Below are 230,686 nucleotides of genomic sequence, written 5' to 3' on the forward strand. Positions count from 1 at the left end.
CCCGAGCGAACGAGGGCGGCGGCGCGCTAGGGCGTGTTTCATAAGCAGGTCAGAGCCATTCGCAGATGATGGTGATGGTCAGGACTGCCTGGTAGCGGACGGCGAGTTTGTCGTAGCGGGTCGCGACGCCGCGGTGGCGTTTGAGGCGGTTGATGCCGCATTCGACGGCGTGGCGTTGCCGGTAGACGAGCCGGTCGAAAGCGGGTGGCCGGCCGCCTTTGCGGCCTTTGGCTTTGCGGTGGGCGTCCTGGTCACTCTTACTGGGAATGCACGCCCGGATTCCGCGTTTGCGCAGGTAGGAACGGTTTTCTTTCGAGGTGTAGGCCTTGTCGGCGAGGACCGTGTCGGGGCGGGTCCGGGGCCGGCCACCGCCGGGCCGGCCGACCCGGATCCTGGACAGGACCGGGATGAACTGCGGACTGTCCCCGCACTGCCCGGCGGTCACGATGAACGCCATGACCTTCTGCCCCTGCTCACAAGGCCAGATGCGTCTTGGTGGTCAACCCGCCCCGCGACCGCCCCAGGCCGTGATCATCAGGTTCGGTGTGCACGCCGCCGGGCGGCTCCTTCTGCAACTGCCCGTCGCGGCGAGCACCGGCCGCGTGCTGATGGGCGCGGCTGGTCATCGAGTCGAGGCTGATGTCCCAGCGGATCCGGCCGGCCGCATCGGCATGGGCCTGCAGAGCGGCCAGGATGCTGTCCCAGGTGCCGTCGCGTTGCCAGCGGCGAAACAGTCCATAGACGGTAGGCCAGGGCGGATAGACGGCGGCGACGTCCCGCCACGGAGCCCCGTTCCGGATCCGCCAGCGGATCCCGTTGATGAGCTGCCGTTTCGTCCACTTCGGCGGCCGCCCGTTCCCCGACACGGCAGGCAGCAACGGAGCAAGCCGCTGCCACTGAGCGTCGGTGAGGTCATGCCGCGTCGTCACCGCTAAGGTGGCCACGAGGTCTCCGGTATGAAGTTCTAGCTTGGTCGCTGAACCACTTACCGGAGACCTCTTCAGTTATCGATGACCGCCACGCCGTGACCCTCACCGGCAAAACCCAACTTCTAAAACACGCCCTAGGCCCGGGCGAACGAGGGCGGCGGCGCGCTACAGGCCCGGGCGAACGAGGGCGGCGGCGGCCGGGGGCGGAGGTCAGCCGATGCGCCAGAGGGGTTTGTCGGCCCAGGCGCCGGTGATCGCGACGTCCGCGTCCTGGCCGCGCATCCGGGCGAAGCGCAGCGCCAGCATCTGGAGCCGGACCGTCATCGGGATCTGGGCCAGCAGGTCCGGCAGGCCGAGGTCCGGTTCGACCAGGGTGGACACCGGGATGTGCTCCCGGCGGGCGGCCTCGGCGACCGCGGCGGTCAGGCCGTCCGGGTCGGCGGACGGCTGCAGGACCAGCAGCGAGTCGGCGGCCGTGTAGGGCACCGCCGCGCCGTGCAGCAGGCGTTCCGGGTCGAAGCCCTCGCAGAGCATCCGGGCGCCCTCGCGGATCTTGAGCGCGCCCTCCCGGGCGGTCACCGACCACGCGCTGGGGCCGGTGATCGCCATCGCCCGGCCGGGGATCGGGACGCCGGCCAGCCCGGGGAAGCCGAGCACCGCCCGGATCCGCTCGGCGGTCGCGCGGATCGCGGCCTTGCCCAGGCCGGGAGCGCCGAGGTGGTGCGCGAGCTGGGCGAGCACGGTCAGCGCGGCGGTGTAGCTGACGGTGTACGTCTCGGACGCCTCGACCACCGGCGTCCGGATCGCGTCCGGGATCTCGATCGTCTCCGGGCCGGTGATCGTGACCAGCGGCAGGCCCGCGTCCAGCGCGATCCGCCGGGCCCGCAGCGCGTACGGCGTCTCCCCGGTATGCGTGATCACGATGACCGCGTCCCCACCCCGGACCAGGCGTGGCGTGAACTGCGAGGCCGGCACCCAGCGGGCGTCGCGCCCCGCGTCGAGCAGCGCGTGCGCGCCCAGCTCGGCGGCGTGCTGGCTGGTGCCGGTGCCGACCAGCCAGATCCGGGAGGCCGGGTCGAGCAGCTCGGCCGGTTTCGCGGTCGGCGCCGGGTCGGCGAGGGCGTCCAGGGCGGCCGGCTGCGCGGCGATCATCGCGTCGAGTGCGGTGGTCATCCGATCTCCTGCTGACGGCGGATTCGGTGGTGGCACGGGGCGGTGGCACGTAGAACGCGTGCGGACAGCCCCGGTGCAGCGCTGAAACCGTACGATAGCCCGTCCGTACGCGTTCGTGCAGTCCCGCTCAAGAAAAATCTCCGGGGAAAGTGTTATCCATTCCCGGGAAAGTCGTCGACGTTAAAGGAACCTTAAACAACAGGCGGGAATCCGGACCGGCTTCACATAATGAAGGCCCCGTCCACCTTCCCCCGGAGGCGATTGTCAATGCGCCGGAAAAGAACGTTGTTGCTCGCCTCGCTGGCGACCGTAGCTGCGGTGGGCACCGCCTGGATCGCGCTGCCCGCGTCGGCCGCCGCGGCCACGGCGACCCTGCGTACGGTGTCCGACTGGGGCACCGGCTGGCAGGACGAGGTGGTCGTGAGCAACGGCGGAACCTCCGCCATGACCGCTTGGAAAGTCGAATTCGACCTGCCCGCCGGGGCGACCGTCGGCAGTTTCTGGGAAACCGACATGACGGCCAGCGGCAGTCACCGCACATTCACGAATCGTAGTTGGAACGGCGCCATTCCGGTCGACGGAAAGGTGACGTTCGGATTCGTCGGCGCCGGTGGCCAGCCGGTCAACTGCAAGCTCAACGGCCAGCCCTGCGGCGACGCCGGGGCGACCGCGCCGACGGTGCCGGCCACCACCGCGCCGACCGTCACGCCGACCCGGACCGTGACCGTGGCCCCGACGACCGCCGCGCCCACCGCGACCGCGACCGCGACGAAGACCGCCACCAAGGAGGCGACCGTCCCGCCGCGGGAGGACACCCTCCCGGTCACGGTCACCAACAAGACCGGCCGCGGCGACGCGGTCCACCTGTACGTGCTCGGCGTCAACCTGGACACCGGCAAGCTCGGCTACGTGAACCAGGCCGGCGCGTTCACCGCGTGGTCCGGTGGCGCGGCCACCCCGGTCCCGGCGCCGGACGTCTCGATCAACGGCCCGGCGAACGGCGGCAGCACCACGATCCGGGTGCCGCGGAACCTGTCCGGCCGGCTCTACTTCTCCTTCGGTCAAAAGCTGGACTTCCGGCTGACCACGGACGGCCTGGTCCAGCCCGCGCCGTGGGCCGGCGGCGACCCGAACCACGACATCCTGTTCGACTGGAGCGAGTTCACCGTCAACTCGTCCGGCCTGTGGCTGAACAGCTCCCAGGTGGACATGTTCGCGATCCCGCACATCGTCAGCGTCACCGGCGGCAGCGGCACGACCAGCTCGACCGGTGAGGTCGTCGCGAACGGCCGGCAGAAGGTGATCAACGCGATCAAGGCGGACGGTGACTTCGCCAAGAGCGTCGTGACCCGGGCGGACGGGACGGTCCTGCGGGTGCTCGCCCCCGGCAAGGCGGCCGACGCCGGCCTGATGAGCCCGACCTATCTGGACTCGTACATCAACAGTGCCTGGAACGCGTACAGCTCGAAGAACCTGACCGTGACGCCGTTCACCGACCAGCCGAGCGTCAAGTACACCGGCCGGACCGCGGGCACCGTGATGAGCTTCACCGACACGTCCGGCAAGGTGGTCGCGTCGTTCACGAAGCCGTCCACGGCCAACGTCTGGGGCTGCGACGGCGCCCTCGGCGCACCGAACGACCAGGTCGTCGGCCCGATCGCCCGGACCCTGTGCGCCGCGATGCAGCGGACCACGCTGGGCCGGCTCGACACGCAGCCCAGTGGCACGGCGGCCGACTTCTACCAGGGCAGCCCGGCCAACCTGTACGCCAAGGTGATCCACGCGAACATGGTCGACGGCAAGGCCTACGCGTTCGCCTTCGACGACGTGCAGAACCAGGAGTCCCTGGTCCACGACGGCGACCCGCGCACCGCCGCGATCACGTTCAGCCCGTTCTGACCCGCAGCTCCACAGCGAGGCCCGCCGCATCCCGCGGCGGGCCTCGTTCCGGTTTTGCGGGTTGAACCGCAACCACCCGCGGACGTCGCCCTTTCGGGCCTCGCGTTCTTGGGCGCCCCGCGCCCTGCGAGGCCCGGAAGGGTCCCCGCGGGAGCGACGATCAGTTATCGGCCGCAGCCGAGGCAAGAAAGAATTTGATCTTGAAGGATCAGCGGGTCAGGCGGAGGGCCGTCCAGGAGACGTGGGGCAGGGCGAGGGTGACCGTGGCGCCGTCGGTGGTGACCGCGCCGCCCGCGAGGTCGGCGGTCGGGCGGAGGGTGACGCGGTCCGGCTCGTCCCGGGTGTTGGCGGCGCGGACGTCGTCATCGGTCAGGGTGACCGATTCGGCGACCGACAGGCCGGCGCCGAAAGCGGACAGGTCCACGGTCAGCTCGACCGGCTCGGACGTGGACCGGTTGACCACGAAGAGCGTGACGTCGCCGGTCGCCGGGTCGTGCGTGGCGACCGCGTCGACCAGGTCGGCCTCGCCGTATTTCGCGGTCTGATAGGTCGGGCTGTCGATCCGGGTCTCCAGCACATCGCCCTTGGCCAGCGCGGACGTGACGGCGAACGGGTGGAAGATGGTCTGCCGCCAGGCCGGGCCGCCGGGCTCGGTCATGATCGGGGCGATCACGTTGACCAGCTGGGCCTGGCAGGCGGCGGTGACCCGGTCGCTGTGCCGGAGCAGCGAGATCAGCAGGTTGCCGACCACCACCGCGTCGGCCACGTTGTACTGGTCCTCGATGACCCGCGGGGCGACCTCCCACTCGTTCGGGAGCGGCGCGTTCTGGAACCGGGACAGGTACCAGACGTTCCACTCGTCGAACGAGAGGTTGATCTTCTTCTTGCTCTTCAGGCGCGCGCCGACCGCGTCCGCGGTGGCCACGATGCTGTTCACGAAGTGATCCATGTCGGACGCGCTGGCCAGGAATGACCCGAGGTCGCCGTCGTGCTCCTCGTAGTACGCGTGGCAGGAGACGTACTCGACCACGTCGTACGCGTGCTCCAGCACCGTCGACTCCCACGCGCCGAAGGTCGGCATCGACGAGCTGGAGCTGCCGCAGGCGACGAGCTCCAGGTCCGGCTCGGCGGACTTCAGCGCCCGCGCGGTGGACGCGGCGAGCAGGCCGTACTCCTCGGCGGTCTTGTGCCCGGTCTGCCACGGCCCGTCGAGCTCGTTGCCGAGGCACCAGAGCTTGATCCCGTACGGCTTCTCGGCCCCGTTCGCCCGCCGCCGCTCGGAGAGCTCGGTGCCCTCCGGGTGGTTGATGTACTCGTGCACGTCCAGCGCCTCCTGGACGCCGCGGGTGCCGAGGTTGACCGCGTACATGATCTCGACGTCGGCCTTCGCCGCCCACTTGGCGAACTCGTCGATGCCGACCTCGTTCGTCTCGATGCTGCGCCAGGCCAGGTCACGGCGGCGCGGGCGCTTCTCGACCGGGCCGACGCCGTCCTCCCAGCGGTAGCCGGAGACGAAGTTGCCACCGGGGTAGCGGATCATCGAGACCCCGAGCTCGCGGGCCAGCGCCAGCACGTCGGTGCGGAAACCGTCCTCGTCGGCGCTCGGGTGGCCCGGCTCGTAGATTCCGGTGTAGACGCAGCGGCCCATGTGCTCGACGAACGAGCCGAAGGTCCGGCGGTTGACGGGCGCCACGACGGCAGCCGGATTCAATGCGACATGCGCACGAAACATGTGTTTTCCCTTTAAAAAGGCTACTTGACGGCGCCGATGGTCAAGCCACCGCGCCAGTAACGCTGAAGAAGGAGGAAGGCGGCGACCAGCGGCACGATGGCCACCAGCGCGCCCGTCACGATCACGTTGAAGAGGGCCTCGCCGCCGTTGCCGATCGTCGCCGACATGTACCAGGTGCGCAGGCCGACCGTGAGCGGGAAGAGATGGTCGTCGCTGAGCATCACCAGGGGCAGGAAGAAGTTGTTCCACGACGCGACCATCGAGAACAGCAGCACGGTGACCAGGGCCGGGCGCATCGCCGGCAGGGCCACGCTGGTGAACACCCGCAGCTCGCCGGCGCCGTCGATGCGGGCCGCCTCGAGCATCTCGTCCGGCAGCGACTCGTGGGTGTAGACCCGGAGCAGGTAGACGCCGAACGGGTTCAGCAGCGACGGCAGGATCACCGCCCAGATCGAGTCGACCAGTCCGGCCTGCGACATCAGCAGGTAGGTGGGCAGCACCAGCGCCGTCCCCGGGACCATGATCAAACCCAACAACAGAGCAAACAATTTGGTACGACCGGGAAAGCGCAACTTCGCGAACGCGTACCCGGCGAGCGCCGAGACGATCGTCGCGCCGACGCCGCTGACCACCGCGTACAGCGCGGAGTTCCGCAGCCAGACCAGGTAGATCCCGTTCTCCTGGGAGAACACCGTCTTCAGGTTGTCGATCAGGTGGAAGTCGGAGAACCACAGCGGCGCGGAGAGGAACAGCCCGTCGTTGTCCTTGGTCGCGGCGACCAGCAGCCACCAGAACGGCAGCAGGAAGTAGATCGCCATCACGCCCATGACGATGTGCGGCACAATTCCGGCGCGCTCGGTCTTGCTGTTCACAGCGCGCTCCGTTTCCTGGTCGCGAAGAGGAAGATGTACGACCCGACGAAGACCACCGCACCGAGCAGGAACGAGATCGCGGCCGAGTAGTTGTACTGCTGGAACGAGAACGCCTGGTTGAACGCGTACACGTTGGGTGTGTAGTGCTGGGTGATCGAGCCCGGGTTGAGCGGCTGCAGGATCAGCGGCTCGGTGAAGAACTGCAGCGTCCCGAGGATCGTGAAGAGCGTGGCCAGGACGATCGCCGAGGAGATCATCGGGGTCTTGATCCGCCAGGCGATCTGGGCCGGGCCGGCGCCGTCGATCCGCGCCGACTCGTAGACCTCCCGGGGCAGGCCCTGCAGCGCCGCGTACAGCACGATCATGTTGTAGCCGGCCCACTGCCAGGTCACCACGTTGCCGAGCGAGGCCAGCACGACGTTGCTGGACAGGAAGTCGATGTGCAGCACCGAGCTCAGCGGCCCGGTGTCCCGGCTGTACAGGAAGCCCCACATCAGCGTGCCGATGACGACCGGCACGGCGTACGGCACGAAGGCCGCGAGCCGGAAGAACCGGGAGAACCGCGAGGTCGCGTGGTCGATCAGCAGGGCCGCGAGCAGCGCGAGCCCGATCATCACCGGCGTCTGCACCAGCCCGAACAGGATCACCCGCAGCACACCCTCGCGGACCAGCGGGTCCTTGAACGCCTGGGTGTAGTTCTCGAAGAGGGCGAAGTGCTCCCCCTCGATCAGGGTGGACCGGTAGAGGCTGAGCTTGAACGCGTACGCCATCGGCAGCAGCAGGAACGCGACCAGCAGGATGACGAACGGCAGCACGAACAACCAGCCGGTCGCGGCCTCTCGGCCCCGCTTGAAGCGGGGGGCGGGACCCGCGACCGCCGAAGCGGCCGCGGACCGGGTTTCCACCTGCGTCATTACTGGACCTTGAAGCCCTGCTGGGTGGCGTACTGGGTGATGTTGGCCTGGGCCGTGTCCAGCGCCGCGGTCCAGGACGTCTTCTTCTCGATGGCGCCGTTGATCCCGGTCGTCAGCTGGTTGAAGTTGTAGCTGTTGAACGGGCTCCAGGCGAACGGCGCGATCTGCTTGTAGGCCGGGACGAAGACGTCGTTCACGGTCTGACCGCCGAAGAAGTCGTACTTCTTCTTCAGGAACGCCTCGGACTCGAGGACCGGGGTCGCGGTCGGGAACAGGTAGGCCTCGTCGATGCCGATCTTCCAGGCGTCGGTGTTCTTCGCGCCGTAGATCTCCATCGCCACCTTGGTGGCCGCCTCCGGGTTCTTCGCCTGGTCGGTCACCGCGAACGACGAGCCACCCCAGTCACCCTGCACGTTCGCACCGGCGGTCCACTGCGGCAGCGGGGCCGCGCGCCACTTGCCGGCGGTCGTCTTGGCGACGCTGGCCAGGTAGCCCGGGCCCCAGCCGGCGGCCAGATAGGTGACGTACTTGCCGGTGCCGAGGCCGTTGTAGAAGTCGGTCGTGCCGTACGCCTTGGTGTCGGCGAGGCCCGAGTTGACCATGCCCTCCCAGTACGTCGCGACCTGCTTGGCGCCGGCGTCGTTGACCGACACGCCGATGTTCGACGGGTTCGCCGGGTCGTACGTGTACGGCTTGCTGCCGGCCTGCCACATCAGACCGGTCATGAAGCCGCCGTCGTTGCCGCCGAAGTCGGTCATGAACGCCTTGCCCGCGGCCGCCGTCTTCAGCTTCTCGGCCTGCGCCTTGTACTCGTCCCAGGTCTTCGGGATGGTCAGGCCGTACTGCTTGAAGAGGTCCTCGCGGTAGAGCATCGCCATCGGGCCGGCGTCGACCGGGATCGCGTACACCTTGTCGCCCTGGCTGACCTGCTTCCAGGCCCAGTCGACGTAGCTGGACTTGAGGTCGTTGGCGCCGTACTTGCCCATGTCGACCAGGTGCTTGGTGAGCTGGTAGGTGGGCAGTTCCTGGAACTCGAGCATGACCACGTCGGGCGCGCCCTTGCCGGCCTTCAGCGCGGTCTGGAGCTTGGTGTACTCGTCCTGGCCGGCGCCGGCGTTGGTCCATTCGATCTTGAGGTCGGTGTGGGTCTTGTTGAACAGGTCGACGACGCCCTGGAAGGCCGGGTACCACGCCCAGACCTTGACGGTCACCGGGCCGGAGGCCTGGTCGGTGCCGGCGTCGGAGCCACTGCTGCAGGCGGCGAGAGTCAGTGCGGTCACAGCCGCAACCGCGGCTGCGGCGGTCCGCCGTACACTAAACTTTCTGACGTTCACTGGGTCCTCACAAGATTAAGTGATGGGTCAGAAGCCGGCCTCCGGTGCTGGCACACCGGGGGTCGGCAAATCAGCTCTTCATCTGTTGCTCGCGTTGGTTGCTACGCTTTTGCAGCGCTGCAAAACAGCATGCACGGACGTCCAAACGACGGCAAGGGGTAACCTGCCGGAAACTTGGCGCGGGCAGAGGGGGCACATTGCGTCGAGAAGTCACGCTACGTGACGTGGCGGAGCTGGCCGGGGTTTCCAGTCGAACCGTCTCCAACGTGGTCAACGGGTACGCGAACGTCACCGAACGGACCCGTGTCCGGGTTCAGCGCGCGGTGGAGGAGCTCGGCTACCGGCCCAACGTGCTGGCGCGCAACCTGGCGCAGGGACGTTCCGGGCAAATCGCGCTGGTGGTGCCGTACCTCGACACGCCGTACTTCTCGGAGTTACTGCAGAGCGTGATAAGAGCGGCCCGGGCCGGCGGCTATAACGTTTTGATCGACCAGACCGACGGCGACCCGGAACACGAGCGCGCGTTCATCGCCCACGGCTCCCGCCGGCTGCTCTTCGACGGGATCATCTTCAGCCCGCTCGGCCTCGACCAGAAGGCCCTCGCCGAGCACGATCCGAACCTGCCGCTGGTCGTCCTCGGCGAGCGGTCCAGCGACGGCACGTTCGACCACGTCGGCATCGACGACGTGGCCGCGTCCCGGCAGGCCACCGAGCACCTGCTCGACCTGGGACGACGCCGGCCGGCCGCGATCGGCGACCAGCCGTACGCCACCGGCGAGGCCGCCCAGCTGCGCACCCAGGGCTTCCGCGAGGCGCACCTGGCGCGCGGCCTGACCCCCCGGGAAGACCTGATCATCGGCACGCCCCGGTTCAACCGGAAGGACGGCGCGCAGGCGATGGCGTTCCTGCTCGACCGGGAGGACCCGCCGGACGCGGTGTTCTGCTACTCCGACCTGGTCGCGCTCGGCGCCATCCACACCCTGATCAGCCGGGGGCTGCGGGTGCCCGAGGACGTCGCGGTGATCGGCTACGACGACATCGAGGACGGCGCCTACTCCAACCCGTCGGTCAGCACCATCTCCCCGGACAAGGAGATGATCGCGACCTCGGCCGTCGAGCGCCTGCTCCTGCGGATCGGCAGCGCCACCCCACCCCCGGCGGTCGAACTACGCGCCCCGCACAAACTGATCATCCGCGAGAGCACCGCCGGGCGCCGATAACCGAACTTCGCACCTCGATCGCCAGGTGCGAAGTTCGGTGTGAGCGCCGTCAGCAGCCCAGGGGGAGGCCGCGGACGTAGAACGCCTCGGCGGTCAGGACCGCGGCCGTGATCAGGGCGCCGGTCGTCCAGCCCAGCAGCACGCCGGGCCAGGCGCCGGTGCCGCGGGTCCGCCACAGGCCGGACAGCAGCAGCAGGCTCAGCCCCGCCACGACGAACAGGAAGGCCGTGACCCAGCCGCCGGCCGCCCCGTCGGCCCGGCTGCACGAGCCGGCGGTGGCCTCGGCGCCGTGGATCAGAATGACCGCGGCGACCAGGAGGACGGCGGCGCGCACGAGAATCCCCCGGCCGGCTCGTATCTGCTTCGCTCTGTCATGCATCGGGCGATCATGCCAGGCCGGTCAAGGATCACTGCTCCGCCGGGGTCTCCAGGCCTGCCGACTCGTCCCGGTCGGCCCACTCCAGCAGCGGCGTTATGTCGTGTTCCACCGCGTCGATCCCGGCATGCAGGTCGCCGAGCTCGGCGAAGCGCGCGGGCACCGTCCGGATCGTGAACGCCTGCGGGTCGACCGACGCGATCTCGTCCCAGGTGATCGGCGTCGACACGGTCGCCCGCGGGACGCCGCGGACCGAGTACGCGCTGGCGATGGTGTGGTCCCGCGCGTTCTGGTTGTAGTCGATGAACAGCGCCTTCGGGTCCCGGTCCTTGCGCCACCAGGTGGTGGTGACCTGCTCGGGGGCCCGGCGCTCCACCTCGCGGGCGAAGGCCAGCGCCGCCCGGCGCACGTCGGAGAAGCCCCACCGCGGCTCGATCCGCACGTAGATGTGCAGGCCCTTGCCGCCGGACGTCTTCGGGAAGCCGGCGATGCCCAGCTCGTCGAGCACCTCCCGGACGACCGGGGCGACCGTGCGGACCGTGTCGAACGGGCAGTCCGGCATCGGGTCCAGGTCGATCCGCCACTCGTCGGGCTTCTCGGTGTCCGCCCGCCGGGAGTTCCACGGATGGAACTCCACGGTGGACATCTGGACCGCCCAGATCACGTCGGCCGGCTTGGTCACGCACAGCTCGTCGGCGTGCCGGTTATAGCGCGGGAAGTTCACCCGGACCGTCTCCAGCCAGGGTGGCGCGCCGTTCGGCACCCGTTTCTGGTGCACCTTCTCGCCGGCCAGGCCGTCCGGGAAGCGGTGCAGCATGCACGGGCGCTCGCGCAGCGCGCGGACGATCCCGTCGCTCACCGCCAGGTAGTACTCGACCAGGTCGAGCTTGGTGGCGCCGAGCTCCGGGAAGTAGATCCGGTCCGGGTTGGAGACGCGGACGTCGTGGTCGCCGACTTCGATGACGGTGGCTTTACCGGCCATGCGTCGAACCTAGCCCAACCAGGCGTCCTCAAGGTCGAGAAGCAGCGTGTCACCTGAATCGAGCAGGTCCAGCATCGGGCCGATCCGGGGCAGCTCGTGCGTGATGAAGTACCTCGCGGCCAGGCGTTTGCCCTCGTAGAAGGCGCCCTCCTTACCGCGCACGGCGAGCGCCTGGGAGAGCCAGAGCCAGGCGACCACCAGGTGCCCGGTCGCGTCCAGGTAGGCGGTCGCGTTGACCAGGGCTTTCGCCGGGTCGCCGGCCGCCCACAGCTTGGCGGTGGTGGCGGCCAGCCGGTCGCAGGCGGCGAGCACCGGGACGCCCAGTTCCCCGGCCGAGGCGGCGGTGGCCCGGATCCGGTGGAGCAGCAGCTTCAGGCCGGCGCCGCCCTTCATGGTGACCTTGCGGCCGAGCAGGTCCAGGGCCTGGATGCCGTCGGTGCCCTCGTGGATCGAGTTCAGCCGGTTGTCCCGGTAGAACTGCTCGACCGGGTACTCCCGGGTGTAGCCGTAGCCGCCGTGGACCTGGATGGCGTGGTCGTCGGCGAGCCGGCACCACTGCGACGGCCAGGCCTTGACGATCGGCGTGAGCACGTCGAGGAGCAGGTCGTTCTCCTCCGACTTCTCGTCCAGCAGCTTCGCCGCGAAAAGAACAAGGGCAAGACCGCCTTCGACGTACGTCTTGCTCGCGAGCAACATTCGACGTACGTCGGGATGGTTGATGATCGGCACCGGAGGTGCCGTGGGGTCCTTGGCGTCGACCGGGCGGCCCTGCGCCCGCTCGCGCGCGTAGTCGAGGGCGTGCAGGTAACCGGTGTAGCCGAGGGCGACCGCGCCGGACCCGACTCCGATCCGCGCCTCGTTCATCATGTGGAACATGTACTGCAGGCCACGGCCCTCGTCGCCGACCAGTTCGCCTTCGGCGTCGTCGAAGGCGAGCACGGCGTTGGTGGTGCCGCGGTAACCCATCTTGTGGTTCAGGCCGGCCAGCGTGACGCCGTTGCGCTCGCCCGACTCCAGCTTCTTCGGCACGATGAACAGCGACAGGCCCTTGACCCCGGCCGGCGCCCCGGCGACCCGCGCGAGCACCAGGTGGATGATGTTCTCGCTCAGCTCGTGATCCCCGCCGGAGATCCACATCTTGCCGCCGCTGACCCGGTATTTCCCGGTCTCCTGGTCGAGAACCGCTTTTGTCGTGACATCGCTGAGCGAGGAGCCGGCCTGCGGCTCGGAGAGGCACATCGTGCCGGTGAACCGGCCCTCGAGCATCGGGTGCACGTACCGCCGGATCTGGTCCTCGGTCCCGTGCGCGAGCAGCAGGTGCGCGTTCCCGCCGGTGAGCATCGCGTAGGCCGAGGTGGCGGTGTTCGCCGCCTGGAACCAGAGGAAGCAGGCGCGCTGCACGACGTGCGGGAGCTGCAGCCCGCCGTGCTCGGCGTCCATCGTCGCGCCGAGCAGCCCGGACTCGGCGAAGACCCGCAGCGCGTGCGACACCTCCGGGATGATCTCCACCCGGGTGCCGTCGAAGGTCGGCTCGTTCAGGTCGTTCTTGCGGTTGTGCGGCGCGAAGTCCCGCTCGGCGATCTGCTGCGACACGTCCAGGAACGCGTCGAACGTCTCCCGGGAGTGGTCGGCGAACCGTTCCCGGGAGGTCAGCGTCTCCACGTCGAGCCACTCGTAGAGCAGGAAGTCCAGATCGCGCCGCGACAGCACCTTTGAATTCATGCACCCAGTGTGCACTAACTTCAATCCCGGGCGCGGTGTCGTCCGATGGTCTCCAGAACCCGGGTCAGGCCGCGGCTTCCGCCGGAGCGTTTGATCTCGTACATCGCGTGGTCGGCCGCCCGCAGCGCCGAGTCCGGGTCCGAGGCCGGGCCGGCCAGGTGGACGCCGACGCTCGCGCCGATCGTGATGTGCTGCCCGGTGATCCGGAACGGCATCTCCACCACCATCCGGACCCGGGTCGCCATCGCCTCGACGTCACTGGGCCCGAGCGAACCCGGCATCAGCACCACGAACTCGTCGCCGCCGACCCGGGCCAGCACGTCGCCGGCCCGGATGCAGCCGCTCAGCCGGTCGGCCACCTGACGCAGCAGCTCGTCGCCGGCCTCGTGCCCGTACTGGTCGTTGACCGGCTTGAACCCGTCCAGGTCGACGAAGAGCACCGCCACCGGGTCCCGCCGCAGCGAGGAGGAGAGCGCGTCCTGCATCCGGCGCCGGTTCGGCAGGCCGGTCAGCGGGTCGTGCTCGGCCTCGTGCGCCAGCCGCTCCTGGAACGCCCGGTTCTCCGAGATGTCCCGGGCGTTGATCACCACGCCGTTCAGGGCCGGGTTGGCCATCTGGTTGGACGCGGTGAAGTCGAACCAGCGGTAGTGGCCGGTCGACGCCCGGACCCGGCACTGCAGGCGCAGCACCCCGGCCGGGTCACCGAGCAGGGCGTCCAGCTTCTCCCGCATGGCCGGCTGGTCGTCCGGGTGCACCATGTCGAAGACGCTGTGCCCGGTGAGCAGGCCCGGCTCGAACCCGAGGATCGCCGCCGAGCTGGGGCTCGTGAAGATCATCCGGCCCTCCCGGTCGATCACCGTGACGATGTCCGGGGCGTGCTGGAACAGTGCCTGGAACCGCTCGTCGGCGCGCCGACGCTGGATCTGGCTGCGGTAGCCGAGCACCGAGATGCCGACCACGCCGATCAGCAGCATGACGAGCAGCGTGATGTTCACCGTCTGGCTGCGGCGGTGCACCGCGCCGTCGAAGGTGGACTTGGTCTGGGTGCGTACGTAGGAGTAGCCGCTGGGCAGGCCGCCGACCACGATCGCGATCATCGACGTGCTGCCGGACCGGTACTCGACGAACCGGGTGCCGGAGCCCTTGGCCAGCTGGGTCACGATCGCCTCGTCGGCCCGGCTGCCGACCAGGTCGGGCACGCTGCTCGCGGCCACGATCCCGGCGCTGTCCACCACGTCCGTACGGTGGTTGCCGCTGGCCAGCTGCACGGTGTACTTCTGCAGCGAGGTGATCGCCACCTGGTTGAGCCCGATCAGGAAACCGACCGGGTCGCCACCGGCCAGGATCGGCACCGCCACCGCCGCGAGCGCGATGCCGTCCACCGTCATCACCGAGGAGAAACCGACCTCGGAGCCACTGGCGAACTGCTTGCGCATCGGCGCCCAGCCGGCGTTGTCGGCGGCCGGGACCCCGGCGGTCCGGCTCGCGTTCAGCACGTTGCCGTCCAGGTCGGTGATCAGCATGCCGTACTCGAAGGTGGTGCTCTTCGACGCGGCCATGACCAGCAGCGCGTGGTCGGCGGCGCCGCCCTTGGCCATCGACAGCGTGTGGTCGGCCAGGACCTGCGCCAACTCCTGCGCTGAGAGCAGCTGGAGCTGACCGGTCAGGGTCGCGTTGTTGGTGCCCAGCTCAGTGCTGTCGGCGCGGTGCACCGTGTCGGCTGCGCTCAGCGCCGAGCGGTTCACCATGATGGCGACCCCGCCGGCAGCTGCGAGCAACAACAGGCTGACTAACACCGCGATCCAGTTCCGTACCCGCATCGCGTCTTCCTCCTCACCGCATGACATCGGCAGAAGATCGCCCGGCTGAATGAACCTGCGGCACAAAACCACCCGCAAACGGGGAGGCGCGCGCACCCATCGACCCCTGATGATGAGGAGGTACCGACCCGACGCCCCCGTCGATGATCGGAGCTTGCATGCGCAAACAGGTGGTCGAACCCGCACCGATGAGGTCCGGCCTACGGATCCCCCGGCCTCGACGATCCACCGACCCGGCAGCGCCACCGACCCGCGCCCGCATCGTGCGAGCCCCGCTCAGTCTCACCGGCGCCGGACTCGCCGCCGTGTTCTTCTGCCTCGCGTTCACCCCGTCGCTGCTCCCCCGGAACGGGGTCCTGCAGGGCGTGGTGGCCGGGATCACCGCCGCGATGGGGTACGCGCTGGGCACCGCGATCGGGGCACTGATCCGGCTCCGGTTCCGGTTCTCCCCCCGCGCGGTCCGGATCTGGTGGCGGGTGCTGGCCGTGCTGCTGCTCCCGATGATCGCCACCTGCCTGGTGCTCGGCGTGCGCTGGCAACGGGAGCTGCGGCTGCGGCTCGGGATGGCGCCGGCGCAGGAGTACGACATCGTCCGTACCGTCGGAGCCGGCCTGCTCACCTTCGGCCTGATCCTGCTGATCGCCCGCGCCCTGCGCCTGGCCACGCACGGCTGCGCCCAGGTGTTCCGGCTGGTCGTGCCGGAGCGGGCGGCGTACTGCGCGGGCACCGTGGTGGTCGCCGTGCTCAGCTACAGCGCGTTCGACGGCCTGCTGGTCGCGCACCTGTTCGCGGTCGCCGACCGGTCCGCCGCGGTGATCAACAACGGGACCGGGAACGGGGTGCGGATCCCGAGCTCACCACTGCGCTCCGGGGGACCGGACTCGCTCGTGCCCTGGGACACCCTGGGCCGGCAGGGGCGGAACTTCGTGGCCAGCGCACCCAGCCCGGACGAGCTGGCCACGTTCGCCGGGCACCCGGCGATGGAGCCGATCCGCCTCTACGCCGGGCTGGCCTCGGCCGGCACCATGCGGGAACGCGCCGACCTGGTGGTCCGCGAAATGGATCGGACCGGCGCGTTCCAGCGTCAGGTGGTGGCGCTGTTCACCCCGACCGGCACCGGCTGGGTGGACAACCGGGTCACCCAGTCCCTGGAGTACATGTATGCCGGGAACACCGCGCTGGTCTCCATGCAGTACTCCTACCTGCCCAGCTCGATCGCGTTCGTCGGCGACCGGTCGGCGGTGGTGGACGCGGCGTCCGCGCTGATCACGGCGGTGCGCCAGCGCTGGTCGGCACTGCCCGCCGGCCATCGGCCCAAGCTGCTGCTGTTCGGCGAGAGCCTCGGGACGTACGGCATCGAGTCGACCTTCGGCAGCGCCGCCGACCTGGTGAACGGGGCGGACGGGGTGCTGATGGAGGGGCCGACCTTCGCCAACCCGATCCACCAGCGGCTCACCCGGCAGCGGGCGCCCGGCACGCCGGTCTGGGACCCGGTCTATCCGGGGCTGCCGGTGGAGTTCGCCGACACCGGGGAGGAACTGCGCAATCGGCCCGGTCCCCAGCCCAAGGTGGTCTACCTGCAGAACTCGTCCGACCCGGTGGTCTGGTGGAACTGGAGCCTGCTGTGGAAGCGGCCGCCGTGGCTGCACGGCGAGCGCGGGCCGGACGTCACCCCGGCCATGCACTGGTTTCCCTGGGTGACGTTCTGGCAGACCACGTGCGACCTGGTCTTCGCCAACCAGGCGCCGACCGGGCACGGGCACGTCTACAAGTCGACGACGGTGGACGGGTGGGCGACGGTCGCGCCGCCGCCGGGGTGGACCGTGGCCGACACGATGCGGCTGCGGGAGCGGCTGGGCAACTGACCTGATCGGGGCGGGGTTTGCCGGCGTACCGGGGCAATTGGCTTTTTGGGGTTTTTGTCAGCGTTTGAGCCAGGGCTGCAGGGCTCGGGTGACCCGGGGCAGCACCAGGTAGGTCATGATCGGGGTCAGCACCAGCGTGGTGATCATCGTGCGCAGGACGAGGTGCAGGCCGGTCAGGTAGGGGGCGAGCAGCCAGCCGGCGAGCAGGCTGACCGGGAAGAAGCCCAGCCAGATGGTGACCGCCTGCTTCCAGCGCGGCGGAGTCTGCACGTCCTGCTTGACGTGCAGCTCGCGCGGCGGGTCGAACCAGCCCTCGATGCCGGTGCGCCGCTCCACCCGGGTGTGCTCGACGAAACCCTCCGCGGAGGTCAGCCACCAGCGCCGCTGCGGGGACTCCTCCCAGTCCCGCAGCGCCTCCGCGTCGGCGAAGCGGTAGAGCATGTGCCACTCCGGCGAGCCCGGCTCGGGCTGGACCCAGCCGGTGCCGAGAAACCCCGGGAAGTCCTCGGCCAGGGAGGCTCCGGCTCGCACCCAGGCGGTCATCTCCGCCGCTCGCGACGGGTCGGCGCGGCGGGTGATGGCGACGGTGACAGCGGATTCCATGTCTCACATTGTGGTACGGAACTGTTTCGGGTCGGTGGCGTACCGCCGATCAGTGCCGTGCCACACACCTGTCGAGCCGGTATGTTCTGCGAGCATGACGATCAAACGAAGGTTGTCGATGGTCCTGGGCGTGCTCGCGGTGATCGCCACCCCGGTCCCCGCAGCCGCCTCCCCCGCAGCCGCCTCCCCCGCTGCCGCTTCCGCCGGCTCTTCCGCCGCGTCGGCGTCTGCCGGCTCTCCCGATTTTTCGGCTTTTTCCGATTTTTTGGCTCTTTCTGCCGCGTCGGCGCCCGCCTCTTCCGCCGCGTCGGCGCCCGCCTGGCGGCTCACCGACACCGGGACCACCGCTCGGTTCCGTGGGCTGGCCCCGGTCAGCGCCTCGGTCGCCTGGGTGGCCGGCAGCGCCGGGACCGTCCTGCGCACCGTCGACGGCGGCCGCACCTGGTCCTCGGTCGGCCCGGCGGACGCCGCTGAGCTGCAGTTCCGGGACATCGAGGCGTTCGACGCCCGGCACGCGGTGGCGCTGACCATCGGCTCCGGCACCGACTCCCGGATCTACACCACCGCGGACGCCGGGAAGACCTGGACCCGGACGTTCCAGAACGAGGACGCGGCCGCGTTCTACGACTGCATGACGTTCCTCGACCGGCGGCACGGCCTGGCCCTCTCCGACCCGGTCGACGGAAAGTTCCGGATCCTCGCCACCCGCGACGGCGGCCGGTCCTGGTCCGTCCTCCCGGCCACCGGCATGCCCGCGGCCCTCGACGGCGAGTTCGCCTTCGCCGCCAGCGGCACCTGCCTGGTCTCCACCACCCCCGGCCACCTCACCGCACGCGACTCCGCCACCCCGGCCGACCACCTCGCCTCGCGCGACCCCGCCGCTCCGGCCGGTGACTCCTCCGCTCCGGCCAACCGCCTCGCCTCGCGTGACTCCTCCGGCCAGGCCGACCAACTCGCCTCGCGTGACTCCGCCGGCCAGGCGTTCTTCGCCACCGGGGGCGGCGCGACCGCCCGGGTGTTCAGCTCCCGCGACCTCGGGCGCACCTGGCAGGTCACCGCGACCCCGATCCCGAGCGGCCCGAGCGCCGGCATCTACGGCCTGGCCTTCCGCGACCCGGCCCACGGCCTCGCCGTCGGCGGCGACTACACCGTCCCGGAATCCGCTCCGTCCGGCGCGGCGGTCACCCGGAACGGCCGCACCTGGACGGTGTCCCGGACGGTCCCGGGCGAATACCGCTCCGGCGTCACCTGGTCCGGCTCGCACGACGCGCTCACGGTCGGCCCGACCGGCAGCGACCTCTCCCGCGACGGCGGCTTGACCTGGCAACGCTTCGACACCGGCAGCTTCGACGCCGTCGCCTGCGTGGGTCACGCCTGCTGGGCCTCCGGGGAACAGGGCCGCGTGGCCCGCCTGACCTGGCCCCACTAACCCCACCCAGGACAAGCACAGTTCGCCAAACCACCGAAGGCCACAAACGGCTGCAAACGCCGGCACGAGAGGGGCGGGAACGGACCGCAAGCGCGGGTTCAGGTCGCGACGACCGAGCGGGCGGACGCGGGCGGGCAGGCGACGCGTGGACGAGCGGGCCCGGGCGAGCAGGCGGGCCTGGCCGAGCAAGCAGGCCCGCCCGGGCACGGGCCGACGCGGGCCGGCGCGGGCGCGGGCCGGCGCGGGCCGGCGCGGGCCGGCGCGGGCGCGGGCCGGCGCGGGCCGGCGCGGGCGCGGGCGCCAACAGGCGCGAGCCAAACGGCCAAGGACGAGCCACACGGTCAAGCGCGCGCCACACGGTCAAGCGCGGGCCAGACGGGGGCGAAACGGGGGCGAGCGGGCGCAGGCAAGCAGGCGAACGCGCAGGTCGGCAGGTCAGGCGTTGAGGAAGGTCAGGACGGCCAGGACTCGGCGGTTGTCGTCGTCGGACGGGGGAAGGTCGAGCTTGGTGAAGATGCTGTTGATGTGTTTGCTGACCGCCTTCTCCCCGACGAACAGTTTGGTGGCGATCGCCGCGTTGGAGCGGCCCTCCGCCATCAGGCCGAGGACCTCTCGTTCCCGGCCGGTGAGGGCGGACAGTGGCGACTGGCGGCGGGCCAGCAGCTGGTAGACGACCTCCGGGTCCATGGCGGTGCCGCCGGTGGCGACCCGGCGGACGGCGTCGACGAACTGGGCGACGTGCGAGACGCGGTCCTTGAGCAGGTAGCCGACGCCGCCGCTCCGGTCGGAGAGCAGCTCGCGGGCATATAGCGGCTCGACGTGCTGGCTGAGGACCAGCACCGGCATCCCGGGGATCACGCCGCGCGCGGCGATCGCGGCCTGCAGGCCCTCGTCGGTGAACGTCGGCGGCAGGCGCACGTCCACCACGGCCACGTCCGGACGGTGCTCCACCAGGGCGGGCAGCAGCGCCGGCCCGTTGTCCACGGCGGACACCACCTCGCAGCCGTGCGCGGTCAGCAGTCGGGTCAACCCGTCCCGGAGGAGGGCGTGGTCTTCGGCGAGAACGACGCGCAAGGCAGCTCCATGGTCACGACGGTCGGTCCGCCCGGAGGGCTGGACAGCCTCATCGTGCCATCGAAAGCGGAGAGACGGCGCTCGATACCTCGCAGGCCGGTGCCGCCGGTCGGGTTCGCGCCGCCCAGCCCGTCGTCGCTGACCTGCATGACCAGCATCGTTCCGGTGTGCCAGAGATCGACCCGGCCGTGCTGGGCGAAGCTGTGCCGGGTGGTGTTGGCGAGCGCCTCGGCGACCGCGAAGTAGGCCGCCGACTCGACCGGGGTGTCCAGCCGCCCGGACAGCGCGGTCTCCACCGTGATCGGGATCGGCAGCGCCAGGGCGAGCGCGCGGACCGCCCCGTCCAGCCCGCGCTCGGCGAGCACCGGCGGGTGGATGCCGCGGACCAGGTGGCGCAGGTCGGCGAGCGCCGCGCTGCTGGTCTCCCGCGCCTCGGCGAGCAGCTTGCGGGCACCGTCCGGATCGGTCTCCACCATCTCCTCGGCCAGGCCGATCGTCATGCCCAGCGACACCAGCCGGACCTGGGCGCCGTCGTGCAGGTCACGCTCGATCCGGCGGAGCTCGGCGGCCTGCGCGTCGACCGTGTCGGCCCGGGTGACGGTGAGGTGGCTGACCCGCAGGCGCAGGTCGGCGTTGCGGGTCGGGGCGAGCAGCAGCCGGCCGAAGAGCGCGTCGAAGCGGCGGAGATAGGGAGCCGCGGTCAACCCGATGAACAGGATCAGCACGCCCTGCGGCAGGGACAGGAACGCGTCGCCGACCGTCTCGAACGGCCAGATCGCGCCGTAGCCATACCACCCCGTGCCGAGCCAGATCCAGAGCGGGATGAGCAGCGTGCCCTCGAGGCCGTAGAGCGGAATGGCCAGACCGGCCACGCCGAGAGTGACACCGATCACGGCGCCCGGCACCAGCCAGGCGAAGTCGCGCCAGGTGGCCGGGTCGGTCACGACCCATCGGAAGTGCCGCCAGCCGCCGAGAACGGCCCGTTCCGGGGCCGGGCGATAGGGCCGCGGGATCGTGACACCGGACCGCGCGGCGATCCGGCGGCCCAGGTCGGCACGCGCCCTGACCAGGCGGGTGACCAGCGGGAACAGCACCATCCCGACCCCCGGCACCACGGTCAGCGCCAGGGTCACCACCGAGAGCACGAGCAGTGGCAGGTTCAGCACCGCCAGGGGGATCGCGATCAGCCCGCCGAGGACGGCACGGAGCCCGCCGTGAATCCAGTCACGCGAGTCCATGGCCTCCATCCTGACCACCCACCGCACGCTTGTCGGTAGTGCCAGCACTACCCCGGTTCGGGTGCCTGCACTGCTGACCGGAGGGCGCCGAACCGGAAGGCTCGACCGGTATGACGACCATGACGGAGCGGCCGCGGGCCGCCGGAAGTGATTTCGCGGAGTTGAACCGACGGATCAACGCGGCCGGTCTGCTGCGCCGCCGGCCCGGCTACTACGCCGTGCGCCTGGGTCTGGCCGCGCTCGCGCTGGTCGGCGGCTGGGCGGCGTTCTTCCTGGTCGGCGCGTCCTGGTGGACGCTCGCCGTGGCGGCCTTCCTGGCCGTGGTGTTCGCGCAGGTCGCGCTCGTCGCGCACGATCTCGCGCACCGGCAGGTCTTCCGCACCAACCGGCCGAGCTCGCGGGCCGGTCTGCTGGCCGGCAACCTGGCGATCGGGATGTCCTACGGGTATTGGATGGACAAGCACACCAAGCATCACGCCAATCCGAATCACGACGACCTCGATCCGGACGTCGGGCCGGGCGTGCTGGTCTGGTCGCCGGAGCAGGCCCGCGGCAAGGGATTCCTGGTCAGACACCAGGCCTGGCTGTTCTTCCCGCTGCTCACCCTGCTGGGTCTCTCGCTGAAGCGGGACAGCGTCCGCGCGCTGCGCAACGGGACGGTGAAGCAGCGCGGGCTGGAGTCGGTCCTGCTCGGCGCGCACTTCCTCGGCTACGCGGCGGCGCTGCTGCTGGTGCTGACCCCGCTGCAGGCGCTGGCGTTCCTCGTCGTACACCAGGCGCTTTTCGGGGTTTATCTGGGAATGACCTTCGCGCCCAATCACAAGGGCATGCCGCACCCGGACGGAACCGAGGACTATCTGCGCAAGCAGGTGCTGACCTCACGCAATGTGCGGGGCGGGTTCCTGACCGACGTGGCGCTCGGCGGGCTGAACTATCAGATCGAGCACCACCTTTTCCCGGCGATGCCGACACCCAATCTGCCGAAGGCGCAGCCGATCGTGCGGGAATACTGCGCGGAGATCGGCGTCCCCTACGAGATGACCGGTCTGATCGATTCCTACAAGCAGGCCCTGAGCCATTTGCACGAGGTCGGCGCGGAACTGCGTGCCGACAGATCATGAAACAAAATCCGGAAAACAAGGCCGCCCGGGGGCGCGCTCGGCGCGCGCCCCACGGCCGCATTCATGAAAACAATTCGGGGGTACGGCGTCAGCCGATCCCGATGTTGTTGTGCGCGCTCACCGGAGCGAACCGCCGGTTGCCCAGCCAGACCGCGTCGTACCCGTTGACGAGCAGGTTCGCCAGCGAGACGGGCGGCGGGACGGGCCCGTTCTTGCACTCGGCCCAGCCACCGAAGTCGGTGGTCGCCTCGCAGAGCGGGAAGCGCTCACCGGTGGTGGTGAACTGGATCGGCAGGCCGGCCACCGGGTGACCGTCCCACGTCGTGAAGTGGGCCTTGAGCCCGAGCGTCTCGCGAGCGATGACGTCGAGCGTGCCGTAGTAGGCGGTCGCGTTCATCCGGACGGGACCGAAACGCGGTGCGGTGGGGGCGGCCTGAGCAGGGCTGGAGGCGGCAAGGCCGGCCAGAACCGCGACTGCGGCAAGCCATCGGAGGGTCGTTTGCTTCATGGCGCACAAAACTAGGCGAAGCGGGCGTTTTTCCCAAATCGACACACTCACGGGTGACGAAGATCCTCCCTGACCTGCATGGAGGACAACGCGCGAGCCGGGAAAGCCGCGACACGTGGGTAATGCGAACGGATGACCCGGAGTCGTAGATCACACGGCTCGACCCCGTGCTGTTCTAACTTTTGCGAGGAAGCCGCAACAGGTCTCGTGAAACGCCGAGCCGGTTGTCCATCATCCTTTCGGCTTCTCGTGCGTTAGCCTCTGCGGAAGCGCATCTGCCGACGACATCCATCGGCTTGTCCTGCGCTTTCCTGGCCGTCTTCCGGCGGACATTCAGGCACGCAAGCATGGGGAACATCATTGGACATTGCCATCGTCGGCCTATCCTGCCGTTTTCCGGGGGCGCGCGACGTGGTCGAGTTCTGGGCGAACTCGCTGGCCGCCGCTCATCAATTCCGGCCCGTACCGTCGGGGCGCTGGAATCATGAGACGTTCTATTCCACGAACTTCCGTGACACCCATGCGACGTACACCGACCGGGTGGCCTTTCTTGACGAGGTCGAGAAGTTCGCCGCCCTGCACCACCGCATCCCACCGCGGCGTGCCAAAGCCATGGATCCGCAGCACCGCCTGCTCGTCGACCTGGCCCGCGAGGCCGTTCAGGACGCGGGCTGGGAGCGGCGTCCGTTCGACCGGTCGACCACCGGTGTCTTCGTCGGCCTGAGCACGGCCGACTACAAGGACATGGTCGGGGCCCGGCTCACCGCCAGCATGCTGGCGGACGGGTCGCTGTCCCCCAATGCCAATGATCCCGAGCTGCTCGCGGCGATCGCCGAGGCGGCGAAGGCGGCGATCGACCCGCCGCAGTCGTTCTCGATGGCCGGCTCCCTGCTCAACATGGCGCCGGCCACCGTCAGCGAGCTGCTCGACCTGGGCGGCCCGTCGTTCGCGGTGGACGCCGCCTGCTCGTCCGCGCTGGTGGCCATGCACGAGGCGGTCAACCACCTGCGCACCGGCTCGTGCAGCGCGGCCCTGGTCGGCGGGGTGTTCGTCAACCTCACCCCGAACGCGCTGGTCGGCTTCTCCCGGGTGGGCGCGCTGTCGCCGGCCGGGCTGTGCCGGCCGTTCGACAACCGGGCCGACGGCTTCGTGCTCGGCGAGGGCGGATCCCTCGCGGTGCTCCGGCCGCTGGACGACGCGCTGGAGGCGGGCGACCGCATCTACGCGGTGCTCAACGGCATCGGCACGGCCAACGACGGCAAGGGCGCCGGGCCGATGACCCCGAAGGCGGAGGGCCAGGAGCAGGCCATGCGGGCCGCCTACCGGGACGCGCGCGTCGAGCCGGGCGCGATCGACTTCCTGGAGGCGCACGGCACCGGCACCACGGTCGGCGACAAGGTGGAGATCGAGGCGATCCGCCGGCTGCGGGCCAAGTCCGCGGACCGGCCCTGCTACCTGTCGTCCGGCAAGGCCACCATCGGGCACACGCTGCCCGCGGCCGGCGCGGCCGGGGTGCTGCGGACCGCGCTCGCCCTGCACCACCGCACGGTCCCGCCGCAGCCGGCGACCATGGACCCGCACGCCGAACTGCCGCTGGTGGAGTCCGGTCTGTCGATCGCGACCGAGCCGACGCCGTGGGCGCAGCCGGCCGACGACCGGCGCCGGGCCGGCGTCAGCTCGTTCGGGTTCGGCGGTACGAACGTGCACGCCGTGCTCAGCGAGGCGCCCGAACCGGAGGACGACGGCGACGACGCGGACCGCCCCTGGGTGGTGCTGATCTCCGCGGACAACGGGGAGCTGCTGACGTCGTACGCGGAAAGGTTGTCGGGTTTGATCGCCGCGGACGCGGCCTTGACCCCGGCCGCCGTGGCCCGCACGACCGCCAGCCGCACCCTGCTCAACGCCCGGCTCGCGGTGATGTGCCGGACCCGGGCCGAGCTGGCCGAGCGACTCGCGACGGCGTCCCGGGAGCTGGCCGCCGGGCACACCGGACGGCTGGCCGCCGGCCTGTACGCGAGCGTCACCCCGCTCGCCCCGGAACAGCGCTCGCTGGCCTTCCTCTACCCGGGCCAGGGCTCGCTGCGCCCCGGCGTGCTGCGGGACCTGGTCGCCCGCTTCCCGGCGCTGGCCGAGCACGTCCGGCCGCTCGCCGACCGGGTCGACGAGCGCACCGGCGCACCGGTCACCGACCTGCTCTGCGACACGCCCGGACCGGGCGACGAGGAGAAGGTCAGCGCCACCCGGATCTGCCAGCCGGGTCTCGGCGTCGCCGGGATCGGGATGACCCAGCTGCTCGCCGACCTCGGGGTGACCCCGCAGGTGACCCTCGGGCACAGCGTCGGCGAGCTGGCGGCGGCGGTCGCGGCCGGGGCGCTGACCCCGGACGACGGCATCGAGTTCCTGATCGAGCGGGGCGCCGCGGTCACCTCGGGCAAGGAGCCGGCTGCCGGAACGATGGCGGCGGTCCGGATCGACGCGGCCGGGTTCGAGCAGCTGCGGGCCGGTATCGAGGGGGTCTGGGCGGGCTGTTACAACCACCCCACCCAGATCGTCGCGAGCGGGCACGAGGCCGCGGTCGGCAAGCTGGTGGAGCGGTGCCGGGACCGGGACGTGCCGGTGGTGCCGCTGCGCGTGTCGCACGCGTTCCACTCGCCGCTGATGGCCGAGGTCGACACCCGGGTCGCCACCCAGGTGGACCGGCTGCCGGTCCGCAAGCCGATCCGCACGTTCGTGTCCAGCGTGGACCCGGCGGCCGCGGCCGACCCGGAGACGCTGCGCGCGCTGTGGAGCCGGCAGGGCTCGGCGCCGGTGCTGTTCCGGGACGCGGTGGACGCGGCGGTCGCGGCCGGCGCGAAGATCCTGGTCCAGGTCTCGGCCGGGGACGCGCTGCTCGGGATGGCCGCGCAGACGCCGTCGGCGCGCGGGATGGACTCGATCGCCCTGATGCCGGCCGAGCCGGACGAGGGCTACGCACTGCTCGAAGGGCTGGGCCGGCTGGCCGTGGCGGGGGCTCCGGTGGATCTCACGCCACTCTTCGAGGGGCTGGGCGTTCCGCTGGTCACGCTGCCGCCGTCACCGCTGGCCACCCAGCACTACTCGATCCGCCGGACCGCTCCGGGCGCAGCACCGGCCCGTTTTGTCCGCACAAGTGAAACTCGTCACGTACCTCCCCCCGTAACTCCGGAGCGCGAAGCGCTGCCGGCCGCCGTAACCAGGAACGGAGAGCAGATCCCGGTGAACGACGTCATCTCCCTGATGCGCGAGCAGCTTGCGGTCCTTCGGGGCATCGGCGCCGAGCCGGGCGCCCTGCCGGACGCCCCGGTGAGCCCCGCCGCGCCGGCGCTTCCGGCCGTCGTGGCGACCCCGCCCGCGCCGGCCAAGCCGGAGATCGCGGCGCCGCCCGCGACCCGGGTCTCGGTCCCGGCGCAGAAGCCGGCCGCCGCACCCGTCGCCGCCCCGGCCCGGGCCGCGGACCACCAGCTGTACGCCGAGGTGGTGGCCGAGGTCGCCGCGATGGTCGGCAAGATCAGCGCCTACCCGGCCGACATGGTCCGCCCGGAGCAGACGTTCGCGACCGACCTCGGCTTCGACTCGATCATGACGGCCGAGTTGATCGCCGCGTCCAAGCGCCGCTGGCCGGACCTGGACCTGGCGCCCGAGCAGGTGTTCGGCATCGCCACCGTGCGGGAGCTGACCACGCTGCTGGCGCAGGCCCTGGGCGGCACCGCGCCGGCCCCGCTCGCCGCGCCGGCCCCGGCCGCCGAGGTGGAGCAGTCGCTGGTCCCGCGGACCGACAGCCGCCGGCCCGAGGTCGCGGACGTGACCAAGCTGCCCGAGCTGGTCCAGTTCGAGTCGCGCGGCAACATCCTGGAGCGGGTCGGGGTGGCCAACCCGTACTACATCGTGCACGACAGCGTGATCAACGCCCGGACCTCGGTGCACGGCCGGCAGCTGATCTCCTTCTCCAGCTACAACTACCTGGGCCTGTCCGGGCACCCGATGGTCAACTACGCGGTGAAGGAGGCGGTCGAGCGCTACGGCTCCTCGGTCTCGGCCGCCCGGATCCTCTCCGGCAACCGGGCCCTGCACGACGAGCTGGACCGCAGCCTGGCCGCCCTGGTCGGCGCCGAGGACGCGATCTCGCTGCTCGGCGGGCACTCGACGAACGTCGGGATCATCGGGCACATGGTCGGCCCGGAGGACCTGATCGTGCACGACGCGCTCGCGCACGACAGCATCCTGCAGGGCTGCCGGCTCTCCGGGGCGAACCGCCAGCCGTTCCCGCACCAGGACCTGGCCTCGCTGGACGCGCTGCTGACCCGGATCCGGGACCGCTACCGCCGGGTGCTGGTCATCGTCGAGGGCGTCTACAGCATGGACGGCGACATCTGTGACCTGCCGGCCCTGATCGCGCTGAAGAAGAAGCACGGCGCGCTGCTGATGGTCGACGAGGCGCACAGCATCGGCGTGCTCGGCGCCCGCGGTGGCGGCGTCGGCGAGCACTTCGGGGTGGACCGCGGCGACGTGGACATCTGGATGGGCACCCTGTCCAAGTCGCTGGCCAGCTGCGGTGGCTACATCGCCGGGAAGCACGAGCTGATCGAGTACCTGCGGTACACGCTGCCCGGCTTCATCTTCAGCGCCGGGATGAGCCCGATGAACGCGGCCGCCGCGCTGGCCGCCGTGCACATCCTCCGCGAGGAGCCGCAGCGGCTGAAGGTGCTGCACGACCGGGCCGCGACGTTCCTGCGGCTGGCCAAGCAGGCCGGGCTGGACACCGGGCCGAGCTCCGGAACTCCGGTCATCCCGTGCATCACCGGTGACTCGGTGAAGGCGTTGAAGCTGGCGGACATGTTGCTCAAGAACGGGGTCAGCGCGAACCCGATCATGTACCCGGCGGTCAAGGAGAAGCTGGCCCGCCTGCGCTTCTTCATCACCGCCGAGCACAGCAACGAGGACATCGAGACGACCGTGGACCTGTGCGCCCGGTTCCTCGATCCGGCCCGCGTGCCGCAGCCAGCCTGAAAGCAGCGCCCTAGATGACCTCTCTCGCACCGGCCCGCCCCCGGCCCGAGGGTGACGTCCACGTCGCCCCCGGGCCGGTGGTCCGGCTCACCGCCCGCCACCCCAAGCTCGTCCTGCTCGTCGCCCTGCTGCTGGCCGGGCTGGCCGTGGCCTTCAGCGGCGACGTGGTGAGCGCGTTGAAGACCGGCGGGTTCGACGATCCGGACTCCGATTCGGTACGCGGCCGGCAGGTGATCGCCGAGCACTTCAGAGCCGCCGACCCGAACCTGGTGGTGCTGATCGCCAAGCCCGGCGGGAGCGTCGACGACCCGGACACCCGGGCCGTGGCGCAGAAGGTCATCCAGCGGCTGGCCGCGGATCCCGCGGTGACCGTGGCCGGCTCCTACTGGACCGGCGGGCCGCCGCAGCTCGCCGGCCGGGGGCACGACCAGGGCATGGTGCTGGTCCACGTGGACGGCGACGACGACACCAGCGCGGACCGGGTCGCCGTGCTGCACGACGAGCTCGCCCTGGACTCCGGGCCGGTCCGGGTCGAGTTCGGCGGCTTCACCCAGATCAACAACGACATCAACGACCAGGTCACCAAGGACCTGGCCACCGCCGAGTCGATCGCCATCCCGATCACCCTGGTGCTGTTGCTGCTGGTCTTCGGGACGGTCGGGGCGGCCGGGGCGCCGCTGCTGATCGGCATCTTCTCGATCGTCAGCACGCTCGGCACGCTGCGGCTGCTGGCCGCGATCACCGACGTGTCGGTGTTCTCGGTCAACATGGCCACCGCGCTGGGGCTGGGGCTGGCGGTCGACTACAGCCTGCTGTTCGTCTCCCGGTACCGGGAGGAGCGGCCGCGCACGCCGGACACCGAGACGGCGATCGCCAACACCATGCGGACCGCCGGGCGGACCATCGTGTTCAGCGCCGCGACGGTGGCCGTGGCGCTGTGCAGCCTGCTGGTGTTCCCGCAGTACTTCCTGCGCTCGTTCGCCTTCGCCGGGATCGCCGTGGTGGTGACCACGGTCGGCGCCGCGATGCTGGTGCTGCCGGCGCTGCTGGCGCTGCTCGGGCACCGGATCGACAAATGGTCGCTGTGGAAGCCGCGGGCCGAGTCGACGTTCTGGGCGCGGCTCGCTGATTTCGTGTTGCGGCGTCCCATCCGTACGGCCGCGCCGGTGATCTTGATCTTGATTTTTCTCGCCTTGCCCTTCTTCCACGTGCGCTTCGGCGTGGCCGACGACCGGGTGCTGCCGCGCGAGGCGGAGAGCCGGGTGGTGGCGGACGCGCTGCGCAACCAGTTCGCGGACACCGGCAGCGGCGCGACCGTGGTGGTCGCCGAGCACTGGGGCAGCGGGACGGACGCCCGGATCCGGGTCGCCGACTACGCCGCGCGGCTCTCCGACGTGCCCGGCGTGACCCGGGTGGACAGCCTGGTCGGCACGTACCAGCACGGCGTGATCGTGGTCGTGCCGAAGCGCCCCGACCCGCGCTTCACCGGCGGCGACGCGACCTGGTTCTCGGTGGTCAGCGACGTCGAGCCGTACTCCGACCAGGGCGCCGACCTGGCCCGCGCGGTCCGCTCGGTGCCGGTCCCGGCCGAGGTCCCGGTGCTGGTCACCGGGCCGGGCGCGCAGCTGGTGGACATCACCGGCTCGATCGGCTCACGACTGCCGATCGCCGCGATCCTGATCTCGGTCAGCACGTTCGTGCTGCTCTTCCTGCTGACCGGCAGCGTGCTGCTGCCGATCAAGGCGCTGCTGCTGAACACGCTGACGATGAGCGCGGTGTTCGGCGTGGCGGTCTGGATCTTCCAGGACGGCCACCTCTCCGCGGTGCTCGGGCAGACCGGGGCGCCGCTCGCGGTGGCCATCCCGGTGCTGCTGTTCTGCGTGGCGTTCGGGCTGTCGATGGACTACGAGGTGTTCGTGCTGTCCCGGATCATCGAGCGCCGCGAGCACGGCGCCGACCTGCACACCGCGGTGGTCGAGGGGATGTCGAAGAGCGTCCGGGTGATCAGCGCGGCGGCCGGCATCCTGTCGGTGTCGTTCCTGGCGATGCTCTCCTCGGGCGTGTCGCTGATCCAGTTCTTCGGCCTCTGCGCCAGCCTGGCGATCATCCTGGACGCGCTGCTGGTCCGGCCGATCCTGGTGCCGGCGTTCATGCGACTGGCCGGACGGTGGAACTGGTGGGCGCCGCGACCGCTGCGGGCGCTGCACGCCCGGTTGGGGCTGAAGGAAAACGGCTGATTCTTAGTGGAAACACAGGATAAATCGGGCATTTTCCTAACATTGGGGTCTAGGGTGCCGCCCGTGAGAGTGTCACTGGAAGAGATCCGAGAACGCACGTACAAGCCGATCGACGCCTGGTGGACCGTCCTGCTGGTCGACCCGCTGGCATCCCGCCTGGTCCGGCTGGTCGCGCCGTACCGCTGGATCACGCCGAACGTGCTGACCCTGATCGCCACCGTGATCGGCGCCGGGGCGATGGTCGGCTTCGCCGAGGGCTCCCCGCGGTCGCTGATCATCGGGGCGGTGCTGTTCCACCTGAGCTTCGTGGTCGACTGCATGGACGGCAAGATCGCCCGGCTGAACGGGACCGGCACGGTCTTCGGCCAGTGGCTGGACTTCGTGCTCGACCGGGTCCGGGTCTTCTTCTGCGCGCTGACCCTGTTCGGCGGGCAGTACGCCCGGCACCACGACGACGCGTACCTCTGGTTGATGGGTGTCGCGATCTTCCTGGATCTGATCCGCTACCTCAACGGCAGCCAGGTCGCCAAGGTCCGCCGCGGGATGACCGACGAGATCGACGCACTACGGTCCCCGGTCGAGCAGCACCCGGCCCCGGCGCGGGACATGGCCGAGCCCGGCGACGAGCTGCCCCGGTCGGCCAAGGGCAGGGTCGGCGCCTGGCTCAAGCGCAACCGGATCCGCACCCACCTGTTCAGCGGCATCGAGTACGAGATGTTCGTCTACATCCTCGGCCCGCTGACCGGCCTGATCTTCCCGGTCACGATCCTGTCCGGCGCGTTGATGCTGCTCTTCGAGCTCATCGTGATCATCCGGCTGTACCAGGCGACGAAGCGGCACCCGGCGCGGCTCGCGGCGGCCCGGGAGCAGCACGACCAGTACGTCGCCGGCGGAGTCTGAGCGACCCGCTGGCGACCTCCGGCCGCGCGGAGCAGACTGACTCCCATGGCTGACGCGTTCCGGCAGGCACGAGACTTCCTGCTCGCTCATCGCGAGGACTACCCCGTCGCGTACGAGAATTTCGCCTGGCCCGAGCTCGACGAGTTCAACTGGGCGCTGGACTGGTTCGACGTGATCGCCGCCGGCAACGACGCCCCCGCGCTCTGGATCGTCGAGGAGGACGGGCGCGAGCAGCGCCTCTCCTTCGCCGAGATGGCCGAGCGATCGAACCGGGTGGCCAACTGGCTGCGTGGGCAGGGCGTGCGCCGCGGCGACCGGATCGTGGTGATGCTCGGCAACCAGGTCGAGCTCTGGGACACCGTGCTCGCCGGGATCAAGCTGGGCGCGGTGCTGATCCCGGCCACCCCGCTGCTCGGCCCGGCCGACGCGGCCGCCCGGGTGGCCCGCGGCGGCGCCCGGCACGTGATCGCGACGGGTGCGGCGGCCGGCAAGTTCGACGAGGTCGATCCGGCGGTCACCCGGATCGCGGTCGGTCCCGCCGAGGGCTGGAAAAACTTCCATTCGGCGTACGAGGCGAGCCCCGAGTTCCGGCCGGACGGGCCGACCCGGGCCGACGAGACGCTGCTGCTCTACTTCACCTCGGGCACCACGGCGCAGCCCAAGCTGGTCGAGCACACCCACGTGTCGTACCCGGTGGGCCATCTCTCGACGATGTACTGGATCGGCCTGCAACCCGGCGACGTACACCTGAACATCTCCTCGCCGGGCTGGGCCAAGCACGCCTGGAGCAACGTCTTCGCCCCGTGGAACGCGCAGGCCTGCGTGTTCATCTACAACTACACCCGGTTCGACGCCGGCCGGCTGATGGCCGAGATGCAGCGCTGCGGGGTGACCAGCTTCTGCGCGCCGCCGACCGTCTGGCGGATGCTGATCCAGGCCGACCTGACCGAGCTGAAGACGCCGCCCCGGGTCGCGGTCGGCGCCGGGGAGCCGCTCAACCCCGAGGTGATCGAGCAGGTCGCGGCGAAGTGGGGGGTGACGATCCGGGACGGGTTCGGGCAGACCGAGACGTCCGTGCAGATCGCCAACTCCCCCGGGCAGCCGGTCAAGTCGGGCTCGATGGGGCGGCCGGTTCCCGGGTTCACCATCGCGCTGCTCGACCCGATCACCGGCGAGCCGGCCGAGGAGGGCGAGATCTGCGTCGCCATGGAGCCGCGGCCGGTCGGGCTGATGGTCGGCTACCACGGCGACCCGGAGCTGACCGCCGAGCGGATGGTCGACGGGTACTACCACACCGGGGACGTAGCCTCGCGGGACGCCGACGGCTACATCACGTACGTCGGGCGGACCGACGACGTGTTCAAGGCGTCCGACTACCGGATCTCGCCGTTCGAGCTGGAGAGCGTGCTGATCGAGCACGACGCGGTGGTGGAGGCCGCGGTGGTGCCGTCGCCCGACCCGGTCCGGCTGGCCGTGCCGAAGGCGTACGTGCTGCTGGCCCAGGGGTGGGCGGCCGACGGGGAGACCGCGGCGGCGATCTTCGCGCACGCGCGGGAGCACATGCCGCCGTACGCCCGGATCCGCCGCCTGGAATTCGCCGAGCTGCCCAAGACGATCTCCGGCAAGATCCGCCGGGTCGAGCTGCGGGCCGCCGAGGTGGCCAAGCACGCCGACCCGGACGCCACCCCACCGGGCGAGTACACCGGCTGATCCTTCCGGCTATCTTTGCCCGATGCCGCGACGACGCCTGTTGTACCTGCTCGCTGTCGTCGCGATGCTCGGGCAGATGGCGTTCGCCATGGTGACCACGGCGATGCAGCAGACGCCGACCATCGACGAGCCGGTCTACCTGGCCACCGCCGAGGTCTACACCCAGCAGCACAGCCTGCGGTACAACTACGAGCACCCGCCGCTCGGCAAGCTGATCATGGCGACCGGGCTGGCGTTCGGCGGCGCGCACGAGTTGGACCCGGCGTACCCGGGGAGCCAGTCGGCGCTCGGGCGGAACCTGCTCTACGAGAGCGGGAACAACCCGGGCCGGCTGCTGTTCGCCGCCCGGCTGCCGATGATCCTGCTGACGCTGTTGTTCGGGCTGGTGGTGCTGGCGTTCGCGCGGGACGTGGCCGGGGCGGTGGGCGGGCTGGTCGCGCTGGCGCTCTACGCGTTCTCCCCGGACGTGATCGCGCACGGGTCGCTGGCGACGCTGGACGTGCCGGCGGCCGGGATGCTGCTGACCGCGTTCTGGTGCGCGTGGCGGGGTCGGACCCGGCCGTATCTCTACCTGCCGCTGGCCGGGGCGGCGCTCGGGGCGGCGCTGGCGACCCGGGCGAGCGCGCTTCCGGCCGTACCCCTGCTGGTTCTTTTGGCGGCCTGGTCCATGTGGCAGACGCAACGTGCCCGCCCGGCTCAGCCACCTGATCTTGCCGGCGAAATGCCGGTTTTGTCGATGCGACGGCGCCTTCTTGCGAGTGCCGGCGCCGCCCTCGGGGTGGGGATCATCGCCGTCGCGGTGGTGTGGGTCGTCTACCTGATCGTGGATCCGCATCTGCGCTGGACGACGCCGCCGAACCTGCCGAAACCGGGCGGGCTCAAGGGGCTCGCCGTCGACTGGCTGCCGTTCCCACAGGCGTACCGGGACGGCATGTTGCTGCAGTTCAAGCTGGAACTGCGCACCTACAACGGCTTCCTGCTGGGCCACGCCTACAAGGGCAACCTGTGGTTCTACCTGCCGGCCGCGGTGCTGATCAAGACGCCGCTGGGGATGCTCGCGCTGTGGGCCGCCGGCGCGCTCACCATGATCTTCATCCCGCGGCTGCGGGCGGCCGCGCTCTACCTGCTGCCCGTCTCCGCGCTGCTGCTGGTCGTCGCGATGACGGGGTCCCGTGACTACGGCAGCCGGTACGCGATCTTCCTGCCGATGTTCCTCGCCGTCGCCGCCGGGACGGTCGCGCTGATCCGGGTGCGCTGGGTCCAGGTGACGACCGCGCTGCTGGTCCTGTTCGTGGCGGTCAGCTCGCTGCGGACGTTCCCGTACTACCTGCCGTACTCGAACGAGGCCTTCGGCGGGACCGCGAACACGCACCGCAACCTGCACGACTCGAACGTCGACTGGGGACAGGACCTGGCCCGGCTCGATCAGAAGCTGCGGGCCGACTACCCGGGCGAGAAGCTCTGGCTGATCTACAAGGGCAGCGGCGTGCCGGCCTATTACGGGATCAGGGGCGCGGACCCCTACAGCGTCCCGCCCGATCAGGTCCACGGGATCATCGTGGTCTCCGATTCCCGGGTGGCGCTCGCCTCGGTCCGACTCCGGGCACTGCTTGACACCAGCACCGAAATTGACCAAGTCGGATATTCCATGACCATCTACCGGCGCTGATTTCCACCTCTAGCGGTTACCGGCGAGTAATGCTTAGGTAACCCGATGACGGATTACGACATCGTGATCGTGGGCAGCGGCTTCGGCGGCAGCGTCAGCGCACTGCGCCTGACCGAGAAGGGCTACCGGGTCGGCGTGCTCGAGGCCGGCCGTCGCTTCACCCCCGAGACGCTGCCGAAGACGTCCTGGGACCTGAAGAACTTCCTCTGGGCGCCCAAGCTCGGCATGCGCGGCATCCAGCGGATCACCCTGCTCAAGGACATCATGGTGCTGTCCGCGGCCAGGGTCGGCGGCGGCTCGCTGGTCTACGCCAACACGCTCTACCAGCCGCCCGCGCCGTTCTTCGCCGACCCGCACTGGGCCGGCATCACCGACTGGGCCGGCGAGCTCGCGCCGCACTACGACCAGGCGTCCCGGATGCTCGGCGTGACCGAGCAGCCGACGATGACGCCGTCCGATGTGGTGATCAAGCAGGTGGCCGAGGACATGGGGGTGGGGCACACGTTCCGCCGTACGCCGGTCGGGGTCTTCTTCGGGGAACCGGGCAAGACCGTTCCGGATCCCTACTTCGGCGGCGCCGGGCCGGACCGCACCGGCTGCGTCGAATGCGGCAACTGCATGATCGGCTGCAAGATCGGCGCGAAGAACCGGCTCGACGTGAACTACCTCTACCTCGCCGAGTCCAAGGGCGCCACGGTCCACCCGGACACCGAGGTCACCGCGATCCGGCCGGACGGCGAGCGCTGGCGGATCGAGACCCGGGACGGCACGTACACCGCCGGCCAGGTCATCCTCTCGGCCGGCGCGCTCGGCACCCAGCGCCTCCTGCACGCCATGCGCGACACCGGCGTGCTGCCCCGGCTCTCCGCCCGGCTCGGCGCGCTGACCAGGACGAACTCCGAAGCCTTGCTCGGCGCGGAGACCAAGAAGGTGCCGGCCGAGCCGTTCAGCAAGGGCGTGGCGATCACCTCGTCGTTCCATCCGGACCCGACCACGCACATCGAACCGGTCCGCTACGGGCCCGGCAGCAACGCGATGGGGCTGCTCTCGACGCTGCTCGTGGACGGCGGCGGACGGCTGCCCCGGCCGCTGAAGTTCCTGCTCAACTGCGTGCGGCAGCCGCTCGTACTGGCGTACTCGCTCTCGGTCCGGAGGTGGAGCGAGCGGACGATCATCGCGCTCGTGATGCAGACTCTGGACAATTCCCTCACGGTACGGCGGACCCGCCGCGGCCGGCTGACGACGCTGCCCGGGCACGGCGACCCGAACCCGACCTGGATTCCGGTGGGCCACGAAGCGGTTCGCCGGATCGCGAAGCGGATCGACGGCTTCCCCGGTGGCACGGTCGGCGACGTGTTCAACATCCCGATGACCGCGCACATCCTCGGCGGGGCGACGATCGGGGCGTCCGCGGAGACCGGGGTGATCGATCCGTACCACCGGGTCTTCGGATATCCGGGGCTGCACGTGGTCGACGGGTCGGCGGTGCCGGCGAACCTCGGGGTCAACCCGTCGCTGACGATCACCGCGATGGCGGAGCGGGCCATGTCGCTGTGGCCCAACAAGGGCGGGCCGGACGGGCGGCCGGCGCTCGGCGAGGCCTATGCGCGGGTCGAGCCGGTGGCGCCGGACTCCCCCGCGGTCCCGGCGCACGCCCCGGCCGCGCTCCGCCCCCACTGACCTCCACCTTTCCGCGCCCTCACCGCTCCGCGCCCTCCGCCTTCCGCTTTCCGCGCCTTTCCGCAAGCTTCGCTTTCGCGGGCTTCGCTTTCGCGGGCTTCGCCTTCGCGGGCTTCGCCTTCGCGGGCTTCGCCTTCGCGGGCTTCGCCGCTGCGGGCGGCGAGCCGCATTCCACCAGGGCGGTGGTCCAGGTGGCCTGCTTCCGGCAAGCATTGCGGGCGGTCACCCCGGGCAAAGGCCGATTGGGTACGGCGATGGCCCGCCGAAACCCAGCCCGGCCTCGACCGAACCCGACAGCCGGGGCTTTGTGCAGCCGTGACCGGCAGGGCTTTGTGCAGCCGTGACCGGCAGGGCTTTGTGCAGCCGTGACCGGCAGGGCTTTGTGCAGCCGTGACCGGCAGGGCTTTGTGCAGCCGTGACCGGCAGGGCTTTGTGCAGCCGTGGCCGGCTTGGCTTTGTGTGACCGCGGCCGGGCGAGGCGTGCATTCACCCGAGACGATGCGTGCGGATCCGGCTAGCGTCCTCGGTATGAGGCTGGCGGGGAAGACAGCGGTGGTGACCGGAGGATCCCGGGGAATCGGGCGGGCGATCGTGCGGCGGCTCGCCGCGGAGGGCGCGCGGGTCGTGTTCACCTATCGGGACGACCGGGTGAGCGCGGACGCCCTGGTCGCCGAGGTCGGTGGCGGCGCCGTGGCGGTGCGGTGCGATCAGGCGGATCCGGGGACGCTGCCGGCGGTGTTCGAGCCGGTCGCGGACGGGCTGGACATTCTGGTGAACAACGCGGCGGTGGCCGATCACACGCTGATCAGCGAGGTCACCCCGGAGCATTTCGACCGGGTGCTGACGATCAACACGAAGTTTCCGCTGCTCGCGATCCGGGCGGCCGGCCCGTTGCTGCGCGACGGTGGGCGGATCGTCAACCTGTCGACGCTGAACACGGTCGTGGCCGGGCCCGGGATGGTGCTCTACTGCGCCAGCAAGGCGGCGCTGGAGCAGGTCACGGCGGTGGCCTCGAAGGAGTTCGGGCCTCGGGGCATCACGGTCAACACGGTGTCGCCGGGGGCGACCGACACCGACATGCTGCGCGGGGTCAACACCGCGGAGGGGATCGAGGCGTCGGTCGCGTTCACCGCGCTCGGCCGGCTCGGGCAGCCCGACGACGTGGCGGCGGTGGTGGCATTTCTCGCCGGGCCGGATGCCGGCTGGGTGACCGGCCAGAACATCCGCGCCACCGGCGGCCTCCTGCTCTGACCCGCCCGGGCCCCGGCTCGGGACTCGGCTTAGCACTCGGGCTGGGACTCGGCTTAGCACTCGGGCGGGGACTCGGGCTGGGACTCGGGCTGGGACTTCGATTGGACGAGCCGCCCCGGCGCCGGAGAATCGGCTACGAGGCGGCTCGGGAACGGGGCGGCGGGCAACCCGGGTGGTGGGTAGCCTCGGCCGCGGGTGGTACGGGTGCCGGAAAATTTTCTTTGGGAGCCGGGCGCGTGGTGACGCCCGCCGTGGCGATCGCGAAAGCGGTCAGGGCGGTCCAGGCCGGAAGCCGGGCAGCACGCCTCATCGAACCCTCCTGAGCGCCTGGGAGCGCTCCCAGCTGCGACGCTACCGCACATTCACAGGTTCGAAAAGAGGCTCCGGCGAACGTTTCCGACCTGGGGTGACCACCCTCCGCTGCCGGACGGATGCGCAGCGGAATTGCGACATGCCAAGTGCGCAATTTGCAATAGCCACCATGTGCGCGACACAATGAATGCGACGACGACTAATCGCGGCACCCCCATCGCTCGCGTACAGCCGTCACCCGAATGACATCGCTGTAGGAGCGAACACAACATGGCCAAGCAGATAATTACCCTTCTGACCGACGACCTCGACGGCGGTGAGGCCGACCGCACCGTCGAATTCGGACTCGACGGCGTGAACTACACGATCGACCTGTCCGAGAAGAACGCCGGCAAGCTGCGCAAGGCCCTGGAACCGTTCCTCTCCTCGGCCACCCGGCTCGGCCGTTCCGGCGCCACTCCGGCGGTTGCCCGGCGGACCACGCCGGCCGCGACCAGCCGGTCCAGCCGCGACCAGAATCAGGCCATTCGCGAGTGGGCCAACAAGAACGGTTACCCCGTTTCCGAGCGTGGCCGGATCCCGAGCAACGTCGTCGAGGCGTACCACGCCAAGCGCTAGTCGGACCGTCCGTTGTAAACGGCGTCACCGGGTCTCCCGGTGGCGCCGTTTTCGTCGGAAAGACCTGGTCGCGGCCGGATCAGAATCCGGGAAAGACCTGGTCACGGCCGGGCCAGAAGCCGGAAACTGCCGGGTCACGGCCGGGTCGGGTGCGGTCGCAAGGATGCCGGGCGCGGCCCGGAGCATTCGATCCGGACGGGCGGCGCCGGGCCGGAACGGCATTAAGGGCCGCGTCGCGGAACGGCGGAGTGCGGACGCGAGCGGACGGTTCCGGCGATGATCCGAGTCAATCCGGGCGTTCCGGCCGGCCGGCCGGGGGCGATTTTCGCCGATCACGCGCGGAAGAGACCGGCCGTCAAGATCGGCAAAGACGGGGTTCGGCCAGGTGATTCGACGTCCGCGTTCCGCCCCCTGGGAATGACCGGCACGGAATGACCGGCGCGGTGCTCCGCCGGGCGGCCGAGTGCCGGCAACGGTTCCGGATTCCCGGCGCATCGGCGCGGATGACCAACGCCCTGACTTGCCCGTTCGCGGAATGGACGGACGGGGCCGGGCCCGGGTCGTACCGAAAATCGGGTGGACCTTGCGGGAAAGCGGCCCGGAGCGGGCCGGAAACGGTGACGCCGGGCCGGTACCGGGCCGACCTTTCGTTGCGGCAACAACTGACGCGAACGAAAACCGCCGACCCGGAACGCCGCCCGGAACGTGGAAACCAGCGGCCCAGAACGCGGAAACCAGCAGCCCGGAAGAAGGGCACAACGCGGAAACCGGCCGGGCCGCGGGACGCCGGAACGCGGAAACCTGTGAACCGTTGCCGAGGGGCGGAAACGGACAGGCCGGAACGGGAGCGCCGGGGATTGCCGCCCCGAATCCGATTTGAACGCGACCCGGCGGGTACCGCTCCGGTATGCGTGTCGTCATCGTGGGCGCGACCGGCAACGCCGGCACCGCGCTGCTCCGCCGCCTCCGTGCCGAACCGGACGTCGAGGCGATCGGGGTCGCCCGGCGGATTCCCGCGGACAGCGGACCGTACGCCGACATGGAGTGGCACCCGGTCGACGTCGGCCGGGACGACGCCACCGACCGGCTCACCCAGATCTTCGAGGGCGCCGCCGCGGTGGTGAACCTGGCCTGGCAGATCCAGCCCAGCCACGACTCCCGGCAGCTGTACCGGACGAACGTGCTGGGCAGCCGCTCGGTGTTCCGGGCGGCGCTGCGGGCCGGGGTGGACACGCTGGTGCAGGCGTCCTCGGTCGGGGTGTACGCGCCCGGCCCGAAGTGGGCGTTCGTCAAGGAGTCCTGGCAGCGGACCGGGGTCGCGGAGTCGTCCTACAGCCGGCACAAGGCGCTGGTCGAGGGGATGCTCGACGAGATCGAGTCGGATCATCCGACGCTGCGGGTGGTGCGGCTGCGCCCGGGGTTGATCTTCCAGCGGGACGCGGGCACCGAGATCGGGCGGTACTTCGCCGGCCCGCTGCTGCCGGCGCGGCTGCTGCGGTTCGGCTGGGTGCCGCTGCTGCCGGCGAATCCGGGGCTGCGGATGCAGGCGGTGCACGCCGACGACGTGGCCGACGCGTACCTGCGGGTGCTGCGGGCCGACGTGCGCGGGGCGTTCAACGTCGCGGCCGGGCCGGTGCTCGACCCGATGGTGCTGGCCCGGGTGTTCCACGGGCTGCCGCTGCCGGTGCCCGGGTTCGCGCTGGAAGGGGCGGCGTCGCTGAGCTGGTGGCTGCGGCTGCAACCGGTGGACCGGGGCTGGGTGAAACTGGCGCTCAAGGCTCCGCTGATGTCATGTGACCGGGCCCGGGACGAGCTCGGGTGGCGGCCGGAGCGGACCGCGGTGGAGGCGTTGCGCGAGGTCGTGGACGGGCTGGCGGATCGGGCCGGGCGGCCGGAGTCACCGCCGCTGGACCCCGGGAACACGCGACCGGGGCGGCTCGGCGGCCTGTTGCGGGGCCGACTGCCGGGAAGCGGTAACCCGTACTGACGCCGTACGGCGCAATGGTGTTGATCTGGATTGGGGTTGATCTAGACCGCGACGCCGGCGGAGCTGGTCATCCAGGCCAGCACCTCGGTCGGGCCGAGCGGGCTGGAGAACAGGAAGCCCTGGCCGAGCGGGCAGCCCATCTGGATCAGCAGGTCGCGATGGGCCATGTCCTCGATCCCCTCGGCGACCACGACGAGCTGCAGCGACCGGGCCAGGCTCACGATCCCGCCGACCAGCTGCGGACTGGTCACCATGTCGTCGATGAAGGTCTTGTCGATCTTCACGATGTCGATCGGGTGTTGCCGCAGGTAGCCGAGCGACGAGTAGCCCGTCCCGAAGTCGTCGATGGCGATCCGGATGCCCATCTCGCGGAGCACCCCGAGGTCGGCCCAGATCCGCTGCTCGTCGTCCTTCATCAGCAACGTCTCGGTGATCTCCAACATCAACGACTCCGGGGGTACGCCGGTGTGCTGCAGCGCGTTGCGGACCTGGTCGACGAAGCCGGCCTCGCGGAACTGCCGCACCGACACGTTGACGCTGACGTAGGGCGCGCTGCCGGCCGGCAGGATCCGCCGCCACTCGGAGACCGTGCGCAGCGCCTCCTCCAGCACCCAGCGGCCCATCGGCACGATCAGGCCGCTCTCCTCGGCGACCTCGATGAACTGGTCCGGGGTGATCACGCCGCGGTTCGGGTGGGCCCAGCGGACCAGCGCCTCGAAGCCGGCCGCCCGGCCGTCGATCAGGTCCACGATCGGCTGGTAGTGCAGCAGGAAGTGCCCCTCGTTGACCGCGTGGTCGAGGGCCGAGCGCAGTTCCAGCCGTTCCACCATCTCGGCGTGCAGGTGCCGCTGGTAGCGCCGCCACTGGTTCTTGCCGGCCCCCTTGGCCACGTAGAGGGCGAGGTCGGCCTGGCGCAGCAGCTCGTCCGAGTCGTTGCCCTCCAGGGTGGTGGTGATGCCGATGCTGGTCATCGCGTGCAGCGGCTTGGCGTCGGTGGGGATCGCGGTGGCGAGCGCGGCCAGGATCCGGTTCGCGGTCTCCTCCACCGCGCCCGGATCGTTGACGTTCTCGACCAGGGCGGCGAACTCGTCGCCGCCGAGCCGGGCGGCGGTGTCGTCGGCCCGCAGCGAGCCGGCGATCCGGTGGGCCACCTCGATCAGCAGCTGGTCGCCGATCGCGTGCCCGAGCGTGTCGTTGACGATCTTGAAGTCGTCCAGGTCGATGAAGAGCACGCCGACCACCGAGCCGTCCCGGGCGCTGCGGGCCAGCGCGTGCTTGAGCCGGTCGGTGAAGAGCACCCGGTTGGCCAGCCCGGTCATCGCGTCGTGGAACGCCCGGTAGGTCAGCTCCTGCTCGAGTTTGCGCTGCTCGGTGACGTCCCGCATGGTGATGACCAGGCCGGCCACACTGGGGTCGGCGCGCAGGTCGCGGCAGTGCAGTTCGAGCAGCAGCTCGGTGCCGCGGGCGTTCAGCGCCCGGAAGTCCAGCTGCTCCGGGTCGTCCGCGCCGCCGCGCACCCCGGCCAGCAGGGCGGCCAGCCGGTTCCGGTCCCCCGGGTGCATCACGTCGGGCAGCCGCACCCCGGTCGGGTCGGCGCCGAAGACCCCGAGGGCGGACGGGCTGGCGTACCGGATCCGGTCGTCCCCGTCCAGGATGGTGATCACGTCGGCGGTGTTCCGGATCAGGGTCCGGAAGTACGCCTCGCTGTTGCGCTGGGCCACCTCGTGACTGAGCGCGATCCGTTCCAGGGCCAGCGCCACCTGCCCGGCCAGCACCTCCACCGAGCGCAGCAACTCGCGCAGCGCCCAGCCGGGCGCGCCCACGTGCAGCACCCCGACCAGCGAGTCGCCGTGCGGCCGGTCCTGCAGCACCATCGGGCAGCGCAGCGTCTCGGCGAACTGGGTGAGCCGGACCGAGACCGCCCAGTCCACGTCCCGGGTGTGCACCAGCCGGGCCGCGGTGCCGGTGGCCCGGTCGACCGCGGCCTGCGCGGCGGCCTCCGGCGAGGACGGCTCGACCTGGGCGATGCTGATCGCCAGCACCACGCCGTGCGGCACGTCGCCGGGCAGCAGCTGGGCGACCGTGGTGCGGACCGCCAGCCCGACCGCCTCGGCGTCGGCCGCCGAGACCAGCGCCGCGGACGCCTCGCGCAGCGCGCGCTCGCGGGCCATCGCCTGCCGGTGGCTGGTCATGATCCCGGACATCCGGGCCAGCACCAGCATCAGCATCAGCAGGCTGAGCAGCGCCACCAGGAACAGGCCGGCCACCTGGCCGTCCTGGAACATCTTGACCATCAGCACGGTCGGCGCGGCCAGCGCGGCGACCGCCAGCAGGGCCAGCCGGCCGCGACTGGTCTCCGCGGCCGGGGCGGCGGCCTGGCGGGTCAGCTCGGCCATCGACGGGATCAGGGCGGCCATCGCCGCGGTCGCGTAGAGGGCCAGTTGCCCGTACGCCGACTCCCGCACCACGTCCGCGATCAGCATCGCGCCGGTGCCCGCGCCCAGCCAGTACCCGGAGGCGACCAGCCGGCCCGGCACCACCGCGAGCCGGATCAGCAGGCCCAGGCAGAGCAGGTCGGCGACCGGCAGCAGCTGTTCCATCCCGCCGACGGTGATGTCGGACATCCGCGGCCCGACCACGAACGTCCAGATCAGCAGCGCCACCCCGGAGGTGACGATGAGCGCGTCGAGCAGGCCCGGCACGTCCCGGGCCGAGCCGGTCCGGCGCCGCACGAACCCGGCCAGCGCGAACGCCAGCACCGGGTACGAGGCCAGCAGCAGGCCGGTGCCGACCGGCGCCAGCCAGAGCAGCCAGTTGGTGAGGAAGGACGGGGCGTTGCCGATCGCGGCGCCCAGCCCGGAGAGCGCGGCCCCGCCGGAGAGCAGCCACCAGGGCAGCCGGTCGTCCGGCTGACTGCGGTACGTGCCGACCAGCACGCCGACGGCCGCGGACAGGCCACCGGCCAGGATCAGCCAGCCCTGCACGGCCGGGACGACGGCGTAGACGACGCCGAGGATCACGATCCAGGCGCCGAAGAGGGCGGCCGGCCATCGCGTCGGCATCCCCGTCACCCTCCCGACTCAGGTTCTTTCAACGGACTCTTCGGCTGGTAGATCACCGATCTGAGGGAAAGGGGACAATCGTCGGGTGCTCCTCGATTTCGTACGCGCCCACACCGTTCTCGCCCCGGTCCCGTTCGTCCCGGAGATCGCCCTTCGGCAGGCCGAGGAGCCGATCGCGCTCTGGGAGGCGACCGAGGCGGGCGGCGCCGAGCAGCCGCCGCCGTTCTGGGCGTTCGCCTGGGCCGGCGGGCAGGCGCTGGCCCGGCACATCCTGGACGATCCGGACCTGGTCGCCGGGCGCAGCGTGCTGGACCTGGCGACCGGCTCCGGCCTGGTCGCGGTCGCGGCGGCGCGGGCCGGGGCGGCCCCGGTGATCGCGAACGACATCGACCCGCTGTCGCTGGCCGCCGCCGCGGCCAACGCCGAGGACAACCGGGTGGCGGTCCAGACGATCGAGGGCGACCTGCTGGACACCGACGAGAAGTACGGCGTGGTCCTGGCCGGCGACGTCTTCTACAGCCGGGAGATGGCCGGGCGGGTGCTGCCGTTCCTGCGGCGGGCCGCCGGGCGGGGGTCGCTCGTCCTGGTCGGTGACCCGGGGCGGGCCTATCTGCCGGCCGGGATGGTCAAGCGGGCGACCTATGACGTGCCGGTGATCGAGGCGCTGGAGAGCTGCACGATTCGCCGTACGTCGGTCTGGCAGGTTTTGTCCTAATTTTTTGTGCCTTATTTTAAGTTTTCGGACAAAAGCTCGATCAGCCCGAAGCCGTCCTTGACGATCACGTCCGGCTCCGGGCTGAGCAGCGGATCGTCCGGGTCCCTGCGGGCGGACGGCATCAGGATCGCCCTGGCCACGTCGGCGCGGCGGGCACAGGCCACGTCCCGCCGCCGGCTGTCACCGACGAACCAGCACGCCGCCGGCGGCACCTTGAGCACGTCGGTGGCGTTCCAGATCATCTGCGGGTTGGGCTTGCGCACGCCCGCCTCGTCGCTGTAGATCTGCACCGCGAAGTAGTGGCCCAGGCCTGCCTGGGCCAGGTAGTCCCGGTGCGCGGCGCCGCTCAGCGTGTTGCTGACCACGGCCAGCGGGACGTCCGCCGCGGCGTAGGCGGCCAGCGCCTCCGGAATGCCGGGCCGCACCGCCCAGCCGCTGCGCCAGGCCCAGTCGTAGCTGAGCTTGGCGATCGCGGTGCGGACCCGTACCTGCGCGGCCGGCGGCCAGCCCGGGATCACGAAACGCTCCCAGACCTCGGCCTGCGGCAGCTCGTCCGGGGAGTCCTCGTCGCGCCAGCGGGCGTACTCGATGCCCGCGTCGGTCAGCGACTGCAGGATCTCGCCGGGCGAGAGCGCGCCGTGGATCAGGTTGTAGACCCGGAGCACCAGCTCGGGCGAGGCCGTCCGGGCCCGCGGCGGCGAGTCGGCCAGCACCCCGCCGAAGTCCAGGAGCAGAGCCGCCGGCGTCATCGCTGCCCCAGCGTCCAGGCGCGTACCCCGCCGACGATGCCGGCCGTGTTCGGCACCACCACCACGTCGTCCCCCATCCGGGCGAGCTGGGCCGGCGTGATCAGCCGGGAGTTGCCGCCACCGAGATAGACCCGGTCCCACAGGAAGACCGGCCGCAGCCCCTCGATCACGTTACGGACCCGGCGGGACCAGAGCGCGTCACCGAGCCGGCGGCGCTCGTGCTCCCCGATGTACGTGTCGTAGGACATCCCCCAGCGCACCGGGGCCTGCGACATCTCCAGGTGCGGCGCCAGCCCGCCGCCGTCGAACAGCGCGCAGCCCAGCCCGGTGCCGAGGGTCAGCACCAGCTCGCAGCCGGTGCCGGCGACCACCCCGGCGCCGTGCACCTCGGCGTCGTTGAGCACCAGCGTGGGCAGCCCGAACGCCTCCGCCAGGGCGGTCCGCGCGTCGAACCCGCGCCACGCCTCGACCAGCTCCGGGTCCACCCTGGTGCGCGGGCCGCTCCGGGTGACGTAGTGCGGCGTCGCCACCACCACGCCGTGCCGGATCATGCCGGGCATCCCCACGGTGACCCGGTCCGCGTTCGGCAGCTGGCCGCCCAGGTCGACCAGGGTCTTGACGAACAGCTCCGGGGGCAACGGGTACGGCGTGGGCACCCGGATCGGATGCGCCCGCATCGTGCCCGCGTCATCGAGGACCGAGCCCTTGATCCCGCCACCACCACAGTCGATCGTCAAGGTGAAAGTCACGCCGCCAGTTTGCATGGAACCCACCTCCCGACACCGCAATTGTGACGGGAGCGTCGCTATCCCGCCTCTTCTGCCCAGACGCGCCAGTTGTCCAGAACGCCGTGCAGGGCCGGGGTGAGCCAGCCCGGGGCGGATCGCCGGAAGACCCCCGGATCCATCGACCCGGCGCCCTGCGGCAGCGCCCCGACCAGGTGCGGGACCAGCTCGCTGAGGTTCGCCCAGTGCACCAGCTCGGGCTCGCTGGGCCAGGCCCCGAGGATCACCTTGGCCGGCACGCCGCGCCGGTCGAGCGCCTCCAGGGTGAGCGCGGTGTGGTTCAGCGTGCCGAGCCCGGCCCGTGCCACCACCAGCACGTTCGCGCCGAGCGCGGTGGCCAGGTCGGCGAACGTCCAGGCCTCCCCGGACGGCCGCAGGCCCATCGGCACCAGCAGGCCGCCGGCCCCCTCGACCAGGACCAGGTCGTGTTTCTCGGCCTCGGCCCGGATCGCGTCGACGACGTTGTAGAGCTCCAGCGGCGGCAGGTCGGCGACCCGGGCCGCGGCCAGCGGGGCGAGCGGCTCGGGATATTCCGCGAGGGTCTTCACCGTGTCCGGCCCGGCCAGGCGGGTGACGACCTCGGCGTCGGTGGGCTCGCCGGTGATCGTGCCGGTCTGCCCCGGCTTGAGGACCGCGACCCGGAGGCCCGCGGCCTGCGCGGCGGCGGCGACCGCGGCGGTCGCGACGGTCTTGCCGACCCCGGTGTCGGTGCCGGTGACCAGGACGATCCCGTGCCACTCCCCCGGCGCGACGACCCGGCGCGGGGCGGCGGCCGGTTCCGGTTTCGGCGCCTCCGGCTCCGCCGGCGGCGTCTCGACAGGGTCGGCGGTGGTCGGGCTGGGCTCTTCGGCCTCCGGCTCGGTGGGCGGCGCGGTCACAACCGGCGACGGTACGCCCTCAACCCGCCCCTCGTCTCCCACAACGTGTCCGCCGCCGTGCGCCAGCAGCGGATCGGCCTCGTCCAGCACCCGGGTCGGCGCCGGCACCGGCAGGCCGTGCCCGCCGCTGCGCCAGCCGCGCGGGAGTGGGGTGACCGCGACGCCCGGGTAGAACGAGGCGGTCCGGGGCGGGTCGGCGTTCATGGTGCGCACTCCACGATCACGTCCAGAGCCCGGGCGAAGTCCGCCTCGGGCACGCCCGCGTTCACCGTCAGCCGCAGGCGCGAGCTGCCGTCCGGGGTCGACGGCGGCCGGAAACAGCCGACCGCCACCCCGCGGTCCCGGCAGTCCGCGGCCCAGCCGACGGCGGCCTCCGGGCCCGGGGCGACCACCGAGAGCACCCCGGCCGCCGGGTCGGTGACCGGGAACCCGGCGGCGCGCAGCCGCGCGGCGATCCGGGCGCCCCGCTCGAACAGCGTCGCGCGCCGGTCGTCGGCGGCCCGGGCCAGCCCGATCGCGGCGTGCACGCCGGCCACCACGGCCGGCGGCGGGGCGGTGTCGTAGATGAACGTGCGGCCGGTGTCGACCAGGTGCCGGATCACCGGCGCGGCGCCGGCGACCACCCCACCCGCGCCACCGAGCGACTTGGACAGCGTGGCGGTGACCACCACGTCCGGCCGGCCGGCCAGCCCCGCCGCCACCACGCCGCCGCTGCCGGCCGGGCCGAGCAGGCCGAGCGCGTGCGCGTCGTCGACGATCAGCAGCGCGCCGCGGGCCGAGGTGACCGCGTACAGCTCGGCGAGCGGGGCCAGGTCGCCGTCGACCGAGAAGACCGACTCGGTGACCACCACCGCGGTCCGGCCCGGGTGCGCGTCCAGGATCGCGGCGACGCCGGCCGGGTCGTTGTGCGGCGCGACCCGGACCGGCAAGCCGGAGATCTTGCAGCCGTCGATCAGCGACGCGTGGTTGTACGCGTCGGACACGACCAGGTCGGCGATCGTGGCGGCGGCCCGGACGACCGCCAGGTTCGCCAGGTAGCCCGAGGAGAAGACCAGCGCGGACTCCGCCGCGAGCCAGCCGGCCAGCTCGGACTCCAGCGCGGTGTGCGCCTCGGTGGTGCCGCGGACCAGGCGCGAGCCGGTGGCGCCCAGGCCGTACGTCTCCAGGGCGGACCGCGCCGCGTCGACCACCGTGACGTGGTCGGCCAGGCCGAGGTAATCGTTCCCGGCCAGATCGACGACCCGGTCGCCGGCCGGCCGTGGCGTGAGCTGACGGGTGAGACCCGCCTTGGCCCGTTCGCGGGCCAGGCGATCGAGCGACCCCAGCCAGTCCACAACGCCCCCAGAGATCACGAGAACCGGAAACTATCACCCCCTACGGCAGTCTCTGCCGCGCCGGGAAGTCTGTAGGGTACGGACATGCCTCAGATCCTCGACCGGGCACGTACCCAAGTCCTCGACAACGGCGCCGGCCTCGATCAGGCCGAGATCCTCGAGATCCTGCGACTGCCCGACGAGGACCTGCCCGACCTCCTCCAACTCGCCCACGACGTCCGCATGAAGTGGTGCGGCCCGGAGGTCGAGGTCGAGGGGATCGTCTCGCTGAAGACCGGCGGCTGCCCGGAGGACTGCCACTTCTGCTCCCAGTCCGGGCTGTTCTCGTCCCCGGTCCGGTCCCTCTGGCTGGACATCCCGTCCCTGGTCAAGGCCGCCGAGCAGACCGCCGCGACGGGCGCCACCGAGTTCTGCATCGTGGCCGCCGTCCGCGGTCCGGACCAGCGCCTGATGGACCAGATGCGGCAGGGCGTCAAGGCGATCAAGGAAGCCGTCGACATCCAGGTCGCCGCGAGCCTCGGCATGCTCACCCAGGAGCAGGTCGACGACCTGGTCGACATGGGCGTGCACCGCTACAACCACAACCTCGAGACCTGCGAGTCCTACTTCCCGAACGTGGTGACCACCCATTCGTGGGAGGAGCGCTGGTCCACGCTGACGATGGTCCGCGAGTCCGGGATGGAGGTCTGCTGCGGCGGCATCCTCGGCCTGGGCGAGACGATCGAGCAGCGGGCCGAGTTCGCCGCGCAGCTCGCCCAGCTGGACCCGCACGAGGTCCCGCTGAACTTCCTCAACCCGCGGCCCGGCACGCCGCTCGGCGACCGCCCGGTGGTCGAGGGCAAGGACGCGCTGCGCGCGATCGCCGCCTTCCGGCTGGCGATGCCCAAGACCATTCTTCGGTACGCGGGTGGCCGCGAGATCACGCTCGGCGACCTGGGCACCCGTGAAGGTCTGCTCGGCGGCATCAACGCCGTGATCGTCGGCAACTACCTGACCACGCTGGGCCGGCCCGCGACCGCGGACCTGGAGCTGCTGCAGGACCTGAAGATGCCGGTCAAGTCGCTGTCCGCGACGTTCTGATGACGGCGCCGCTGATGACCTACTGCGACCGGTGCGGGGAGCCGGCCTCGGCCGGTGACCACGCGGCCTGCGCGGCGGCCCGCGAGCTGGAGCCGCCCCGCTTCTGCCCGGCGTGCCGCCGCCGCATGAAGGTCCAGGTCGTCCCGACCGGCTGGACGGCCACCTGCGTCGAGCACGGCACCCGCACCGGCTGACCGCCGCGGCCGGCCACCGTCGCGCCTCGCGGCATCGGCCCGGGCAACGCGGTCGGCATTCCGCCCGGCGCGCGGACCCAGGGTGACGGCGGGCCCGAACCGGTGCCCGCCGCCACTCCTCTCACCCACTACCCCGAGGTAGCGGGAGTCTCCTCGCCGACCGGCTGACCCGCGGCCGGCAGCGTGACGCTGACCAGCGCGCCGTCGCGCTCCATCGGCCCGTGGCCCAGCCGGCGCAGGGTCCGCAGCATCGCCACGTTGTCCGCACCGGTGTGCGCGACCAGCGCGGCGAACCCGGCCCGCTCGGCGTGCGCGCGCAGCCGCCGGAGCAGCGCGGTGCCCAGACCGCGGCGCTGCCAGTCGTCCTCCACCAGGACCGCGATCTCGCCCAGGTCACCCTCGGCGAGCAGGCTGGCCATCGCCACCACCCGGCCGCCGGGCGCGACCGCGAGCAGGGTCACCCCGCCGGCCGGCTCCAGCAGACGGCGCAGCCGGGCCTCGGTGGGCGACCCGCCGGCCAGATAGCGCCGCCGCAGGGTGCCGGCGGACGAGTGGTCGTGCAGCTCACGAACGGCGGCCAGATCCTCCGCGCCGGCCGGGCGCAGGATCACCTCGGCGCCGTCCGGAACCATGAACGTGACGGTCTCGCGCTGCCGCCGGGTCACCGTGGCGGCCAGCTCGACCAGGGCCTGGGCCCGCGCATACTCCGCCGGGGTGAACGCGGGCAGCGCCCGGAGCACCTCGTAGGACCCGCCGGCCGGATCGGCCAGCGTCATCCGCCCGCCGTGGACGCCGGGCTGGTCGAACGCCGGGTGCGGACGCCACCGCACGTCGGTCGCGTCGAGCAGGGCGACCAGCGACTCGCCGAGCGCGTCCGGCTCGTGCACCAGCCGGCCGGCCAGGGCCAGCGCGCGGGTGGGCTGGTCGGCCAGGCCCTGCGCCTCGGCACGGGCGACGAACACGTCCCGCCCGCGGCCCTTGGCCACCGCGGCCAGCAGGTCGGGCTCGGTCATCCGGTCCGGAGCGTCGACCAGGAAGTCGTCGACCGCGCCGCCCTCGGTGGTGTGCACCTGGACGGCAAGGATGTTGACCGATTTCAGGGCGAGACTCGCGGTCAGCACAGAGAGGTAACCGGGTCGGTCGTCGACCGTGGCCCGGATCCGCCACAACGCCATGCGGGGCACTCCTTTCGCTCTGCCTCCAGAGTGCCCCGGCGTTGTTGCCGTCTTATTGCCTTCAGCAGCGATTTCGTCGTTAAGACGATCACATCCGGCCGATGGGTCAGGCGGTCACACCTGGGCCGTGGTGGCCGGCGTCACCGAGTCCAGCCGGTCGCCCAGGATCACCGCGGCGGCCCGCACCAGCTGGGCCACCCGATCGACCTCGGTCACGTGGAACGCAGCGGCCGCCAGGTCGTCCTCGTCGGTCCGGGCGACCAGCAGGACCAGTCCGCCGCGGCCGAACGGGGCGACCGCGTACCGCGCGCCGCCCGGCTCGGCGAACGGGCGGGCCCGCAGCGGGGTGACCTCGGGCAGGTGCAGCGGGGACGGGGCGCGCCAGCTCGCGTACGCCACCCGGGGCTCGTGGTTGATGCCGTTGGCGCCACTGCGCGCGGCCCAGTCGGCCGGGACCATCGCGGCGGCGGCCCAGTCCGCGGCGAGCAGCCCGGGCATCGCGTCGACCAGGGTGGCCAGGCCGTCCGCCGGGTTCGCCGCGACCTGGGCGAGCAGCTCGGCGTCGTGGCCCCCGCTGACCGGGGCGCCGATCGCCTTCCACACGCCGTCGACCTGGACCCCGGGGATCGCGGCCAGACCGGCGAGGAGTCGCTCCACGCGGGCCGCACCTGGCCAGACGACGGTGAAGTCGTCGACGGCCCGGCCGCCGAGTCGCTCCAGCACCACGACCTGGACGATGTCCGCGCCGGCGACACCCAGGGTGCGCGCGACCTGGCCGAGAGCGCCGGGACGGTCCGGCAGGGTGACTCGAACCCGCAGCAACATGTAACTCCTCCCGTCGCGGACGCCCGGTGACGCCGTCCTGATGACAAGCCTGCCCACCCGGCGTTTCGGACCGATTGCACAGCCGTGTCCCGGCCGTCAAGCCGGGTGGGATATGCCAGATTTCACAACTCAGGGTAGGGAGGTTCGGGTCCGGCCTGCCTACCGGCTGTCGCCTCTCCGACAGTCCGGGGACCACTAAAATTCACCGCATGATTTGCGAGGCTTGCCGGGAACGGCAGCACGGGGACTGCAAGGGCGGCTCGTGGTGCGACTGTCAGCACCGGGAGCCCGCCCCGGTCCCGCCGGTGACCGGTCCGCCCGGCCCATGAGCGGGCTCCCTTCCGGCCAGGACGAGCTGGTCGCCCGCTATCCGCGGCTCGACCGGCCCACCCTGCGGGTGAACTTCATCGCCAGCGCGGACGGCGCGGTCACCGTCGACGGCCTCTCCGCCGGGCTGCAGGGCCCGGGCGACAAGGAGGTCTTCGACACCCTGCGGATGGTCTGCGACGCGCTGATCGTGGCGGCCGGCACGGTCCGCGCCGAGCGGTACGACGCGCTGCGCCTCACCCCGGCGGCCCGGGCCTGGCGGGTGGCGCACGGCCTGCCCGAGTTCCCGCTGATGGTGATCGTCTCCGGCTCCCTGGACCTGGACCCGGCCCAGTTGATCTTCTCGGACGCGCCGGTCCGGCCGATCGTGCTGACCCACCGCGCCGCGCCCGACGCGCCGATCCGCGCGGTCACCGAGGTGATCACGGTCGGTGACGAGCAGGTCGACCTGGCGGCCGGGGTGGCGGCGCTGCACGCGCGCGGCGCCGGCCAGCTGCTCTGCGAGGGCGGTCCGGGCCTGCTGGGCTCGATGATCGCCGCGGATCTGGTCGACGAGCTCTGCCTCACGGTCGCGCCGCTGCTGGCCGGCGGCGAGGCGGGCCGGATCGCGCACGGACCGGCCACGCCGGCCCGGCGGATGGCGCTGCGGCACGCGCTCACCCGTGAGGACATGCTGTTCCTCCGCTACGGCCGGCCATAGATTGGCGCGCGCGCCTTCCGGCCTCGATCAAGATCTTGTGCATAACTCTGTGGATGAGCACCAGAAGTTGTGGAAAACCCGAAAGGCTGAAGATCCCGTGGGGATTTTGTCGTACCTCTGAGGCACCATGATCGGCGTGTCTGACGAAACTTCCCCCGTCGGGCGGGTGCTTGGCACCGCCGACGCGACCCCGCTCCAGTTCTGGACGGCCGTCGCCCCCGGCAGTTACCTGCAGCTCGACGACGTCGTGACCACGAAGCGTGACCTTCCGGACCGCGAGTCGGTGACGATCTCCGGCGTGGTCACCCAGGTGCGGGCACGGCACGAGGGCGCCCAGTTCGACTCGGACGTGTTCGCCATCGCCGACGGCACGCTGCCGGCCATGGTGCAGGAGGCCGCCGAGATCACCACCACCCGCGTCGACCCGGAGCTCTACGTCCCACCGGCGCCCGGCGCGGTCGTGCACCGGGCCTCCGGCGAGGCCCGGGACGCCGCGCTGCACTTCGACCGGATGGAGCGGCGGGTCCCGATGGGCACCGGCCGCGACGGCGTCCCGGTCTTCCTGAACGCGGACTTCCTGGACGGCACCCGCGGCGCGCACGTCTCGATCTCCGGCATCTCCGGCGTCGCGACCAAGACCAGCTTCGCGACGTTCCTGCTCTACTCGGTGTTCCGCTCCGGCCAGCTGGGCGCCGACGGGGCGAACGCCCGCGCCCTGATCTTCAACGTCAAGGGTGAGGACCTGCTCTTCCTGGACCACCCGAACACCAAGCTGGACGACAAGACCCGGTCCTACTACAAGCTGCTCGACCTGCCGGACAGCCCGTTCACCGACGTCCGGGTCTACGCGCCGCCCCGCGCCGGTGACCCGTCCGGCGCCCCCGACGTGAGCGGCCGGCTGACCGGCGTCGACTCGTTCTACTGGACGCTCGACGAGTTCTGCTCGGCCAAGCTGCTGCCGTACGTGTTCGCCGACGCCGACGACGAGCGCCAGCAGTACACGATGGTGGTCCACTCGGTCACCGCCCACCTGCATCGGTACGCGGTGCCCGCCGAGGGCGGGATCAGCATCGACGGCAAGCGGATCGGCTCCTACGGCGACCTGGTCGACCACATCGTCGAGCAGCTCACCGACGACGAGACCCGGTCGATCTGGGCCGGCAGCGCGATCAACATGGGCACCGTCAACGCGTTCGCCCGCCGGATGATCGGCAGCAAGCGGGACCTGTCCCGGCTGATCCGGGGCGACCTGGCGCAGCGCCGCCCGCACCAGATCAAGACCGCGGACAGCGCCCAGGTCACCGTCGTCGACCTGCACAACCTGCCGGACCGCGCGCAGCGCTTCGTGGTCGGCGTGACGCTGAAGAGCGAGTTCGAGGAGAAGGAGAAGTCCGGCACCGGCCGCCCGCTGCTCTTCGTGGTCCTCGACGAGCTGAACAAGTACGCGCCCCGCGAGGGCACCTCCCCGATCAAGGAGGTGCTGCTGGACATCGCCGAGCGCGGCCGCTCGCTGGGCGTGATCCTGATCGGCGCGCAGCAGACCGCCAGCGAGGTGGAGCGGCGGATCGTGACCAACTCGGCGATCCGGGTGGTCGGCCGGCTCGACCCGGCCGAGGCGTCCCGGCCGGAATACGGTTTCCTCCCGCCGGCGATGCGTCAGCGCGCGCTGCTGGCCCGCCCCGGCACGATGTTCGTCAACCAGCCGGACATCCCGGTCCCGCTCTGCGTGGAGTTCCCGTTCCCGGCCTGGGCCACCCGCAAGTCGGAGTCCGGTCCCCCGCCGGCCGAGACGCAGCGCTCGATAGTCCAGGGCGCCGACCCGTTCGCCGTCATCGGCGGGCGCGCCGGTGGCGACGACGACATTCCGTTCTAGGGCCTGAGGCTAAGGTTTCGCGATGCGCATCCTGCACACCTCCGATTGGCACGTCGGCAAGGTTCTCAAGGGCCGCGACCGGCGCGAGGAGCACACCAAGGTGCTCGCCCAGGTGATCGAGATCGCCCGGGCGGAGCAGCCCGACCTGGTCATCGTCGCCGGTGACCTCTACGACACCGCGGCGCCCACCGCCGAGGCGACCCGCCTGGTGACGCGAGCGCTCACCGCGCTGCGCAACACCGGCGCCCGGGTGGTGGCGATCGGCGGCAACCACGACAACGGGCAGGCGCTGGACGCGCTCCGGCCCTGGGCCGACGCCGCCGGCATCGAGTTGCGCGGCTCGGTCCGGGACAACCTCGGCGATCTGCTGATCGAGGGGACCACCGGCGATGGCGAGCGGTGGCGGCTCGTCGCCCTGCCGTTCCTCTCCCAGCGCTACGCCGTCCGGGCCGCGGAGATGTACAACCTCACCGAAGCCGAAGCGAATCAGACCTATGCCGACCTGATCGCGCGCCTGATCGGCAAGCTCAGCGAGTCGTTCGCCGAGCCCGGCGCGGTCAACCTGATCACCTCGCACCTGACCATGGTCGGGGCGAGCACCGGCGGCGGCGAGCGCGAGGCGCACACGATCATGGGCTACGCCGTGCCCTCCACGGTGTTCCCGCAGCACACGCACTACGTCGCGCTCGGCCACCTGCACCGCGCGCAGCGGGTGCTCGGCCCCTGCCCGGTGCGGTACAGCGGCAGCCCGCTCGCCATCGACTTCGGCGAGGAGGAGAACGTCTGCTCGGTGGCGATCGTCGACGTGGGCGTGGACAAGGCCGCGCAGACCCGGGACGTGCCGGTCACCTCGGCGCTGACCCTGCGCACGGTCAGAGGAACCTTGGAACAGCTCGCCACGGTGAACCTTCCGGAGGCCTGGCTGCGTGTCCTGGTGCGCGAGGTACCCCGCCCCGGCCTGCGCGAGGACGTGCAGGAGATGCTGCCGAACGCCCTGGAGGTCCGCATCGACCCCGACATGCTGCCCGATCGCACGGCGGCCCGGGCCGCGCAGCGCGCCGGCCGCTCCCCGCGTGAGCTCTTCGGTGACTACCTGGACAGTCGCGGCAACGCCGAGGAGGGCGTCCGCGAGCTCTTCGACCAGCTGTACGACGAGGTGAGCAGCACTCAATGAGGCCCATTCGCCTGGACATGTCCGGCTTCACGGTGTTCCGCGACGAGACCACCGTGGACTTCAGCGACGCCGACTACTTCGCGCTGGTCGGCCCGACCGGCTCGGGCAAGTCGACGGTGCTGGACGCGATCTGTTTCGTCCTCTACGGCCAGGTCCCGCGCTGGGGCGGCGCCCGGGGCATCGGCAACGCGCTCGCCCCGTCCGCCGTCGAGGCCCGGGTCCGCCTGGTCTTCGAGTCCGCCGGCGATCGGTACGTGGCGACCCGGGTGGTCCGGCGGGACGGCCGGGGCAACGTCAAGACCTCCGGCGCCGGCCTGCAGCTGATGCCGGCCGGCTTCGACGTGAGCAAGCTGGACACCGGGATGGACCTGGCGGATCTCGGTGAGGTCCTGGCCGGCGTCCCGGCCGAGATGGACGACGCGGTGCTGCACGCGGTCGGCCTGCCCTACGAGCAGTTCACCAGCTGCGTGGTGCTGCCGCAGGGGCAGTTCGCCGACTTCCTGCACGCCAAGCCGGCCACCCGCCAGCAGATCCTGATCAACCTGCTGGGCCTGCAGCTCTACGAGAAGGTGCAGGTCCGGGCGGCCGAGCGGGGCAAGGCCGCGGAGGCCAAGCTGAGCGTGGTCGACCAGTCGCTGACCGCGCTGGAGGACGCCACCGAGGAGGCGGTCGAGGAAGCGGCCGGCCGCCTGGCGCGGATGCGGGAGCTGACCGCCGCGGTCGAGACGGCGATGCCGGGCCTGCGGTCCGCCCGGGCCGCCGAGGAGGCCGCTCGGGGGACCCGCGACACCCTCGACTCGGAGCTCGCCCAGCTCTCCGCCGTCCGTACCCCCAAGGGTCTTGACGAAGCGACCGGAGCGATCACCGCAGCCCGCGACGCCGCCGCGAAGGCGGCGGAAGCGGTGCACGAGGCCGAGGAGGCCGAGGAGAAGGTCCGCGGCGAGCTGACCGCGGCCGGCGACGCCGGGTCGCTGCGCCTGGCGCTGGACCGGCACACCGAGCTGGACCGCCTGGTCGAGCAGGAGGCGTGGTTCGCCGGCAAGGTCTCGGTCGCCGAGGTGGAGTGCCGGGACGCGCGGGCCTCCGCCGACCTGGCCGAGTCCGAGCACATCGGCGCCCAGCAGCTGTTGGAACAGGCCCGGCAGGACTATCGGGACGCCCAGCAGCGGGATCGCGCCACCGCGCTGCGCGGGCACCTGACCGCCGGGGACAACTGCCCGGTCTGCGAGCAGCCGGTCGCGGTGGTGCCGGAGGTGCCGCGGGAGTCCTCGGTGCGGCTCGCCGAGGCGGCCGGCGGCGCCGCGCGGGAGGCCGCCGAGCAGGCGACGGCCCGCTGGCAGCAGCGCGACGCGGTGGCCCGCAACCTGGAGAGCGACCTCGAACGCAAGCGCGGGCAGTACGAGCACCACCTGTCCCGCCTCGCCGAGGTCCGCAAGACCGTGCAGGGGCTGCCCGCGGCCGAGGCGATCCAGCAGCGGCTCGCCGAGTTCGGCCGCCTGCAGGGCCGGTTGGAGGACGCGACCGGCACGGTCCGCGCGGCGCGCGACTCGCTGCGCTCCGCGCAGGCTTCGGTCCGGGCCGCGGAGGACCAGCAGCGTTCCGCATGGCTGAAATTCGATTCGGTACGGGACGGGCTCGCCCGTTTCGCCCCGCCGCCCGCCGACCGCGACGACCTGGCCGTCGCGTGGCAGACGCTGGTCGGGTGGGCCCGCGGCGAGCACGGCGACCGCTCGTCCCGGCGGGACCGGGCGGAGGCCGCCGTGCGCGCCGCCGAGGAGTCCACGACCGGGGCGCACGCCGCGATCGTCGCGCTGTTCACCGACGCCGGGGTGGCCCCGCCCACCGCCACCCCGCAGGACGCCGAGGCCACCCTGATCCGGGCGGCCGCAGTCACCGCGGAACGCGCCGAGGCCGCCTGGAAACGGCTCGCCGAGCGGCTCGAACAGGCCCGCGAGCAGCAGGAACAACGATTGGTCCTGCAGCTGGAGGGCCGGGTCGCCAAGTCCCTCTCCGGTCACCTGCGGGCCAACAACTTCGAGCGCTGGCTGCTCGAGGAGGCGCTGGACATGCTGGTCGACGGCGCGTCCCGGATCCTGCGCGAGCTCACCGGCGGGCAGTACGAACTGATGCACGACAAGGGCGAGTTCTACGTGATCGACCACCACGACGCCGGGCTGCGGCGCGGGGTGCGGACGCTCTCCGGCGGCGAGACGTTCCAGGCGTCGCTGGCGCTCGCCCTGGCCCTCTCCGAGCAGCTCGCCGGAATGAGCACCACGGCGGCCAGCCTGGAGTCGATCGTGCTGGACGAGGGCTTCGGCACCCTGGACGCGGCGACCCTCGACGTGGTCGCCGCCACGCTGGAGAACCTGGCCGCCCGCGGCGACCGGATGGTCGGGCTGGTCACCCACGTGCACTCGCTCGCCGAGCGGGTGCCGGTCCGGTTCGAGGTGCACAAGGACGCGCGGACCGCGTACGTGGAGAGGGTCGGCCTGTGACACGGATGTTCGTCGACGCCTGGGACCCGGCGTACGGGGCCAGCTACGAGGGCGGGGACGGCGAGGGGCCGGCCTCGCCCAGCAGCGCTCAGGTGGACACCGACGTGGAGGTGCCGGCCGCCGAGTGGGCGCCGATCGACGTCCCGTCCGGCGCCCGCCCGCCGGACGTGGTGTTCCTGGTCGACGGCGTGCGGCGCAACGACGCCGGGCTGTGGACCGCCGAGGACGACGGGACGTCGTACCCCGGGCTGGCCGCCTCCTACGCCGCCGGGGTGGTCCGCTGCGACCTGGCCCGGGGCGCCGCCGAGCTGGTCGGCGCGCGGGTCGGGCGGGGCCTGTTCACCGCCAGCCCGTCGGCGAACGATCTGCAGGCCGGGACGGTCCGCTACGAGATCCACCGGATCAACGGGACCGGCGAGGCGAGCAAGCTGCCGGCCGCCGTGCAGGGGCCGCTGACCGCGCTGGAGATCGAGATCTCCAGCGCGGCCCGGGACGGCGGGACCGACGGCGCCGACCTGCTGATCGTGGACGGGCCGCTGCGCAACCGGCGGCAGCTGCCACGCACCATCGGGTACATCAAGACCCAGCAGAAGCAGTACCTGCCGGCCGCGCTGACCACCGTGGTGACCGCGCTGCGGCCGGGGCAGCGCACGCCGGTCTTCCACCTCGGCACGGTCTGGGGCGGCTGGTCCTGGTACCTGCGGCTGCCCGGGGCGACCGGGGCGCCGTGGTCCGGGATCGTCCGGGTGGAGTGCTCGCCGGACCTGACCGTGGAGCAGGCGGTCGAGCTGGCCGGGCTGTCCAGCGCGACGCTGCCGCGGTTCGCGTCGTCGTCCTACAAGGATCCGCGGGCGCCGCAGAACCTGGTGCCGATCGCGGGGCTGGAGCGGCGGCTGCGCGGGATGCTCGGGGATTCCCGGGTGCTGCACCGGGCGCTGTCCCTGGCCACGTCCCGGACCCGCTGACCGATCCCGGCCCGAGCGGCGCGCGCCACGCCACAGCCGAGCATCGCGCGCGCCGCGCCCCGCGCCACGGCCGCGTGCCCCGGGCCGCGCCGCGCGCCAGCCCGACCGCCACCGCCAGCCCGACCGCAACCACCAGCCCGACGCCAAGCTCGACCGGGGGCAGCGGCAGCACACCGACCGGCGCGTGGCCCCGCGCCACCGCCACGGCCGAGCGCCATTGCCGGGCGCCGCGCGCGCCACGCCCCGTGCCACGGCCACCGCCGCGCGCCCCGCGCCACCGCCGAGCACCGCGCGCGACGCACGCGCTCCGGCTGGCACTCGGGGCTGCTTTCGCACGCCGAAACAACTCCCAACGCCAGCCGGCACCGCACGCCGCGCCACAGCCAAACACCACGCGTCCCGCGCCCCGCGCCGAGCACCACGCGCGACGCACGCGCTCCGGCTGGCACTCGGGGCTGCTTTCGCACGCCGAAACAACTCCCAACGCCAGCCGGCACCGCACGCCGCGCCACAGCCAAACACCACGCGTCCCGCGCCCCGCGCCGAGCACCACGCGCGACGCACGCGCTCCGGCTGGCACTCGGGGCTGCTTTCGCACGCCGAAACAACTCCCAACGCCAGCCGGCACCGCACGCCGCGCCACAGCCAAACACCACGCGTCCCGCGCCCCGCGCCGAGCACCACGCGCGACGCACGCGCTCCGGCTGGCACTCGGGGCTGCTTTCGCACGCCGAAACAACTCCCAACGCCAGCCGGCACCGCACGCCGCGCCACAGCCAAACACCACGCGTCCCGCGCCCCGCGCCGAGCACCACGCGCGACGCACGCGCTCCGGCTGGCACTCGGGGCTGCTTTCGCACGCCGAAACAACTCCCAACGCCAGCCGGCACCGCACGCCGCGCCACAGCCAAACACCACGCACGCCGCGCCATTCCCGCACGGCGCATGGCGCACGGCGGGCGGCGGGCGGCGCGGGGTGGCGGGGTGGCGGCGGACGGCTTGCGGCGGACGCCGCAGGGTGGTCACGGGCGGACGGCGCAGGGTGGTCACGGGCGGCGGCGCGGGCTGGCCGGGAGTGGGCCGGGCGGCGCGGGGTGGCCGGGAGCGCGGCGGGCGGCGGGCGTCGCCGAGTGGTCACGGGCGGGCGCCGGGCTGACGCCGTACGGCGCAAGGGGTTGGGTCTTGGGGTGGCCTGTCCCATTTATCGGGATGCGTGCCCGCATATCGGAACACTTCCACCAACTAACGGAATTTAGTCGGAGGGCCTTCGTAACTGGTCCGGACCAGTCCGGAACTGCTCATCCGAGCGCTCCAGACCACCAGCCAGTAAACGATTGCTTACAAATGCCCGAAGCGCCCGAGCAGCAAGATCAAGAACTGGGAGCGCTCCCCACCGGGTGTCGCCCGAAAGAGTCCAAGAGATATCCGAGCATCCCCCGAACGGTTCGGCGCCCCCGCCTTTCACCACACATTACTCATCAGTGCGCACGCACCGGAATCGTCCGTGCACGGAGCGAGATCACGCTCTCCCGGGTCGGGGGAAATTATTCTCAGAGCCATGTCTCGGGCCCGATGTCACTGAGTATCATTCCGCCTTACCTGGCGTCCGAATCGGCGTAGATCAATCCCCCCATGATCCGCGGCCCGGCACGCCCACACGATCGTCACCACAGCGGAGGACCCTTGAGACCGAGTGTCCCGGAAAATCTCGTGCCGACTTTGATCCCGGCCGGGCGCCCCAGCCGTATCTCAGGCGACGGGGAAAGGTCCGGGCGGAGGAATCGATGCATGCGGTGGCCGATAGACGGCTCACGCCGGAGAGGGTGCGTGTGATGGCGCGACACTCCGGAAGCAGGTGGCAGGCGGTCGACGGAGGGCGCGGTGCGCAGGATGACGGTTCGGTGATTCCCCGCCAGCAGTCGGCTCGGCACGGAGCACAGCCGGACACCGGTGCGAGCCATGAGGACACACTGGTCAAGCTGCTCTACGAGGAGCACGCCGGCCCCTTGCTGATGTTCGTGCTGCGACTGACCGGTGGTGACCGGCAGCGCGCCGAGGACATCGTGCAGGAGACGCTGCTGCGGGCCTGGCGCAACGCGCACCGGCTCGGTGCGCAGGGCCAGCAGTCGCTGCGCCCGTGGCTGGTCACGGTGGCCCGCCGGATCGCGATCGACGAGCACCGCAGCGCCAACGCGCGCCCCGCGGAGACGTACGACCGCGAGCTGGAGAGCTTCCCGAGCACCGCGGACGACACCGATCGTGTGCTGCAGTCGATGACCGTGTCGGACGCGCTCCGCCAGTTGAGCCATTCGCACCGGGAGATCCTGATCGAGACGTACTTCCGGGGCCGGACGGTGCCCGAGGCGGCGGAGAATCTCGGCCTTCCGTTGGGCACCGCGAAGTCGCGGGTATATTACGCTCTGCGTGCGCTGCGTACCGCTCTGCAGCAGCGGGGGGTGACGGAATGACTCAGGAAGACCACTACGACGTCGCGTCGTACGCCCTGGGCGTGCTCGACGACCGTGACGCCGGCCGGTTCGAGGACCACCTGATCGAGTGCCCACAGTGCGCCTACGAGCTGGAGTCGTTCGTCCAGGTCGCGGACGTGCTGGCGGACGTCGACGCGGAGGCCCTGCTGGCCGCGGAGAAGTCGGAGAAGGACGCGGTCCTGCTCACCAAGATGCTCCACGAGGTGCGCACCGACCGGAGCCGGGCGAACAGTCGCCGGCTCTACTCGCTGGCCGCCGCCGTGGTCATCTTCGCGATGCTCTCGATCGGCGCGCTCTTCGCCGGCGGCAAGTGGCTCGGCACCGACACGCCGGCCACCAGCACGCCGACCGCCCAGCGCGGCAGCGACCAGCTCGACCCGCTGCCGGACAGCAACGGCGTCGGCATCGGCGGCACCGCACTGCCCGGGCAGAACTACAGCGGCACCGACTCGCGGACCAATGTCAGCGCCGCCGTCGGCCTGGAGAAGAAGGACTGGGGCACCCAGATCTCCTTCGCCGTCTCCAACCTCAAGGGCCCGAAGACCTGCGCGCTGACCCTGGTCCACACCGACGGCACGTCCGAGCGGGTGGCCAGCTGGACGATCGGCGAGAAGGGCTGGGGCACCGCGGCCAACCCCGCGCCGCTGCTGTTGCAGGCGGTGACCGGGACGGCACGCGACGACATCGCGCACGTCCAGGTTCAGGAGCTCGCGGCGAACGGGAACACCGAGACCCTGGTAAGCATTCCGTAATCGTCCGAACACGATAAGGGCTCAGCCGACTCGGCTGGGCCCTTTTTCGCTGTTCGGGCCTTTCCCATACGTACGTGGCGGCCCACAGGGTTCAAACAAAAATTCCCCAATTTGATCGACCCGAATATTCAACCGCCACCGCACACCTCCCGTACTACTGCGCGGAAATGCCAGGAGATTTCGATCAGCTGGAGGAGCCGGTGGTACCGGAGAAGCGAAAGTTGATGGTCGTCGGCGCGGCGCTGGCGGCACTGGTCGCACTGCCCGGCTGCGCGCCGTCCGGCGTCAACAACTCCGCCGACTACGGCAATGCCGCTGAGCCAGCTGCTGCCGACGTCGCCGCCACCCCGGGTGCCGCGGCCACCGACGGCGCGGTCGACCCGAACGTGGCGGCACCGGCGTCCACTGACGAGCCGGCCCCGGCCGGTGAGGTCGCGGCGGCCAAGGTGACGACGAAGCTCACCGGGACCACGGTGGCCAAGATGGGCAAGGTCGTCGAGAACCAGAAGGGCTTCGTGTCCTACCGGTTCGACGCCGACGGCGACAACCCGTCCAAGTCGACCTGCAACGGCGACTGCGCGAAGATCTGGCCGCCGCTGCTGACCAACGACGGCAAGCCGACCATCAAGGGCATCGACTCGTCGCTCATCGGCACGGTCACCCGCGAGGACGGCACCAAGCAGCTCACGCTCAAGGGCTGGCCGCTCTACGGCTACATCGGCGACAAGAAGGCCGGTGAGTGGAAGGGCCAGAACGTCAACGGCAAGTGGTTCGTGATCACGCCGACCGGCACCAAGAACCTCACGTGTCTCCCGAAGATCTCGAAGCCGGTGGCGCCGCCCGCGGCCTCCGACAGTGCCGGGGACTCCGGCGACGACTACAGCTACTGATGGTGGTGGGTACGAAGATGAAGTCCTGGTTGGTCGGCGCAGCGACGGTGACGTTGGCGTTCCTGCTGACTCCGGCCGCGCCGGCCCTGGCCGACGACGCGGTGCCGATCCCCCCGAACACCGGGCTCACCGACACCGCGAAGGGCTCGATCACCCCGGCTGACATCGACTTCGTGATCAAGGTCCGGCTCGCCGGGCTCTGGGAGATCCCGGCCGGCAACATGGCCGTGGAGAAGTCGGACGACCCGAACGTCGTCAAGATCGGCAAGTCGATCGCGGCGCAGCACGTCTCACTGGACAGCCTGGACCGCGCGGCGGCCAAGAAGCTCAACATCGAGCTGCCGAACCAGCCCAACGGCGATCAGCAGGGCTGGCTGAACGAGATGAAGAACGCCTCGGGAGCGCAGTTCGACCAGATCTTCGTCGACCGGCTCCGCGCCGCGCACGGCAAGATCTTCCCGGCGATCGCGACCATCCGGGCCGGCACCCGGAACGACACGGTCCGCAAGCTGGCCCAGCAGGCCAACCAGTTCGTGATGACGCACATGACCCTGCTGGAGAGCAGCGGCGTCGTCGATTACGGCGCGCTGCCCACCCTGGCCGCGCCCGCCACCCCGGCCCAGAAGGGCCCGGTCCCGATCGACAACCAGATGATCGCCGCCGCCAACAACGGCGGTGGAGTACCGGGGCTCAGCAACACCGTAGTCCTGCTCGTCCTTGCTGCCGCGCTGGTGATCGGCGTGATCACCACCATGCGCATCTTCCGTTCGCGGTAGCCCCGAGAGATATCGCCCCGACGGCGACGAAGAAAGGTGTCACCCATGCGAAGGTCCAAGTACCGGCGCGCTAACGACTCTAAGTGGTTCAGCGGGCGTCGCCGGATCATCGCCGTGGCGGCCACGCTGGCGGCGTTCGGCGGTATCGTGACGGTCACCCAGATCTCCAGCGCGAGCACCAACGACGGTCAGAAGACCGCGCTCGCGGCCTGTGACAATCTGAAGGCCGGCGGCCAGACCAAGCTGTCCACGAACACCCGCCGCACCGACTACACCACCAACGGTGGCACGGTCACGCAGCACCCGGACGACGGCGGCGCGGACGTGGCGACCACCGCCCAGGTGCGCGCCCGGTGCCGGGAATGGGTGATGAACAACGTCGCGCAGACCACCAAGGGCCGTGGCGGCAAGAACAACGGCGGCGGAAACAACAACAACGGCGGCGCCGCGACCAGCGCACCGGCCACCGGTGCTGCCAGCGGTGGCGCCAGCGACGGGGCCAGCGCTCCGGCGAGCGAGGCGGCGACCACCGCTCCGGCCGACAACGGCGGGAACAACAACAATGGTGGGAACAACAACGGTGGCGGCGCGACCGCCGCTCCCACCACCGCTCCTCCCGGTGCCGGCCTCGGCATCCTGACCAACAGCTGCGACACCAGCAACCTGCCGGCGCACGACGGTTTCCAGAAGGGCGACCGCTGCGTCAGCACCGAGTTCGGTGAGGTCGGCTCGGCCGCGAACAACCCGTCGCTGCTGATCACCGCCGCGCCGCGCCAGGTCAACCGGAACACCGCGTTCACCCTGCAGGTCAGCACCCGGAACCTGATCCGCGACCGCTTCCTCGCGGCCGGCCAGGGTGGGTACTACGTGGAGTCCAGCGTCCTGCAGAACGGCCTGGTCCGCGGGCACTTCCACACCGCCTGCCGGATGCTCGCCAGCCTCACCGAGGCTCCAGCCCCGGACCCGGTGCCGGCGTTCTTCGTGGCCACCGAGGACAGCAAGGGTGGCGCCACCCCGGACACGGTCAGCATCCAGGTGCCGGGCCTGCCGCAGGCCGGCACCGCGCAGTGCGCCTCGTGGGCCGGTGACGGCTCGCACCGTATCCCGATGATGGAGCGCGCCAACCAGACCCCGGCGTTCGACGTGGTCAAGATCCGGGTTCGTTAAGTAGTTCGCATCGCTGAGTAAGACCTAGTAACACCACAGCGCGCGGAGCACAGCCGTTCGGCGGGCTCGAACCGGAGGGGAACACGTTCCCACCGTGCCCCTCCGGGACCCCCCTTCGGGCCCGCCGACCGTCCTTCCCCCTGCCGGACGGAAGCACGGCTGCCCGGCCTCCACCCGGGGCACCGCTCCGCAACTGGAGGTGATCGAGCCTTCTCGGGCGTTCGATCACCGTCCGATGGCCCTGTCCCCAGGAACTGGGGGTCAGGGCCATCGGCTTGTCCGGCCATTTCCCGCGTGGCACAGTTCAGCGGTGAACTCCGAGGTGACCCGGCGTCTGACACCGCCCGAGCGGTATCAGTTCGGCGCCTCGGTGCGGCCCCTGGTCGTGCCCAAGCATGATCCTTGTGGGGTGTTCGCCGACGGCCAGTTCTGGCTGGCGCTCCGGGCGCCGACCGGGGCGGCCACCCTGCATCTCGCGCGGGACGGCGCCGAGCTGATCGCGACCGGTCACGGGCCCGGGGCCGAGTGGGCCGTCGAGCACGCCGACGCGGTCGCCGGCCTGCGCGACGACGTCAGTGAGTTCCCCGAGCTGGCCCGGCGGCACCCGGTCGTCGCCCGACTGGCGAAAACCTTCTCCGGCGTACGGCTTCCGGCCACGCTCCAGATCTTCCCCCGCCTGTTGCGCGCGATCCTGGAGCAGAAGGTCACCGGCACCGAGGCGCACCGCTCCTACCGGGCGATCTGCCGGCAGTTCGGCGAGCCCGCGCCCGGCCCGGTCGAGCTGGTGCTCCCGCCCGACCCGGCCGCGATCGCCGCGAGTGCGTACTGGGTGTTTCATCCGCTCGGCGTCGAGCAGCGCCGCACCCAGGCCCTGCTGCGCGCCGCCCGGGTCGCCGACCGGCTGGAGCGCTGCGCCGACGCGGCCGAGGCGACCGCGCGGATGACGGCGCTGCCCGGGATCGGTCCGTGGACGGCGGCCGAGGTGGTGCGGACCGCCTTCGGCGATCCGGACGCGGTCAGCGTCGGCGATTTCCACATTCCGAACACCGTGGCGTACGCCCTGGCCGGTGAGCCCCGCGGCACCGACGACCGGATGCTGGAGCTGCTCGAGCCGTTCCGCGGGCATCGTGGCCGGGTCTGTGACCTGCTCGCGATGGGCGGGTTGTCGGCGCCGAGATACGGTCCCCGGCTGTCGCCGCGGTCGTTCGCGCGCTTCTGACTTCGGCACGCCGGTTCTGACTACGTCACGCCGGTGAATGGAAGCTCGCCGGTTCGGGTACCGCAGCGGGATGCGAACCCCCCGGACGATCGCTGTCGTCGCTCACCAGAACAAGACCCTCGGCGGCGGGCTGGACGAGCTGCGCCGCCGGCTCACCGCCCATGACATCAAGGACCTGCTCTGGTACGAGGTCCCGAAGAGCCGCAAAGCCCCGAAGCAGGTCCGCAAGGCGCTCCGCGGGAAACCGGACCTACTCGTCGTCTGGGGTGGTGACGGCATGGTGCAGCGCACCCTGGACGTGGTCGCCGGCTCGTCCGTCCCGGTCGCGATCATGCCGGCCGGCACCGGCAACCTGTTCGCCGGCAACCTGGGCATCCCGACCGACCTGGAGAAGGCCGTCGAGATCGCCTTCGAGGGCGAGCACCGCCGCATCGACCTGGGCAAACTCAACGGCGAGCACTTCGCGGTGATGGCCGGCGTCGGCTTCGACGGCGCGATGATCAAGGACGCGGACGGCGCGCTCAAGGACCGGCTGGGCAAACTCGCGTACGTCTGGACCGGCATCCGCCACGTCGGCGGCGACGCGCCCCGCACGAAGATCAAGGTGGACGGCACCACCTGGTTCGACGACGACGCCAGCTGCGTCCTGATCGGCAACGTCGGCACGATCACCGGCGGCATCAAGGCCTTCGACGACGCCTCGCCCGAGGACGGCTGGCTCGACGTCGGCGTGGCGACCGCGCAGGGCGCGCTGCAGTGGGCGCGGGCGCTCGGCACGATGGCGGTGGGACGGTCCGACAGTTCGCCGTTCGTGCGGACCACCCGGGCCCGCAAGATCGAGGTCAAGCTGGAGTCGAAGCTGGAGTACGAGCTCGACGGCGGCGCCCGCACGCGCACCCGGCACTTCACCGCCTCGGTCGTCCCGTCGGCGGTGACGCTCTGCGTCCCCTCAGTGACTAATAACTGACAGCGAGGTTCGTCGTCCCGCGCCGCGTTTTTGCCGGTATTTGCCCGAGAATCCTCTGGATTGCGGCGCGGGGTTGAGCCCAGACTGGCGGTTCATCAACCGACCGTCCCAGGGGTTCACATGAAGATCATCGGCACTCTGCTGGCCGCCGGCGTGGTACCCGTCCTCGCCTACCGCTTCGGACGCACGCAGGCGGCCTGGCAGGACGCGCGCAACGCGAAGCGGTCGCTGCGGCGGGATCGTCGCACCGCCTGGTCGCACACCGCCCGATTAGCCGTCGGCGCGGCCCTGTTGCTGGCCGGGCTCACGGCCGCGGCCTTCGACCTGGCTCGCTGAGCACCATCGGCCGGCGCAGTTCCGCGGATCGTGCCGGGTCGGCGGTGGCGGCCGCTTCGGCCCGGCCGTCAAATGCGGTCGCGCGCCGCCGGCACCCGCCGATACCGTCACCCCGTTCACGCCCCTCGGAACGGAGCCCGGTCATAACGGAGTGGCACTACGAACCGCCCGGCACCACCCTCGGCGCCCTGCAGCGCGGCCTCGGCCGCGGCCTGGCCGCCGCCCGGCGCGAGCAGGCGACCGACCTGGTCCTGATCTGCCTGCGCCGCGACCACCGGTGGTACTGGCTGATCGACCAGCGGGCGCTGTACCTGGCCAGGCTGGTCCGCGGCCTCAAGATCCCGACCGCCGCCCTGCTCGACATCCTGCACAACCCGGGCGAAACCGGCGACAACGCGGTCGACAATGTCACCGAGGTCCTGATCACGCTCGCCCGCGGCGGCCGAAAATCGGCGATCAAAGGCCTGCGACGGTACGTCGAAACCGGCCCGGAGTGGGTCGACGTGCTCGAGCAGGTCGCCGCGGACCTGCCCCGCTCGACCTGGCACGACCTGCTCCCGATCGTCCGGGCCCGGCTGGCGTCCGACCCGCCCGAGCCGGCGGATCCCGGCGACCCCGAACCCTGGCTGAAGCGCCGGCCACCGCTCTGGGGCGCCTCGCCGTGGGTCGACTGGGCCGCGGCGGACGAGTCGATCGCCGCCCGGGTCGCCGAGTTTCCGCGGCTGCCGGGTCCCGGCCGGCCGCTGCGGGACGTCCCCACCGCGGACCTGCTGGCCATGGTCACCGGCGGCGAGCAGCAGGCGGACGCGCTACGCGAGCTGAACCGCCGCGGCCCGCACCCGGAACTCCTCGCCGTCGCCGATCACCTCAACCGGCGCGAGCTGGCCGGACCGGTCGCCGACGCCTTCGAGCACCTCGGCGCCGCGGCCGTCCCGGTCGCCCGCTCGTGGGCCACGCCCCTCCGCACCTCCCCCGCCCACGCCGCCGGCGAACAGCCGGCCTGTTCGCCGTCGGCCGGTTCGCCGCCGGCCGGTTCGGCGTCGGCCAGTTCGGCGTCGCCCGGTTCGCCGCCGGCCAGTTCGCCGCCGGTCTATTCGCCGCTGGTCTGGACGGCCTGGCGGGTCCTCGCCGAGCACGGTGACGAGACGGATCTGCCCGCTCTGCAGGCCGCCTGGGACTGGCTCGACCTGCGGCGGGACGACCTCTGCGGCTACCAGGACCTGGCCGCCGGCGTGGCCCGGATCGGCGGCCCGGCGGCGATGGCGATGCTCCCCCGGATCCGCCGTGCCTGGTTCAGTCCGCACAGCTACGAGCGCGTGGCCTACCTGCGGGCCGTCTTCGCCCTCGCCCCGGAGACCGCCGGGAACCTGCTCCGCGAGGGCCTGTTCGACGCCGAGCCGCGGGTCCGCGAGTTCGCCGCCGCCCACGTCCCGCTCGACGACCGGAGCCGCTCCATCCTGGCCTGGCTCCAGAACGACCGGCTGGAGCCCTCCGAGGTCCGAGCCGCCGCTGCCGCCCGCCTCCAGGACCCCTGATTCATCTGCTCGCCCACGCCGAGCCGCGGCCGGGCCTGGACCCGGCAACCGGCTCGCGTGGGTCCTTTCGCCGCGCCGAGCCGCGGCCGGGCCTGGCGTGGCCGCCGGCTCGCGTGGGTCCTTTGAAACCGCAACCACCCACGGACATCGCCCTGGAGGGCCTCGCGTTCTGGGCGCCCCGGCGCCCTTGCGGGGCCCGGAAGGGTCCCCGCGGGAGCGACGATCAGTTATTGGCCGCAGCGTAGGCAATGAAGAACTTGAAGTTGATCTTCAAAGGCCTACCCGGCGCCGGGGTCAGCGAGCCAGGATCGCTCCGGCCGGGTGGCGGAGGCTAGGCGATCTGCTGCCACCAGCCGTCGACCGGCGGCGGGTTGTCGACGTCGACGCGCTCGCCGGGGCGGGGGATGGCCAGCTGGACGCCGCGGGCCTTGGCCTCGCTCCAGGTGCGGTCGGCGGGCTCGGACCAGTCGTGCAGGGCCAGGTTGAAGGTGGCCCAGTGGACCGGGATCATCAGGCCGCCACGGACGTCGACGTGCACCGAGACGCCGTCCTCCGGGATCATGTGGATGTCCGGCCAGGCGTCGCCGTAGGCGCCGACCTGGACCAGCGTGACGTCGAACGGGCCGTGCTCCGCGCCGATCCCGGCGAAGCCCGGGAAGTAGCCGGTGTCGCCGGAGTAGAACGCGCGGCGGGTCGGGCCCTTGATCACCCAGCTGGCCCAGAGGGTCTCGTCGCGGTTGAAGCCGCGGCCGGAGAAGTGCCGGGCCGGGGTCGCGATCAGCTCCAGCGTGCCGATCCGGTGGGACTCGTTCCAGTCCAGCTCGATGATCCGGGTCGACGGGACGCCCCAGTGCTCCAGGTGCGCGCCGACGCCGAGCGGGACCAGGAACGGGGCGGCCTGCAGGTCCACCAGGTTCTGGATCGAATCCATGTCCAGGTGGTCGTAGTGGTCGTGGGAGATCAGGATCGCGTCCAGCGGGGGCAGCTCGCGCAGCGGCGCCGGCGGCTGGTGCAGGCGGCGCGGACCGGTCAGCCGGGACGGGGAGCAGCGCTCGCTCCACACCGGGTCGAGCAGGACGCGGCGGCCCTCGATCTCGACCAGGGCGGACGAGTGCCCGTACCAGGTGACGTGCAGGCCGTCCGGGGCCGGCGGGGCCGGGGTGAGCACCGGGACCGGCAGGTGCGGGCGGCGGGTGTCCCGATCGGTCATCGCCGCGACGAACAGCCGGGGCATGGACGCCGCGGCCACCTCGGTGGCCGGGACCGTGTTGCGGAACTTTCCGCCGGAGAACTGCGGGGAGGACTCCATCCGGGCGCGGCGCGCTCCGCGCGCCTTCGCGCCCATCTGGGCAGGAAGGTCGCGAGCGGCCCAGACCGCCGCGGCGCCGAGTGCCAGAGCCACCACTGTACGGGTACGAACACGCTTCGCCATGTGACCAGTCTGACCCGAGCCGGGCCTCCGCGCCCAGCGCCTCCCTGAGCCGGCCCTCAGCTTGTGACGGGTATGACACACTGCCGCCGTGACGATCGATACTCTCCAGCAGCAGACGCAGCTCATCGTGCGTCAGCGCATCCGTTTGATGGTGAATCAGTACGAGGTGCACGCAGTCACCCCGGACGGCCAGGAGGCCGGTGTCCTCGCCTTCGCCCAGCAGAAGCGGCTGGCGTTCAAGGAGCAGGTCACCCTCTACGCCGACGACACCAAGCAGGTTCCGGTGCTCGGCTTCAAGGCGCGTCAGGTCCTCGACCTGGGCGCCACCTACGACGTGTTCGACGCGGCCGGCACCCCGATCGGCCTGTTCCGCAAGAAGTTCGGCGCCTCGCTGCTGCGCTCCACCTGGGTGGTCGAGCAGCCGGGCTGGCCCGAGATCGTCGGCCAGGAGCGGAACCAGTTCGTGGCGCTGCTGCGCCGCTTCGTGGACTCCCTGTCCTGGCTGCCGTACCACTTCGACTTCGAGATCGACGGGCGCGTGGCGTTCTCGGTGGAGCGCAAGTGGGGCCTGCGGGACACCTACAACGTGACCATCAACGAGCCGAACCTGGACCGCCGCCTGGTCACCGCGATGGCCGTCGGACTGGACGCGCTGCAGTCCCGGTAACCTTCGCCGCATGGACGATCCCCGGGCTCATCGGCTCTTCGGCGACAGCACCACAGCCCCCGGTGACCTTGCCTTCAGCCCCTTCCGGGTCGATCGGGACCGGATCGTCAGTTCGCCCTTCTTCGCCCGCCTCGCCGGGGTCACTCAGGTGATCAGCCCCGGCGGGGCCGGCCTGCTGGTGCACAACCGGCTCACGCACAGTCTCAAGGTCGCCCAGGTGGCGCGGGCGATCGCCGAGCGGATCCAGGCCGGCGACGCGGAGTTGACCGAGAAACTCGGCGGCTGCGACCCGGACGTGGTGGAGGCCGCCGCGCTCGCCCACGACCTGGGGCACCCGCCGTTCGGGCATCTCGGTGAGCGGGTGCTGGACCGGCTGGCCCGGCAGCGGCTCGGGCTCGGCGACGGGTTCGAGGGCAACGCCCAGTCGTACCGGATCGTGACCAGCACCGAGATCCGCGGGCAGGCCACCATCGGGCTGAACCTGACGAACGCCGTCCGGGCGGCGATCCTGAAGTACCCGTGGACCCGGCACGGGCATCCCGACCCGCATCCGCGGTTCATGGATCCGCCGCCGCGCGGCGCGGCGGTCCATCCCGACGATCCGGCGGCCGGTTCGGCCAAGTTCGGGGCCTATTCGACCGAGATCAACGACGTCCGGGCGGCGCGCCTCCCGTTCGCCGGCCGGGTCGCCGACTGGCAGCAGACCGTCGAGGCGTCGGTGATGGACACCGCGGACGACATCGCGTACGCCATCCATGATCTGGAAGATGTGCACCGGGTCGGCGTTCTGCAGCAGGGCGCGGTGGCCACCGAGCTGATGGCCTGGCTGCGCTGGGGGCCGGACAGCGACCCGGGACGGGCCGGCGGCGCGATCGAGTCGCTGCGCCGCAGCCTGCACCGCAAGGAGGGCTGGATCGCCGACGACAGCGCGTTCGCCGACGCGGTCGAGCTGGTCCGGGCCGAGCTGGTGGACGGGCTGCTGGCCCAGCCGTTCGACGGGTCGGTGCAGGCCGAGGCGCGGGTCGCGGCGTTCTCGGCGACCTGGACCCGGCGGCTGGTCGACTCGGCGGAGCTGACCGAGCAGGCGGCGGTCCGCAGCGGGCACGTGCAACTGGCCGTGGCGCAGTGGCACGAGGTGCAGATCCTCAAGTTCGTGCAGAACCGGTTCGTGCTGGCCCGGCCGGACCTCGCGCTGCACCAGCGCGGTCAGGGGCGGCTGCTGTCCACGCTGGTGGAGGCGCTGATGGCCTGGCTGACCGACCCGGACGAGGAGGATCGGCTGCCCCGCCGGCTGCGGGATCTGGTCGAGCTGGCCGAGGCCGAGCTGCCGGCCGGCACGCCGGACCGGGCCGGCCAGGCGCGCGGGCGCGCGGTGATCGACTTCGTGGCCGGGCTGACCGACAGCCAGGCGGTGGGCCTGATGGACGCGCTGTCCGGCCGGTCCCGGCAACTCTGGACCGACGCGTTCGTGCTCTAGGCCCTAGGACTTACCGGCCCGCTTGATCCGGGAGCGGAGCACCCGGGTGGCCAGCGGGCCCAGCTCGTCCATCACCTCGATCAGCACCGCGAGCTGGTCGAGCGCGTCCAGCGCCTGCCGGCCACCGGCCGGGTCGATCCCCTCGTAGAGCTCCAGCCCCACGAACGCCGACGAGATCGCCCGGGCCAGCCCCGGCACGTCGGCGACCTCGGCGATCGGCGAGCCGGCCAGCACCCGGCGCAGCACCGCCTCGATCTCGTCGGTCCACAGCTGGAACGTCTCCCGCATCGGCTCGGCCAGCCGCTCGTTGCTCTGCGCGGCCGCGAGCGTCTGGGCCAGCACCGACACGTTGCCCTGGGCCAGCTCGGCGGTGTGCAGGTCCCGGCCCACCTGGAGCAGCTCGCGCAGCGACGTGACGGCGGCGAACCGGTCCGCGTAGTACGCCACCCGCTGCTCGGTCGCCTGCCGGCAGGCCGCGCCGAGCAGCTCGTCGACCGAGCCGAAGTGGTAGAAGACCAGCGCCTGGTTGGCCCCGGCGGCGGCCGCGATGGTCCGGGCCGACGCGCCGGTCACGCCGTGCTCGCGCAGGGCGGTCAGCGCCCCGTCGAGCAGGCGCTGCTTGGTGTCGGCCTTCTTCAGCGGTTCGTTGTGCAACGGCTCGCTCTTCAACGGCTCGCTCACCTGACTCCTCCGGCGGGGTGCGGCGGGGCGATCTGGGCATCGACGATCAACTGTGCCAGGCGATTCACGATCGGAAAATTCAAGATCCAGCCGACGTACGCCCAGAGCAGTCCCAGATGGTCGAACGCGGACGCCACGGCCGCCACCCCGGACGCCGAGTATCCGTCATCGGCGGCGTAGCGGGCACGCCACAGCGGGGTCGGATACGTCGCGGCGGACACGATGGTCAACCGTACGGGCGCACGCAGCGCCACGAAGTCCCGGGTCGCCGCGCACGGCCCGCAGTCGTCGTCCAGCCAGAGCCGGGCCTCGACGGTCGCGTAGGGCCGCCGGCGGGGCCACCAGTCACGGACCTGCCGTCGATAGTCGACCCACCGCTCGCCGTGCCGTTCCCGCAGGTCGTCGCGCTCGTGCGGGGCGGCGGTCCCGACCAGGAAGACGACCGTGGCGGCGACCACCACGGCCAGGGCCGGACTGCGCGTGACCACGGCCAGCAGGGCCAGCAGCAGGACCGCGCTGAGCTGCATGGGGTTGGCGACGTACGCGTACGGGCCGGTGGTGACCAGGCGTCGCGGCGGGTCCCAGGGGAACGGGGTGCCGGCACCGCGTACGGCGAGCTCCCGGACCGCGGCCAGCGCCGGAACCGCGACCGCGGCCGCCACCTGGGCCAGAGCGGACAGCGCGGGTCCGGGCAGGCTGCCCAGGTGCGCCCAGCTCCCGTCGCCGAGCGTGAAGATCGCGGTGGGCAGCAGCCAGAGGATCAGGCCGGCGAAGACCGCGATCTGCAGCCCGACCCGGGCGAACAGGTGCCGCCGGGTCGCCGTCCAGCGGCCCAGCAGCTGGGCCGGCAGCGCCACCGTGGCCAGGCCGAACAGGTCGCCGAGCCACCAGTGCTGGCCGAGGTGGACCAGCGGGTCCAGGGCCGGCATGGCGATCAGGTCCAGCCAGAACAGCAGGCCGAGGGTGATCGGGAGCGGCAGCCAGCGGTGGAGCAGCACCGGGAGTGGGCCCCAGAGGGCCGCCCAGCCCAGCCAGAGATCGACCGGCATGCCCCGGAAGGAGCCGTCCACCTGGGCGAAGGTGTACCAGCCGGGGTTGATCTCGTCGAGCACGGCGATGCCGACCGCCGCGGCGATGAACGCCAGGGCGGCGCCACTCTTCTCCCGGCCCACCGCGTCGTCCGTCCCTTGGCCTGCCGCGACGTCCGCCCCTTGGCCCGCCGCCCCTTGGCCCGCCGCCCCTTGGCCCGCCGCCCCGCGGCCCGCTGCGCCTTTCGCCCCGCGGCCCGCTGCGCCTTTCGCCCCGCGGCCCGCTGCGGCGGGTTTTTGCCGGGCTGTTGCGGCCGCTGCCAGCACGGCGGCGGCCGGGAGCAGCAGGGCCAGGTAGCGGGCCAGGATCATCGCAGCGCCAGCATGTCGAGCAGGTGGCCGGCGCCGGCGTGCATGAAGCCGTCCTGGAGCGGCCCGAAATACCACGACGGGTCGAGCCCACGCCGGTAGTCGATGTGCAGCGTGACAGCCGTCCCGCCGGCCACCGCGTGCCAGCTGAGCGTGGCGTCCCGCATGCCGACCCAGCGGTCGGTGATCGACGTGTCCTCGACGACCGTCCAGGTGACCCGCGCCGGCCCGGACTCCCCGACCTCGGTCACGATGTCGCCGCCCGGGCCGTGCGAGCTGCCGTGATAGGCGAACGTCCAGCGATCCCCCGGCTCCAGGCCGGCGCCGTGCACGTGCTCCGGCATCGGCACGCCGAGCAGCCGCAACGGCAGCGATCGGGTGGCCACCGGCTGCGGGCCGGCCTCGAGCATCGTCCGCACCCGCTCCGGGGCGAGCGCGACCACCCGGGTGACCTCGACCGACTGGTCCGGGTGCACCCGCCAGTCCGCGCTGGTCCCCTCGACGCTGCCGACCAGCAACAACGGCAATGGGAGCACGGCCAGCGTCTTCGCGCCGCCCTTCTTGACCGCCTGCACGCCGGCGGTCGCGATGTGCGCGACCAGGTAGACCAGCGGGGCGGCCAGCAGGACGCAGATGGCGCCCTCGTGCAGCCAGACCGCGGACAGCAGCAGGGCGATCGTGGTGATCCGGAAGGTCCGGCCGTGCGCGCTCCGGCCCGGGGTCAGGGCCAGTGTCACCGCCAGCAGGATCGGGAACGCCACGAAGACGGCGGCACTGTCGGCCCGCCCGGAGCGGACGGTGACCACGAACGCGGCGACCCCGATCACGGCGATTATCCCGGCCAGCCACCAGTTGGCCGGCCGGATCCGCGGCAACTCGTCCTCGTCCGGCACGTGTTTCTCCCTATGGTCGTGAGCGGCCACCCCCCGTTTGAGCGACCGCTCAAATCGAAGCCTAGACGAATTTAAGCAACTGCTCAAGTCCAGATCCACCACGCCTTTCACCCCGCCTTCCACCGCGCCCCGGACCGGCCAGACGCCTGGACGTGCCGCACCCCTGAAGCGGTTGATCCCCTGGGCCGACCGCGCCCCGGGCGTCAGCCGAGCCCCGGCACGGCCGGACCCCGGGAGCAGCCACGCTCCGAATCGGCCGCACCCTCAGATCAACCACGCCCTGGATCGGCCACGCCCCGGATCGGCCACGCCCTGGATCGGCCACGCCCCGGATCGGCCACGCCCTGGATCGGCCACGCCCCGGAGCGGCCGTGGCGAGCGGTCGGCGACTGATTCGGTCGGCAGGTTGGCGGCTTACGTGATTGCGGTGTAAGCATGTAATCACTGCAATGACCGAGGAGGTCGTCATGCGTTTTCGTCCCACCCCGCCCGGAGCACGTACCGAGCCACCGCCCGCTGACGACGCCGCCGCCTGGGTGACCGGCGCGGTGCCGGACGGCTGGTTCTCCGAGCCGCCCGAGGTCGTCGTCGACCGCGACGAGATCATCATCTGGGGCCGGCTGCCCGAGCCGGACCTGGCCGCCGACGCCACCGAGGCGGACCGGGCCGCCGCCCACAGCGGGCGGATCACCCAGTTCCGGGAGAACACCCGCGACGACCGGATCCGGGTCGCCCGTCAGGTCGAGCACCGCTACCAGCGCAAGGTCGCCTGGGGCACCCGTTGCGGCGACACCTCGGAGCTGTACACGCACCTCGCCGCCCCGGTGATGACCCGGCTGCGCCAGCCCGAGCGCCAGGTCCTCGACACCCTGGTCGACGCGGGCGTCGCCCGTTCCCGCTCGGACGCGCTGGCCTGGTGCGTCAAGCTGGTCGGCCAGCACACCGAGGACTGGCTGTCCGAGCTACGCACCGCGATGACCAAGGTCGACGAGCTGCGCCGCCAGGGCCCGAACACCCAGTAACCACCCCGGCCGCATCCCGCCCGCCGACGACGAGACCACCGAGCAACAGGCATCTCGCTCGCCGATGCCGAGCGGGTCAACGCCGAACGCAGCAAACAACGCGCATCTCCCCTCCGACGACGAGAGCGCCGAGAAACAGCTGCCGAAACGCGGTCGTTTCGCGGCGCTCTCGTCGTCAAGGGGCGAGAGGCCGCCGGGTGAGGCGAGGCCATAGGCTCAGCGGGTGCTGCGCCAGGTCACCGCCATCCGTTATGTCACCCCGCTACGCGAGGGTGGCTCGCTGCCCGGAGTCGTCGAGGCCGACGACCTCGGCACCTACGTGGTGAAGTTCCGCGGCGCCGGCCAGGGGCCGAAAGCGCTGGTCGCCGAGGTGATCGCCGGTGAGCTGGCGCGCCGGCTCGGGCTGCCGATGCCGGAGCTGGCCCGGGTCGAGCTGGATCCGGTGGTGGCCCGCGCCGAGCCGGACGAGGAAGTCCAGGAGCTGATCAAGGCCAGCGCCGGCGGCAACCTCGGGATGGACTTCCTGCCCGGCGCGCTCGGCTACGACCCGAACGCGCACCCGGTCGAGGCCGGGCTGGCCAGCCGCGTGCTCACGTTCGACGCGTTCGTGGAGAACGTGGACCGCAGCTGGCGCAACCCGAACCTGCTGATCTGGCACGGCGGCCTGTGGCTGATCGACCATGGCGCCACGCTCTACTTCCACCACAACTGGGCGCGGGCGGAGAGCGTGGTGCACCGGCCCTACAAGTGGGACGACCACGTGCTCAAGCCCTACGCCACCGAGCTGACGACCGAGGGGCCCGCACTGGCCGCCCGGATCACGCCCGAGCTGCTCGCCGAGGTGGTCGCGCTGGTCCCGGAGGACTGGCTGGACGACGGCGGCCCGGACGCCTACCTCGACCATCTCACGCGCCGTGCCGCGCAACCGGAGGCGTGGCTGCCATGAGAATCCCCTACGAGTACGCCGTCATCCAGGCCGTGCCCCGGATCGAACGCGGTGAACTGATCAACGTCGGAGTGCTCCTCTACTGTCATCGACAGGACTTCCTGGCCGCGCGCACGCACCTGGACGACACCCGCCTGCTCTGCCTGGACCCGGGTGCGGACGTGCCCGCCGTCCGGGCCGCCCTGGACTCCTGGGAGGCGACCTGCTCCGGCGGCGGCGCCTCCGCCGGAATGAAGCTCGGCGAACGTTTCCGCTGGCTGGTCGCCCCGCGCAGCACCATCCTGCGGGCCGGCCCGGTCCACATGGGCCTGGCCACCGACGCGGCCGCCGAACTGACCAGACTCACCGACCTCCTGGTCCACTAGCGAGTCGCCACCCCGCACCGACCCACCAGCAAGCGACATCGCCCCGGCGAAGCAGCAGACCCCGGCACCGCACCGACCCATCCACAGGTCGCTGCACCGCTCGGGTCCGTCCGCGGTCGCGAAGCCGCACGGGTGACGGATCCGTCTGCAGGTCGCGGTGCCGCACGGGTGCACGGGTCCGTCCGCAGGTCGCGCCGCCGCACGGGTCCGTCAGCGGATCTCGACGTCGTAGCGCGGGCCGCGCGGCGAGACGCAACGGACCGTCGCGCCCGGGTGCAGCCGCGGATCCTCGGCATATCGCGCCGCCAGCTTCCCCTCGGCGGCGGCGTCACCCTCGTCCGCGGCGAGCAGCAGGTCGGCGATCTCGTCCAGATAGGCCAGGTCGGCAGGCAGCTCGGCCGGCATCTCCGCCCAGGACATCTCGGCGAACGGGATGCCGGCCCCGAAGACGTCCCAGAGCAGCAGCTCATCGCCCATCCGGTGAGCCAGCTCCAGCGTCAGGTAGTGCAGGAGCATCCATCGGCCGCCGATCTCGTGACCGGGCCCGACCCCGTACGTCGAGGGGTCGATCTCACCCCGCCGCATGGCCCGCCACGCCTGCGCCGCGGTGTGCAGCCCGGCCGGGCCCAGCTCCACCTCGGCCAGGTCGACGCCGGAGTCCGTGCCGATCCACCGGGATCCGTCGTGATATTCCGCGATCACGTGGTCGACGTGGTAATCCGGCGCCAGGTAGCCGGCGAAGCCGACCCGGGTGCGAGCCGGCACCCCGTGTGCCCGGAACGCCGCGACGGTCAGCAGCGACTCGTCCCGGCAGCAGCCGACCAGGCGCTCGCCGATCGGTCGTGGGGCGTCGAGCGGCGCGCCGGGGAAACGCTCCTGGTCCAGGTCCAGCATCCGGCTGACCCAGCGGGTGTCGATCTCGGCGAGCCGCTCCGGCGGGAAGTCGATCCCGGCGGCCCGGTAGTGCACGGTCAGGTTGCGGACCGCCGCGCCGATGCCGGCGGCGTCGCCGGGCAGCGCGGCGAGCCGGTCGTGGTGGCGGCCCGGGTCGGAGAACCGGGTCTGTCGGGTCCAGTCCATCGTCAACACTCCTCGATCGGTTGGGCGACCTGGGCGAACGGGTCCTCCCCGGTCAGGCTCTCCCAGTGGTTCAGGTAGATCTCCCGCGGCGGACCGGCGGTGACCAGCCCGGCCTCGGCGATGTGCCGCTGCACCGCGTCGTAGGCGGCGGTGATCCGTGGATAGAAGCAGTCGTCGCGCAGCACCGTGGCGAACACCAGCAGGCGTTCCGGCTCCATCCGCAGCGTGATCGCCGGGCTGGGCTCGACCGGCCCGGCACAGGGCACGCAGACCTCGACGGTCGCCTCGGACTCCGGGGTGACCAGGCCGTGGTAGATCACCCAGTGCCCCGGGCCGTGCACGGCGCCGTGCTCGTCGAGGTGCGCCCGGATCGCCCACTGGGCGGTGCCGATCGCCGGCACCAGGCCCTGCTGGTCGACCTGGACACGCGTGCAGGCGACCTTGCGCGCGGGATCGCGCTCGATCCGTACCGAATAGGTCTTCTCCGGGTCGTCGCCGTGCGCGAGCCGCGTCCGCAGCCAGAAGTAGCTGGCACGACGCGCCTCCATCGCCGCGTCCTCCCCGGCCCACCAGCGGTCGAGACGGGTCACCGCCTCGATGTCGGGCAGCGGGAGCAGGTCGCCGATCAGCGTGAGCGGGGCGCCGAGCCGGCGCAGCAGGCTGATCCGCCGCGCCGGCTCGAGTTGATCGGCGGTGTATCGCCGATAACCGCTGAGCTGCTCGACCTCGGCCGGCGGCAGCAGACCGGACGCGTCATAGAGCCGGAGCGCCTTGGTGGACAGCCCGGCCAGCCGGCCGAACTCCGCCGTCGACATGGAGGTGGTCTGCGAACTCATGCGATCGATCGTGGGGTCTGCCCCAGGGGCCGAGTAAAGGGCTTCCCCGGGAAAGTTTTCCCGGCAGACTGAGCGGATGCAGCTGCCGATCCAACATCCGGTCAAGCCGATGCTCGCCAAGCCCGTCGCGGAGATCCCACCGGGGCAGATCTACGAGCCCAAATGGGACGGTTTCCGGTCGATCGTCTTCCGGGACGGCGACGAGGTCGAGATCGGCAGCCGGAACGAGAAGCCGCTGACCCGCTACTTCCCCGAGGTGGTGCGGGCGGTGCTGGCGAACTTTCCGGAGCGGGCGGTGATCGACGGCGAGGTGATCGTCGCCGACACCGGGCGCAACATGCTCGACTTCGAGGCCCTGCAGCAGCGCATCCACCCGGCCGCGAGCCGGATCACGCTGCTCTCCGAGCAGACGCCGGCCGCGTTCGTCGCCTTCGACCTGCTGGCCCTCGGCGACGAGGACCTGACCGGGACGCCGTTCGCGGAGCGGCGGGACCGCCTGCGGCAGGCCCTGGCCGGGGCCGAACCGCCGGTGTACGTCACGCCGGCCACCGACGACCTGGTGACCGCCCAGAGGTGGTTCGAGGAGTTCGAGGGCGCCGGGCTGGACGGCCTGATCGCCAAGGGCCGCGACCTGACGTACCAGCCGGACAAGCGGGTGATGTTCAAGATCAAGCACAAGCGCACCGCGGACTGCGTGGTGGCCGGCTACCGGGTGCACAAGTCCGCCGAGAACCGGATCGGCTCGCTGCTGCTCGGCCTCTACGACGAGCGCGACGTGCTGGTCTCGGTCGGCGTGATCGGCTCGTTCCCGATGAAGGTGCGCGAGGAGCTGTTCGAGGAGCTGCAGCCGCTGGTCACCGAGTTCGAGGGCCACCCGTGGAACTGGGCGGCGCACCAGTCGGGCGAGCGCACCCCGCGGAAGAACGAGGTGAGCCGGTGGAACAACGGCAAGGACCTGTCGTTCATCCCGCTGCGCCCGGAGCGCGTGGTCGAGGTCCGCTACGACTACATGGAGGGCATCCGGTTCCGGCACACCGCCCAGTTCGAGCGCTGGCGGACCGATCGCGACCCGCGGACCTGCACGTACGAGCAGTTGGAGCACCCGGTCCGGTTCGATCTCGCCGAGGTGCTGACCAGCCGCTGACCGAGGTTGTCGGACCGACCGGCTAGCCTAGGGCGCGCTTGGAAATACGCTCGTCGAAAGGTCGCGCCGTGCCCCGTCGATCGCGTTCGGTCATCGCTCTGCTGGCCGCGCTGGTCTTGACCACCGGGGGCTGCACGCTGCCCACGTTCGCGCCGGACGGCTCGGACGAGCCGGCCGCGGCGTCCGGCGGCGGCGTGCCGACCACCGGGTCGTCGGCGGGCGCGGCCGCCCAGTGGTCGTCCTGCGAGGACGTGCCGGAGAAACTGGTCGGCCAGAGCGCCGCCGGGATGACCTACGAGTGCGCCACCGTCAAGGTGCCGCGCGACTGGGCGAAACCGGACAGCAAGGACACGTATGACATCGCGATGATCCGCATCCGCTCGAAGTCGCAGAAGCAGCGGATCGGCTCGCTGATGCTGAACCCGGGCGGCCCCGGCGGCTCCGGCATCGACCTCGCCGTCTACCTGTCGTTCGGCCCGAAACTCGGCGGCCTGCCCACCGAGATCACCGACCGGTTCGACATCGTCGGCTTCGACCCGCGCGGCGTGAGCCGGTCCAGCCCGATCAAGTGCATCAGCGACGGCGATCAGGACGCCAGCTTCGCCGCCGACCCGGATCCGGTCAGCCAGGCCGAGTTCGACCAGGTCGCGGCGCTGAACAAGAAGATCGCCGACGGCTGCGGCCAGAAGTACGGCGACCAGCTGACCAACTTCTCCACCGAGCAGGCCGCCCGCGACATGGACGCGCTGCGCGCCGCGGTGGGCGACCCGAAGCTGACCTACCTGGGCTTCTCCTACGGCACGCTGCTCGGCGCGACGTACGCGCAGCTGTTCCCGAAGAACATCCGGGCGCTGGTGCTGGACGGCGCGGTCGACGCCACCGAGGACTACATCCAGGGCTCGGAGACCCAGGCCAAGGGCTTCGAGCGGGCCTTCGCCAACTTCACCACCTGGTGCAAGGCGAACGCCACGAAGTGCCCGATCGCCGCCGACCCGCGCGGCGCGGTGACCGACGCGATGGCCAAGGCGGAGAAGTCCCCGGTGGCCTATCGGGACGGCCGCAAGGCCACCGCCGGCTGGATCTTCGTGGGGCTGATCTCGTCGCTCTACACCGAGTCCGGCTGGACCACCCTGGCCCAGGCGATCTCCGATCTGGCCGACGGGGACGCCAAGGGCATCATGGACCTCGCCGATCAGTACGCGGAGCGCACCGCCAACGGCACCTACTCCAACCTGTTCGACGCGAACCTCGCGGTGAACTGCGCGGACACCGAGGACGCGCCGACCGCCGAGCAGGTGCGCAAGCTGCAGTCCGAGTGGCGGGCGAAGTATCCGATCTTCGGCGCGCCGCTGGCGATGGGCATGCTGCCGTGCACCTACTGGCCGGGCAAGCGGGATCCGTACCCGGCCGGCAAGGCGAACGGCGCCCCGCCGATCGTGGTGGTGGGCACCACCGGGGACCCGGCGACGCCGTATGAGAACACCGCGCACCTGGCCGACATGCTGGGCACCGGGCAGGTGCTGACCTGGGAGGGCGAGGGCCACACGGCCTACCCGTCGACGGACTGCATCACCAAGGCCGTCGACGGCTATCTCATCGACCTGAAACTGCCGCAGGCCGGCCTGCGCTGCCCGGCGAAGTGAGCCATGGAATTCCGGCTCGCCACCCGTGACGACGTCCCCGCCGTGCTGGCGCTGCTGGCCGACGACCCGATCACCCGGGCCCGCGGGTTCGGCGCCGTCGAGCCCGGCCCGGGCATCTGGGCGGCCTTCGACGCGATCGAGAAAGACCCGAACAACGAACTGATCATTGGCGTACGGGACGGTGCGGTGGCCGGCACCTGCCAGCTCACCTACCTGCCCGGGCTGAGCCGCGGCGGCGCCTGGCGGATGCAGGTGGAGGCCGTGCGGATCCGCTCCGACCTGCGCGGCAGTGGGCACGGGGCGGCGCTGATGCGCTGGGCGATCGAGCGGGCCCGCGAGCGCGGCTGCGAGATGGTCCAGCTGACCTCGGACAACAAGCGGACCGCCGCGCACCGCTTCTACGAGCGGCTCGGCTTCACCAGCTCCCACGTCGGCATGAAGCTGACGCTGTAGCACCAGACCCGCGCCCGCAACCCAAGCGCCCGGACCAAGTGCGGGCCGCAACCCAAAGCGCGGACCCGGGCGGCGCGGACCCGGGCAGCGCGGAGCCTAGGACTCCCAGTTCGCCTTGTTCATCTTGCTGGGCTGGACCCGCGGCGGCTCGCCGGGCATCTTCGGGTGGTCCGGCGGGTAGGGCATGTCGCCGAGCCCGGCCTTCTCGTCCCGCTCCACCCACTCCAGCAGCGGCGTCAGGTCGTGCGCCACGTCGTCGATCCCGGCGTGCGCGTCCCCGATCCCGGCGAACCGCTTCGGCATCGTCCGCAGGTCGAAGTCGTCCGGCTCGACACCGGGCAACTCGGCCCAGGTGACCGGGGCCGAGACGGTGGCCCGCTGGTTGGCGCGCAACGAATACGCACAGGCGATGGTCCGGTCCCGCGCCATCTGGTTGAAGTCGAGGAACACCTTCTGCCCACGCTCCTCCTTCCACCAGGCGGTGGTGATCCCGGCCGGGTTGCGCCGCTCCACCTCCCGGGCCAGGGCGATCGCGGCCCGGCGCACCTGCACGAAGTCCCACCGCGGGGCGATCCGGACGTAGACGTGCACGCCCCGGCCGCCGGACGTCTTCGGGTACCCCACCCAGCCGAGATCGTCGAGCACCTCGTGCACCACGGCAGCGGCCGCGGTCACGTCGGTGAAGGCCAGGCCGGGCTGCGGGTCGAGGTCGATGCGCAGCTCGTCCGGGTGGTCCGGCGCGGCGCCGCGGACCGGCCACGGGTGGAACACCACGGTGCCCATCTGGGCGGCCCACGCGACGTGCGCCAGGTCGGCGACGCAGAGCTCGTCCGCCGTACGCATGCTGGGGAATGTGATTCTGGCGGTTTTGAGCCAATCGGGCACACCGCGGGTCGGCACGCGCTTCTGGAAGAACGCCTCGCCGTCCAGCCCGTCCGGGAAGCGTTGCAGCGTGGTGGGCCGGTCGCGCAGGGCGCGCAGGATGCCGTCGCCGACGGCGAGGTAGTACTCGAACACGTCGCGCTTGGTGTAGCCGCGCTCGGCGAAGACGATCTTGTCGGGGCTGCTCAGGCGCACGGTGTGGCCGGCGATCTCGTGCTCTTCCGCGGCGGCTTTCGGCATGCCCCCGACCCTAATCCCAAATGACCTGAGGCTCACCGGACCGGCACTTAAAGACCGGATCGGCACTTGAAGACCGGATCGGCGCCTGAAGGCCGCCTGAATGACCTGAGGCTCACCCGACAAAGTCGGGTGAGCCTCACAAATCGGACACAGGAGGGTGCAAAAAAGCTAGGCGGCCCTGCGACGACGCGTGTACCAGAGCGCGCCCGCGCCACCCGCCACCAGCACCGCACCGACCGCGACCGTCGCGCCGACCGGCCCACCGGTCAGCGGCAGCGAGCCGGAGCTGACCCCGCCGCCCTTGGTGATCACGGTCTTGCTCGGCGCCGGAACGGTCTCGTGGTTGACGCCGCCCGGGACCGACTGCACCACGCCGGTCGGCTGCGGGCTCTCGGTGCCGTATCCGGCGTGCCCCCGGGTACCACCGGTGGCGGCCGGGCTGACCGCGGCCGGCGTGGTGGCGGCCGGCGCCGTGGTCGCCACGGTCGCGGTCGTCGCGGCGACGGTCGGCGCGGTGGTGGCCGGCTGCTCGGCGCCGTAACCGGTGTTACCGCGGTCCGGGCTGGCCATCACGGCGGGGTGCCCGGCCTGCGCGGTATCGGCCGCGAGGGCCGGCGACGCGATGGCGAGGGCGGCAAAGGCGGTGACGCCGGCCGCGGGAAGGCCCAGGGCCAGCCGACGAACAAAGCTCATGAGGAGTATCCGTTCTGTTGCTGTTAGGTACGTTTGCATGGTCGCACGGGAGCTTAGCGGGGATTGCCCGTTTTACCCGAAAACAACCTACGGCGCGTCTTCAACTCGGAAGACCACCGAAACGGTGACTTCGCCACAAATGAGACAAAGCGAACACCTTGAGCTCGAATTGCGGATCCGCGGCGAAGAGGCCCCCGCTGTAGGGGGCGGTGAGCTGCACACTGGCGCCCGAGTCCAGGTAGACCGAGACCACGTTGCGCCGGCCACGACGCTCGGCGCGCAGGTCGACGACCCGGTTCCAGGGCACCTCGCCCTCGCCGAGCAACGACGACGTCCGGATCTGGCGCATGCCGACCTCGACCTCGGTGCGGCGCCCCGACATGATCCCGAGCGCGATCCCGACCAGCAGCGGCGCGAACACCAGCACCGCCCACGACCAGGCCGGTGGACTGTCCGGCCCGGGCCAGAACATGGTGGCGATCACCGCCGTGGTGATACTCGCCACGGCGCTCAGCGCACCGAGATACAGGCCGTGGCCGAGAGCTTGCTGGAAGGTCGGCCGGAACGTCGGAGATGCAGCTTCCATAGACGGCTCAACGGCCGGGCCTGGATCGCCGCCGCACGCCAGGTGCGACGTACCTTTGTTGGCATGGCAATCGAGAAGACGCCGATCCAAGAGACTCCGCTGCCCACGACCGAGGACGAGTGGCGTGTCCGGCTCGACCCGGCCGAGTTCCGGGTGCTCCGTCAGGCCGGCACCGAGCCCGCCTGGAGCGGGGAGTATGTCGACACCAAGACCCAGGGGATGTATCACTGCCGCGGCTGCGGCGCCGAGCTCTACCCGAGCTCGACGAAGTTCGACTCACACTGCGGCTGGCCGTCGTTCGACGACGCGATCCCGGGCGCGGTCAAGGAGATCGAGGACCGCACGCACGGGATGACGCGGGTGGAGATCCGGTGCGCGCGCTGCGACGGGCACCTGGGCCACGTGTTCCGCGGTGAGGGCTTCACCGAGAAGAACACGCGGCACTGCGTGAACAGCCTGTCGATCAAGCTCGACGAGCAGTAGTCAGGTCCTCCACCACGTACCGAATCCCGTTCGGTGCGGTCACCCACCCTGTGGAGGCGGTCACCGCCCACTCCGGGCCGAGTTCCGGGGCGTAGGTGTCGCCTTCCACGTCCAGGTCGATCGTCGTTCGCACGATGTGGTCCGCAAGCGGCAGGAACGCGGCGTAGATCGCCGCACCACCCATGACCCAGAAATCGTCTTCGACGATCAAACCCGGATTCGGTACGGACTCAGCCCCGTCCGCCGCCCACGAAGGATCCCGGGTCAGCACCACGTTGCGCCGCCCGGGCAACGGTTTACGCGGCAGCGAGTCCCAGGTCACGCGACCCATCACCACTGTCGCCCCGAGCGTCCGCTCCTTGAAGATCGCCTGCTCGCCGGGGACACGCCAGGGGATCTCGCCCCCGGCGCCGATCACCCGGCGACGCGCCTCCGCCCAGATCAGGTGCACGCTCATGCTGTGCCAGCTCCCGGCATGCTCTCCTGGCCCTCGCCTGCGACGTCGTCGTCAAGCGCGGGTGGCTGCCGCTCGGTGCAGTCGCTCATACCGCAACCGGCGCCTTGATCGCGGGATGATGCCGGTAGTCGACGACCGAGAAGTCCTCGAAGCGGTAGGAGAACAGGTCCGCCGCCGGCGCGATCTCCAGCTGCGGGAACGGGTACGCCTCCCGGCTGAGCTGCTCGGTCACCTGCTCGACGTGGTTGTCGTAGATGTGGCAGTCACCGCCGACCCAGATGAAGTCGCCCGGGATCAGCCCGACCTGGTCGGCGATCATGCGGGTGAGCAGCGCGTACGACGCGATGTTGAACGGCACCCCGAGGAACAGGTCGGCGCTGCGCTGGTACAGCTGGCAGGAGAGCCTGCCGTCGGCGACGTAGAACTGGAACATCGCGTGGCACGGCATCAGCGCCATCTCGTCGAGATCACCGACGTTCCAGGCCGAGACGATCATGCGCCGCGAGTCAGGATTTTTCCGGAGAGTGTCCAGAATTCCGGAAATCTGGTCGATGTTGCCGTTCTTTCCCGGCCACGATCGCCACTGGAAGCCGTAGACCGGGCCGAGCTCGCCATCCGGGGAGGCCCATTCGTCCCAGATCGTCACGCCCTGGTCCCGCAGCCACTGCGTGTTCGTCTCCCCGCGCAGGAACCACAGCAGCTCCACCGCGATCGACTTGAAATGCACCCGCTTCGTCGTGACCAGCGGAAACCCCTGGGACAGGTCGTAGCGCAGGCGCTCCCCGAAGAGGCTGCGGGTGCCGGTCCCGGTGCGGTCGCTCTTCGGCGTCCCGGTCTCCAGCACCCGCCGGAGAAGATCTTCATACTGCGTGTCGACAGCCATGGCCCCATTCTTGCCTAGGCCCGGAGGCGACCCCCGATGGTCACGATCCGGCGCGCCAGGTGATCGAGAGCGGCGTACTGGACGTCGGTCAGCGGCGCGTCGTTGGTGCCACCCGTGACGTGCGACACGCCGTACGGGTTGCCGTCCGCGAACTTCAGCGGATCCGTGTAGCCGGGCGCGACCACCACCCCGCCGAAGTGGTAGATCGTGTTGTAGAGCGCCAGCAGCGTCGACTCCTGCCCGCCGTGCTCGGTCATCGACGCGGTGAACCCGGCGTACGCCTTGTTCGCCAGCTGCCCCTGCGCCCACTGCGGGCCGAGCGTGTCCAGGAACTGCTTGAGCTGACTGGTCACGTTGCCGTACCGGGTCGGCGTGCCGAACAGCACCGCGTCCGCCCACACCACGTCCTCCGCGGCGGCCCGCGGCTCGTCCTTGGTGCTGTCGAAGTGCTGACTCCACGCCGCGTTCGACGCGATCGCCTCGGCCGGCGCCAGCTCGGTGACCTGACGCAGGCGGACCTCCGCGCCGGCCTTCTCGGCCGCCTCCTGGAGCCGGCGCGCCATGGCGTGCACCGTGCCGGTCGACGAGTAGTAGATGATCGCCAGCTTGACGTCTGCCACGATGTGCCCTTCGTCGAGGATGCCTCTGCGAGGTCAAGCAAATCCCCTCGGCGGCCCCGCCGAATCGCTTATAGGCGGAGTTCGCTGCCCTCCGGGTCGTCGAACCAGACGCCCCCGGTCGCCAGGTAGCGGAACCGGTACTCGCCCGGCTCCAGCGGGACGCTCACCGTCCGGGTGCCGTTGCGGCGCACCTGGAGCTCGTGTTTCCCGGGCTGCCAGTCGTTGAAGGTGCCCACCACACTCACCACGCCGGACGGCTGATCCGCCGGCAGGGTGAAGGTCACCCGCGTCTTGCTGCCGAACAACCTACTGCGTTTGATCATCGCGTCCTCCACAGGCCGTAGCCTCATCACTACAACGGCGGGACCGGTGACGGGGGGAAGACGCGCCGCTCTACGCTGTCCCGATGCACCCCGAGCCCCACGATGAGCTGCGAGTTGCCTCGTTCCGCGACCTGAGCGCCGCGACGCTGTACGACCTCCTCCGGCTCCGCGGCGACGTGTTCGTGGTCGAGCAGGAGTGCGCCTACCCGGACCTGGACGGTCGCGACACCGAACCCGGTACCCGACACCTATGGTTCTCCCGTGATCGGGAGATTCGGGCCTATCTGCGGATTCTCGATGACCATGGGACGGAACGGATCAGCCGGGTGGTCACGGCGAAGTCGGCCCGCGGCGCCGGATTGGCCGGCCGGCTGCTGGAGCACGCGCTGGAGATCATCGGCCACCGCCCGAGCGTCCTGGACTCCCAGTCCTACCTGGTGACGTTCTACACCAGGTTCGGCTTCGAGCCGACCGGCCCGGAATACGTGGAGGACGGCATCCCGCACATCCCGATGGCCCGCAAGATCTAAAAGACAAACCACGATTTGGTACGGCGATCAGCTGAGTCCCGTGGCCGCGCCTCACCGGGTCCTTGTGAACCGTGCCCACCCACGGACGTCGCCCTTCCGGTCTGAGCGTTCTGGGCGCCCAGCGCCCTGCTCAGATCGGAAGGGTCCCCGCGGGAGCGACGATCAGTTATTGGCCGCAGCGTAGGCAATGAAGATCTTGAAGTTGATCTTCTTCGTCCGGATCAGGGCAGCGAGGCGGCGATCTCGGCGACCGAGCGGCGGCGGCCGGTGTAGAACGGCACCTCTTCGCGGACGTGGCGGCGGGCCCGGGAGGCGCGCAGGTCGCGCATCAGGTCGACGATCCGGTGCAGCTCGTCCGCCTCGAAGGCCAGCATCCACTCGTAGTCGCCGAGCGCGAACGACGCGACCGTGTTGGCCCGCACGTCCGGGTAGCCGCGCGCCTGCCGGCCGTGCTCGGCCAGCATGTCCCGGCGCTCCTCGTCGGGCAGCAGGTACCACTCGTAGGAGCGGACGAACGGGTACACGCAGATGTACGGCCGCGCCTCCTCACCGGCCAGGAACGCCGGCAGGTGGCTCTTGTTGAACTCGGCCGGCCGGTGCAGCGCCATCTGCGACCAGACCGGGGTGAAGTGCCGGCCCAGCGCGGTCCGCCGGAACAGCGAATACGCCTCCTGCAGCGCGTCCGGGTCGCTGGAGTGCCACCAGATCATCAGGTCCGCGTCGGCCCGCAGCCCGGACACGTCATACGTCCCGCGGACCGTCACGTCCTTCGCCGCGAGCTGCTCGAAGAGCGTGTCGACCTCACCGGCCAGGTCGTCCCGCAGCGCCGGCAGCGGGCTGGACGCCCGGAAGACCGACCACATCGTGTACCGGATGGTGGCGTTCAGCTCGTTGATCCGAGCCGCGTTGGTCTGCTCGCTCATAAATCCTCCAGATAACTACGCACATCGTCCGCCGCCCGCTCACCGCTGGCCACACACACCGGGATGCCCACGCCGTCCAGCGCGGCGCCGGCCACCGCCAGGCCCGGGGGCAGCGCGGCCCGCGCCGCCGTCACCCGGTCCGGATGGCCCGGCGAGTACTGCGGCAGGCCGCCGCCCCAGCGCTGGATCCACGACGCGGCCGGCGGCGGCAGCTCCCCACCGGCCAGCTCGCCCAGCTCCCGGTGCGCGATCTCGAGCAGCGCCCGGTCACTGAGCTGCAGCCGCTCCTCCTCACCGGCCCGGCCGAGCGAGGCCCGCACGATCACCGGACCGTCCGGCCCGGTCAGGTGCGGCCATTTCCGGGTGAAGAACGTCGCCGCCTTGACCAGCGTGCCCTCCCCCGGCGGCACCAGGAAACCGGACAGCTCGGGCAGCGGCGTGCCGGGCGGCAGGGCCATCCCGGCCAGGGCGACGCTCGCGTACTCCAGGCCGTTCAGCGCCTGCGCGGCGGCCGGCGCGACCCCGGCCAGCAACCGGGCCGCCGGCTTCGCCGGCACGGCCAGAATCACGGCATCGACGTCATCGGTCTGCGGTTCGGGTGCCGGCCCCAGCACGAGATGCCACTGCTTTCCGGTACGGATGATCTCCCGCACCGGCAGCCCGAGACTGATCCGCGCCCGCGCCGCCGTGGCCGCCGCCCCGATCAGCCGGCTCATCCCGCCGGCCACCGCCGCGAAGACCGGCTGCCCGGGGGTCCGCCGGCTCAGCGCCTGCGCCGCCCGGACCGCGCCGCGCAGGGTGTGCTCGGTCTCCGCGGTCTGCGCCAGTTGGGGCATCGTGGCGCGCAGCGACAGCCGGTCGGCGCGGCCCGCGTAGACCCCGCCGAGCATCGGGTCGACCAGCCGGTCGACGACGTCCGCGCCGTACCGCGACCGGACCAGCTCGCCGACCGCGATGTCCGCGCCCGGGGCGAGCAGCGGGTGCCCGTCGTCGAGGTCCGCGCTCTCGTCCGGGAAGGCCACCCCGTCCAGCGCGGACAGGTCGCCGGGCACGCCGACCAGGGTGCCGGCCGGGATCCGGGTCAGCTTCCCGCCGATCGCCAGCGCGGCCGGCTGAGCCGCCGGATGCACCAGGGCGTCACCGAGGCCGACCCGGCGGGCGAAGACCACCGCCGCGGACTCGCCGCCGCCGGGGGCACTGTTCAGGAACGACTCGGCGCCGCGCTCGACCGGGATGCCGGCCAGCTCACCGGTGCGCAGCTTGCCGCCCAGGGCGCCGCTCTGCTCGTACACGATGATCTCGGTGTCCGGCGGGGTGACGTCCCGCAGGCGCACGGCGGCCGCCAGACCGGCGATACCCCCGCCGATGACCGCGATCCGCTTCCGCACGCTCTCCACCCTCCCAGGCCGTACCGCCCCGCGGCCAGCGGGGTCAGCCTCTGTGACGCACGCCGGAACCACCAGGGCCGGAGGTCACGTCGCGTAGCCCGGGCCCGCAGGGTTCGAGCCCGACGGGCGAAATGCCGCCGAGCGGAGGCGAGGCCAATTACGCAGTCACCTCGTGCACCAGCGCGGTGAGCCGGGTGAGGATCTCCGGGTCGGTCTCCGGCATCACGCCGTGACCGAGATTGAACACGTGGCCCGGGGTGGCCCCGCCCTGCGCCAGCACCCGGCGCGCCTCGCGCTCCACCACGTCCCAGCCGGCGAACAGGATCGCCGGGTCCAGGTTGCCCTGCACCGACCGGTCCGGGCCGATCCGCTTGGTGGCCACGTCCAGCGGGGTGCGCCAGTCGACGCCGACCACGTCCGCGCCGGCCTCGCCCATCGCCTCCAGCAGCACACCGGTGCCCACCCCGAAGTGGATCCGCGGCACGCCGGCGTCGGCCAGGCCACGCAGCACGCTCGCCGAGTGCGGCATCACGAACTGGCGGTAGTCGGCCTCGGAGAGCGCACCGGCCCACGAGTCGAACAGCTGCACCGCGCTGACCCCGGCGTCGATCTGGATCCGCAGGAACGCCAGAGTGATCTCGGCGAGGCGGGCGAGCAGCGCGTTCCAGAGCTGCGGGTCGCCGTACATCATCGCCTTGGTCTTCAGGTAGGTCCTCGACGGACCGCCCTCGATCAGGTAGCTGGCCAGCGTGAACGGTGCCCCGGCGAAGCCGATCAGCGGCGTCGCGCCGAGCTCGGCGACCAGCAGGCGGACCGCCTCGGCCACGTAGTCCACGTCGTCCACGGTGATCGGCCGCAGCCGCGCCAGATCCGCCGCCGTCCGGATCGGATCGGCGACCACCGGGCCGGTGCCGGGCACGATGTCCAGATCGACGCCGGCCGCCGCGATCGGCACCACGATGTCGCTGTACAGGATGGCCGCGTCCACGTTGTGCCGGCGGACCGGCTGCAGGGTGATCTCGGTGACCAGTTCGGGCCGGCGGCACGACTCGAGCATCGGGATGCCCTCGCGGATCTTGCGGTACTCCGGCAGCGAGCGCCCGGCCTGCCGCATGAACCAGACCGGCGTGTGCGGGACCGGGAGGCCACGGCACGCGCGGACGAACGGGGAATCCTGGAGAACGGTCACCGCGTCATCGTGCCACGTGAGTGAAGAGCCTCCGGCGGCGCGGCGAAGGCGGCCCGGGCGTAGATCGGCATACTCTTCCCCCATGGCGTCCCCCTCCGCTGTTCCCGAGGCGTTCACCCGCGCGGTGGCCGCGTTGCGCGCGGACTCGCCACGGCCGGAGATCCTGATCGAGGAGATCGCCGCGCCGCAGCGTCTCGCGCCCTACTCGTTCGCGCTCAGCGCCACCGTCCTGCGGTCCGGCGACGAGGTCGCCAGCGGTCGCCTCATCCTGCTCCACGACCCCGACGGCCACGACGCCTGGCGCGGCGACCTGCGCCTGGTCACCCTGGTCACCGCGGAGCTCGAACCCGACCTGGCCACCGACCCGCTCCTCCCCGCGGTCGCCTGGACCTGGCTGACCGACGCCCTGGAGCAGTTCTCCGCGGCGTACACGGCGATCGGCGGCACGGTCACCCAGACCGCGTCCACCCGCTTCGGCGAACTGTCCGGCCCGGCCCCGACGGCCGACCTCGAGGTCCGCGCGTCGTGGACCCCGACCTCCGCGGAGATCCCGGCCCACCTGCACGGCTGGTGCGCCATGCTGGCCTCGACGGCCGGCCTCCCCCCGCCGGGCGTCTCCTCCCTCACCGACCGCCACCGAGCCCCAGCCTCGTAGCACCGGCCCGGCAACCGACCTCGCAGCATCGGCCCGGCCACCAGGCTCGCAGCACCTGCCCGGCAACCGGGCTCGCAGCACCGGCCCGGCAACCGGGCTCGCAGCACCGGCCCGGCAACCGGGCTCGTAGAACCGGCCTGGTCACCGGGATTCCGCCGCAGCTGGGCCGCGAATTCAGGCCACACGTCACACGTGCGGCCAAGCCTCCGGCGCGGCTGAGCCCCGCACGCGGACTGCGACGCGGCTGGGCCCCGAACGCGAGCTGCGGGCGCGGCCAAGCCCCAGACGCGAGCTGCGGGCGCGGACCCCGGCACAGCTGAACCCCAGACGCGGCTGCGCTTCAGACGCGAGCTTCGGCGCGGCCGGGCCCCGCACGCGAGCTGCGGGCGCGGCTGCGGGGCTGTGGGCAGCGGCAGCGGCAGCGGCAGCGGCAGCGGCAGCGGCAGCGGCAGCGGATCAGTCTCGCGATACCCCGCGGTCAGGGCCTACGGCCGGACGCCCGGCCAACCCGGCTCGCTGCCGCCGGCCTGGCCGGTCCGCTTGCGGATTCTTTTCCGGTACGCCGGCACGCCGGTGGGTAGTCCCCACCCACCACGGGGGCCTGCCCAATCCCATTGTCCCGCGATCCGCAAGATCACGCGGACGGCCTGTGGACAACCCAGGATTGTGGATAACTTGCGGGGCGCCGGAACCGGGGAAACCGCAGGTCAGCGCCCGAGCAGGGCCTGACCCCAGGTCAGCGCCCGAGCAGGGCCCTGCAGCCGGGAATCAGCAGACCTTGAACGTGCTGCAGGCCGTGGCGATCGGGATGGCCAGGCCGATCCCCTCCGCGTCGCGGGCCTTCGCGGTGGCCAGGCCGACCACCTGCTTGCTGGTGTTGACGACCGGGCCGCCGGAGTTGCCCGGGTTGATCGGGGCGTCGAACTGGATGGTCGGGCCGTCGGCGTCGTCCTCGCGGTAGGCGCTGATGACGCCGGTCGTCACCGTGTCGTCGAGGCCGAGCGGGGCGCCGACCACGACCACCTGCTGGCCGGGCTTGACCTGGCCGGCGAAGACCGCGAGGGGCTTGATGGTCTTCTTGGCGACCAGGAGGGCCAGGTCCTTGGACTCGTTCACCTTGACGATCGTGGCGTTGATCTTGGTGGAGCCGCGTTCCAGGGTGACCGCCTTGTTGCCGGCCTTCCAGATCGATTCGACCACGTGGAAGTTGGTGAACAGGTTCGCGGTGCCGTCGGCGGCCTTGGTGCCGACCGAGAACGCGGTGCCGGTGAAGTCGCCGGCGCGGACCCGGAAGACGCTGGGCAGGGCGGCGGACGAGATGCCCTCCGGGTCGAAGACGTTGGTCAGCGCCTTCTCCAGCTCGGCGCTGCGGTTCTGCTCGCCGGCGACCGCGGAGGCCAGGTCGTTGCTGCTCTTGATCATGGTTTCGATGCGGTAGGCCTGCCAGCCGGTGACCACGAGCAGGAGCACGACGAGACCGAGAATGATCGGCTTGGCGCGGCCGCCGAAGGAGAATCCGGACGCCCTGGGCGCGGTCTGCGGGACCTCGTAGGCCGGGGGCGTGTAGGCCGGCGCGGAGTAGGCCGACGAGGGCTGGTCGGACCAGCGGGGGGCGGCGGCCTCGGGCTGGTGCCAGGCCGGCGCGGCGGGTTCGGCCCGCTGCCACGCGGGGGCCGCGGGCTCGGCTTGCTGCCACGACGGGGCGGCGGGTTCGGGCTGCTGCCACGACGGCGCCGACTCCCAGGATCGCGGCGCCTGCTCCTGAGGCTGAGCCCGGGCCGCCCACGGGTCCGCCGCGCGCCGGTAGTCGTCCTCGTAACGCTCGGCCGGGGCGTGCCGCTCGGACGAGGCCGGACGGTCGGAGCCGTAGCCCTCGCCCGCGGAGGACGCGGAGGACCCGGAGGCGTAACGATCCCGGCGCGGCTCCGGAGAACCGGCTGGGGTGAAGGGCTCGTAGGTGGCGGTCATCCGCACGGCCTCCCGGTGGTTTCGGCGTGGCACCCGGGTATACGGAGCAAACCGCGCAATGGTTGAACCCAGAAGCTGTGCGTCAGCTATGAGATCCGGAACCGGAAGTCGATCGAGAAATCGGCGCGCCGGGACCCGGCTGCGCACGGCAAGGGTGTGACCCCCGTACGGTTACGGAGTGACCGACGAAACACCCCTGCGCCGTCGGGACACGCCAGAGCCAGCAGGGGACGGACCGCACGACGTGCCGCCCGACCCGAGTTCTGGCGGTCCCGAGGCTGTTCCCCTGACGGCACCGCGCGATGGCACCCCCGCTCCAGTGGAGAGTTCGGCCGAGCTCGCCGAGATCGTGGCCCGGTTCGCGGCGGGCACCGGACCGGTGGCCGTGGACGCTGAACGCGCCTCCGGCTACCGCTACACCCAACGGGCCTACCTGGTGCAACTGCGCCGGGCCGGGGCCGGCACCGTGATGATCGACCCGCTGCCGCTGGACGACCTGCGCACCCTGGACGCGGCTCTGGCCGACACCGAGTGGGTGCTGCACGCCGCCAGTCAGGACCTGCCCTGCCTGGCCGAGCTCGGGATGAAACCGCGCCGGCTGTTCGACACCGAGCTGGCCGCGCGGCTGGCCGGGTTCGAGCGGGTCGGCCTGGCCGCGCTCACCGAGCACCTGCTCGGCTTCTCGCTGGAGAAGCACCACTCGGCGGCGGACTGGTCGACCCGGCCGCTGCCGGATTCCTGGCTGACCTACGCCGCGCTGGACGTGGAGCTGCTCACCGACCTGCGGGACCTGCTCGCCACCGAGCTGGACCGGCAGGGCAAGGCGGCCTGGGCGGCGGAGGAGTTCGCCGCGCTGGTGGCCGGCGCCGACCGGCCGCCGCGGGTGCGTGCCGACCCGTGGCGCCGGACGTCCGGCATCCATCGGGTGCGGGGCGCGCGGGCGCAGTCCCGGGTGCGCGCGCTCTGGTACGCGCGGGACGGCGTCGCCGCCCGTCGGGACTCGGCGCCCGGCCGGGTGCTGCCCGACTCGGCGATCGTGGTCGCGGCCGAGGCCGACCCGAAGGACGAGCGCACCCTGCTCGCCATCCCGGGCTTCGGCGGTCGCTCGGTGCGCCGCCTCGCGAAGATCTGGCTGGACGCGCTGGACCAGGCGCGGGCGCTGCCGGACGACGCGCTGCCGGTGAACCTGCCGGTGGAGGGTCCGCCCCCGCCGCACCGCTGGGCCGAGCGCGACCCGGTGGCCGCGGCCCGGCTGGCCCGCTGCCGCGGGGTGGTGGTGGGCACCGCGGAGACGCACCGCCTGCCCCCGGAGAACCTGATCAGCCCGGACTACATCCGCCGGCTGGCCTGGTCACCGCCGGACGACATCAGCGCGCAGACGGTCTCCGACACGCTGCGCGGCTTCGGCGCCCGCAACTGGCAGGTCGGCCTGATCGCCAGCCAGCTCGCCGCGGTTCTACCCGCGCCGCTCACCGACTGAACGGGGTTTTGCGGTTTGACCGCGCCCACCCACGGACGTCGCCCTTCCGGTCTGAGCGTTCTGGGCGCCCAGCGCCCTGCTCAGATCGGAAGGGTCCCCGCGGGAGCGACGATCAGTTATTGGCCGCAGCATCGGCAATGAAGCTCTTGACCTTGGGTTGTCTGTTCTTCTGAGTCTCCGGCGGAAACCTTGCTGTGACATTTCGGCGAGGGCCTGGCAGCCGCTAGTTACCGACGAGTAGCATTCCCTGCACATTTGGGTTCACGCCCGCAAGGAGGCTTGCTGTGCCCCGTGAAGTACGCGAGGTCGTCTTCGTCGACGGCGTCCGCACCCCGTTCGGCAAGGCGGGCGGCATGTATGCCGAGACCCGCGCCGACGATCTGGTGATCCGTTGCATCCGCGAGCTGATCAAGCGCAACCCCCAGCTCCCGACCGAGCGGGTGGACGAGGTCGCGATCGCGGCCACCACCCAGACCGGTGACCAGGGCCTGACCATCGGCCGGACCGCGGCGCTGCTGGCCGGCCTGCCGAAGACGGTGCCCGGCTACGCCGTGGACCGGATGTGCGCCGGCGCGCTGACCGCGGTGACCAACGTCGCCGGCGGCATCGCGATGGGGGCGTATGACATCGCCATCGCCGGCGGTGTCGAGCACATGGGCCGGCACCCGATGGGCGAGGGCGTGGACCCGAACCCGCGGATCCTGACCGAGAAGCTGGTCGACCCGTCCGCCCTGGTGATGGGCGCGACCGCGGAGAACCTGCACGACCGGCTGCCGCACATCACCAAGGAGCGCACCGACCGCTTCGGGCTGAACTCGCAGCTCAAGACGGCGAAGGCGTATGCCGACGGCAAGCTCCAGCCGGACCTGGTCCCGGTCGCGATCCGCAGTTCCGAGCTGGGCTGGGGCCTGGCCACCGTGGACGAGGCGCCCCGCGAGACCTCGCTGGAGAAGCTGGCCACGCTGAAGACCCCGTTCCGCCCGCACGGCCGGATCACCGCGGGCAACGCGGCCGGCCTGAACGACGGCGCCACCGCGGCCCTGCTGGCCGACGAGGCGACCGCCCGTGAGCTGGGCCTGCCGGTGGCGATGCGGCTGGTGTCGTACGCCTACGTCGGCGTCGAGCCGGAGATCATGGGCTACGGCCCGATCCCGTCGACCGAGAAGGCCCTGAAGAAGGCCGGCCTGACCATCGACGACATCGGCCTGTTCGAGCTGAACGAGGCGTTCGCGGTGCAGGTGCTGGCCCTGCTGGACCACTACGGCATCGCCGACGACGACCCGCGGGTCAACCCGTGGGGCGGCGCGATCGCAGTCGGGCACCCCCTCGCGTCCTCCGGCGTGCGCCTGATGACCCAGCTCGCCCGGCACTTCGCCGAGCACCCCGAGGTGCGGTACGGCATCAACGCCATGTGTATCGGTATCGGCATGGGTGGCACCGTGATCTGGGAGAACCCGAACTGGGAAGGCTTCGCGAAGTGATCGAGAACCCGAACGAGGTCGTCACCAAGGCGCTCGTCCGCTCCGTCCGGGTCCCCGGGCTGGACAAGCCGGTCGCGCTGATCACGCTGGACAACGGCTTCGACCACAAGAAGCCGAACAGCTTCGGCCCGGCCGGGCTCGCTTCGTTGGACGCCGCGATCACGGCCGCCACCGAAGCGGACCCCGCGTTCATCGCGATCACCGGCAAGCCGTACATCTTCTGCGTCGGCGCGGACATCACCGGCATGCCGCTGATCTCCTCCCAGGAGCAGGCGCTCGAGCTGGGCGAGCTGGGCCACCGGGTCTTCGCGCGGCTGAAGAACAGCACGATCCCGACGTTCGCGTTCGTGAACGGCGCGGCGCTCGGTGGTGGCCTCGAGGTCGCCCTGCACTGCCACTACCGCACGGTCTCCACCGGTGCGGCGGCGCTCGGCCTGCCCGAGGTCGCGATCGGCCTGATCCCCGGCTGGGGCGGCAGCCAGCTGCTGCCGAACCTGATCGGCATCGCCGGTGCGGCCCAGGTGATCCTGCAGAACCCGCTGACCCAGAAGGTGCTGCGTCCGAAGCAGGCCAAGGAGATGGGCGTCGCCGACGCGCTGTTCGAGGCGGCCGACTTCCTGGAGGACTCGCTGGCCTGGGCGGCCGGCGTGGTCCAGGGCAAGGTCACCGTCGAGCGCCCGGAGATCGACCGGGACATGTGGGACGGCGTGCTCTGGTTCGCCAAGAACCAGCTGGACGAGAAGCTGCACGGCGCGGTCCCGTCCGCGAACAAGGCGCTGGAGCTGCTGGCCCTGGCCAAGGAGGCGTCCTTCGAGGACGGCACCGCGGCCGAGACCGAGGCGCTGGCCGGCCTGATCATGGGCGACGAGGCCCGGGCCAGCCTGTACGCGTTCGACCTGGTCCAGCGCCGGGCCAAGCGCCCGGTCGGCGTGCCGGACGCGAAGCTGGCCCGCAAGGTCACCAAGGTCGGCATCGTCGGCGCCGGTCTGATGGCGTCCCAGCTGGCCCTGCTCTTCCTGCGCCGGCTGCAGGTCCCGGTCGTGCTGACCGACCTGGACCAGGCCCGGGTGGACAAGGGCGTGGCGTACGTGACCGGCGAGATCGACAAGCTGGTCGGCAAGCGCCGGATGGACGAGGGCACCGCGGCCAAGCTGCGCGGCCTGATCAGCGGCTCGGTCGACCGCTCGGTCTTCGCCGACGCGGACTTCGTGATCGAGGCGGTCTTCGAGAACCTGGACCTGAAGAAGCAGATCTGGGCCGAGTTCGAGAAGATCGTCAAGCCGGAGGCGATCCTCGCCACCAACACCAGCTCGCTCTCGCTGACCGAGATGGCGGCCGACCTCGAGCACCCCGAGCGGGTCGTCGGCTTCCACTTCTTCAACCCGGTCGCGGTCCTCCCGCTGCTGGAGATCATCAAGGACGAGAAGACCGACGACGCGACGCTGGCCACCGCGTTCGCCGTCGGCAAGGAGCTGAAGAAGTCCTCGGTGCTGGTCAAGGACGCCCCGGCGTTCGTGGTCAACCGGGTGCTGACCCGCTTCACCAGCGAGGTGTTCAAGGCGGTGGACGCCGGCACCCCGCTCGAGGTGGTGAACGAGGCGTTCGACCCGATGGGCCTGCCGATGCGGCCGGTCGCGCTGCTGCAGCTGGTCGGGCCGGCCGTGGCGTACCACGTGGGCGAGACGCTGCACCGGGCCTTCCCGGAGCGGTACGTGGACAGCCCGAACCTCAAGAAGATCGTCGACGCCGGCCTGCCGCTGCTGGTCGACGACGAGATCAACACCGAGGTGGTCAAGCTCCTCGAGGTCGGCGACACCGTGCTGACCGGCGACGAGGTGCGCGCCCGGGCGCTCGCCGCGCTGGCCGAGGAGATCCGGATCATGCTGGACGAGGGTGTGGTCGCCGAGGCGCAGGACATCGACCTGTGCATGATCCTCGGGGCCGGCTACCCGTTCCACCTGGGTGGGATCACGCCGTACCTGGACCGCAGCGGCATCGCGGAGCAGGTCACCGGCAAGCGCTTCCTGCCCGCGGGTCTGGCGAACGTGCGCCGCGCCTGACCGAGATTTTCGTTACGCCCCCGCCCGGATGCCGGGCGGGGGCGTTCTCTTTGTCATACCACCCGGTTAGGCTGCGCCGCGTACCCCCTGATCCTGGAGTCCGTCGATGTCGCAAGACCCATACGCAGGGCCGCCCTACCCCGGTGTGCCGAATCCGAACGTCCCGGGGCCCGATCCGGCTCCGCCGCAGCCGCCCACCCAGCCCTTCACGCCGGGGTACGCGCAGCCCGGCTACCCGCCGCAGGGGCCGCCCGCGCCGCCGTACGGTCAGCCGGCCTACGGCCAGCCCGGGTACGGCCAGCCGGTCTACCCGCAGCAGCCCACCTTCCCGCCGATCCCGCCGGCGCCGAAGAAGTCGTGGACGCTGCCGATCGTCCTGGTCTCGATCGCGATCGCGCTGGTGCTCTGCGTCGGTGGCCTCGCCGTGATCGGCATCGTCTACGGCGACGACCAGAAGGACACCACGTCCACCTCCAGCAGCACCCCGGCCGAGCCGGACAGCACGACGGACAGCACCGAGGCGCCCGCCGAGGACATCACCGTCGCCGAGCCGAAGACGCTCGGCGGCCGGCCGAAGCTGGACACCAAGGAGTTCAACGCCGTCACCACGACGATGGAGGACGGGCTGCTCAAGGGCTACCCGGGTGCCACCACCTCGTTCGGCGCGTTCTACGGCGCCCCGGCGAAGAAGAACATGGTGATGGCGATCGCGGTCGCCGCCCCGATCCCGAACCCGGGGCTCGAGCTCGACCGGAACTTCACCAACATGAGCCTGACCGGGCTCGCGGTGGACGACATCATCGAGGTGCCCACCGGGACCTACGGCGGGGCCGCCAAGTGCGGCAACAGCGAGTCGGCCGGCATCGACCTGGCGGTCTGCGTCTGGAGCGACGACGGCAGCGTCGGCATGCTGGTGTGGTACTACTCCTCGGCGAGCAAGGCGAAGTCCGAGTTCCCGAAGCTGCGCGCCCAGATGGAGAAGGTGGGCTAACCACCGATCCGCGGCACGCTCGCGGTCGCGGCCACCACCGGCGTGGTGTCCGCGGCCGGCAGCGACACGGTGACCTCCAGGCCGCCGTCGGCCAGGGCGATCGCGGAGACCGTGCCGCCGTGCGCGTCGCACACCGCGCGCACGATCGACAGCCCCAGGCCGGAGCCGCGCGACCCGGTCCGCTCCCAGCCGCCCCGGCGGAACGGCTCGAACAGGCCGGGCACCTCGGCCTGCTCCACCTCGTGGCCGGTGTTGCCGACGATCAGCCGGGCCTGCCCGTCCACCGACATGGTGCGCAGCCAGAGCCGGCCGAGCAGGTGGTTGTACCGGATCGCGTTCTCGATCAGGTTGCCGGCCAGCCGGTCCAGCAGGCTCGGGTCGCCGACCACCGGCGCCGCCGTGAGGTCGGTGGTGATCTCCAGCCGCATCCGGTCGGCCTCGTCCTTCACCGCCGACAGCGCGTTGGTGGCGCTCATCGCCAGGTCGGCCGGCACCTTGCGGACCAGCCGCCGGCCGGACTGCGCCTCCGAGCGGGCCAGCACCAGCAGCGCGTCGACCAGGCCGTTCGCCCGCATCGAGGCGTCGCGCACGACGCGGGCCATCCGCCGGTACTCCGCGACGTCGGCCTCCGGGTCGCTGAGCGTCACGTCGATCTCGGTGCGCATCACCGCGAGCGGGGTGCGCAGCTCGTGCGAGGCGTTCGCGACGAACCGTTTCTGCGACTCGAACGCCTCGGCCAGCCGGTCCAGCATCGCGTCGAACGTCCGGGCCAGCTCGGCCACCTCGTCGTCCGCCCCCGCGTACCGGATCCGCTGGTCCAGGGTCTCCTCACCGAGCCGCTGGGCGGTCTGCGTGACGGTGTGCAGCGGGCGCAGCGCCCGGCGGGTCACCAGGTAGCCCCCGGCGGTGCCGATGATGCCGATCGCGACAAGCGCGCTCAGCCCCTTGACCAGCAGCTGGTCGGAGGCCTGATCGATCATCTCGTTCTGCCAGGAGCGGGCCTCCCGGGTGGTGCCGTCGTTCAGCGTCACGGTCGAGCCGGCCAGCAGCTCGTCGGCCGGGTGCAGCGACTCGTCGATCAGCAGCCAGGACAGCACGATCAGCACCGCGCCGGCCGCGACCAGCAGGATCCCGTTCAGCAGGGTGAGTCGCAGGCGCAGGGTGGGCCGCAGCAGCCGGTGCAGCACACTTCCCCGCTGCAGGCCCTGCTGCCCCTGGTAGACCGTCACTGCAGGACGACCCGGTAACCGGCGCCGACCACGGTCTCGATCAGCGGCGGGTCGCCGAGCTTCTTCCGCAGGGTCATCACGGTCACCCGGACCGTGGTGGTGAACGGGTCGGTGTTCGCGTCCCAGACCCGCTCCAGCAGCTCCTCGCTGGACACCACCGCGCCGCTCGCCTTGAGCAGCACCTCCAGCACGCCGAACTCCTTGTTGGTCAGGTCGATCGGCACGTCACCCCGGGTCACCGCCCGGCGGCCCGGGTCGAGCACCAGGTTGCCGACGCTGAAGACCGGCGGGGCGGGCGGGGTGGCGCGCCGGCCCAGCGCCTGCACCCGGGCCACCAACTCGTCGAAGGCGAACGGCTTGGGCAGGTAGTCGTCGGCGCCGAGGGTCAGGCCCTCGACCCGGTCGGCGACCGAGGCGGCCGCGGTGAGCATCAGCACCCGGGTCAGCGCGCCGGACTCGACCAGGGCGGCGCAGATCTCGTCGCCGTGCATGCCGGGCAGGTCACGGTCGAGCACGACGACGTCGTAGCGGGTGACGTAGGCCATCTCGTGGCCCTCGAGCCCGTCGTACGCCACGTCCACCGCCATGCCGTGCCGCCGCAGCCCGCGGGCGATCGCGTCGGCCATCGTCCGCTCGTCCTCCACCACCAGAACGCGCATCGCAGACCCTCCGTACCACCGACCGGCCCCGGCGGCCGTAGCTGAAGGCTACCGAAGCCGCCAAACCCCGACGCTGCCATCGATCTTGCGGCAGATCAGCACCTCACCGGTCACCTGACACTCGTCGGTCACGTTCTCGACCGCGATCAGCGGGCGGACCCACATCCGGGCCGGCTCCAGCCTCCCGAACCACTCCCGCTTCCCCACGCCGCGCCGCAGATAGACCTCGGATCCGGGCCCGGGCGCGAACTGCCATCCGGTGACCCGGCCGGTCTCCTGGCCGGTCACCGGGTCGGACCGACGGATCACCGGCCGCACCGCGAACGGGTCGAAGGTGAGCAGGTAGCCGTCCAGCCAGGTGGTGTACGCCTCGCCGACCACCGACCACCGCTCGGCCAGCGTCCGCGGGTCGAGCCCGGCCAGGCTGCCCTCGTGGTTGTACGCGCAGATCAGCTCCTGGCAGTCGTCCGCCGCCGTGTAGCCGGTCAGGCTGTTGCCGACGTGTGCGGCCGCGCGCAGGCCGGACCCGGTGTCGAAGATCGTGCTGCCGGTCGCGTCGCTGCTGACCAGCAGCCGCCCGGTGAGCGGCCAGAGCACCGCGGACCGCGGCCGCATCCCGGGCAGGGCCACCTCGGCCACCGGCCGGCCGTCCCGGGTGTCGTAGGCGGTCAGCCGCTCCTCCCGGAGCAGGTACAACCACCGTGGAGCGCCGCGGTCGGTGTCCAGGGCGGCCTGCTCGCCGGGCTGCTGACGGATCGTCCACCGGATCGCGCCGGTCGCCAGGTCCACCCCGCGCCAGTCGAGCCCGGTGTCCGTGTCGGCGGCGCCGACGACCCGCGAGCCGAACACCGCCGTGCCGCCGGGCAGGACCCCCGCCAGGGCGCCCGGCAGCGTCCAGAGCGGCTCGGCCACCCCGGGCCGGACCGCGATGGTGGTCTGCCCGGCGTCGGTGTAGCCGCGGACCTGGACCAGCAGCAGGTCGTCCCCGGCGGCGGCCTGGACGTCGACGATCTCCCCGGAGACGCGCACCGACTGCTCGAAGAGCGGGTGCACGGCCGGCAACGTGTAGGCGCGAACGGTCTGCGTGGTGACCGGCGAACCGACCGGCACGCCGGCGCCGATCACGTAGAGCCGGTCCGCCCGCGACTGGACCCGGTCGCCGATCGCGGCCGGCACGGTCACCGGCGGCGCCGGCCGCGCCCGGGTCGCCGCTCCGCCGGGCAGCGCGGCCAGCAGCAGAACGAGACCGAGCAGCGGGATCCGGAAATGTCGTGAAGTGACCGGTTCGCGCACCTCAGGCGCATCCCGAACCTCACCGAGCTCGATCACAACCTCAGACACAAAGACCAAACTAGATTCGGTACGCCCAGATCCGCAGCCCGCCGGACGACCGGCAGACCAGGTAACGGCCGTCCGAGTCGCACTCCCCCACCCCGGCCCCGGTTACCCCGAGCCGGTGGATCTCGGCGTGCCCGGGCACCACCGTCGCGAACGCCTGCCCGCCGCGCTTGTCCCGGCGGCGCAGCACCAGCGGCTCGTCGGCCGAGCCGGCCACCTCCCCGGTCCAGCCGGTCAGGTCGACGCGGGTCGCCCCGGTCCGCGGGTCGGTCAGTCGCACCGGCTCGCCGGACGCCGCGTCGGTCTGCAGCACGTAGCCCGCGCGCACCGCCAGGTCCACGTCCTCCTGCACCCGCCACCGCGCCTGCCCGGTGCCCGGGTCGAGCACCCGCAGGTCACCGTGCCCGCCCGCGCAGAGCACGCCCTGGCAGTCGGCCGGGTCGGCGACCAGGTCCGGCACCTCGCGGGTCCACAGTTGCCGCAGCGTGCGGGCCGCGAACGCGACCTGCCGCCCGGGATTCTGGTAGCTGACCAGCGCCACATCGCCGATCAGCGAGCCGCTGGCCGGCCCGTGCCCGCCGAACCGCGGCACGTCGACCGCCCGGAGCAGCCGCCCGCTGGCGCCGTCCACCAGGGTGAGCCGGTTCGACGAGGTGATCAGCACCGCCGGGTCGTCGCCGGGCACCTGGTCGACGGTGACCGAGCCACCCGGCGCGGTGGTCCACAGCGTCCGGCCGTCGCTCAGGTCCAGGCCGCGGACGTCGGTGCGCAACGGCGGCTCGGTGTGCGGCTCGCCGGTGGCCGAGAAGTAGAGCGGGCCCGGATCGCCGGACTCCTGGTCGTACTCGGTGCCGGCGCGGAACACCCGGTCGACCGTCACGCCGACGCCGCTGCCCGGCAGCACGGTCACCGCGATCGGCGACGACCAGCGGATCCGCCCGGTCGCCGCGTCGACCGCGGTGGTCGCGACGCCACTGGTCAGCAGCGTCACGTCGCCGGCCGGCCGGACGCTCAGCGAGCCGGCCGCGGCGACGTTGCGCTCGTCGCCGGCCGGCACCCGGGTCGTCCACAGCCGGGCCGGTGGGCTGGCCGGGCTCCACGCGGAGACCGCCGGCTCGGTCCCGCCGGCGTCGACCGTGTAGATCTGGCCGCCGGCCAGCTCGATCGGCCCGTCCGGGGCGATCGGGGCGGTGATCGCGCCGAGGTAGCGCCAGCGGATCCCGGCGGCGGGCGCGGCGCCGCCCAGGACCACGAGCAGGGCCAGGGCCAGCAGCAGGCCGCCGCGGCGATAGGCGGAGATCGGCGGACGCGAGGCAGGCGGCGGGTCGAGGTGGGCTTCGCGGTCCAGCTCGATCAGCGTCACGCGACACCCTTTCCCGTACGGGGATCAGCCCGCGCCCGCCGTCTCGTCGTAGGCCCACACCACCAGCTCGCCGGAGTTCGCCCGGCAGACCAGCCGCCCCGGCGCCGCCTCGCAGTCCCCGGTCCCGGCCGGCAGCAGCGCGATCGGGCGCAGCCGGCCGGCCGCCCGGTCGGCGACCGCGACCATGGTACGCGCGCCGGCCGGAACCTCCCGGGTGACCAGCAGCTCGCCGGAGCCGTTCGCCCCGGCCATCGGCAACCAGCCGGCCAGGTCGACCAGCATCCGGCCGGTCCGGCTGTCCACCAGGCCGACCGGCCGGCTGATGTCGGTGTCCGGGTAGGCCAGCAGCGTGTCGCCGCGTTCGGTGACGGACTGCCAGCCGGCCCGCACCCATCGCGTGTCCCCGGTCGCCGGCTCGACCGCGCGCACCCCGTCCTGCCCGAGGAAGCAGGCGAGCAGGCCGCAGGAGCGCACCTCGAAGGTGCCCTCGGCGGGTTTCGTCCACAGCTCGCGCAGGGTGGCCGGGTCGTACGCGGAGACCTCCATCCCGGACGGGCCGGGATGCCGGAGCAGCACGGTCCCGTCGGCGACCGACGGGTTCTCCGGGCCGTAGTTGGCCGCCGGCAGCGACCGCACGTTCATCTGCCGGCCGTCGGCCAGGTCGTAGAGCCGGGCGGTCCGGTCGTCGCGGACCATCAGCATCCGGGCGCCGGAGCCGGCCGGCCCGGGCACGCCGAGCACCACCGCGGTGGACGGCACCCGGACCTGCCAGCGGGCCTCGCCGGTGGCCGGGTCGAGCACCTCGATCAGGCCCTGCACCCGGCGGTTGCTGCCGGAGAGGCTGCGGGTGCCGGTCACCGCGAGCAGCTGGTCGCTGCCGGCGAAGGTGATCACGCTGCGCGGGTTGTCCCAGATCTTGGCGCCGGTGGTCACCGAGATCGCCGAGGTGCCGTCCGCGGCGCCGGCGGTGGTCCACGGCTGCATCAGCACCAGGCCCTCGCCGGTGCGCAGGCGGTAGACCGGGGTGGACTGGCCGGCCTGCCAGCGCAGCGTGCCGGTGCCCAGGTCGTACGCGGTGATCAGGCCGTTGGTCTGGGTGAGCAGCCGGCCGGCCGCGGTGACCAGGTACGGGTCGGCCGGGCCGAGCGGGACCCGCAGCAGCGCGGTGAACGGCGGTTTCAGCGGGGCGGCCGACGCGCTCGAGCTGAGCAGCAGCAGGACCGCGAGCACGACCGGGGCGAACCACTGCGGGACAGTGTGCCCCCGTGGTCGCTCATAGGTCTCCGGGACGCCGCGACCGAGCCCGAGGTCGATGACGACCGGGCGGCCGAACGCCTCCGCACCCATCCATTGAATATAACGATGGAATAACGGAGGCGCTCGTCAGCTTTCGGCGCTCAGAGCGCGGGCTGCTCCTCCTTCGAGCTGCCGGCGTCGATCCGGGACACCCACTCGGTCACGTCCCGCGCGATGTCCTGCGCGGTCAGGCCGAGCGCGGCCAGGATCTCGCCGCGGGTGCCGTGCGGGTGGAAGCCGGCCGGCACGCCGAAGTCGCGCAGCGGCACGAGCACCCCGGCGTCACGCAGCGCGGCGGCGATCGCGTCACCCACGCCACCGGCGCGGATGCCGTCCTCCAGGGTGACCACCAGGCGGTGCTGGGCGGCCAGGCCGGTCAGCTCGATCGGCACCGGGCGGACCCAGCGCGGGTCGGCGACGGTCACGCCGTACCCCTGCTCGGCGAGCCGCTCGGCGGCGTCCAGCCCGAGCCCGGCGAACGAGCCGACCGCGACCAGCAGGATGTCCTTGCGGCGGTCCTCCCGCAGCACGTCGACCTGGCCGATCCGGCGGATCGCCGGGGTGTCCGCGGCGACCGCGCCGGTCGGGAACCGGACGATGGTCGGGCCGTCGTCGACCGAGACCGCCTCGCGCAGCTCCTCGCGCAGGGTGGCGGCGTCCCGCGGCGCGGCGAGCCGCAGGCCGGGGACCGCGCCGAAGACGCTCATGTCCCAGATGCCGTAGTGGCTCGGCCCGTCCGGGCCGGTGATGCCGGCCCGGTCGAGCACGAACGTGACCGGCAGCTTGTGCATCGCGACGTCCAGCAGGACCTGGTCGAAGGCGCGGTTCAGGAACGTGGCGTAGACCGCGACGACCGGGTGCAGGCCGCCCATCGCCAGGCCGGCGGCGCTGGTCGCGGCGTGCTGCTCGGCGATGCCGACGTCATACGCCCGCTCGGGGTACTTCTTGGCCAGCGTGGCGATGCCGGTCGGCTCGCCCATCGCGGCCGTGATGCCGACCACGTCGGGACGCTCGTCGGCGATCTTCACCAGCTCCTCGGCGAAGACCTTGGTCCACTTCAGCGACGGCGCGGCCAGCAGCTTGCCGGTCTCCGCGTCGAAGGCGCCCGGGCCGTGCAGGCAGTCCGCCTCGTCCTGCTCGGCGGGACGGTAGCCGTAGCCCTTGCGGGTGACGGTGTGCACGATGACCGGCGCGTTGAAGCCCTTGGCCCGGCGCAGCGCGGACTCCATCGCCTGCTGGTCGTGGCCGTCGACCGGGCCGATGTACTTCAGGCCCAGGTCCTCGAACATCGGCTGCGGGCTGATCGCGTCCTTGATGCCGCGCTTGACCGCGTGCAGCACCTCGAAGACCGGCTTGCCGACCACCGGGGTCGAGCCGAGCGCGTCCTTGACCAGGTCGAGCACCTTCTCGTAGCCCGGGTTGAGCCGCAGCGTGGAGAGGTGGTTGGCCAGGCCGCCGATCGTCGGCGCGTAGGACCGGCCGTTGTCGTTGACCACGATGACCAGCCGGTTCTTCGTGGCCGCGATGTTGTTGAGCGCCTCCCAGCACATGCCGCCGGTCAGCGCGCCGTCACCGACCACGGCGACCACGTGCCGGTCCTCACCGCGCAGCGTGAACGCCTTGGCCAGGCCGTCGGCGTAGGACAGCGCGGTGGAGGCGTGCGAGTTCTCGATGAGGTCGTGCTCGCTCTCCGCCTGGCTCGGGTAGCCGGTCAGGCCGCCGCGCTGGCGGAGCAGGTCGAAGCCCTCCTGCCGGCCGGTCAGGATCTTGTGCACGTACGACTGGTGACCGGTGTCGAAGAGGATCTTGTCGCGTGGCGAGTCGAAGACCCGGTGCATCGCCAGGGTCACCTCGACCACCCCGAGGTTCGGACCGAGATGGCCCCCGGTCTTCGACACCTTGGTCACGAGGAAGTCACGAATCTCGGCCGCGAGCAGGGACAGCTGCTCCGCGGACAGTCGCTTCAGATCACCCGGGGTGGTGATGGTCGTCAGCAGGCCGGCCGGGGTCGAGGGGGAGTCGCTCATGAGGCACGAGTCTATCGGGGTGACGCGCGTACGCGACCTGGAGCGAACGGACAGGCCGAGATCCTCCACAGCACCTTCACAATCCCCGAACCGGTGGAGGCGTGTGATTCGTCGAGCTCGAGCCACTGGGCACCGGATTCGCCCGCCCGATCCGCACGGTGATCGCCCCGTTCGGGGTCTTTGAAACCGCGACCACCCACGGACATCGCCCTGTAGGGCCTCGCGTTCTGGGCGCCCTGCGCCCTTGCGAGGCCCGGAAGGGTCCCCTCGGGAGCGACGATCAGTTATTGGCCGCAGCCGAGGCAATGAAGAATTTGAAGTTGATCTTCTGAGACCCCCGCCGCCCCGGCGCGCGGCCGCGTCCGGCATTCTGGGAGGTAAGCAGCGACTGGCGGCTCGGGGATGGTCGAACCATCGGGGAGCTCGTTCACGGGAGTCGACCGCCTGGGCTCCCGGCCGAGGAGCAGAAGAACATGACCAGCGAAAACACCGGCGCCCGCCTCCTGCCCGGCGCGCCCGTCGCCGAGGCCGTGCTGGCCGACGTCCGCGACCGGGTCGCCAAGCTCAAGGAGCGCGGCGTCCGGCCCAGCCTCGCCACCATCCTGGTCGGCGACGACGACGCCAGCGCGGGATACATCCGGATCAAGCAGAAGCAGGCCGGTGAGCTGGGCTTCGAGTCGCCGCACGAGCATCTGGGCGGTGACGTCACCCAGGCCGACCTGCTCAAGGTGATCGCCGGGTTCAACGACGACCGGGACGTGCACGGCGTCCTGATCCAGTACCCGATCCCGGCCCACCTCGACTACGACGCGGCGCTGCAGACCCTCGACCCGGACAAGGACGTCGACGGCATGCACCCGCTCAACATGGGGCGGCTCGCCGTCGGGTTGCCCGGGCCGCTGCCCTGCACGCCCGCCGGGATCGAGGCGCTGCTGGCCCACCACGGCATCGAGATCTCCGGCCGGGAGGTGGTCATTCTCGGTCGCGGCGCGACGCTCGGTCGGCCGCTCGCGATGCTGCTGGCGCAGAAGCGGCCGACCGCGAACGCGGCCGTGACCGTGGTGCACACCGGGGTCAAGGACTGGCCGCGGTACACCCGGCGGGCCGAGATCCTGATCGCGGCGGCCGGCGTTCCCGGGATCATCCAGCCGGAGCACGTCAAGCCGGGGGCGGTCGTGGTCGGGGCCGGGGTCCGCTACGAGGGCCGGCGCCTGCTGCCGGACGTGGACGAGTCGTGCGCGGCGGTGGCCGGCGCGATCACGCCGCGGGTCGGCGGGGTCGGGCCGACGACGGTCGCGATGCTGTTCCGCAACGCGGTGGCCGCCGCCGAGCGCGCCAACCCCTGATCAGTTCCGGTCGCCACGCACCCGCGTGGCGACCGGCTCTAGGCCGCCGGGAGCAGCAGCGCCACGCACTCCACGTGCTGGGTCATCGGGAAGCAGTCGAAGGCGCGCAGCTCGGCCAGCTCCCAGCCCAGCGACCGGAACGTCTTCACGTCCCGGGCCAGCGCCGCCGGGTCGCACGCCACGTAGACGACCGCCCGGGCCCCGGCCGCCGCGATCCCCCGGACCACCCGGGCGCCCGCGCCGGCCCGCGGCGGGTCGAGCACGATCAGGTCGACCGGGCCGGTGATCCGCCGGCGGCTCAGCGCCGTCTCGACCACCGCCTGGACCACCTCGGCCTGCGGCAGGTCGGCCAGGTTCGCCCGGGCCGCCGCCACGCCGGCCGAGGACGACTCGACCACCGTGGTGCGGGCGCCGGTCACCTCGGCCAGGGCCGCGGCGAAGAGGCCGGCGCCGCCGTACAGGTCCCAGGCGACCTCGCCGGCGACCGGCCGCAGCATCGCCAGCACCGCCGCGGTCAGCGTGGCCGCCGCCGCCGGGTGCACCTGCCAGAAGCCCTCCGGCGAGACCTCCCAGGTGCGGTCGCCGACGACCTCGGTGAGCCGCTCCGGGCCGGACAGGTGGACGAGCCCGCTGCCGCCCGGATCGTCGGTGGGGTCACCGCCGGCCGAACCGGACGTCCCGGCCGGGCGTTCCAGGGCGACCACGTCGCCGCCGGCGGAGGCGACCGTCTGCAGCGCGGCAGACTCCGGCCACGAGCGCTGGAGCAGGTCCAGCCCCTGGATCGCCGGGTGCGCGATCAGGCAGCGGTCGATCGGGACGACCTGGTGCGACCGGTGCTGGAGCAGGCCCGGACGGCCGGTCGCGTCGACCGCGTACCGGACCCGGGTGCGCCAGTTCAGCAGGCCGCCGGGGAGGGGTTCGACCCGTACGAAAACCTTGTCCTGATCTTCCGGGGTGAGCCCGGCCAACCGGGTGAGCTGTTCCCGGACCACCTGGGCCTTCCACCGCAGCTGCGCGTCGGCGGAGACGTGCTGCAGGTCGCAGCCGCCGCAGCCGCCGGGGTGGGCGAAGGCACAGGGCGCCTCGACCCGGTCCGGCGAGGCTTCGTGGATCTCGACCGCGTCGGCCCGCAGGTAGCCGCGGTGCCGTTCGGTGATCTCCGCGGTGACGCGCTCGCCCGGCAGCGTGTGCCGGACGAAGATGACCCGGCCGTGCGGGCCGCCGAACCGGGCCACGCAGTGCCCGCCGTGCGCCGGAGCGCCGACGGTCAGCTCGATCCGGTCACCTTCGACGAGATCGTCCGAGGGGTCGGTCATGGTTTGTCGCCGCCAGTCTGATCGGGAACGGGCTCCGGTTCCACCGGACGGACCCGGGGGCCACGTGCCGGGGCCCGGCTCAGCCCACGGTCCAGGCGCTCCAGGTCACGGTCCTGGCTGGACCGCAGTTGCCAGGGCACGCTGGTGACCATCACGCCCGGCTCGAAGAGCAGGCGCCCCTTGATCCGCAGCGCGCTCTGGTTGTGCAGCAGATTCTCCCACCAGCGGCCGACCACGTACTCCGGGACGAAGACGCTGACCACGTCGCGCGGTGAGGCGCGGCGCACGCCCTTCACGAAGTCGATGATCGGCTTGGTGATCTCCCGGTACGGCGAGTCGACCACCGTCAACGACACCGACAGCTCCCGGCGCTCCCACTCGGCCTGGATCGCCCGGGTGTCCTTGTCGTCCACGTTCACGGTGACCGCGGTGATCGTGTCCGGCCGGGTCGCCTGGGCGTACGCGACGGCCCGCAACGTCGGCTGGTGCACCTTGCTGACCAGGATCACCGCGTGGTTGCGGGACGGCAGCACCGGGCGCTCCTCGGTGGGCTGCAGCTCCTCGGCCACCCGGGTGTAGTGCCGGTGGATGGCCAGCATCAGCACGTAGAAGACGATCATCGCGGCGATCGCGATCCACGCGCCGAGCAGGAACTTCGTGATCAGGACGACGATCAGGACCGCGCCGGTCAGGCCCATCCCGAACGTGTTGATCGCCCGGGACCGGATCATCCGGCGCCGGCGTTCCGGATCGCGCTGGATCTTCAGCAGCCGGTTCCAGTGCCGGATCATGCCGCCCTGGGACAGCGTGAACGACACGAACACGCCGACGATGTAGAGCTGGATCAGCCGGGTGGTCTCCGCGCCGAACGCGACGATCAGCACGATCGCGGCGCCGGCCAGGAAGACGATGCCGTTGCTGAAGGCCAGCCGGTCACCCCGGGTGTGGAACTGGCGGGGCAGGTACCGGTCCTGGGCCAGGATCGAGCCGAGCACCGGGAAGCCGTTGAACGCGGTGTTCGCGGCGAGGAACAGGATCAGCGCGGTGATCCCGCCGGTCAGCAGGAAGAGGAACGAGCCGTCGCCGAACACCGTCTGGGCGAGCTGCGCGGTGACCGTCTTCTGCTCGTAGAACCCGGCGTTCGCCACGATCTGGGTGGTCGGGTCCTCGACGTACTGCAGGTGGGTCATCCGGGCCAGCGACACGATGCCGGCCAGCATCACGATCGCCAGGCCGCCGAGCAGCATCAGCGTGGTCGCGGCGTTCTTGCTCTTCGGCGGCTTGAAGGCGGGCACCCCGTTGGAGATCGCCTCGACACCGGTGAGCGCGGCGCAGCCCGACGAGAACGTCCGCAGCAGCAGGAAGACGAACGCGAAGCTGGTGAGGTGGCTGGACTCCGCCGTGATGGTCAGGCCGGCGCTGGGTGCGCGCAGGTCCTCGCCCAGGATGAAGATCCGGAACAGGCCCGTGGCGATCATTCCCAGGATCACCACGATGAAGAGGTACGTCGGGATCGCGAACGCCACCCCGGCCTCCCGCAGGCCACGCAGGTTGAGCGCGGTGAGCAGGGTGACCGCGGCGATGGCGATGCCGACCCGGTTGTCCGCCACCCAGGGCACCACCGAGCCCAGGTTGTTCACCCCGGACGAGACCGACACCGCGACCGTGAGGATGTAGTCGACCAGCAGCGCACTGGCCACCCCCAGGCCGGCGCGCGGTCCGAGGTTGACGGTGGCCACCTCGTAGTCGCCACCGCCGGACGGGTAGGCGTGCACGTTCTGCCGGTAGCTGGCGACCACGGTCACCATCACCACGGCGACCGCCAGCGTCACCCAGGGCGAGATCGCGAAAGCGGCCGCCCCGGCGATCGAGAGGGTCAGCAGGATCTCGTCGGGGGCGTACGCCACGCTCGAGAGGGCGTCGCTGGCGAACACCGGCAGGGCGATCCGCTTGGGCAGCAGCGTGTGCTGAAGCTTGTCCGAGCGGAACGGCCGGCCTAGGAGCAGCCGCTTGGCGAGGGAGGTGGTACTTGCCACGGTTGCCAAGAGTACGGGCGTACCACTTCGGCCGTTGCCCGCCCCGGACACCGGACCACAGAGCGGCATGGCAGGCTCATCGGGGACGGCGGGCGATTCGGGAGGGCACCAAGCGTGCACGTGGTGATCATGGGGTGCGGCCGGCTCGGCTCCACGCTGGCGCACAGCCTCGACGCGCGCGGCCATCACGTGGCCGTGATCGATCAGAACGCGGACGCCTTCCGGCGCCTGGGCCCGGATTTCGGCGGCATCACGGTGAACGGGATCGGCTTCGACCGGGGCGTGCTGCAGTCCGCCGGCATCGAACGGGCGGACGCCTTCGCCGCGGTCTCCAGCGGCGACAACTCCAACATCATCTCGGCCCGGCTGGCCCGCGAGACGTTCGGCGTCTCCCGCGTGGTCGCCCGGATCTACGACGCCAAGCGCGCCCAGGTGTACGAACGTCTCGGCATCCCCACCGTGGCCACCATCCGCTGGGCCGCCGACCGGATGTTCCGCTACCTCGTGCCCGAGGGCCACAACGAGGTGTTCCGCGACCCGACCAGCGTGGTCAGCATCGTCGAGGCGCCGCTGCACGCCGACTGGGTGGGCCGCACGGTCAAGTCCCTGGAGGAGGGGACCGGCGCCCGGGTGGCCTACGTGGCCCGGTTCGGGATGGGCGCGCTCGCCCAGCCGTCCACCGTGCTGCAGGACGGCGACCAGGTCTTCATGCTGGTCACCGACGAGACCGTGAACCGGGTTCTGGACATCGCCGGGCGCGCCGGGAACGAGGGGCACTGACATGCGGATCGCCATCGCGGGAGCCGGCAACGTCGGCCGCTCGATCGCCCAGGAGCTGATCGGCAACGGTCACGAGGTGATGCTGATCGAGAAGCAGCCGCGCCAGCTCTGCCCGGAGCGGGTGCCCCAGGCGCAGTGGATCCTCGCCGACGCCTGCGAGCTGAGCAGCCTGGAGGAGGCCGACGTCGCGTCCTGCGACGTGGTGGTCGCCGCGACCGGCGACGACAAGGCCAACCTGGTGGTCTCGCTGCTGGCCAAGACCGAGTTCGCGGTCGCCCGGGTGGTGGCCCGGGTGAACCGGGCGGAGAACGAGTGGCTCTTCAACGAGCAGTGGGGCGTCGACGTGGCGGTCAGCAAGCCGCGTCTGATGGCCGCCCTGGTCGAGGAGGCGGTGACGGTCGGCGACCTGGTCCGGCTGATGACCTTCCGGCAGGGTGAGGCCAACCTGGTGGAGATCACCCTGCCGCGGAACGCGCCCTACGAGGGCAAGCCGATCCGGGCGGTGCCGATGCCGCGGGACGCGGCGCTGGTCGCCATCCTGCGCGGCAAGCGCGTGGTGGTGCCGACGCCGGACGACACGCTGGAGGCCGGCGACGAGCTGATCTTCGTCTGCACCACCGAGGTGGAGGACCAGATCCGCGCCGTGGTGCTGGGCGAGAAGGCCGCCGACTAGGCGACCGCCTCCTCGGCCTTCGGCGTCGAGGTCACCCGGTGGATGGCCCAGGCGGTGAAGGCGAACGTCGCGGCGTAGATCGGCCAGCTGATCAGGATCCGGACGATGCCCAGCGCGTTCGCCTCGCCGAGGCTCCACAGGTAGAACTGGATGCCGGCGCGGATCATCAGGGAGACCACCCAGACCAGGGTGAGCCACTGGAACGTACGGAACAGCCGGGCGTTGCCGAACCAGTCCTGCCGGCCCTTGTTGGCCATGATGCCCCACGCGTACCCGATCAGCGGCTTGCGGACCACCACCGACACCAGCAGCGCCGCCGCCTGGCCGAAGGTGAGCAGGATGCCGGGCAGGTAGAAGTTCTTCGCGTCGCCGCTCTTCCAGGCGAAGTACGCCCCCAGGGCGATGCCGAACAGCCCGTTCACCGCGTGCCGGACCGGCTGCTTGCGAGCCAGCCGGACACCGCCGATGGCGACCGCCGAGCCGACCGAGCCGATGATCGCCCAGAGCAGCGCGGTGCGCTTGTCCAGGCCGGCCACCGACTCGCCGAGCAGCACGTTGAACAGCACGAAGGCGAGCACCGGGACGCTCGACTCGATCAGGCCGCGCACGCCGCCGAGCTGCTCGGCGATCTGCTCGCTGAGCGGCGGGAGCTCTTCCTCCGCGGGCTCCGGCTCGACCGGATGCAGATCGAGCTCCTCGACGATGTCCTCGGCGAGCCGCTCCTCGACGCTTTCGTGCGCCACGTGGCGCGGCTCGTTGCCGGGTGTCACCGCGGCGCCTCCAGCTCGTAGAACGGGTTGTAGATGACCTTGCGGTCGTCGCGGATCGCGATCCGGCCACGCGCGGTGAGCTGGCGCCCGGGCTCGATGCCGGCGATCGACCGGCGGCCCAGGAAGACCAGCGTGACCACGTCGCTGCCGTCCCAGAGGTCGGCCTCCAGGGTCGGCAGGTTGGTCCGTGGAGTGTACGCCACGGTGCGCAGTCGCCCGGACACCGAAACGACCTGACCCCGCCGGCACTGGCCGGCGGGCATGGCTCCGCATTTGGCCGCGTCCCGTTGCAGCTCCTGAGCGTCAAGCTCGGAGTCGGTCGCGGTCAACCGATCCAGGAACCGGCGCAGGCCGGTGCGCTCCTCGGTGGTCATGACTTCACGGTAACCCGCTCCGGTCTCAAACCTGCTGCGCGGGGTTCTGCTCGGCCATCTCGGCCGGCAGTCGCAGCGGCAGCGGCTCACGAACCGGGCGGGGCTCGTTGTCCCGGACCACGACCAGGCCCTCCAGCGCCACGCCGAGCACGCCCTCGCGGGCCGGGTCGGCGGCCGCGGCACCCTGGAACAGCGCCCGGACCATCCAGCGCGGGCCGTCGACGCCGACGAACCGGACGTCGGCCGGGCCGTCCGGGGTGGTCACCCGGGCGACCAGCTCGATGCCGTACCGCCCGGTCACCTCGCGGGCCTCGACGCCGTCGGCGATCATCGCGGAGGAGATCTCCTCGCGCACCTCGGCCCAGATGCCCTCGGTCTTCGGCGCGGCGAACACCCCGAGCTGCAGGGCGCTCTCGCCGTCCACCAGGACGACCTGCTCGACGCCGCCCTCCGGGTTGGCCTGCACCCGCACCTCGACCCCCTCGATCGCCGGGATCAGCAGGCTGCCCAGGTCGAGACGCTGCACGTCACCGGGGGCGTGCTCGGCGTCCCACGGGCCGAACTCGGGCGCCGGGGCGTCCCCGTCCGACGCCAGGCTCTGGGCGAGCGCCTTCGAGGGCGGCGCGTCGGCCGCGCGTACGTGCTTGGCGGCACCGCGCTTACGGGAGAACATCACTGCCAGCCTTTCCTAATCTTCAATTTCTCGAGCTCAGAGGGCCTGGTGGCCGCCGGTCGAACCGTGCCCGCCCGTGCCCCGTGTGGTGTCGTCGAGGGTGTCCACCGCGTGGAACACCGCCCGCTCCACCCGCTGGACGACGAGTTGGGCGATCCGGTCGCCACGGGAGATCTTCACGGTCTGTGCCCGGTCGTGATTGATCAGGTTGACGAGAATCTCGCCACGGTAACCGGCGTCGACCGTACCGGGCGCGTTGAGCACCGTCACGCCCAGTCGGGCGGCAAGTCCGGAACGTGGATGAACCAGCCCGACGAAGCCCTCCGGGAGAGCGATCGCGATGCCGGTCCGGACCTTGACCCAGGATCCCGGCGCGATCTCCGCGTCCTCCGCGGCGACCAGGTCGGCGCCCGCGTCACCGGGGTGCGCGTAGGCCGGCAGAGGGAGATCCGGGTCGATCCGGCGGACCTGGATGACTACGTCGGTCAAGGATGCTTTCCTCACACTGGTACGGCCTCGGTCGGTGCCTACCCTGCCATCCTGCCGCGCCGCGCAACGGAGGCACGCCGTACCCTTCGAGGGTGACACCCCAGCCCCCGGCCCGCACCGCGGAGACCCATCAGGAGCGCCTCGGCCTGCCGTGGTGGGCGTGGCCCGCGAGCCTGCTGACCGGCGCCGTCCTGGCCACCGAGCTGAGCCTCGGGGTGCCCGACCTGCCGGGCTGGCTGCCCTACGCGATCCTGCTGCCGCTCGCACTGGTGCTCATCTTCCCGCTCGGCCGGCTGCGTGTCGCCGTACAGGATGATGAATTCCTGGTCGACGACGCGCGACTGCCCGCCCGGGTGATCGCCGACGTGGTCGCCCTGGACCAGGCCGGCAAGCGTGAGGCGCTGGGCGTCGGCGCGCATCCGTACGCCTTCGTCGTCCAGCGCCCGTGGATCGGCACCGCCGTGCAGGTCCTCCTCGACGACCCGGACGATCCGACGCCGTACTGGATCGTCAGCACCCGCCGGCCGGTCGAGCTGGCCACCGCACTGCTCGCGATCAGCCGTCGAGAGCGCGCCGCTCAGGCTTCTTGAGCGCCCGTTTGCGCAGGTCGTCCCGCACTCGATCGCCGACCGCGCGGGTGGCCCGCCGGTTCAGATAGCCAGCGACCGCGGCCCCGGTCAGCATCGGGCCCATCGATGTCAGGTTGCGCCCGAACCGGCGCAGCAGACTCTTCTGCAGCTCCCCGCGGGCGGCCGTGCCCAGCACACTGGCCACCCCCGTCCCGGGCACCAGCGGGTTGACCCCGCGTTGTCCGGCCCAGGACTGGATCAGGGCGAGCGCGCGCTCGGTGCCGCTCCCGGGGACCGGCGCGCCGTACACCTCGTGCAGCTCGCCGATCAGCTTCAGCTCGATCGCGACGACCGCGATCGTCTCGGCGGAGAGCAGCACCGGGGCGGAGAGCAGGGTGGGCGCCGCGGCCCACTCGACGGCGGCGACACCGCCGCCGGCCGCGCCCACACCGGCCGTCGCCCGGGAGGCGTTGCGGATCAGACGATCCGCGATGGCGTCGTCGTCCATGCCCGGGAAATGCCGGCGCAGCGTCTCCCCGCTGCGCACCGGGACATGCGGCGCCACGTCGGCGACCACGTCGGCCATCCAGCGCAGAGCAGCCCTCGGCTTGAACAGCTGTCCCACGCCACGTCGGCGCACGTCACCGACCAGCCGCCCGAGCAGGCGCCGCCGACCGGACGGTTCCAGGTCGTCGGCGGTGAGGGCCGCGACGGTGCGGCCCAGGTCCTCGTCGGCGCGGGACTCCTCCGGGGTCTCCAGCGGGTCGGCGCCGGTGGTGGCCTCGGAGTCGTTCACGCGGTCCGGTTGACTCATCGTCGTCCTCCCCGTCGTCGTCACCGGTACTGTGCCCGGTCCCGCATCAGGGTCAAACCCCGTGTCAATTCGGTGTGGTGTCCCGGCGGTGGACGCCGGGTGGCAGCGAACTGCTCGCGAGCACGCCTGTCAGGCGCACTCGCGGCAGATCAGCTCCCCGTTCCGCTCGGTCGCCAGCTGGCTGCGGTGGTGCACGAGGAAACAGCGCGAGCAGCGGAACTCGTCGGTCTGCATCGGCAGCACCTTGACGGTCAGTTCCTCGTCGGCGAGGTCGGCGCCGGGCAGCTCGAAGCTCTCCGCCACCTCGACCTCGTCCACGTCCACCGAGCCGGACTGGGAGTCAGCACGACGGGACTTCAGCTCCTCGAGGCTGTCCTCGCCGAGGTCGACCTCATCGCGACGCGGGGCGTCGTAGTCGGTGGCCATCGGTCTTCACTCTCCTGTATCGATGTGTCACTTGGCGTTAGTAACGCCAATGGCATGGTTTCGGTTCCCGGTTCCGCCAGACGATTTCTGACACTCGCTCGAACACCGGGTACGGGGCCTGGCGAGCGCGGAACCTTACCTCTGTTGCGGCAGACTTGTACGCCCACTGGCGGCACATTGTTCCCGATGTGACTGAGGCGACATCAAAGTAGGGGTACCAGCCTCTGGATCATCGTCGGCACGCCGGAAGCATTCCCTGTTTCCGCGAGCCTGGCGGCTAGACGTTAACCTCTCGACAGGCCCGGCGACCTCACCGGGACCTGTCGCCTGATCCTGGAGCCAACCCCATGAGCTTTGCGCGCGTCCGAGCGCTCGTCGTCGTCGGCGTGCTCGCCGTGGCCGCAATTGTCTTCGTCATCGTCGCGCTGGTGCGCGACAAGCAGGCGGACATCGCCAGCGGAGCCAACTGTCCCGACGGCGCCCCTCTCGCCGACGTGCGACTGCCGGACGACCCGGCCGAGGTGACCCTGAAGGTTCTCAACGGCACCGCGCAGGCCGGCCTGGCGGACAGTGTGTCCACCGAGTTCAAGAACCGCCGGTTCACCGTGCAGACCCCCGGCAAGAGCAAGACGAAGTACAAGGGCGTGGCGGAGATCCGCTTCGGCCCGGATGCGGTCGGCAAGGCCCAGCTCGTCCAGGCGTACTTCCTCGCCCAGTCCGACCTGGTCTACAACGCCAAGCGTAAGGGCGCGGTCGTCGAGATCGTGATCGGAAGCAAGTTCCAGTCCCTCGCGACCACCACCGAGGTCAACCAGTCGCTGGTCGAGATCGGCGAGCCGACCCTGCCGCCGGGCGCCTGCGTCAAGCCGGTCACCAAGAAGGCCGAGGACGACTGAGCCCCGCCGGCGGTCCGTGCGCGTCACGGGCCGCCCGCGGCGTCCACCTCCACCAACAACGCGTGCAGGGCCGGGAAGAGCGCCGGCGGGGCCAGCAGCACCATCTCCGGACCGGCCGGGACGCCGTTCAGGCCGGACACGACCATCCCGGCCTCGGCCGCGATCAGCCCACCGGCCGCATGATCCCACGGGTTGAGACCTTTCTCGAAGAACGCGTCCAGTTTGCCCTCCGCGGCCAGGCAGAGGTCGAGGGACGCCGCGCCGAGGCGCCGGATGTCCCGCACACGGGTGATCATCTGGGCGAAGACACGGCCCTGATGGGCCCGCCGGCGGGCGTCGTAGCCGAACCCGGTGCCGACCAGCGCCTGGCCCAGCACGGCCTCCGTGGAGCAGCTCAGCCGCCGCCCGTCCCGCCAGGCGCCGCCGCCCCGGGTCGCGGTCCACTCGTCGCCGGTCGCCGCGTTGCGGACCACGCCGGCCACCACCTCGCCGTCGACCTCGGCGGCCAGCGAGACCGCGTACTGCGGCAGGCCGTACAGGTAGTTGACGGTGCCGTCGATCGGATCCAGGATCCACCGGACCGCGCCCGGCGCGGCGCTCGCGGAGCCGCCGTACTCCTCACCGAGCACCGTGTCGCCGGGCCGCTCGTCCCGCAGCGTCTCGACCACCTGCCGCTCGACGGCCTTGTCGGCCGCGGTCACCACGTCGGTGTCGGTACTCTTGGTCTGCACGTCGCCGATCGCCTCAGCCCGCATGCGGCGCGCGGTGGCAGCCGCCTCCCGCGCCACCCGGACGGCGATCGACAGCAGCTCCTCGGGCGACGAGCCCGGAGAAATCTCGCTCACGTATGAGTCCTTTCCGCCGATACGATTCTCGCCCGGAGCGTCTCCGACGAGGTCGTCGGCCCCCGGCGGCGTGCTGCGGGGGGAGGATCTCGGTGGACGGCGCTACAATTCACCCCTGCCCACGCTTCACGGACACTCACTGCGGGACGGTCCGTGACCCGGGGGCTCCCAAATCGACTCCGGCGAGACTCGCCCCCGCGTGCTGCGCTGGAACATGGCCGTGCCCAAACTCATCGCCTCCGGAAGGTCATTCGTGACAGAAGCCCACCAGAACGGTGCCGACGTTCGCTCTCTCACCGAGGCCTTGATCACCCATGCTCAGGGTGCTGGCGGGCAGCTCACATCGGCTCAGGTAGCGCACACGCTGGAGTCCGCCGCAGTCAATCCCGCACAGGCCAAGAAGATCCTGCGCGGGCTGGTGGACGCCGGCATCACCGTCGTCGTCGACGGCTCGGTCAGCACCCGGCGTACCAAGGTGGCGGCAGCCCGCTCCGCCACCCCCGCGTCGAAGGCGACCACCGCCAAGGCCGCCCCGGTGAAGAAGACGACGTCCGCTCCGAAACAGGCCGCCCCGGCCGGGGACAAGCCCGCGCCGGTGCGCAAGGCCACCGCGGCCGCCGCCAAGGCCGTCCCCGCCAAGAAGGCCGCCACCGCCAAGGCCTCCCCGGCCAAGGCCGCCAAGCCCGGCGAGGAGGGTCCCGAGGGCGAGGAGATCGACCCCGAGGAACTCGCCGCCGCCATCGAGGACGTGGTGGTCGAGGAGCCGGCAGCGGTGGTCGCGGCCGCCGCGGCCGACGCCGCCAGCTCGGCCACCGACGGCGACTTCGAGTGGGACGACGAGGAGTCCGAGGCCCTCAAGCAGGCCCGCCGGGACGCCGAGCTGACCGCCTCGGCCGACTCGGTCCGCGCCTACCTCAAGCAGATCGGCAAGGTTCCGCTGCTCAACGCGGAGCAGGAGGTCGAGCTCGCCAAGCGGATCGAGGCCGGTCTCTACGCCGCCGAGCGGCTGCGCGCCGCCGAGGAGGGCGAGGAGGCGCTCGAACGCAACTTCGAGCGCGACCTCAAGTGGATCAACCGGGACGGCGAGCGGGCGAAGAATCACCTGCTCGAGGCGAACCTGCGGCTCGTGGTCTCGCTGGCCAAGCGGTACACCGGTCGTGGCATGGCGTTCCTGGACCTGATCCAGGAGGGCAACCTCGGCCTGATCCGCGCGGTCGAGAAGTTCGACTACACCAAGGGCTACAAGTTCTCGACCTACGCGACGTGGTGGATCCGCCAGGCCATCACCCGCGCGATGGCCGACCAGGCCCGCACCATCCGCATCCCGGTGCACATGGTCGAGGTCATCAACAAGCTCGGCCGCATCCAGCGTGAGCTGCTCCAGGACCTGGGCCGCGAGCCCACCCCGGAAGAGCTCGCCAAGGAAATGGACATCACGCCGGAGAAGGTGCTGGAGATCCAGCAGTACGCGCGTGAGCCCATCTCGCTGGACCAGACCATCGGCGACGAGGGCGACAGCCAGCTCGGTGACTTCATCGAGGACTCCGAGGCGGTCGTCGCGGTCGACGCGGTCTCCTTCTCGCTGCTGCAGGACCAGCTCCAGCAGGTCCTGCAGACGCTCTCCGAGCGGGAGGCGGGCGTGGTCCGGCTGCGGTTCGGCCTGACCGACGGGCAGCCGCGCACCCTGGACGAGATCGGCCAGGTGTACGGCGTGACCCGCGAGCGGATCCGTCAGATCGAGTCCAAGACGATGTCGAAGCTCCGGCACCCGTCACGGTCGCAGGTTCTGCGCGACTACCTCGACTAGGACTTTCAGTCAACATTACGTGTCCATTTGGTCACCACCCGTACATCAACGGGTGGTGATCAGACCGTTGTGCAGAAGTGATCGTTGACGTGGCACCCTGGGATCACGGCACACTAGTCGGAACCGGGTGTGACCTCGGTCCCCCCGGGGCACTTCGGGAAGGCCGCAAGGGTGCAGCGTGTTGCACCATGTGTTAGCAGTAGCCGAGGAACATGTTCATCGGTGACGAACAGAGGAGGAAGGCGATGACCCCGACTCTCACGCCGCCAGCGGGAAGCCTGGCCGGCACAGCAGCCGATGAACGGTGCGACCGCTGCAATGCAGCAGGGAAGCTCCGTTTGACCCTGGCTGGTGGTGGTGACCTCGTTTTCTGCGGCCACCACGCCAACCGTTACGCCGAGGACCTGGTGAAGATCGCGGTGCAGTTCTCCGCCGATCCGGAATTCACCTGGCGCGGCGCGAACATGATGTCGAACTCCAGCAACTAACAGCAACAGCGGTCCCCCAAAACTGAAAACGCTTGACCCCAGGGGCGCCTCCCGCGAGGCGCCCCTTCAGCGTGTGCTCTTAAAGATCTTTATTGCCTCGGCTGCGGCCAATAACTGATCGTCGCTCCCGCGGGGACCCTTCCGGGCCTCGCAGGGCGCTGGCGCGCCCAGAACGCGAGGCCCTACAGGGCGACGTCCGCGGGTGGTTGCGGTTTCAAAGGACCCACGCGACCCGGGTGCCGGGTCGCGTCCCAGCCGCGCCTCACGGTCCTAGCAGCGCCACACAGCGCCGCCCGCCAGCACCGCACCACCCCGCCAGCCCCGAGAGCACCGCACGGCCCGACCAGCGCCACACCGCCCAGCCAGCGCCACACCGCGCCAGCACCGCACGACTCGACCAGCGCTACACGGCCCGACCGGCGGCTGCCATGCCTGGGTCTGCCCCGAGCTTAGGGCGTGGCCGGCACGCATTCGTGGTTATCCACAGCGGGCGGTTATCCACAGGGCGGCCACGTGATCTTCGGACTTTTTGGGAGAATGGTCAGTGGTGGCTCCCCCAGGGTGGGTGGGCCCTGCCAGCCGGCCGGAGAGCCAGGATCCGTCAGGACAATGCCGAGCCTGGGCCATGCCAGGCCATGCCAGGCGAGCCGCGAGCCCGGCAGACCGCGAGCCCGGCCAGACCGCGAGCCGGACCAGACCGCGAGCCCGGCCAGACCGCGAGCCCGGCCAGACCGCGAGCCCGGCCAGACCGCGAGCCCGGCCAGACCGCGAGCCCGGCCAGACCGCGAGTGGGGCGGGGTGAGCTGTGCCGGCAACGGGGCGGGGCGAGCCGGGGCGGGGCGGTGGCTGTGGTGGGGCTGGTGGGTCAGGCGGCTTGGGTGGTGGAGTGGGGGGTGTCCAGCTCGGCGCCGTCGCCGCCGTGGCGTTTGATGCGGTACATGGCCTCGTCGGCCCGGGTCAGCAGGGTGGGCAGGTCGGTGGAGGAGCCGAGGGCTATTCCCACGCTCACCGTGGCTATGCAGTCGGGGATCTCGCGGACGGCCAGGACCATGCGGGAGGCCACCGACACGGCCGTCTCCGGGTCGGACAGCAGCGCCGCGAACTCGTCGCCGCCCAGCCGGGCCACCAGGTCGCCGGGGGCCACCTGGGCGGCCAGCGCCGCCGCGATCGCGCGGAGGGCCGCGTCGCCGGCCGCGTGGCCGCGGGTGTCGTTGATCACCTTGAACTTGTCGGTGTCGATCAGCAGGACCGCGACCGGGCCGGGGCGGGTGGCGGCCAGGCCGGTCGCGCGGTCGAAGGCGCGCCGGTTGGCGATGCCGGTCAGCGGGTCCAGGTCGGCGGCGCGGGCGACCTGCTCGTGCTGGGTCCGCAGCACGGCCAGGTCGTGCATGGTCCGGGCGGCGTGCAGGGTGTTGAGGCGCTGCCGCCAGAGCGCGACGGCCAGGCTGTCCCCGTAGGCGAGGGTCGACCCGGCGTCCTCCGAGCCGAGGTGGGCCAGGAGCACCGCCCGGGTCCGGTGGGTGCTCGCGGACACCAGCCAGTCGGCGTCCGGCGGCAGTTCCGTCACGGCCTGCGCGAGGACGGCCAGGGCGGCCTCGGGCTGCCCGGAGCGTTTCAGGGCGACCGCGTAGAACGGGCGGCTGAGGGCGAGCGCGTCCGGGGCGAAGCCGCTCTGCCGCAGCCGGCCGATGACGCGTTCGATGTCGACGGCGGCACCGGCCGGGTCGTACCGGTCGGCGCGGGCGCACGCGGCGTAGAGCAGGGCGTTGTCGCGCCAGACGGCCGCGTCGTCGCCGGAGACCTCGCCGGCGGCCTGGGTGGCGTACCGCTCGGCCTCGGCGGTGTGCGCCTCCGCCTCGGTGATCCGCTGGATCTGGTAGAGCTCGAGCGCCCAGCGCAGGTGCATCTCGGCGAGGTTGAGCAGCCACATCGCGCGGTTGCCGTTCTGCTCGCCGTCCGCGGCGCTCATCTCGTAGGCACGCCGGAACTGCGGCTCCACCAGTTCGTACAGTCGCAGTTCGTAGTAGCCGATGGCGACCGCGATGCGGGAGTTGACGGCGGCCACCGGGTCCGCCTCGCCCTCGGCGAGCATCTCCGCGGCGACCAGGTCGTGCAGTACGCCGTCCAGGTCGTGCTCGGCGGCGTCCAGCTCGCCGAGCCGCAGCCGCTGCCAGGCCCGGCTGGCCAGGGCGCACGCCTGCCAGCCGCCGCTGTCCTCGCGTCGCGCGGCGGTCAGCATCGGCTCGACGGCGGCGATCGCGCCGCGCGGGTCGGACTGCGCGATGTGCGCGACGACCCGGACGAAGTGCATGCAGGCGGGCCCGTCGGCCGGGTCGCCGGTGCCGGCCCGCAGGACGGTCTCGGCCTCGGCCAGCGCGCCGGCCGCGTCGCCGGTCTGCGCCCGCTCCAGCAGACGTACCGCCTGCTGTGTGATCTCCCGCATCGGCACCTCCCCAGGGGGCCTATCGACCGCCGAAAGACCCAGACGAGGGATCTACAGCGTCTGGATCGTCGCGATCCGCTCCTCGAGCTGCTCGATCGTGGCCTGGGCGCTGGGCGGCCCGCCGCAGAGCCGACGCAGCTCGGCGTGGATCTTCCCGTGCGGCAGGTTGGTCCGGTGGTGGTGCGCCGCGACCAGGGTGTTCAGCTGGCGGCGCAGGGTGGCCCGGCGCTCCCCCGCGCTCATCGGCACGACCGGCTCGCGCGGCGGCGGCTCCGGCGCGTTCTTCGCCGCCTCCTGGGTCTGCCGCTTCTGCGAGGCCATCTGCTCGGTCTGCCGCTTGTTCAGCAGCATCGAGACCTCGTCCGGGGTGAGCAGCCCGGGCAGGCCGAGGTAGTCGGCCTCCTCGGCGGTGCCGGTCCGGGCCGGCAGGCCGAACGACGCGCCGTCGTAGATGACTTCCTGCAGCTCGGCGGTCGCGGACAGCGCCTCGAACTGCTTCTCCAGGTCGCCGATCGCGTCCTCGGACTTCTGCGCCCGCTCCAGCATCTCGTCGTCCAGCCCGTCCTTCTCCTTGGGCGCGCCGAGCACGTGGTTGCGTTCCGCCTCCATCTCGCTGGCCAGCCCGAGCAGGTGCGGGACGCTGGGCAGGAAGACGGTGGCGGTCTCGCCGGGCTGCCGGGACCGCACGAAACGGCCGATCGCCTGGGCGAAGTAGAGCGGGGTGGAGGCGCTCGTGGCGTAGACGCCGACGGCCAGGCGCGGGATGTCGACGCCCTCGGACACCATCCGGACGGCGACCATCCAGAGCTTGTCGGAGGCGGCGAACTCGGCGATCCGGCCGGAGGCGCCGTCGTCGTCGGAGAGGACCACGGTCGGGGCCTCGCCGGTCAGGTCGTGCAGGAGCTTCGCGTACGCCCGGGCGGCGGTCTGGTCGCTCGCGATGACCAGGCCACCGGCGTCCGGCATGCCCTCACGGACCCGTAGGAGCCGGTTGTGGGCGGCGCCCATCACCTGGGGCATCCACTCGCCGCGGTGGTCCAGCGCGGTCCGCCAGGCCTGCGCGATCAGATCCTTGGTCATCGGCTCGCCGAGGCGGGCGGCCAGTTCGTCGCCGGCGTTCGTACGCCAGCGGGTCTCCCCCGAGTACGCCATGAACATGACCGGCCGCACGACCCGGTCCTTGAGCGCGTCGGCGTAGCCGTACACCGAGTCGGCCTTGGACCGCTGGATCCCGTCCATGCCGCGCTCGTACTGGACGAACGGGATCGGGTTCTCGTCGGAGCGGAACGGGGTCCCGGTGAGCAGCAGCCGCCGCTCGGCCGGCTCGAACGCGTCCTTGACCCCGTCGCCCCAGCTCCGCGAGTCGCCGGCGTGGTGGATCTCGTCCAGGATGACCAGGGTACGGCGGGTGATCGTGCGCCGCTTGTGCACCTGCGGGGCCATGCCGACCTGGGCGTAGGTGACCACCGCGCCGTGGAAGTCGCTCGACGAGTGGATCTCGGCGTTGCGGAACTTCGGGTCGAGCTGGATGCCGACCCGGGCCGCCGCGTGCGACCACTGCGTCTTCAGGTGCTCGGTCGGGCAGACCACGGTGACCGCGTCGATCGTGCCGTCGTTCAGCATCTCCGCCGCGAGGCGCAGGGCGAACGTGGTCTTGCCGGCGCCGGGCGTCGCCACGGCCATGAAGTCCTCGGACCGGCGGCGCAGGTACTCCACCATCGCCTTGCGCTGCCATGCCCGCAGGGGCGGGAAGGTCTCCAGATTCGGCACAGACGGGCTCAAGCTCCGGTGATCCCTTCAATCCATGGAAAAACCCCCGCGGCACAGGTCGCGGAGGCGAGGCCCCAGCATAGCCGCGGCGAGGTGCGATTCGCCGGTTACGGCACCGCCACGGGCGCCGACCATCGACGGTAGAGCGCGAGCAGGCGCACCCCGGTCATCAATGCCGCAGCGCCGACCAGCGGAATCAGGCCGGTGTGGCCGAGCCGCTGAAGAATGGTGACGAGAATCGCCCCGCCGAGGGCGACGATCGCGTAGATGTCGCGTTGGAGCACGATCGGGATCTCCCCGGTGAGCAGATCCCGGGTCAGGCCGCCGCCGATCGCGGTGAGCATGCCGAGCAGGCACGCTCCGACCGCGGGCACCCCGGCGGCCAGCGCCTTCGCCGTGCCGGTCGCGGTGAACAGGCCGAGGCCGGCCGCGTCCAGGACGAGAACCGTCCGCCGCACCGGTTCAGTCTCGGGTGCAGCCAGAAGACCGCGACCGAGGCCAGCACCGCGGTCACCGCGTATCGCCAGTCGGCGAAGGCCAGCGGTGGGACGGCACCGATCGTCAGGTCGCGCAGGATGCCACCGCCGAGAGCCGACGCGAAGCCGACGAACGCCACCCCGAACAGGTCGAGGCGCTTCGCGACGCCGGCCGAGGCGCCGGAGGCGGCGAACACCGCCACCCCGATCAGATCCGCGACGAGCAGTCCGTATCCGCCCGCCACGCTCCGGTCAGGCCTTCATGGCTTCGTAGATCTCCTTGCACTGCGGGCAGACCGGCGAGCCCTTCTTCGGGGTCTTGGTCACCGGGAAGGTCTCACCGCAGAGGGCCACCACGAAGCTGCCCATGACCGCGCTCTCGGCGATCTTTTCCTTGCGCACGTAGTGGAACATCTCGGGACCGGTGTCGGCGTCCTTGGTCTCCGGACGCTCCAGGATCTGGGTGCTCACGGGTATCTGCCCTTCACGAGATCGTTTAGTCACGGAGCAAGCTCCGACCGACAAGTCTGACACCTCACGCCGGGTCGGTCCAACGGCAACCGCGCTGGTCGGCACCGTACCGTTGGTCAACGTGACTGACTTCGCTATTCAGTACGGCGAGCACGTGACCCGTGCCCGCCGGGACGGCCGGCCCGTCGTGGCCTTGGAGAGCACCATCATCTCGCACGGCCTGCCGCATCCGGACAATCTGCGGGTGGCGCGCGAGATCGAGCAGACCGTCCGGGACAACGGCGCCGTCCCGGCGACCATCGGCATGATCGGCGGCCGGCTGATCGCCGGCCTGGACGACGCGCAGATCGAGCACCTGGCGCTCGCCGGCGACGTGGCCAAGCTCTCGGTGCGGGACCTGGCGATCGCCGCCGCCCGGGGCGTCGACGGCGCCACCACGGTCGCCGCCACCAGCGCGGTCGCCGCCGCGGCCGGGATCGGCGTGTTCGCCACCGGTGGCCTGGGCGGGGTGCACCGCGAGGCGAACCTCACGTTCGACGAGTCCGCCGACCTGACCGCGCTGGCCCGGACCCCGATCGTGGTGGTCTGCGCCGGGGTCAAGTCGATCCTCGACGTGGGCGCGACCCTGGAGCGGCTGGAGACCCTGGGCGTCTCGGTGGCCGGGTACGGCACGAAGCGCTTCCCCGGCTTCTTCATCACCGACGGCGGTTTCGACGTCGACTGGCAGCTGGACTCGCCGCGGGAGGTGGCCGACTTCATCCGGGCCCGCCGCGACCAGGACGTCACCAGCGGCGCGCTGGTGCTGGCCAACCCGCTGCCGCTCGACGAGCAGCTGGACCCGGCGCTGCACGACCGGACTCTGGCGTCCGGGCTGGCGGCGCTGGCCGAGGAGGGCGTCACCGGCAAGGCGGTCACCCCGTTCCTGCTGGCGCACTTCCACGCCAGCACCGACGGGCAGAGCCTGGCCACCAACGTGCGGATCATCCTGCGCAACGCCGCCCTGGCCGCGCGGATCGCCGCGGCGGAGAACGCCGGGACGGCCGCGCCGCTGGGCTTCTCCGTGCCGGCCTGAGCCATGGGGACCGTGATCGTCGTCGGTGACCTGGTCACCGACGTGCTGGTCGAGCACGACGGGCCGATCCGGGCCGGTTCGGACACCGCCGCCGCGATCCGGGTGAGCGGCGGCGGTCAGGCGGCCAACACGGCCGCCTGGCTGGCCCGGGCCGGTCGGGCGACCACCCTGGTAGCCGCGGTCGGGGCCGACCAGGCCGGCCGGGACCGGGTCGCCGAGCTGGTCACGGCCGGGGTCGGGGACGCGATCCAGGTCCGGGCCGGGGCGGTGACCGGGAGCGTGGTGGTGCTGACCGGCGCCGACGAACGCACCATGATCACCGATCGGGGCGCGTGCCTGCTGCTCGATCCGGAGCACGTGACCGCGGCGATCCGGGCCGCGGCGCCCGGCGGCCACCTGCATCTCTCCGGGTATCCGCTGCTGCACGCCGGGTCCCGGCCGGCGGGCCTGGCGGCCCTCACGGCCGCGAAAGATCAGGGAATCACGGTGAGCGTCGACGCGGCCTCCGCTGCTCCGTTGCGCGACGCCGGGGCCGAGCTTTTCCTTGCTTGGGTACGTGGGGTGGACCTGCTCCTCTGCAACGCGGACGAGGCCACGGTCCTGGCCGGGCCCGGTGACGCCGTTGCCCAGGCGTCCCGGCTGACCGAGTTCGTTCAGCACGCGGTGGTGAAGCGGGGTGCCGGTGGCGCGGTGTGGGCGTCCCGGGACGGCTCGTCGTGGTCGGTGCCGGGCGTGCCGGTGCCGGTCAAGGACCCGACCGGCGCGGGTGACGCGTTCGCCGCGGGTCTGCTGGCCGCCTGGCTCGCCGGGGCCGCCCCGCCGGACGCGCTGACCTCCGGCGCCGCCCTGGGAGCCGCGGCCGTCCAGCACGTCGGCGCCCGCCCGCCCCGGCCCGTCGGCCTGGACCGCGACACGCGGCTGGGCCCTGACCCGGCAGCCGGGTCGCGGGGGTCCTTTTAAACCGCGACCACCCTCGGACGTCGCCCTTTCGGGTCTCGCGTTCTGGGCGCCCCGCGCCCTTGCGAGGCCCGGAAGGGTCCCCGCGGGAGCGACGATCAGTTATTGGCCGCAGCCGAGGCAAGAAATGATTTAAAGGGTTTTGTCGGGCTGGACCACGTCGGAGTCGATGGTGACCGGCTCCGGCGGCGCCTCGGCCGACGGCTCGGTGAGCGCGCGCTGGTGGCGCTGGCGGGCCGCCACGTCGGCGAGGCGCTCGGCCTTCGTCTTGGGCGCGCGGTCGTTGGCGATCAGCACGGCCATCCAGGGCAGCAGGACCATGCCGGTCACGCAGAGGGTGAGCCAGATCGGCAGCAGGGGAACCTTGAGGCTGACCAGCACGCCGCCGATGATCAGGCAGGCGACCCGGGCGCTCATCATCGTGATGTAGCGGACCTCCCGGCTCCGCAGCTGATCGCTGGGGCTCCGGGCGGCATTCGTGATGACCACCGAGGGCTGCTTCTTCACAGGGGTCTCCGTCCGACCCCGCCATCCTCGCACCGGGCCGGGCGCAATGGCCACTCGGCCTATCCCTTTGCCGCTTTGGCCTCGGCTTTCGCCGCCCGCTTGTACTCCCGGACCTTGGTCAGGGACTCGTCGTCGACGATGTCGGCGACCGAGCGGTAGGCACCCTCGTCGCCGTAGCCGCCCGCGGCCTCGCGCCAGCCGGCCGGCCGGACCGCGAGCTGCTTGCCGAGCAGCGCGACGAAGATCTGCGCCTTCTGCTTGCCGAAGCCGGGCAGCGCGAAGATCCGCCGGTACAGCTCGGCGCCGGTCGGCGCGTCCCGCCAGAGGGCCGCGACGTCGCCCTGGTACTGATCGGCGAGCACCCGGCAGACCTCCTGCACCCGGCCGGCCATCGCCTTCGGGAAGCGGTGCAGCGCGGGCGGGGTCGCGAACAGCTCGAGCAGCGCGTCCGGGTCGAAGTCGGCGAGCTCGGTCACGGTCGGCTGGTGACCCAGCCGCTGGGTCAGCACGAGCGGCGAGGTGAACGCCTTCTCCATGGTGATCTGCTGGTCCAGGACCAGGCCGAGCAGGACGGCCAGGGGATCCCGGTCCAGCAGCGCGTTGGCCTCGGCCGGGATGGGCAGGGAGAACGTCATGTCGCCCATCTTCCACCACGCGGGAGTCATGGATCGGGCGTACGTCAAGTACTTGACGTACTTGGGGTGGCACGGCAGGCTTGCGGTGGAGGGGATGGTGTGATGTCGGCGGTTCACTACGAAAGCTACACAGAGGCCCGGACTCATCTGAAGGCTCTGCTGGACGCGGCCGAGCGGGGGCGCGTGGCGACGGTCCGGCGGGATTCGCGGCGGACGGCCTTCGTCGATCAGGAGCGGCTGCGGTATTTCCTCGCGGCCGTGACCCCCGCGCGGGCCGAGATCGTGGCCGAGGACGGCGGGTGGTCGGTCTTCATTCCCGGCCTGCCCGTGGCCGCCGACGGCACGACCGTCGACGAGGCTCTCGATGAAATGGTCCTCGCCCTCCGCGAATACGCCGAGGACTGGCAGGATCACCTGCTCGACGCGCCGAACCATGCCGCGAACTGGGGGCTGGTCCAGCTGATCTGCCTCAGTGACGACGCTCAACTGGGCGACTGGCTGGTCGGGACCGGGCGATGACCTGGCCTCAGCCGACCCGTCAGTTGCACGAGAAGTTCTGCACCGTCGAGGGCTGGGATCGCGTCCGCGACGCCCGTGGACGAACCGGCACCCACCACCGCACCTACGAGCTGCACCTCCGCGATGGCCGCGTCTTGCGCACCCGGGTCTCCCACCCCGTCGATCGGACCACCTACGGGTCACGCATCTGGGCCCACATCCTGCGGGATCAGCTCGACGTCAAGGCCGCCGAGTTCTGGGACTGTGTCCAGGACGGCGTCAGACCGGATCGCGGCATCCCGGAAACCCCGGCGGAGTCACTCCCCCTCGAGCTCGTCCACCTGCTGATCCACCGCGTCGGCCTCACCGAGGCCGAGGTGGCCGCGATGACCAGGGACGAGGCCGCCGGCCGGCTGAGCCGGTTCTGGGCCGAGGGCGCATAGGAGCGGGCCGGGAGAAACTCATCCCGGGTCGGCGCGTTCCTCGATGCGGCGGACCGTTTCGCCGGCCATCTCGGTGAGGTATTCCAGGTCGAGATCATTGAAGCTGCGGCGGCGCAGGTCCAGGGCGCACAGGCCGCCGAGCACGAAGCCGGTCGAGGAGATCAGCGGCGCGCCGATGTACGACCGCACCCCCTCCACCGTGACCAGCGGGTTGGCGTGGTGCTCGGGGTCGGTGGTGAAGTCGCCGACGGTCCGCGCCGAGCGCTCGGCCAGCAGCGAGGTGCAGAACGCCCACTCGATCGGGATGCCGTTCGCCTCGGTGATCCACTCCGGCACCGGGCCGCACCCGGCCAGGAACACCTGGGCGTCGTCGAGCAGCGCGTCGGCCAGGGCGAACGGCGTGCCGAGCCGGTTGGCCACCGACTTGACCACGTCGCCGAGGTAGTCCCGGTTCTCCTCCCGGTCCAGGCCGAGCCGGGCCACCTCGCGGAGCCGCTCCCGGTCGCGCAGCGGGGGTGCCTTCATGACTGGGCCGTCCGGGCCAGCGCCTCGTACGTGATCAGCCGCACCTTCAGCGACCGGCCGGCCACCCGGCTCAGCTCGCCCACCTCCATCACGTGCTCGGCCACCCGGCGCAGGTCGGCGGGGCTGGTGACCGGCCGTTCCAGCCCGAGCGACTGCACGGCGAGGCCCCACAGCCCCTCGGCCATCTTCGGACCGACCAGGTCAGCGAAGGCCTTGACCGCGTCCTCCTCGGTCGGCACCTCCTGGCCGTAGTCCTCCATGCGAGCCATCGTGAAGCCCTCTTCCCCTGCTCGGAACAGTTCGATCAACGGTTCGTTGGCGGCGTGCTCGTCCGTGCCGGTCCGCGTTTCGTGGGTGATCGCTCAGACCCGGACCTCCGCGGCGCCGGCCTGGCCCCGGACTGATCGCAGAGGTCGGCGACCGCGTCCGCCACATGGTCCAACATCTGACGGCCGGTGTCCTGGAACTGGGCATCACCGACCGATCCGGTGGTCATCGCGGTTCGGCCCCCGGCCGGCTGTCGTCCCCGCCGCCGGCCTCCAGCAGCGGAAGCACCTGCGCCGCCAGGAAGGCGTCCTTCGGCGCCGCGGAGATCTTCGGCCGGAAACGCAGCAGGGCCTGGAGCGCGGCGGTGTGCAGATGGCCGCAGCGGCGCAGGCTGACCCGGGGGCGGCGGCTCGCGCGCAGCCAGCCGACGAGCTGCTCCACCTCGTCGACCGTGACCACCCCGATCAGGCTCGCGTTCTCGTCATGCAGTTCGAGCGGCAAGGCCGAGCACCTCCGTCAGGTTCAGCACCAGCAGCACCCGGCCGTCGCCGAGCAGGGCGGTGCCGGCGAACTCGTCGGCGTAGGCGAGCAGGCCGGCCATCGGCTTGAGCAGCACGTCGACCTCGCGGTGGAACCGCTCGACGAGCAGGCCGGCCCGCTGCCCGTGCACGGTGACCACGAGCACCGCGCGATCCTGGCCGGCCGGCGGTGACCAGGGCAGTTCCAGGGCGCGGGCCAGGTCGATCACCGGCACCGCCGCGCCGCGCAGCGTCACCACGTCCTGGTGCAGCACCCGGCCGAGCTCGGCGGCCGGCACCCGGACCGTCTCCACCACCAGGTCGACCGGGACGCCGAACCGTTGCCCGGCCACGCTGACCACGATCACCCGGGTGATCGCCACGGACCGCGGCAGCCGCAGCCGGAACGTGCTGCCGTGCCCCGGCTCGGAGTGGACGGTCACGGTGCCGCCGAGCTTCGCCACGCCGGTCCGCACCGCGTCCAGCCCGGCGGTGGAGAATCCCGGGCGGAAGATCAGATCTGCCGCCTCGCTGTCGCTCATCGCCGCCAGCTCCGCTTCGGCGATCAGACCCTGGGCGTACGCCGTTTGCCGGGCCCGTGCGGGATCCACGCCCCGTCCGTCGTCGGAGACCTCGACCAGCACCGCGTCTCCGTCGGCGACCGCCGCGAGGGTCAGCCGGGCGGTGCCCGGCTTGCCGGCGGCGGCCCGTTCCGCGGCGGTCTCGATCCCGTGATCGAGGCTGTTGCGGACCAGGCGGGTCAGCGGTTCGCCGAGCGCCTCGACGACGTCCCGGTCGGCCGTCGTGTCGTCGCCCTCGGTGACCAGCTCGACGGGCTTGCCCAGCCGCCGCCCCAGGTCCTGGACCAGCCGCGGGAGGCGGCCGAAGGCGACCGCGAGCGGCAGCGTCCGGAGGTCCAGCACGGCCGCTCGCAGCTCCTCGGCGATCCGGTGCAGGCCCGCGTGCTGGTCCCGGATCCGGCGGCTCAGCGCCCGGCTGCCGGCCTCCTCCTCGGCGGCCGCGGCCAGGAAGGTGAGGCCGTTCGTGGCCACGGTCAGTTCGCCGGCCAGGTCCAGCAGCCGGTCCACCTGCTCCTGGGCGACCGTGACCACCCGGGCGCCGGCCGGGCCACCGGGTTCCTCGGCCTCGGTCGGGGTGACGGCCGGCGGGCTGGCGGCCGGTTCGTCCGGGGCGGTGCCGGTCAGGTCGAGCGGGACGTCCGGGGCGCCGGTGGGTGAGGTGACCGCCAGGTGGTGGTTGAGCGCGGCGGCGTCCAGTTCGACGACGCTGACCTCGTCCGGGACGTAGCGGAACAGGTGGCGCAGCTCGCCGAGCGAGGCCCGGGTGGCGACGACGAAGGCGAGCAGGCAGGCGTGCTCGTCGTACTCGTCGCGCGGCGGCCACCGCTCCGGGGTGATCACCGCGAGCCGGTCCAGACCGGGCACCTGGCGGATCAGGTGCAGCGGGTCCTCGGCGCGGAAGAAGCAGTCCCGGGCCGGCCGGTAGTGGACGAAGCGCAGCGTGGACGTGGTGGTGGCGAGCCAGCTCGCGGTGGTGGCCAGCCACTCCGGGGCGAGGTGGGCGAGCCAGTCCGGGGGTGGGTCCACCCGCCGTACGGCAAACCGCTCTTGATCTTGATCGGGGGTTGCCGGACCGCCCAGTGGCGACCGCAGCCGGGAGATCAGCCCGGCGGCGTCCCGGCCGGCCGTCGCCGGCAGGCGCTCGTGCGCGGCGACGTGCGCCAGCCAGCCGCGGATCAGGTCGAACGCGGCCAGCAGGTCGTCGGCCGTCCCGGGGTCCAGCGCCAGCCGCCCGCCGCGGACCGCGTCCAGCAGGTCCTCGGCGGCGTGCGTGAGCCGGGTCAGCTCCGGGAGGTCGAACAGCCCGGACGCGCCCTTGACCGTGTGCGTGGCCCGGAACGGCTCGTCGGCCAGCCCCGGGTCGCCGGGGTCCCGCGCGAGCCGCAGCAGGCCGGCGTCGACCGCGGCGAGCAGGTCGCCGGCCTCGGCGAGAAACTGGGCGAGCAACGGGTTCACGCCACCGTCCCCTTCGCTGTGGCCCGGATCGGGATGCGCATGCCGGCTAGACCCCGGCGAGTTCCCGGTCGGCGGCCGTGAGCAGCCGATCGGCCTGGACGACCAGCAGCATCCGCCGTCGGCCGGGCAGGTTCGCCACCCGGGAGACGACGCGCGCCCGCTCCGCGGTGAGCTCCGGGGCCGGCCCCAGCGCGTCGCGGGCGACCCGGGCGACCTCGGCCACCGAGTCGACCAGGAACCCGGCCCGGACCCCGCCGGCGGCCAGCACCACGATCCGCTGCCGCTCGTCCGGCCCGGCCGGGGCCAGGCCCAGCCGGGTCCGCAGGTCGACCACCGGCAGTGCGGTGCCGCGCAGGTCGACCAGGCCGGCCACGAACGCGGGCGACCTCGGCACCCGGGTCAGCGTCGCCGGCCCCCGGATGATCTCCAGCACCGCGTCGACGTCAACCGCGTACTCCGCGCCGGCCAGCCGGAAGACGACGAAGATCTCCTCGTCGAAGGTCACGAAGCCGGCGGACCCGAGGTCGTCCATGCTCAGGCCGCGTTCCGCAGCTCGTCGGCGAGCGCGGCGATCTCCTCGACCGCGACCGCCATCTCCTCGGCGCCCAGGGCCTGCTCGCGCGCGGCGCCGGCGGCCTGGCCGGCCAGTTGCCCGGCCTCCTCGGCGGACGCGGCGACCCGCTCCAGGCCGATCCGTGCCTCGCCGAGCACCGCGGCGATCGCCTCGGCCGACCCACGGACCTCGTCGCTGCCGTCGCGCACCTGCCGCATGTCCCGCTCGATCCCGGCCAGCCGGGCGGTGCCGGCCCGGGCCGCCTCCGCCTCGGCGAGCGCCTGCCGGCTGGTCTCCTCGAGGTCGCCGCGGACCTCGGCGATCAGGTCCCGCACCGACCCGACCAGGTCCTTGATCCGGTCGACGTGCTCCGCCGAGTCGTGCGCCAGGCGGCGGAGGTCGGTGGAGACCGTCGCGAAGCCCCGGCCGAACTCGCCGGCCCGGGCCGACTCGACCGAGCCGGTCACGGCGAGCAGGCCGGTCCGGATCGCGACGGTCGCGACGGCGTCGACGATCCGGTCGATCCGGCGGGCGGTCCGCTCCAGCCCGGTGACCTTCCGGACGTTGTCGAGGCCCGCCCGGGCGGCCCGGCCGATCGCCTCGATCATCGCGTCGGCCGTCGCCCGGTTCGCGGCCAGCCCCTCGATGACGCCGTCGGCGCGCGCCACCGCGGCCGCGGCCCGCTCGGCCGACAGCCGGGCGTCCCGCTCGATCTCGCCGACCGTCTCCGCGGTCAGCCGGCCCTTCTCGGCGGCCGTCCGGGCACCCACGCCGATCTCGCCGATCGCGGTGTCGATCTGCACCGCCGCGCGATTGAGCTCCTCCACCGCGGCGGCCAGCTCCTCCGCGGTGGCCGCCACGTCCTCCGCGCTCTCGGCGATGTCGGTGCTGTCGCGCAGCACCTCGGCGGCCTCGGCGAGCTCCTCCGCGGTCTGCTCGGTCCGGCGCAGCGCCCGGGTCTGCCGGCCGGCCGTCAGCAACGACCGCTCGCCGGCCGCGGACCGCTGATCGGCGGCCGCGGCGATCTCCGCGGAGCGCTGTCCGGCCTGGCCCGCCGCGCGCCGGATGCCCTGCGCGGTGGCCGACATCTCGGCGGCACCGGTCAGGATCGTGCCCAGGCCGGCCCGGACGCCGTCCAGCTGACCGGTGATCGCGGCGCCGTTCGCCACCTCGTCGCGAGCCGTCCCGGTGGAGGCCCGCACCGCGGCGGCGATCCCGGTGACGCCGCGGCGCACCTCGTCGACCAGGTCGCGGAGCTGCCGGGCGCCGCGCTCGCCGGTCTCGGCGAGGGTCCGTACCTCGTCGGCCACCACCGCGAACCCGGTGCCGTGGTGCCGGGCCCGGGCCGCCTCGACCGCCGCGTTCAGCGCCAGCAGGTCGGTCCGGTCGGCGAGGTCCGCGACGGTCCGGACGATCTCGCCGATCTCGTCGGCCTGCTTGGCCAACTCGGTGACGGTCACCACGGAGCCGGCCCGCCGCGCTTCGGCCTGGTCGACAGTGGCCGGCACCCACGCCTCGGTGAGCCGGACCTGCAGCGCCTGGCTGAGCTCGGCCACCCGACGGGTGGTCCGCTCCTGCCGGGCGGCCTCCTCCTCGACCCGGTTCAGCGCGGCCAGGCTCGGCCGGGTCGCGCCGGACGCCTCCTCGGCGCCCGCGGCGAGCTGCCGCATCAACTCGGTGAGCCGGCGCGACGCCTCGGCGGCCTGGGCGTTCTGGGCGGAGATCTCGGCGGTGGCCGCGGCGATCCGCTCGGCGGCCCGCTGCTGCCTGGCCACCGACCGGGCCTGGCGCCGGGCGGCCTCGGGATCCGGCGGCCGGGCGGACCGGGTGGCCGTGCCGGACGACCGGACCGGGCGCCCCCGCTCGGTGCTCCGCCCGGCCGCGGTGCGGGTGAGGGGCATGCGTGGTCTCCCGTCTGAGTCCGGTGGCGTTCCCGGAGATCCGCCCAGGCCAATTCTTGGCATCGCGCCGCAGGTGGCGAGGGAGTATGCGGCTAGTTCGATGCTCTAGGCTGTCCCGGTTTCCACCGCCGAGGAGATGGACGGGCATGCGGGCTCTGGTGCAGACGGTCAGCCGGGCGAGCGTCACGGTCGACGACGAGGTGGTCGGGAAGATCGCCGACGGGCTGCTGGTGCTGCTCGGCGTCACCCACGACGACACCGCCGCCACCGCGGCCGAGCTCGCCCGCAAGACGTGGGAGCTGCGCATCCTGGACGGCGACCGGTCGGCCTCCGACGAGCACGCCCCGGTGCTGGTGGTCAGCCAGTTCACGCTCTACGGCGACGCGCGCAAGGGCCGCCGGCCGACCTGGAACGCGGCGGCCCCGGCCGAGGTGGCCGAGCCGCTGGTCACGGCGTACGTGGCAGCCCTGCGCGCCCGCGGAGCGACGGTCGAGACCGGTCGCTTCCGGACGCACATGCTGGTGGAGAGTGTGAACGTGGGACCGCGGACGGTCCTGCTGGAGCTCTAGAAGATCCCCCGCCGACGGGCCGACTGGCGCAGCCAGTTGTCCAGCTGCCCGGTCCAGTCCGTCTGGTCGACGGTCGCGTAGTCCACGTCGAAGCTGCCGAACGCGTCGTGCCCCTCGGTGAACAGCCCGCCGCGCTTGTCCAGCTCCAGCACCACCTGCAGCTTGCGGGGCGTGGGCAGGAAGGTCAGCTCCAGCTGGTTGATGCCGCTCGCGTACTGCGCCGGCGGGTAGAACTCGATCTCCTGGTAGAACGGCAGCTCCTGCTCCACGCCGTAGACCCGGCCCCGCTCCACGTCAGCCTTGTGGAACCGGAAGCCGAGCCGGAGCAGCGCCTCCAGGATGCGCTCCTGCGCCGGCAGCGGATGCACCTGCACGGCGTCCAGGTCGGACTTGTCCACCGCGCGGGCGACCTCCAGCTCGGTGGCCAGGCCCATCGTCATGCCGTGCAGATGCTGCCCGTACACCTCGGTGATCGGGGTCTGCCACGGCACGTCGAAGCGGAACGGCACGTCGTGCCGGGCGCCGGGCTCCAGCCGGAACGAGCCGGTCAGCCGCTGGCGGTGGAACTCCTGATTGGTCTGGTACTCGTTGTCGCCGCTCTCCACCTCGACCCGGGTCATCAGGCCGACCGCGACGTACTCCACATCCACCGCGTGATCGCCACCGACCACGTGGACGTGACCCTCCAGGGTCCCGCCCGGACGGCAGTTCGGATTCGTCAGCACGGTGTCGACGGACGGACCACCCACACCGAGCGCTTGCAGCATCCTCTTGAAGACCACGCCTGCACATTATCTCCGTACGGCAAGACTGATCGTCCGTTTCGACCAAGGTTGTCGGCTTGCCGACGTCAGGGTTCTCCCTGATTCATGCCACCTGGACGCTGGCCTCACCTCCGCTTAACGCGTCTGCGACGAAGCTTCTCGTCACCGGCACGGAAGTGGCTGGCAGGCACGACAAACGGGGAGGGGCTTTCAGTGGTCCTGGAGACGAAGGCGACGGTTGAGGACATCATGACCGACGAAGTCGAGCCGATGGTGGCTGACCTCGACGCTACGGACGAGCGGGGCATCTCCGCCGACCTGGTCCGGGCATACCTCAACGGCATCGGACGCACCCGCCTGCTCACCGCGGTGGAGGAGGTCACCCTCTCCAAGCGGATCGAGGCCGGCCTCTACGCCGAGGAGAAGCTCCGGACGGCGGGCGCCGACCTGGCGCCGCTGCTCGAGATCGTGATCGCCGAGGGGCGGTCGGCGAAGAACCACCTGCTCGAGGCGAACCTGCGGCTGGTGGTCAGCATCGCCAAGCGCTACACCGGTCGCGGCATGGCATTCCTGGACCTGATCCAGGAGGGGAACCTCGGCCTGATCCGCGCGGTCGAGAAGTTCGACTACACCAAGGGCTACAAGTTCTCCACGTACGCCACCTGGTGGATCCGCCAGGCGATCACCCGCGCGATGGCCGACCAGGCCCGCACCATCCGCATCCCGGTGCACATGGTCGAGCAGGTCAACCGGATGGTCCGGGCCCGCCGGGACCTGGCCACCCAGCTCGGCCGGGAGCCCAGCATCGCGGAGATCGCGGTCGCCATGGCGGTGCCGGAGTTCCAGGTCATCGAGCTCATCTCGTACGACCGTGAGCCGGTCAGCCTGGACCAGGCGGTCGGCGAGGACGGCGAGAGCGCCCTCGGTGACTTCGTCGCCGCGGCCGGCCAGAACCAGCCCGGCGAGGGCGTCTCGCAGGGCGAGCTGCGCAACGAGGTGGAGATCGTGCTGGCCACGCTCTCCGAGCGGGAGTCCGCGGTGATCCGGCTGCGCTTCGGCCTGGACGACGGCCGCCAGCGCACCCTCGACGAGGTCGGCCGCGAGTTCGGCCTCAGCCGCGAGCGCATCCGCCAGATCGAGAAGGTGACGATGCTGAAGCTGCGGGACCCGGAGCGGGCCTCCCGCCTCGAGGCCTACGCGGTCTGATCGACGGGGAATGACTTCGGGGGAAGTTCGGGGGCTGGCTTCGGGGGAAGTCAGTGCAGTCGGCGGGGCCCGGTGTCCGGACGGACACCGGGCTCGCCGAGTTCCGCGGCGGCGTGCAGGACCGAGAAGCCGTCCGGCCGCATCAGCACCGGGTTGAGCAGCAACGACCGCACCCGCGGGTGCTCGTCGGCGAGCCGGCCCACCCGCAACAGCAGATCGATCAGCGCGGCCCGGTCGACCGGCGTCGACCCGCGGTAACCGTGCAGCAGCGGTGCCGCGCGCGGCTCGTCGACCAGCGCCTCGGCCGCCCGGTCGGTCAGCGGGGCGGCCCGCCAGGCCAGGTCACCGAGCAACTCGCTGGCCACGCCGCCCAGCCCGAACCCGACGACCGGGCCGAACGCCGGGTCCTCGATCACCTCGATCACGCAGGCGACGCCCGGGGCGACCATGGTCTGGACCAGCACCTCGGGGCCGAAGGTCGCGGCGAGTTCGCGGTACGCCGTACCCAAATCGTCTTGATCATGAAGAGCGAGGCGCACCGCGCCGAGGTCGATCCGGTGCCGCAACCCGCCGCCCGCCGCCTTGAGCGCGACCGGATAGCCCAGCTCTTCCGCTGCCGCGACCGCCGCTTCCGCGCCGCGGGCCACGATCGACGGAACAACATCGATTCCGTACGCCGTGAGCAGCTCCGTCGTGGACACCGCGGCCTCCGCGGCGATCGGATCGATTCCGGACAGCTCCGGCATGACGCCCGGCGGCCGCCGGAGCCACTCGGCGTAGTTGACCACCCGGGTCAGCGCCCGGACCGCCTCCTCGACCGACGGGTAGACCGGCACCCGCGGCGGCACCCGGCCGAAGACCAGCGTCGCCACCGTCGGCTTCTCCCCCGCCAGCGCCACGCTGCCCAGCGCGGCCGCGAAGTCCGCGTCCTCCTCGGTGAGCTGCTGACCCGGCACGACCGGGGCGAACACCACGACCAGCGCGTCCACCCGGTCGTCGACCGCGGCGTCGGCGAGCGCGTCGGCCAGGTCGTGCGCGGAGGACATCGGGCTCAGGTCGTGCGGATAGCCCTCGGCCACCACCAGGCCGGCCGCCCGGCAGGCCACCACGGCGAGCGCGGCCAGCGCCGACGAGTTGCCGACCACGGCCACCCGGCGCCCGGCCGGGAGCGGCTGATGGGCCAGCAGCATGCCGACGTCGAACAGCTCCTGCACGGTGTCCACCCGGATCACCCCGGACCGGGCGAACAGCGCGGTCACCGCGTGCGCGTCCGGCCCCGGCAGGTCGCCGGCCAGCCCCGGCGGGCGGGTCGCCGAGGCGACCGCGACGACCGGTTTGACCCGGCTCATCCGGCGGGCCAGGCGGGCGAACTTGCGTGGGTTGCCGAACGTCTCCAGGTAGAGCAGCACGACGTCGGTGCCGGGGTCGTCCCGCCAGAACTGCAGCAGATCGTTTCCGGACACGTCGGCGCGGTTGCCGGCCGAGACGAAGCTGGACAGACCCAGGCCGCGCCGGTCCGCCTCGGCCAGCAGCGCCACGCCGAGCGCGCCGCTCTGCGCGAAGAAGCCGACCCGCCCGGCGGCCGGCAGGCGCGGCGCCATCGTCGCGTTCAGCCGGACCTCCGGGTCGGTGTTGGCGATCCCGAAGCTGCTCGGGCCGACCACCCGCAGGCCCGCGGCGTGCGCCGTCTCGATCAACTGCCGCTGCCGGGCCACCCCCTCCGGACCCGCCTCGGCGAAGCCGGCCGAGCCGATCACCACACCCCCGGCGCCCGCCGCCGCCGCGTCGGCCAGGGCCTCCGCGACCTGCTCGGCGGGCACGGCGATCACCGCCAGGTCGATCGGGGTCCGGGCATCAGAGGCTTTCCGGTACGCGGTGAGCCCGGCCACCCGCTCGGCGGACGGGTGCACCGGGACGACCGCGCCGGTGTAGCCGCCGTCCCGCAGATTGCCGAGCATCGCCGCGCCGATCCCGTGCCCGCTCGCGCTGGCGCCGTAGATCGCGATCCCGCGCGGGGCGATCAGCCGGGCGATCGAGCGGGACTCGGTCAGGTGCTCGCGGGACTCCTGCACCTCGCGCGACTTCTCGGTCTGCGCGATCGGGAAGCTGAGGTGGACCACGCCGTCCGCGTAGCGGCGCTGCACCTGGTAGCCGGAGTCGCCGAAGACCCGGAGCATGCCGCCGTTCTCCGGGAGCACCTCGGCGACGAACCGGCTGATGCCGTGGTCCCGGGCGGCGTCGGCGAGATGCTCCAGGAGCACCGAGCCGATCCCGCGGCCCTGCTGGGCGTCCTCGACCACGAACGCGACCTCGGCCTCCGGGGAGTCCGGGCCGAGTCGTTCGTACCGCCCGACCGAGGTGATCCGGCCGTCGGCGGCGACCGTGACGAACGCTTCCCGGTCCCGGTGGTCGACGTTGACGAAGCGCTGCAGGTCGCGTTCCGGAATTCGCGGATAGGGCGAGAAGTACCGCAGGTAGCGGGTGCGGTCGCTCATCCGGGAGTGGAACTCCACGATGGCCGGCGCGTCGTCCGGGCGGATGCGCCGCAGGTGGACGGCGGTACCGTCGGCGAGCAGGACGTCTGCGCTGCGCTCCATCGTCCGTTCTCAGTCTCTGGGGTCGTGGGGGTCGAGCCCGTGCAGCGGGAAGACCGCGAGCCGGGTCGCCATGATCGCGCGGTCGATCGGATCGTCCCCGGTGCCCGGCGACCAGGTCTCCGTGCTCAGCTCGACGCCGTCCCCCATCAGCGCCGGGGCCGGCGTGCCGGGACGGCGGTCGGCGGCCAGCCGCCGCCAGGACCTCGGGGTCGGCGTGGCCGGGTCCAGCGGCTCCCCGGTCGCCACCGCGAGCAGGTGCGACCAGGCCCGGGGCACGACCTCGACCAGGGCGTACCCACCCCCGCCGAGCGCCACCCAGCGGCCGTCGCAGAGCTCGTCGGCCAGCTCGCGCATCGCCATGTACGCCGCGCGCTGGCAGTCGACCGAGAGCATCAGGTCGGCCAGCGGGTCCAGCCGGTGCGCGTCCGCCCCGCACTGGCTGACGATGATCTCCGGCGCGAACGCCCGCACCACCGACGGGACCACCGCGTGGTAGGCCTTCAGCCAGCCGGTGTCCCCGGTGCCCGGCGGCAGCGGCACGTTCACCGCGGTGCCCTCGGCGCCCGGCCCGCCCGTCTCGTCGCAGAAGCCGGTGCCCGGGAACAGCGCCAGCGGCGTCTCGTGCAGGCTCACCGTCAGCACCCGCGGGTCGTCGTAGAACATCGCCTGCACCCCGTCGCCGTGATGCACGTCGACGTCCACGTACGCCACCCGTTGGGCGCCGTGATCGAGCAGCCAGGCGATCGCCACCGCCGGATCGTTGTAGACACAGAAGCCGGCCGCCCGGGCCGGCATCGCGTGGTGCAGGCCGCCGGCCACGTTCACCGCGCGGCGGGCCGAACCGTGCCAGACCGCCTCGGCGGCCGCGATGCTGGCGCCACAGATCCGCGCCGACGACTCGTGCATGCCCTCGAAGACCGGGTTGTCCGAGGTGTTCAGACCCCAGCCCAGGAAGAACGGATCGATCGGGGCCTGCCGGACGGCGTCGAGATAGTCCTCCCGGTGCACCCGGGTCAGCTCGGCCTGGGTGGCCGGCCGCGGCGTGATCAACTGCACACCCGGGCGGTCGAGGACGCCCAGGTCGCGGGCGAGCGCCATGGTCAGCTCGACCCGCACCGGGTTGAGCGGGTGATCACCCATGTCGTAGTCGAGCAGGGCCTGGTCCCAGACCACCACCGTCATGTCGTCCGCCATGCCGACATGCTCCCACGAGTACCTCCGGAGAGGGACGGGCGAGACGGCACTCCGGTAGGGTCTCCTGGCACTTGCTCGGGGCGGATGTCAACCCCCCGCCACGCGGTAACATCGCTGCTGGGAGGACCGCATCGTGAACGACCTTGTCGATACCACCGAGATGTATCTCCGGACCATTCTCGAACTCGAAGAAGAAGGCGTGCCTCCGCTCCGGGCTCGCATCGCCGAGCGCCTGCACCAGAGCGGCCCCACGGTCAGCCAGACGGTCGCCCGCATGGAGCGGGACGGTCTGCTCACCGTCGAGGGTGACCGCCACCTGGTGCTGACCGAGGAGGGGCGCGCCACCGCCGTCTCCGTCATGCGCAAGCACCGTCTTGCGGAACTACTACTGGTCAACGTCATCGGCATGCCGTGGGAAGAAGCCCACGAGGAGGCCTGCCGGTGGGAGCACGTGATGAGCGACTCGGTCGAGCGCCGGGTCTACGAGCTGCTGAACAAGCCGACCCGCTCGCCGTACGGTAATCCGATCCCCGGTCTCGAGCAGCTCGGCCTCTCCGACGACACCGTCGACCCGTTCGGTCACGGCGAGCGCAACCTCGCGTTCCCCGGCCTGACCGGCAGCGTCGTGGTGTCCCGGATCTGCGAGAGCGTCCAGACGAACGCGGACGTGCTGCGGCAGCTGCACGCCGCCGGCATCGACCCGGGCACCACCGTGACGGTCGCGCAGGAACGGGACGGGGTCACCATCGACAGGTCGGGTGACAAGATCCGGCTGCCTCGTGAGGTGGCGTCGCGGGTGTTCGTCGCCGCGCGCTGATTTTCCGGACCCGCCGGCGGCGCTCAGCCGTCGGTGGTGTCCATCGCTTTCGCGAGCTCCAGCAGGCCGCTGTTCATCCTGGTGATCGCCGCGCTGTTCGCCCCCTTGGGGAAGGTGAACTTCAGCGTCTGCAACTGCTCGGCCTCGCTCAGCCAGCCGATCTCCACCGACGGGCCGTGCCCGCCGGTCGCCGCGGTGTTCAACCGGTAGCCGGCCTTGCCCAGATCCTTGAGCTTGACCGCCTTCTTCGGCATCCGGGTGGCCAGGAAGATCTTGGCGTCCGCCTTGGTCTGCTCGACGACGGAGAGTGACAGGTCGGGCCACGAGCCGGTCACCGTCTGCACCACGCAGGTCGAGGTGTCGTCGACCTGGTCGGACGCCGCGACGGAGAACCGGACGCCGATCTTCTCCTCGATGAAGCTCCAGTCCCAGAGGATGCAGGCGCCGCCGGCGGACGCGGCCGGGGCCTCGGCGATGGTGACCGGGGGCAGCTTGGTGGCCGTCTCGTCCTTCTCGTTGCAGCCGGAGACGGCGAGCAAAGCGACCACGCCGAGCGCGGCTCCGACTGTACGCACCAGTGCTCCTCCCGGGTTTCGGGCACACCCTATTGCCCCCGGGGCGGTTCACGGAAGTCGGAACTTTCCTCCCGTACGGACGGTGATTGCGGTGTTCTTTCGCTGCTACTTGACGGCCGGTGTCAAGTAGCGGAAGGATCGGGGGCATGAACGAGGTCGACGCGCTTGCCGAGCAGCTCATCCGGCTGCTCGACGTGCGCCTGGCCGACCCGCTGGAGATCCTGCTCGAGGGTGACCGCAGCGTGGACGAGATGCGCGGTCGCCTGCACCGGCGCGCGCTGGACTGGGCGTTCGTGATCGCGCAGGGCACCGAGACGCAGGCGGTGCACACCATCGCGCGGCTCGTCGCCACGCTCTACCCGGACGATCATGCCTTCGCGCCGCCGGTGGACTGGTGGCGGACACCGCTGGGGCAGGCCGTCGTCCGCCGGGTGGGGCATCCGTTCGTCGAGTCGGTGTCCCTGGCCACCGCCGGGGCGATGCTGGGGATCAGCCGGCAGGGCGTGCACGACCTGGTGCGCCGGGGCAAGCTGCCGCGGCATCCGGATGGCGGGGTGCCGGTCAGCGCGGTCCGGGCCCGCCTGATCGGCACATCGATGGACTTCTCCTGGCCGGCCGAGGAGATCCGCCTGGCGGACGATTTCGGTCACGGCCCGCACGACGACCCGACCGAGAACCTGGAGGGGCAATGATCAACGACAGCCTTGTCGACGGCGGGAACGTGCAGATCGCCGTTCGCGACTTCGGCGGCGACGAGCCACCACTGCTGCTCCTGCACGGCGCCGGTGGCAACCTGGCGCAGATGACCACGCTCGCCCGCGCGCTGCGGACCCGGCACCGGGTCGTCACCGTCGACCTGCGCGGGCACGGCCGCTCCGCGGACGGCGGGTGGAGCTGGGACGCCGCGCTCGGCGACCTGGCCGCGGTCTGCGTGAAGCTGGAGGTGGAGCGTCCGGCGGTGGTCGGGCACTCGCTCGGCGGCATGCTGGCGATGCTCTGGGGCGAGCGGCACCCGGAGTCCCCCGGCGTGATCAGCCTGGACGGCAACCCGCCGCCCACCCGGCCGGACCAGGTGCCGGCGCTGGACCCGGAGAAAGCCGCCGCCGAGCTGGAGCGGCTCACCGGGGTCTTCGACATGATCGGGGCGGCCGCCGGGCAGAAGGTCGACGCCGCCGAGCTGGCCGACCTGGTCGAGCGGCAGCGGGTCGCGGCGCGGGAGATGGGCGCCGACGAGAAGGTGTGGATCGAGGGGTTCCGTCGCAACCTGATCCACGGCAAGGACGGGCGGACGACGTTCCGGCCGTCGTTCGAGTCGACCACGCGGTTGCGGGCCATGATGAACGAGCTGGACCTGGCACCGGTGTATGCCGCGGTGGCCTGCCCGGCGCTGCTCGTGCTGGCGACCCGGGATCTGCCGGAGCAGGCGCCGTTCGCGGATCTGTATGCGGCGTATCGGCGGTATTTGGTGGCGCAGGCTCGGGCGGTGCCTCGGTTGCGTCATGTGGAGTTGGCGGATGCCTCGCATGCGATGGTCATTGAGCAGCCGGCGGTGTTGGCCTCACTGATCACCGAATTCCTCGTCGAGCATCGCTGATATGCCCGCCTTGCGCCGGGCTTGCGCCGGGCTTCCGCTGCACGCCGGGCCAGCGCTTGCCTCGCGCCGGTCGGGCTCGCTGGCCGGCGGGCTTGCCCGGCGTTCGCGGGGTCGCAGCCATCACATGCTGCATTTCCCTCCTTCGCCGGGGGCCGCTCGACGATCGCCTCGCGCCGGTCGGGCGCGGGTGGGCTGCGGCTGACGGCAGCGGCAGCGGCAGCGGCTGACGGTGCGGGCTGCGGCTTCGGCTGACGGCGCGGCCTGCGGGCTGCGGCTGCCGGCTGCGGGCTGCGGCTGCGGGCTGCGGGCTGCGGCTGCGGGCTGCGGCTGCGGCTGACGGGTGGGGTCGGGGCTGGGGTGGTGTGGGTCAGGGGGTGGGGAGGGGTTTGGCGGCGTGGGAGGCGGCCAGGCCGATCAGGAGGGCGGCGAAGACGCAGAGGAGGCCGTTCAGGGGACCGAAGTGTTCGGAGAGGAAGCCGATCAGTGGGGGGCCGGCCAGGAAGGCGCCGTAGCCGATGGAGCCGGCCACCGAGACTCGCATGGCGGCTCGTAGCGGGTCGTCGGCGGCGGCGCTCATGCCGATCGGGAAGCCCAGGGAGGCGCCTACGCCCCAGAGGAGGGCGCCGGCCAGGGCCACCGTGATCGAGCCGCCGAAGACGACCAGCAGGAGGCCGGCGGCGGCGGAGACCGCGGTGAGGCGGAGGACCGGGACCCGGCCCCAGCGGTCGGCGGCCGCGCCGCCGTACATCCGGCCCAGGGTCATCGCGGTGACGAAGACGCCGAAGCCGATCGCGCCGAGGGTGTCGCTCGAGTGGTAGCCGTCGACCAGGCTGATCGCGAGCCAGTCGTTGGCGCTGCCCTCGGTGAAACCGAAGCCGAGCAGGATCAGGCCGATCAGGAGGGTCCGCGGCTCGCGCCAGGCCTGGCCGGGGGTCATCGCGGGCTTGACGCCGGGCTCCGGCTCGACGTGCGGGAGGAAGCGGCGGACGACCACGATCTGCACCGCGACCACGATCAGCGTGGTGAGGTAGAGCTGCGCCCAGATCGGCAGGCCGGTCGCCGAGGCGAGCGCGCCGACCGCGGCGCCGCCGACCGTGCCCAGGCTGAAGCCGGCGTGGAAGCGCGGCATGATCGTGCGCCCGAGGCGGCGCTCGACGTCGGCGGCCTCGACGTTCATCGCGACGTCCCAGGTGCTGGTGCCGAAGCCGCAGAACAGCAACGCCACCCCGGCCAGCACGACCGAGCCGAGCAGGGTCGCGGTGGCCAGCACGGTCAGACCGAACGCCATCGACATGCTGGCCAGGAAGACCGCCCGGGCCGGGCCGACGCGCTGGACGAGCGGGCCGGCCAGCGGGATCGACGCGACCGACGTGCCGGACATGCAGAGCAGCAGCAGACCGAAGCCGGCGACGGAGAGCTCCAGGCCGTCCCGGATGGCCGGGGCCCGGGACAGCCAGCCGGCGAGGGCCAGGCCGTTCATGGCGAACGTGACGCCAACCGCGATCTTGGCTGCATGCACTCGGGCGGGTAGGACGTCGACGCTGCTCACCGGCTCAACTTACACGTTAAAGCCGACCTGGTCACCGGCGTTCCGGCGACAGCCACGCCGGCGTGCGCAAGCGGGCGGCGGCCTGGCGGCTTGGCGACGGCCTGGCGGTGGACGGGATCGGGCGGTGGCTTGGCGGCGGGTGCGAGTGGGTGGCGGGGCGGCGGTGGGGGCGGTCCGGGCACGTCCCACAATGGGCGTCGGCGGGAACGGGCGCGCCGAGGAATACCGGAGTCGATGGTTACGGAAGGAGGGCGACATGGGCCGGCCGGAAGAACTGCAGGACGAGGCACGATCCGTGCTCGCGCTGCTGGAGCCGCTGGGGCCGCTCGTCCCGACGGGCAGCTACGTGTCCGGGCTGATGGTCTGGCGCGACCTCGACGTGATGCTGCTCGGCGGGACGGAGTTCACCCCGGCCGACGTGCTCGCGCTGCTCGGCAGGGCGGTCGGGATCCCGGGCGTGACCGGTTTCTCGTACCGCGACGAGCGAGGCGGGGCGAAGCGCGACGAGAGGTACCACGTCACGCTCACCGTCGGCGAGTGGCGCGTCGACCTCTCGATCTGGCTCAACGACGACCATGCCGACGTCAGCGCGTGGCATCGGGAGTTGGCCGGGCGGCTGACCGACGAGGAGCGCCAGGCGATTCTGGCGATCAAGCAGATGTGGCACCAGCGGCCGGAGTATCCGGGCGAGGTGAGCGGGTGGGACATCTGCACCGCGGTGCTGGAAGGCGGGGTGCGGACGGCGGTGGAGTTCGGCGTGTGGCTCCGCGAGACGCCCGCGAAACGCTGACCATCCAGCTCCGCGAGACGCCCGCGAAACGCTGACCATCCAGCCCCGCGCGGCCCTCGCGAAGCCCGACCGGTACCGCGCGCGGGCGCTGCCCGGTCGGCGCGGCGCGGGGCCGGTCCGGCGCGGCGCGCATGAGGCGCCGGCTGGTCCGCCGCGGCGCTCGTAAGGCGATGGCCTGGCCGACGCGACGTTCGCGAGGCGCTGGGCCGGCGTGGCGCTTGTGAGGCGCTGGGCGGGCCGGCGCTCGTGAGGCGCTGGGCGGGCCGGGTGCGTGCGGCGGCCGGCTCCGCGAGGTGCCCGCGCGGCGGGACCGTCCGGCTCCGCCGTACCCCCGGAAATCGAAGCGGACGGTGCGCCGAAGCGCACCGTCCGTTTCAGATCAGGGTGATCAGCTGCAACCGGAGGTTGAACCGCAACCCTCGCAGACGTAGCAACTACCCGCGCGGCGCATCTTGGTGCCGCAGGTGAAGCAGAGCGGAGCGTCCGCCGCGTGCCCGGTGACCAGCTCGAGGAGCTCGGTCGAGGAGCCGGCCTGCTTCTCCGGAGTGGACGCGGCCTTCACCTCGGCGACCGTGACGGTCGCGACCGCGGGGGCGGAGACCGGAGCGGCCGGCGCCGACTCGGCCATGTTGGTCACGGCCAGGTCGGCCGCGGCAGCCTCGGCGGCCGCTTCGGCCTGGGCCTGCGCGGTACGCTCCGTCGCGGTGAAGATGCCCAGCTCAGCGCGGGTGTCGTAGGGCAGGAAGTCCAGCGCCAGGCGACGGAAGATGTAGTCCATCACCGAGGACGCCATGCGCACGTCCGAGTCGTCGGTCATGCCGGCCGGCTCGAAGCGCATGTTGGTGAACTTGCTGACGAACGTCTCCAGCGGGACGCCGTACTGCAGCCCTATCGAGATCGCCACCGAGAAGGCGTCCATGACGCCGGCCAGGGTGGAGCCCTGCTTCGACATCTTCAGGAAGACCTCGCCGAGGCCGTCGTCCGGGTAGGACGACGCGGTGAGGTAGCCCTCGGCGCCACCGACCGAGAAGGACACCGTCTCGGACGGGCGCTTCTTCGGCAGGCGCTTGCGGATCGGGCGGTACTCGATGACCTTCTCGACGACGGTCTCGACGACCTTGGTGGCCTCGGCGACCGCCGGAGCGGCCTCGTTGGCGCCCTTGCCGGCCGACAGCGGCTGGCCGACCTTGCAGTTGTCGCGGTAGATCGCGAGCGCCTTCAGGCCCAGCTTCCAGCCCTGGTAGTGGATCTCCTCGATCTCCTCGACGGTCGCCGTCTCCGGCATGTTGACCGTCTTGGAGATGGCGCCGGAGATGAACGGCTGCACCGCGGCCATCATCTTGACGTGGCCGATCGGGGAGATCACCCGCTCGCCCATGGCGCAGTCGAAGATCGCGTAGTGCTCGGTCTTGAGGCCGGGCGCGTCGACCACGTTGCCGTTCGTCGCGATGTGCTCGACGATCGCCTCGACCTGCTCCTCGAGGTAGCCGAGGCTGCGCAGCGCGCGCGGCACGGTCTGGTTGACGATCTTCATCGAGCCGCCGCCGACCAGCTTCTTGAACTTGACCAGCGCCAGGTCGGGCTCGATGCCGGTGGTGTCGCAGTCCATCATCAGGCCGATGGTGCCGGTCGGGGCGAGCACCGACGCCTGGGCGTTGCGCCAGCCGTTCTTCTCACCGAGCTTGTTGCCGTTCTTCCACTGCCGGGTGGCCTCACGGATGATCTCGGTGGCGACCGGGCCCTGCGGGCGGACCTCGTCACCGGCGGCGGCGTGCTTGCGCATCACGCGCTGGTGGGCGTCGGCGTTGCGGGCGTAGCCGTCGTACGCGCCGACGATGCCGGCCAGCTCGGCGGAGCGCCGGTACGCCGTACCGGTCATCAGCGAGGTGATCGCCGCGGCGACGCTGCGACCGCCGTCCGAGTCGTAGGGCAGGCCGGACGCCATCAGCAGGGCGCCGAGGTTCGCGTACCCGATACCGAGCTGGCGGTAGGCGCGGGTGGTGATCCCGATCTTCTCGGTCGGGAAGTCCGCGAAGCAGATCGAGATGTCCATCGCGGTGATGATGAACTCGACGCTCTTGACGAACTTCTCCACCTCGAAGCCACCGTCGGCCTTGAGGAACTTCATCAGGTTCAGCGAGGCCAGGTTGCAGGACGAGTCGTCCAGCGACATGTACTCCGAGCACGGGTTGGACGCGGTGATCCGGCCGGTCTCGGGGTTCGTGTGCCAGTCGTTGATGACGTCGTCGTACTGCAGGCCGGGGTCGGCGCACTCCCAGGCGGCCTGGGCGATGCCACGGAACAGCTTCCGCGCGTCGATGGTCTCGATGACCTCGCCGTTGAGCCGGCCGCGGAGCCCGAACTCGGTGCCCTCCTCGTACGCCTTCATGAACTCGTCGCTGACCCGCACCGAGTTGTTGGCGTTCTGGTACTGCACCGAGACGATGTCGGCGCCGCCCAGGTCCATGTCGAAGCCGGCGTCCCGGAGCGCGCGGATCTTGTCCTCCTCGCGCGCCTTCGTCGAGACGAACTCCTCGATGTCCGGGTGGTCGACGTCGAGGATGACCATCTTCGCCGCGCGCCGGGTGGCGCCGCCGGACTTGATGGTGCCCGCGCTGGCGTCCGCGCCGCGCATGAAGCTGACCGGGCCGCTCGCCGTCCCCCCGGACGACAGCAGCTCCTTGGACGAGCGGATGCGGGACAGGTTGACGCCCGAGCCGGAGCCGCCCTTGAAGATCAGGCCCTCCTCCTTGTACCACTCGAGGATCGAGTCCATCGAGTCGTCCACGGAGAGGATGAAGCACGCGCTGACCTGCTGCGGCGACTTGGTGCCGACGTTGAACCAGACCGGCGAGTTGAAGCTGAAGACCTGGTGCATCAGCATCCAGGTGAGCTCGTGGTCGAACACCTCGGCGTCGGCCACGGAGGCGAAGTAGCCGTGCTCCTCGCCCGCCTTGCGGTACGTCTGCACGACCCGGTCGATCAGCTGCTTGAGCGACGTCTCCCGCTCGGGCGTCCCCACGGCCCCGCGGAAGTACTTCGTCGTCACGATGTTCGCGGCGTTCACGCTCCAGGACGCCGGGAACTCCACACCGCGCTGCTCGAAGTTGATCGAGCCGTCCCGCCAGTTCGTCATGACGACGTCGCGGCGTTCCCACTCGACCTCGTCGTACGGGTGGACGCCCGCCGTCGTCCACACCCGTTCCACCCGCAGCCCCCCAGCCGCCGCGCCGTTGGCGCTTGTCCTGCTCCGCTGCCGACCCGCTGTCACGCCGTCTCCGGCCATATGAACGTGCTCCCCCTCGATAATGCTGCTGACAGGCGTTGCTCTGATGTGGCCGGGTGACTCAGCCGTTGATCTTGGGTGTGCGGCCCGTTCCGGACCGCGGCGCGACGGCGTGTCGCGTCCCGGCGTCCCGGACGGGCGGCGCCTGACGGAGCGCGGCGATCTCGTTCTCGAACTCGTCGAGCGAGTCGAAGTCCTTGTACACGCTGGCGAACCGCAGGTAGGCGACCTGGTCGAGTTCACGCAAGGGCGTGAGAATCGCCAGGCCGACCTCGTGGCTCGGAATCTCCGCGGCGCCGCGAGCCCGGACGGTCTCCTCCACCCGCTGCGCGAGCAGCGCGATCGAGTCCTCGTCGACGGGCCGGCCCTGACAGGCCTTGCGCACCCCACTCATGACCTTCGTCCGGCTGAAGGGCTCGGTGACGCCGCTGCGCTTGACCACCGCGAGGATCGCCTCCTCGACCGTGGTGAACCGCTTCCCGCACTCGGGACACGACCGTCGGCGACGGATCAACTGACCGTCGTCGGCCTCCCGCGAGTCCACGACGCGCGAGTCGGCGTGCCGGCAATACGGGCAACGCACCGCGATCTCCCCCTTCGCCCACCCCGGCCTGATCCAGACACGCCGAAGCACAGCCTCGCGACGTTACCTACACATCGCTCGCCTGTGACCGAACCTGTGGAAAACCGGGGAGGAGAAACCCAACCTGTGGATGGCTTACATCTTCGTAACCACTAGATGTTGGGGACGACGCTATGCCGGAGCGGACGCAGTTGCAAGTTCAGAAGCATGCCGACGCGCCGTATTTTGCACCTCAACACGCTGGGGTGACCGCACGATCACCAGGCGCGTCGGGAAACCGGTTGCCGGGCCGGCCGGGTGGTCTCAGCCGTGTGACGCAGTCACGAACAGGACAATGCTCGCGAGGCTCGTCAGACCGAAGAACAGCCCCAGAAGAACCGCTCGGCCGCGCCGGGTCAGCCGCAGAGACGGCGCGGCGTGCCGCGCCCCACCGGTGACGACCATGACACGTTCCCCTCTCTCGGACACGCGTTCGATAGAACGCCCGTACGACGGTTTATCAGAACGGGCGTACGAAAATCCAGTCCTTCGGGGCGACACGCCGAGGGAATCTCGTACAGATGTTTGAATATGCCGGACCCGCCCACTACGGTTTCCTGTCAAGAGGGGTCAGCCGGACAAACGCCATCCCCACGGCGCGTCCGGCTCCGCGACGCACCACGTGCCGACAGGCACTGGCCGACAGGGAGGGCGGACGTGTCGACCGACGACCGCACGAGCCGACAGCACGATCAGATCAGGAAGCCCGACGCCGGTGGCGCCGCCGCGGCCATGCGCCGCCGGACGCCGAGCCGGGCCCGCTCCGCGGACGCCCCGCAGTTGCGGTCGGTCACACCGGTCGGCAACCTGACCGAGCCGGTCGCCAGCGACCTCACCACCCGCCAGCGGCGGATCCTCGAGTTCATCCGCGAATGGGGCGAGAAATACGGTTACCCGCCCAGCGTGCGGGAGATCGGCGAGGCCGTCGGCCTGGTCTCCCCGTCCAGCGTGGCGTACCAGTTGAAGGCCCTGGAGACCAAGGGCTACCTGCGCCGCGACCCGAACCGGCCGCGCGCCGTCGACGTCCGCTCCCCCGGTGAGCTGGTCGACGACGAGGCGCTGCGGGCGGCCCGGCCGCAGCCGGCCTACGTGCCGCTGATCGGCCGGATCGCCGCCGGTGGCCCGATCCTCGCCGAGCAGTCGGTGGACGAGTTCTACCCGCTGCCGCGCGAGCTCGTCGGCGAGGGCGAGGTCTTCATGCTCGAGGTCAAGGGCGACTCGATGATCGACGCGGCGATCTGCAACGGCGACTGGGTCGTCGTCCGTCAGCAGCCCACCGCCGAGGCCGGCGACATCGTCGCGGCGATGATCGACGGCGAGGCCACGGTCAAGAGCTACCGGCAGCGGGACGGGCACGTCTGGCTGATGCCGGCCAACCCGGCCTTCGACCCGATCCCCGGCGACGACGCCAGCATCATGGGCAAGGTGGTCGCGGTCCTGCGCCGGGTCTAAACCCTTCCTCGGTACGGCGTGGAGCCGGGTCCCGCCTCCACGCCCCGGGGCGGCGCAGCGGACAGCAGAAAGGCCGGCATCCCCACACGGGGACACCGGCCTTCATCTGTTCGTTCACCGATCAGCGGCGGTCGAAACCGTTCTGATCGCGGCCCTGGGGCGGGCGTCCGCCCCCGTAGTTGCCGGGCCGGGGCTGCTGCCCACCACCCTGCGGAGGCCGGGGCGGCTGCTGACCGCCGTAGACCCCGCCGCCACCACCACCGCGGGGCGGCTGCTGTTGCTGCGGCCCGGGACCGCGCTGGGGCTGCTGGGGATTGCGGGGCGGCTGCGGGGCACGCTGAGGCGGCTGCTGCGGGGCGCGCGGCGGCTGACCCTGGGGACCGGGCGGCTGCTGACCCTGCGGGCGCTGCTGCGGGCCACGGGGCTGCTGGCCACCGCCCGCACCACCGGGACCGGCGGGGCGGCCGTACTGCGCGCCGCCGCCACCCTGGCCGCCGTAGACCCCGGGCCGCTGCTGCGGTCCGGCGGGGGGCTGCTTGCCGTACACCGGGCCGTTTCCGCCGCCGGCGCCGCCGTTGTAGGCGGCGTTGCGCGGGGCGCCACCGCTGCCCACCCCGATCAGCTCGCTCGACGGGTCCACCTTGCCGATGCCGCCGCTGGGGCCGTCGTCGACGTTCACCCCGGCCGGGTGCGCCTTGCGGAACCGGACGATGCCGATCACGCCGATCGCGACCAGCAGGAAGCCGAGCACGCCGACCGCGCCGACCATCTTGGTGATGTCGCCCAGCTTCAGGTCCGAGTACCAGGACTTGTCGGCGGCGCCGCCGGCCTGCGTCTTGGAGATGGCCGCGACCTCGGTGGCCGGCACGTACTGCCGGATCCAGTTCTCGGTGTCGTGGTCGCCGTTCATGTCGGAGACGGTGTAGAAGGTCTTGCCGTCCGCGCTGTACGAGATCGCCTCGCCGAACGTCTCGTCCGGCAGCCCGGTGGTCCGCGGCTTGGTCTTCAACGCGGCCAGCACGTCACCGTTCGAGACGTCCCACTCGGAGGCGTCGGTGTACGTCCGCAGCACCACCTTGGTGCCGCCGGCGTTGACCGACCCACCGGTGATCACCCGGTTGAAGATCTTGGCGAACGCGTTGCTGGCGGTCTCGGTGGCCGGCAGCGACAGCTCGCCGACCTTCTTCATCGGGACGCCGACCTCGTTGTTGTTCTTGAGAGCGGCGGCCGGCTTGTAGATGAGCGCGGTGCCGAGCTCCTTGGTCACGATGATCGGCAGGCCGTCACCGTCGAGCAGGAGCGCCTCGGCGTCGTGCTTGTCCCCGTCCGGGTAGCTGAGCCGGTGCAGGACCGGGGTCCGCTTACCGGTCATCGGCACGGTCCAGAGCCCGACGTTGGTGCGGGTCTCGCCGCCCTTGAGGACCTCGTTGTCGCCGGTGTCGGCGATCCACAAGGTCTTGCCGTCCGGCGAGAGGATCATGTCTTCGGTGTCCCGCGAACCGCCGAGCTCGATCTTGCTCTTGATCGCGCACTTGGTGTCGAGGGTGAAGATCTTCCTCCGCTTGTCGTCCGTGCTGTCGTTGATCGCGATGAACCCTGTCTTTGTCGCGACGAGACCGGAGATCTCGTCCAACAGGGGATCCTTGATCTGACAAATCTTCTTACCGGCCGTCGCCTTCGCGCTGACCGTCGCCGTAGGCGTGGGGTCAGCGGCCGACGCGCCGGTGCCACCGATCGCCACCAGGCCGAAGCCCACCACGATCGAGAACACGAGACGCCGCATCCGCACAGTGTCGCATGCGGCGTCACCCATCGGTGTAACGCGTGGATCAACCCTGGTCAAAGGTCACCAGGTGTCCTTTTTCGCACCGACCCACAGGTTACTCTCAGCAACGATACGATTCCAGGTCGGCCGCGAGGTGCTCACCGACCCGGACCTGCATCTCGGTGCCGTCGTCCAGGTGCCGGGACTGCAGCACCTGACCGGTCCGGTGCACCCGGGCGACCAGATCACCCCGGTCGTACGGCACCAGGATCCGCAGATCCACGGCCGGCCGGGGCAGCCGCGCCGCGATGGCCGCCTGGAGCTCCTGGATGCCCGACCCGCTGCGCGCCGACACGAACACCGCGTCCGGCCACGCGCGCTTGAGCCGCAGCACGGTCTCCTCGTCGGCGGCGTCCATCTTGTTGATCACCAGCAGCTCGGGGACCTGATCCGCGTCGACCTCGCCGAGCACCTCGCGGACCGCGCTGACCTGACCCTCCGGGTCCGGGTGCGAGCCGTCGACGACGTGCACCAGCAGGTCGGCCTCGGCCACCTCCTCCAGCGTCGAGCGGAACGCCTCGACGATCTGGTGCGGCAGGTGCCGGACGAACCCGACGGTGTCGGAGAGCGTGTAGACCCGGCCGTCCTCCGCGGACGTGCGCCGGGTGGTCGGGTCCAGGGTGGCGAACAGCGCGTTCTCCACCAGGACACCGGCCTCGGTCAGCCGGTTGAGCAGGCTGGACTTGCCGGCGTTCGTGTACCCCGCGATGGCCACCGCGGGCGTGCCGCTGGACTGGCGCCGGGAACGCTTGGTCTCCCGGACGGTCCGCATCGCCTTGATCTCGCGGCGCAGCTTGGTGATGCGCTGGTTGATCCGGCGACGGTCGGTCTCCAGCTTGGTCTCACCGGGGCCACGCGTGCCCACGCCGCCACCACCGGAGCCGCCGGCGCCACCGCCCTGCCGGGAGAGCGAGTCACCCCAGCCGCGCAGTCGTGGCAACAGGTACTGCAGCTGGGCCAGCTCGACCTGGGCCTTGCCCTCTTTGCTCTTCGCGTGCTGGGCGAAGATGTCCAGGATCAGGGCGGTCCGGTCGACCACCTTGACCTTGATCTCCTGCTCCAGCTTGCGCAGCTGGGACGGGGAGAGCTCGCCGTCGCAGATGACCGTGTCGGCGCCGCTGCTGAGAACTACGTCACGTAGCTCGTCGACCTTGCCCCGGCCGATGAAGGTGGCCGCGTCCGGCTGCTTGCGCCGCTGGATCAGGCCCTCGAGGACCTGGGAACCGGCGGTCTCGGCGAGGGCGGCGAGCTCGGCCAGCGAGTTCTCCGCGTCCCCGACGCTGCCCTCGGTCCAGACGCCGACCAGCACGACGCGTTCCAGTCGCAGCTGCCGGTACTCGACCTCGGTGATGTCGGTGAGCTCGGTGGAGAGACCGGCCACCCGCCTGAGCGAGTGCCGCTCCTCGAGCTCGAGATCGCCGGTCGTCAGATCCGGCTCGTCAAGGACGGGTGTCTGGTACGTGTTTCGCAAAAGTGACCTCCTACGCCCGATCGTGGCACGTCACGCGGGCGAGCGCATCCACATAACCGGGGCTGACTCACAAGTAACCACCGCGGGGGAATCGAACATTCCGTACGAGCAAGAATGTTTTTGCAAGCCCCACCAACGTCGGAGGGAACACCGTGGTGACCACCCGCCTGCCGAGCGCAGGATTCTCTATCACGATCCGCATCGCCGTTACCGCGGACGCCTCGTCCATCGGCCGGCTCACCACCTGCGTCGGCGAGGCCGGAGCGATCGTGACGGCGCTGGACGTGGTGGACTCCGACCCGAGTCACGTGGTCGTCGACCTCACCTGTGACACCGCCGACTCCGGTCACGCCGACCAGGTCGTCAAGCAGCTGGAGGACCAGGACGGCGTCGACGTCCGGAAGGTCTCCGACCGGACCTTCCTGCTGCACCTGGGCGGCAAGATCGAGGTCAACTCGAAGGTCGCGCTGCGCAACCGGGACGAGCTGTCCCGGGCGTACACGCCGGGGGTGGCCCGGGTCTGCATGGCGATCGCGGAGAACCCGGCGGACGCCCGGCGGCTGACCATCAAGCGCAACACCGTGGCCGTCGTCAGCGACGGCTCGGCCGTGCTCGGCCTGGGCAACATCGGCCCGGCCGCGGCGATGCCGGTGATGGAGGGCAAGGCCGCGCTGTTCAAGCGGTTCGGCGGCGTGGACGCCTGGCCGGTGGTCCTGGACACCCAGGACACCGACGAGATCGTCAAGATCGTCAAGGCGATCGCCCCGGCCTACGGCGGCATCAACCTGGAGGACATCGCCGCCCCGCGGTGCTTCGAGATCGAGGCCCGGCTGCGCGAGGAGCTGGACATCCCGGTCTTCCACGACGACCAGCACGGCACCGCGATCTGCGTGCTCGCCGCGCTCACCAACGCGCTGCGGGTGGTCGGCAAGCGGATGGAGGACGTCCGCGTGGTGGTCTCCGGCGCCGGCGCGGCCGGCACGGCGATCATGAAGCTGCTGATGCGCCAGGGCGTGGGCGACATCATCGCGTACGACCGGAAGGGCGCCCTGCACCGCGGCATGCCCGACCTGAACGAGTCGATGCAGTGGCTGGCAGAAAACACCAACAAGGCGAACTACGCCGGCGACCTGCCCGGCGCGATCGTCGGCGCGGACGTCTTCATCGGCGTCTCCGCCCCGAACCTGCTGACCGGCGACGACATCGCCAAGATGGCCGAGAAGTCGATCGTCTTCGCGATGGCCAACCCGGACCCGGAGGTCGACCCGCGCGAGGCCCGCAAGCACGCCGCGATCGTCGCCACCGGCCGCTCCGACCAGCCCAACCAGATCAACAACGTGCTGGCCTTCCCCGGCGTGTTCCGCGGCATGCTGGACGCCAGCGCCGAGGAGTTCACCGAGGAGATGGCGCTGGCCGCGGCCCGGGCGATCGCCGACGTGGTGGGCGAGGACAAGCTCAACCCCACGGTGATCGTCCCGAGCGTGTTCGACCCACGGGTGACCCCGGCGGTGGCGGCGGCGATCCGCGCGGTGGTCCGCGGCGGGCCGGCGCCGGCCAATCCGGCTGCCACCCCGGAGTCCGAGCTCGACAAGGCCCCCGAGGGAATTTTCTGATCTGCCCCTTTTGACGCCGCCGCCCCTCTGACGCGCTCGGCCATTCCCTCCACGCGCTCCGTCCGCACGCTCCGTCTGCGCGCTCCGTCCGCACGCTCCGTCTGCGCGCTCCGTCTGCGCGCTCCGTCTACGCGCGGGGTGCGGCGGCGGCGTGCGCGGCGCCAGGCGCGTCGCCGTCGGCTGCGGCGAATGCGGTGGCTGCTACAGCGAGCGCAGCGATGGCGGCGCCTGCAGCGGCAGCGGCATGGTCGGCGCGGGGTGCGGCCTTCGGGTCGCGCCCCCGAACATCAAGATCAACTTCAAGATCTTCATGTCGTGCGTCCGCTGGGGTACAGACCGCCGCTCCCGCCGGGACCCCTACGGGCTTCGCTGGCCGCTGGCGCGTCCAGACCGCGAAGCCCTCCGGGGCGACGTCCGTGGCTGGGCACGGTTACCCCAAAAACCCGATCTTCGTGAGTTGTCCACACCAGCGCTTCATCCACAGGCCCCAAGCATGATCTTGGATTCCCGCGCCACAATTACGGCAGAGGCGGTGGCCCCCTGGGGGCGGTTTCAAGGGGTCGTTGCAACGCGGTCGGTTTCCAGGAATTTTGCCAGGCGTTCGGCGGGGGTGTCCCAGTCGAGGTCATGCGGGGGGCGGGCGTTGAGTTCGGCGGCGACGTGGGCCAGGTGTTGCGGGGTGTGTTGGGTGAGGTCGGTGCCTTTGGGGAAGTACTGGCGGAGCAGGCCGTTGGTGTTCTCGTTGGTGCCGCGTTGCCAGGGGCTGTGCGGGTCGCAGAAGTAGACCGGCATGTTGCTGGCCAGGGTGAATTCGTGGTGTAACGCCATTTCGGCGCCCTGGTCCCAGGTCAGTGACTGTTTCAGATGCTGTGGCAGGGTCGCGATGGTGGTGAGCAGGGCGTCGCGGACGTGTTCGGCGGATCGGTCGGCGCCCAGGTGGACGAGCAGGACGTAGCGGGTGGCTCGTTCGACCAGGGTGCCGATCGCGGACCGGCCGCGTTCGCCGATGATCAGATCGCCTTCCCAGTGTCCGGGCAGGGCCCGGTCGTCGGCCTCGGCGGGCCGGTCGCTGATCATGATCATCGGGTGGGTGAATCGGGACTGCCGCTGCCCGGGGTCGCGGCGGGGTTTGCGCACGGTCCGGCCGGTGCGCAGGGCGGCGGTCAACTCGCGGCGTAACTCGCCGCGGCCTTGGACGTAGAGGGCCTGGTAGATCGTTTCGTGCGACACGTGCCACGCACTCCGGTGGGGATGGTCACGGCGTAGCCGGCGGCTGATCTGCTGCGGGCTGTGTTTACGGTCCAGCATCGCCTGCACGATGGCGTTCAGGCCCGGGTCAGCGGCCAGTTTCGCCGTCTTCGGCCGGGGCCGGCGCCGTTCGGCGTGTTGCTGAGCGGCGTACGGGTGGTAGTCGCCGCTACCAGGGTCCCGGTTACGGCTGATCGTCGACGGCGAGCGACCCAGCCCGGCCGCGATCGCGGCCTGACTGACCCCGGCCCGGACCAGGTCAGCAATCCGGACCCGCTCGTGCTGCGACAGATACCGGCCCGACACCGCCGCCGCCCGCGCCGCCGCGGCAACGCGGTCCTGCTCACGCCACAACCGCTGACGCTCCCGAACCCGAACCTTCTTCGCCTGCCGCCAACCCGGATGCCGCCACGCATAGGCAGTCTTGCGGTTCAGCCCCAGCATCCGACACGCCGCACTGACACCCACACCATCGGCCAACAACGCCAAGAACTTCTCCCGACGACCCACCACCGGCCCGTCCACACCTGACATCCACAACCCCATGATCAAACAGGCGTTGCGACGACCGCTTGAACTGAGGGGGAGGGTGGGCCCTGCTCTGCGACGAGTCGGCCCTGCCCTCCGGCCAGCCGGCCCTCACCCGCCACTCAGCCCCGCCGAACGCCGCGCGAACGAAAGCCCCGCCGAGCGGCAGGCGACCGTCGGGCGGCAACGGCCGGTCAGGGCGGGCAACCGCCAGGCGAGCAGCGGCGCGGCAAGCGGTCAGCGGCAAGCGGCGCATGCCATGAGCGGCGTGAGGCCGGGGCGCACGGCACGCGATCGGCGGCGCGGCACGCGCGGGCATTCGGCGCGGGGCGTGCGGTGGACGGCGTGCGGCGCGGCGCTCAGGGCGTGCAGTGGACAGCGTGCGGCACGGGGTATGTGGCGTAAGTGCGGGGCGCGGCATGCGGCGCGGGGCAGGGCGTTCGGGGCGGAGCAGGGCGTTCGGGGCGGAGCAGGGCGTTCGGGGCGGAGCAGGGCGTTCGGGGCGTGTGGTGAGGTTGGGGTGGCGGCGGGAGCCACGGGGGTCAGGCGGCGGCCCAGCCGGTTAGTTCGCCGACGTAGTCGGTGATCAGGCCGGCTACGCCCGCGTCGGCCAGGGGGCGCCACTGGGTCATGTCGTTGGCGGTCCAGGGCAGGACGCCGACGCCGACCTCGGCCAGCGCGGCGATCGTCGGCGCGCCGCCGAGCACGTCCTCGACCGACGGGTTGCAGAACGTGATGCCGAGTTCGCGGGAGAGCTCCACCGTCTCCGCGTCGAAGCGGAACACCAGCAGTCCCCGTCGCACTTCCGGCGCCACCTGGCGGGCCTTGCGCACCACGTCCGCGTCGAAGCTCTGCACCACCGTCCGGTCCAGCAGGTCGTACTCGGCGAGCGCGGCCATCACCGCCTTCACCTCGTCGAGGGTGGCCGGCGGCTTGATCTCCAGGAGCAGCTCGGCGCCGGTCGGCTCGAGGGCGGCGAGCGCCTCGGCCAGCGTCGGCACCCGCAGCCCGGCGTGCCCGGGGCCGAACCAGGAGCCGGCGTCCAGCCGGGCGATCTCGTCGGCCCGCAGGTCCCAGACCCGGCCGGTGCCGGTGGTGGTGCGGTCCACGGTCCGGTCGTGGATCACCACGGGCACGCCGTCCGCGGTGGCCCGCACGTCGAACTCGACGAACGTGGCACCGGCCCGGGCGGCGCCGACCAGTGCGGGCAGCGTGTTCTCCGGGGCGACGGTGCTGTAACCCCGGTGGGCGACGCGGTGCAGCATCAGTGGCCCAGTCCCGCCAGGTCGATCTCGCCGGTGGCGACCAGCACCGCCGGGCCGGCCAGCCACCAGGCGCCCGGCTCGTCACGGGTGATCACGACCCGGCCGCCGAGCACGTCGACCGCGACCGAGCCGGTGGTCAGGCCGGCGTCGCGCAGCGCGACCGCGCCGACCGCCAGCGCGCCGGTGCCGCAGGACATCGTCTCGCCGGAGCCGCGCTCGTGGACCCGCATGCTGACGTGCAGGTCCAGCCCGTCCAGCGGCTCGGCCGGCTCGACGAACTCGACGTTCACCCCGGCGCGGAACAGGGTCTTGTCGACCGCGGGCGCGGTGGTGAGGTCGAGGCTGCCCAGCGTGACGCCGTCGTGCAGCCCGCAGACCAGGTGCGGGTTGCCGCAGTCGACGGCGATCCCGGGGACGGTCAGCGCCCCGATCGTGGCGGTGCTCGCCGCGTACACCCGGGGGGTGCTCATCCGTACGGCGATGATGTCGGCCTCGACCACGGCGAGCATGACGCCGGCCCGGGTGGCCACCGGAAGGCCCGCAGGGCCGGCGGTGGCCAGGCCGTTCTCCACCAGGTACCGGGCGAAGACCCGGACCCCGTTGCCGCACATCTCGGCGATCGAGCCGTCGCTGTTCCAGTAGTCCATGAACCATTCGGCGTCGGCGGCGTGCTCGACCGCCGCAGGGTGTTTCGCGGCGCGCACCACCCGCAGCACGCCGTCGCCGCCGATCCCGCGCCGCCGGTCGCAGAGCGCGGCGACCAGCGCCGGCGTCAGCTCCAGCTCGCCGTCGGGGTCGGGGAGGATGACGAAGTCGTTCGCGGTGCCGTGACCCTTGGTGAAGAACACGCGGTCCATCATCCCGCAACCGCCAGCGCGTCGGCCAGGAGCGTCGGCGCCGCGCCGTCCAGCCAGGTGATGTTCGGGTCGCGGCGGAACCAGGAGCGCTGCCGCCGGACGAACCGGCGGGTGCCCCGTACCGTGTCCGCCCGGGCCTCCTCGCCGGTCAGCGCGCCGTCCAGCTCGGCGAGCGCCTGCTGGTAGCCGAGCGCCCGGGAGGCGGTCCGCCCGTCCCGGATGCCGGCCGCGTCGAGGGCGCGGACCTCGTCCAGGAGCCCGGCCGCCCACATCAGGTCGACCCGGAGCGCGATCCGCTCGTCCAGCGCGGCGGCGTCCCGGTCGATCCCGATCTGCACCGACTCGTAATAGGGGGTCGGGTCGGGCAGCGCCGCGGTGAACGGCTGCCCGGTCAGCTCGATCACCTCGAGGGCGCGGACGATCCGGCGGCCGTTCGACGGCAGGATCTTGGTGGCGGCGACCGGGTCGCGCTCGCCGAGCCGGGCGAAGAGCGGCGCCGGCCCGGTCTCGGCCAGTTCCGCCTCGAGACGCGCCCGGACCGCCGGGTCGGTGCCGGGGAACTCGAACTCCTCCAGAACCGCCCGGATGTACAGCCCCGAGCCGCCGACCAGCAGCGGAACCAGGCCGCGGGCGGCGATGTCGTCGATCGCGGCCCGGGCCAGCGCCTGATATTCCGCGACCGCCGCGGGGACCGTGACGTCCCAGATGTCCAGCAGGTGGTGCGGCACGCCGGCGCGCTCGGCCACGCTCAGTTTGGCGGTCCCGATGTCCATCCCGCGGTAGAGCTGCATCGAGTCGGCGTTGACCACCTCACCGCCCAGTTCCCGGGCGAGAGCGAGGCTCAGGGCGGACTTGCCGGCCGCTGTCGGCCCGACGACGGTGACCACGCGGGGACTTGGACTTGACGGCACAAAGCAACCGTAGGACAAGGTTGTGTCACGGTCGTCGGTGGGAGCTTTCCCCTGACCGGGTTGGACCTGTGACAATGCGCGAGAAAGAATGCCCCTGAGAGGGTTGGCATTCCACTGCGCTATGGCGGTGGCCGCGGGCCGGGGTGGTCCGGCGGCGCCGGGAGAACGAGGATGAGCTCATGAACACCGACTGGACTGCCTTCGGGCGCGTGGATGCCGACGGCACCGTGTACGTGAAGACCGCCGAGGGCGACCGGGTGGTCGGCTCGTGGCAGGCCGGGACGCCGGAGGAGGGCCTCGCCCACTTCGCGCGGCGCTTCGAGGACCTGCTGACCGAGGTCGAGCTGGTCGAGGCTCGTCTGAAGTCCGGCGTGGCGGACGCCGCCCACTCCCTGAGCAGCGTCAAGCGCCTGCGCACCACGCTGGACGAGGCGCACGTGGTCGGCGACATCGACGGTCTCACCAACCGTCTGGAGCGGCTCGCCGCCCTCGCCGACGAGAAGGCCGGCGAGGCGAAGGCGGCCCGCGAGGTCGCCCGGACCGAGGCGCTGGCCCGCAAGACCGCCCTGGTCGAGGAGGCGGAGAAGATCGCCGCCGAGGCCACCGGGTGGAAGACGGCCGGCGACCGGCTCAAGGAGATCCTCGACGAGTGGAAGACGATCCGCGGCGTCGACAAGAAGACCGACGGTGAGCTGTGGAAGCGGTTCGCCGCCGCCCGGGACGGCTTCACCCGGCGCCGGGGCGCGCACTTCGCCACCCTGGACGGGCAGCGCAAGCAGGCCCAGACCGCCAAGGAGGACCTGGTCACCGAGGCCGAGGCGCTCTCCGGCTCGGACGAGTGGTCCAGCACGGCGAACCGGCTCAAGGAGCTGATGACCGAGTGGAAGGCGGCGCCGCGCGCCGCCAAGGAGGCCGAGCAGCGCCTCTGGGAGCGTTTCCGGGCCGCTCAGGACGCGTTCTTCACCCGGCGCAGCGAGGTCTTCTCCGCCCGCGACGCGGAGTACCAGGGCAACCTGGAGCGCAAGCAGGCGATCCTGGCCGAGCTCGAGGCGATCGACGTCGACGCGGATGCCCGCGGCGCGCAGAACAAGCTCCGGGACGCGCAGGCCGCCTGGCACGACGCCGGCCGGGTGCCGCGCGAGGCCACCGCCGGGCTGGACCGCCGGTGGCGGGCCGCCGAGGACCGGATCCGGCTCGCGATGGACTCGGCGTGGCGCAAGACCGCCCCGCAGGACAACCCGCTGCTGCGCCAGATGCGCGACCAGGTCGCCGAGGCCGAGCAGCGGCTGGCCCGCGCCCAGGCGGCCGGCGACAGCCGCCGGATCAAGGAGGCCGAGCAGGCGCTCGCCTCGAAGAAGCAGTTCCTCGCTCTGGCCGAACAGGCCAGCTGACACCGGTACTTTCCGAGTGGGGCGACGGACCATTGGTCCGTCGCCCCACTTTTTTCACTCTCCTTTGGAGGGTCAAATCGACTTTCTCCCGCTAGTGGCGCTACTTTGGAGCGCCCGCGTGGTTGATACCTTGACGGGTGCGACATCATGGGAGAAGGCAGCCGGTCGGCACAGCCATTGATCATCACAGATGGCCTGCTGACCTCGTTCCACCGCATGCCGGGCGCCCCGAGGCTTCTCGGTGCGACCGGGGATGCGTGAGCATCAAGCGCCCTAGGGGCCCGTCTGCAGAGATGGTGGTGTGCACCGGTGAGGATCGAACCACGGCAGCATCTGCTGGAGACCTGGCGCGCCACCGTCGAGAGTTCATGGCGCGACGGTGAGTGGCACTGGGGCGGGCGCGACGGCTCCAACTCCATCAGCGACGCGGAGCAGCTGCTGTGCATCCTGCTACCCGCCACCCAGGTGACACCGTTCGCGCTGGACCGTCCGAACGCCACGGACGACGCGATGCTCGACGCGCTCCGGCCGCTCGGTGACGAGAAGACGATCCCGATGCACCTGATCCGGATCGCGACCGACTACTTCAACCGCTACCTGGACGCGGAGAACGGCAATCGGCCGGTCTTCTCGGGTGGCAGTTACTTCCGGGCCCCCGGCGACGACAAGCTGGCCGATGAACAGCTGGGCCGCGACATCGTGGACTCGTTCGCCATCTCGGTGACCCTGTCGCTGGCGTCCATCGGTTTCGTCCGGATCTTCCGGCAGTCGGTGACCAAGACGAACCTGCGCCGCGAGCTGCGGAACCTGGAGCGACTCGCCAGCGCGCGGCTGACCGCCGCCATGGTCGGCCTGCTGCGCAGCTTCTCCACCCACGTCTTCGAGTCGGACGACGCTCCGGGGAAGATCCTGCTGCAGACCATCAACCGGTCCGGGGTGCCGTCCAAGACGGTGGTCAACCAGTTCCGGACGGCGTTGCAGGAGACGATCGCGTCGTTCGGTGAGGTGCTGATCGGGTCCGGCCAGACGGAGAACCTGGAGAGCGCCAACGCGCTCTTCGAGTGTGGCTGGTCCTGGGGCATCGTCAAGAACGCCCCGACCGTCGAGCTGGAGTACAAGGACTCGAGCGCCGCGTCGACGACCGGCAAGGCCGTCATCGTGGAGGCCGAGGACCGGGAGGAGATCGGTCCCCAGCCGGAAGGCATCGCGGAGAACAAGCCGTACCTGTACTTCACCGTGGTCGCCATCGACGCGATCGAGGACCTCTTCTCCGAACGGACCCGGGTCCTGGGTCTGCTCAACGAGGAGCAGCAGCGCCTCTCCCGTGCGCTTCAGCTGCGCTGGGATCTGACCCTGACCTACTGGGCCACGGTGGCGACGTTCGGCGGCGGGCCGAGCTGGCCGCTCGAGGACCCGCCGTGGCAGACCACCGACGGCCTCCGCAGTGAGTACTACACCCTGCTGGTGACCTCGATCGTGGTGAAGGACCTGGTCCGTAAGCGCGGCTCGGACACCCGCCTCGCCCGGATCGGCGCCGTGCTCACCGACCTCGCGAACGAGAGCCGGGTGACCCGCAAGCACCGAGCCGAGGACACCGGCATCCGGCTGCACCATCCGGGTCTGGAGGTCAACCTGGAGGGCAGCGCCGTCGACTCGCCCGACGACACGCGGGCGAGCTGGTTCGTCGGTGAGTTCGCCACCCTGCTGCTCCAGCGCTGTGTCGTGATCGCCGGTCTGCTGAGCGATGTCGAGGAACGCGCGATCCTGCTGCGCCTGGCGGACCGGGTGTGGGATCATCTCGCTCGCCGCCGGCTCGAGGGGAAGCTCCACAGGAGACTGTGGGACCAGCCGTCCAACGTGTTCGAGGAGCTCAGTGATCACGAAGAGCCCTCGTGGTACTACACCGAACGAGTGGTGGTCGGCCTGATCAGCACGGCGAACCTGCTGAGCCAGGAGCCGCTGGTCAACGATCGGCTCGTGGTTCGCGCCTACGACCTGCTGCACGAGGCCGAGCACCTGTACGACATGGAACGCATGCGGGGATCCGCCGAAGCCAGCCTCGAGGTGATGGACGTCTTGACCGAGATCCAGGACAAGCTCGAACGAGCCCGGGCCATCGCCCGCTCCCGGCCGGGAGCCGCGACCGCCCTGGTGAACTGGATCCTGATGGAGCTCGACGGCCTCGACGCCGTTCGCCAGAACGAGAGTACGGCGGTCTGATGTTCGTTTTCGCCGCGTCCGACAAAGGCGGCACCGGCCGGTCGGTGACGAGCAGCAACCTGCTGTACCGCAGCGCCCTGCAGGGCAACGACGTCTGCTACCTCGACTTCGACTTCGGCTCCCCGACCGCCGGCGCCATCTTCGGCATCGAGAAGGCGGAGAACGGCACGCAGAGCGGCTCCGGGATGTACCGCTTCCTGCTCAAGGAGGTGGAGGAGCCGGAGCGCATCGACATCTGGACGTCGACGGACCGGCGGGCGATCCGGGACGGGCAGACCAACACCGGCCGGCTGGTCCTCCTTCCGGGTGACGTGGGCAGCGGTGACTTCCCGAAGCGCGGCGACCTGGTGGACCAGTGCCTGAACCTGTTCATCCGGCTCAACGAGGAGTTCGACCTCTGCATGGTCGACCTCAGCGCCGGCCGGAACCTGGCCGTCGAGATGGTGCTGAAGGTGACCGCGATGCCGGAGATGCGCAACATCACCAGTCGCTGGTTGGTGTTCCACCGGTGGACCCGGCAGCACGTGGTCGCGGCCGGCGGACTCGTCAACGGGCCACGCGGTCTTCTCGCCACCGCGGTGAAGGAGGGGCACGACCTAGGGGAATTCGCCAATAATCTCCGGTATGTCCGTACCGCGGTGATCGATCCGACGCCCTCGGCGCAGAGCGGACTCACCGCGAAACAGGGCGTTTGGCTCGATGAGTGCAATCGGCGCCTCACTCGACTGGCCGGAGACCACCAAGTCGGCAAAAATCTGGTATTAGGGACCGTTCCTCTGGATCCCATGCTGCAATGGCAGGAACAGTTGATCACTGACAAGGACGTGGTGGCCGGAGTCGCGAACCAAGCGACCCGGAACGCCTTCGACTCGCTGGCGAGACGTCTCGTCGACGACTCAGCTTGGGAGACCCTATGACGGTAGCCCTGCACCGCCAGACCACGGACCGGAAGCGCGCGACGGTCTACCGAGAGTCGGCGGCCGAGCGTTCGGCACCATCCGTCGGGCTTTCGCACGTCTCGCTCGAGCTGGGGCACCTCTACATGGAGGACCTCCAGGTCGCGGACAGCGAAAGCCGCCTCGCCGAGTATTTCAGCAGCGTATCGCTCTGGGTCAAGGCGATCGAGTCGATGGGCCGGTGGGGCACCACCAACCCACGGATCAGCACCTGCTTCCTGATCGACGACTACTTCAGCCGGCTGGACGAGCCCGGCGTGATCATCAACAAGGTGGTCGGCGCGGCGTCCAAGAGCGGGCTGCAGATCGACTACATCGCCCGGGAGTCGAGCTGCGCCGAGTTCGGCGCGACCCACCTGGCCCAGCAGGTCTTCGACAGCATCGTGCCGGAGGCGCTGCCCGGTGCGAACGGGAGCCGGCCGACGGTCAAGGAGAGCGGCTGGCTGGCGAACGGGCGGCGCTCCTACGACCCGGCGGCCGCCCCGGCCATGACCGACGAGGGGTGGCGCAGCCCCGAGCAGACCGCGGCGAACCGGCACTCCATCTTCATGGACGTGCAGATCCGGGACAACCTGTGGTCCTGCTCCTTCCTCGCCTCGGTCTGGCAGCTGCTGCGGCTCGGCCTGCTCCGGCCGACCGAGCAGCAGCTCACCAAGCCGGAGCGGGTGTCGGGCGACTACCCCAGCGACTGGTCCGAGCTGCCGCCGGTGATCAAGCTGACCGACACCAAGAACGCGTTCTGCGCGTACCGGAGCTTCTCCATCCTGCCGACCCGGTTCATGGAGGTCGAGATGGCCGCCCGGACCGTGCTGCACCAGGTCGGGGTCGATCCGCTGATCATGGAGGACCTGAACGAGCGGGCCCTCAAGGAGAGCATCGCCCTCCCGCCGGACATCCTCGACCGGGTCGACTACGCGTTCATCAACGATTGGGCTCCGGCCACCGACCGTTGAGGCGGAGCAGCGCGTCCGCCGCGCTGCTCACCGCGAAGCTCTCGTCCTCGGTGCAGTCGATCAGCGTCTCCCGGACGTCGTCCAGGTGCGTCACCGGCTCGAGGATCTCCACCGCCGCGCGGCGGACCTCGTGCGCCTCGGCCGTGCGCGCCCGCTGCAGCACCTCACCGCGCACGTCGTCCTCGGTCAGCCACCCGGCCAGGGCCCGGATCACCACCTGCTGGATCGCCGGGTCCGGGTCAGCGAGCCGGACCAGCAGGTCGTCACGCGTGCCGTCGTCCGGCAGGGCGGCGGACGCCGTGGCGGCCGCGGTGATCACGCCCGGGTCGTTGTCGAGCCGGATCCGGTCCCGGAACACCTCACCGGCGATCTTCAGGTCCGCGCCCGTACCGATCAGCTCCACCGCCGCGGTCCGGATCTCCGGGCTCCGGGCCGTGCCGGCCCGCTCGGCGATCATGGTCCAGAGCGGCACCGCGGTGTCCGGGTCGGCGACCGCCGCCGCGGCGCTCGCGGCGGCGGCGAACACCGTCGCCACGTTGTCGTGGGCGATCCGGTCCAGCAGGACGGTGGCCAGGTCGACCCCGGTGGGGCAGTCTCCGATCAGCACCTGGAGCGCCGCCAGCCGGACCTCCGGGTGATGCCCCTCCCCGGTGAGCGCGACCAGCGCGCCGCCGTGTGCGGCGTCCAGGGTCCGGCCGCAGAGCCCGCGCAGGGCGGCCGTCCGGATCTCGGTGTCCGCGTCGTCGACGGCGGTCGCGAGCAGGGCCCGGGCCGCGGGCTCGGACCGGTCCGCGGAGAGCGCGCCGACGGCGGCCTGCCGGACCGACGGGGTCGCGTCCGCGCCGGCCAGCCGGATCAGCAGCTCCCGCCGGGGCGAGGTGACCGGAAGCTCGGCCAGTCCGCTCAGCGCGGCAAGACGTACCGCGGTCGGCTCGGTCTCGACGGTGGCCGCGACGAGCGCGGCCTCCAGGCGCGGATGGGTCGGGAAGACCCGGCTGAGCGTCCGCACCACGCCCTGGCGCATCACCTCGTCGGGCTCGTTGAGCAGCCGGCTGGTGAGGGCGTCCCAGGCCCGCTCCCGGGGCCGGGGGCCACGGACGGCGAGGGCCACGGCGGCCTCCCGGACCACCACGCCGTCGGTCTCCGTGCGGATCCGTTCCAGCAGGGCCTCCTCCAGCCCGCTGCGGCCGAGCAGGCGGACCGCGCTGCGGCGGACGCTCGGCTCGCGGTCGACGCGCATCCGGCTCAGCAGGACGTCGCGGACCTCGGCGTCGCTCTCCGCCCGGGGCAGCAGCACGCCGGCCGCCGCCTCCAGCACCTCGGAGGCCGGATCGTTCCGGCACGCGTCCATCAGCGCCTCCTCCACCGCCGCCGAGAGCTGCCGGTTGCGGGCCAGCACCCGGACCGCGCCGGCCCGGACCGCGGGGTGGTCGTCGCTGCGGCGGGACTCGAGCAGCACCGACTCGACGCCCGGCTCGGAGCGCAGCCGGTCGCCCAGGATCCGGACGGCCGAGAGCCGCACCGTGGAGTTGGCGTCCCCGGTGGCGGCCGCCAGCACCGCGTCCCGGGCCTCCGGGTAGACCGCGGCCAGCGGCGCCAGGGCCTGCACCGAGGCGAGCCGGACGACGGCCGGGCCGTCGTGGGCCACCCGCAGCAGCGGCTGCAGCCGGGCGCGGCCCCGCTCGGTGGCCTCCCGCCGCACCGCCTGCTGCGCCATCTCGCCGAGGCCGGCCGCCGCGGCGCAGACGATCCGCAGGTCGGCCCCGCCCAGCTGGGCCTCGAGGACGGCCTCCAGCCGGTCGGTGGGCCGGGCCAGGATCGCCGCGATCCGGGCCGCGGCGACGGCCGCCGGGTTGGCCACGATCCGCGCCCACTCGCGGCGGTACCACTCCAGGTAGGTCTGCCGGTCCGGCCAGTTCGGCCCGATCGCCTCGATCGCCGGCACCAGCTCGTCGACGAGCAGGTCGGTGTACTCCGGGCCGGCCTCGGCGGGCGCCGCGGCGCAGTGTTCGAGCAGCCGCCCGACCTCGCGCAGCACCAGGCCGGTGGCGCGCCCGGCGTCGGCGATCGGGTGGACGCCGGCCAGGCACTGCACGGCGAGCGCGACGTTCCACGGCGGCTCCGGCGGCGGATCCAGGTGCCAGTTCGCGTTGACCTCGGTGACCAGCAGCTCGACCAGCTCGACGGCGAGCGGCAGCCGCAGCTTGCCGGCGACCAGGCGCAGGGTCTCGCGCCAGCCCGGGTCGGCCCAGCGCTCCCGGAACAGCGCCTTGATCTCGTCGAACGACGAGTCCCGCCGCTCGAACCGCTCGACGATCGACCAGGCGCAGTAGAACTCCAGGAACGTCCGGTGCACGAAGCGGTAGTCGGAACGGCCCGCGCGGCCGAGCACGAAGCTGCGTTTCTGCAGCTGCTCGATGGCCTGGAGGGCGGACGCCTTCGCCTCGGCCCAGCCCGAGCCGTGCTGTTCGAGGTGCCGGGTGAAGATCTGTTTGAGCTGCTCACCGCCGACGTGGTCGCCGTGCGTCCCGAGCCGGCCGGACATCATGTCGAAGGCGAGGCCGCGCAGCAGCTCGTGCTTCTCCTCCGCGTCGAGGAAGTGCGCGACCGCGGGCGAGTCCACCATCCGGCTGTCGTCCCAGCTGTCGACGAGCGTGACGGCCACCTGCTCGTAGAGCCGCCAGCGCTGTTTCGGCAGCATCCGGTGCCGGCCGATGGCGGCGAGGATGCTCAGCAGCATCGGGTTGCCGGCCAGCTCGGTGAGCTCCGGCGAGCGGAGGATGACGCCGAGGACGAGGTCGCGGCGGACCGTCGCGTCGCTCTCGGAGACCGCCTGGTACCACCGGTTCAGGAACTCGGCGGTCTGCTCCGGCGCGAACCGCTGCAGCGTGTGGTGGGCGAACCCGGCCGCGGACAGGGCGCGCCGGTTGTACTCCGCGGGGCGGGTGGTCACCACGACGCGGGCGTTGCCGCAGGTCTCCGCGAACGCGGCGATCTGGCCCGCGGTCTCCTCCCGGACCCGCCGGTCGAGGATCTCGTCCAGCCCGTCGAAGACCACCACCGCCGGGTCGCCGCGGGCCAGGAGCAGGCTCAGCCCGTCCGGCTCCTCCTGGTAGCCGTCGCTGGCGGCGCGGTAGTTCAGGTACTCCCGGAAATTGCGGACCTGCCCGGCGGCGACCGCCCCCGCGTACGACCGCAGCTCGATCAGGATCGGCAGGTGATCGGCGAGGGCCGCCAGGTGCTCGTCGGCGTGCGCCCGGGCGAGGGCCAGGATCAGGTAGCGGACCACCGCCGACTTGCCCGAGCCGGCGTCACCGACCAGCACGAACCGCTGCCGGCGGCGCTCGCAGAGCACGTCGAAGACCGGCTGCCCGGGCCAGGACATCGGCAGGGCCGCGTGGTCCAGGCGCTCGGCGTCGTCGCCGCGCGGGCTCCGGCCGAGCTCCGGGGGCTGGTCGGCGCGGGCGTGCGGCTCCACGAAGACGTCGATGAGCTGGGTGCCCAGCTGCTGCTGGGACAGGTTCAGCAGGTCGAGGCCGCCGTACTGCTGGCGGAGGCGCTCGAAGTAGTGCTCGATCGCGACGGCGCTCAGGCCGGGGGTGGCCGGGCCGGCGGAGAGCTGGCCCTCGTCGTGGGCGCGGCGCTCCAGCAGCTTGTGCACGGCGCCGTAGACCAGCAGCGCGAGGTGCTCGGGCGAGCTGAAGAAGCTGCACAGATGCTCGGTCTGGAGCACCTTGCGCAGCGCGTCCACCTGCTTCGACTTCTCCCCGCGGTCGACGAACTTGACCGGCCAGGGCGCTTCCGGATCGTGCAGGAAGATCAGGCAGTCCTTGCCCTTCGCGACCGCCTGCTGGTATTCCAGGTGGGTGATGGACTTGGACTGCTTGGGCGGGGTGTAGCCGTACCGCCAGGCGAAGACGCCGATGTAGATGTCGCACGCCTCGACGTCGGCGATGCAGCGGGCCAGCGGGGCGGTCGCGCCGGCGACGTACCTCTCCATGGTCCGGAAGGGCAGGCCGAAGAGTTCGAGCGCACCCCGGACGGCCTCGCGACACTCCCGCAGGTCCTCGAACGTGGCGGAGATGTAAGCCTCGGTCAAGCGCTTCTCCCCTCGCCGGAGCGGCTTGCCGTCGTCGGAGCGGGGAGTGACAGCTGTCAGGCTCGGCGGTTACTCGGCGGCGCTCCCCGAAAGCGCTGCGTAGCGGTCAATATAGCCGGGACAGGCAAGCCTCCACCATGGATGCGACGTCCTGCCCGCAGCCCCAGGAGACGCTGACGCCGCCACCGCCGTGACCGTAGTTGTGGATGACGGCCTGCCCGTCCAGGGTGGTCGCCTCCAGCCGGATCTGCGGTCGCACCGGGCGGTAACCGGCCCGGACGCTGAGCACCGGGGCGTCCCGCAGCAGCGGCTCGATCTCCCCGCACCGCTCCCGGATCCGCTTGACCACCAGCGACTCCGGCAGGACCGGCGCGCCGGGCGCCTCCAGGGTGCTGCCGAGCACCACCGTGTCGCCGTGCGGGATGTAGTACGTCAATTCGGGGCCGGCGCCGTCCTCGGTGAAGAAGCTGTCGATCCCCGGGTTCGCGACGACCACGACCACGCCCCGGACCGGCACCAGGTTCGGGTCGTCGACCAGTGACCGGGCGCCGGCGCCGCTGCAGTTGACGATCACCGGCGCGACGCCCGCCAGCTCGCCCAGCGAGCCGATCTCGCGGGCCCGCACCGGAACGCCCTCGGCGCTCAGCGCGGCCAGCAGGTACTCCGAGTAGACCGGCATGTCCACCGCCGCCGTCGTGTAGCGCCAGGCGCTGCGGTACCCCGGCCAGACGACCTCCTCGCACAGCTCGACGTCACCGGTCGAGTAGAGCCACGGGTGCGGGCGCGCCAGGCCGGCGGACGCCTCGACGCCACGCACCATGGCGACCCCGGTGGAGCGGTCCGCCGCGAGCTCGCGGAAGGCCGCCAGGCTCTCGTCGGCCCAGCGCCGGGCATCCGGGTGGCTGACCATGAAGGGTCCCCACATCGCCCCGGCGGCACACGAGTTGGTCTCCGGTGGCAGCTGCCGGGCCACGACCTCGACCGAGAGTCCCCGGCGGGCCAGGCACAGGGCCGCGGTGAGGCCGCACACGCCCGCACCCACCACCACCGCATCGAAGTTGGTAACGGTCACACCCCGACACTAACGGCTTACACGGCGGCACCGCACGAGCGGAATTTTCGGCACCCGGCCCTATCGGCGGTGAGCCCGGGCGGGCGGCCCTTTATCCTTCCCGCGCGGAGTCGCTGCGGCGCGGATTGCCCGGCCACGCGAACCGGCGTCACGATGGAAAACAGGAAACGTCCGCGGAGGACCCATGTTGGCTTTCGGCGAGGTCCAGACCGGCCTCCTGCAGAACTCCGCCGCCCTCTCCCGGCGAAGTACCGAGCAGCTGATCGCCACCGCGGTCGACGATCGGATCCGGTCGATGGAGCGGCCGCTCGCCCAGACGTCCTCACCGGACCTGCTGGAGGGGGTGGACTGTCTGCTGCCGACCGTGTCGGGGCGGCAGACCCGGGGCATCGGCACCGTCGCCTCGCACGTCAACGTCGTCGCCGGGCACGTGGCCCAGGGCTCGGCCCGGGCCCGGATCACGGCGGTCCGCAACACCGTCCGGCAGCCCTGGTCGCACTACCTGGCGAGCCCCGGCTGCCTGGAGGCGATCGGGAAGCTGGATCCGGCGGACGTCGCGCGCGGCGTGCTCGCCGGCGGGCGCCGGGCCAACACCCTGGAGCTGAGCGCGATCGCGGCCCGGATGCTGGACACCGTGCAGCGCTCCCGGGACATCGACCACGCGCCGCCGCTGCGGGCGCCGCGGGTCCGGCTCCGGTGGACCGCCCGGATGGACAAGTCCGTCACCGAGGCCACCGGCGCGTTCACCCTGGCCTCCGAGGACCTCCGGACGCTCGACCTGACCCTGCCCGAGATGCCGCTCAGCGGCGTGGTGGCGCTCTGCGAGGACCTGGCGCTGCACGACTGGCTGCTGACCACGGTGCTGTCGGTCCTGGACGCGACGCTGGCCCACGACCACAGCCGGGGCGAGCGGGTGACCCGGCTCCAGCCGCTCCTGGAGCACCTGCTGCACCTCTGGATGCCGGCCGCGCACGTCCCGGACCAGCTGCTGCCGATCTGGGAGGCGCTGGACGAGCAGCCCGGCTTCACCCGGCAGTGGGACGCCGCGGTGGCCCGGGTCCGGGACCAGATCACCGTCGGGACGCTCGACCTGCTCAAACAGGCCGGCGAGCCGCGGCGCTGAGCCTGGTCACCCGACGCCGGGTCACCCGACCGCGACCGCGACGGCGGACAACGAGAGGCGGCGGGCGCCGTCCGGCCAGATGCGGCTGACCTCCATGCCGCGCTCCAGGGCGTAGGCGACGGTCTCGGCGGTGCCGCCGCGGGCACCCACCTTGTCGCCGTCCCACACGGCGATGAGCAGGTCGCTGCGTTTCACCACCTCGCGGCTGGCCGCCTCGTACGACAACGCCGGCGGCCCCGGCACGGTGATCCGGGTGACATCGGTCGCGCGGCGCAGCAGTTCGCGCATCTCACGCTCCTCTTCCGGGGCGGCGCCTATCTCCGGCACCGGCAACACCGCCTCGAACGTTCCCCGGCAGGACCGGAGCGCTTCCACGAAGATCCGGTCGGCGCCGTCGGCCAGGCAGGTGACGCCGTGGACCGGCCGGTGCTTGCGAAGTTCGGCCGCGATCGCGTTACGGATCAGACGGCGGGAGGACGGTTCGAGCCCGATGTGGCCCGTCACCCCGATGCGAATCATCGTTACCCCTTGCCCGCCGATGGCGTGCTCGTCGTGTTGCGGCCCGTTCATGCCGGGAACAATGCCCGGTTCGCTCCAGTGTCCGACAAACGGACGACTTGGAAGCCAGCCTCGCCTAGAATGTCCGGAATGTCACGGATTGCCGCCCGACACTTCTCCTGGCCGTCGGCCGGCAGGTCCTCCCAGTCGCGCAGATAACGGGCGCTCTGCTCGTCCACCGGCACGCCGCGCCGGCGCGCCTCGGCCTCGGTCGCCTCGATCCAGCGCCGGGACTCCCGCCTGGCCAGCGCCTCGATCTCGTCGTCCCGGAACCGGAAGATCTCCCCCGACCCGTCGCTCGGCACGATCGCGCAGTTCGCCTGGTGCAGCTTCGGGCCGATGTCGGCGGCCTGCAACCGGTTCGACCGGCGCAGCGACTCGGGCAGGTCGGCCCAGGGCGGGATCGCCCGGTGATCGCCCCGGACCTGGCCGGCGACCGCGTACCGCTCGTGGATCAGGCGGGCCAGGCGCTCGGCGAGGTCCTCGGCGATCAGCGCCGGATCGCAGCCGGCGGCGGCCGGGGAGAACAGCTTGAGCCGGCCGTTCAGCGGGTCCAGCAGCGGCGGCGGATGCTTCGGGCTGAACGCGTCGGCGAGCTCGGCCAGGCCCTCGACGGCGACCACCACGTCGCCGGTCACCCGGTGCCAGAGCCGGTACTCGGTGAGGGCGAGCTGCAGCCCGTACTTCTCGTCGGCGAAGAACACGAAGGCCCGGTCGTAGCGCAGGTCCGGGCCGTCGGCGAGCAGGTCGGCGACGGTCGTCTCGTACGGCACGATCAGGCAGGCGTCCCGCAGTATCGGATGGCGCCGGGCGATCCGCTCCAGCAGGCGCGTCGCGTCCGGCGCGACGAAGTCCACCTCGATCTTGCGGCCCGGCCGGTCCCGCCGCAGCCGCCAGTGCCGGGCCAGCTCGATCAGCATCGCCCGGATCAGCGGCGAGTCGCCGGCCAGCAGCACCCGGGGCACCTCGCCGTCCGGGCGGACGGTCAGCGGCTGCTGGGCCAGCAGCACCTGCACGGCCAGCTGGTCGATCTGGAAGAAGTCGAGCCGCTGCGCCCGCGCGTCGGGCACCCCGAGCCGGCGGGCCTGCAGGGTGAGCGCCCAGTCCGGCTCGTGGATCTGCGCGTAGATCGCCAGGTCCCGATGATCGGGGCCGGCCAGGCGGGCGGCGCCGGCGGCGATCGCCAGGTTGATCGCGCTCGACTCGGTGCACGCGTAGATCACCGCGGCGTGCCCGGCGGCCGCGCCGCGCAGCACGACCGGCTCGCGGGCGTCGCCCTGCACGCCGAGCAGCCCCCGGCCGCGCAGCTCCAGCGGGCCGATCGGCCGGGTCCGGACCAGCACCACCGGGCGGCCGGCCAGGTGCAGCCGCTCGGCCAGGGTGCGGGCGACCGCGGTGTCGCCGCAGACCACCACGTGCCCCCGCGAGCGGCGGGCCCGCCAGCGGCGCAGCTCGGTGGCCAGCAGCACCCGGCCGGCCTCGAAGAACGCGTACAGCGTGACGGCCGGCGCGGCGAACCGGGCGATCTGCAGCGCGAGCGGGATCTGCACCGCGTTCTGCAGTGGATCGGCGCCGAGCACGAAGAGCTGCAGCGTGTTGTACGTCAGGTTGAGCGGGTCCCGACTGTGCGGGTCGGCCGCCACTGCCAGGTACTGATCGAAGCCGACGTATCCCAGGACCAGCGCGGCCAGCCCGGTCAGGGCGAACAGCAGGCGGGTCGCGGTGACTCCCGGCTGGCGCTGCTCACCCCAGGACGACAGCGGCGCACGGGGAAAGTTGGCCATGACACCTCGACACGGGTAGACGGTCTTCAGTCTGTCACGGGGCCGTCACGCGCGGCTACCGGCCATCGTGCCCAGTTCGGCGGGATCGGCGTTGCCACCGGTGCAGACCACCGCGACGGTCCGGCCGGCGAACAGCTCCGGCCGGCTCAGCACCGCGGCCAGCGCGGCCGCCCCGGCCCCCTCGGCCAGGGTGTGCGCGGCGGTCGCCAGCAGCCGCCGCGCCACGCCGATCTCCTCGTCGGTGACCAGCAGGAAGTCGGCCAGCCCGGCCCGCATGATCCGCTGCGGCAGATCGAAGCCGCGGCCGGTGGCCAGCCCGGCGACCGTGGTCCGGTTGGGCCGGGCCAGCGGCTCGCCCGCGCGCCACGAGTCGTGCGCGGCCGGCGACGCGCTCGACTGCACGCCGATCACCGCGCAGCCCGGCGCGAGCGCGGCGGCGACCAGGCACGCGGCGGCCGCGCCGGTCCCGCTGCCCACCGGCACCACGATGGTGTCCACTTCGGGGGCCCGCTCCAGGATCTCCAGGTAGAGCGTGCCCACCCCGGCCAGCAGCTCCGGCGTGTCGCCCGGGCTGATCAGCCGCGCGCCGGCGTCGGCGGCCAGCTTCCCGGCGTGCCGCTGGGCGTCCTCCAGGGTGTCGCCGGTCAGCACCGCCCGGCCGCCCCACGCCTCGACCGCGGCCGCCTTGGCCGGGCTGGCGTTCGACGGCATGACGACCGTGCACGGCGCGTCGTGCAGGCGACTGGCGTACGCGATCGACTGCGCGTGGTTCCCGGTCGACCAGGTGACGAGGCCCCGGGCCCGCTCGGCGGCCGGCATCGCGTCCAGCAGGGTCAGCCCGCCGCGCACCTTGAACGCGCCGATCGGCTGGGTGTTCTCGTGCTTGACCAGCAGTCTCGTGCCGGCCGCCCGGTCCAGCAGCGGGTAGTTCCAGAGCGGGGTGGGCGGCAGGTGGCGGCGGACGATGTCGTGCGCGGCGCGGAAGTCCGCGAGGGTCAGCTCCATGCCCCGATCGTCGGCCCGGCACGACCCATCGGTCCAATGCCGGAATCTTGGCAGACCCATCGGCCAGATTGATAGATTGCCGCCATGCTCGACGTGACCCGCCTGCGGGTGCTGGTCGCGGTGGCCCGGCACGGCTCGGTCACCGCCGCCGCTCAGGCCCTGCACTACGCCCAGCCGTCGGTCAGCCACCACCTGTCCCGGCTGGAGGCGGAGACCGGCAGCCGGCTCACCCAGCGGGCCGGCCGGGGCATCCGGCTCACCGACGCCGGCCGGATGCTGGCCGAGCGCGCCGAGGAGATCCTGGGCCGGCTGGACGCCGCGGAGGCGGAGCTGGCGGCGCACACCGGGCTGCGCTCGGGCCGGGTCCGGCTGGCCGCGTTCCCGTCCGCGCTGGGCACCTTCGTGCCGGTCGCGGCGGCCGGTTTCGTGGCCGCGCACCCCGGCGTCGACCTGCGCTTCAGCGAGGCCGAGCCGCCCGAGGCGGTGCGTCTGCTGCGCAGCGGCGAGGTCGAGGTCGCGCTGACGTTCGTCTATCCCGACGAGCCCGCGCCGGACCTGGACGGGCTGCGCCACGAGCTGATCCTGGAGGAGCCGCTGCACCTGGTCACGCCGGCCGGCTGGGACGGTTCGACGCTCGCCGAGCACCGGGACCGACCGTGGATCTCCGGCTGCGAGCGGTGCCGGGGTGAGCTGCTACGGGTCTGCGCGGCGGCCGGCTTTCAGCCGGACATCCGCTTCACCACCGACGACTACGTCGCGGTGCAGGCGCTGGTCGCGGCGGGCCTGGGGGTCACGGTCCTGCCCGGGCTGGCCTTGGCCGCACACCACAATGCGGACGTACGGACATTTCCGCTGCCCACCACCGGCCGGCACGTCTACGCCGCGGTCTACGGTGACACGCCCGACCCGCCCGGGACGTCCGCGCTGCTGCGTCAGCTGCGGACGGTCGCGGGCTCACCGCCGTACCGTCGCGATTGACGCCGGACCGGCAGCGGCCCGGCGGTGAATCGCGTGCCGGTCAGAGAGCGCAGCCGTCGGCTGCCGGAGGCAGTGGCGCCGGGGCGCCGATCGTCGGAAGGCCGAGCGAGACGCCCTTGAGCTTCGGGGTGATCCCGGCCTCGAAGGCGTCGCCGGCCCGGGTGCGCCGGTGCGACAGCGGGTCACCGTCGGCGTTCAGGTGGTGCGGCGCGGCGTAGGTGATGACCGTCTCGACGACGTCGCCCGGGCGCGGGGTGAGTGGGCCGGTGGCGAAGTGGACCAGGCGGCCGTCGCGGGCCCGGCCGCTCATCCGGCCGGTGCTGCCGTCCTTGCGGCCCTCGCCGACCGCGACCAGGACCTCGACCTTCTCGCCGACCAACTTCTTGTTCTCGGCCCAGGTGATCTCCTCGAGGGTGGCGATCAGGCGCTCGTACCGCGCCTGGACGACCTTCTTCGGGATCTGGTCCGGCATGGTCGCGGCCGGGGTGCCGGGGCGGATCGAGTACTGGAACGTGAAGGCGGTGGAGAACCGGGCCTTGCGGACCACCTCGAGGGTCTGCTCGAAATCCTCCTCGGTCTCGCCGGGGAAGCCGACGATGATGTCCGTGGTGATCGCGGCGTCCGGCATCGCGGCCCGGACCTTCTCGATGATGCCCAGGTACTTCTCCTGGCGGTAGCTGCGGCGCATGGCCTTGAGCACCCGGTCCGAACCGGACTGCAGCGGCATGTGCAGCGAGTGCGCGACGTTCGGCGTCTCGGCCATCGCGGCGATCACGTCGTCGGTGAAGTCCTTCGGGTGCGGGCTGGTGAACCGGACCCGCTCCAGGCCCTCCACCTCGCCGCAGGCGCGCAGCAGCTTGCCGAACGCGAGCTTGTCACCGAACTCGACGCCGTAGGAGTTCACGTTCTGCCCGAGCAGGGTCACCTCGAGGACGCCCTCGGCGACCAGCGCGCGCACCTCGGCCAGGACGTCGCCGGGGCGGCGGTCCTTCTCCTTGCCGCGCAACGACGGGACGATGCAGAACGTGCAGGTGTTGTTGCAACCCACCGAGATCGAGACCCAGCCCGCGTACGTCGACTCGCGCTTGGTCGGCAGCGTGGACGGGAACACCTCGAGCGACTCGAGGATCTCGACCTGCGCCTCCTCGTTGTGCCGGGCGCGCTCCAGCATCGCCGGCAGCGAGCCGATGTTGTGGGTGCCGAAGACCACGTCGACCCAGGGCGCCTTCTTGACGATGTCGCCCTTGTCCTTCTGTGCCAGGCAGCCGCCGACCGCGATCTGCATGCCCGGGTTCTTCAGCTTGGTCGGGCGCAGGTGGCCGAGGTTGCCGTAGAGGCGGTTGTCGGCGTTCTCCCGGACCGCGCAGGTGTTGAAGACGACCACGTCGGCCGCGTCCGCCTGGGCGGCGCGCACGTAGCCGGCGTCCTCCATCAGGCCGGAGATCCGCTCGCTGTCGTGCACGTTCATCTGGCAGCCGTAGGTGCGCACGTCGTAGGTGCGCGGGTTGCCCTGCATCTCGGTAGTCATGGCAATTGACCAGGGTACTGCCATCGGCGCGGGAAACCGATCGGGCGGGTGGCCGTGACCTCAGGCGGCGGAGCGGGCCGGATCGCCGCCCGGGCGGAAGCGGGAACGGCCGCAGCCCGGGCCGGTGGCGCAGGCCGGATCGGCGCCGGTGCACGGGCGGGCGTGCCGTCGCTCGGCGCCGTCGTCGGTCTCCGCCTCGTCCACGTGCACGGCTCGCAGCGTGCCGTCCGGCTCGGCCAGCACGTACCTCGTCGGGTTGAGCGTGTCGTCCGGGAGCAGGAGCGCGGCACCCAGCCGGACCGCCACCGCGCTGGCGATGGTCTCCTCGGCGACGTCATCGGGCGCAAGAAATACATCGATCAGTGTCGGAAAGTCGCCACCGACGTGATAGACGTCGCACATCAATGCGCCCGGGCCGACGTCGGGCAGCTCGCCCACCGGCGACTCCAGCGCTCCGGCCAGCGCATTCCGCACCTGATCGGGCTCGATCAGCCCGGCGACGGACCAGTTCCAGAGGCCAGACATACCCACCATGGTGTCGGCACCTTTCCTCCCGCGCTCGCTGCGTTACGGCTCCGTGACCATTCTCGTCACCTTCCGATACACATGTCCCCCTAGGGTGGCTGCCAACGGAGGCCCGACGAATGGATGGACGCCGGGCGGGCGGGCGGGGATGGGATGGGGAACTAGGTGGCAGGCGCGGATCTCATCGTTCTGGAGAACGTCAACAAGTGGTTCGGCCCGTTGCACGTGCTGCAGGATGTCGATCTGTCTGTCGCACGCGGCGAGGTCGTCGTCGTCATCGGACCGTCCGGCTCGGGTAAGTCCACGCTCTGCCGGGCGATCAACCGGCTGGAGCCGATCGACTCCGGGACGATCACCTTCGACGGGACGCCACTGCCGGCCGAGGGCCGTCCACTCGCCAAGCTGCGCAGCGAGGTCGGCATGGTCTTCCAGTCGTTCAACCTGTTCGCCCACAAGACCATCCTGCAGAACGTGATGCTCGGCCCGGTGAAGGTCCGCAAGGAGAAGTCGGCCGCGGCCCGTGAGCGCGCGATGTCGCTGCTCGAGCGCGTCGGCATCGCCAGCCAGGCGGACAAGTTCCCGGCCCAGCTCTCCGGCGGCCAGCAGCAGCGCGTGGCGATCGCCCGGGCGCTCGCGATGCAGCCCAAGGCGCTGCTCTTCGACGAGCCGACCAGCGCGCTCGACCCGGAGATGGTCGGCGAGGTGCTGGACGTGATGACGTCGCTGGCCAAGGAGGGGATGACCATGGTGGTCGTCACCCACGAGATGGGCTTCGCGCGGCACGCGGCGAACCGGGTGGTCTTCATGGCCGACGGCCAGCTGGTCGAGTCGGCGCCCCCGGCGGAGTTCTTCGCGAACCCGAAGAGCGACCGGGCAAAGGACTTCCTTTCCAAGATCTTGACGCACTGAACAACCCGATGACCGGCCCCCAAGCCGATTCCAGTCACCACTGGAGCAGAGGAGAGAGTTGATCATGGGCATGAAGCGGGTAGCGGTGTTCGCCACCGTTGCGGCATTCGCCTTCACGCTGACCGCGTGCGGCAAGGAGGGCACCCCGACCGCCAGCGGCGACGCCAACAACAGCGGCGCAGCACCGGTCTCCGACACCTGTCAGCCCTCCGGCACCACCTTCACCGCGGACAGCGCGGCGGCGGTGGCGGGCAGCACCACCTTCGACAAGATCAAGTCGGCCGGCAAGGTCGTCGTCGGGGTCAAGTTCGACCAGCCGAACCTGGGCTACAAGGACACCTCCGGCAAGCGCTGCGGCTTCGACATCGAGATCGCCCAGTACATCGCGTCCAAGCTGGGCGTCGACCCGGCGAAGATCGAGTACAAGGAGATCCCGTCGGCCAACCGCGAGACGGCGATCAAGGGTGGGGAGATCGACTACTACGTCGGCACCTACTCGATCACCGACAAGCGCAAGGCGGACGTCGCGTTCGCCGGGCCGTACTTCGTCGCCGGCCAGGACCTGCTCGTCCGCAAGGACGAGACGGCGATCACCGGCAAGGACACGCTCAAGGGCAAGAAGGTCTGCTCGGCCACCGGCTCGACCCCGATCCAGCGGGTCAAGGACGAGAAGCTGACCGAGCCGGAGAACATCGTCGAGTTCAAGACGTACTCGGAATGTGTCTCGCAGCTGCTCGACAAGAAGGTCGACGCCGTCACCACCGACGACGCGATCCTCAAGGGCTACGCCGCGCAGAACTCGACCGACCTGAAGGTCGTCGGCAAGCCGTTCAGCACCGAGAAGTACGGCATCGGCCTGCCGCACGACGACAAGGCCCTGCGCGACTACGTCAACAACCAGCTGGAGGCCGCCTTCAAGGACGGCACCTGGCAGAAGATCTACGACGGCACGCTGGGCAAGTCGGGTTCGCCGGCCACCCCGCCGACCCTCGAGCGCTACTGATCCACATCGCTGGAACCGGGGCCGGGCGGATCTTTCCGCCCGGCCCCGGCCGGTGAGTCTTCCGCTGCTTATAGGGACGGGGCATGACGGAGTTCCTGAACGTACTGACAGACCACTGGAGCCTGTTCGGCCAGGGCTTCGGTAACACGGTGAAGCTGTTCCTGATCGCCGCTGTCGGCAGCCTGGCGCTGGGCGTCCTGCTCGGCGCGTTCCGGGTCTCGCCGATCCCGGCGCTGCGCTGGTTCGGCGCGACGTACGTCAACATCGTGCGCAACACACCGCTGACGCTGGTCTTCGCGTTCCTGGTCTTCGCCGCCCCCAAGCTCGACATCAACTTCGAGTACTTCACCGCGGCCGCGGTCGCGCTCACCGTCTACACCGCCGCCTTCATCTGCGAGGTGGTCCGCTCCGGCGTCAACACGGTCGCCCCCGGGCAGGCCGAGGCGGCCCGGGCGCTGGGCCTCTCGTTCGCCCAGGTGCTCACCGGGGTGGTGCTGCCGCAGGCGCTGCGGGCGATGGTGCCGCCGCTGATGAGCGTCATGATCGCGATGTTGAAGAACACCACCGTGGCGGCCGGCTTCTCGGTGGTGGAGGCCGGGGCCATCCCGTCCTACATGGCCGAGTTCGGTGAGCCACAGTTCTACGTGCTGCTCTGGATCACCATCGGCTTCCTGGTCCTGATCACTCCGCTGGTCGTGCTGCAGCGGTTCCTCGAGCGCAAGTTGGCGGTGGCGCGATGAGCTCTTCGGTTCTCTATGACCTGCCCGGCCCGCGGGGCCGTCGGCGCAACCTGGTCATCGGTGTGCTGGCCACGGTCGGCATCGTCGCGCTGATCGCCTGGGTGATCTACCGGTTCAACGCGACCGGCCAGTTCGAGTACCGGCGCTGGGCCCAGTTCGAGTACCAGGCCGTGCAGACGGAGCTGGTCAACGGGCTGCTGGCGACGCTCAAGGCGGCCGGGATCGCCGCGGTGCTGGCGCTGCTCTTCGGCGCGGTCTTCGCGGCCGGGCGGCTCAGCGACCACCGGATCCTGCGGGCGCCGTCGTCCGTGGTGGTCGAGCTGTTCCGGGCCATCCCGCTGCTCATCCTGATCTTCTTCGGGTACTACGTGCCCCTGCAGTACGGCTGGTCGATCAGCAACCTGTGGGCGCTGGTCGTCGGCCTCACCCTGTACAACGGGTCGGTGCTGGCGGAGATCTTCCGGGCCGGCGTGAACGCGGTGCCGCGCGGGCAGTCCGAGGCGGCCTCGGCGATCGGGCTGCGCAAGGGCCAGACGCTGCGGATCATCCTGCTGCCGCAGGCGGTCCGGTCGATGCTGCCGGCCATCGTGAGCCAGCTCGTGGTGCTGCTCAAGGACACCGCGCTCGGGTTCATCATCACGTACCCGGAGCTGCTGACCGTCGGGAAGACGATCGGGGGGCGGCTGGCGTTCGGGTTCCCGTACGTTCCGGCGTACCTGGTGGTGGCAGCGATCTACATCGGGATCTGCGGGTTGCTGTCGATCTTCGCGTGGTGGCTGCAGCGGCGGTTGACGCGGGTGCGGACCAGCGCGGCGAAGCCGTTGCCGTTGACCGACGTCGACCGGCAGATCTGACGGTCGCGCCGCCGGAGTCGCGAGCCCCCTGCGCCTCGCGTCGGCACGGGGCGGGGTGGGGGCGGGCGCGTAGGGTCCGGTTCGGGGGTTTGCTGCGCTTTTGGGGCGCAGCTTTCTCCGTACCAAATCGGATTTAAAGGTTTTATCTTGCTAATTCCGTTACGCGGGACTCGCGGACGACCGTGACGCGGATCTGGCCCGGGTAGGTCAGCTCCTCCTCGATCTGCTTCGCGACGTCGCGCGCCAGGACCGCGGCGCCGATGTCGTCGATGTCGTCCGGGCGGACCATGACGCGGATCTCGCGGCCGGCCTGCATCGCGAAGACCTTCTCGACGCCCACCTTGCCGCCGGCGATCTCCTCGATCCGTTCCAACCGCTTGACGTACGCCTCCAGGCTCTCCCGCCGCGCGCCCGGCCGACCGCCCGAGCAGGCATCCGACGCCTGGGTCAGCACCGCCTCGATGGTCTGCGGCGGCACCTCGTTGTGATGCGCTTCGATGGCGTGCACGATGTCCTCGTGCTCGCCGTACTTACGGGCGAGATCCGCGCCGATCAGCGCGTGGCTGCCCTCGACCTCGTGGGTGAGCGCCTTGCCGATGTCGTGCAGGAACGCCGCGCGCTTCATCGTCGGCACGTCCAGGCCCAGCTCAGCGGCCATGATCCCGGCGATGTGCGCGGTCTCGACCAGGTGCTTGAGCACGTTCTGGCCGTAACTCGTCCGGTACCGCAGCCGGCCCAGCAGCTTGGTCAACTCCGGGTGGATGCTGGTGATCCCGACGTCGACCAGCGCCTCCTCGGCGGCCCGGTCGCACAGCCGCTCCACCTCGTTCTTCGCCGAGTCGAAGACCTCCTCGATCCGGTGCGGGTGGATCCGGCCGTCCAGCACCAGCTTCTCCAGTGTCAGCCGGCCCACCTCCCGGCGCACCGGGTCGAAGCAGGAGAGCAGCACCGCCTCGGGGGTGTCGTCGATGATCAGGTTGACCCCGGTGGTCGACTCGAAGGCCCGGATGTTGCGGCCCTCCCGGCCGATGATCCGGCCCTTCATCTCGTCGCTCGGCAGGTGCAGGACGCTGACCACGCTCTCCGCGGTCTGCTCGCTGGCGATCCGCTGGATCGCGTCGACCACGATGTGCCGGGCCCGGGTGTCCGCGGTGTTCCGCGCGTCGGTCTCGATGTCCCGGATCAGGATCGCGGCCTCGCGCTTGGCCTGGCCCTCGATCGAGTCGATCAGCTCGGTCTTCGCGGTGTCCACGGTCAGGCCGGCGATCCGCTCCAGCTCGCGGCGCTTCGTCTCCTCGGCCGCCTCGACGGCGGACTCCCGGTTCTTCAGGCTGGTCTCGCGCTTGCCCAGCTCGGACTCGAGCGCACCGAGCCGGCGCTCCCGGTCGACCAGACGCTCCACCTCGTCGGAGTGCAGCCGCTCCCGCTCGTCGATCCGGGCGGCGCGGCGCTCGACCTCCGCGGCCTGCTCCTTCACCGTGGCGTTGAGCAGGGCGATCTCGCGCTCGCCGGACCGGCGGGCCGCGGTGCGCAGCTGCTCGACATCCGCCTCGGCCTGGCGGTGGGCGTGCTCGAGGATCGTGTCGGCCTCGCTGTGCGCGTTCTCCAGCACCCGGCGGGCCTCGGCGCGGGCGGCGGCCGCCTCGGCCTTCGCGGCGGCGGCCTCGGCACGCACCGACGCGGCCTTGGCATTCGCGTCGGCGACCTTCGCCTGGGCGTCGCCGACCTCCTGCTCCTGCCGGTCGTGGGCATCCTGCCGTTCGCTACGGAGTTGGCGCAGCGCCCGGGCGCCGAGCGTCAGTCCGGCGATCACCGACACGGCGAGCACGACGACTGCTACCACGAGCACCCAGTACAACGGGGCCATCTCCCTTCGCTGCCGGCGCGGTGTGCACGCGCGCGGGCTCTCTGCGGGATGCCCGACCAAGGCAGATGACCGGCTCACACGCTCCGCCGTAACGACTACCAGCTTCGCCTCTCGGAGGAGCCGGTTGCCGCCTGTTCCGGCTTCCAGACCGGGATTCCGGGGTGACTTTCGCCTCTCCGGTCCGGTTCGTCGGTTCTCTGGGGCCAGGCCGGCTCGGGTGCCCTTCGGCGCCTTCGACCGGCCGTTTCCGGCTTGCCTTCAGTACCCCGGCTCAGGCCGGGGTCTGGGGGCTGACTTCGGGTCCGGGGTACGCGGGCTCTTGCGGGGTCGCCTTCGCGGCCCGCTTTCGCCTGCTTTGCGGATTTTTCGGCTTTGCGGCTTTGGTGGCCCTGCTCGGTCGGCTTGGCGTTTCGCCCTTCGGCGTCCGCTTTGTCGGCCCTGCTCGGCCGGCTCGGCGTTTCGCCTTTCGGCGTCCGCTTTGGCGGGCGCTTTCGGGGCCTGCCTCGTCGGCGTGGTGGCCTGCTGCTCGGCCGGCCTCCCGTCGGTCGGCTTCGCGATGTTCCGCGTTGCCGGCCTTTCTGGAGGCCGATCCGCTTGCCCGGTCCGAAGCCCTGCTCGGGTCGGCGCTCGACGGCTGGTCGCTCAGCCGGCTGTGCCGGAGTCGCCACCTGCCGTTCCGCATCCCGTGCAACCTTGCGGCCCGCTGCGGGGTGGTCGTGTCGTCGGCTCGGTCGGGTGGCTCCCGGGGAGTCACGTCGTCCTGCCGGCGTCACGGCCGGGTCCGTCACCTGGTGATCGTGAACTAGCGATTGCTCTCGCAGCCCTCGATCATCCGGCGATTTCGCTCCGGTGATCGCTCTCCGGACTCTCGATCTTGCGATCGTGAACCCGTCGCGATCCCGGGGATCGTGATCGTCGACTGTCGATCATCGGCTCTCGCGATCGTCGACGGAGTGTGACAACGCCTTCGACGAAATCTCGTCCGTCGGGGCTCTGTCGGACCCCGCCGGCGATGGTGGCGGCTTCCGCATCCGGGTCGGTTGCTGATGGCTCGGATCAGAGTGTGTGGAGTTGTGGGGTCGACCGCTGATATGTCTCACCGCCCACCGCGCGGTCAGCGGCTGGCGACGTCTTCGGCGATCTTCAGCGGGCGGAACCCGCCAAGTGATGCCGTAATGTAATGCGATCTATGTTGTGTGTGTTGCTTGCGATGGTCGAGCAAACCTTGTGTAACGCGAGGCTAGGTCGCAAGTGCCGCTTCGGTCAAGGACTCATGATTCGGCAGCGGATGGGACGTAGGGCACAGACCCACTTACGCCCAGCTCACGATATCGCCCGGATATTTCCGATGTGCCGTAACATCGAGCGCTTCCAAAGCCGGTCTGAGCGCCCTGGCCAGGAGCCACGGGAAGGCTTCCGGCCATTATTCCGCGCGTCGGCAACCGGCCATCCACCCCACCGAGCGTGACGATCACCGGGTCGGTGGACGCCGATCCGGAGGTTCCCGTCGAAAGGGTGGAGTTCCTCACATCCGGACTATATAGGTCCGACGCCTTGAGATCGTCACCAATGCCACCTCGCCGGGCCGGGTGCCGCGGCACGGATCCGGGGCGTGCGGGGGTGGCCGGTCGGCCGGGGACGTCGGCTTGACCGGGTCCGGGGGGATCGGGATCGGTTTCTCTCCGCTCATGGGCACTTGTTACAAAGCGCAACCATGGCCAATCTTCCCTCGTCAGGCTGGGAACGTGCACATAGCGGGCGGGTCCGTCGGGGTTCAGGGTCAGCTGCTTCGGCCGCCGTGCCTCGGGGCCTGGCCGCCGCGCCGCGCCGGGTCCTGCTGCACCGCCGCCCGCGTCCTGCCGCCGCCCCGCACCCTGCCGCGCCCCGCCGCCGCGCCGTGTCCTGCTGCCGCCCCGCCGCGTCCTGCTGCCGCCGCGTCGCGCCGGCCGGTCGAAGGTGGCGCCGCGCATCCACGGGCAGCGTGAGGGCAGGCATCCGTTTGCCCGGACGGCCGCGCTCCGAGCGCGACCCAGCACCGGGACGGCAGAAGCCTGTGCCCGGTGCCGCAGGTGTCAGGCGAGCGGTTCCGCCTGGTCGGCCAGCGCGTCAGCGTCCAGGTTCTCGGCGAACTCGGCGGCTTCCGCGTCCCGGGCGGCCAACGCGTCCTTGACCGCACGGATGGCGACGCCCGCGGGATAGCCCTTACGCGCGAGCATGCCGACCAGACGACGGAAGATCGCCTCGGGTTCGCCCCGCGCGGTCCGGAGCTTGCGGTCGACGAGGGTCCGGGCGATCTCCGCCTCCGACTCGTCGTCGACGGCCTCCAGCGCCTCGCTCGCCACCTCGGCGTCCACCCCGTGCTGCCGCAACTCGTTGGCGAGCGCCCGACGGGCCAGGCCGCGCCCCTGATGCCGGCTCGACACCCAGGCCCGGGCGAACGCCGCGTCGTCGATGATGCCGACCTCGTCGTACCGATCCAGAACCTCGGCTATGACCTCCTCGGAGATCTCCTTGCGCGTCAGCGCCTTGGCCAGCTCGGCCCGGGTCCGCGGACGCGCCGCGAGCTGACGCAGGCAGATCTCCCGCGCGCGCTCGGACTCGGTCTGCTGCGGAGCCGACGGCCGACGCTTCTCGGACTCGTCACCGGCACCGCTGCCGAACCCGGCGCCGGCGCCAAAACCGCCGCCGGAGCCGCCCCGCCGACCGGGTCGGCCTCCGGGCCCACCCCGGGCATCCGCACCCGGGGTCCCGTCATCCGGCCCGTCGGCACCGGCCCGGGGCGGGATGGCATCCCATCCGCGCCCGGACCGGGCACCACGTCGTCCGGCCATCGCTACTTACCGGATCAGAAGTCGACCGGCGGCAGCTCGGGGCCGCCGGTGGCGTCCCCGGTCGTCTGGCCGACGCCGAGCTTCTCCAGGATCTTCTTCTCGATCTCGGCGGCGACGTCCGGGTTCTCCTTGAGGAACTCCCGAGCCTTCTCCTTGCCCTGACCGAGCTGGTCGCCGTCGTACGTGTACCACGCACCGGACTTGCGGATGATGCTCTGCTCGACGCCGACGTCGATCAGCGAGCCCTCGCGCGAGATGCCCTTGCCATACATGATGTCGAACTCGGCCTGCTTGAACGGCGCCGCGACCTTGTTCTTCACGACCTTGACCCGGGTCCGGTTACCGATCACGTCGGTGCCGTCCTTCAGGCTCTCGATACGCCGGACGTCGAGCCGGACCGAGGAGTAGAACTTCAGCGCGCGACCACCGGTGGTGGTCTCCGGCGAGCCGAACATGACGCCGATCTTCTCGCGGAGCTGGTTGATGAAGATCGCGGTGGTGTTGGTGTTGTTGAGCACGCCGGTGATCTTCCGCAGCGCCTGGCTCATCAGCCGGGCCTGCAGACCGACGTGGCTGTCACCCATCTCGCCCTCGATCTCGGCGCGCGGCACCAGGGCCGCGACCGAGTCGATGACGATGATGTCGATCGCGCCGGAGCGGATCAGCATGTCCGTGATCTCCAGCGCCTGCTCACCGGTGTCCGGCTGGGACACCAGCAGGGCGTCGGTGTCGACGCCGAGGGCCCGCGCGTAGTCCGGGTCGAGCGCGTGCTCCGCGTCGATGAACGCCGCGGTGCCGCCGGCCTTCTGCGCGTTGGCCACCGCGTGCAGCGCGACCGTGGTCTTACCGCTGGACTCCGGCCCGTAGATCTCGACGACCCGGCCGCGCGGCAGACCGCCGACACCGAGTGCCACGTCGAGAGCGATGGAGCTCGTCGGGATCACGGCCATCTGCGTCACCGGCCGCTCGCCGAGACGCATCACCGAGCCCTTGCCGAACTGCTTGTCGATCTGTGCCAGCGCCAGTTCGAGCGCCTTTTCCCGGTCCGGTGCTGCCACCATTGCTGTCACCCCTGTATTTGACTTCGCGTTCTTCGCCACGGCCGACACGGTATGCGGTGGGTATGACAAAAATCCTCCGCCCAACCGAGGGCTGTGGATGGCCGAGCCGCTGTGGACAATAGCCGAACACTTGTACGACATCGAGCGACACGCCAGAACAAGCGTACGAAAAATGGCTCAGTGCAGCTGGGACGGCACTCGATCGGGGTAGTTGGTCACCACGGCGCGCCAGATGGTAGCGGTATCGATACCCTGAGCAATGGATTCGTCGATGGTGCGGCCGCCCAGCTCCCCGAAGGCGTGATCGGCCGCGAAGCTGCGGGCGTAAGGCGCCCCGAACGCCTGTTCAAGGCGTCTCCAGAAGTCCGTCAATCGCACGCCCACGAGCGTACCCACGCTGTTCCGAAGTGGCTCGTTCCGTGAAGACGGGCACGCGGGGCCGGAATCGTTTGTGACCTGCCGCACCCGGGGCCGGGGCGGCAGATGAACGCGTTACGGACGCCTGATCGCCGCGCCCGACGTTCAGGCGGCGACGGCTCCGGCCGCGATCTTCAGGTCGTCGACCAGCCCCTGATAGGCGATGTCCCGATTGTCCGCGCGGAGCACCGCCGACGGGTGGATCGTGGCCAGCGCCCGGATATCGGCCACCGGGAAGTCCTCCGGATGCTCGGCCGAGCCCGGCCAGGCCATCAGCTGGCCCCGGGAACGGTTGACCCGGAACGACGGACCCAGCAGCGCCTTGCCCGCGGTCGCCCCGAGGATGACCACGAGCTGCGGCTTCAACAGGGAGAACTCGGCCACCAGCCAGGGCCGGCAGGCGGTGATGTGCGCGGGACCGGGCGTCTGGTGGATGCGCCGCTGCCCCCGCAGCTCGAAACGGAAGTGCTTCACGGAGTTGGTGATGTACAGCTCGGCCGGGTCGATCCCGGCATCGTCCACCGCCTCCCGCAGCAGCCGGCCGGCCGGACCGACGAACGGCAGGCCCCGCTGGTCCTCCACGTCACCGGGCTGCTCGCCGACGAAGACGATCTTCGCGTGTGGCGCGCCCCGGCCGAAGACCGTCTGGGTCGCGTTCTCGTGCAGCTCACAGCCATGGCAGTCGGCGGCGGCCTGCTTGAGCTCGTCGATGCTGTGCGGTCGCGGCGGCACCCACTGCTGCGCGCCGGCCGGAGCTCCGGTCGTTGGCATGTCCCCGTTTCTACCCGGATCGGTCGCCGGCGCGTCGACCGGGTACACCCGTCCGGAGGACACCGGAACGGGTCACCTCATCACGATGCCGCCGACCGGGCGGGCGGCGGCCGCGACCGCACGGGCGAGCGGGGGAAGGTCCGGTTCGTCGAGCGGGCCGATGGTGATCCGGACGCCGGGCGGCGACGAGACCCGGAACCGGGCGCCGGGCGCCACCGCGTAACCCGCGTCGCGCAGGGTGGCGACCGCGTGCGTCTCGTCGGTGACCGGCACCCAGACGTTGATCCCGGCGGCGCCGAACGCCGGAATGCCCTGCTCCCGCAGCAGGTCGAGCAGGGCACGGCGGCGACCGGCATAGGACCGGGCCGCCCCGGCGACCAGCTCGGTGACCCCGGCGTCGCGCCAGAGCTCGAGCAACAGCCGCTGCGACAGGGTGGAGACCCAGCCCATGCCGATCCGCATCCGGCCGGTGACCCGGGCGATCGAGGTCTCGTCGCCGGCCAGCACCGCGATGCGCAGGTCGGGCCCGAAGGGCTTCGAGGCGGAACGGACGAAGGCCCACCATCGGGTCACCGGGCCGATCACGTGCGGCGGCTCGGTGGCCAGCTCGGCGGCGTGATCATCCTCCACCAGCAGGAGGTCGGGGTGCTCGGCGAGCAGGTCCCGCAGCGTGGCGGCACGGGCCGCGCTGACCAGGGCGCCGGTCGGGTTCTGCGCGCGGACGGTGATCATCACGGCACGCGCGCCGGCCCGCAGAGCGGCGGCGAGCGACTCCGGCTCCGGACCCTCCTCGTCGATCGTGACCGGCAGCGGCCGCATGCCCAGGGCGGCGATCAGGTCAAGCAGGTTCGCCCAGCTCGGATCCTCGACGGCGACCGCGTCACCGGGCCGGAGATGGGCGATGAGCAGGCGCTCGATCGAGTCGAGCGTGCCGGCGGTGACCGCGATCGCCGCGTCGGCGACCGGAATGCCCTGATCGAGCAGCCGCGCGCGGGCCGCCTCGACCAGCTCCGGCATGGTCACCGCCGAGGTGTAGCCCTGCGGCGGCCCGACGCGCTCGGCGACCGCCCGGAGCGGCGGGCCGAGCGGCGGCAGCAGACGCAGATCGGGCTCACCGGAAGAAAGATCAAGAACATTTGCCGGTACGGCGAGACGGAGCGCGGCCCGGGTCGGTGTCACGGGTGGACGGGCCCGGATCCGGGTGCCGCGTCGGCCCTCGGTCTCCACCACACCGCGATGCCGCAGCTCCTGGTACGCCTTGGCGACCGTCGCGGGGCTGACGTGCAGAGCGCCGGCCAGGACCCGCACCGGCGGCAACGCGGCGCCGAAGACCCAGTCGCCCCGCACCACACCGGCCTCGATGCTCGACGAAATCTCGGCGGCGGTCTCACCACTGACCTGATATTGTTCTGCCACAGCGATGATTCTGTACTAGTACAAGGAGCCACGCAAGAGGTTCCGCGCCACCGGGGAGGCCCTGATGACCGACGTCTACGCCGCTACCGACCGCACCACCGCGACCCGTACGCGCGGCCGCATGCACTACGAGCGGGAGACGGCGCACGCCATTCTCGACGAGGCGTTCGACTGCTCGGTCGGCTTCGTGGTGGACGGTGCGCCCCGGGTGCTGCCGACCCTGCACGTCCGGGTCGGCGAGACGCTCTACCTGCATGGTTCCACCGGCGGCCGGATGGCGCTGGCGGCCCGGGCCGACGGCATTCCGGTCTGCGTGAGCGTGACCCTGCTCGACGGTCTGGTCTACGGGCGCTCCCAGTTCCACCACAGCGCGAACTACCGCTCGGTCGTCGCGCTCGGCACCGCCCGCCAGGTCACCGACCCGGCGGAGAAGGCCGCGGCCATGCTGGCCCTGGTGGAGAAGACCGGCGCCGGCCGCTCCGCGGACAGCCGCCCGCCGACCGGGCAGGAGATGGCCCAGACCAGCGTGCTGGCCCTGCCGCTGGCCGAGGTGTCGGTGCGGGTCCGGGCCGGCGGAGTGGTCGACGACGAGGCGGATCTCGACCTGCCGCACTGGGCCGGGGTGCTCCCGATCCGCCGGGTCGCCGGCCCGCCGGAGACCGAGCCGGGCGTCCCGGCTCCCCCGCCCGCCTACCTGTCGGGCAATCCGGCGACCGCCTGGCAGACCCCGGTCGTGCTGGCCGGCCGGCACGTCCGGTTGGAGCCGCTGTCCCCGTCGCACGCCCCGGGCCTGTTCAAGGCGCTGGACGACGAGGAGGTCTGGCGGTACATCCCGGTGCCCCGGGCGCGGACCGTGGACGACGTGGCGGCGGACATCGCCGAGGTGATCCGCGGGCAGTGGCGGGGCGACCGGTCCGGGTGGGCCCAGGTCGACCCGGCGACCGGCGAGGTGATGGGGATGACCACCTATCACGACGTCGACCCGGATCGCCGCTCGGTCGGGATCGGGCACACCATGCTGGGCCGCCGGTGGTGGCGCTCCGCGGTCAACACCGAGGCGAAGCTGTTGCTGCTGGAGCGGGCGTTCGACGTGCTCGGCGCGGCCAAGGTGTTCTGGTATACCGACATTCGCAACGAGCGGTCGCAGCGCGCGATCGCCCGGCTCGGCGCGAGCCGGGACGGGGTGATCCGCAGGCAGCGGCTGCGACCCGATGGCAGCTGGCGGGACACCGTAGTCTTCGCGATGACGGCGGACGAGTGGCCGGCCGCAGCCCAGCGCCTGCGTGACCGACTCGCGGCCGGTTGATCGGGGCTGGGGAGGCGTGACTCGTGCTGGGCATCACTGATTTCTGGACGTACGTGCTCGGCGTGGTGGCCATCATCCTGCTGCCCGGGCCGAATTCGATCTTCGTGCTCTCGGTCGGCGCGCGTCGCGGCGTCCGGGCGGGATATACCGCCGCGTCCGGGGTCTTCCTCGGCGACGCGGTGCTGATGGTCCTGTCGGCGACCGGCGTGTCCTCGCTGCTCGGCACGTATCCGCCGCTGTTCCTGGTGTTGAAGTACGCCGGCGCCGCCTACCTGGCCTGGGTGGGAGTGAACATCCTGCGCGGCGCCTGGGGCCGGTGGCGGCATCGGGGCGAGGTGGCGGCCACCGCGGTCGAGGACGAGCCGGCCGAGATGCAGCGCCCGTTCCGGCGGGCACTGGTGATCAGCCTGCTCAACCCGAAGGCGATCCTGTTCTTCGTCTCGTTCTTCATCCAGTTCGTCCAGCCGGGATATCCGCATCCCGCCCTGTCGTTCCTGGTTCTCGGGGCGGTCGTGCAGTTCTTCAGCGCGCTGTACCTGACCGCGCTGATCTTCGGAGGCCGCTTCCTGGCCGGCCAGTTCGAGCGCCGCCGGCGATTGGCGGCCGGGGCGACGACGGCGGTGGGCGCACTGTTCGTCGGCTTCAGCATCAAGCTCGCCACCGCCAGCCTGGGCTGACCACCCCCGGCCCGCCGGCGGCCCGTCGGCGGCCCGTCGGCGGCCCGTCGGCGGCGCGCCCGTGACCCGCGGGGCCACCGCGCCCATGACCGCGTGGGCACCGCGCCCGTGACCCGCGGGGGCACCGCGCCCGTGACCCGCGGGGGCAGCGGGCCACGGCGGTGCCCGCCCCGCAGCCGCGCGGGCTGCGGAAATGGGCCACCCGAGCCGCGGCGGCAGTGGGCGGCCCGAGCGGCGGCAATGTGGCAATGGGCCGCCCGGGCTGCGGTCGGAAGTCGCGCCGGTGCGCGTGATGGCGGAGCCGAAGCCCGGCGCAGCCGTGGGTGGCGGACGGAACCGGGCCCGTGCAACCGCACGTGGAGCGACGGGCCGCGGACCGATGGGCCATGGCGGGGCAGCACGCCCTGCGGCGGGGTGCGCCGCGACGCAGGTGAGCTGTCGCGACCAGGGGCGCTGCGGTCCAGGAGCGGGTGCGCGGAAGGGCGGGCGGCGGCGGGCGTCAGCTGCGGGCTGGGGCGGTGGAGAGTGGGGTGTCGGTGTAGAACGTGCCTCGGATCATCTGGAGTTTGCCGAGGTCGGTGGGCCAGGTGGTCTCCGGGGTGGCCCAGCCGAGGGCGTAGGCACGGCCACCTCCGGTGATCCAGCGGGTGGTGGCGCGGCGGAGTACGCCGGTGGCGGAGCGGTAGCGGTAGTCCCAGTCGGCGGCCTCGGGCAGGAGGGTCACCGGGGTGACCGCGATCAGTGTGTAGTCGCGGATCCGCCGGGTCTGGCGCAAGCGGCGGTCCTCGGCACGGCAGCCCTGTTCCGGGTCGGTGGCCGGGCGGCGGCCTACGTCCAGGCTCAGTACCCGGGCGCTGTGCGGGTCCCGGAAGCAGTAGGTGGTGCCGATCCGCTGGTAGGTCCAGCCGTCCGGGACCGGGAGGTGGAATCCGCTGCCGTCGGTGAAGTATGACCAGCCGGTCTGCAACTCCCAGCCGTTGACGCCTCGGGCCGCGCCGTCCTTCGGGGCGGTCGGGATGCCGCCGGGTGGCCGCGCGTCGCAGGCGACCGGGGAGAATCCGGCGCCCGCCGACGGCGATCGCGGTGGTGCCGAGACGGTCGGCGATGCCCGGGACCGGGGCCCAGCGGTCGGGGACGCCGGGGACTGGGACCCAACGGGCGGCGACGCCCGGTTCTGGGACGCAGACGCCCGGTTCTCGGAAGCAGACGCCCGGTTCTTGGAGGCAACAGCCGACGACCGGGGCAGGGACTTGTTCACGGACGACGACGCGGCCGGCGGCCTCAGGATCTGTGGGGCGGAGTCCTCCCGGGCGATCAGATGGACGCTGAGCAGGCTGCCGCCGACCACTACGGCCGCGAGCAGGCCGGCTACGACCAGTCGGGTGCTGATTCCCCTGGCTCGCCGGGGACCGGGCGTCGGCTGGTTCCCGGTCAACGGCCCGGAGACCGGTGACCGGGGGGCCGGGATCGTGTGGAGCGGCGCCTGGTTGCCGCGACGGGCGGACGGGCTGGTCGCGGGATCCCCCGCGGCGGCCGGCTCCCGGTTCGGGCGGGGCCGTGGCCGGGGCCGCGGCAAGTCGGAGCCGGCCTGACCAGGGTCGCTTTCCGCCCCACGTCCGCTGAAAGAGCCACGACCGCTGAAAGAGCCACGCCCGCCGAAAGTGGCACGCTCGCCGAAAGTGCCACGACCGCCAGAAGAACCACCACCGCCGAAAGCGCCACGACCGCCGGAGAAACCCGAGCCGCTGGACGAACCCGAGCCGCTGGAGGCCTGGTGATCGGACGAGGCGTGACCGCCGTGGTAGCGGTCGCGAGCAGCGGCGCTCCGCGTGAGCACCTCAGAACTGGTGAACGTCCCATCGATATAGCTACCCCGGGCGAAGTCCCTTTCCTCCTCAGCCGGATGCCACCAGTCGTCGGAGTCCTCGGCTCCGGCGGGAACCGCAACCTCACCCGTCTCCCCAGGATCCCCCGCCAGACCAGCCCGAACCGGAAAAGCCGGCACCACAGCCCGATCCAGATCGGTCAGATTCGGGGTGTCAAGATCGCTCTGAACATCCGGCAGATCCGCAGTTGGCTCAGCGGCCGCCCCATCCGAGCCCCCCGGATCACGACGGACCACAGCCGACCCCACAGACGCCCCGTCACTCGCGCCCGCCGGGTCACGACCCGGCGCAACGGGCTCGATCACCGCCCGCAACCTGCGCTCGGCCTCGTCCGCACTCAGCCTTTCCCCCGGCTCGTACCGAAGAAGCTCGTCGATGATCGGCCCGAGCGGCCCAGCCCGCACCGCCCGATCCGGAAGCTCGGTGGCCAGCGCCGCCAACGTCGCCATCGCGCTGTCCCGCGCATACGGCGACCGCCCCTCCACCGTCGCGTACAGCGTCGCCCCGAACGACCACAGATCCGACTCCACCGTGGAGGCGCCGTCCCGGGCCCGCTCCGGCGACACGTACTGCGGCGAGCCCACGATCAGCCCCGGCGTGGTGATCATGCCGTCGTCGACGAACGTGGCCAGGCCAAAATCGGTCAGCAACACCCGGCCGTCGGAGCCGATCAGCACGTTGTGCGGCTTGACGTCGCGGTGCAGCACCCCGGCCCGGTGCGCCGCGGTCAGCGCGTCCAGCACGGCCAGGCCGATCCGCGCCGCCTCGATCGGCGGGTACGGCCCCTTGCTGGTCAGCACCTGGTAGAGCGACCGGGACGCGACGTACTCCATCACGATCCAGGACAGCCCCTCGGCGTGCACCACGTCGTACACCCGGACCACGTGCGGATGGGTCAGCCGGGCCGCGCTGCGCGCCTCACGCAGGGTCCGGCTGTGCAGCCGGTCCTTCTCGGCGTCGGACATCCAGTCGGGTGGGACGATCTCCTTGATCGCGACATCCCGGTCCAGCATCTGATCCCGGGCCAGCCAGACCCGTCCCATCCCGCCTGCGCCGACCGGTTCCAGGAGACGGTACCGGCCTGCGACGAGCATCTGCCTGACCGCCATCGACACCACCCATCACGTCGAGTATCAGGATAATCACGCACAGACCGCCCAAGAAAGACGATCACCCGGGCCCCGCGTGGGCCTCGCGGGCGAGTTTTTGTCGTACCCCCGGGGAAGGATGGACGACGTGCGAGAGGTGCTCGAGAAATTCGGTCCGGCCACGCGGGCGTGGTTCACGGCCGCGTTCGCCGCGCCCACCGCCGCTCAGGCCGGCGCGTGGCAGGCGATCGGGGCCGGGCGGCATGCGCTCGTGGTCGCGCCCACCGGGTCCGGCAAGACGCTTGCCGCCTTCCTCTGGTCGCTCGACCGGCTGTCCCGCGAGCCGGTGCCCGAGCAGGTCCGGCGGCGCTGCCGGGTGCTCTACGTGAGCCCGCTGAAGGCGCTGGCGGTCGACGTCGAGCGCAACCTGCGGGCGCCGCTGACCGGCATCCGGCAGGCGGCGGGCCGGCTCGGCCTGCCCCCGCCGGAGATCACCGTCGGGATGCGGACCGGGGACACCCCCGCCGACGAGCGCCGCGGGTTCGCCCGCACCCCGCCGGACATCCTGATCACCACGCCGGAGTCGCTGTTCCTGCTGCTCACGTCTGCCGCGCGGGATTCGCTGCGGGGCGTCGAGACGGTGATCATCGACGAGGTGCACGCGGTCGCGGCCACCAAGCGCGGCGCCCACCTGGCGCTCTCCCTGGAACGACTGGACGCGCTGCTGGACCGCCCCGCGCAGCGGATCGGGCTGTCCGCCACGGTCCGGCCGATCGAGGAGACCGCGCGGTTCCTCGGCGGCCCGCAGCACGTGGAGATCGTCCGCCCGCCTGCCACCAAGACGATCGAGGTGTCCGTCCAGGTCCCGGTCGAGGACATGACCCGGCTGGACGAGTCGCCCGCCGACGACGATCTGGAGGGCGGCCGCCGCACGCCGTCGATCTGGCCGGCGGTCGAGGAGCGGGTGCTCGACCTGATCGAGGCGCACCGTTCGACGATCGTGTTCACCAACTCGCGCCGCGGGGCGGAGCGGCTCTGTGCCCGGCTCAACGAGCTCTCCGCCGACCGTGCCGAGATCGCCCGCCTCGCCGAGGCCGGCGATTCAACGTCAACCCCAAACCCCGACCTTGGGCGTACGACGGAGTCGCGCCCCGAATCGGACCCCGTCGACGAAGGACCGGGCTCCGGCCGTACGGCAAACGGGTTTGAAATCGGCGGACTGCCGGAAGCGGAAAGCGGAGCCGGACCCGGCAGGATCCCGCCGTTGATCAGGGGAAACGGCGCAGCCGGAATGCCCGCGGCGATCATGGCGCAGTCGGCGGCGGCCCAGGGCGCGCCGCCCGTCGTCGCCCGCGCGCACCACGGCAGCGTCTCCCGCGAGGAGCGCAAACAGATCGAGGAGGCGCTGAAGTCCGGCCGGCTGCCGGCCGTCGTCGCCACCTCGAGCCTGGAGCTCGGCATCGACATGGGCGCGGTCGACCTGGTCGTGCAGATCGAGGCGCCGCCCACCGTGGCCGCCGGGCTGCAGCGGATCGGCCGGGCCGGGCACCAGGTCGGCGCGGTGTCGCGCGGCGTGGTCTTCCCGAAGCATCGCGGTGACCTGCTGTCCTGCGCCGTCGTCGCGGAACGGATGAGCGCGGGCGCGATCGAGGAGTTGCGCTATCCGCGCAATCCGCTCGACGTGCTGGCCCAGCAGATCGTCGCGATGGTGGCGCTCGACGAGTGGCCGGTCGACGAGCTGGCCACGCTGGTCCGGCGGGCCGCGCCGTTCGCCGAGCTGCCCGCGTCAGCGCTGAACGCGGTGCTGGACATGCTGTCCGGGCGCTACCCGTCGACCGCCTTCGCCGAGCTGCGACCCCGCCTGGTCTGGGATCGCGGCACCGACCTGCTGACCGGCCGGCCGGGCGCGCAGCGACTCGCCGTGACCAGCGGCGGCACGATCCCGGACCGGGGCATGTTCGGGGTCTTCCTGGCCGGCTCGGAGAAGGCCTCCCGGGTCGGTGAGCTGGACGAGGAGATGGTCTACGAGTCCCGCGTCGGGGACGTCTTCCTGCTCGGCTCGTCCTCCTGGCGGATCGAGGACATCACGCCTGACCGCGTGCTGGTCTCCCCCGCGCCTGGCGCCCCGGCGCGGATGCCGTTCTGGAAGGGGGACTCGCCGGGCCGGCCGATCGAGCTGGGCCGGGCGATCGGGGCCCGGCTGCGCACGCTGGCCAAGGCCGGTGACGAGAAGGCGACCGCCGCGCTGCGCGAGTCCGGGCTGGACGAGTGGGCCGCCGGCAACCTGGTGAGCTACCTGCGCGAGCAGCGCGAGTCCACCCGGCACCTGCCCGACGACCGGACGATCGTGGTCGAACGTTTCCGCGACGAGCTCGGCGACTGGCGGATGACCGTGCACTGCGTGCTCGGCGCCAAGGTGAACGCGCCGTGGGCGCTGGCGATCGCCCGCCGGCTGAGTGAGCGGTACGGCGTGGACGGCCAGGTGATGCCCTCCGACGACGGCATCGTGATCCGGCTGCCGGACACCGCGGAGGAGCCGCCCGGCGCCGACCTGGTCGCGTTCGAGCCGGACGAGATCGCCCAGATCGTCGAGGAGTCGGTGGGCACGTCCGCGCTGTTCGCGTCCCGGTTCCGGGAGTGTGCGGCCCGGTCGCTGCTGCTCCCCCGCCGGGACCCGCGCCGCCGCCAGCCGCTCTGGCAGCAGCGGCAGCGCTCCGCCCAACTGCTCGACGTGGCCCGCGAGTTCGCCGACTTCCCGGTCACGCTGGAGGCGGCCCGCGAGTGCCTGCAGGACGTCTTCGACGTGCCCGGCCTGAGCGGCCTGATGCGGGAGATCGCCGGGCGCAAGGTCCGCCTGGTCGAGACGGAGACCCCGCGGCCGTCCCCGTTCGCCCGGTCGCTGCTCTTCGGCTACGTCGGCGCCTTTCTGTACGAAGGGGACGCGCCGCTGGCCGAGCGGCGGGCCGCCGCCCTGGCGCTGGACGCGACGCTCCTCGGCGAGCTGCTCGGCCGGGTCGACCTGCGCGAGCTGCTCGACCCCGCGGTGGTCCTCGAGACCGAGGCCCAGCTGCAGTGGCTGACCACGCAGCGCACCCCGCGCGACGCCGAGGACGCCGCCGAGCTGCTCCGGCTGCTCGGCGATCTCTCCGCCGCCGAGCTGGCCGAGCGCGGGGTGCCGGCGGACTGGGCGGTCCAATTGGAGACGGCCCGCCGGGCGATCCGGGTGCGGGTGGCCGGCCAGGAACGGTGGATCGGCATCGACGACGCGGGGCGGTATCGGGACGCGCTCGGCGTGGCGCTGCCGGTCGGCATCCCCGAGGCGTACCTGGAGCCGGTCGCGGATCCACTCGGTGACCTGGTCGCCCGCTATGCGCGGACACACGGGCCGTTCCTCGCGGCGACCTGCGCGGCCCGGTTCGGGCTGGGCGTCTTCGTGGTGGAGCAGGCGCTCAAGCGGCTCGGCGCGACCGGCCGGGTCACCTCCGGCGAGTTCTCCCCGGACGGCGCCGGCACCGAGTGGTGCGACGCCGAGGTCCTGCGGATGCTGCGCCGGCGGTCGCTGGCCGCGCTCCGGCGGGAGATCGAGCCGGTGCCGCCGAAGGCGCTGGCCGCGTTCCTGCCCCGCTGGCACCAGGTCGGCGGCAACGCCCGCGGGGTGGACGCGCTGGCCGCGACGATCGAGCAGGTGCAGGGGCTGGCGGTGCCGGCCTCGGCGTGGGAGCGGCTGGTGCTGCCGGCCCGGGTCGCCGACTACGCGCCACCGCTGCTCGACGAGCTGTGCGCCGGCGGGGAGGTGCTGTGGGCCGGCTCCGGCTCGATCGCCGGTGGCGACGGATGGGTGACGCTGGCGTACGCGGACAGCGCGCCCCTGCTCCTGCCCCCGCCGGACGAGGAGTTCGCGCTCACCCCGGCCCACCAGGCGGTGCTCGACGCGCTCGGTGACGACCAGGCCCTGTTCTTCCGATCGCTTTCGGACAGAGCGGGCTCGACCGACGACACCGAGCTGGCCGCGGCCGTGTGGGACCTGGTGTGGGCCGGGCACCTGACCAACGACACGTTCGCGCCGTTGCGGGCGCTGCTCAGCGGCAGCGGCGCGCACAAGGCCAAGGCCGCCCCGGCGCGCAGCCGGTACCGGCGTCCCGGCCGGGCCAGCATGCCGTCCCGGACCGGCCCGCTGAACATGGCCGGCCGCTGGTCCCGCCTCCCGGACCGCGACCTGGACCCGACCCGGCGCGCCGCCGCCCTCGCCGACCTGCTGCTGGAACGGCACGGCGTGGTGACCCGGGGCGCGGTGATGTCCGAGGGGGTGACCGGCGGATTCGCCGCGGTCTACCCGGTGCTGAGCGCGCTCGAGGAACGGGGCGCGGCCCGCCGGGGCTACTTCGTCGAGGGGCTCGGCGCGGCACAGTTCGCGGTGCCCGGCGCGGTGGACCGGCTGCGGGCCCTGGCCGAGCCCGCCGAGCTGGCCAAACGGACCGGGGTGGCGGCGGTCGTGCTGGCCGCCGCCGACCCCGCCAACCCCTACGGCGCGGCCCTCCCCTGGCCGGAACGGATCGTCGACAGCGGCGACGGGGAGCCGGTCGCGAAGGCCGGGCACCGGGCCGGGCGCAAGGCCGGGGCGCTGGTCGTGCTGGTCGGCGGCGAGCTGGTGATCTACGTGGAGCGGGGCGGGCGGACCCTGCTGTCGTTCGCGGACGATCCGGAGTCGCTGGCCGCGGCCGGGCAGGCGCTCGCCGGCTCGGTGCGGTCGGGGGCGCTGGGCGCGATGTCGGTGGAGCGGGCGGACGGCGAGTCGGTGCATTCGTCGCCGCTTCGGGATGCGCTGCAGGCGGCGGGGTTCCGGGCTACGCCGCGTGGGCTGCGGCTTCGTGGTTAGGGGGTTGTCCACACCAGCGGGTTGTCCACAGGGAGTGAGCGTGATCTTGAGGAATCGGGTCACAATTACGGCAGAGGCGGTGGCCCCCCTGGGAGGGCGGGTCCTTGTCCTGGCACACATACGGCCGGGGGATCTTGGCGCACACACGGCCGGGGCGCATCTACCTCGGTCCGCCAAGGCCGGGGCGGGCGCATGTCACGGCCCCCGACGCGCACCGCGGCCTGCTCGGCCTGCTCGGCCTGCTCGGCCTGCTCGCGCGAAGGGCCACACCCAGCGGCCACCCCGACGGATGGCCGCTGTACGAAACCCGGGGCCGACACCCGGCCGGCACCCGCTGAACGAACCCGGCGATCGGGCCACCGAGCGAGACCCGACCGGCGGGCCTGGCAGCCACTGCCAGGCCAACCGGCCTGGCAGCCGCTGAGCAGACCAGCTAGCTCGGCAGCCGCTGAGCAAACCGGCAGGCCCGGCAGCCGCTTGGCGAGACCAGCGCACTGGCCGCTTAGCCAGACCGACGAGCCAGACCGACGAGCCGGCCGACGAGCCGGCCGGCGAGCCAGACCGACGAGCCGGCCGGCAAGCCGGCCGCTGGGCGGAACCAACAGCCGGCCGCAGAGCGCCGCAAACCAGATCACAGGTGGGGCAGGACCTCCGAAGACACCAGCTCCACGTGGTCAATATCGGACAGATCAAGAACCTGGGTAAAGAGCCGAGAAGCCCCCGCCCCCGCATACCGCTGGATCGTCTCGATCACCTCGGCCGGGGTGCCGACCACCCCACCGTTCTCCCGCATCTCCTCGACCTCCCGCCCGATCGCCGCGGCCCGCCGACGGACCTCGGCGTCGTCGCGCCCCACGCAGAGGACCGCGGCCGCGCTGAACGCCGGCGGCTCGGCCCGGCCGATCGCCGCGGAGGCCGCGCGGACCCGCTCGAACTGGGCCGGAAGGTCTTCGATCTTGGAGAACGGGGCGTTGAACTCGGCCGCGAACCGGGCCGCCAGGTCCGGGGTGCGCTTCTTGCCGTGGCCACCGACGATCACCGGCAGCGGCGACTGGGCCGGCTTCGGCAGCGCCGGCGAGTCGCTGACCTGGTAGTGCTTGCCGTCGAAGTCGAAGGTCGACCCGGCCGGCGTCTTCCACAGCCCGGTGATGATCTCGAGCTGCTCCTCGAGCCGGTCGAAACGTTCGCCGACCGCGGGGAACGGAATCCCGTACGCCTGGTGCTCGGCCTCGAACCAGCCGCCGCCGAGCCCGAGCTCGATCCGGCCGCCGCTCATCGCGTCGACCTGGGCGACCGCGATCGCCAGTGGCCCGGGCAGCCGGAACGTCGCGGAGCTGACCAGCGTGCCCAGCCGGATCCGGGAGGTCTGCACGGCCAGCGCGGCCAGGGTGATCCAGGCGTCGGAGGGCCCGGGCAGGCCGTCCCCGTCGCCCATCCGGAGGTAGTGGTCGGAGCGGAAGAATCCGTCGAAGCCGCCGTCCTCGGCGGCTTTTGCCACCCGCAGCAGGTCGTCGTGGCTGGCACCCTGCTGAGGTTCGGTGAAGATCACGAGACGCATGGCACCAACCCTGCCAGATCTTCCAGAGCGGGGTGAAACGAAGGCCGCGGCGTGCCCGCCCGCCATCCGGCGGCGACAGCCAGTAACGTCGCCTGCATGCCCGGTTATGGATGGATCAGCTTCACCACGGACTATGGCACGTTCGACGGTTTCGTCGCGGCCTGCCACGGGTCGATCGCCCGAATCGCGCCGGATGTCCGCGTGATCGACATCACCCATCACGTGCCGCCCGCCGATGTGACCCGGGGCGCGGCCGTGCTGGCCCAGACCGCGCCGTTCCTCCCGGCGTCGGTCCATCTCGCGGTCGTCGACCCGGGCGTCGGCACGGCCCGCCGCGGCGTCGTGCTGACCACGGCGAACGGCCTGCTCGTCGGCCCGGACAACGGCCTGCTGATCTGGGCGGCCGAGGCGCTCGGCGGGATCATCGCGGCGCACGAGCTGACCAACAAGGACTGGACGCTCGGCGACGTGTCCCGGACGTTCCACGGGCGGGACGTGTTCGCCCCGGCCGCGGCCCGGCTCGCCGCGGGTGCGGAGCCGTCCGACGCCGGGCCGGCGGTCGATCCGGCCTCGCTGGTCCGCCTCCCCGACCCGGTGGCCAGCTTCGGCGACGGCTGGATCGAGGCCGAGGTGCTCACCGTCGACCGCTTCGGCAACGTGCAGCTGGCCGCCGACGGCACGATGCTCACCGGCCTCGGCTCCGACCTCACCGTCAACGGCACCGTCCGCGCCCGCCGCGGCGCCACGTTCGCCGACGTCAACGCCGGCGAGCTGCTGGTCTACACCGACTCCGCGGACCGCGTCGCGGTCGCGGTCAACAACGGCCGCGCGGTCGTCGTCCTCTCGGTCGTCCCCGGCGACATCATCCGCATCGCCGAGCGCCGCTGAAACAAACCCCCAAGATCAAATGCCTGCTTGGGTACGACGTGAGCCCCGCCAAGTCGTCCACCCCGAGCCGCCCACCCCGAGCCGCCCACCCCGAGCCGCCCACCCCGAGCCGCCCACCCCGAGCCGCCCACCCGGAGTTTGACCGTCCGGAGTTTGACCGTCCGGAGTTGACCAGCCGGAAGTTGACCAGCAGGAGGTTGACCAGCCGGAGTTGGCCGCCCGGGAATGCGGGTATGTGGTCGGGCGACCGCTCCGAGCCGAACGCGTCAGGATGGTGGGTATGCCGGAAGGGGACACCGTCTGGAACACCGCCCGCGTCATCGAGCGCGCCCTCACCGCCGAGATCCTGACCGGCTCGGACTTCCGGGTCCCACGCCTGGCGACAGCGGACCTGACCGGCTGGACCGTGGCCGAGTCGGCGAGCCGGGGCAAGCATCTGCTGCTCCGGCTGACCCGGGACGGCCAGGACCCACTCACCCTGCACTCGCACCTGCGGATGGACGGCGCCTGGCGGACCTACGCCCCGGGCGAACGCTGGACCGGCCGCCCCGCCCACCTGATCCGGGTGGTGCTGCGCTCCGCGCGGGCCGTGGCGGTCGGCTATCACCTGCACGACCTCGAACTGGTGCCGACCGCCGACGAGGAGCGCCTGGTCGGCCACCTGGGGCCGGATCTGCTCGGCGCCGACTGGGATCCGGCCGAGGCGGTCCGGCGGATCGCCGGGCAGCCCACCGCCACCATCTCCGAGGCGCTGCTCGACCAGCGGAACCTGGCCGGGGTCGGCAACCTGTACCGGGCGGAGACGCTGTTCCTCCGCGGTCTGTGGCCGTGGACCCGGGTGGCCGACGTCGCCGACCTGACCGGCACGGTCGAGCTGGCGCAACGGCTGGTCGCGTCGAACCGGGGCCGCTGGACCCAGACCACGACCGGCTCGCTGCGCCGCGGCGAGACCAGCTATGTGTACGGCCGCCGGGCCCAGCCCTGCCGCCGATGCGGCTCAGCGATTCAAAAAGCCGAACGCTCGCCGCTGCTGAACAACCCGAGTCAAAGCGAGCCGGCCGCGGGCACGGACCGAAGCGAGCCGGCCGCAGGCACGGACCGAAGCGAGCCGGCCGCAGGCACGGACCGAAGTGAGCAGGCCGCGCGCACCGGACGAACTGAGCTGACCGCGAGCGCCGGAAGGCGTGGCCCGGCAACCGCCGGCAGAAGAGGCGGAACCGTCGCCGGAGCGACGGTAGCGGGACGGATCGGGGAGAAAGCGGAGCTGGAGGACCGCATCACTTACTGGTGCCCGCGCTGCCAGCCGAAGCCTGCCGAGGCGGGGTAGCGGTGAAGCGAGCCGTCCGATCCCGCAGCTCGGCCAGCCCGTCGGCGATCCCGCGCAGGCGTTCGGCGGCGTCGACCAGCCCGAAGTAGGCCGGGTGCCGAGCATCCGCGACCGGGTGCCCGTCCTCCGCCACATAGCTCGCCGCGGCCGCGACCAGCTCCTCGAACGCCTCCACGCCCTCGACGAACTGCTCGGCCAGCGCCGCGTGCGACTGCTCCAGCCCGGCGCGCTGGCCGGGCTGCCCGAGGGGGATGGCCCGTTCGACGCTCGCCACCCGCTGACCGAGGTCACGCAGCCACTGCTCGGCGGTCGCCGCCTCCAGCGCGGCCGTCTCGCCGGCACCGTCGAGCCGGCCGGCCAGGCCGAGCATGGTGGCCGAGGCGCGGTCCAGCCGGTCCCACGCGTCGGCGATCACCGAGCCGCGCAGCGCATACCGGTTCTTCTGGCGGCGGACCTCGTGCAGGACCGTGCGGCCGACCTGGGACCGCTCCAGCGCCGCGGCGAACCGCGGGCCGGGCAGGCTCGCCGTGGGAGCGGGCTGAGCCGCCAGCTCGCGATAGTCACGCCACCGCCAGCGGGCCAGAACCACCGAGGCGCCCGCCCCGGCGGCCCAGGCCGCGTCCGCGATGCCGATCCCCGAGTAGGGAACCAGGACGGCCGCGGCCGCGGTCAGGCCGCCGCCCAGGACGCTCCAGCGGCGCGCCGAACCACGCAGCCGCTTGAGCCGGCGGAAGTACTTGCCCCGCTCGTCCACGTCACGTCCTTCCGCCGCCGCCCAAGAAACCGAACCGCCGCCGCCGCTCAAAAAACCGAACCGCCGCCGCCGTTCGAGAAACCGAATCGGAGATCAGCCCGCCGCCGAGGTGTCCCCGCGCTTCTGGTTCATGCTGGCGCGGATCTCGTCGAGCCGCGCCACCCCGGCCGCGTCCCCGGCCGTCGTGGTGCTGTCCTGCTGCTGGCCGACCGCGGGCTGCGCCGCGGCGCCGCCCAGCTTCTCCCCCGCCATGCTGGCGCGGATCTGCTCCAGACGGGACGAGCCGGCCAGGTCCAGGCTGGACTTCTGCACCTCGAGCATGCGGCCCTCGACCGAGTTGGAGGCCAGCTCGGCGCGCCCCATCGCGTTCGCGTACCGCTGCTCGATCTTGTCGCGCACCTGGTCCAGCGACGGGGTGTTGCCCGGCGCGGCGAGCTGCGACATCGACTCGAGCGACCGGGCCACGGTCTCCTGCATCTTGGCCTGCTCGAGCTGGCTGAGCAGACGGGACCGCTCGGCGATGCGCTGCTGGAGCACCATCGCGTTGTTCTCGACCGCCTTGCGGGCCTGGCCGGCGGCGCCGAGGGCCTGGTCGTGCAGGGTCTTCAGGTCCTCCATCGACTGCTCGCCGGAGACCAGCTGGGTGGCGAGCGTCTGCGCGGTCTGCTCATACTTCTGAGCCTCGGCCTCGTCGCCGGCGGCGCGGGCCCGGTCGGCCAGCACCAGCGCCTGACGGGCCATGCCCTGCAGCTTCTCGACCTCGGACATCTGCCGGGACAGCTTCATCTCGAGCTGCCGCTGGTTGCCGATGACGGCAGCGGCCTGCTGGACGAGCGCCTGGTGCTGGCGCTGGGCATCCTCGATGGCCTGCTGGATCTGCACCTTCGGGTCGGCGTACTCGTCGATCTTCGCGCCGAAGAGCGCCATCATGTAATGCCAGCCCTTGACGAACGGGTTCGCCATCTCGCGGTATCCCCTCAATGTCGCTCGGTCGGTGGCGTCATGGCGAGACGGGTCTCGTCACCGACGCGAAACCATCGTGTCAGCCCGACGCCAGCGGCGCACGTGACCTACGGGGGATCTCAGGGTCACCCCTAGCGACGAGCCTGCCCACGAGGCTACGCCCCTCAGGGGTGACGTTGCGAGGCGCGAATGGCCCCACCACAACGGCGAGAGTTCCGCAACCACCGCGGCTGACGAACGCGGACGGCGAAAGGCCCGAAAACGACGGAAGAAGCACGGTCGTTTTCGGGCCGGAAGGAAATCAGCGGGCAGGAATGCGGAGCCCACGAGTCAGTGGGCGGGGAAGAACGAGCATGCGAGCGGCAAGCACAGTCGAGAAGGCCCGACTATGCCGCGTAGATCACATCTCGCTTCTTGTTCCGCGTCGCGTGCAGGGTCGCCTTCAGCGGGGACTCCTGGCGGACCGACACCGAGACACTGCCGTCCGTCGCGACCTGGCGCGCGTGCTCGGCGTTCTGGCCGTCGACCGGGACGAGCACACCCTCCATGTTCTCCGCCAGCGACAGCGTGCTGCTGACCTCGCTGAGGAGCTCGGAGAGGCGGGCGCCCAACGCGTCACAGATGGCCGCGAGCAGCTCGCTGGAGGCCTCTTTCTGACCACGTTCGATCTCGGACAGATAGCCCAGACTGACGTTCGCGGCGGTCGACACCTCGCGCAGCGTGCGGTGCTGTCCCTGCCGGCGCGCGCGAAGTGCGTCGCCGATAACCCGGCGTAGCAGGACCATGGCACCTCCTCCTGCGGGCGGGGCCGCCGGCATCCGCCGGAGGCTTCCCGCAACCGTACCTGCCGCGAGCGACGGCGACATCCCGCCCCGCCGAATTCCTCGGCCGGCCCGCTCCCGGTGTACCGCTGCAACCAGCGCGGAAACGCTGGTATTCCCAGCTCAGACCGGGGCCGGAGAGGTACCGAGAACGTCGATGAGCAATTGCAGGACGGCCGTCACACTTTCGATGCGGATGGCGGCCCGATTGCCGACGAGTTTCAATTCGTTCACCCGCGTGCCGTACGGCCCGGCCACCGCGATGTAGACCAGCCCGACCGGCTTGCCGTCCTGTGGATCGGGGCCCGCGACGCCGGTGGTGGCCAGGCCCCAGTCCGCGCCGCAGCGGTCCCGCGCGCCCTCCGCCAGCCGCGCGGCGACGTCGGGGTCGACCGGCCCGCGTTCGTCGAGCAGGTCCTTCGGTACGCCGGCGAGCGTCCCCTTGAGCTCGGTGGCGTAGACCACCAGGCCGCCCCGGAAGACCGCGCTCACCCCGGGAATCTCCACGATCGTCGCGGCGACCAGTCCCCCGGTGAGCGACTCCGCGGTCGCCAGCGTCTCGTGCCGCTCGACCAGGCCACGCACGGCCGTCGCAGCGGCCATCGCCATCTCCATCAGGTCTCCTCGATCGGACTAAACGAGAACCGGACGAGCGAAAACCGGGCTCACGACGCGGTGCGGGCGCCCCGCCGCAGCCGGAGCGCCTCGAGCACGTAGTCCACACCGGTGACCAGGGTGACCACCAGTGCGGCATACATCACCCAGACGCCGACCACGTCGAAGGGCTCCGGGACGGGCCAGAGATACCAGGCGATCGCCAGCGTCTGCAGGCCGGTCTTGAGCTTGCCGCCCCGGGAGGCCGGGATCACGCTGTACCGGATCACCCAGAAGCGCAGGGCGGTGACACCCCACTCGCGAATCAGGATCAGCAGGGTGACCCACCAGGGCAGCACGTCGTACGCCGAGAGCAGGACCAGCGCCGTGCCGGTCAGCGCCTTGTCCGCGATCGGGTCGGCGATCTTGCCGAACGAGGTGACCAGTTCCCACTTGCGGGCGATCCAGCCGTCCACGAAGTCGGTCGCGGCGGCCACGCAGAACGCCAGGCACGCGGCGATCCGCCAGTCGTGGTCGGTCATCCCGGACGCGACCACCAGGGCCAGGAAGACCGGGACGAGGGCGAGCCGGACCACGGTCAGCGCGTTCGCCGCGTTGTAGAGCGACACCACGCGTGGTGCGGCAACCGGGACCGGCTCGTCGGTCACCGGTCGACCTGAGCCGCGGAGATCATCTCGGTCGGCACGGCGATCAGGTCGACCCCCTCGGTGCCGGTGACCGTGGCGCGGACCAGGTCGCCGGGGCGCAGCGCGGCCAGGTCCACCCCCTGCTCGCCGGCGACGAGCGTGGTGGAGCCGTCGACCTCGGGGGCCTGGTGCTCGGCGCGGCCCTCGATCTCGCCGTCGTCGACCGTGTCGACCAGCACCTCGACGATGCTGCCGAGCCGGTCCTCGGCGCGCTGGGCGCAGAGCTCCTCGGCCAGCGCGACGATCTTGTCGTAGCGCCGCTTGATCGTGTCCGGGCGGATCTTGCCGGGCAGGCCGGCCGCCTCGGTGCCGTCCTCGTCGCTGTAGTCGAAGATGCCGATCGCGTCGAGCCGGGCCGCGGTCAGGAAGCGGGCCAGCTCGTCCACGTCCTGCCGGGTCTCGCCGGGGAAGCCGACGATGAAGTTGCTCCGGGCGCCGGCCTCGGGGGCCAGCTTGCGGGCCGAGTCGAGCAGCTCCAGGAAGCGCTCGGTGGAGCCGAACCGGCGCATCCGGCGCAGCACCGGCTCGCTGGAGTGCTGGAAGCTCAGGTCGTAGTAGGCCGCGACGCCGGGCGTGGTGGCGATCGCCTCGACCAGGCCGGGGCGGGTCTCGGCGGGCTGCAGGTAGCTCGCCCGGACCCGGACGATGCCGTCGACCCGGGCCAGCTGCGGGAGCAGTTTCTCCAGCAGGCGGGGATCGCCCAGATCCTTCCCGTACGACGTCGAGTTCTCACTGACCAGCACCAGCTCGCGCACACCGGTCTTGGCCAGCCACTCGGCCTCGGCGAGCAGCTCCTGCGGGTCACGGGAGACGAAGGCGCCGCGGAACGCCGGGATCGCGCAGAACGCGCAGCGCCGGTCGCAGCCGCTGGCCAGCTTGAGCGAGGCGACCGGGCCGGAGTCGAGCCGGCGGCGCAGCACCTTGCGCAGGTGGGCCGGGGTGTGCTCGTCGACCGTGGCGTGCCCGGGGACCACCACCTTGGCGGCCTGCCGCTGCACCGGGGTGATCGGGAGCAGCTCGCGACGGTCCCGCGGGGTGTGGGCGTCGTGCTTCTCCCCCGCCAGCACCCCGCTGAGCCGGGCGGCGATGTCGGTGTAGTCGTCGAAGCCGAGCACCGCGTCGGCCTCGGGCAGGTTCTCGGCGAGATCCTTGCCGTACCGCTCGGCCATGCAGCCGGCGGCGACCACCTTGGCCCCGGTGTCGGCGGCGGCGAGCAGGGTGTCGATCGAGTCCTGCTTTGCCTTCTCCACGAAGCCGCAGGTGTTGACGAGCACGACGTCGGCCTTGGCCGCGTCGGTGCCCACCTCCCAGCCCTCGGCGTCGAGGCGGGCGGCCAGCTCTTCCGAGTCGACCTCGTTACGGGCGCAGCCCAGCGTGAGGAGGGCGACACGGCGAGAAGGAGAAGGAGTTACAGACACCCGCCAAGGTTACCGGGCCGCCGGAGGTACTCCGTCCCCCGGACAGCCAAGCTCTAGTGCCAAGTCACATTGACAATACGATTACCGGGTGACGACTTCGGAAGACCTCGACGATCTCGACGCCCTGACCAGCCTCACCGACGGCGTGCGGCGGCAGGCGTACCGGGTGGTGGCGGACGGATCCGGGCCGGTGGGCCGGGACGAGGTCGCCGAGGCGCTCGGCGTCGGGCGCTCGCTCGCCGCGTTCCACCTGGACAAACTCGTCGCGGCCGGGTTGCTGGAGACCTCCTACGCCCGGCTGTCCGGCAAGACCGGGCCGGGGGCCGGGCGGCCGGCCAAGCTCTACCGGGTCGCCGCGGCGGAGCACGTGGTGGGCGTGCCGCCGCGGGCCTACCGGACCGCGGCCGAGCTGCTCGCCGAGGCCCTGGAGCAGGCCGGCGCGGAGAACGTGCTGAACAAGGTGGCACGCCGGCACGGGCAGCGCGTCGCGAGCCGGGTGGACGTGCTCGATCTGCTGACCGGGCAGGGCTACGCCCCGGTGCCGGACGGGCCGGACCGGATCGAGCTGCGGAACTGCCCGTTCCACCGGCTGGCCGAGCAGTTCCCGCCGGTGATCTGCGGGATGAACCTGGCGATGGTCGACGGCCTGCTGGCCGGGGCCGGTCTCGACGGGATCTGGCAGGGCCGGATGGACGCGGCGCCGGGCCGCTGCTGCGTGATCATCTCTAAAAACCAAACCGATTGACATTAGAGTACGGCCTGACGACACTGACCCCATGAGCGACTTCCACCTGGCCCAGCTGAACACCGCCCGACTCAGTGCCCCACTGGAAGACCCGTCGATGGCCGACTTCGTCGCGGGCATCACCCTGATGAACGCGCTGGCCGACCGATCACCCGGCTTCGTCTGGCGGCTGGCCGACGAGAACGGTGACGGCACCGTCCGCACCGTGGCCGACCCGGCCCGGATCTACACGCTCTCGGTCTGGGAGTCGCCCGACGACCTGCGGGCCTTCGCCTATCAGAGCGAGCACCTCGACTACCTGCGCCGGCGGCGCGAGTGGTTCCACCCGAACGGGCACCAGGCCGCCTTCGTCCTGTGGTGGATCCCGGCCGGCAAGATCCCGACGCTGCGGCAGGGCATCGCCCGGCTCGGCCAGCTCCGCGCGAACGGCTCGTCCGCCGACGCCTTCACCCTCCGCGACCCGTTCCCGGCCCCGGCTTTGATCTGAGGTTCTGACCGCAACCACCCGCGGACGTCGCCCTGGAGGGCCTCGCGTTCTTGGGCGCCCCGCGCCCTGCGAGGCCCGGAAGGGTCCCCGCGGGAGCGACGATCAGTTATCGGCCGCAGCCGAGGCAATAAAGATCTTGAAGTTGATCTTTTAATCGACCCTGAGGGCGGCGAGCGTCTCCTCGAGCTCGTCCGGCTTGATCAGGACGTCGCGCGCCTTGCTGCCCTCGGACGGGCCGACGATGCCGCGGGTCTCCATCAGGTCCATCAGGCGGCCGGCCTTGGCGAAGCCCACCCGCAGCTTGCGCTGCAGCATCGACGTCGAGCCGAACTGGCTGGTCACCACCAGCTCGATGGCCTGCAGCAGCAGCGCCAGGTCGTCGCCGATCTCCTCGTCGACGTCCTTCTTCTTGCTGACCGGCGCCTCGACGACGTCCTCGCGGAACTCCGGCTCGCGCTGGTCCTTGCAGAACTTGACGACCGCGGCGATCTCTTTCTCGTCCACCCACGCGCCCTGGATCCGCGTCGGTTTCGACGCGCCCATCGGCAGGAAGAGGCCGTCGCCGCGGCCGAGCAGCTTCTCCGCGCCCGGCTGGTCCAGGATGACCCGGGAGTCGGCCAGCGACGACGTCGCGAAGGCCAGGCGGGACGGCACGTTCGCCTTGATCAGGCCGGTCACCACGTCGACCGACGGGCGCTGGGTCGCGAGCACCAGGTGGATGCCGGCGGCGCGGGCCAGCTGGGTGATCCGGACGACCGAGTCCTCCACGTCGCGCGGCGCGACCATCATCAGGTCGGCGAGCTCGTCGATGATCACCAGGAGGTACGGGTACGGCTTCATCACCCGCTCGCTGCCCGGCGGCGCGACGATCTCGCCGCTGCGGACCTTGCGGTTGAAGTCGTCGAGGTGGCGCACCCCGTTGGCGGCCAGGTCGTCGTAGCGCATGTCCATCTCGCGGACCACCCACTCCAGGGCGTCCGCGGCCTTCTTCGGGTTCGTGATGATCGGGGTGACGAGGTGCGGAATGCCCTCGTACGCCGTCATCTCCACCCGTTTCGGGTCGACCAGCAGCAGCCGCACCTGCTCCGGCGTGGCCCGCGACAGCAGGCTCACCAGCAGCGAGTTGAGGCAGCTGGACTTGCCCGCGCCGGTCGCGCCGGCGATCAGAATGTGCGGCATCTTGGCCAGGTTGGCCACCACGAAGCCGCCCTCGATGTCCTTGCCGAGCGCCACCACCATCGGGTGATGGTCCCGGGTGGCGACCGGGGACCGCAGCACGTCGCCGAGCGCCACGTTCTCCGGGTCGGTGTTCGGGATCTCGACGCCGACCGCGGACTTGCCCGGGATCGGCGAGAGGATCCGCACGTCCGGGGACTTCACCGCGTACGCGATGTTCCGCGACAGCTGGGTGATCCGCTCGACCTTGGTGCCCGGGCCGATCTCCACCTCGTACCGCGTGACCGTCGGGCCGCGGGTGAAGCCGGTGACCAGCGCGTCCACGTTGAACTGCTCGAACACGCCGGAGAGCGCCGCGGTGATCTCGTCGTTGGCGCGACTGCGGGCCTTCGCCGGGGCGCCGTTGGCGAGGAGTGAGAACGGCGCCGGCTTGTAGTCGCCGCTCTCCACTACCGAGATCTCCAGCTGCTCGGCCTGGACCGGGACCGGCGAGTGGCTGGGCGGCGGCTTCTTCCGGGTGGCCGGCACCTTCGGCAGGGCGACCGTGTCGTGCAGGATCAGGTCCTCTTCGGGCGGCTCCGGCTCGAGCAGCTCGTCCAGCGGGGCCAGCGTGGACTGCCGGCGACGGGCCGGGCGGCGCCGGGCCGGCTTCGGCTCGGCGTCGGCCTCGTCGGTCTCCTCGTCGTCGTCCTCGTCCTCGTCCGGCCCGAGGATCGGCCGGGTGGCCGCGCGCCGGCCGAGAACCATGTCGCCCAGCAGCAGGAACCGCTCGGGGATCTTGTTGATCGGCGTCGCGGTGATCACCAGCAGGCCGAAGACGAAGAGCAGGACCAGCAGCGGGACGGCCACCCACGCGCTGACCGCGCGCTCCAGCAGCGAGCCGACGCCGTAGCCCAGCAGGCCGCCGCTGCCGGTCAGCGCGATGTCGTCACGGGGCTCGTCGGAGAGGTAGAGCAGGCTCGCGGTGGCGATGATCACCGCCGACCAGCCGACCGGGTTGCGGCCTCGGTGCTCCGGGTCGATCGGCTCGCGCATCAGCCGGATCGCGCCGTAGAAGAACAGCAGCGGCAGGAAGATCCCCAGGCCGCCGAAGAACAGGTGGACCGCGTCGGCCAGCCGCTGCCCCACCGGGCCGGCGCTGTGCGCCCAGACGGCGACCGCGGTCAGGATCGAGAAGCCGAGCAGGAGCATGCCGGCGCCGTCCCGGCGGTGCTCCGGGCCGATGTTGCGGGCGTTGCGGCCGGCGCCCCGGGCGACCCAGCCGACGCTGTGCGCCAGGCTCATCCAGACCGCGGTGACGCCCCGGGCGACGCCGGGGCCGATCGCGGGCGGCGCCTTCTTCGCGACCGGGCGCTTGCGCGCCGCCGCGGTGGTCTTCTTCGCCGGTCGTGCGGCCGGTTGCCGGGCACGCGTGTTAGCGGCACCGCGCGCGGTCGACGACGCGGCGCGGCCCCGGCTCGCCGGAGGAGTACGGCCCGCCATGGGTGCAACCGTAGCCGCACCCGCCCAACCCATCGAGACGGCACACCGTGACCACTTCTCGCTTTTCGGCGATTAGCATCACGAGGTGGAGACACTCGACAACCAGATGATCAAAGACGCCATGGACGCGCGCGGGTTCGCGTACTTCGTCGATGCGGACGGCGACATCGCGGGCAACTTCCAGGGCAACCTGATCTACTTCTTCCGGCTCGGCCAGAACAAGGAGATGCTGCAGATCAGAGCCATGATGCAGCACGTCTTCTCGGTCGAGGACGTGCCGCGGCTCTACGAGTTCTGCAACACCTGGAACCGGGACCAGCTCTGGCCGAAGGCGTACGTGCAGGTCACCGACGACGGCACGGTGGTCGTGGTGGGCGAGGTCTCGGCCGACTTCGAGCGCGGCCTGACCCCCGAGCAGCTCGACCAGGTGCTGATCTGCGGGATCGCGACCGGCTGCCGGCTCGGTGAGGCGCTGGGCGAGCTCAAGAACTGAGAAGAGGCCGGGACCCCAGTGCGGGTCCCGGCCTCTTTCCCATGAGGAACTACTGGACGTTGAAGCCCAGCGTGTAGTCACCGCTGCCGGAGGAGTCGATCACGACGTAGCGGAAGGTGCCGGAACGCTGGTTGACGCTCAGCGTCTTGTCGCCCTCGCCGGTGGCCTTGGCGACCGTCTTGAAGCCGCTCTTGGTCTGCCGCTGCAGGAACAGGTCGAAGTCCGCGCCGTCCGGAACGTCCAGGCAGGCCACGTGCTTGCCGGCCCGGGCCCGGAACGCGCCGTTGTCCGGCTGGGCCTGACCGTTGCCGGCCTTGGTGAGCGAGCCGGAGCGCTGCACCGGAAGCTCCGGGCAGGCCGCCGCGTCGCCGGCCGCCGGCGGCGCCTCGGCCGACTCGGACGGAGCCGCGGTAGCCGCGTCGGTCGGCGCCGCCGAGGCCCCACCCTCCTCAGCCGCACCGGTGGTCACCAGCGTGAGGTTGTTCTCCGCGAGGATCTCGTTGACCGGCTGGAAGAACGTCTCGCCGCCGACCGTGCAGTCGCCGGAGCCGCCCGAGGTCACGCCCTGGGCCTGGTCGCCGGAGAGCCACGGGCCACCGGAGTCGCCACCCTCGGCGCAGACGTCGGTCCGGGTCAGCCCGGTGACCGCGCCCTCCGGGTACCGGACGGTCTGGTTCTTGGCCAGGATCGTGCCGCAGAACGTGCCGGTGGTCGAGCCGGACCGGCAGACCGCCGCGCCGACCGGCGCCTCGGTGTTGCCGGCCACCGGGAGCTCGTTGCCCTTGAAGTCGTTGACCACCGGACGCGGGGTCCAGTCGCCGTTCACCTCGACGAAGCCCATGTCGGCGTCACCGGGGAAGACGCTCGCCTTCACCACGCCCTGAGCCGCGTTGTTGAAGCCGGTGGTGGTGGTGCCGGGCGTGCCGCAGTGGCCGGCGGTGACGAAACCGCCCTCCACCGAGAAGCCGATCGAGCAGCGGGCCGTGCCGCCGTCGAGCGAGATGAAGTACGGGTCGGCGCCGCGCACGTCGAAGAGCGGCTTCGGCGTCCGGTTGCTGATCTTCACGGTGACCGCGCTGGCCGGCACGCCGGCCGCCTTCGCGAACGCCGCCGGATCGGTCCTGGCGTCCGGCTGCGCGACGATGACCAGCTTGTTGGTGGGGGCGTCGACGTACCAGCCGGTCAGGCCGCTGGCCGACTTCACCTTCGCGTCCAGCTTGGTCTTGGCCGCGTCGAGGTCCGCCTCACTGCGCTTGACCAGCACCGGGACGGCGCCGGCGGCCTTCACCGCGGCTGCCGCGTCGGCATCGGTCACAGCGATCTTGAGGGTGGTGCCGTCCGCGGCGATCCAGGCGCCGCCGAAGCTGTCGCCGGTGGTCGCGGCCAGGGTCGCCGAGACGCCACCGGCCCACTTCGCGCGCTTCAGCCGGGTGGTCGCCTGGTCCGCGTCGAGGCCCAGGTCACGCTTCATCGCCGCGAGCAGGTCCGGGGAGACAGCCCCGCTCCCGGTCGCCTTCGTGCCGCTGTCACTGTCCGGCGTGGTGCCGGCCAGCGACGGCAGAGTGAAGGCGACCGCCGCCGCGGTCGCCGCCACTACCGCCGCAGCTACGGCGATCGATCTGCGCTGCATCTGGAGAACTCCCTCCGCCACGGGCGCCGTGGGGGCGGCGCCGTGCCAGGGAGTACGCACCTCGTCCGAAGAAGGTTGAAACGGACGAGGTGTTAATCGACTTTCACAGCTTTCACAGCAATTGCTAAGAAACCCGTAAACCTTGCTTTCGGTACGGCGTCAGACCTCGACCACGGTCGGAACGATCATCGGCCGCCGCCGGTACGCGTCGTTCACCCAGCGGCCGACCGTGCGCCGGACCACCTGCTGCAGCTGGTGCGAATCGGTGATGCCGTCCTCGGCGGACCGGTGCAGAGCCGCCGTGAGCAGCGGGATCACCGGGTTGAACGCGTCCGGGTCCTCGGAGAAGCCCTTGGCCGAGATGCTCGGCTCACCGACCACCTTGCCGGTCACCGAATCGATGATCACGGTCGCCGAGATGAACCCGCCGTCGCCCAGGATCCGCCGCTCGGTGAGCAGCGACTCGCTGACGTCGCCGACCGCGAGACCGTCCACGTAGACGTACCGGCTCTTCACCCGGCCGACCACGCGGGCGTGCCCCTCGACCAGGTCGACCACGTCACCGTCCTCACAGAGGACGACGCGGTCCGGCGCGACGCCGGACTCGATGCCGAGCTGGGCGTGCGCCCGCAGGTGCCGCCACTCGCCGTGCACCGGCATCAGGTTGCTCGGCCGGGTCACGTTCAGCAGGAACAGCAGCTCGCCGGCCGGGGCGTGCCCGGAGACGTGCACCTTCGCCGTCTCCTTGTGGATGACCGTGGCGCCGGCCCGGGACAGCTGGTTGATCACCCGGTAGACCGAGGTCTCGTTGCCCGGCACCAGCGAGCTGGCCAGCACGACCGTGTCACCGGACTCGATGGTGATGTGCCGGTGGTCGCCCGTCGACATCCGGCCCAGGGCGCTCATCGGCTCGCCCTGCGACCCGGTGGACATGAAGACGATCTCGTCCGGCGGCAGGTGGGTGGCCTCGTCCAGGCCGACCAGCAGCCCGTCCGGGATGCGCAGCAGGCCCAGGTCCCGGGCGATGCCCATGTTGCGGACCATGGACCGGCCGATCAGGGCGACCTTGCGGTCGTACTCCCAGGCGGCGTCCATCACCTGCTGGACCCGGTGCACGTGCGAGGCGAAGCTGGCCACGATGATCCGGCCACTGGCCTTGCCGAAGATCCGGCTGAGCACCGGGCCGATGTCCCGCTCCGGCGCCACGAACCCGGGCACCTCGGCGTTCGTCGAGTCGGAGAGCAGCAGGTCGACGCCCTCGGCGCCGAGGCGCGCGAAGCCGGCCAGGTCGGTGATCCGCCCGTCCAGCGGCACCTGGTCCATCTTGAAGTCGCCGGTGTGCAGGATCAGCCCGGCCGGGGTGCGCACGGCGACCGCCAGCGCGTCCGGGATCGAGTGGTTGACCGCGAAGAACTCGCACTCGAACGGGCCCAGCCGCTCGATGCCGCCCTCCCGGACGGTCAGCGTGTACGGATCCAGGCGCCGCTCGGCCAGTTTCGCCTCGACCAGGGCGAGCGTGAACTCCGACCCGACCAGCGGGATGTCCGGCTTGTGGGCCAGGAGGTACGGCACCGCGCCGATGTGGTCCTCATGACCGTGGGTCAGCACGATCGCCTGAATGTCCCCCAGACGGTCCAGAATCGGTGCGAAGTCCGGCAGGATCAGATCCACGCCGGGCTGCTCGACGTCGGGGAAGAGCACCCCGCAGTCGATCACCAACAACTTGCCGTCGAACTCCAGGACCGTCATGTTGCGGCCGATGGCGCCGAGTCCGCCGAGCGGGATGACGCGCAGGGCGCCTTCCGGCAGCGGCGGCGGCGGACCCAGCTCCACGTGAGCTTGACTCATACGCCTCTTCCTGTCAGAGCATGATGCCGGCCGCCGCGGCGTCCTGGCGCAATTGCTTCAATTCGTCGTTGCTCGCGTCCACCAGCGGCGACCGGACCGGGCCCGCGGGCAGGCCCTTCGCCTGCAGGCCGGCCTTCACCAGGATCGTCCCCGGAGAGCGGAAGATCCCGGTGAACAGCGGCAGAGCCTGCCGGTGCCGGGCCAGCGCGGTGACCGTGTCGCCGGTCTCGAACGCCTCGATCATTTCCTGGGCGAGCACGCCGGTGAAGTGCGACGACGTGCCGACCAGGCCCACTCCGCCGATGGCGAGCAGCGGCAGGGTGGCCGCGTCGTCACCGGAGTAATACGCCAGATCCGTGCGGCTCAGCACCCACGAGCTCGCGATCAGGTCGCCCTTGGCGTCCTTCACCGCGACGACCCGCTCGTGCTCGGCGATCCGGCACATGGTCTCGGTGGCGATCGCCGTGCCGGCCCGGTGCGGGATGTCGTAGACCATGATCGGCAGCCCGGACGCGTCGGCGACGGCCCGGAAGTGTCGCTCGACCCCGGCCTGCGGGGGCTTGTTGTAATACGGCGTCACGACCAGCAGGCCGTGGGCGCCGGCCTTCTCCGCGGCGTGCGCGAGCTCGATGGTGTGGGCGGTGTTGTTGGTGCCCACGCCGGCCACGATCCGGGCCCGGTCGCCGACCGCCTCGAGCACGGCGCGCAGGAGCGTGTCCTTCTCCGCGTCGGTCGTGGTCGGGGACTCACCGGTGGTGCCGCTGATCACGAGCGCGTCGTTGCGCTGCTCGTCGACGAGGTAGGTGGCCAGGCGGGCCGCTCCCTCGATGTCCAGGGAGCCGTCCGGGGTGAACGGGGTCACCATGGCGGTCAGCAGCCGTCCGAACGGCCGCGGGTCGTGCGTCATACCTGACAACCTATCGGACGACCCGGTCACACGTAGAAAGCGGTGAACGGCGCCCAGGGCAGGTTACGCAGCACGCTCCACACCGCCCACACCGACATGAAGGTGATCATGGCGGCCGGAGTGATCGTGAGTTGCGGAATTCGCCAGTGGAAAAGCTTCCGGCCGGCCCAGGCGACATACATGTACACCAGGAACGGGACGGCGAACACGAAGATCGCGTGGTGCCGGGCGGCGGCGGGCAGATTGCCGTGCAACAGGTACCAGGCGGCCCGGGTGCCGCCGCAACCCGGGCAGACGAAGCCGGTGGTGTATTTCAGCAGGCAGGTCGGCTCGGCGCCGGCCTCCGCCGAGACCGGGTCGGTGACCAGCGTGTAACCCACCGCGCCGCCCATGCAGGCCAGCACCGCGAGCGGGGCCAGCCAGACCGGCGACCGCAGGGCGATCCGGTCGAAGAAGCGGGTGATCCGGTCGGTCTCCGGGGCGGGATGGAACCGGTAGGCCGGCCAGTCCGGCGGCACCGGGGGGCCCTGCAACGGCTGGGCCTCCAGCCACGGCGGGAGGGCGGTGCTCATGGCGCCACGGTACACCTCAGAGCGCTTTCAACGCCGCGGCCAGCGGGCTCGCGAAATCGCCCGCGACCGGGGCGGCGATCGTGTCCAGACCCAGCCAGCCGGCCAGCCGCCGGAGCTCGGCGGCGAGGGCCTGGGCGGTCTCCTCCTGGTCGGCGGCCGGCTCCAGCCAGGCGGCCGGGACCTCGAGCACGCCGGTCTGCCGGTTCGCCTTCAGGTCGACCCGGGCGGCGAAGCGGTCGCCGAGCAGGAACGGAAGGACGTAATACCCGTACAGCCGCTGGGGTTTGGGCACGTAGATCTCGATGCGGTAGGTCATGTCGAACAGGCGCTCGGTCCGGTCCCGCTGCCAGATCAGCGGGTCGAACGGGCTGATCAGGGTGGCCGCGTCGACCCGGCGGGGCAGTTTCGCGTCGGCGTGCAGATAGGCCGCCGGCTTCCAGCCGCGGACCGTGACCGGGCGCAGCGTGCCGGCCTCGACCAGCTCGGCCACCGCGGTGCGGGCGGCCTGGGTGGGCAGCCGGAAATAATCCTTCAGCTCCGCCTCGGCGGCCACGCCCAGCGCCCGGGCGGAGAGCTCGACCAGGGTGCGGAACGCCTCCGCCGGCTCCGGGGTCGGCGCGGCCAGCACGGCCGGCGGCAAGACCCGCTCGGGCAGGTCGTAGCGGCGGGCGAAAGAGGTGGTGCGCTCGGCGGCGGTCACCTGGCCGCTCCAGAACAGCCACTCCAGCGCCTGCTTGACGACCGACCAGTTCCACCCCCAGTTGTCCTTGCGCCGGGGGGCGTCGTGCTCGATCTCGTTCGCCGTGATCGGGCCGCGCTGCCGCACCTCGTCGAGCACCCAGGCGACCAGGTCGGGCTGCTCCGCGACGATCCGGCGCATGCCGCCCCACGCGTACTCACTGGCCCGGGCCATCCGCCAGCGGAACAACGGCTGCAGCTCGGCGCGGATCAGCGAGGCCTCGTGACCCCAGAACTCGAAGAGCTCCCGGGGGCGTTGGTAGGCCGCGCGCTCCAGCAGCGACGCCGGGTAGGGGCCGAGACGGCTGTAGAGCGGCATGAAGTGGGCGCGCTGCAACACGTTCACCGAGTCCATCTGGATCAGGTGCAGGCGGCGCAACACCCGGCGCAGGTGGCGCAGATCGGTGGCGCCGCCCGGCTTCGGATCGGTGAAACCCTGGGCGGCCAGGGTGATCCGGCGGGCGTGCGCGACGGACAGCGTTTCGACAGTGGTCATCGACCAGCAGAGTAGAACAGGGGTATGACAGAGTCGGTGATCCGGGCGCTGACCTCAGCTGATGTCGACGCGGTGGCGGAGGTGCACGTGCGCGGCACGCGGGCCGCCAACGCCGGGATCATGCCGGCGGCGCATCTGGCGGCGCTCGATCCGGCGGTCTTCGCCGCCCGCCGCCGCACCGACCTCGCCCGGTTCACCCTCGCGCTGCCCGGCCCGACCGGCCTCGCCGGGCCCGGCCGGCAGACCGTGGTCGCCGTGCGCGACGACCGGGTCATCGGGTTCGCCGGGTTCGGGCCGGATCGGGAGGATCCCCGGCTCGGCGAGCTCTACGCGATCTATGTCGACCCGGACGCCTGGGGCAGCGACGCCGGCCGGCTGCTGTTCGAGACGGCCCGGCACGGGCTGGCGTCTCCCCCGCGGGGGCCGGCGTTCCCGGCGATGCGGCTCTGGGTGCTGGCCGGCAACGCGCGGGCCCGGCGGTTCTACGAGCGGGCCGGGATGACCACCGACGGGGTGACCGTGACACACCGGGCGGGCGCCGGGATCGAACTGCCGAAACTCCGCTACACGCGTCCTCTGTAGGCTGCCGCCATGGCTCTCGGTTTCGTCCGTCCCGCGCGACCCGGAGACGCCCCGGAGATCGCCCGCATCCAGGTGACCACGTGGCGCTCGGCGTACCGGCGCATGTTCCCGGCGCACGTCCTCGCCCAGCTGGACGAGGCGGTGCTGACCGAGGTCTGGAGCTCGGCGATCACCGCGCCGCCGTCACCCCGGCACCGGGTGCTGATCGCCGTCGAGCAGGGCGAGACCGACCAGGTGGTCGGGTTCGCGGCCGCCGGGCCGGCCGACGAGCACGCCCTCTCGCCGGAGGAGCCGCCGTTGCCGGACACCGTCGCGGCGGTCACCGATCTGCTCGTGGAGCCGCGGTGGGGGCGGCGCGGGCACGGCAGCCGGCTGCTGGCCGCCGCGGTCGACCTGTGGCGGGAGGACGCTTTCGGGTTCGCGGTGGCCTGGGTCTACGACGCGGACAACGTGATGAAGAAGTTCCTGGCCTCGGCGGGCTGGGAGCCGGACGGGGCCGGTCGCGCGCTGGACGTCGAGGACATGCTGGTCCCCCAGATGCGCCTGCATGTCGAGCTCTGACCCCGGCCGAACCCGCAAGCCATACCTCGGCCCGCAAGCCACACCTCGGCCCGCCCGCAAGCCACACCTCGGCCCGCCCGCCCGCCCGGCCGCCGCGGTCGCGGTCCTCGGCTGGTCCTGAGGGCTGCCTCGGACCCTTGAAACGACCCTGAGCACCAGCCGGGCCCGCGCGGCGCGGCTGGGCCTCAGCCCGGCAACCGGGTCGCGGGGCTCTTTGCAACCGCGACCACCCGCGGACGTCGCCCTTGCGGGTCTCGTGTTCTGGGCGCCCCGCGCCCTTGCGAGGCCCGGAAGGGTCCCCGCGGGAGCGACGATCAGTTATCGGCCGCAGCCGAGGCAATAAAGATCTTGAAGTTGATCTTCAGGCGAGCAGGTCGTCGAGGCCGAGAGTGAGGCCGGGGCGGTTGACCGATTCGCGGACGGCGAGCAGGACGCCCGGCATGAACGACGAGCGGTCCAGCGAGTCGTGACGGATCGTCAGGGTCTCGCCGGTCGTGCCGAAGAGAACCTCCTGGTGGGCCACCAGGCCCGCCGCGCGGACCGAGTGCACCCGGACGCCGTCGATGTCCGCGCCGCGGGCGCCGCCCAGCTCCTCCGTCGTCGCGTCCGGCATCGGCGGGCAGTTCGCCGCCTTGCGGGCCTCGGCGATCAGCCGGGCGGTGTGCGTCGCGGTGCCGCTGGGCGCGTCCAGCTTGCGCGGGTGGTGCTGCTCGATGATCTCGACCGAGTCGAAGTAGCGCGCGGCGCGGGCGGCGAACTGCATCATCAGGATCGCGCCGATCCCGAAGTTCGGCGCGATCACGACGCCGACGCCGGGCTGCGCCGCGAGCAGGCCGCGGACCTGGTCGAGACGCTCCTCGGTGAAGCCGGACGTGCCGACCACCACGTGGATGCCGCGCTCGATCGCCCAGCGCAGGTTGTCCATCACGACGCCCGGGTTGGTGAAGTCGACCAGGACCCGCGCGTCGGCGGCGGTCTCCAGCGCGTCGCCCGAGTTGATCGTCGCGATCAGGTCGAGGTCGGGGGCGGCGTCGACCGCCTTGCACACCTCGAGGCCCATCCGGCCACGAGCGCCGAGGACACCGACGCGAAGGGGTTCAGCGAGAGTCACCCGTCGAATCTAACCTGGCCGCCCACCAGCGCTCGGCGCGACCCACGACCAGGAACACCACCGCGACGTAGAGCCAGCCGACCAGCACGTCGATCACGTAGTGCTCGCCCGTGTAGACCAGCGTGAACGTCATCGCCAGCGGGTACGCCAGCAGCAGCGGCCACCAGCGCTTGCGCACCATCGGCAGGAAGAACGCGACGGCCATCATCGCCCACGCGGTGTGCAGCGAGGGCATCGCCGCGACCGGGTTGGACTGCTCGACCTGGAGCGCGTTCAGGGTGTTCCCGGCGCCGTGCAGGCCGAGCACGTCCCAGCCGTTCGTGGAGATCCGGGCCACCGGCTCGGTGAGGTAGCCGTGCTCGTAGGCCCACCACGGCGGGGCGGCCGGGTAGAGGAAGTACGTGACCAGCCCGAACACGCACAGCGTGAACCACCGGCGCATGAACCGCGCCCACGGCGCCCGGGCCCGCACCCAGAGGATCACCGCGATGGTCGGCACGGTCAGGAAGTGCGAGACGTAGACGAGCGTGACGATCGCCAGCCACCACGGGGTCTGCCCCGGGTGGTACAGGTGCTGCTGCAGCCAGGTGGTCGGCACCTGACCGCCGGTCAGCCCGCCCCAGAGCGCTTGGTCGGCGTCGATCAGCGGTGTCACGTGCGGGGCGAAGAAGTCGTCGGCCCAGCTGCGGGAGATGTTGTAGACCACCAGCAGCAGCGCGATCGGCAGCCAGTCCCGCAGGAACAGCAGGTGCGAGCGCCACGGCTGATGGTTGCGCCAGGCGATGGTGGCCAGCCACAGCCAGCCGAACGCGATCAGCGGGTCACTGGTCGGCACCCCGATGAACCACACCCCGACGGCGAAGACCACCCCCCAGACCAGCATGCCGATGGTCCGCCGCCGCCGGAGCGGCGTGGTGTCCGGGGGATGGTGCTCCAACGTCGTCACGGAGACCAAGGTTAACCAGGGGGAAACGCGCCCTCGTCGAACGGCCCCACCACGGCCAGGGAGTGTTCCCGGGCGAGTAGCTCGCCGGCCACCTTCGCGACATCTACGAGCGTCACCGCGTCGACCCGTGCGAGCAGCTCGTCGACACCCATCAGGTCACCGTGCAGGAGCTCGGACTTGGCCAGCCGGCTCATCCGGGAACTGGTGTCCTCGAGGCCCAGGACGTACGACCCCTTGACCATGCCCCTACCCCGGACGAGTTCCTCCGGTGTGATTCCGCTCTCGGCCACCCGGGCCAGCTCGGTCCGGATCAGGTCGAGCACCTCGGCCGCCTTGCCCGGCGCGCAGCCGGCGTAGACGCCGAACACGCCGGTGTCGGCGTACTGGCTGCCGTACGAGTAGACCGAGTAGGCCAGGCCCCGCTTCTCCCGGATCTCCTGGAAGAGCCGGCTGGACATGCCCCCGCCGAGGACGTTGTTGAGCACGCCCATGCTGAACCGGCGCTCGTCGTAGCGGCTCAGGCCGACCGAGCCGAGCACGATGTGCGCCTGCTCGGTGTCCCGGTGCACGACCACGGTGTGCGCCTTACGGGTCCGGACCCGCTTGTCGCCCGGACGGGGCGTGGCCGGCTCGGCCGGGCCGGTGTCCAGCGGGGTGCCGGCCAGCGCCTTGCGCACCAGCCGGACCACGGCGGCGTGGTCCAGGTTCCCGGCGGCCGCGACCACGATCTCCGGGGCGGTGTACCGCTTGCGGTAGAAGTTGTTGATCTGGTTCCGGGTCATCGGGGTGACCGACTCCGGGGTGCCCGAGATCAACCGGCCCAGCGGGTGGTCGCCGTAGATCGCCTCGGCGAAGACGTCGTGCACCTCGTCGCCCGGCTCGTCCTCGTGCATGGCGATCTCCTCGAGGATCACGCCACGCTCGGTCTCCACGTCCACCGGCGCGAGGATCGAGTCGGCCACCGCGTCCACCAGCACGTCCACCGCGAGCGGCAGATCGGTGTCGAGCACCCGCGCGTAATAGCAGGTGTATTCCTTCGTGGTGAAGGCGTTGGTCTCGCCACCCACCGCCTCGATCTCCGCGGAGATCTGCATCGCGGTGCGCTTCGGGGTGCCCTTGAAGAGCAGGTGCTCCAGGAAGTGCGAGGCGCCCGACATGGCCGGGGCCTCGTCCCGGGAGCCGATCCCGACCCAGATGCCGAGAGCGGCACTCCGGGTGGTCGGGATCGTCTCGGTGATGATGCGCAGACCACTGGGCAGGACGGTCTTCTTGACGCCGTCCTGCAGGGTCCTGGTAGAAACGCGGGCCGGCCTTCCGGCCGGCCCGCGGTTGTTCGCTGTCACTCAGTCGCGGCGTTCGCCAGCCGAGCGCGCCCGGCGACGGCGAGGCTCGCCACCACCATCGCGGTCACCCCGGGGAGCGCGCTCCTCGCGGGGCGCACCCTCCGCCGCGGCCGGGGCGGCCGCGGGGGCCTCCTCGCCCTCGGGGCGGACCTTGTCCAGGTAGATCTTGCCGCGCGCGTCGATGTCCGCGATCTGGACCTCGACCTTGTCGCCGACGTTGAGGAAGTCCTCGACCTTGTCGACCCGCTTGCCGTCGCCCACCTTGGAGATGTGCAGCAGGCCGTCACGGCCCGGGAGCAGCGAGATGAACGCGCCGAACGCGGCCGTCTTCACGACCGTGCCGAGGAACTTGTCGCCCATCTTCGGCAGGGTCGGGTTGGCGATCGCGTTGATCCGCTCGACCGCGGCATCGGCCGACGGGCCGTTGGTCGCGCCGACGTAGATCGTGCCGTCGTCCTCGATCGAGATGTCGGCGCCGGTCTCGTCCTGGATCGCGTTGATGGTCTGGCCCTTCGGCCCGATCACCATGCCGATCTTGTCGACCGGAATCTTCACCGTGGTGACGCGCGGGGCGTACTCGCTCATCGCGGCCGGGGACTCGATCGCGGCGTTCATCACCGCGAGGATCGTCGCCCGGGCCTCGTGCGCCTGCTGCAGCGCGCCGGCCAGCACGTCCGACGGGATGCCGTCGAGCTTGGTGTCCAGCTGCAGGGCGGTGACGAACTCGCTGGTGCCGGCGACCTTGAAGTCCATGTCACCGAACGCGTCCTCGGCGCCCAGGATGTCGGTCAGCGCGATGTACTGCGTCTTGCCGTCGACCTCGTCCGAGATCAGACCCATCGCGATGCCGGCGACCGGCGCCTTCAGCGGCACACCGGCGGCGAGCAGGGCCAGCGTCGAGGCGCAGACCGAGCCCATGCTCGTCGAACCGTTGGAGCCCAGAGCCTCGGACACCTGACGGATCGCGTACGGGAACTCCTCGCGCGACGGCAGCACCGGCACCAGGGCCCGCTCGGCGAGCGCGCCGTGGCCGATCTCGCGCCGCTTCGGCGAACCGACCCGGCCGGTCTCACCGGTCGAGTACGGCGGGAAGTTGTAGTTGTGCATGTAGCGCTTGGTCTTCTCGGGGGCGAGAGTGTCCAGCGCCTGCTCCATGCGCAGCATGTTCAGCGTGGTGACACCCAGGATCTGGGTCTCGCCCCGCTCGAACAGCGCCGAGCCGTGCACCCGGGGGAGCACGCCGATCTGCGCGGTCAGCGGACGGATGTCCCGCGGGCCGCGGCCGTCGATACGGATCTGCTCGCGCAGCACCCGCTGGCGGACCTCGGACTTGGTGACCGAGCGGAACGCCGCGCTGATCTCCTTCTCCCGGCCCTCGAACCGCTCGTCGAGCAGCTCGTGCGCCTTCGCCTTGACCAGGTCGAGGGCTTCCTCGCGCTCCTGCTTCGCGGCGATCTTCAGAGCCTCGGCGGTCTCGGCGCGCACCGCGTCGCTGACCGCGGAGTACACGTCGTCCTGGTAGTCCAGGAAGACCGGGAAGTCGGCGACCGGCTTGGCGGCGATGTCGGCCAGCTCGCTCTGCGCGCGGCAGAGCTCGCGGATGGCCGGCTTCGCGGCCTCGAGGCCGCTGGCGACGATCTCCTCGGTCGGGGCGACGGCACCGGCGGCGATCAGCTTGACCGCCTGCGGGGTGGCCTCGGCCTCGACCATCATGATCGCGACATCGCCCTCGGCGGTGACCCGACCGGCGACGACCATGTCGAAGGTGGCCCGCTCGAGCTCCTCGATGGTCGGGAACGCGACCCACTGGCCGTCGATGTGCGCGACGCGGGTCGAGCCGACCGGGCCGCTGAACGGCAGGCCGGACAGCTTGGTCGACATCGACGCGGCGTTCATCGCGACCACGTCGTACGGGTGGGCCGGGTCGAGCGCGAGGACGGTCTCGACGACCTGGACCTCGTTGCGCAGGCCCTTGGTGAACGACGGGCGCAGCGGCCGGTCGATCAGGCGGCAGGTGAGGATGGCGTCCTCGCTGGGACGACCCTCACGCCGGAAGAACGAGCCGGGGATGCGGCCCGCGGCGTACATCCGCTCCT

General features: G+C 71.6%; 193 protein-coding genes and 2 pseudogenes (1 of these 195 running past the window's edge). 85 read left to right on the top strand and 110 right to left on the bottom strand.

Features of this window, described 5'->3' with window-relative positions; all coding sequences use genetic code 11:
* Positions 1-49: 49 nt before the first annotated feature.
* Positions 50-944 (bottom strand): IS5 family transposase gene (locus tag L3i22_RS46230; RefSeq protein WP_255657661.1). Its coding sequence is split into 2 segments (ribosomal slippage): positions 50-478 and positions 480-944, totalling 894 coding nucleotides; the frame shifts between segments, so codons are not numbered across the junction.
* 195 nt (positions 945-1,139) lie between these two features.
* Positions 1,140-2,102, bottom strand: coding sequence for an SIS domain-containing protein (locus L3i22_RS46235; protein ID WP_221323754.1), 963 nt, complete (start codon positions 2,100-2,102; stop codon positions 1,140-1,142).
* Between the two features lie 228 nt (positions 2,103-2,330).
* Between L3i22_RS46235 and L3i22_RS46240 the strand changes: the two genes are divergently transcribed.
* The gene (locus L3i22_RS46240) at positions 2,331-4,001 is read left to right on the top strand and encodes a beta-1,3-glucanase family protein (RefSeq protein WP_221323755.1); all 1,671 of its coding nucleotides are present in this window, start codon (positions 2,331-2,333) and stop codon (positions 3,999-4,001) included.
* A gap of 208 nt (positions 4,002-4,209) precedes the next feature.
* Here the strand turns inward: L3i22_RS46240 and L3i22_RS46245 are convergent, their stop codons facing one another.
* From L3i22_RS46245 to L3i22_RS46260, 4 genes are read right to left on the bottom strand one after another with little or no spacing between them, the layout of a single operon-like run.
* Complete coding sequence (locus L3i22_RS46245) at positions 4,210-5,733, bottom strand: alpha-N-arabinofuranosidase (RefSeq protein WP_221323756.1); 1,524 nt, start codon at positions 5,731-5,733, stop codon at positions 4,210-4,212.
* Between the two features lie 20 nt (positions 5,734-5,753).
* Positions 5,754-6,605: a carbohydrate ABC transporter permease gene (locus tag L3i22_RS46250; RefSeq protein ID WP_255657662.1), complete on the bottom strand. Its 852-nt coding sequence runs from the start codon at positions 6,603-6,605 to the stop codon at positions 5,754-5,756.
* Positions 6,602-7,519 carry a carbohydrate ABC transporter permease gene (locus L3i22_RS46255; protein WP_221323757.1) on the bottom strand — a complete coding sequence of 306 codons (918 nt, stop codon included), beginning with the start codon at positions 7,517-7,519 and terminating at the stop codon, positions 6,602-6,604. Before L3i22_RS46255 ends, L3i22_RS46250 begins: the two co-directional genes overlap by 4 nt.
* Positions 7,519-8,799: an ABC transporter substrate-binding protein gene (locus L3i22_RS46260; protein WP_221323758.1), complete on the bottom strand. Its 1,281-nt coding sequence runs from the start codon at positions 8,797-8,799 to the stop codon at positions 7,519-7,521. The genes L3i22_RS46255 and L3i22_RS46260 overlap by 1 nt, the downstream gene beginning before the upstream one ends.
* A gap of 251 nt (positions 8,800-9,050) precedes the next feature.
* On the opposite strand from L3i22_RS46260, the gene L3i22_RS46265 reads away from it, so the two are divergent.
* The gene (locus tag L3i22_RS46265) at positions 9,051-10,073 is read left to right on the top strand and encodes a LacI family DNA-binding transcriptional regulator (RefSeq protein ID WP_221323759.1); all 1,023 of its coding nucleotides are present in this window, start codon (positions 9,051-9,053) and stop codon (positions 10,071-10,073) included.
* A 49-nt stretch (positions 10,074-10,122) separates the two neighbouring features.
* On the opposite strand, the gene L3i22_RS46270 is transcribed toward L3i22_RS46265, so the two are convergent.
* Genes L3i22_RS46270 through L3i22_RS46285 form a run of 4 tightly spaced genes read right to left on the bottom strand, consistent with a single transcriptional unit; the run spans position 10,123 to position 14,973 of the window.
* A complete protein-coding gene (locus tag L3i22_RS46270; protein ID WP_221323760.1) occupies positions 10,123-10,452 on the bottom strand; it encodes a hypothetical protein in 330 nt (109 codons plus the stop codon).
* A gap of 28 nt (positions 10,453-10,480) precedes the next feature.
* Positions 10,481-11,431, bottom strand: coding sequence for a non-homologous end-joining DNA ligase (gene ligD / locus L3i22_RS46275; protein WP_221323761.1), 951 nt, complete (start codon positions 11,429-11,431; stop codon positions 10,481-10,483).
* A gap of 9 nt (positions 11,432-11,440) precedes the next feature.
* Positions 11,441-13,153, bottom strand: coding sequence for an acyl-CoA dehydrogenase (locus L3i22_RS46280; protein WP_221323762.1), 1,713 nt, complete (start codon positions 13,151-13,153; stop codon positions 11,441-11,443).
* A gap of 20 nt (positions 13,154-13,173) precedes the next feature.
* Complete coding sequence (locus L3i22_RS46285; RefSeq protein ID WP_221323763.1) at positions 13,174-14,973, bottom strand: sensor domain-containing diguanylate cyclase; 1,800 nt, start codon at positions 14,971-14,973, stop codon at positions 13,174-13,176.
* Positions 14,974-15,236: 263 nt separating this feature from the next.
* Between L3i22_RS46285 and L3i22_RS46290 the strand changes: the two genes are divergently transcribed.
* Positions 15,237-16,838 (top strand): alpha/beta-hydrolase family protein, encoded by a 1,602-nt coding sequence (locus L3i22_RS46290; RefSeq protein WP_255657664.1) that lies wholly within the window; start codon positions 15,237-15,239, stop codon positions 16,836-16,838.
* A 57-nt stretch (positions 16,839-16,895) separates the two neighbouring features.
* Here the strand turns inward: L3i22_RS46290 and L3i22_RS46295 are convergent, their stop codons facing one another.
* Positions 16,896-17,441, bottom strand: a complete 546-nt coding sequence (locus L3i22_RS46295) for an antibiotic biosynthesis monooxygenase (protein WP_221323765.1) — start codon at positions 17,439-17,441, stop codon at positions 16,896-16,898.
* Positions 17,442-17,444: 3 nt separating this feature from the next.
* The gene (locus L3i22_RS46300; RefSeq protein WP_221330611.1) at positions 17,445-17,777 is read right to left on the bottom strand and encodes a hypothetical protein; all 333 of its coding nucleotides are present in this window, start codon (positions 17,775-17,777) and stop codon (positions 17,445-17,447) included.
* Between the two features lie 55 nt (positions 17,778-17,832).
* On the opposite strand from L3i22_RS46300, the gene L3i22_RS46305 reads away from it, so the two are divergent.
* A complete protein-coding gene (locus tag L3i22_RS46305) occupies positions 17,833-18,870 on the top strand; it encodes an oxidoreductase (protein WP_255657665.1) in 1,038 nt (345 codons plus the stop codon).
* A 435-nt stretch (positions 18,871-19,305) separates the two neighbouring features.
* Here L3i22_RS46305 and L3i22_RS46310 read toward each other — a convergent pair whose 3' ends face one another.
* Positions 19,306-19,944 carry a response regulator transcription factor gene (locus L3i22_RS46310; protein ID WP_221323766.1) on the bottom strand — a complete coding sequence of 213 codons (639 nt, stop codon included), beginning with the start codon at positions 19,942-19,944 and terminating at the stop codon, positions 19,306-19,308.
* The gene (locus L3i22_RS46315; protein ID WP_221323767.1) at positions 19,896-21,182 is read right to left on the bottom strand and encodes a sensor histidine kinase; all 1,287 of its coding nucleotides are present in this window, start codon (positions 21,180-21,182) and stop codon (positions 19,896-19,898) included. Before L3i22_RS46315 ends, L3i22_RS46310 begins: the two co-directional genes overlap by 49 nt.
* Before the next feature lie 110 nt (positions 21,183-21,292).
* On the opposite strand from L3i22_RS46315, the gene L3i22_RS46320 reads away from it, so the two are divergent.
* A complete protein-coding gene (locus tag L3i22_RS46320) occupies positions 21,293-22,303 on the top strand; it encodes an acyl-CoA desaturase (protein ID WP_221323768.1) in 1,011 nt (336 codons plus the stop codon).
* 88 nt (positions 22,304-22,391) lie between these two features.
* On the opposite strand, the gene L3i22_RS46325 is transcribed toward L3i22_RS46320, so the two are convergent.
* A complete protein-coding gene (locus L3i22_RS46325; RefSeq protein ID WP_221323769.1) occupies positions 22,392-22,811 on the bottom strand; it encodes a hypothetical protein in 420 nt (139 codons plus the stop codon).
* Positions 22,812-23,171: 360 nt separating this feature from the next.
* Between L3i22_RS46325 and L3i22_RS46330 the strand changes: the two genes are divergently transcribed.
* The 9 genes from L3i22_RS46330 (at position 23,172) to L3i22_RS46370 (ending at position 40,200) form a co-directional block, all read left to right on the top strand.
* Positions 23,172-27,836, top strand: coding sequence for a type I polyketide synthase (locus L3i22_RS46330; protein ID WP_255657666.1), 4,665 nt, complete (start codon positions 23,172-23,174; stop codon positions 27,834-27,836).
* A 14-nt stretch (positions 27,837-27,850) separates the two neighbouring features.
* The gene (locus tag L3i22_RS46335; RefSeq protein ID WP_221323770.1) at positions 27,851-30,073 is read left to right on the top strand and encodes an MMPL family transporter; all 2,223 of its coding nucleotides are present in this window, start codon (positions 27,851-27,853) and stop codon (positions 30,071-30,073) included.
* A gap of 63 nt (positions 30,074-30,136) precedes the next feature.
* Positions 30,137-30,973 (top strand): CDP-alcohol phosphatidyltransferase family protein, encoded by an 837-nt coding sequence (locus L3i22_RS46340; RefSeq protein ID WP_221323771.1) that lies wholly within the window; start codon positions 30,137-30,139, stop codon positions 30,971-30,973.
* A gap of 45 nt (positions 30,974-31,018) precedes the next feature.
* On the top strand, positions 31,019-32,683 hold the full coding sequence (locus L3i22_RS46345; protein WP_304523446.1) for an AMP-binding protein: 1,665 nt from the start codon (positions 31,019-31,021) through the stop codon (positions 32,681-32,683).
* A gap of 22 nt (positions 32,684-32,705) precedes the next feature.
* Complete coding sequence (locus L3i22_RS46350) at positions 32,706-34,352, top strand: glycosyltransferase family 39 protein (protein WP_221323772.1); 1,647 nt, start codon at positions 32,706-32,708, stop codon at positions 34,350-34,352.
* A gap of 45 nt (positions 34,353-34,397) precedes the next feature.
* Positions 34,398-36,032 (top strand): GMC oxidoreductase, encoded by a 1,635-nt coding sequence (locus L3i22_RS46355; RefSeq protein WP_221323773.1) that lies wholly within the window; start codon positions 34,398-34,400, stop codon positions 36,030-36,032.
* 528 nt (positions 36,033-36,560) lie between these two features.
* Complete coding sequence (locus L3i22_RS46360; RefSeq protein WP_221323774.1) at positions 36,561-37,283, top strand: SDR family NAD(P)-dependent oxidoreductase; 723 nt, start codon at positions 36,561-36,563, stop codon at positions 37,281-37,283.
* Between the two features lie 582 nt (positions 37,284-37,865).
* Entirely contained in the window at positions 37,866-38,213 is a 348-nt protein-coding gene (locus L3i22_RS46365; RefSeq protein ID WP_221323775.1) for an Lsr2 family protein, read from the top strand.
* A gap of 907 nt (positions 38,214-39,120) precedes the next feature.
* Positions 39,121-40,200, top strand: a complete 1,080-nt coding sequence (locus tag L3i22_RS46370; RefSeq protein ID WP_221323776.1) for an NAD-dependent epimerase/dehydratase family protein — start codon at positions 39,121-39,123, stop codon at positions 40,198-40,200.
* Between the two features lie 41 nt (positions 40,201-40,241).
* Here the strand turns inward: L3i22_RS46370 and L3i22_RS46375 are convergent, their stop codons facing one another.
* On the bottom strand, positions 40,242-43,262 hold the full coding sequence (locus tag L3i22_RS46375; protein ID WP_221323777.1) for an EAL domain-containing protein: 3,021 nt from the start codon (positions 43,260-43,262) through the stop codon (positions 40,242-40,244).
* Between the two features lie 85 nt (positions 43,263-43,347).
* Between L3i22_RS46375 and L3i22_RS46380 the strand changes: the two genes are divergently transcribed.
* A complete protein-coding gene (locus L3i22_RS46380) occupies positions 43,348-43,977 on the top strand; it encodes a methyltransferase (protein ID WP_221323778.1) in 630 nt (209 codons plus the stop codon).
* A gap of 11 nt (positions 43,978-43,988) precedes the next feature.
* Here the strand turns inward: L3i22_RS46380 and L3i22_RS46385 are convergent, their stop codons facing one another.
* The 4 genes from L3i22_RS46385 to L3i22_RS46400 all read right to left on the bottom strand — a co-directional run bounded on the left by L3i22_RS46385 (position 43,989) and on the right by L3i22_RS46400 (position 47,723).
* Positions 43,989-44,726 carry an HAD family hydrolase gene (locus L3i22_RS46385; RefSeq protein WP_221323779.1) on the bottom strand — a complete coding sequence of 246 codons (738 nt, stop codon included), beginning with the start codon at positions 44,724-44,726 and terminating at the stop codon, positions 43,989-43,991.
* The gene (locus L3i22_RS46390) at positions 44,723-45,475 is read right to left on the bottom strand and encodes an ROK family protein (RefSeq protein WP_221323780.1); all 753 of its coding nucleotides are present in this window, start codon (positions 45,473-45,475) and stop codon (positions 44,723-44,725) included. Before L3i22_RS46390 ends, L3i22_RS46385 begins: the two co-directional genes overlap by 4 nt.
* A 56-nt stretch (positions 45,476-45,531) precedes the next feature.
* The gene (gene bioD / locus L3i22_RS46395; RefSeq protein WP_221330482.1) at positions 45,532-46,239 is read right to left on the bottom strand and encodes a dethiobiotin synthase; all 708 of its coding nucleotides are present in this window, start codon (positions 46,237-46,239) and stop codon (positions 45,532-45,534) included.
* A gap of 350 nt (positions 46,240-46,589) precedes the next feature.
* Positions 46,590-47,723, bottom strand: a complete 1,134-nt coding sequence (locus L3i22_RS46400) for an 8-amino-7-oxononanoate synthase (protein WP_370644308.1) — start codon at positions 47,721-47,723, stop codon at positions 46,590-46,592.
* Positions 47,724-47,807: 84 nt separating this feature from the next.
* Between L3i22_RS46400 and bioB the strand changes: the two genes are divergently transcribed.
* Entirely contained in the window at positions 47,808-48,803 is a 996-nt protein-coding gene (bioB, locus tag L3i22_RS46405; protein WP_221323781.1) for a biotin synthase BioB, read from the top strand.
* Positions 48,803-48,997 carry a hypothetical protein gene (locus L3i22_RS46410; RefSeq protein WP_255657667.1) on the top strand — a complete coding sequence of 65 codons (195 nt, stop codon included), beginning with the start codon at positions 48,803-48,805 and terminating at the stop codon, positions 48,995-48,997. The genes bioB and L3i22_RS46410 overlap by 1 nt, the downstream gene beginning before the upstream one ends.
* 128 nt (positions 48,998-49,125) lie before the next feature.
* Here L3i22_RS46410 and L3i22_RS46415 read toward each other — a convergent pair whose 3' ends face one another.
* Both L3i22_RS46415 and L3i22_RS46420 read right to left on the bottom strand, forming a co-directional pair.
* Positions 49,126-50,172 (bottom strand): GNAT family N-acetyltransferase, encoded by a 1,047-nt coding sequence (locus L3i22_RS46415; protein ID WP_221323782.1) that lies wholly within the window; start codon positions 50,170-50,172, stop codon positions 49,126-49,128.
* A gap of 114 nt (positions 50,173-50,286) precedes the next feature.
* Positions 50,287-50,997, bottom strand: coding sequence for an amino acid-binding protein (locus L3i22_RS46420; RefSeq protein ID WP_221323783.1), 711 nt, complete (start codon positions 50,995-50,997; stop codon positions 50,287-50,289).
* Positions 50,998-51,322: 325 nt separating this feature from the next.
* Between L3i22_RS46420 and L3i22_RS46425 the strand changes: the two genes are divergently transcribed.
* The 14 genes from L3i22_RS46425 to L3i22_RS46490 all read left to right on the top strand — a co-directional run bounded on the left by L3i22_RS46425 (position 51,323) and on the right by L3i22_RS46490 (position 68,662).
* Positions 51,323-52,024, top strand: a complete 702-nt coding sequence (locus L3i22_RS46425; protein WP_221323784.1) for a pyrimidine reductase family protein — start codon at positions 51,323-51,325, stop codon at positions 52,022-52,024.
* Between the two features lie 127 nt (positions 52,025-52,151).
* Complete coding sequence (locus L3i22_RS46430) at positions 52,152-53,897, top strand: ATP-binding protein (protein ID WP_221323785.1); 1,746 nt, start codon at positions 52,152-52,154, stop codon at positions 53,895-53,897.
* Between the two features lie 22 nt (positions 53,898-53,919).
* On the top strand, positions 53,920-55,071 hold the full coding sequence (locus L3i22_RS46435) for an exonuclease SbcCD subunit D (RefSeq protein WP_221323786.1): 1,152 nt from the start codon (positions 53,920-53,922) through the stop codon (positions 55,069-55,071).
* On the top strand, positions 55,068-57,566 hold the full coding sequence (locus L3i22_RS46440) for an AAA family ATPase (RefSeq protein WP_221323787.1): 2,499 nt from the start codon (positions 55,068-55,070) through the stop codon (positions 57,564-57,566). Before L3i22_RS46435 ends, L3i22_RS46440 begins: the two co-directional genes overlap by 4 nt.
* Positions 57,563-58,531, top strand: a complete 969-nt coding sequence (locus L3i22_RS46445) for a hypothetical protein (protein WP_221323788.1) — start codon at positions 57,563-57,565, stop codon at positions 58,529-58,531. The genes L3i22_RS46440 and L3i22_RS46445 overlap by 4 nt, the downstream gene beginning before the upstream one ends.
* Before the next feature lie 1,784 nt (positions 58,532-60,315).
* Positions 60,316-60,999 (top strand): sigma-70 family RNA polymerase sigma factor, encoded by a 684-nt coding sequence (locus tag L3i22_RS46450; RefSeq protein WP_221323789.1) that lies wholly within the window; start codon positions 60,316-60,318, stop codon positions 60,997-60,999.
* Positions 60,996-61,772, top strand: a complete 777-nt coding sequence (locus tag L3i22_RS46455) for a hypothetical protein (RefSeq protein WP_221323790.1) — start codon at positions 60,996-60,998, stop codon at positions 61,770-61,772. Before L3i22_RS46450 ends, L3i22_RS46455 begins: the two co-directional genes overlap by 4 nt.
* A 167-nt stretch (positions 61,773-61,939) precedes the next feature.
* On the top strand, positions 61,940-62,662 hold the full coding sequence (locus L3i22_RS46460) for a hypothetical protein (protein WP_255657668.1): 723 nt from the start codon (positions 61,940-61,942) through the stop codon (positions 62,660-62,662).
* A 17-nt stretch (positions 62,663-62,679) separates the two neighbouring features.
* Positions 62,680-63,438: a DUF4142 domain-containing protein gene (locus tag L3i22_RS46465; protein ID WP_221323791.1), complete on the top strand. Its 759-nt coding sequence runs from the start codon at positions 62,680-62,682 to the stop codon at positions 63,436-63,438.
* A gap of 45 nt (positions 63,439-63,483) precedes the next feature.
* Entirely contained in the window at positions 63,484-64,605 is a 1,122-nt protein-coding gene (locus L3i22_RS46470; protein WP_221323792.1) for a Pecanex-like protein 1, read from the top strand.
* A gap of 322 nt (positions 64,606-64,927) precedes the next feature.
* Positions 64,928-65,824 carry a DNA-3-methyladenine glycosylase gene (locus tag L3i22_RS46475; RefSeq protein ID WP_221330486.1) on the top strand — a complete coding sequence of 299 codons (897 nt, stop codon included), beginning with the start codon at positions 64,928-64,930 and terminating at the stop codon, positions 65,822-65,824.
* Positions 65,825-65,894: 70 nt separating this feature from the next.
* The gene (locus L3i22_RS46480; RefSeq protein WP_221323793.1) at positions 65,895-66,791 is read left to right on the top strand and encodes a diacylglycerol kinase family protein; all 897 of its coding nucleotides are present in this window, start codon (positions 65,895-65,897) and stop codon (positions 66,789-66,791) included.
* Positions 66,792-66,911: 120 nt separating this feature from the next.
* On the top strand, positions 66,912-67,127 hold the full coding sequence (locus tag L3i22_RS46485; protein ID WP_221323794.1) for a hypothetical protein: 216 nt from the start codon (positions 66,912-66,914) through the stop codon (positions 67,125-67,127).
* Between the two features lie 44 nt (positions 67,128-67,171).
* Complete coding sequence (locus tag L3i22_RS46490; protein ID WP_221323795.1) at positions 67,172-68,662, top strand: hypothetical protein; 1,491 nt, start codon at positions 67,172-67,174, stop codon at positions 68,660-68,662.
* Between the two features lie 331 nt (positions 68,663-68,993).
* Here L3i22_RS46490 and L3i22_RS46495 read toward each other — a convergent pair whose 3' ends face one another.
* The gene (locus L3i22_RS46495) at positions 68,994-70,094 is read right to left on the bottom strand and encodes an MBL fold metallo-hydrolase (RefSeq protein WP_221323796.1); all 1,101 of its coding nucleotides are present in this window, start codon (positions 70,092-70,094) and stop codon (positions 68,994-68,996) included.
* 148 nt (positions 70,095-70,242) lie between these two features.
* On the opposite strand from L3i22_RS46495, the gene L3i22_RS46500 reads away from it, so the two are divergent.
* Together L3i22_RS46500 and L3i22_RS46505 are read left to right on the top strand one after the other, a co-directional pair.
* On the top strand, positions 70,243-70,761 hold the full coding sequence (locus L3i22_RS46500) for a hypothetical protein (protein ID WP_221330487.1): 519 nt from the start codon (positions 70,243-70,245) through the stop codon (positions 70,759-70,761).
* A 10-nt stretch (positions 70,762-70,771) separates the two neighbouring features.
* A complete protein-coding gene (locus L3i22_RS46505) occupies positions 70,772-72,238 on the top strand; it encodes a deoxyguanosinetriphosphate triphosphohydrolase family protein (RefSeq protein ID WP_221323797.1) in 1,467 nt (488 codons plus the stop codon).
* 3 nt (positions 72,239-72,241) lie between these two features.
* Here L3i22_RS46505 and L3i22_RS46510 read toward each other — a convergent pair whose 3' ends face one another.
* The 3 genes from L3i22_RS46510 to L3i22_RS46520 form a co-directional block, all read right to left on the bottom strand.
* Positions 72,242-72,919: a TetR family transcriptional regulator gene (locus L3i22_RS46510; RefSeq protein ID WP_255657669.1), complete on the bottom strand. Its 678-nt coding sequence runs from the start codon at positions 72,917-72,919 to the stop codon at positions 72,242-72,244.
* Entirely contained in the window at positions 72,916-74,091 is a 1,176-nt protein-coding gene (locus L3i22_RS46515) for an isoprenylcysteine carboxylmethyltransferase family protein (RefSeq protein WP_255657670.1), read from the bottom strand. The genes L3i22_RS46510 and L3i22_RS46515 overlap by 4 nt, the downstream gene beginning before the upstream one ends.
* A gap of 224 nt (positions 74,092-74,315) precedes the next feature.
* The gene (locus tag L3i22_RS46520) at positions 74,316-75,209 is read right to left on the bottom strand and encodes a hypothetical protein (protein ID WP_221323799.1); all 894 of its coding nucleotides are present in this window, start codon (positions 75,207-75,209) and stop codon (positions 74,316-74,318) included.
* Between the two features lie 467 nt (positions 75,210-75,676).
* Here L3i22_RS46520 and L3i22_RS46525 point away from each other — a divergent pair, with 467 nt between their 5' ends.
* The 3 genes from L3i22_RS46525 (at position 75,677) to L3i22_RS46535 (ending at position 77,542) form a co-directional block, all read left to right on the top strand.
* Positions 75,677-76,231, top strand: coding sequence for a hypothetical protein (locus tag L3i22_RS46525; RefSeq protein ID WP_221323800.1), 555 nt, complete (start codon positions 75,677-75,679; stop codon positions 76,229-76,231).
* A 223-nt stretch (positions 76,232-76,454) separates the two neighbouring features.
* A complete protein-coding gene (locus L3i22_RS46530) occupies positions 76,455-77,177 on the top strand; it encodes a HipA family kinase (protein WP_221323801.1) in 723 nt (240 codons plus the stop codon).
* On the top strand, positions 77,174-77,542 hold the full coding sequence (locus tag L3i22_RS46535; protein WP_221323802.1) for a DUF3037 domain-containing protein: 369 nt from the start codon (positions 77,174-77,176) through the stop codon (positions 77,540-77,542). The genes L3i22_RS46530 and L3i22_RS46535 overlap by 4 nt, the downstream gene beginning before the upstream one ends.
* 210 nt (positions 77,543-77,752) lie before the next feature.
* Here L3i22_RS46535 and L3i22_RS46540 read toward each other — a convergent pair whose 3' ends face one another.
* Both L3i22_RS46540 and L3i22_RS46545 read right to left on the bottom strand, forming a co-directional pair.
* Complete coding sequence (locus L3i22_RS46540) at positions 77,753-78,622, bottom strand: transglutaminase-like domain-containing protein (RefSeq protein WP_221323803.1); 870 nt, start codon at positions 78,620-78,622, stop codon at positions 77,753-77,755.
* A gap of 2 nt (positions 78,623-78,624) precedes the next feature.
* Positions 78,625-79,458 carry a MerR family transcriptional regulator gene (locus tag L3i22_RS46545; RefSeq protein ID WP_221323804.1) on the bottom strand — a complete coding sequence of 278 codons (834 nt, stop codon included), beginning with the start codon at positions 79,456-79,458 and terminating at the stop codon, positions 78,625-78,627.
* Positions 79,459-79,534: 76 nt separating this feature from the next.
* Between L3i22_RS46545 and L3i22_RS46550 the strand changes: the two genes are divergently transcribed.
* The 3 genes from L3i22_RS46550 (at position 79,535) to L3i22_RS46560 (ending at position 82,698) form a co-directional block, all read left to right on the top strand.
* Entirely contained in the window at positions 79,535-80,602 is a 1,068-nt protein-coding gene (locus L3i22_RS46550) for an ATP-dependent DNA ligase (RefSeq protein WP_221323805.1), read from the top strand.
* 68 nt (positions 80,603-80,670) lie between these two features.
* A complete protein-coding gene (locus L3i22_RS46555) occupies positions 80,671-82,245 on the top strand; it encodes an alpha/beta hydrolase (RefSeq protein ID WP_255657671.1) in 1,575 nt (524 codons plus the stop codon).
* Positions 82,246-82,248: 3 nt separating this feature from the next.
* The gene (locus L3i22_RS46560) at positions 82,249-82,698 is read left to right on the top strand and encodes a GNAT family N-acetyltransferase (RefSeq protein WP_221323806.1); all 450 of its coding nucleotides are present in this window, start codon (positions 82,249-82,251) and stop codon (positions 82,696-82,698) included.
* Between the two features lie 96 nt (positions 82,699-82,794).
* On the opposite strand, the gene ligD (L3i22_RS46565) is transcribed toward L3i22_RS46560, so the two are convergent.
* The 3 genes from ligD (L3i22_RS46565) to L3i22_RS46575 all read right to left on the bottom strand — a co-directional run bounded on the left by ligD (L3i22_RS46565) (position 82,795) and on the right by L3i22_RS46575 (position 85,099).
* A complete protein-coding gene (ligD, locus tag L3i22_RS46565) occupies positions 82,795-83,820 on the bottom strand; it encodes a non-homologous end-joining DNA ligase (protein ID WP_221323807.1) in 1,026 nt (341 codons plus the stop codon).
* A 168-nt stretch (positions 83,821-83,988) separates the two neighbouring features.
* Positions 83,989-84,513, bottom strand: coding sequence for a hypothetical protein (locus L3i22_RS46570; protein ID WP_221323808.1), 525 nt, complete (start codon positions 84,511-84,513; stop codon positions 83,989-83,991).
* Between the two features lie 100 nt (positions 84,514-84,613).
* Complete coding sequence (locus tag L3i22_RS46575) at positions 84,614-85,099, bottom strand: hypothetical protein (RefSeq protein ID WP_221323809.1); 486 nt, start codon at positions 85,097-85,099, stop codon at positions 84,614-84,616.
* A 63-nt stretch (positions 85,100-85,162) separates the two neighbouring features.
* On the opposite strand from L3i22_RS46575, the gene msrB reads away from it, so the two are divergent.
* Positions 85,163-85,582: a peptide-methionine (R)-S-oxide reductase MsrB gene (gene msrB / locus L3i22_RS46580; RefSeq protein WP_221323810.1), complete on the top strand. Its 420-nt coding sequence runs from the start codon at positions 85,163-85,165 to the stop codon at positions 85,580-85,582.
* Here msrB and L3i22_RS46585 read toward each other — a convergent pair.
* From L3i22_RS46585 to L3i22_RS46600, 4 genes are all read right to left on the bottom strand, one after another.
* Positions 85,563-86,039: a dihydrofolate reductase gene (locus L3i22_RS46585; protein WP_221323811.1), complete on the bottom strand. Its 477-nt coding sequence runs from the start codon at positions 86,037-86,039 to the stop codon at positions 85,563-85,565. The two genes, msrB and L3i22_RS46585, sit on opposite strands and share 20 nt — an antisense overlap.
* A gap of 85 nt (positions 86,040-86,124) precedes the next feature.
* On the bottom strand, positions 86,125-86,922 hold the full coding sequence (locus L3i22_RS46590) for a thymidylate synthase (RefSeq protein ID WP_221323812.1): 798 nt from the start codon (positions 86,920-86,922) through the stop codon (positions 86,125-86,127).
* A 14-nt stretch (positions 86,923-86,936) separates the two neighbouring features.
* On the bottom strand, positions 86,937-87,542 hold the full coding sequence (gene wrbA, locus L3i22_RS46595) for an NAD(P)H:quinone oxidoreductase (protein ID WP_221323813.1): 606 nt from the start codon (positions 87,540-87,542) through the stop codon (positions 86,937-86,939).
* Between the two features lie 68 nt (positions 87,543-87,610).
* Complete coding sequence (locus L3i22_RS46600) at positions 87,611-87,865, bottom strand: isoamylase early set domain-containing protein (RefSeq protein ID WP_221323814.1); 255 nt, start codon at positions 87,863-87,865, stop codon at positions 87,611-87,613.
* Positions 87,866-87,948: 83 nt separating this feature from the next.
* Between L3i22_RS46600 and L3i22_RS46605 the strand changes: the two genes are divergently transcribed.
* Positions 87,949-88,395, top strand: a complete 447-nt coding sequence (locus L3i22_RS46605) for a GNAT family N-acetyltransferase (protein WP_221323815.1) — start codon at positions 87,949-87,951, stop codon at positions 88,393-88,395.
* 221 nt (positions 88,396-88,616) lie between these two features.
* Here L3i22_RS46605 and hemQ read toward each other — a convergent pair whose 3' ends face one another.
* The 3 genes from hemQ to hemE form a co-directional block, all read right to left on the bottom strand.
* Positions 88,617-89,318, bottom strand: a complete 702-nt coding sequence (hemQ, locus tag L3i22_RS46610; protein ID WP_221323816.1) for a hydrogen peroxide-dependent heme synthase — start codon at positions 89,316-89,318, stop codon at positions 88,617-88,619.
* The gene (gene hemG, locus L3i22_RS46615) at positions 89,315-90,706 is read right to left on the bottom strand and encodes a protoporphyrinogen oxidase (protein ID WP_255657673.1); all 1,392 of its coding nucleotides are present in this window, start codon (positions 90,704-90,706) and stop codon (positions 89,315-89,317) included. The genes hemQ and hemG overlap by 4 nt, the downstream gene beginning before the upstream one ends.
* Before the next feature lie 157 nt (positions 90,707-90,863).
* Positions 90,864-91,895: a uroporphyrinogen decarboxylase gene (gene hemE / locus L3i22_RS46620; RefSeq protein WP_255657674.1), complete on the bottom strand. Its 1,032-nt coding sequence runs from the start codon at positions 91,893-91,895 to the stop codon at positions 90,864-90,866.
* Between the two features lie 82 nt (positions 91,896-91,977).
* On the opposite strand from hemE, the gene L3i22_RS46625 reads away from it, so the two are divergent.
* Positions 91,978-92,550, top strand: coding sequence for a DUF3000 domain-containing protein (locus L3i22_RS46625; RefSeq protein ID WP_221323819.1), 573 nt, complete (start codon positions 91,978-91,980; stop codon positions 92,548-92,550).
* Positions 92,551-93,318: 768 nt separating this feature from the next.
* Here the strand turns inward: L3i22_RS46625 and L3i22_RS46630 are convergent.
* Entirely contained in the window at positions 93,319-94,518 is a 1,200-nt protein-coding gene (locus L3i22_RS46630) for a S1C family serine protease (RefSeq protein WP_221323820.1), read from the bottom strand.
* 178 nt (positions 94,519-94,696) lie between these two features.
* Here L3i22_RS46630 and L3i22_RS46635 point away from each other — a divergent pair, with 178 nt between their 5' ends.
* The 4 genes from L3i22_RS46635 (at position 94,697) to L3i22_RS46650 (ending at position 100,530) form a co-directional block, all read left to right on the top strand.
* A complete protein-coding gene (locus tag L3i22_RS46635; protein ID WP_221323821.1) occupies positions 94,697-95,998 on the top strand; it encodes an HRDC domain-containing protein in 1,302 nt (433 codons plus the stop codon).
* A gap of 284 nt (positions 95,999-96,282) precedes the next feature.
* Entirely contained in the window at positions 96,283-97,479 is a 1,197-nt protein-coding gene (locus tag L3i22_RS46640; protein WP_221323822.1) for a thiolase family protein, read from the top strand.
* A complete protein-coding gene (locus tag L3i22_RS46645; protein ID WP_221323823.1) occupies positions 97,476-99,539 on the top strand; it encodes a 3-hydroxyacyl-CoA dehydrogenase NAD-binding domain-containing protein in 2,064 nt (687 codons plus the stop codon). Before L3i22_RS46640 ends, L3i22_RS46645 begins: the two co-directional genes overlap by 4 nt.
* A gap of 106 nt (positions 99,540-99,645) precedes the next feature.
* On the top strand, positions 99,646-100,530 hold the full coding sequence (locus tag L3i22_RS46650; protein WP_221323824.1) for a hypothetical protein: 885 nt from the start codon (positions 99,646-99,648) through the stop codon (positions 100,528-100,530).
* Here the strand turns inward: L3i22_RS46650 and L3i22_RS46655 are convergent.
* The 6 genes from L3i22_RS46655 to dxs are packed head-to-tail and all read right to left on the bottom strand — an operon-like array spanning position 100,527 to position 108,442.
* On the bottom strand, positions 100,527-101,759 hold the full coding sequence (locus tag L3i22_RS46655; RefSeq protein ID WP_221323825.1) for a cell wall metabolism sensor histidine kinase WalK: 1,233 nt from the start codon (positions 101,757-101,759) through the stop codon (positions 100,527-100,529). The genes L3i22_RS46650 and L3i22_RS46655 overlap by 4 nt on opposite strands.
* On the bottom strand, positions 101,756-102,418 hold the full coding sequence (locus L3i22_RS46660) for a response regulator transcription factor (RefSeq protein WP_221323826.1): 663 nt from the start codon (positions 102,416-102,418) through the stop codon (positions 101,756-101,758). The genes L3i22_RS46655 and L3i22_RS46660 overlap by 4 nt, the downstream gene beginning before the upstream one ends.
* Before the next feature lie 48 nt (positions 102,419-102,466).
* Positions 102,467-103,759 carry a hypothetical protein gene (locus L3i22_RS46665; protein ID WP_221323827.1) on the bottom strand — a complete coding sequence of 431 codons (1,293 nt, stop codon included), beginning with the start codon at positions 103,757-103,759 and terminating at the stop codon, positions 102,467-102,469.
* Between the two features lie 10 nt (positions 103,760-103,769).
* Complete coding sequence (locus L3i22_RS46670) at positions 103,770-105,119, bottom strand: PQQ-binding-like beta-propeller repeat protein (RefSeq protein ID WP_221323828.1); 1,350 nt, start codon at positions 105,117-105,119, stop codon at positions 103,770-103,772.
* 24 nt (positions 105,120-105,143) lie between these two features.
* Positions 105,144-106,466, bottom strand: coding sequence for a PQQ-binding-like beta-propeller repeat protein (locus L3i22_RS46675; protein WP_221323829.1), 1,323 nt, complete (start codon positions 106,464-106,466; stop codon positions 105,144-105,146).
* 50 nt (positions 106,467-106,516) lie between these two features.
* Positions 106,517-108,442 (bottom strand): 1-deoxy-D-xylulose-5-phosphate synthase, encoded by a 1,926-nt coding sequence (gene dxs, locus L3i22_RS46680; RefSeq protein WP_221323830.1) that lies wholly within the window; start codon positions 108,440-108,442, stop codon positions 106,517-106,519.
* A gap of 473 nt (positions 108,443-108,915) precedes the next feature.
* Here dxs and L3i22_RS46685 point away from each other — a divergent pair, with 473 nt between their 5' ends.
* Positions 108,916-109,788, top strand: coding sequence for a bifunctional 5,10-methylenetetrahydrofolate dehydrogenase/5,10-methenyltetrahydrofolate cyclohydrolase (locus L3i22_RS46685; protein ID WP_221323831.1), 873 nt, complete (start codon positions 108,916-108,918; stop codon positions 109,786-109,788).
* A gap of 38 nt (positions 109,789-109,826) precedes the next feature.
* Here the strand turns inward: L3i22_RS46685 and L3i22_RS46690 are convergent, their stop codons facing one another.
* Both L3i22_RS46690 and L3i22_RS46695 read right to left on the bottom strand, forming a co-directional pair.
* Positions 109,827-111,104 carry a class I SAM-dependent RNA methyltransferase gene (locus tag L3i22_RS46690; protein ID WP_221323832.1) on the bottom strand — a complete coding sequence of 426 codons (1,278 nt, stop codon included), beginning with the start codon at positions 111,102-111,104 and terminating at the stop codon, positions 109,827-109,829.
* On the bottom strand, positions 111,101-113,140 hold the full coding sequence (locus L3i22_RS46695; RefSeq protein WP_255657676.1) for an APC family permease: 2,040 nt from the start codon (positions 113,138-113,140) through the stop codon (positions 111,101-111,103). The genes L3i22_RS46690 and L3i22_RS46695 overlap by 4 nt, the downstream gene beginning before the upstream one ends.
* 114 nt (positions 113,141-113,254) lie before the next feature.
* Between L3i22_RS46695 and L3i22_RS46700 the strand changes: the two genes are divergently transcribed.
* Together L3i22_RS46700 and L3i22_RS46705 are read left to right on the top strand one after the other, a co-directional pair.
* Entirely contained in the window at positions 113,255-113,920 is a 666-nt protein-coding gene (locus L3i22_RS46700) for a TrkA family potassium uptake protein (protein WP_221323834.1), read from the top strand.
* Position 113,921: 1 nt separating this feature from the next.
* Positions 113,922-114,593 carry a TrkA family potassium uptake protein gene (locus tag L3i22_RS46705; protein WP_221323835.1) on the top strand — a complete coding sequence of 224 codons (672 nt, stop codon included), beginning with the start codon at positions 113,922-113,924 and terminating at the stop codon, positions 114,591-114,593.
* On the opposite strand, the gene L3i22_RS46710 is transcribed toward L3i22_RS46705, so the two are convergent.
* Genes L3i22_RS46710 through dut form a run of 4 tightly spaced genes read right to left on the bottom strand, consistent with a single transcriptional unit; the run spans position 114,590 to position 116,899 of the window.
* Entirely contained in the window at positions 114,590-115,363 is a 774-nt protein-coding gene (locus L3i22_RS46710) for a DUF3159 domain-containing protein (RefSeq protein WP_221323836.1), read from the bottom strand. The genes L3i22_RS46705 and L3i22_RS46710 overlap by 4 nt on opposite strands.
* The gene (locus L3i22_RS46715) at positions 115,360-115,737 is read right to left on the bottom strand and encodes an OB-fold nucleic acid binding domain-containing protein (RefSeq protein WP_221323837.1); all 378 of its coding nucleotides are present in this window, start codon (positions 115,735-115,737) and stop codon (positions 115,360-115,362) included. The genes L3i22_RS46710 and L3i22_RS46715 overlap by 4 nt, the downstream gene beginning before the upstream one ends.
* A 25-nt stretch (positions 115,738-115,762) precedes the next feature.
* The gene (locus tag L3i22_RS46720; RefSeq protein WP_221323838.1) at positions 115,763-116,410 is read right to left on the bottom strand and encodes a DUF3710 domain-containing protein; all 648 of its coding nucleotides are present in this window, start codon (positions 116,408-116,410) and stop codon (positions 115,763-115,765) included.
* 36 nt (positions 116,411-116,446) lie between these two features.
* Positions 116,447-116,899 (bottom strand): dUTP diphosphatase, encoded by a 453-nt coding sequence (gene dut / locus L3i22_RS46725; RefSeq protein WP_221323839.1) that lies wholly within the window; start codon positions 116,897-116,899, stop codon positions 116,447-116,449.
* Between the two features lie 92 nt (positions 116,900-116,991).
* Between dut and L3i22_RS46730 the strand changes: the two genes are divergently transcribed.
* Positions 116,992-117,489 carry a DUF3093 domain-containing protein gene (locus tag L3i22_RS46730; protein ID WP_255657677.1) on the top strand — a complete coding sequence of 166 codons (498 nt, stop codon included), beginning with the start codon at positions 116,992-116,994 and terminating at the stop codon, positions 117,487-117,489.
* On the opposite strand, the gene L3i22_RS46735 is transcribed toward L3i22_RS46730, so the two are convergent.
* Together L3i22_RS46735 and L3i22_RS46740 are read right to left on the bottom strand one after the other, a co-directional pair.
* The gene (locus L3i22_RS46735; protein WP_255657678.1) at positions 117,455-118,282 is read right to left on the bottom strand and encodes a hypothetical protein; all 828 of its coding nucleotides are present in this window, start codon (positions 118,280-118,282) and stop codon (positions 117,455-117,457) included. The two genes, L3i22_RS46730 and L3i22_RS46735, sit on opposite strands and share 35 nt — an antisense overlap.
* Before the next feature lie 129 nt (positions 118,283-118,411).
* The gene (locus L3i22_RS46740) at positions 118,412-118,708 is read right to left on the bottom strand and encodes a DUF4193 domain-containing protein (protein ID WP_067689470.1); all 297 of its coding nucleotides are present in this window, start codon (positions 118,706-118,708) and stop codon (positions 118,412-118,414) included.
* Between the two features lie 347 nt (positions 118,709-119,055).
* On the opposite strand from L3i22_RS46740, the gene L3i22_RS46745 reads away from it, so the two are divergent.
* Positions 119,056-119,604, top strand: coding sequence for a LytR C-terminal domain-containing protein (locus tag L3i22_RS46745; protein WP_221323841.1), 549 nt, complete (start codon positions 119,056-119,058; stop codon positions 119,602-119,604).
* 23 nt (positions 119,605-119,627) lie between these two features.
* Here the strand turns inward: L3i22_RS46745 and L3i22_RS46750 are convergent, their stop codons facing one another.
* The gene (locus L3i22_RS46750) at positions 119,628-120,449 is read right to left on the bottom strand and encodes an inositol monophosphatase family protein (RefSeq protein WP_221323842.1); all 822 of its coding nucleotides are present in this window, start codon (positions 120,447-120,449) and stop codon (positions 119,628-119,630) included.
* Between the two features lie 253 nt (positions 120,450-120,702).
* On the opposite strand from L3i22_RS46750, the gene L3i22_RS46755 reads away from it, so the two are divergent.
* Complete coding sequence (locus L3i22_RS46755; protein WP_221323843.1) at positions 120,703-122,256, top strand: RNA polymerase sigma factor; 1,554 nt, start codon at positions 120,703-120,705, stop codon at positions 122,254-122,256.
* A gap of 245 nt (positions 122,257-122,501) precedes the next feature.
* Entirely contained in the window at positions 122,502-122,744 is a 243-nt protein-coding gene (locus L3i22_RS46760; protein ID WP_014694059.1) for a hypothetical protein, read from the top strand.
* 865 nt (positions 122,745-123,609) lie between these two features.
* Here L3i22_RS46760 and L3i22_RS46765 read toward each other — a convergent pair.
* From L3i22_RS46765 to L3i22_RS46780, 4 genes and pseudogenes are all read right to left on the bottom strand, one after another.
* Positions 123,610-125,187: a GGDEF domain-containing protein gene (locus L3i22_RS46765; protein ID WP_221323844.1), complete on the bottom strand. Its 1,578-nt coding sequence runs from the start codon at positions 125,185-125,187 to the stop codon at positions 123,610-123,612.
* Positions 125,188-125,238: 51 nt separating this feature from the next.
* Positions 125,239-126,969, bottom strand: a complete 1,731-nt coding sequence (locus L3i22_RS46770) for a DEAD/DEAH box helicase (protein ID WP_221323845.1) — start codon at positions 126,967-126,969, stop codon at positions 125,239-125,241.
* A gap of 95 nt (positions 126,970-127,064) precedes the next feature.
* Positions 127,065-127,678 (bottom strand): annotated as a pseudogene (locus L3i22_RS46775) (trimeric intracellular cation channel family protein).
* Positions 127,679-127,685: 7 nt separating this feature from the next.
* Positions 127,686-127,910 carry a DUF3039 domain-containing protein gene (locus L3i22_RS46780; RefSeq protein WP_203745276.1) on the bottom strand — a complete coding sequence of 75 codons (225 nt, stop codon included), beginning with the start codon at positions 127,908-127,910 and terminating at the stop codon, positions 127,686-127,688.
* A gap of 115 nt (positions 127,911-128,025) precedes the next feature.
* Between L3i22_RS46780 and L3i22_RS46785 the strand changes: the two genes are divergently transcribed.
* Together L3i22_RS46785 and L3i22_RS46790 are read left to right on the top strand one after the other, a co-directional pair.
* On the top strand, positions 128,026-128,976 hold the full coding sequence (locus tag L3i22_RS46785) for a pseudouridine-5'-phosphate glycosidase (RefSeq protein ID WP_221323846.1): 951 nt from the start codon (positions 128,026-128,028) through the stop codon (positions 128,974-128,976).
* A gap of 3 nt (positions 128,977-128,979) precedes the next feature.
* Complete coding sequence (locus L3i22_RS46790; RefSeq protein ID WP_221323847.1) at positions 128,980-129,936, top strand: carbohydrate kinase family protein; 957 nt, start codon at positions 128,980-128,982, stop codon at positions 129,934-129,936.
* Positions 129,937-130,065: 129 nt separating this feature from the next.
* Here L3i22_RS46790 and L3i22_RS46795 read toward each other — a convergent pair whose 3' ends face one another.
* Together L3i22_RS46795 and L3i22_RS46800 are read right to left on the bottom strand one after the other, a co-directional pair.
* The gene (locus L3i22_RS46795) at positions 130,066-130,440 is read right to left on the bottom strand and encodes a DUF3099 domain-containing protein (RefSeq protein ID WP_221323848.1); all 375 of its coding nucleotides are present in this window, start codon (positions 130,438-130,440) and stop codon (positions 130,066-130,068) included.
* Positions 130,441-130,499: 59 nt separating this feature from the next.
* Positions 130,500-131,084 carry an HhH-GPD-type base excision DNA repair protein gene (locus tag L3i22_RS46800; protein WP_221330491.1) on the bottom strand — a complete coding sequence of 195 codons (585 nt, stop codon included), beginning with the start codon at positions 131,082-131,084 and terminating at the stop codon, positions 130,500-130,502.
* Between the two features lie 57 nt (positions 131,085-131,141).
* Here L3i22_RS46800 and L3i22_RS46805 point away from each other — a divergent pair, with 57 nt between their 5' ends.
* Together L3i22_RS46805 and L3i22_RS46810 are read left to right on the top strand one after the other, a co-directional pair.
* The gene (locus L3i22_RS46805; RefSeq protein ID WP_221323849.1) at positions 131,142-131,594 is read left to right on the top strand and encodes a type II toxin-antitoxin system HicB family antitoxin; all 453 of its coding nucleotides are present in this window, start codon (positions 131,142-131,144) and stop codon (positions 131,592-131,594) included.
* Positions 131,591-132,016, top strand: a complete 426-nt coding sequence (locus L3i22_RS46810; protein WP_221323850.1) for a hypothetical protein — start codon at positions 131,591-131,593, stop codon at positions 132,014-132,016. The genes L3i22_RS46805 and L3i22_RS46810 overlap by 4 nt, the downstream gene beginning before the upstream one ends.
* Positions 132,017-132,034: 18 nt before the next feature.
* On the opposite strand, the gene L3i22_RS46815 is transcribed toward L3i22_RS46810, so the two are convergent.
* The 6 genes from L3i22_RS46815 to L3i22_RS46840 form a co-directional block, all read right to left on the bottom strand.
* Positions 132,035-132,541: a GAF domain-containing protein gene (locus L3i22_RS46815; RefSeq protein ID WP_221323851.1), complete on the bottom strand. Its 507-nt coding sequence runs from the start codon at positions 132,539-132,541 to the stop codon at positions 132,035-132,037.
* On the bottom strand, positions 132,538-132,801 hold the full coding sequence (locus tag L3i22_RS46820; RefSeq protein WP_255657679.1) for a hypothetical protein: 264 nt from the start codon (positions 132,799-132,801) through the stop codon (positions 132,538-132,540). The genes L3i22_RS46815 and L3i22_RS46820 overlap by 4 nt, the downstream gene beginning before the upstream one ends.
* A 232-nt stretch (positions 132,802-133,033) precedes the next feature.
* Positions 133,034-133,309, bottom strand: a complete 276-nt coding sequence (locus L3i22_RS46825) for a hypothetical protein (RefSeq protein ID WP_221323853.1) — start codon at positions 133,307-133,309, stop codon at positions 133,034-133,036.
* Complete coding sequence (locus L3i22_RS46830) at positions 133,290-135,362, bottom strand: chemotaxis protein CheA (protein WP_221323854.1); 2,073 nt, start codon at positions 135,360-135,362, stop codon at positions 133,290-133,292. The genes L3i22_RS46825 and L3i22_RS46830 overlap by 20 nt, the downstream gene beginning before the upstream one ends.
* A gap of 46 nt (positions 135,363-135,408) precedes the next feature.
* The gene (locus L3i22_RS46835; RefSeq protein ID WP_221323855.1) at positions 135,409-135,894 is read right to left on the bottom strand and encodes a chemotaxis protein CheW; all 486 of its coding nucleotides are present in this window, start codon (positions 135,892-135,894) and stop codon (positions 135,409-135,411) included.
* 2 nt (positions 135,895-135,896) lie between these two features.
* Positions 135,897-137,816 carry a methyl-accepting chemotaxis protein gene (locus L3i22_RS46840; RefSeq protein WP_221323856.1) on the bottom strand — a complete coding sequence of 640 codons (1,920 nt, stop codon included), beginning with the start codon at positions 137,814-137,816 and terminating at the stop codon, positions 135,897-135,899.
* 146 nt (positions 137,817-137,962) lie between these two features.
* On the opposite strand from L3i22_RS46840, the gene dtd reads away from it, so the two are divergent.
* On the top strand, positions 137,963-138,385 hold the full coding sequence (dtd, locus tag L3i22_RS46845) for a D-aminoacyl-tRNA deacylase (RefSeq protein ID WP_221323857.1): 423 nt from the start codon (positions 137,963-137,965) through the stop codon (positions 138,383-138,385).
* Here the strand turns inward: dtd and L3i22_RS46850 are convergent.
* On the bottom strand, positions 138,382-139,167 hold the full coding sequence (locus L3i22_RS46850; protein WP_221323858.1) for a sporulation protein: 786 nt from the start codon (positions 139,165-139,167) through the stop codon (positions 138,382-138,384). The genes dtd and L3i22_RS46850 overlap by 4 nt on opposite strands.
* Before the next feature lie 231 nt (positions 139,168-139,398).
* Between L3i22_RS46850 and sigB the strand changes: the two genes are divergently transcribed.
* Complete coding sequence (gene sigB, locus L3i22_RS46855) at positions 139,399-140,355, top strand: RNA polymerase sigma factor SigB (protein ID WP_221323859.1); 957 nt, start codon at positions 139,399-139,401, stop codon at positions 140,353-140,355.
* Between the two features lie 50 nt (positions 140,356-140,405).
* Here the strand turns inward: sigB and L3i22_RS46860 are convergent, their stop codons facing one another.
* Positions 140,406-142,952 carry a GNAT family N-acetyltransferase gene (locus L3i22_RS46860; protein ID WP_221323860.1) on the bottom strand — a complete coding sequence of 849 codons (2,547 nt, stop codon included), beginning with the start codon at positions 142,950-142,952 and terminating at the stop codon, positions 140,406-140,408.
* 9 nt (positions 142,953-142,961) lie between these two features.
* Positions 142,962-144,146, bottom strand: coding sequence for an acetoin utilization protein AcuC (locus L3i22_RS46865; protein WP_221323861.1), 1,185 nt, complete (start codon positions 144,144-144,146; stop codon positions 142,962-142,964).
* A 130-nt stretch (positions 144,147-144,276) separates the two neighbouring features.
* Between L3i22_RS46865 and L3i22_RS46870 the strand changes: the two genes are divergently transcribed.
* Positions 144,277-144,963 carry a metal-dependent transcriptional regulator gene (locus L3i22_RS46870; RefSeq protein WP_304523478.1) on the top strand — a complete coding sequence of 229 codons (687 nt, stop codon included), beginning with the start codon at positions 144,277-144,279 and terminating at the stop codon, positions 144,961-144,963.
* 23 nt (positions 144,964-144,986) lie between these two features.
* Here L3i22_RS46870 and L3i22_RS46875 read toward each other — a convergent pair whose 3' ends face one another.
* Positions 144,987-145,538, bottom strand: a complete 552-nt coding sequence (locus L3i22_RS46875; RefSeq protein ID WP_221323863.1) for a hypothetical protein — start codon at positions 145,536-145,538, stop codon at positions 144,987-144,989.
* A gap of 146 nt (positions 145,539-145,684) precedes the next feature.
* Here L3i22_RS46875 and L3i22_RS46880 point away from each other — a divergent pair, with 146 nt between their 5' ends.
* Positions 145,685-146,230, top strand: coding sequence for a helix-turn-helix domain-containing protein (locus tag L3i22_RS46880; protein ID WP_221323864.1), 546 nt, complete (start codon positions 145,685-145,687; stop codon positions 146,228-146,230).
* Positions 146,227-147,132, top strand: coding sequence for an alpha/beta fold hydrolase (locus L3i22_RS46885; protein WP_221323865.1), 906 nt, complete (start codon positions 146,227-146,229; stop codon positions 147,130-147,132). Before L3i22_RS46880 ends, L3i22_RS46885 begins: the two co-directional genes overlap by 4 nt.
* Before the next feature lie 367 nt (positions 147,133-147,499).
* On the opposite strand, the gene L3i22_RS46890 is transcribed toward L3i22_RS46885, so the two are convergent.
* A complete protein-coding gene (locus L3i22_RS46890; RefSeq protein ID WP_221323866.1) occupies positions 147,500-148,681 on the bottom strand; it encodes an MFS transporter in 1,182 nt (393 codons plus the stop codon).
* Positions 148,682-148,937: 256 nt separating this feature from the next.
* Here L3i22_RS46890 and L3i22_RS46895 point away from each other — a divergent pair, with 256 nt between their 5' ends.
* Positions 148,938-149,471 (top strand): hypothetical protein, encoded by a 534-nt coding sequence (locus L3i22_RS46895; RefSeq protein ID WP_221323867.1) that lies wholly within the window; start codon positions 148,938-148,940, stop codon positions 149,469-149,471.
* A 388-nt stretch (positions 149,472-149,859) separates the two neighbouring features.
* Here the strand turns inward: L3i22_RS46895 and L3i22_RS46900 are convergent, their stop codons facing one another.
* Both L3i22_RS46900 and nrdR read right to left on the bottom strand, forming a co-directional pair.
* Entirely contained in the window at positions 149,860-152,757 is a 2,898-nt protein-coding gene (locus L3i22_RS46900; protein WP_221323868.1) for a vitamin B12-dependent ribonucleotide reductase, read from the bottom strand.
* A gap of 61 nt (positions 152,758-152,818) precedes the next feature.
* Positions 152,819-153,340, bottom strand: coding sequence for a transcriptional regulator NrdR (gene nrdR, locus L3i22_RS46905; RefSeq protein ID WP_221323869.1), 522 nt, complete (start codon positions 153,338-153,340; stop codon positions 152,819-152,821).
* 771 nt (positions 153,341-154,111) lie between these two features.
* On the opposite strand from nrdR, the gene lexA reads away from it, so the two are divergent.
* Positions 154,112-154,831, top strand: coding sequence for a transcriptional repressor LexA (lexA, locus tag L3i22_RS46910; protein ID WP_255658779.1), 720 nt, complete (start codon positions 154,112-154,114; stop codon positions 154,829-154,831).
* A 121-nt stretch (positions 154,832-154,952) separates the two neighbouring features.
* On the opposite strand, the gene L3i22_RS46915 is transcribed toward lexA, so the two are convergent.
* Entirely contained in the window at positions 154,953-156,614 is a 1,662-nt protein-coding gene (locus L3i22_RS46915) for a hypothetical protein (RefSeq protein ID WP_221323871.1), read from the bottom strand.
* Positions 156,615-156,717: 103 nt separating this feature from the next.
* Positions 156,718-158,127 (bottom strand): GTPase HflX, encoded by a 1,410-nt coding sequence (hflX, locus tag L3i22_RS46920; RefSeq protein WP_221323872.1) that lies wholly within the window; start codon positions 158,125-158,127, stop codon positions 156,718-156,720.
* Between the two features lie 152 nt (positions 158,128-158,279).
* On the opposite strand from hflX, the gene L3i22_RS46925 reads away from it, so the two are divergent.
* Positions 158,280-159,740 (top strand): NAD-dependent malic enzyme, encoded by a 1,461-nt coding sequence (locus tag L3i22_RS46925; RefSeq protein WP_221323873.1) that lies wholly within the window; start codon positions 158,280-158,282, stop codon positions 159,738-159,740.
* Between the two features lie 552 nt (positions 159,741-160,292).
* Here the strand turns inward: L3i22_RS46925 and L3i22_RS46930 are convergent.
* From L3i22_RS46930 to miaA, 4 genes are all read right to left on the bottom strand, one after another.
* Complete coding sequence (locus tag L3i22_RS46930) at positions 160,293-161,456, bottom strand: IS30 family transposase (RefSeq protein ID WP_370644578.1); 1,164 nt, start codon at positions 161,454-161,456, stop codon at positions 160,293-160,295.
* A gap of 602 nt (positions 161,457-162,058) precedes the next feature.
* Entirely contained in the window at positions 162,059-162,781 is a 723-nt protein-coding gene (locus L3i22_RS46935) for a glycerophosphodiester phosphodiesterase family protein (RefSeq protein ID WP_221323875.1), read from the bottom strand.
* Positions 162,781-163,629: a diaminopimelate epimerase gene (dapF, locus tag L3i22_RS46940; protein WP_221323876.1), complete on the bottom strand. Its 849-nt coding sequence runs from the start codon at positions 163,627-163,629 to the stop codon at positions 162,781-162,783. Before dapF ends, L3i22_RS46935 begins: the two co-directional genes overlap by 1 nt.
* Before the next feature lie 8 nt (positions 163,630-163,637).
* Positions 163,638-164,549, bottom strand: a complete 912-nt coding sequence (gene miaA / locus L3i22_RS46945; RefSeq protein WP_255657680.1) for a tRNA (adenosine(37)-N6)-dimethylallyltransferase MiaA — start codon at positions 164,547-164,549, stop codon at positions 163,638-163,640.
* A gap of 179 nt (positions 164,550-164,728) precedes the next feature.
* Between miaA and L3i22_RS46950 the strand changes: the two genes are divergently transcribed.
* The 4 genes from L3i22_RS46950 to L3i22_RS46965 all read left to right on the top strand — a co-directional run bounded on the left by L3i22_RS46950 (position 164,729) and on the right by L3i22_RS46965 (position 170,069).
* Positions 164,729-165,940, top strand: coding sequence for a DUF349 domain-containing protein (locus tag L3i22_RS46950; protein ID WP_221323877.1), 1,212 nt, complete (start codon positions 164,729-164,731; stop codon positions 165,938-165,940).
* Positions 165,941-166,249: 309 nt separating this feature from the next.
* Positions 166,250-168,160 (top strand): SCO2524 family protein, encoded by a 1,911-nt coding sequence (locus L3i22_RS46955; RefSeq protein ID WP_221323878.1) that lies wholly within the window; start codon positions 166,250-166,252, stop codon positions 168,158-168,160.
* Entirely contained in the window at positions 168,160-169,077 is a 918-nt protein-coding gene (locus tag L3i22_RS46960; RefSeq protein WP_221323879.1) for an SCO2523 family variant P-loop protein, read from the top strand. The genes L3i22_RS46955 and L3i22_RS46960 overlap by 1 nt, the downstream gene beginning before the upstream one ends.
* Positions 169,074-170,069 (top strand): SCO2522 family protein, encoded by a 996-nt coding sequence (locus L3i22_RS46965; RefSeq protein ID WP_221323880.1) that lies wholly within the window; start codon positions 169,074-169,076, stop codon positions 170,067-170,069. Before L3i22_RS46960 ends, L3i22_RS46965 begins: the two co-directional genes overlap by 4 nt.
* On the opposite strand, the gene L3i22_RS46970 is transcribed toward L3i22_RS46965, so the two are convergent.
* Both L3i22_RS46970 and L3i22_RS46975 read right to left on the bottom strand, forming a co-directional pair.
* Positions 170,038-174,168 (bottom strand): HEAT repeat domain-containing protein, encoded by a 4,131-nt coding sequence (locus L3i22_RS46970; protein ID WP_221323881.1) that lies wholly within the window; start codon positions 174,166-174,168, stop codon positions 170,038-170,040. The two genes, L3i22_RS46965 and L3i22_RS46970, sit on opposite strands and share 32 nt — an antisense overlap.
* 106 nt (positions 174,169-174,274) lie before the next feature.
* Positions 174,275-175,240, bottom strand: coding sequence for an FAD-binding oxidoreductase (locus L3i22_RS46975; RefSeq protein WP_221323882.1), 966 nt, complete (start codon positions 175,238-175,240; stop codon positions 174,275-174,277).
* A gap of 184 nt (positions 175,241-175,424) precedes the next feature.
* Here L3i22_RS46975 and L3i22_RS46980 point away from each other — a divergent pair, with 184 nt between their 5' ends.
* The gene (locus L3i22_RS46980) at positions 175,425-176,363 is read left to right on the top strand and encodes an SCO2521 family protein (protein ID WP_221323883.1); all 939 of its coding nucleotides are present in this window, start codon (positions 175,425-175,427) and stop codon (positions 176,361-176,363) included.
* A 21-nt stretch (positions 176,364-176,384) separates the two neighbouring features.
* Here the strand turns inward: L3i22_RS46980 and L3i22_RS46985 are convergent, their stop codons facing one another.
* The 3 genes from L3i22_RS46985 to L3i22_RS46995 are packed head-to-tail and all read right to left on the bottom strand — an operon-like array spanning position 176,385 to position 179,710.
* Positions 176,385-176,882, bottom strand: coding sequence for a hypothetical protein (locus tag L3i22_RS46985; RefSeq protein WP_221323884.1), 498 nt, complete (start codon positions 176,880-176,882; stop codon positions 176,385-176,387).
* Positions 176,883-176,929: 47 nt separating this feature from the next.
* Positions 176,930-178,705 (bottom strand): NAD-binding protein, encoded by a 1,776-nt coding sequence (locus tag L3i22_RS46990; protein ID WP_221323885.1) that lies wholly within the window; start codon positions 178,703-178,705, stop codon positions 176,930-176,932.
* A 45-nt stretch (positions 178,706-178,750) separates the two neighbouring features.
* Positions 178,751-179,710 (bottom strand): threonine/serine dehydratase, encoded by a 960-nt coding sequence (locus L3i22_RS46995; protein ID WP_221323886.1) that lies wholly within the window; start codon positions 179,708-179,710, stop codon positions 178,751-178,753.
* Between the two features lie 84 nt (positions 179,711-179,794).
* Here L3i22_RS46995 and L3i22_RS47000 point away from each other — a divergent pair, with 84 nt between their 5' ends.
* A complete protein-coding gene (locus tag L3i22_RS47000) occupies positions 179,795-180,688 on the top strand; it encodes a LysR family transcriptional regulator (RefSeq protein ID WP_221323887.1) in 894 nt (297 codons plus the stop codon).
* A gap of 40 nt (positions 180,689-180,728) precedes the next feature.
* Here L3i22_RS47000 and miaB read toward each other — a convergent pair whose 3' ends face one another.
* Both miaB and L3i22_RS47010 read right to left on the bottom strand, forming a co-directional pair.
* Positions 180,729-182,216: a tRNA (N6-isopentenyl adenosine(37)-C2)-methylthiotransferase MiaB gene (gene miaB, locus L3i22_RS47005; RefSeq protein ID WP_221323888.1), complete on the bottom strand. Its 1,488-nt coding sequence runs from the start codon at positions 182,214-182,216 to the stop codon at positions 180,729-180,731.
* A 60-nt stretch (positions 182,217-182,276) separates the two neighbouring features.
* The gene (locus tag L3i22_RS47010) at positions 182,277-182,741 is read right to left on the bottom strand and encodes a hypothetical protein (protein ID WP_255657681.1); all 465 of its coding nucleotides are present in this window, start codon (positions 182,739-182,741) and stop codon (positions 182,277-182,279) included.
* Between the two features lie 165 nt (positions 182,742-182,906).
* Between L3i22_RS47010 and L3i22_RS47015 the strand changes: the two genes are divergently transcribed.
* From L3i22_RS47015 to L3i22_RS47030, 4 genes are all read left to right on the top strand, one after another.
* Positions 182,907-183,650 carry an amino acid ABC transporter ATP-binding protein gene (locus L3i22_RS47015; RefSeq protein WP_221323890.1) on the top strand — a complete coding sequence of 248 codons (744 nt, stop codon included), beginning with the start codon at positions 182,907-182,909 and terminating at the stop codon, positions 183,648-183,650.
* Positions 183,651-183,720: 70 nt separating this feature from the next.
* Complete coding sequence (locus L3i22_RS47020) at positions 183,721-184,653, top strand: glutamate ABC transporter substrate-binding protein (RefSeq protein WP_255657682.1); 933 nt, start codon at positions 183,721-183,723, stop codon at positions 184,651-184,653.
* Between the two features lie 83 nt (positions 184,654-184,736).
* Complete coding sequence (locus tag L3i22_RS47025; protein WP_221323892.1) at positions 184,737-185,393, top strand: amino acid ABC transporter permease; 657 nt, start codon at positions 184,737-184,739, stop codon at positions 185,391-185,393.
* The gene (locus L3i22_RS47030; RefSeq protein WP_221323893.1) at positions 185,390-186,247 is read left to right on the top strand and encodes an amino acid ABC transporter permease; all 858 of its coding nucleotides are present in this window, start codon (positions 185,390-185,392) and stop codon (positions 186,245-186,247) included. Before L3i22_RS47025 ends, L3i22_RS47030 begins: the two co-directional genes overlap by 4 nt.
* 142 nt (positions 186,248-186,389) lie before the next feature.
* On the opposite strand, the gene rny is transcribed toward L3i22_RS47030, so the two are convergent.
* The 6 genes from rny to L3i22_RS47060 all read right to left on the bottom strand — a co-directional run bounded on the left by rny (position 186,390) and on the right by L3i22_RS47060 (position 194,610).
* On the bottom strand, positions 186,390-188,114 hold the full coding sequence (gene rny, locus L3i22_RS47035) for a ribonuclease Y (RefSeq protein WP_221323894.1): 1,725 nt from the start codon (positions 188,112-188,114) through the stop codon (positions 186,390-186,392).
* Positions 188,115-190,186: 2,072 nt separating this feature from the next.
* The gene (locus tag L3i22_RS47040; RefSeq protein WP_221323895.1) at positions 190,187-190,945 is read right to left on the bottom strand and encodes a regulatory protein RecX; all 759 of its coding nucleotides are present in this window, start codon (positions 190,943-190,945) and stop codon (positions 190,187-190,189) included.
* Between the two features lie 14 nt (positions 190,946-190,959).
* Positions 190,960-192,006: a recombinase RecA gene (recA, locus tag L3i22_RS47045; protein ID WP_221323896.1), complete on the bottom strand. Its 1,047-nt coding sequence runs from the start codon at positions 192,004-192,006 to the stop codon at positions 190,960-190,962.
* Between the two features lie 177 nt (positions 192,007-192,183).
* Entirely contained in the window at positions 192,184-192,384 is a 201-nt protein-coding gene (locus L3i22_RS47050; RefSeq protein WP_221323897.1) for a DUF3046 domain-containing protein, read from the bottom strand.
* Between the two features lie 144 nt (positions 192,385-192,528).
* On the bottom strand, positions 192,529-193,194 hold the full coding sequence (locus L3i22_RS47055; protein ID WP_221323898.1) for a UdgX family uracil-DNA binding protein: 666 nt from the start codon (positions 193,192-193,194) through the stop codon (positions 192,529-192,531).
* Positions 193,195-193,266: 72 nt separating this feature from the next.
* On the bottom strand, positions 193,267-194,610 hold the full coding sequence (locus tag L3i22_RS47060; protein ID WP_221323899.1) for an aminotransferase class I/II-fold pyridoxal phosphate-dependent enzyme: 1,344 nt from the start codon (positions 194,608-194,610) through the stop codon (positions 193,267-193,269).
* 64 nt (positions 194,611-194,674) lie between these two features.
* Between L3i22_RS47060 and L3i22_RS47065 the strand changes: the two genes are divergently transcribed.
* Positions 194,675-195,916, top strand: coding sequence for a bifunctional pyridoxamine 5'-phosphate oxidase family protein/GNAT family N-acetyltransferase (locus L3i22_RS47065; RefSeq protein WP_221323900.1), 1,242 nt, complete (start codon positions 194,675-194,677; stop codon positions 195,914-195,916).
* Positions 195,917-195,939: 23 nt separating this feature from the next.
* Positions 195,940-196,593, top strand: a complete 654-nt coding sequence (leuE, locus tag L3i22_RS47070; protein ID WP_221323901.1) for a leucine efflux protein LeuE — start codon at positions 195,940-195,942, stop codon at positions 196,591-196,593.
* 499 nt (positions 196,594-197,092) lie between these two features.
* Here the strand turns inward: leuE and L3i22_RS54780 are convergent, their stop codons facing one another.
* On the bottom strand, positions 197,093-199,588 hold the full coding sequence (locus L3i22_RS54780) for a protein kinase (RefSeq protein ID WP_370644309.1): 2,496 nt from the start codon (positions 199,586-199,588) through the stop codon (positions 197,093-197,095).
* A gap of 118 nt (positions 199,589-199,706) precedes the next feature.
* Here L3i22_RS54780 and L3i22_RS47080 point away from each other — a divergent pair, with 118 nt between their 5' ends.
* Complete coding sequence (locus tag L3i22_RS47080; RefSeq protein ID WP_221323902.1) at positions 199,707-204,443, top strand: DEAD/DEAH box helicase; 4,737 nt, start codon at positions 199,707-199,709, stop codon at positions 204,441-204,443.
* A gap of 631 nt (positions 204,444-205,074) precedes the next feature.
* Here L3i22_RS47080 and L3i22_RS47085 read toward each other — a convergent pair.
* Positions 205,075-206,001, bottom strand: coding sequence for an LLM class F420-dependent oxidoreductase (locus L3i22_RS47085; RefSeq protein ID WP_221323903.1), 927 nt, complete (start codon positions 205,999-206,001; stop codon positions 205,075-205,077).
* Positions 206,002-206,097: 96 nt separating this feature from the next.
* Between L3i22_RS47085 and L3i22_RS47090 the strand changes: the two genes are divergently transcribed.
* Positions 206,098-206,889, top strand: coding sequence for an S-adenosyl-l-methionine hydroxide adenosyltransferase family protein (locus L3i22_RS47090; RefSeq protein ID WP_221323904.1), 792 nt, complete (start codon positions 206,098-206,100; stop codon positions 206,887-206,889).
* Between the two features lie 280 nt (positions 206,890-207,169).
* Positions 207,170-207,907, top strand: a pseudogene (locus tag L3i22_RS47095) (DNA-formamidopyrimidine glycosylase family protein); the annotation flags it as partial.
* A 259-nt stretch (positions 207,908-208,166) separates the two neighbouring features.
* Here the strand turns inward: L3i22_RS47095 and L3i22_RS47100 are convergent.
* The 6 genes from L3i22_RS47100 to rimO all read right to left on the bottom strand — a co-directional run bounded on the left by L3i22_RS47100 (position 208,167) and on the right by rimO (position 213,473).
* On the bottom strand, positions 208,167-208,970 hold the full coding sequence (locus tag L3i22_RS47100; protein ID WP_221323905.1) for a hypothetical protein: 804 nt from the start codon (positions 208,968-208,970) through the stop codon (positions 208,167-208,169).
* A gap of 93 nt (positions 208,971-209,063) precedes the next feature.
* The gene (locus L3i22_RS47105) at positions 209,064-209,933 is read right to left on the bottom strand and encodes a PspA/IM30 family protein (protein ID WP_221323906.1); all 870 of its coding nucleotides are present in this window, start codon (positions 209,931-209,933) and stop codon (positions 209,064-209,066) included.
* Between the two features lie 386 nt (positions 209,934-210,319).
* Positions 210,320-210,718 carry a helix-turn-helix domain-containing protein gene (locus L3i22_RS47110; RefSeq protein ID WP_221323907.1) on the bottom strand — a complete coding sequence of 133 codons (399 nt, stop codon included), beginning with the start codon at positions 210,716-210,718 and terminating at the stop codon, positions 210,320-210,322.
* Positions 210,719-210,877: 159 nt separating this feature from the next.
* The gene (locus L3i22_RS47115) at positions 210,878-211,363 is read right to left on the bottom strand and encodes a CinA family protein (protein ID WP_255658781.1); all 486 of its coding nucleotides are present in this window, start codon (positions 211,361-211,363) and stop codon (positions 210,878-210,880) included.
* A 56-nt stretch (positions 211,364-211,419) separates the two neighbouring features.
* A complete protein-coding gene (pgsA, locus tag L3i22_RS47120; RefSeq protein WP_221323909.1) occupies positions 211,420-212,016 on the bottom strand; it encodes a CDP-diacylglycerol--glycerol-3-phosphate 3-phosphatidyltransferase in 597 nt (198 codons plus the stop codon).
* Entirely contained in the window at positions 212,013-213,473 is a 1,461-nt protein-coding gene (rimO, locus tag L3i22_RS47125; RefSeq protein WP_221323910.1) for a 30S ribosomal protein S12 methylthiotransferase RimO, read from the bottom strand. Before rimO ends, pgsA begins: the two co-directional genes overlap by 4 nt.
* Positions 213,474-213,561: 88 nt before the next feature.
* Between rimO and L3i22_RS47130 the strand changes: the two genes are divergently transcribed.
* Positions 213,562-214,218 (top strand): metalloregulator ArsR/SmtB family transcription factor, encoded by a 657-nt coding sequence (locus L3i22_RS47130; protein WP_221323911.1) that lies wholly within the window; start codon positions 213,562-213,564, stop codon positions 214,216-214,218.
* A 31-nt stretch (positions 214,219-214,249) separates the two neighbouring features.
* The gene (locus L3i22_RS47135) at positions 214,250-214,705 is read left to right on the top strand and encodes a DUF3291 domain-containing protein (RefSeq protein WP_221323912.1); all 456 of its coding nucleotides are present in this window, start codon (positions 214,250-214,252) and stop codon (positions 214,703-214,705) included.
* Positions 214,706-214,855: 150 nt separating this feature from the next.
* Here L3i22_RS47135 and L3i22_RS47140 read toward each other — a convergent pair whose 3' ends face one another.
* Positions 214,856-217,363, bottom strand: coding sequence for a DNA translocase FtsK (locus L3i22_RS47140; protein WP_221323913.1), 2,508 nt, complete (start codon positions 217,361-217,363; stop codon positions 214,856-214,858).
* Between the two features lie 85 nt (positions 217,364-217,448).
* Between L3i22_RS47140 and L3i22_RS47145 the strand changes: the two genes are divergently transcribed.
* The gene (locus L3i22_RS47145; protein WP_255657684.1) at positions 217,449-217,856 is read left to right on the top strand and encodes a YbjN domain-containing protein; all 408 of its coding nucleotides are present in this window, start codon (positions 217,449-217,451) and stop codon (positions 217,854-217,856) included.
* A 49-nt stretch (positions 217,857-217,905) separates the two neighbouring features.
* Here L3i22_RS47145 and L3i22_RS47150 read toward each other — a convergent pair whose 3' ends face one another.
* From L3i22_RS47150 to L3i22_RS47170, 5 genes are all read right to left on the bottom strand, one after another.
* A complete protein-coding gene (locus tag L3i22_RS47150; protein WP_221323914.1) occupies positions 217,906-219,486 on the bottom strand; it encodes a S1 family peptidase in 1,581 nt (526 codons plus the stop codon).
* A 159-nt stretch (positions 219,487-219,645) separates the two neighbouring features.
* Positions 219,646-221,334, bottom strand: a complete 1,689-nt coding sequence (locus tag L3i22_RS47155; protein ID WP_221323915.1) for a ribonuclease J — start codon at positions 221,332-221,334, stop codon at positions 219,646-219,648.
* A gap of 13 nt (positions 221,335-221,347) precedes the next feature.
* On the bottom strand, positions 221,348-222,241 hold the full coding sequence (gene dapA, locus L3i22_RS47160; RefSeq protein ID WP_221323916.1) for a 4-hydroxy-tetrahydrodipicolinate synthase: 894 nt from the start codon (positions 222,239-222,241) through the stop codon (positions 221,348-221,350).
* A 26-nt stretch (positions 222,242-222,267) separates the two neighbouring features.
* The gene (locus L3i22_RS47165) at positions 222,268-222,813 is read right to left on the bottom strand and encodes a DUF2752 domain-containing protein (protein ID WP_221323917.1); all 546 of its coding nucleotides are present in this window, start codon (positions 222,811-222,813) and stop codon (positions 222,268-222,270) included.
* A 16-nt stretch (positions 222,814-222,829) separates the two neighbouring features.
* Positions 222,830-224,047, bottom strand: a complete 1,218-nt coding sequence (locus L3i22_RS47170) for a winged helix-turn-helix domain-containing protein (protein ID WP_221323918.1) — start codon at positions 224,045-224,047, stop codon at positions 222,830-222,832.
* A gap of 24 nt (positions 224,048-224,071) precedes the next feature.
* Here L3i22_RS47170 and L3i22_RS47175 point away from each other — a divergent pair, with 24 nt between their 5' ends.
* Positions 224,072-224,629 (top strand): GNAT family N-acetyltransferase, encoded by a 558-nt coding sequence (locus L3i22_RS47175; protein ID WP_221323919.1) that lies wholly within the window; start codon positions 224,072-224,074, stop codon positions 224,627-224,629.
* Between the two features lie 9 nt (positions 224,630-224,638).
* The gene (locus L3i22_RS47180) at positions 224,639-225,190 is read left to right on the top strand and encodes a GNAT family N-acetyltransferase (protein WP_221323920.1); all 552 of its coding nucleotides are present in this window, start codon (positions 224,639-224,641) and stop codon (positions 225,188-225,190) included.
* Between the two features lie 361 nt (positions 225,191-225,551).
* On the opposite strand, the gene dapB is transcribed toward L3i22_RS47180, so the two are convergent.
* The 4 genes from dapB to L3i22_RS47200 form a co-directional block, all read right to left on the bottom strand.
* Positions 225,552-226,301 carry a 4-hydroxy-tetrahydrodipicolinate reductase gene (gene dapB / locus L3i22_RS47185; protein ID WP_255657686.1) on the bottom strand — a complete coding sequence of 250 codons (750 nt, stop codon included), beginning with the start codon at positions 226,299-226,301 and terminating at the stop codon, positions 225,552-225,554.
* A complete protein-coding gene (locus L3i22_RS47190) occupies positions 226,288-227,184 on the bottom strand; it encodes a phosphatase PAP2 family protein (protein WP_255658782.1) in 897 nt (298 codons plus the stop codon). Before L3i22_RS47190 ends, dapB begins: the two co-directional genes overlap by 14 nt.
* A gap of 74 nt (positions 227,185-227,258) precedes the next feature.
* The gene (locus tag L3i22_RS47195; protein ID WP_221323922.1) at positions 227,259-228,590 is read right to left on the bottom strand and encodes a pitrilysin family protein; all 1,332 of its coding nucleotides are present in this window, start codon (positions 228,588-228,590) and stop codon (positions 227,259-227,261) included.
* Positions 228,591-230,686, bottom strand: the 3' portion of a protein-coding gene (locus L3i22_RS47200) for a polyribonucleotide nucleotidyltransferase (RefSeq protein ID WP_221323923.1). The gene runs 220 nt beyond the window's last position; the window shows 2,096 of its 2,316 coding nt (coding positions 221-2,316); the start codon falls outside the window, past its right edge; the stop codon is at positions 228,591-228,593.

Origin of the sequence: Actinoplanes sp. L3-i22, from assembly GCF_019704555.1 — a bacterium.
Classification (GTDB): Bacteria; Actinomycetota; Actinomycetes; order Mycobacteriales; family Micromonosporaceae; genus Actinoplanes.

Bases quoted from the DNA above. Each gene is read 5' to 3' on its own strand.
- L3i22_RS46990 (WP_221323885.1), bottom strand. From the start codon at position 178,705: ATGGCCAACTTTCCCCGTGCGCCGCTGTCGTCCTGGGGTGAGCAGCGC.
- L3i22_RS46505 (WP_221323797.1), top strand. From the start codon at position 70,772: ATGGACGATCCCCGGGCTCATCGGCTCTTCGGCGACAGCACCACAGCC.
- L3i22_RS46960 (WP_221323879.1), top strand. From the start codon at position 168,160: ATGTTCGTTTTCGCCGCGTCCGACAAAGGCGGCACCGGCCGGTCGGTG.
- L3i22_RS46590 (WP_221323812.1), bottom strand. From the start codon at position 86,922: ATGGCTGTCGACACGCAGTATGAAGATCTTCTCCGGCGGGTGCTGGAG.
- ligD (WP_221323761.1), bottom strand. From the start codon at position 11,431: ATGGCCGGTAAAGCCACCGTCATCGAAGTCGGCGACCACGACGTCCGC.
- L3i22_RS46935 (WP_221323875.1), bottom strand. From the start codon at position 162,781: ATGCTGCACCGCGTCGCCCACCGGGGTTACAGCACCGTCGCCCCGGAG.
- sigB (WP_221323859.1), top strand. From the start codon at position 139,399: ATGACCGACGAAGTCGAGCCGATGGTGGCTGACCTCGACGCTACGGAC.
- L3i22_RS46650 (WP_221323824.1), top strand. From the start codon at position 99,646: ATGTCGCAAGACCCATACGCAGGGCCGCCCTACCCCGGTGTGCCGAAT.
- L3i22_RS46495 (WP_221323796.1), bottom strand. From the start codon at position 70,094: ATGGCGAAGCGTGTTCGTACCCGTACAGTGGTGGCTCTGGCACTCGGC.
- L3i22_RS46545 (WP_221323804.1), bottom strand. From the start codon at position 79,458: ATGAGTTCGCAGACCACCTCCATGTCGACGGCGGAGTTCGGCCGGCTG.
- L3i22_RS47020 (WP_255657682.1), top strand. From the start codon at position 183,721: ATGAAGCGGGTAGCGGTGTTCGCCACCGTTGCGGCATTCGCCTTCACG.
- L3i22_RS46385 (WP_221323779.1), bottom strand. From the start codon at position 44,726: ATGACGCCGGCGGCTCTGCTCCTGGACTTCGGCGGGGTGCTGGCCGAC.
- L3i22_RS46285 (WP_221323763.1), bottom strand. From the start codon at position 14,973: ATGCGGGTACGGAACTGGATCGCGGTGTTAGTCAGCCTGTTGTTGCTC.
- L3i22_RS46800 (WP_221330491.1), bottom strand. From the start codon at position 131,084: ATGGGCGACATGACGTTCTCCCTGCCCATCCCGGCCGAGGCCAACGCG.
- L3i22_RS47180 (WP_221323920.1), top strand. From the start codon at position 224,639: ATGGCTCTCGGTTTCGTCCGTCCCGCGCGACCCGGAGACGCCCCGGAG.
- L3i22_RS47065 (WP_221323900.1), top strand. From the start codon at position 194,675: ATGACCGACGTCTACGCCGCTACCGACCGCACCACCGCGACCCGTACG.
- L3i22_RS46760 (WP_014694059.1), top strand. From the start codon at position 122,502: ATGACCCCGACTCTCACGCCGCCAGCGGGAAGCCTGGCCGGCACAGCA.
- L3i22_RS46735 (WP_255657678.1), bottom strand. From the start codon at position 118,282: ATGAGTCAACCGGACCGCGTGAACGACTCCGAGGCCACCACCGGCGCC.
- L3i22_RS46765 (WP_221323844.1), bottom strand. From the start codon at position 125,187: ATGCGGGAGATCACACAGCAGGCGGTACGTCTGCTGGAGCGGGCGCAG.
- L3i22_RS46995 (WP_221323886.1), bottom strand. From the start codon at position 179,710: ATGGAGCTGACCCTCGCGGACTTCCGCGCCGCGCACGACATCGTCCGC.
- L3i22_RS46600 (WP_221323814.1), bottom strand. From the start codon at position 87,865: ATGATCAAACGCAGTAGGTTGTTCGGCAGCAAGACGCGGGTGACCTTC.
- L3i22_RS47170 (WP_221323918.1), bottom strand. From the start codon at position 224,047: ATGACCACTGTCGAAACGCTGTCCGTCGCGCACGCCCGCCGGATCACC.
- L3i22_RS46605 (WP_221323815.1), top strand. From the start codon at position 87,949: ATGCACCCCGAGCCCCACGATGAGCTGCGAGTTGCCTCGTTCCGCGAC.
- L3i22_RS46895 (WP_221323867.1), top strand. From the start codon at position 148,938: ATGGGCCGGCCGGAAGAACTGCAGGACGAGGCACGATCCGTGCTCGCG.
- L3i22_RS46685 (WP_221323831.1), top strand. From the start codon at position 108,916: ATGACCAGCGAAAACACCGGCGCCCGCCTCCTGCCCGGCGCGCCCGTC.
- L3i22_RS46480 (WP_221323793.1), top strand. From the start codon at position 65,895: ATGCGAACCCCCCGGACGATCGCTGTCGTCGCTCACCAGAACAAGACC.
- rny (WP_221323894.1), bottom strand. From the start codon at position 188,114: ATGGCCCCGTTGTACTGGGTGCTCGTGGTAGCAGTCGTCGTGCTCGCC.
- L3i22_RS46485 (WP_221323794.1), top strand. From the start codon at position 66,912: ATGAAGATCATCGGCACTCTGCTGGCCGCCGGCGTGGTACCCGTCCTC.
- L3i22_RS46585 (WP_221323811.1), bottom strand. From the start codon at position 86,039: ATGAGCGTGCACCTGATCTGGGCGGAGGCGCGTCGCCGGGTGATCGGC.
- L3i22_RS46295 (WP_221323765.1), bottom strand. From the start codon at position 17,441: ATGGAATCCGCTGTCACCGTCGCCATCACCCGCCGCGCCGACCCGTCG.
- L3i22_RS54780 (WP_370644309.1), bottom strand. From the start codon at position 199,588: ATGGCGGTCAGGCAGATGCTCGTCGCAGGCCGGTACCGTCTCCTGGAA.
- L3i22_RS46840 (WP_221323856.1), bottom strand. From the start codon at position 137,816: ATGCCCCTCACCCGCACCGCGGCCGGGCGGAGCACCGAGCGGGGGCGC.
- L3i22_RS46625 (WP_221323819.1), top strand. From the start codon at position 91,978: ATGGCGTCCCCCTCCGCTGTTCCCGAGGCGTTCACCCGCGCGGTGGCC.
- L3i22_RS47175 (WP_221323919.1), top strand. From the start codon at position 224,072: ATGACAGAGTCGGTGATCCGGGCGCTGACCTCAGCTGATGTCGACGCG.
- L3i22_RS47080 (WP_221323902.1), top strand. From the start codon at position 199,707: ATGGACGACGTGCGAGAGGTGCTCGAGAAATTCGGTCCGGCCACGCGG.
- dapA (WP_221323916.1), bottom strand. From the start codon at position 222,241: ATGACGCACGACCCGCGGCCGTTCGGACGGCTGCTGACCGCCATGGTG.
- msrB (WP_221323810.1), top strand. From the start codon at position 85,163: ATGGCAATCGAGAAGACGCCGATCCAAGAGACTCCGCTGCCCACGACC.
- L3i22_RS46455 (WP_221323790.1), top strand. From the start codon at position 60,996: ATGACTCAGGAAGACCACTACGACGTCGCGTCGTACGCCCTGGGCGTG.
- L3i22_RS46705 (WP_221323835.1), top strand. From the start codon at position 113,922: ATGCGGATCGCCATCGCGGGAGCCGGCAACGTCGGCCGCTCGATCGCC.
- L3i22_RS46560 (WP_221323806.1), top strand. From the start codon at position 82,249: ATGGAATTCCGGCTCGCCACCCGTGACGACGTCCCCGCCGTGCTGGCG.
- L3i22_RS47165 (WP_221323917.1), bottom strand. From the start codon at position 222,813: ATGAGCACCGCCCTCCCGCCGTGGCTGGAGGCCCAGCCGTTGCAGGGC.
- L3i22_RS46410 (WP_255657667.1), top strand. From the start codon at position 48,803: ATGACGGCGCCGCTGATGACCTACTGCGACCGGTGCGGGGAGCCGGCC.
- L3i22_RS46575 (WP_221323809.1), bottom strand. From the start codon at position 85,099: ATGGAAGCTGCATCTCCGACGTTCCGGCCGACCTTCCAGCAAGCTCTC.
- hemQ (WP_221323816.1), bottom strand. From the start codon at position 89,318: ATGAGCGAGCAGACCAACGCGGCTCGGATCAACGAGCTGAACGCCACC.
- L3i22_RS46350 (WP_221323772.1), top strand. From the start codon at position 32,706: ATGCCGCGACGACGCCTGTTGTACCTGCTCGCTGTCGTCGCGATGCTC.
- L3i22_RS46360 (WP_221323774.1), top strand. From the start codon at position 36,561: ATGAGGCTGGCGGGGAAGACAGCGGTGGTGACCGGAGGATCCCGGGGA.
- L3i22_RS46715 (WP_221323837.1), bottom strand. From the start codon at position 115,737: ATGACCACCGAGGAGCGCACCGGCCTGCGCCGGTTCCTGGATCGGTTG.
- L3i22_RS46660 (WP_221323826.1), bottom strand. From the start codon at position 102,418: ATGCGCGTTCTGGTGGTGGAGGACGAGCGGACGATGGCCGACGCGATC.
- L3i22_RS46525 (WP_221323800.1), top strand. From the start codon at position 75,677: ATGCGTTTTCGTCCCACCCCGCCCGGAGCACGTACCGAGCCACCGCCC.
- L3i22_RS47040 (WP_221323895.1), bottom strand. From the start codon at position 190,945: ATGGCCGGACGACGTGGTGCCCGGTCCGGGCGCGGATGGGATGCCATC.
- L3i22_RS46745 (WP_221323841.1), top strand. From the start codon at position 119,056: ATGAGCTTTGCGCGCGTCCGAGCGCTCGTCGTCGTCGGCGTGCTCGCC.
- miaB (WP_221323888.1), bottom strand. From the start codon at position 182,216: ATGACTACCGAGATGCAGGGCAACCCGCGCACCTACGACGTGCGCACC.
- L3i22_RS46375 (WP_221323777.1), bottom strand. From the start codon at position 43,262: ATGCCGACGCGATGGCCGGCCGCCCTCTTCGGCGCCTGGATCGTGATC.
- L3i22_RS46885 (WP_221323865.1), top strand. From the start codon at position 146,227: ATGATCAACGACAGCCTTGTCGACGGCGGGAACGTGCAGATCGCCGTT.
- L3i22_RS46280 (WP_221323762.1), bottom strand. From the start codon at position 13,153: ATGAATTCAAAGGTGCTGTCGCGGCGCGATCTGGACTTCCTGCTCTAC.
- L3i22_RS46325 (WP_221323769.1), bottom strand. From the start codon at position 22,811: ATGAAGCAAACGACCCTCCGATGGCTTGCCGCAGTCGCGGTTCTGGCC.
- L3i22_RS46370 (WP_221323776.1), top strand. From the start codon at position 39,121: ATGCGTGTCGTCATCGTGGGCGCGACCGGCAACGCCGGCACCGCGCTG.
- bioB (WP_221323781.1), top strand. From the start codon at position 47,808: ATGCCTCAGATCCTCGACCGGGCACGTACCCAAGTCCTCGACAACGGC.
- L3i22_RS46810 (WP_221323850.1), top strand. From the start codon at position 131,591: ATGACCTGGCCTCAGCCGACCCGTCAGTTGCACGAGAAGTTCTGCACC.
- L3i22_RS46790 (WP_221323847.1), top strand. From the start codon at position 128,980: ATGGGGACCGTGATCGTCGTCGGTGACCTGGTCACCGACGTGCTGGTC.
- L3i22_RS47155 (WP_221323915.1), bottom strand. From the start codon at position 221,334: ATGAGTCAAGCTCACGTGGAGCTGGGTCCGCCGCCGCCGCTGCCGGAA.
- L3i22_RS46440 (WP_221323787.1), top strand. From the start codon at position 55,068: ATGAGGCCCATTCGCCTGGACATGTCCGGCTTCACGGTGTTCCGCGAC.
- L3i22_RS46245 (WP_221323756.1), bottom strand. From the start codon at position 5,733: ATGTTTCGTGCGCATGTCGCATTGAATCCGGCTGCCGTCGTGGCGCCC.
- L3i22_RS46690 (WP_221323832.1), bottom strand. From the start codon at position 111,104: ATGACCGACCCCTCGGACGATCTCGTCGAAGGTGACCGGATCGAGCTG.
- L3i22_RS46460 (WP_255657668.1), top strand. From the start codon at position 61,940: ATGCCAGGAGATTTCGATCAGCTGGAGGAGCCGGTGGTACCGGAGAAG.
- L3i22_RS47150 (WP_221323914.1), bottom strand. From the start codon at position 219,486: ATGCAGCGCAGATCGATCGCCGTAGCTGCGGCGGTAGTGGCGGCGACC.
- L3i22_RS46320 (WP_221323768.1), top strand. From the start codon at position 21,293: ATGACGACCATGACGGAGCGGCCGCGGGCCGCCGGAAGTGATTTCGCG.
- L3i22_RS47110 (WP_221323907.1), bottom strand. From the start codon at position 210,718: ATGGTCCTGCTACGCCGGGTTATCGGCGACGCACTTCGCGCGCGCCGG.
- L3i22_RS46470 (WP_221323792.1), top strand. From the start codon at position 63,484: ATGCGAAGGTCCAAGTACCGGCGCGCTAACGACTCTAAGTGGTTCAGC.
- L3i22_RS47010 (WP_255657681.1), bottom strand. From the start codon at position 182,741: ATGTCTGGCCTCTGGAACTGGTCCGTCGCCGGGCTGATCGAGCCCGAT.
- L3i22_RS46980 (WP_221323883.1), top strand. From the start codon at position 175,425: ATGTTGGCTTTCGGCGAGGTCCAGACCGGCCTCCTGCAGAACTCCGCC.
- L3i22_RS46985 (WP_221323884.1), bottom strand. From the start codon at position 176,882: ATGATTCGCATCGGGGTGACGGGCCACATCGGGCTCGAACCGTCCTCC.
- L3i22_RS47030 (WP_221323893.1), top strand. From the start codon at position 185,390: ATGAGCTCTTCGGTTCTCTATGACCTGCCCGGCCCGCGGGGCCGTCGG.
- L3i22_RS46540 (WP_221323803.1), bottom strand. From the start codon at position 78,622: ATGGACTGGACCCGACAGACCCGGTTCTCCGACCCGGGCCGCCACCAC.
- L3i22_RS47085 (WP_221323903.1), bottom strand. From the start codon at position 206,001: ATGCGTCTCGTGATCTTCACCGAACCTCAGCAGGGTGCCAGCCACGAC.
- L3i22_RS46570 (WP_221323808.1), bottom strand. From the start codon at position 84,513: ATGAGCTTTGTTCGTCGGCTGGCCCTGGGCCTTCCCGCGGCCGGCGTC.
- L3i22_RS46720 (WP_221323838.1), bottom strand. From the start codon at position 116,410: ATGTTCTCCCGTAAGCGCGGTGCCGCCAAGCACGTACGCGCGGCCGAC.
- L3i22_RS46900 (WP_221323868.1), bottom strand. From the start codon at position 152,757: ATGGCCGGAGACGGCGTGACAGCGGGTCGGCAGCGGAGCAGGACAAGC.
- L3i22_RS46740 (WP_067689470.1), bottom strand. From the start codon at position 118,708: ATGGCCACCGACTACGACGCCCCGCGTCGCGATGAGGTCGACCTCGGC.
- L3i22_RS46425 (WP_221323784.1), top strand. From the start codon at position 51,323: ATGAGCGGGCTCCCTTCCGGCCAGGACGAGCTGGTCGCCCGCTATCCG.
- L3i22_RS46355 (WP_221323773.1), top strand. From the start codon at position 34,398: ATGACGGATTACGACATCGTGATCGTGGGCAGCGGCTTCGGCGGCAGC.
- L3i22_RS46860 (WP_221323860.1), bottom strand. From the start codon at position 142,952: ATGGAGCGCAGCGCAGACGTCCTGCTCGCCGACGGTACCGCCGTCCAC.
- L3i22_RS46430 (WP_221323785.1), top strand. From the start codon at position 52,152: ATGATCGGCGTGTCTGACGAAACTTCCCCCGTCGGGCGGGTGCTTGGC.
- L3i22_RS46950 (WP_221323877.1), top strand. From the start codon at position 164,729: ATGAACACCGACTGGACTGCCTTCGGGCGCGTGGATGCCGACGGCACC.
- L3i22_RS46550 (WP_221323805.1), top strand. From the start codon at position 79,535: ATGCAGCTGCCGATCCAACATCCGGTCAAGCCGATGCTCGCCAAGCCC.
- L3i22_RS46815 (WP_221323851.1), bottom strand. From the start codon at position 132,541: ATGAAGGCACCCCCGCTGCGCGACCGGGAGCGGCTCCGCGAGGTGGCC.
- ligD (WP_221323807.1), bottom strand. From the start codon at position 83,820: ATGCCGAAAGCCGCCGCGGAAGAGCACGAGATCGCCGGCCACACCGTG.
- L3i22_RS46255 (WP_221323757.1), bottom strand. From the start codon at position 7,519: ATGACGCAGGTGGAAACCCGGTCCGCGGCCGCTTCGGCGGTCGCGGGT.
- L3i22_RS46465 (WP_221323791.1), top strand. From the start codon at position 62,680: ATGAAGTCCTGGTTGGTCGGCGCAGCGACGGTGACGTTGGCGTTCCTG.
- L3i22_RS46365 (WP_221323775.1), top strand. From the start codon at position 37,866: ATGGCCAAGCAGATAATTACCCTTCTGACCGACGACCTCGACGGCGGT.
- lexA (WP_255658779.1), top strand. From the start codon at position 154,112: ATGCGCCGCCGGACGCCGAGCCGGGCCCGCTCCGCGGACGCCCCGCAG.
- L3i22_RS46315 (WP_221323767.1), bottom strand. From the start codon at position 21,182: ATGGACTCGCGTGACTGGATTCACGGCGGGCTCCGTGCCGTCCTCGGC.
- L3i22_RS47090 (WP_221323904.1), top strand. From the start codon at position 206,098: ATGCCCGGTTATGGATGGATCAGCTTCACCACGGACTATGGCACGTTC.
- L3i22_RS47055 (WP_221323898.1), bottom strand. From the start codon at position 193,194: ATGCCAACGACCGGAGCTCCGGCCGGCGCGCAGCAGTGGGTGCCGCCG.
- dtd (WP_221323857.1), top strand. From the start codon at position 137,963: ATGCGGGCTCTGGTGCAGACGGTCAGCCGGGCGAGCGTCACGGTCGAC.
- L3i22_RS46435 (WP_221323786.1), top strand. From the start codon at position 53,920: ATGCGCATCCTGCACACCTCCGATTGGCACGTCGGCAAGGTTCTCAAG.
- L3i22_RS46820 (WP_255657679.1), bottom strand. From the start codon at position 132,801: ATGGAGGACTACGGCCAGGAGGTGCCGACCGAGGAGGACGCGGTCAAG.
- L3i22_RS47190 (WP_255658782.1), bottom strand. From the start codon at position 227,184: ATGCTGGTCTGGGGGGTGGTCTTCGCCGTCGGGGTGTGGTTCATCGGG.
- L3i22_RS46420 (WP_221323783.1), bottom strand. From the start codon at position 50,997: ATGTTGCTGCGGGTTCGAGTCACCCTGCCGGACCGTCCCGGCGCTCTC.
- L3i22_RS46270 (WP_221323760.1), bottom strand. From the start codon at position 10,452: ATGCATGACAGAGCGAAGCAGATACGAGCCGGCCGGGGGATTCTCGTG.
- L3i22_RS46240 (WP_221323755.1), top strand. From the start codon at position 2,331: ATGAAGGCCCCGTCCACCTTCCCCCGGAGGCGATTGTCAATGCGCCGG.
- L3i22_RS46880 (WP_221323864.1), top strand. From the start codon at position 145,685: ATGAACGAGGTCGACGCGCTTGCCGAGCAGCTCATCCGGCTGCTCGAC.
- L3i22_RS46535 (WP_221323802.1), top strand. From the start codon at position 77,174: ATGAGAATCCCCTACGAGTACGCCGTCATCCAGGCCGTGCCCCGGATC.
- L3i22_RS46630 (WP_221323820.1), bottom strand. From the start codon at position 94,518: ATGACCGCCACCTACGAGCCCTTCACCCCAGCCGGTTCTCCGGAGCCG.
- L3i22_RS46450 (WP_221323789.1), top strand. From the start codon at position 60,316: ATGCATGCGGTGGCCGATAGACGGCTCACGCCGGAGAGGGTGCGTGTG.
- L3i22_RS46345 (WP_304523446.1), top strand. From the start codon at position 31,019: ATGGCTGACGCGTTCCGGCAGGCACGAGACTTCCTGCTCGCTCATCGC.
- recA (WP_221323896.1), bottom strand. From the start codon at position 192,006: ATGGTGGCAGCACCGGACCGGGAAAAGGCGCTCGAACTGGCGCTGGCA.
- L3i22_RS46865 (WP_221323861.1), bottom strand. From the start codon at position 144,146: ATGGCGGACGACATGACGGTGGTGGTCTGGGACCAGGCCCTGCTCGAC.
- L3i22_RS46835 (WP_221323855.1), bottom strand. From the start codon at position 135,894: ATGGACGACCTCGGGTCCGCCGGCTTCGTGACCTTCGACGAGGAGATC.
- L3i22_RS47025 (WP_221323892.1), top strand. From the start codon at position 184,737: ATGACGGAGTTCCTGAACGTACTGACAGACCACTGGAGCCTGTTCGGC.
- dxs (WP_221323830.1), bottom strand. From the start codon at position 108,442: ATGAGCGACTCCCCCTCGACCCCGGCCGGCCTGCTGACGACCATCACC.
- L3i22_RS47105 (WP_221323906.1), bottom strand. From the start codon at position 209,933: ATGGCGAACCCGTTCGTCAAGGGCTGGCATTACATGATGGCGCTCTTC.
- L3i22_RS46675 (WP_221323829.1), bottom strand. From the start codon at position 106,466: ATGGGTGCGGAGGCGTTCGGCCGCCCGGTCGTCATCGACCTCGGGCTC.
- L3i22_RS46915 (WP_221323871.1), bottom strand. From the start codon at position 156,614: ATGCGGCGTCTCGTGTTCTCGATCGTGGTGGGCTTCGGCCTGGTGGCG.
- L3i22_RS46965 (WP_221323880.1), top strand. From the start codon at position 169,074: ATGACGGTAGCCCTGCACCGCCAGACCACGGACCGGAAGCGCGCGACG.
- L3i22_RS46235 (WP_221323754.1), bottom strand. From the start codon at position 2,102: ATGACCACCGCACTCGACGCGATGATCGCCGCGCAGCCGGCCGCCCTG.
- L3i22_RS47000 (WP_221323887.1), top strand. From the start codon at position 179,795: ATGCTCGACGTGACCCGCCTGCGGGTGCTGGTCGCGGTGGCCCGGCAC.
- L3i22_RS46500 (WP_221330487.1), top strand. From the start codon at position 70,243: ATGGTGAATCAGTACGAGGTGCACGCAGTCACCCCGGACGGCCAGGAG.
- L3i22_RS47115 (WP_255658781.1), bottom strand. From the start codon at position 211,363: ATGGCGATGGCCGCTGCGACGGCCGTGCGTGGCCTGGTCGAGCGGCAC.
- L3i22_RS46335 (WP_221323770.1), top strand. From the start codon at position 27,851: ATGACCTCTCTCGCACCGGCCCGCCCCCGGCCCGAGGGTGACGTCCAC.
- L3i22_RS47140 (WP_221323913.1), bottom strand. From the start codon at position 217,363: ATGGCGGGCCGTACTCCTCCGGCGAGCCGGGGCCGCGCCGCGTCGTCG.
- L3i22_RS46415 (WP_221323782.1), bottom strand. From the start codon at position 50,172: ATGGCGTTGTGGCGGATCCGGGCCACGGTCGACGACCGACCCGGTTAC.
- L3i22_RS47135 (WP_221323912.1), top strand. From the start codon at position 214,250: ATGAGCGACTTCCACCTGGCCCAGCTGAACACCGCCCGACTCAGTGCC.